Origin of the sequence: Pyxidicoccus sp. MSG2 (assembly GCF_026626705.1) — a bacterium.
Classification (GTDB): Bacteria; Myxococcota; Myxococcia; order Myxococcales; family Myxococcaceae; genus Myxococcus.
Window position 1 is genome coordinate 6,974,859 of the sequence record NZ_JAPNKC010000001.1, and the last position, 230,686, is coordinate 7,205,544.

Annotated in this window: 172 protein-coding genes, 5 pseudogenes and 2 riboswitches (2 of these 179 only partly in view); of the genes and pseudogenes, 83 read left to right on the forward strand and 94 right to left on the reverse strand. The window is 70.0% G+C overall.

Translation table 11 applies throughout. The annotated features are described in order from the left end of the window. The 3 genes from OV427_RS27525 to OV427_RS27535 all read right to left on the reverse strand — a co-directional run. Window positions 1-273 carry the 5' portion of a TIGR02996 domain-containing protein gene (locus OV427_RS27525; protein ID WP_267859156.1) on the reverse strand. It extends 1,338 nt beyond the left edge of the window, so only the first 273 of its 1,611 coding nucleotides appear in the window; the start codon lies at window positions 271-273; the stop codon falls past the left edge of the window. A gap of 44 nt (window positions 274-317) precedes the next feature. Beyond that, a complete protein-coding gene (locus tag OV427_RS27530) occupies window positions 318-1,289 on the reverse strand; it encodes a helix-turn-helix domain-containing protein (protein WP_267859157.1) in 972 nt (323 codons plus the stop codon). A gap of 146 nt (window positions 1,290-1,435) precedes the next feature. Then, window positions 1,436-3,496 (reverse strand): S8 family serine peptidase, encoded by a 2,061-nt coding sequence (locus OV427_RS27535; RefSeq protein WP_267859158.1) that lies wholly within the window; start codon window positions 3,494-3,496, stop codon window positions 1,436-1,438. Window positions 3,497-3,732: 236 nt separating this feature from the next. On the opposite strand from OV427_RS27535, the gene glgC reads away from it, so the two are divergent. The 10 genes from glgC (at window position 3,733) to OV427_RS27585 (ending at window position 22,047) form a co-directional block, all read left to right on the forward strand. Further along, the gene (gene glgC / locus OV427_RS27540) at window positions 3,733-4,980 is read left to right on the forward strand and encodes a glucose-1-phosphate adenylyltransferase (RefSeq protein ID WP_267859159.1); all 1,248 of its coding nucleotides are present in this window, start codon (window positions 3,733-3,735) and stop codon (window positions 4,978-4,980) included. 246 nt (window positions 4,981-5,226) lie between these two features. Beyond that, window positions 5,227-6,312 carry a type III polyketide synthase gene (locus tag OV427_RS27545; RefSeq protein WP_267859160.1) on the forward strand — a complete coding sequence of 362 codons (1,086 nt, stop codon included), beginning with the start codon at window positions 5,227-5,229 and terminating at the stop codon, window positions 6,310-6,312. Then, window positions 6,306-6,881, forward strand: coding sequence for an isoprenylcysteine carboxyl methyltransferase family protein (locus OV427_RS27550; RefSeq protein ID WP_267859161.1), 576 nt, complete (start codon window positions 6,306-6,308; stop codon window positions 6,879-6,881). Before OV427_RS27545 ends, OV427_RS27550 begins: the two co-directional genes overlap by 7 nt. Then, the gene (locus OV427_RS27555) at window positions 6,874-7,161 is read left to right on the forward strand and encodes an acyl carrier protein (RefSeq protein WP_267859162.1); all 288 of its coding nucleotides are present in this window, start codon (window positions 6,874-6,876) and stop codon (window positions 7,159-7,161) included. The genes OV427_RS27550 and OV427_RS27555 overlap by 8 nt, the downstream gene beginning before the upstream one ends. 134 nt (window positions 7,162-7,295) lie before the next feature. Continuing rightward, window positions 7,296-9,005, forward strand: a complete 1,710-nt coding sequence (locus OV427_RS27560) for a fatty acyl-AMP ligase (protein WP_267863485.1) — start codon at window positions 7,296-7,298, stop codon at window positions 9,003-9,005. Window positions 9,006-10,590: 1,585 nt separating this feature from the next. Further along, a complete protein-coding gene (locus tag OV427_RS27565; protein ID WP_267859163.1) occupies window positions 10,591-11,688 on the forward strand; it encodes an NAD(P)/FAD-dependent oxidoreductase in 1,098 nt (365 codons plus the stop codon). Between the two features lie 199 nt (window positions 11,689-11,887). Next, a complete protein-coding gene (locus OV427_RS27570) occupies window positions 11,888-13,033 on the forward strand; it encodes a peptidylprolyl isomerase (RefSeq protein WP_267859164.1) in 1,146 nt (381 codons plus the stop codon). Between the two features lie 29 nt (window positions 13,034-13,062). Further along, window positions 13,063-17,562: a PKD domain-containing protein gene (locus tag OV427_RS27575; RefSeq protein WP_267859165.1), complete on the forward strand. Its 4,500-nt coding sequence runs from the start codon at window positions 13,063-13,065 to the stop codon at window positions 17,560-17,562. Further along, a complete protein-coding gene (locus tag OV427_RS27580; protein ID WP_267859166.1) occupies window positions 17,559-18,116 on the forward strand; it encodes a hypothetical protein in 558 nt (185 codons plus the stop codon). The genes OV427_RS27575 and OV427_RS27580 overlap by 4 nt, the downstream gene beginning before the upstream one ends. A 22-nt stretch (window positions 18,117-18,138) precedes the next feature. Next, on the forward strand, window positions 18,139-22,047 hold the full coding sequence (locus OV427_RS27585; RefSeq protein ID WP_267859167.1) for an NHL repeat-containing protein: 3,909 nt from the start codon (window positions 18,139-18,141) through the stop codon (window positions 22,045-22,047). 50 nt (window positions 22,048-22,097) lie between these two features. Here the strand turns inward: OV427_RS27585 and OV427_RS27590 are convergent, their stop codons facing one another. After that, window positions 22,098-23,159, reverse strand: a complete 1,062-nt coding sequence (locus OV427_RS27590; protein ID WP_267859168.1) for an alpha/beta fold hydrolase — start codon at window positions 23,157-23,159, stop codon at window positions 22,098-22,100. Window positions 23,160-23,488: 329 nt separating this feature from the next. Here OV427_RS27590 and OV427_RS27595 point away from each other — a divergent pair, with 329 nt between their 5' ends. The 3 genes from OV427_RS27595 to OV427_RS27605 all read left to right on the forward strand — a co-directional run bounded on the left by OV427_RS27595 (window position 23,489) and on the right by OV427_RS27605 (window position 25,254). Continuing rightward, entirely contained in the window at window positions 23,489-24,373 is an 885-nt protein-coding gene (locus OV427_RS27595; protein WP_267859169.1) for a helix-turn-helix transcriptional regulator, read from the forward strand. A gap of 82 nt (window positions 24,374-24,455) precedes the next feature. Beyond that, window positions 24,456-24,623 carry a hypothetical protein gene (locus OV427_RS27600; protein WP_267859170.1) on the forward strand — a complete coding sequence of 56 codons (168 nt, stop codon included), beginning with the start codon at window positions 24,456-24,458 and terminating at the stop codon, window positions 24,621-24,623. A 67-nt stretch (window positions 24,624-24,690) separates the two neighbouring features. After that, window positions 24,691-25,254: a Uma2 family endonuclease gene (locus OV427_RS27605; protein ID WP_267859171.1), complete on the forward strand. Its 564-nt coding sequence runs from the start codon at window positions 24,691-24,693 to the stop codon at window positions 25,252-25,254. 1 nt (window position 25,255) lies between these two features. Here the strand turns inward: OV427_RS27605 and OV427_RS27610 are convergent, their stop codons facing one another. Continuing rightward, window positions 25,256-26,932, reverse strand: coding sequence for an FAD-dependent oxidoreductase (locus OV427_RS27610; protein WP_267859172.1), 1,677 nt, complete (start codon window positions 26,930-26,932; stop codon window positions 25,256-25,258). A 199-nt stretch (window positions 26,933-27,131) separates the two neighbouring features. Between OV427_RS27610 and OV427_RS27615 the strand changes: the two genes are divergently transcribed. Beyond that, on the forward strand, window positions 27,132-28,217 hold the full coding sequence (locus OV427_RS27615) for an MBL fold metallo-hydrolase (protein WP_267859173.1): 1,086 nt from the start codon (window positions 27,132-27,134) through the stop codon (window positions 28,215-28,217). Window positions 28,218-28,221: 4 nt separating this feature from the next. On the opposite strand, the gene OV427_RS27620 is transcribed toward OV427_RS27615, so the two are convergent. From OV427_RS27620 to OV427_RS27650, 7 genes are all read right to left on the reverse strand, one after another. Then, on the reverse strand, window positions 28,222-29,577 hold the full coding sequence (locus OV427_RS27620; protein WP_267859174.1) for a hypothetical protein: 1,356 nt from the start codon (window positions 29,575-29,577) through the stop codon (window positions 28,222-28,224). 125 nt (window positions 29,578-29,702) lie between these two features. Then, the gene (locus OV427_RS27625) at window positions 29,703-30,296 is read right to left on the reverse strand and encodes a Uma2 family endonuclease (RefSeq protein ID WP_267859175.1); all 594 of its coding nucleotides are present in this window, start codon (window positions 30,294-30,296) and stop codon (window positions 29,703-29,705) included. 59 nt (window positions 30,297-30,355) lie between these two features. Further along, a complete protein-coding gene (locus OV427_RS27630) occupies window positions 30,356-31,093 on the reverse strand; it encodes an SDR family oxidoreductase (RefSeq protein ID WP_267859176.1) in 738 nt (245 codons plus the stop codon). A 25-nt stretch (window positions 31,094-31,118) separates the two neighbouring features. Next, entirely contained in the window at window positions 31,119-32,510 is a 1,392-nt protein-coding gene (locus OV427_RS27635) for an FAD-binding oxidoreductase (RefSeq protein WP_267859177.1), read from the reverse strand. 13 nt (window positions 32,511-32,523) lie between these two features. Then, entirely contained in the window at window positions 32,524-33,969 is a 1,446-nt protein-coding gene (locus OV427_RS27640) for a UbiA family prenyltransferase (protein ID WP_267859178.1), read from the reverse strand. Between the two features lie 84 nt (window positions 33,970-34,053). After that, window positions 34,054-35,097, reverse strand: coding sequence for a methyltransferase (locus OV427_RS27645; RefSeq protein ID WP_267859179.1), 1,044 nt, complete (start codon window positions 35,095-35,097; stop codon window positions 34,054-34,056). A gap of 9 nt (window positions 35,098-35,106) precedes the next feature. After that, on the reverse strand, window positions 35,107-35,490 hold the full coding sequence (locus OV427_RS27650) for an MXAN_6627.5 family MYXO-CTERM protein (RefSeq protein ID WP_267859180.1): 384 nt from the start codon (window positions 35,488-35,490) through the stop codon (window positions 35,107-35,109). Window positions 35,491-35,608: 118 nt separating this feature from the next. Between OV427_RS27650 and OV427_RS27655 the strand changes: the two genes are divergently transcribed. Beyond that, window positions 35,609-36,931, forward strand: coding sequence for a response regulator (locus OV427_RS27655; protein ID WP_267859181.1), 1,323 nt, complete (start codon window positions 35,609-35,611; stop codon window positions 36,929-36,931). Window positions 36,932-36,963: 32 nt separating this feature from the next. On the opposite strand, the gene OV427_RS27660 is transcribed toward OV427_RS27655, so the two are convergent. Together OV427_RS27660 and OV427_RS27665 are read right to left on the reverse strand one after the other, a co-directional pair. Then, the gene (locus OV427_RS27660; RefSeq protein WP_267859182.1) at window positions 36,964-37,347 is read right to left on the reverse strand and encodes a hypothetical protein; all 384 of its coding nucleotides are present in this window, start codon (window positions 37,345-37,347) and stop codon (window positions 36,964-36,966) included. Between the two features lie 201 nt (window positions 37,348-37,548). Further along, window positions 37,549-38,193, reverse strand: coding sequence for a hypothetical protein (locus OV427_RS27665; RefSeq protein ID WP_267859183.1), 645 nt, complete (start codon window positions 38,191-38,193; stop codon window positions 37,549-37,551). A 60-nt stretch (window positions 38,194-38,253) separates the two neighbouring features. Between OV427_RS27665 and OV427_RS27670 the strand changes: the two genes are divergently transcribed. The 4 genes from OV427_RS27670 to OV427_RS27685 all read left to right on the forward strand — a co-directional run bounded on the left by OV427_RS27670 (window position 38,254) and on the right by OV427_RS27685 (window position 40,567). Then, on the forward strand, window positions 38,254-38,772 hold the full coding sequence (locus OV427_RS27670) for a hypothetical protein (RefSeq protein ID WP_267859184.1): 519 nt from the start codon (window positions 38,254-38,256) through the stop codon (window positions 38,770-38,772). 67 nt (window positions 38,773-38,839) lie between these two features. Further along, window positions 38,840-39,517 (forward strand): thioredoxin-dependent thiol peroxidase, encoded by a 678-nt coding sequence (gene bcp, locus OV427_RS27675; protein WP_267859185.1) that lies wholly within the window; start codon window positions 38,840-38,842, stop codon window positions 39,515-39,517. Between the two features lie 123 nt (window positions 39,518-39,640). Beyond that, a complete protein-coding gene (locus OV427_RS27680; RefSeq protein WP_267859186.1) occupies window positions 39,641-40,135 on the forward strand; it encodes a hypothetical protein in 495 nt (164 codons plus the stop codon). A gap of 108 nt (window positions 40,136-40,243) precedes the next feature. Next, window positions 40,244-40,567: a hypothetical protein gene (locus OV427_RS27685; RefSeq protein WP_267859187.1), complete on the forward strand. Its 324-nt coding sequence runs from the start codon at window positions 40,244-40,246 to the stop codon at window positions 40,565-40,567. Between the two features lie 12 nt (window positions 40,568-40,579). Here OV427_RS27685 and nagZ read toward each other — a convergent pair whose 3' ends face one another. The 4 genes from nagZ to OV427_RS27705 form a co-directional block, all read right to left on the reverse strand. After that, window positions 40,580-41,644, reverse strand: coding sequence for a beta-N-acetylhexosaminidase (gene nagZ / locus OV427_RS27690; RefSeq protein WP_267863486.1), 1,065 nt, complete (start codon window positions 41,642-41,644; stop codon window positions 40,580-40,582). A gap of 149 nt (window positions 41,645-41,793) precedes the next feature. Further along, window positions 41,794-42,159 (reverse strand): response regulator, encoded by a 366-nt coding sequence (locus OV427_RS27695; protein WP_267859188.1) that lies wholly within the window; start codon window positions 42,157-42,159, stop codon window positions 41,794-41,796. A gap of 2 nt (window positions 42,160-42,161) precedes the next feature. Next, window positions 42,162-43,658, reverse strand: a complete 1,497-nt coding sequence (locus OV427_RS27700; protein ID WP_267859189.1) for an ATPase domain-containing protein — start codon at window positions 43,656-43,658, stop codon at window positions 42,162-42,164. Between the two features lie 138 nt (window positions 43,659-43,796). Then, window positions 43,797-44,723, reverse strand: coding sequence for a DUF6209 family protein (locus OV427_RS27705; protein WP_267859190.1), 927 nt, complete (start codon window positions 44,721-44,723; stop codon window positions 43,797-43,799). Window positions 44,724-44,905: 182 nt separating this feature from the next. Between OV427_RS27705 and OV427_RS27710 the strand changes: the two genes are divergently transcribed. Both OV427_RS27710 and OV427_RS27715 read left to right on the forward strand, forming a co-directional pair. After that, the gene (locus OV427_RS27710) at window positions 44,906-46,282 is read left to right on the forward strand and encodes a hypothetical protein (protein ID WP_267859191.1); all 1,377 of its coding nucleotides are present in this window, start codon (window positions 44,906-44,908) and stop codon (window positions 46,280-46,282) included. A gap of 20 nt (window positions 46,283-46,302) precedes the next feature. After that, a complete protein-coding gene (locus tag OV427_RS27715) occupies window positions 46,303-47,682 on the forward strand; it encodes a hypothetical protein (RefSeq protein WP_267859192.1) in 1,380 nt (459 codons plus the stop codon). A gap of 45 nt (window positions 47,683-47,727) precedes the next feature. Here OV427_RS27715 and OV427_RS27720 read toward each other — a convergent pair whose 3' ends face one another. From OV427_RS27720 to OV427_RS27730, 3 genes are all read right to left on the reverse strand, one after another. Beyond that, window positions 47,728-48,717, reverse strand: a complete 990-nt coding sequence (locus tag OV427_RS27720; protein WP_267859193.1) for a hypothetical protein — start codon at window positions 48,715-48,717, stop codon at window positions 47,728-47,730. A gap of 88 nt (window positions 48,718-48,805) precedes the next feature. After that, on the reverse strand, window positions 48,806-49,579 hold the full coding sequence (locus OV427_RS27725; protein ID WP_267859194.1) for a trypsin-like serine peptidase: 774 nt from the start codon (window positions 49,577-49,579) through the stop codon (window positions 48,806-48,808). Window positions 49,580-49,582: 3 nt separating this feature from the next. After that, window positions 49,583-50,341: a zinc-dependent metalloprotease gene (locus tag OV427_RS27730; RefSeq protein ID WP_324290070.1), complete on the reverse strand. Its 759-nt coding sequence runs from the start codon at window positions 50,339-50,341 to the stop codon at window positions 49,583-49,585. Window positions 50,342-50,826: 485 nt separating this feature from the next. On the opposite strand from OV427_RS27730, the gene OV427_RS27735 reads away from it, so the two are divergent. Together OV427_RS27735 and OV427_RS27740 are read left to right on the forward strand one after the other, a co-directional pair. Then, window positions 50,827-52,014 (forward strand): DUF6068 family protein, encoded by a 1,188-nt coding sequence (locus OV427_RS27735; protein ID WP_267859195.1) that lies wholly within the window; start codon window positions 50,827-50,829, stop codon window positions 52,012-52,014. 99 nt (window positions 52,015-52,113) lie between these two features. Continuing rightward, window positions 52,114-54,906, forward strand: coding sequence for a serine/threonine-protein kinase (locus OV427_RS27740; protein ID WP_267859196.1), 2,793 nt, complete (start codon window positions 52,114-52,116; stop codon window positions 54,904-54,906). 14 nt (window positions 54,907-54,920) lie between these two features. Here the strand turns inward: OV427_RS27740 and OV427_RS27745 are convergent, their stop codons facing one another. From OV427_RS27745 to OV427_RS27765, 5 genes are all read right to left on the reverse strand, one after another. Beyond that, window positions 54,921-55,481, reverse strand: a complete 561-nt coding sequence (locus OV427_RS27745) for a hypothetical protein (RefSeq protein ID WP_267859197.1) — start codon at window positions 55,479-55,481, stop codon at window positions 54,921-54,923. Between the two features lie 219 nt (window positions 55,482-55,700). Continuing rightward, window positions 55,701-57,041: a sigma 54-interacting transcriptional regulator gene (locus tag OV427_RS27750; RefSeq protein WP_267859198.1), complete on the reverse strand. Its 1,341-nt coding sequence runs from the start codon at window positions 57,039-57,041 to the stop codon at window positions 55,701-55,703. 75 nt (window positions 57,042-57,116) lie between these two features. Further along, a complete protein-coding gene (locus OV427_RS27755) occupies window positions 57,117-58,175 on the reverse strand; it encodes a papain-like cysteine protease family protein (RefSeq protein ID WP_267859199.1) in 1,059 nt (352 codons plus the stop codon). 123 nt (window positions 58,176-58,298) lie between these two features. Further along, complete coding sequence (locus OV427_RS27760; protein WP_267859200.1) at window positions 58,299-59,909, reverse strand: mucoidy inhibitor MuiA family protein; 1,611 nt, start codon at window positions 59,907-59,909, stop codon at window positions 58,299-58,301. A 1-nt stretch (window position 59,910) separates the two neighbouring features. Next, a complete protein-coding gene (locus tag OV427_RS27765) occupies window positions 59,911-62,118 on the reverse strand; it encodes a mucoidy inhibitor MuiA family protein (protein WP_267859201.1) in 2,208 nt (735 codons plus the stop codon). A gap of 421 nt (window positions 62,119-62,539) precedes the next feature. Here OV427_RS27765 and OV427_RS27770 point away from each other — a divergent pair, with 421 nt between their 5' ends. From OV427_RS27770 to OV427_RS27780, 3 genes are read left to right on the forward strand one after another with little or no spacing between them, the layout of a single operon-like run. Beyond that, window positions 62,540-63,193, forward strand: a complete 654-nt coding sequence (locus tag OV427_RS27770) for a hypothetical protein (RefSeq protein ID WP_267859202.1) — start codon at window positions 62,540-62,542, stop codon at window positions 63,191-63,193. Between the two features lie 60 nt (window positions 63,194-63,253). Beyond that, window positions 63,254-63,907, forward strand: a complete 654-nt coding sequence (locus OV427_RS27775; protein ID WP_267859203.1) for a hypothetical protein — start codon at window positions 63,254-63,256, stop codon at window positions 63,905-63,907. A 32-nt stretch (window positions 63,908-63,939) separates the two neighbouring features. Continuing rightward, window positions 63,940-67,884, forward strand: coding sequence for a DUF4082 domain-containing protein (locus OV427_RS27780; protein WP_267859204.1), 3,945 nt, complete (start codon window positions 63,940-63,942; stop codon window positions 67,882-67,884). 49 nt (window positions 67,885-67,933) lie between these two features. Here OV427_RS27780 and OV427_RS27785 read toward each other — a convergent pair whose 3' ends face one another. The 4 genes from OV427_RS27785 to OV427_RS27800 form a co-directional block, all read right to left on the reverse strand. Then, the gene (locus OV427_RS27785; RefSeq protein WP_267859205.1) at window positions 67,934-68,494 is read right to left on the reverse strand and encodes a class I SAM-dependent methyltransferase; all 561 of its coding nucleotides are present in this window, start codon (window positions 68,492-68,494) and stop codon (window positions 67,934-67,936) included. A 66-nt stretch (window positions 68,495-68,560) separates the two neighbouring features. Beyond that, the gene (locus OV427_RS27790; RefSeq protein WP_267859206.1) at window positions 68,561-70,189 is read right to left on the reverse strand and encodes a M57 family metalloprotease; all 1,629 of its coding nucleotides are present in this window, start codon (window positions 70,187-70,189) and stop codon (window positions 68,561-68,563) included. 121 nt (window positions 70,190-70,310) lie between these two features. Further along, window positions 70,311-71,438 carry a hypothetical protein gene (locus OV427_RS27795; RefSeq protein ID WP_267859207.1) on the reverse strand — a complete coding sequence of 376 codons (1,128 nt, stop codon included), beginning with the start codon at window positions 71,436-71,438 and terminating at the stop codon, window positions 70,311-70,313. Between the two features lie 297 nt (window positions 71,439-71,735). Beyond that, window positions 71,736-73,025 (reverse strand): SMP-30/gluconolactonase/LRE family protein, encoded by a 1,290-nt coding sequence (locus OV427_RS27800; RefSeq protein ID WP_267859208.1) that lies wholly within the window; start codon window positions 73,023-73,025, stop codon window positions 71,736-71,738. A 263-nt stretch (window positions 73,026-73,288) separates the two neighbouring features. Between OV427_RS27800 and OV427_RS27805 the strand changes: the two genes are divergently transcribed. Then, the gene (locus OV427_RS27805) at window positions 73,289-73,984 is read left to right on the forward strand and encodes an AIM24 family protein (protein WP_267859209.1); all 696 of its coding nucleotides are present in this window, start codon (window positions 73,289-73,291) and stop codon (window positions 73,982-73,984) included. A 21-nt stretch (window positions 73,985-74,005) separates the two neighbouring features. Here OV427_RS27805 and OV427_RS27810 read toward each other — a convergent pair whose 3' ends face one another. The 6 genes from OV427_RS27810 to OV427_RS27835 form a co-directional block, all read right to left on the reverse strand. Beyond that, the gene (locus OV427_RS27810; RefSeq protein WP_267859210.1) at window positions 74,006-74,350 is read right to left on the reverse strand and encodes a hypothetical protein; all 345 of its coding nucleotides are present in this window, start codon (window positions 74,348-74,350) and stop codon (window positions 74,006-74,008) included. Window positions 74,351-74,423: 73 nt separating this feature from the next. Then, window positions 74,424-77,147 carry a carboxypeptidase-like regulatory domain-containing protein gene (locus OV427_RS27815; RefSeq protein WP_267859211.1) on the reverse strand — a complete coding sequence of 908 codons (2,724 nt, stop codon included), beginning with the start codon at window positions 77,145-77,147 and terminating at the stop codon, window positions 74,424-74,426. Between the two features lie 36 nt (window positions 77,148-77,183). Next, window positions 77,184-77,366, reverse strand: coding sequence for a hypothetical protein (locus tag OV427_RS27820; RefSeq protein WP_267859212.1), 183 nt, complete (start codon window positions 77,364-77,366; stop codon window positions 77,184-77,186). Window positions 77,367-77,418: 52 nt separating this feature from the next. After that, complete coding sequence (locus tag OV427_RS27825; RefSeq protein ID WP_267859213.1) at window positions 77,419-78,924, reverse strand: serine hydrolase domain-containing protein; 1,506 nt, start codon at window positions 78,922-78,924, stop codon at window positions 77,419-77,421. A gap of 199 nt (window positions 78,925-79,123) precedes the next feature. Next, window positions 79,124-80,200 (reverse strand): hypothetical protein, encoded by a 1,077-nt coding sequence (locus OV427_RS27830; protein WP_267859214.1) that lies wholly within the window; start codon window positions 80,198-80,200, stop codon window positions 79,124-79,126. Between the two features lie 168 nt (window positions 80,201-80,368). Continuing rightward, window positions 80,369-81,148, reverse strand: coding sequence for an AraC family transcriptional regulator (locus tag OV427_RS27835; protein WP_267859215.1), 780 nt, complete (start codon window positions 81,146-81,148; stop codon window positions 80,369-80,371). 60 nt (window positions 81,149-81,208) lie between these two features. Here OV427_RS27835 and OV427_RS27840 point away from each other — a divergent pair, with 60 nt between their 5' ends. Continuing rightward, window positions 81,209-81,646, forward strand: coding sequence for a hypothetical protein (locus OV427_RS27840; RefSeq protein WP_267859216.1), 438 nt, complete (start codon window positions 81,209-81,211; stop codon window positions 81,644-81,646). Window positions 81,647-81,680: 34 nt separating this feature from the next. On the opposite strand, the gene OV427_RS27845 is transcribed toward OV427_RS27840, so the two are convergent. The 5 genes from OV427_RS27845 to OV427_RS27865 form a co-directional block, all read right to left on the reverse strand. Then, window positions 81,681-82,295 carry a hypothetical protein gene (locus OV427_RS27845; protein WP_267859217.1) on the reverse strand — a complete coding sequence of 205 codons (615 nt, stop codon included), beginning with the start codon at window positions 82,293-82,295 and terminating at the stop codon, window positions 81,681-81,683. 143 nt (window positions 82,296-82,438) lie between these two features. After that, window positions 82,439-83,644: a GAF domain-containing sensor histidine kinase gene (locus tag OV427_RS27850; protein ID WP_267859218.1), complete on the reverse strand. Its 1,206-nt coding sequence runs from the start codon at window positions 83,642-83,644 to the stop codon at window positions 82,439-82,441. Window positions 83,645-83,843: 199 nt separating this feature from the next. After that, window positions 83,844-85,943 carry a BatA domain-containing protein gene (locus OV427_RS27855; RefSeq protein ID WP_267859219.1) on the reverse strand — a complete coding sequence of 700 codons (2,100 nt, stop codon included), beginning with the start codon at window positions 85,941-85,943 and terminating at the stop codon, window positions 83,844-83,846. Continuing rightward, a complete protein-coding gene (locus tag OV427_RS27860) occupies window positions 85,940-86,818 on the reverse strand; it encodes a DUF58 domain-containing protein (protein ID WP_267859220.1) in 879 nt (292 codons plus the stop codon). Before OV427_RS27860 ends, OV427_RS27855 begins: the two co-directional genes overlap by 4 nt. Window positions 86,819-86,830: 12 nt before the next feature. Further along, window positions 86,831-87,859: an AAA family ATPase gene (locus tag OV427_RS27865; protein ID WP_163994881.1), complete on the reverse strand. Its 1,029-nt coding sequence runs from the start codon at window positions 87,857-87,859 to the stop codon at window positions 86,831-86,833. Between the two features lie 278 nt (window positions 87,860-88,137). Here OV427_RS27865 and OV427_RS27870 point away from each other — a divergent pair, with 278 nt between their 5' ends. Together OV427_RS27870 and OV427_RS27875 are read left to right on the forward strand one after the other, a co-directional pair. Further along, window positions 88,138-89,490 carry a hypothetical protein gene (locus tag OV427_RS27870; protein WP_267859221.1) on the forward strand — a complete coding sequence of 451 codons (1,353 nt, stop codon included), beginning with the start codon at window positions 88,138-88,140 and terminating at the stop codon, window positions 89,488-89,490. Window positions 89,491-89,519: 29 nt separating this feature from the next. Then, window positions 89,520-90,311, forward strand: coding sequence for an enoyl-CoA hydratase/isomerase family protein (locus tag OV427_RS27875; protein ID WP_267859222.1), 792 nt, complete (start codon window positions 89,520-89,522; stop codon window positions 90,309-90,311). Between the two features lie 45 nt (window positions 90,312-90,356). Here OV427_RS27875 and mltG read toward each other — a convergent pair whose 3' ends face one another. After that, window positions 90,357-91,376 (reverse strand): endolytic transglycosylase MltG, encoded by a 1,020-nt coding sequence (gene mltG / locus OV427_RS27880; protein WP_267859223.1) that lies wholly within the window; start codon window positions 91,374-91,376, stop codon window positions 90,357-90,359. Between the two features lie 101 nt (window positions 91,377-91,477). After that, on the reverse strand, window positions 91,478-92,620 hold the full coding sequence (locus OV427_RS27885) for a hypothetical protein (protein WP_267859224.1): 1,143 nt from the start codon (window positions 92,618-92,620) through the stop codon (window positions 91,478-91,480). Window positions 92,621-92,763: 143 nt separating this feature from the next. On the opposite strand from OV427_RS27885, the gene OV427_RS27890 reads away from it, so the two are divergent. After that, on the forward strand, window positions 92,764-96,090 hold the full coding sequence (locus OV427_RS27890) for a TIGR02266 family protein (protein WP_267859225.1): 3,327 nt from the start codon (window positions 92,764-92,766) through the stop codon (window positions 96,088-96,090). Window positions 96,091-96,100: 10 nt separating this feature from the next. Beyond that, window positions 96,101-97,438 (forward strand): flagellin lysine-N-methylase, encoded by a 1,338-nt coding sequence (gene fliB / locus OV427_RS27895; RefSeq protein WP_267859226.1) that lies wholly within the window; start codon window positions 96,101-96,103, stop codon window positions 97,436-97,438. Between the two features lie 10 nt (window positions 97,439-97,448). Here the strand turns inward: fliB and OV427_RS27900 are convergent, their stop codons facing one another. Both OV427_RS27900 and OV427_RS27905 read right to left on the reverse strand, forming a co-directional pair. Further along, window positions 97,449-97,784, reverse strand: a complete 336-nt coding sequence (locus OV427_RS27900; RefSeq protein ID WP_267859227.1) for a TerB family tellurite resistance protein — start codon at window positions 97,782-97,784, stop codon at window positions 97,449-97,451. A gap of 44 nt (window positions 97,785-97,828) precedes the next feature. After that, window positions 97,829-98,392: pseudogene (locus OV427_RS27905) on the reverse strand (DsbA family oxidoreductase); the annotation flags it as partial. Window positions 98,393-98,629: 237 nt separating this feature from the next. Here OV427_RS27905 and OV427_RS27910 point away from each other — a divergent pair. Continuing rightward, window positions 98,630-100,669, forward strand: a complete 2,040-nt coding sequence (locus OV427_RS27910; protein WP_267859228.1) for an alpha/beta hydrolase family protein — start codon at window positions 98,630-98,632, stop codon at window positions 100,667-100,669. A gap of 66 nt (window positions 100,670-100,735) precedes the next feature. On the opposite strand, the gene OV427_RS27915 is transcribed toward OV427_RS27910, so the two are convergent. The 7 genes from OV427_RS27915 to OV427_RS27945 form a co-directional block, all read right to left on the reverse strand. Next, window positions 100,736-101,017 (reverse strand): hypothetical protein, encoded by a 282-nt coding sequence (locus OV427_RS27915; protein ID WP_267859229.1) that lies wholly within the window; start codon window positions 101,015-101,017, stop codon window positions 100,736-100,738. Window positions 101,018-101,141: 124 nt separating this feature from the next. Then, on the reverse strand, window positions 101,142-102,920 hold the full coding sequence (locus OV427_RS27920; protein ID WP_267863488.1) for a peptidase MA family metallohydrolase: 1,779 nt from the start codon (window positions 102,918-102,920) through the stop codon (window positions 101,142-101,144). 8 nt (window positions 102,921-102,928) lie between these two features. Then, window positions 102,929-106,072, reverse strand: a complete 3,144-nt coding sequence (locus OV427_RS27925) for a DUF4175 family protein (protein WP_267859230.1) — start codon at window positions 106,070-106,072, stop codon at window positions 102,929-102,931. A gap of 237 nt (window positions 106,073-106,309) precedes the next feature. Next, window positions 106,310-106,852, reverse strand: coding sequence for a MarR family winged helix-turn-helix transcriptional regulator (locus OV427_RS27930; protein WP_267859231.1), 543 nt, complete (start codon window positions 106,850-106,852; stop codon window positions 106,310-106,312). 245 nt (window positions 106,853-107,097) lie between these two features. Further along, window positions 107,098-108,813, reverse strand: coding sequence for a dipeptidase (locus OV427_RS27935; RefSeq protein WP_267859232.1), 1,716 nt, complete (start codon window positions 108,811-108,813; stop codon window positions 107,098-107,100). Between the two features lie 169 nt (window positions 108,814-108,982). Beyond that, window positions 108,983-109,324 carry a ComEA family DNA-binding protein gene (locus OV427_RS27940; RefSeq protein ID WP_420718284.1) on the reverse strand — a complete coding sequence of 114 codons (342 nt, stop codon included), beginning with the start codon at window positions 109,322-109,324 and terminating at the stop codon, window positions 108,983-108,985. 14 nt (window positions 109,325-109,338) lie between these two features. Continuing rightward, window positions 109,339-109,587: a hypothetical protein gene (locus tag OV427_RS27945; protein WP_267859234.1), complete on the reverse strand. Its 249-nt coding sequence runs from the start codon at window positions 109,585-109,587 to the stop codon at window positions 109,339-109,341. A gap of 269 nt (window positions 109,588-109,856) precedes the next feature. Between OV427_RS27945 and OV427_RS27950 the strand changes: the two genes are divergently transcribed. From OV427_RS27950 to OV427_RS28015, 14 genes are all read left to right on the forward strand, one after another. Further along, a complete protein-coding gene (locus OV427_RS27950) occupies window positions 109,857-111,125 on the forward strand; it encodes a dipeptidase (RefSeq protein ID WP_267859235.1) in 1,269 nt (422 codons plus the stop codon). Window positions 111,126-111,200: 75 nt separating this feature from the next. Further along, window positions 111,201-111,872 carry a hypothetical protein gene (locus tag OV427_RS27955; protein ID WP_267859236.1) on the forward strand — a complete coding sequence of 224 codons (672 nt, stop codon included), beginning with the start codon at window positions 111,201-111,203 and terminating at the stop codon, window positions 111,870-111,872. 443 nt (window positions 111,873-112,315) lie between these two features. Further along, entirely contained in the window at window positions 112,316-112,849 is a 534-nt protein-coding gene (locus OV427_RS27960; protein WP_267859237.1) for an FHA domain-containing protein, read from the forward strand. A 6-nt stretch (window positions 112,850-112,855) separates the two neighbouring features. Continuing rightward, a riboswitch (cobalamin riboswitch) is annotated at window positions 112,856-113,103 on the forward strand. A gap of 57 nt (window positions 113,104-113,160) precedes the next feature. Next, complete coding sequence (locus OV427_RS27965) at window positions 113,161-115,287, forward strand: TonB-dependent receptor plug domain-containing protein (protein WP_267859238.1); 2,127 nt, start codon at window positions 113,161-113,163, stop codon at window positions 115,285-115,287. A gap of 328 nt (window positions 115,288-115,615) precedes the next feature. Beyond that, window positions 115,616-117,184: an MXAN_6577-like cysteine-rich protein gene (locus OV427_RS27970; protein WP_420718368.1), complete on the forward strand. Its 1,569-nt coding sequence runs from the start codon at window positions 115,616-115,618 to the stop codon at window positions 117,182-117,184. Window positions 117,185-117,276: 92 nt separating this feature from the next. Further along, window positions 117,277-118,164, forward strand: a complete 888-nt coding sequence (locus OV427_RS27975) for an ABC transporter substrate-binding protein (protein WP_420718285.1) — start codon at window positions 117,277-117,279, stop codon at window positions 118,162-118,164. A gap of 474 nt (window positions 118,165-118,638) precedes the next feature. After that, complete coding sequence (locus OV427_RS27980) at window positions 118,639-119,097, forward strand: hypothetical protein (protein ID WP_267859240.1); 459 nt, start codon at window positions 118,639-118,641, stop codon at window positions 119,095-119,097. Between the two features lie 82 nt (window positions 119,098-119,179). Then, a complete protein-coding gene (locus OV427_RS27985) occupies window positions 119,180-120,238 on the forward strand; it encodes a FecCD family ABC transporter permease (protein WP_267859241.1) in 1,059 nt (352 codons plus the stop codon). 59 nt (window positions 120,239-120,297) lie between these two features. Next, window positions 120,298-120,510: riboswitch (cobalamin riboswitch) on the forward strand. A gap of 143 nt (window positions 120,511-120,653) precedes the next feature. Next, the gene (locus tag OV427_RS27990; protein ID WP_267859242.1) at window positions 120,654-121,961 is read left to right on the forward strand and encodes a hypothetical protein; all 1,308 of its coding nucleotides are present in this window, start codon (window positions 120,654-120,656) and stop codon (window positions 121,959-121,961) included. Then, entirely contained in the window at window positions 121,958-122,683 is a 726-nt protein-coding gene (locus OV427_RS27995) for a cell surface protein (RefSeq protein ID WP_267859243.1), read from the forward strand. Before OV427_RS27990 ends, OV427_RS27995 begins: the two co-directional genes overlap by 4 nt. Then, window positions 122,680-123,201 carry a ubiquinol-cytochrome c reductase iron-sulfur subunit gene (locus OV427_RS28000; RefSeq protein ID WP_267859244.1) on the forward strand — a complete coding sequence of 174 codons (522 nt, stop codon included), beginning with the start codon at window positions 122,680-122,682 and terminating at the stop codon, window positions 123,199-123,201. Before OV427_RS27995 ends, OV427_RS28000 begins: the two co-directional genes overlap by 4 nt. Window positions 123,202-123,351: 150 nt before the next feature. After that, window positions 123,352-125,040 (forward strand): FHA domain-containing protein, encoded by a 1,689-nt coding sequence (locus tag OV427_RS28005; RefSeq protein ID WP_267859245.1) that lies wholly within the window; start codon window positions 123,352-123,354, stop codon window positions 125,038-125,040. 90 nt (window positions 125,041-125,130) lie between these two features. After that, on the forward strand, window positions 125,131-128,874 hold the full coding sequence (locus OV427_RS28010) for a serine/threonine-protein kinase (RefSeq protein ID WP_267859246.1): 3,744 nt from the start codon (window positions 125,131-125,133) through the stop codon (window positions 128,872-128,874). Window positions 128,875-128,878: 4 nt separating this feature from the next. Next, a complete protein-coding gene (locus tag OV427_RS28015) occupies window positions 128,879-129,661 on the forward strand; it encodes an ABC transporter ATP-binding protein (RefSeq protein ID WP_267859247.1) in 783 nt (260 codons plus the stop codon). Between the two features lie 6 nt (window positions 129,662-129,667). Here the strand turns inward: OV427_RS28015 and OV427_RS28020 are convergent, their stop codons facing one another. Further along, the gene (locus OV427_RS28020; protein WP_267859248.1) at window positions 129,668-130,153 is read right to left on the reverse strand and encodes a hypothetical protein; all 486 of its coding nucleotides are present in this window, start codon (window positions 130,151-130,153) and stop codon (window positions 129,668-129,670) included. Window positions 130,154-130,302: 149 nt separating this feature from the next. Between OV427_RS28020 and OV427_RS28025 the strand changes: the two genes are divergently transcribed. Then, on the forward strand, window positions 130,303-132,540 hold the full coding sequence (locus OV427_RS28025) for a ferrichrome ABC transporter permease (RefSeq protein ID WP_267859249.1): 2,238 nt from the start codon (window positions 130,303-130,305) through the stop codon (window positions 132,538-132,540). A gap of 2 nt (window positions 132,541-132,542) precedes the next feature. Here OV427_RS28025 and OV427_RS28030 read toward each other — a convergent pair whose 3' ends face one another. The 3 genes from OV427_RS28030 to OV427_RS28040 all read right to left on the reverse strand — a co-directional run bounded on the left by OV427_RS28030 (window position 132,543) and on the right by OV427_RS28040 (window position 135,340). Next, the gene (locus OV427_RS28030) at window positions 132,543-133,310 is read right to left on the reverse strand and encodes a YoaK family protein (protein WP_267859250.1); all 768 of its coding nucleotides are present in this window, start codon (window positions 133,308-133,310) and stop codon (window positions 132,543-132,545) included. Window positions 133,311-133,432: 122 nt separating this feature from the next. Beyond that, window positions 133,433-133,777 (reverse strand): histidine triad nucleotide-binding protein, encoded by a 345-nt coding sequence (locus OV427_RS28035; protein ID WP_267859251.1) that lies wholly within the window; start codon window positions 133,775-133,777, stop codon window positions 133,433-133,435. Between the two features lie 60 nt (window positions 133,778-133,837). Then, window positions 133,838-135,340, reverse strand: coding sequence for a hypothetical protein (locus OV427_RS28040; RefSeq protein WP_267859252.1), 1,503 nt, complete (start codon window positions 135,338-135,340; stop codon window positions 133,838-133,840). A gap of 50 nt (window positions 135,341-135,390) precedes the next feature. Between OV427_RS28040 and hprK the strand changes: the two genes are divergently transcribed. The 3 genes from hprK (at window position 135,391) to OV427_RS28055 (ending at window position 137,934) form a co-directional block, all read left to right on the forward strand. Further along, entirely contained in the window at window positions 135,391-136,356 is a 966-nt protein-coding gene (gene hprK / locus OV427_RS28045; RefSeq protein WP_267859253.1) for an HPr(Ser) kinase/phosphatase, read from the forward strand. Further along, window positions 136,353-137,216 (forward strand): RNase adapter RapZ, encoded by an 864-nt coding sequence (gene rapZ, locus OV427_RS28050; protein WP_267859254.1) that lies wholly within the window; start codon window positions 136,353-136,355, stop codon window positions 137,214-137,216. The genes hprK and rapZ overlap by 4 nt, the downstream gene beginning before the upstream one ends. A gap of 106 nt (window positions 137,217-137,322) precedes the next feature. Further along, the gene (locus tag OV427_RS28055; RefSeq protein WP_267859255.1) at window positions 137,323-137,934 is read left to right on the forward strand and encodes a hypothetical protein; all 612 of its coding nucleotides are present in this window, start codon (window positions 137,323-137,325) and stop codon (window positions 137,932-137,934) included. A gap of 148 nt (window positions 137,935-138,082) precedes the next feature. Here OV427_RS28055 and OV427_RS28060 read toward each other — a convergent pair whose 3' ends face one another. Further along, window positions 138,083-139,072, reverse strand: a complete 990-nt coding sequence (locus OV427_RS28060) for a hypothetical protein (protein WP_267859256.1) — start codon at window positions 139,070-139,072, stop codon at window positions 138,083-138,085. 188 nt (window positions 139,073-139,260) lie between these two features. Here OV427_RS28060 and OV427_RS28065 point away from each other — a divergent pair, with 188 nt between their 5' ends. Then, window positions 139,261-142,065: a serine/threonine-protein kinase gene (locus tag OV427_RS28065; protein ID WP_267859257.1), complete on the forward strand. Its 2,805-nt coding sequence runs from the start codon at window positions 139,261-139,263 to the stop codon at window positions 142,063-142,065. Between the two features lie 63 nt (window positions 142,066-142,128). On the opposite strand, the gene OV427_RS28070 is transcribed toward OV427_RS28065, so the two are convergent. Next, window positions 142,129-142,893: a zinc-dependent metalloprotease gene (locus OV427_RS28070; RefSeq protein ID WP_267859258.1), complete on the reverse strand. Its 765-nt coding sequence runs from the start codon at window positions 142,891-142,893 to the stop codon at window positions 142,129-142,131. Between the two features lie 240 nt (window positions 142,894-143,133). Between OV427_RS28070 and OV427_RS28075 the strand changes: the two genes are divergently transcribed. After that, the gene (locus tag OV427_RS28075; protein ID WP_267859259.1) at window positions 143,134-143,910 is read left to right on the forward strand and encodes a phytanoyl-CoA dioxygenase family protein; all 777 of its coding nucleotides are present in this window, start codon (window positions 143,134-143,136) and stop codon (window positions 143,908-143,910) included. Window positions 143,911-143,987: 77 nt separating this feature from the next. Here OV427_RS28075 and OV427_RS28080 read toward each other — a convergent pair whose 3' ends face one another. Both OV427_RS28080 and OV427_RS28085 read right to left on the reverse strand, forming a co-directional pair. Then, window positions 143,988-144,365, reverse strand: a complete 378-nt coding sequence (locus OV427_RS28080) for a DUF3565 domain-containing protein (protein WP_267859260.1) — start codon at window positions 144,363-144,365, stop codon at window positions 143,988-143,990. Between the two features lie 144 nt (window positions 144,366-144,509). Continuing rightward, a complete protein-coding gene (locus OV427_RS28085) occupies window positions 144,510-144,938 on the reverse strand; it encodes a DoxX family protein (RefSeq protein ID WP_267859261.1) in 429 nt (142 codons plus the stop codon). Between the two features lie 118 nt (window positions 144,939-145,056). Here OV427_RS28085 and OV427_RS28090 point away from each other — a divergent pair, with 118 nt between their 5' ends. The 3 genes from OV427_RS28090 (at window position 145,057) to OV427_RS28100 (ending at window position 146,868) form a co-directional block, all read left to right on the forward strand. Then, a complete protein-coding gene (locus tag OV427_RS28090) occupies window positions 145,057-145,752 on the forward strand; it encodes an RNA polymerase sigma factor (RefSeq protein WP_267859262.1) in 696 nt (231 codons plus the stop codon). A gap of 358 nt (window positions 145,753-146,110) precedes the next feature. Then, a complete protein-coding gene (locus tag OV427_RS28095; RefSeq protein ID WP_267859263.1) occupies window positions 146,111-146,422 on the forward strand; it encodes a hypothetical protein in 312 nt (103 codons plus the stop codon). A gap of 29 nt (window positions 146,423-146,451) precedes the next feature. Continuing rightward, window positions 146,452-146,868: a DUF1036 domain-containing protein gene (locus OV427_RS28100; RefSeq protein ID WP_267859264.1), complete on the forward strand. Its 417-nt coding sequence runs from the start codon at window positions 146,452-146,454 to the stop codon at window positions 146,866-146,868. A 123-nt stretch (window positions 146,869-146,991) separates the two neighbouring features. Here OV427_RS28100 and OV427_RS28105 read toward each other — a convergent pair whose 3' ends face one another. Further along, window positions 146,992-149,040, reverse strand: a complete 2,049-nt coding sequence (locus OV427_RS28105) for a hypothetical protein (RefSeq protein WP_267859265.1) — start codon at window positions 149,038-149,040, stop codon at window positions 146,992-146,994. Between the two features lie 498 nt (window positions 149,041-149,538). After that, the gene (locus OV427_RS28110; protein WP_267859266.1) at window positions 149,539-150,864 is read right to left on the reverse strand and encodes a DUF418 domain-containing protein; all 1,326 of its coding nucleotides are present in this window, start codon (window positions 150,862-150,864) and stop codon (window positions 149,539-149,541) included. A 345-nt stretch (window positions 150,865-151,209) separates the two neighbouring features. Between OV427_RS28110 and OV427_RS28115 the strand changes: the two genes are divergently transcribed. Beyond that, window positions 151,210-152,016 carry an intradiol ring-cleavage dioxygenase gene (locus OV427_RS28115; RefSeq protein WP_267859267.1) on the forward strand — a complete coding sequence of 269 codons (807 nt, stop codon included), beginning with the start codon at window positions 151,210-151,212 and terminating at the stop codon, window positions 152,014-152,016. Between the two features lie 187 nt (window positions 152,017-152,203). Here OV427_RS28115 and OV427_RS28120 read toward each other — a convergent pair whose 3' ends face one another. After that, on the reverse strand, window positions 152,204-152,722 hold the full coding sequence (locus tag OV427_RS28120) for a cupin domain-containing protein (RefSeq protein WP_267859268.1): 519 nt from the start codon (window positions 152,720-152,722) through the stop codon (window positions 152,204-152,206). 348 nt (window positions 152,723-153,070) lie between these two features. Between OV427_RS28120 and OV427_RS28125 the strand changes: the two genes are divergently transcribed. Beyond that, window positions 153,071-154,594: a hypothetical protein gene (locus OV427_RS28125; RefSeq protein ID WP_267859269.1), complete on the forward strand. Its 1,524-nt coding sequence runs from the start codon at window positions 153,071-153,073 to the stop codon at window positions 154,592-154,594. A gap of 105 nt (window positions 154,595-154,699) precedes the next feature. Here the strand turns inward: OV427_RS28125 and OV427_RS28130 are convergent. Next, window positions 154,700-156,345: pseudogene (locus OV427_RS28130) on the reverse strand (ISL3 family transposase); the annotation flags it as partial. A gap of 224 nt (window positions 156,346-156,569) precedes the next feature. Between OV427_RS28130 and OV427_RS28135 the strand changes: the two are divergent. The 3 genes and pseudogenes from OV427_RS28135 (at window position 156,570) to OV427_RS28145 (ending at window position 159,788) form a co-directional block, all read left to right on the forward strand. After that, window positions 156,570-157,955, forward strand: a complete 1,386-nt coding sequence (locus tag OV427_RS28135) for a hypothetical protein (protein ID WP_267859270.1) — start codon at window positions 156,570-156,572, stop codon at window positions 157,953-157,955. 513 nt (window positions 157,956-158,468) lie between these two features. Then, window positions 158,469-158,693, forward strand: a pseudogene (locus OV427_RS28140) (hydroxymethylglutaryl-CoA lyase); the annotation flags it as partial. A 501-nt stretch (window positions 158,694-159,194) separates the two neighbouring features. Beyond that, entirely contained in the window at window positions 159,195-159,788 is a 594-nt protein-coding gene (locus OV427_RS28145; protein WP_267859271.1) for a hypothetical protein, read from the forward strand. A gap of 130 nt (window positions 159,789-159,918) precedes the next feature. Here the strand turns inward: OV427_RS28145 and OV427_RS28150 are convergent, their stop codons facing one another. The 4 genes from OV427_RS28150 to OV427_RS28165 all read right to left on the reverse strand — a co-directional run bounded on the left by OV427_RS28150 (window position 159,919) and on the right by OV427_RS28165 (window position 167,308). Next, entirely contained in the window at window positions 159,919-161,445 is a 1,527-nt protein-coding gene (locus OV427_RS28150) for an amidase (protein ID WP_267859272.1), read from the reverse strand. Between the two features lie 31 nt (window positions 161,446-161,476). Next, window positions 161,477-162,490, reverse strand: coding sequence for a hypothetical protein (locus OV427_RS28155; RefSeq protein ID WP_267859273.1), 1,014 nt, complete (start codon window positions 162,488-162,490; stop codon window positions 161,477-161,479). A 71-nt stretch (window positions 162,491-162,561) separates the two neighbouring features. After that, entirely contained in the window at window positions 162,562-163,923 is a 1,362-nt protein-coding gene (locus OV427_RS28160; RefSeq protein WP_267859274.1) for a hypothetical protein, read from the reverse strand. A gap of 67 nt (window positions 163,924-163,990) precedes the next feature. After that, complete coding sequence (locus OV427_RS28165) at window positions 163,991-167,308, reverse strand: ELWxxDGT repeat protein (protein WP_267859275.1); 3,318 nt, start codon at window positions 167,306-167,308, stop codon at window positions 163,991-163,993. Between the two features lie 108 nt (window positions 167,309-167,416). Between OV427_RS28165 and OV427_RS28170 the strand changes: the two genes are divergently transcribed. From OV427_RS28170 to OV427_RS28180, 3 genes are all read left to right on the forward strand, one after another. Further along, complete coding sequence (locus OV427_RS28170) at window positions 167,417-168,313, forward strand: hypothetical protein (RefSeq protein WP_267859276.1); 897 nt, start codon at window positions 167,417-167,419, stop codon at window positions 168,311-168,313. Between the two features lie 44 nt (window positions 168,314-168,357). Then, window positions 168,358-168,606, forward strand: a complete 249-nt coding sequence (locus tag OV427_RS28175) for a hypothetical protein (RefSeq protein ID WP_267859277.1) — start codon at window positions 168,358-168,360, stop codon at window positions 168,604-168,606. Between the two features lie 698 nt (window positions 168,607-169,304). Next, entirely contained in the window at window positions 169,305-169,556 is a 252-nt protein-coding gene (locus tag OV427_RS28180) for a hypothetical protein (RefSeq protein ID WP_267859278.1), read from the forward strand. Window positions 169,557-169,588: 32 nt separating this feature from the next. Here the strand turns inward: OV427_RS28180 and OV427_RS50840 are convergent. The 15 genes and pseudogenes from OV427_RS50840 to OV427_RS28250 form a co-directional block, all read right to left on the reverse strand. Continuing rightward, a pseudogene (locus OV427_RS50840) lies at window positions 169,589-169,693 on the reverse strand (hypothetical protein); the annotation flags it as partial. Window positions 169,694-170,170: 477 nt separating this feature from the next. Continuing rightward, entirely contained in the window at window positions 170,171-171,832 is a 1,662-nt protein-coding gene (locus tag OV427_RS28185) for an O-antigen ligase family protein (protein WP_267859279.1), read from the reverse strand. After that, window positions 171,822-172,736: a biosynthetic peptidoglycan transglycosylase gene (locus OV427_RS28190; RefSeq protein WP_267859280.1), complete on the reverse strand. Its 915-nt coding sequence runs from the start codon at window positions 172,734-172,736 to the stop codon at window positions 171,822-171,824. The genes OV427_RS28185 and OV427_RS28190 overlap by 11 nt, the downstream gene beginning before the upstream one ends. A 101-nt stretch (window positions 172,737-172,837) precedes the next feature. After that, on the reverse strand, window positions 172,838-173,725 hold the full coding sequence (locus OV427_RS28195) for a hypothetical protein (protein ID WP_267859281.1): 888 nt from the start codon (window positions 173,723-173,725) through the stop codon (window positions 172,838-172,840). A gap of 149 nt (window positions 173,726-173,874) precedes the next feature. Beyond that, window positions 173,875-174,528: a hypothetical protein gene (locus tag OV427_RS28200; RefSeq protein ID WP_267859282.1), complete on the reverse strand. Its 654-nt coding sequence runs from the start codon at window positions 174,526-174,528 to the stop codon at window positions 173,875-173,877. After that, complete coding sequence (locus tag OV427_RS28205; protein WP_267859283.1) at window positions 174,525-175,079, reverse strand: hypothetical protein; 555 nt, start codon at window positions 175,077-175,079, stop codon at window positions 174,525-174,527. The genes OV427_RS28200 and OV427_RS28205 overlap by 4 nt, the downstream gene beginning before the upstream one ends. Window positions 175,080-175,089: 10 nt before the next feature. Continuing rightward, window positions 175,090-178,407 carry a glycoside hydrolase family 2 TIM barrel-domain containing protein gene (locus OV427_RS28210; protein WP_267859284.1) on the reverse strand — a complete coding sequence of 1,106 codons (3,318 nt, stop codon included), beginning with the start codon at window positions 178,405-178,407 and terminating at the stop codon, window positions 175,090-175,092. Then, window positions 178,404-179,774 (reverse strand): GH1 family beta-glucosidase, encoded by a 1,371-nt coding sequence (locus OV427_RS28215; RefSeq protein ID WP_267859285.1) that lies wholly within the window; start codon window positions 179,772-179,774, stop codon window positions 178,404-178,406. Before OV427_RS28215 ends, OV427_RS28210 begins: the two co-directional genes overlap by 4 nt. Beyond that, entirely contained in the window at window positions 179,755-180,747 is a 993-nt protein-coding gene (locus OV427_RS28220; protein WP_267859286.1) for an ABC transporter ATP-binding protein, read from the reverse strand. Before OV427_RS28220 ends, OV427_RS28215 begins: the two co-directional genes overlap by 20 nt. Beyond that, window positions 180,744-182,504 carry a dipeptide/oligopeptide/nickel ABC transporter permease/ATP-binding protein gene (locus OV427_RS28225; protein ID WP_267859287.1) on the reverse strand — a complete coding sequence of 587 codons (1,761 nt, stop codon included), beginning with the start codon at window positions 182,502-182,504 and terminating at the stop codon, window positions 180,744-180,746. Before OV427_RS28225 ends, OV427_RS28220 begins: the two co-directional genes overlap by 4 nt. After that, complete coding sequence (locus OV427_RS28230; protein WP_267859288.1) at window positions 182,497-183,477, reverse strand: ABC transporter permease; 981 nt, start codon at window positions 183,475-183,477, stop codon at window positions 182,497-182,499. The genes OV427_RS28225 and OV427_RS28230 overlap by 8 nt, the downstream gene beginning before the upstream one ends. 2 nt (window positions 183,478-183,479) lie before the next feature. Beyond that, the gene (locus tag OV427_RS28235) at window positions 183,480-185,120 is read right to left on the reverse strand and encodes an ABC transporter substrate-binding protein (protein ID WP_267859289.1); all 1,641 of its coding nucleotides are present in this window, start codon (window positions 185,118-185,120) and stop codon (window positions 183,480-183,482) included. After that, window positions 185,117-185,977 carry a glycoside hydrolase family 16 protein gene (locus OV427_RS28240; RefSeq protein WP_267859290.1) on the reverse strand — a complete coding sequence of 287 codons (861 nt, stop codon included), beginning with the start codon at window positions 185,975-185,977 and terminating at the stop codon, window positions 185,117-185,119. Before OV427_RS28240 ends, OV427_RS28235 begins: the two co-directional genes overlap by 4 nt. Continuing rightward, window positions 185,974-187,200: an ROK family transcriptional regulator gene (locus OV427_RS28245; RefSeq protein WP_267859291.1), complete on the reverse strand. Its 1,227-nt coding sequence runs from the start codon at window positions 187,198-187,200 to the stop codon at window positions 185,974-185,976. The genes OV427_RS28240 and OV427_RS28245 overlap by 4 nt, the downstream gene beginning before the upstream one ends. A 45-nt stretch (window positions 187,201-187,245) precedes the next feature. Then, a complete protein-coding gene (locus tag OV427_RS28250) occupies window positions 187,246-187,443 on the reverse strand; it encodes a hypothetical protein (protein ID WP_267859292.1) in 198 nt (65 codons plus the stop codon). Window positions 187,444-187,794: 351 nt separating this feature from the next. On the opposite strand from OV427_RS28250, the gene OV427_RS28255 reads away from it, so the two are divergent. Then, window positions 187,795-188,109: a hypothetical protein gene (locus tag OV427_RS28255; RefSeq protein ID WP_267859293.1), complete on the forward strand. Its 315-nt coding sequence runs from the start codon at window positions 187,795-187,797 to the stop codon at window positions 188,107-188,109. An 87-nt stretch (window positions 188,110-188,196) separates the two neighbouring features. Here OV427_RS28255 and OV427_RS28260 read toward each other — a convergent pair whose 3' ends face one another. After that, window positions 188,197-188,814, reverse strand: a complete 618-nt coding sequence (locus OV427_RS28260) for a hypothetical protein (protein WP_267859294.1) — start codon at window positions 188,812-188,814, stop codon at window positions 188,197-188,199. Window positions 188,815-189,006: 192 nt separating this feature from the next. Here OV427_RS28260 and OV427_RS28265 point away from each other — a divergent pair, with 192 nt between their 5' ends. From OV427_RS28265 to OV427_RS28305, 9 genes are all read left to right on the forward strand, one after another. Next, entirely contained in the window at window positions 189,007-190,458 is a 1,452-nt protein-coding gene (locus OV427_RS28265; protein WP_267863490.1) for a transposase, read from the forward strand. A 366-nt stretch (window positions 190,459-190,824) separates the two neighbouring features. After that, entirely contained in the window at window positions 190,825-191,166 is a 342-nt protein-coding gene (locus OV427_RS28270; protein WP_267859295.1) for a hypothetical protein, read from the forward strand. Between the two features lie 5 nt (window positions 191,167-191,171). Next, window positions 191,172-191,762, forward strand: coding sequence for a restriction endonuclease subunit S (locus tag OV427_RS28275; protein WP_267859296.1), 591 nt, complete (start codon window positions 191,172-191,174; stop codon window positions 191,760-191,762). A 107-nt stretch (window positions 191,763-191,869) separates the two neighbouring features. Further along, the gene (locus tag OV427_RS28280) at window positions 191,870-193,375 is read left to right on the forward strand and encodes a type I restriction-modification system subunit M (protein WP_267859297.1); all 1,506 of its coding nucleotides are present in this window, start codon (window positions 191,870-191,872) and stop codon (window positions 193,373-193,375) included. Then, complete coding sequence (locus OV427_RS28285) at window positions 193,372-194,613, forward strand: restriction endonuclease subunit S (protein ID WP_267859298.1); 1,242 nt, start codon at window positions 193,372-193,374, stop codon at window positions 194,611-194,613. The genes OV427_RS28280 and OV427_RS28285 overlap by 4 nt, the downstream gene beginning before the upstream one ends. A gap of 9 nt (window positions 194,614-194,622) precedes the next feature. After that, complete coding sequence (locus OV427_RS28290; protein WP_267859299.1) at window positions 194,623-197,886, forward strand: type I restriction endonuclease subunit R; 3,264 nt, start codon at window positions 194,623-194,625, stop codon at window positions 197,884-197,886. Window position 197,887: 1 nt separating this feature from the next. Next, on the forward strand, window positions 197,888-198,598 hold the full coding sequence (locus OV427_RS28295; RefSeq protein WP_267859300.1) for a M48 family metallopeptidase: 711 nt from the start codon (window positions 197,888-197,890) through the stop codon (window positions 198,596-198,598). 197 nt (window positions 198,599-198,795) lie between these two features. Then, window positions 198,796-199,626 carry a hypothetical protein gene (locus OV427_RS28300; RefSeq protein WP_267859301.1) on the forward strand — a complete coding sequence of 277 codons (831 nt, stop codon included), beginning with the start codon at window positions 198,796-198,798 and terminating at the stop codon, window positions 199,624-199,626. After that, window positions 199,623-200,546, forward strand: a complete 924-nt coding sequence (locus tag OV427_RS28305) for a DUF3396 domain-containing protein (protein ID WP_267859302.1) — start codon at window positions 199,623-199,625, stop codon at window positions 200,544-200,546. The genes OV427_RS28300 and OV427_RS28305 overlap by 4 nt, the downstream gene beginning before the upstream one ends. A gap of 68 nt (window positions 200,547-200,614) precedes the next feature. Here the strand turns inward: OV427_RS28305 and OV427_RS28310 are convergent, their stop codons facing one another. Further along, entirely contained in the window at window positions 200,615-202,048 is a 1,434-nt protein-coding gene (locus OV427_RS28310; RefSeq protein WP_267859303.1) for a serine/threonine-protein kinase, read from the reverse strand. 311 nt (window positions 202,049-202,359) lie between these two features. Here OV427_RS28310 and OV427_RS28315 point away from each other — a divergent pair, with 311 nt between their 5' ends. Continuing rightward, entirely contained in the window at window positions 202,360-202,581 is a 222-nt protein-coding gene (locus OV427_RS28315) for a hypothetical protein (RefSeq protein WP_267859304.1), read from the forward strand. A 478-nt stretch (window positions 202,582-203,059) separates the two neighbouring features. Here OV427_RS28315 and OV427_RS50610 read toward each other — a convergent pair. The 7 genes and pseudogenes from OV427_RS50610 to OV427_RS28350 form a co-directional block, all read right to left on the reverse strand. Beyond that, window positions 203,060-203,388: pseudogene (locus tag OV427_RS50610) on the reverse strand (TIGR02269 family lipoprotein); the annotation flags it as partial. Between the two features lie 110 nt (window positions 203,389-203,498). After that, complete coding sequence (locus OV427_RS28325; RefSeq protein ID WP_267859306.1) at window positions 203,499-206,906, reverse strand: peptidoglycan-binding protein; 3,408 nt, start codon at window positions 206,904-206,906, stop codon at window positions 203,499-203,501. A 189-nt stretch (window positions 206,907-207,095) separates the two neighbouring features. Beyond that, a complete protein-coding gene (locus tag OV427_RS28330; RefSeq protein ID WP_267859307.1) occupies window positions 207,096-209,144 on the reverse strand; it encodes a TonB-dependent receptor plug domain-containing protein in 2,049 nt (682 codons plus the stop codon). Window positions 209,145-209,243: 99 nt separating this feature from the next. Beyond that, window positions 209,244-210,326 (reverse strand): PEGA domain-containing protein, encoded by a 1,083-nt coding sequence (locus tag OV427_RS28335; protein ID WP_267859308.1) that lies wholly within the window; start codon window positions 210,324-210,326, stop codon window positions 209,244-209,246. Window positions 210,327-210,383: 57 nt separating this feature from the next. After that, window positions 210,384-211,556: a serine/threonine protein kinase gene (locus OV427_RS28340; protein ID WP_267859309.1), complete on the reverse strand. Its 1,173-nt coding sequence runs from the start codon at window positions 211,554-211,556 to the stop codon at window positions 210,384-210,386. Between the two features lie 116 nt (window positions 211,557-211,672). After that, the gene (locus OV427_RS28345; RefSeq protein ID WP_267859310.1) at window positions 211,673-212,302 is read right to left on the reverse strand and encodes an imm11 family protein; all 630 of its coding nucleotides are present in this window, start codon (window positions 212,300-212,302) and stop codon (window positions 211,673-211,675) included. A 249-nt stretch (window positions 212,303-212,551) separates the two neighbouring features. After that, the gene (locus tag OV427_RS28350; protein WP_267859311.1) at window positions 212,552-213,259 is read right to left on the reverse strand and encodes a metallophosphoesterase family protein; all 708 of its coding nucleotides are present in this window, start codon (window positions 213,257-213,259) and stop codon (window positions 212,552-212,554) included. Between the two features lie 90 nt (window positions 213,260-213,349). On the opposite strand from OV427_RS28350, the gene OV427_RS28355 reads away from it, so the two are divergent. The 8 genes from OV427_RS28355 (at window position 213,350) to OV427_RS28390 (ending at window position 222,029) form a co-directional block, all read left to right on the forward strand. Then, window positions 213,350-215,989 (forward strand): DUF5916 domain-containing protein, encoded by a 2,640-nt coding sequence (locus tag OV427_RS28355; RefSeq protein WP_267859312.1) that lies wholly within the window; start codon window positions 213,350-213,352, stop codon window positions 215,987-215,989. Between the two features lie 101 nt (window positions 215,990-216,090). Continuing rightward, the gene (locus OV427_RS28360; protein ID WP_267859313.1) at window positions 216,091-216,975 is read left to right on the forward strand and encodes a tetratricopeptide repeat protein; all 885 of its coding nucleotides are present in this window, start codon (window positions 216,091-216,093) and stop codon (window positions 216,973-216,975) included. Window positions 216,976-216,999: 24 nt separating this feature from the next. Next, complete coding sequence (locus OV427_RS28365; RefSeq protein WP_267859314.1) at window positions 217,000-217,590, forward strand: RNA polymerase sigma factor; 591 nt, start codon at window positions 217,000-217,002, stop codon at window positions 217,588-217,590. Beyond that, window positions 217,587-218,291 (forward strand): DUF4384 domain-containing protein, encoded by a 705-nt coding sequence (locus tag OV427_RS28370; RefSeq protein WP_267859315.1) that lies wholly within the window; start codon window positions 217,587-217,589, stop codon window positions 218,289-218,291. Before OV427_RS28365 ends, OV427_RS28370 begins: the two co-directional genes overlap by 4 nt. Before the next feature lie 154 nt (window positions 218,292-218,445). Continuing rightward, entirely contained in the window at window positions 218,446-219,249 is an 804-nt protein-coding gene (locus tag OV427_RS28375; RefSeq protein WP_267859316.1) for a GNAT family N-acetyltransferase, read from the forward strand. A gap of 69 nt (window positions 219,250-219,318) precedes the next feature. Beyond that, window positions 219,319-220,005: an iron-containing redox enzyme family protein gene (locus OV427_RS28380; protein WP_267859317.1), complete on the forward strand. Its 687-nt coding sequence runs from the start codon at window positions 219,319-219,321 to the stop codon at window positions 220,003-220,005. A 95-nt stretch (window positions 220,006-220,100) separates the two neighbouring features. Then, window positions 220,101-221,090 (forward strand): SPFH domain-containing protein, encoded by a 990-nt coding sequence (locus OV427_RS28385; protein ID WP_267859318.1) that lies wholly within the window; start codon window positions 220,101-220,103, stop codon window positions 221,088-221,090. Between the two features lie 18 nt (window positions 221,091-221,108). Beyond that, complete coding sequence (locus tag OV427_RS28390) at window positions 221,109-222,029, forward strand: NAD+ kinase (RefSeq protein ID WP_267859319.1); 921 nt, start codon at window positions 221,109-221,111, stop codon at window positions 222,027-222,029. A 78-nt stretch (window positions 222,030-222,107) separates the two neighbouring features. On the opposite strand, the gene OV427_RS28395 is transcribed toward OV427_RS28390, so the two are convergent. Together OV427_RS28395 and OV427_RS28400 are read right to left on the reverse strand one after the other, a co-directional pair. Next, window positions 222,108-227,573 carry an RHS repeat-associated core domain-containing protein gene (locus OV427_RS28395; RefSeq protein ID WP_267859320.1) on the reverse strand — a complete coding sequence of 1,822 codons (5,466 nt, stop codon included), beginning with the start codon at window positions 227,571-227,573 and terminating at the stop codon, window positions 222,108-222,110. A gap of 116 nt (window positions 227,574-227,689) precedes the next feature. Beyond that, a protein-coding gene (locus tag OV427_RS28400; protein WP_267859321.1) for a hypothetical protein crosses the window boundary here: on the reverse strand, window positions 227,690-230,686 show its 3' portion. It continues 1,371 nt past the right edge of the window; only the last 2,997 of its 4,368 coding nucleotides appear in the window; its start codon lies off the right edge, out of view — the gene reads right to left on this strand; it ends in the stop codon at window positions 227,690-227,692.

Here is a 230,686-nt window from a genome sequence, read left to right on the forward strand (position 1 = left end):
GCGCGGACGTGCCTTGACCGACCCCTTGTCGAGGAGTGTGTCGAGCAGCGTCGAGAGCACCGCGGCGTCCGGCTTCTTCGCCACGGTGTCCCAGTCACCGGAGAGCCCCCTGCCTCCCGCCACCTTCGCGCCCACCGACACCACGCGGTCCGCCAGCTCCCGGTGCGGCGCGGCCCGCCAGGCGTCGAGGAGCCCCGCGAGCACGGTGCGCCATTCGCCGCCGGTCGCGGCCTTCGTGAGGGAGGCTTCCTTCGATTCGCTCTTCTTCGGCATCGTCCCGAAGCTTCCCTCGGAAGGGGGCTCTCCCGCTCGGAATCTCAGTGCCGTGTCGGGCGCCGCCGGGCCCGCGGGGCGCCGCGCTGCCCGCCCCCTTCCGCGCGGCACTCCCGAGGCGTCATGCCGAACGCCGCCTTGAAGGCGCGGCCGAAGTGGGAGAGGTCCTGGAACCCCCACCGGAAGGCGATGTCCGCGATGCTGCGCTCCCGCAGCTCCGGGGCGAGCAGCGCCTGTCGGCACCGGGCGAGTCGCCGTGCGAGCACCCAGCGCATGAAGGACTGGCCCCCTTCCGCGAACAGCCCGTGCAGGTAGCGCGTGGAGCAGCGGAACTGGGCGGCGACCGTCGTCGGGCTCAGCGCGGGGTCCCCGAGGTTGCGCTCGGCGAAGTCGCGGATGGCGTGCCGCCGGGCCTCGCGCACGCTCTCCGTGTCCGGCCGGGGTCCATCCTCCTTCGCGTTGAAGCCCACCGCGAGCAGCGACACCAGGATGTCCGAGAGCGAACCGGAGACCGGCGCGTCGACCTCGTTGCGCGCGAAGGCGTTCAGGTACGCTGACACCAGCGCACCGGTGCCCTCGTTGGCCCGCAGCACGCTCCCAATCGACTTGTCCGCGTCCACGAGTCGCGGCCGCAGCGCCGTGTACGGGACGAGGATGACCACCCGGCGATACTCGGCGTCGAAGGAGAGTTCGCCGGGCCGCACCCCGTCGAGCAACTCCACGTCGCCCGGCCGCGTCTGATACTCCGGCCGGCGCGGCTGCCGCACCGTACAGACGCCCTCCAGCTGCATGCAGATGAAGAAGCACTCGCGCGGCGCCCGGGCGATTTCCGTCTCCCCCCGGTACACCCGCTGCGAGGCCGAGTGCACGTGCGTCACCGACAGCGGCCCCGCTTCCCGATAATCCAACCTGCCGAAGAACGGCTCGTTCCTGCGCTTCTGCTCCGTGCGCAGGCCGAGGAAGACCCGGCTCGCCGTCTCCTGCCAGTACTCCATCCGCTCCTTCTCGGAGACCATGTCGGTCGTGAAGACAGCAGGCAACGCGCACCCCCGGGCCGAGGAGACGGACGAGACCGCTGGCACATCATCGCCAGCAGCCCCGTTCGCCTCCAGCACCCTTCAGGTACGGAGGTGTGCGGTCGCCATTGCTTCCTACCCGGGGGCTATGGACCCGTCAGGCGGCTGAGCGTGAAGGGCGAGCGGTACCACGAGCCGCCCGGGAAGCTCACCTGCGTGGAGGCCGTCACCGTCGAGGGCACGCCCGCCGAGCCGCTGACGGTGAGCGTGCCCGCGGGCTGCACCGCCGTCGAAGGCGTCCCCGTGCACCCCGGGCACAGGTTGGTACCCGTCACGTAGCTCAAGTTGAACGAGAGCGACGTCGAGCCGCTGTCCACCACGCCCTGCACCCACGTCGGACGGGTGCCGTTGTAGATGAGGACGTTGGCGACGTGCACCGTCCCCCGCGAGTCGAAGAGGATGCCCCAGCCGGGCTCCCAGGCGTTGTACCAGTTGCCGCTCAGGTTCATCGTCGTGAAGCCGCCGCCGAAGGCCAGCGGCTGGATGGGCTCGTTGCCCGACGCCGCGCCCTTCGTCCACACGTACCGCCACTGCCCGCTGGTCAGGGTGAGCTTCGCCGTCCCCACCTTCGTGGCGGACGCACTCGAGCCATTCCAGTACGACTCGTAGAGGTCACCCGCCCACACGCCCGTCTCGGCGGTGAGGGTGCTCATGTACCAGATGGGCGCGCCAGCAGAGGTATAGGTGAGCCACGTGAGCGAGAGCGAATCGGAGGCGGCGTACTGGATGTCCAGGCCGTTGCCGTTGCGCGCCGGGTTGTACCAGTTGCCCTTGGCGGGCTTCGTCGGCAGCGGCGGGTAGATGGCGGCGGCGGCGTTGATGAGGCCCGTGCCGCACGCCTTGCACGGCAGCGGCGTGGCGGTGCCCTTGATGCGCGCGGTGACCTGCGCGGGCGTCATGGACGGCCGCTGGGACAGGATGAGCGCCGCGAGCCCCGCGACGTGCGGCGACGCCATGGACGTCCCGCTGAGGTAGCGGTAGCAGTAGTCCCCCGGCAGCAGCGTGGTGCCTGCCTTGTACGCGGCCCACGTGGACACGGCGCCGTCCGTCCCGCTGTACGTCGTCCCGTCCACGGGGCAGCCGATGCCGTCGCCGTAGAAGTTGGGGTCGCCGCCCGGCGCGGTGACGTCCACCCGCTCCCCGCGGTTGCTGTAGGGCGCGAGCTGCCCGTTCCGCCCGCTTGCCGCCACGGCGATGACGCCGGTGCACGAGGCGGGCGTCACGTTGGCGGTGTCCGCCGCGTTGTTGCCCGCGGCGGCGACCACCACGACGTTCTTCTGCACGGCGTACGTCACCGCGCTCTGGATGTAGGCGTAGCCCGAGCACGGGGCCGTCCCGCTGGTCGTCCCGAAGCTCATGTTGATGACGCGCGCGCCGTTGTCCGCGGCCCAGCGGATGGCGTTGCCCACGTTGCTCATCACCGGGGCGTTGTTGTTGGACACCTTGACGGGCATGAGCTGGCAGCCCCAGCAGACGCCGGCGCCGCCGATGCCGTTGTTCGCATTCGCCGAGAGGATGCCGGCCACGTGCAGGCCGTGGTGGTACGTGTCGTCGTCCGTCGGGTCCGCGTCGTTGTCACCGAAGTCGTAGCCCGTCGTCCACTTCCCGCTGAGGTCCGGGTGCGCGAGCTTGCCGGTGTCCAGCACCGCGACCTTCACCGAGCCGGTGACGCTGTTCCACGCCGTGGGCAGGTTGATGGCGGGGTAGTGCCACTGCTGCGCGTACAGCGGGTCGCTCGGCACCGCGAAGTACTCCATGTACAGGTCCTCGTGCGCGTACTCGACGCGAGGGTCCGCGCGCAGCGCCTCGATGGCGGTCAGCAACTCCGCCTCCTCCTCGGCGATGGACGCGCCCAGGCGCCGCTGCTCCGGCTCCAGCGACCAGAGTCGCGCGCCCCCGGCGAGCGCCTTGACGTCCTGGGCATGGAAGCCGCGAAGCGTGGGCGGCGAGGCACGCAGGCTCGCCTCGTCCGACTCCCGGAACTTCACGATGACGTGACCCGGGACGAAGCGGCGCGCGGGCTCGCGCAGCGAGGCCGAGGCGTGGGTCGGCGGGGACGCAGGTGGGGTGGGGGCCTCGCCGCACGCGACGAGGGACAGGGACAGCGCCAGGGCACCGAGCCAGGGCGCTCGAGACAGGGACTTCATGACGACCTCCAGTGACGGCCGCGGAGCGTCAGCGCCCCGCACCGTGGAGGCAGAGATAGGGCGGGGCGCGCGCGGGGAATCGGCCAGGAGTGCATGCGGATTCGACTGGGCGCGCTCGGAGGGCTCCCCGCGGTCCCGGGTCTCTGACGCACGCGGCCACGCCGGACGTCCGCCCGTGAAACCAGACAAACCCGCGTTGGCCCCTATACTGCGCGGCGGGAGGGACACTTCACCGCATGGGCACGCGCATTCTCGGGATGGTCCTCGCAGGGGGGCAGGGAACGCGGCTCGCGCCGCTCACACAGCGGCGCTCGAAGCCAGCGGTGCCCTTCGGGTCGAAGTTCCGCATCATCGACTTCGCCCTCAACAACTTCATCAACTCGGGCATCTACTCCATCTACGTCCTGACGCAGTTCAAGGCGCAGTCGCTGACGGAGCACATCCAACGCGGGTGGCGCTTCGGCTCGGTGTTGCTGTCGGACTACTTCATCACGCTCGTGCCCGCGCAGATGTACCTGTACGAGGAGCTGGGGCCCGTCTGGTACCGGGGCACGGCGGACGCCATCTACCAGAACATGCACCTGGTGGAGAACCACCGGCCCGAGCACATGGCCATCTTCTCCGGCGACCACATCTACAAGATGAACGTGGCGCACATGCTGGAGATGCACGAGGACATGCGCGCCGACATCACCATCGCCGCGTACCCCACTCCGCTCGCGGACGCGCACCGCTTCGGCGTGATGCAGGTGGACGAGCGTGGCCGGGTGACGGAGTTCCAGGAGAAGCCCAAGGATCCCAAGGCCATTCCGGGCCGGCCCGACACGGCGCTGGCCAGCATGGGCAACTACATCTTCCGCAGCAAGGTGCTGGCGGAGCTGCTGGAGGTGGACGCGAAGACGGAGGGCTCGCAGCACGACTTCGGCAAGGACGTGCTGCCCCGAGCGCTGCGCGACGGCTACCACATCCAGACGTACGACTTCGCGAAGAACCCCATCCCCGGGCAGACGCGGCCCAACACGTACTGGCGCGACGTGGGGACGCTGGACGCGTACCACGAGGCGTCCATGGACCTGGTGTCCATCAACCCCGAGTTCGACATCTTCAACGCCGAGTGGCCGCTGCGCACCGCCAGCGAGTACAGCCCGCCAGCCAAGTTCGTCCACGAGTCGGGCGAGCGGGTGGGCCGCGCGCTCAACTCCATGGTGGCCGGAGGCTGCATCGTCTCCGGCGGCGTGGTGCGCGAGAGCATCCTCTTCCGCCGCGTGCGGGTGAACAGCTACGCGAAGGTGGAGCGCTCCGTCGTCTTCGACGAGGTGGACATCGGCCGTCACGCGCAGGTGAAGAACGCCATCATCGACAAGGGCGTGCGCGTACCGCCCAACGCGAAGATTGGCTTCGACCTGGAGGCCGACAAGGCCCGCGGCTTCACGGTGACGGACTCCGGCATCGTCGTGGTGCCCAAGGGCTACCGCTTCGAGTAGGCCGTGCTCGGCGTTCAACGCCTGTTCAGGCTTTGGGGTGCATTCCTTCAACGGGACTGTGCGTGCTGTCTGCCGTGTGACAGCGCCGTCCCGTCGACTTCTCGGGGCAGGGGCGCGAGTCTACCGTACGACAATGGCGCGGGGGGCGCGTCCGGCGGCGTTCATCCAGGCGCGAGGTGCCTCGCGTCGGGCCCGGCCTCCGGCTAAGCGTCAACCTGAGAGCGTCGCGAAGGACTCGAGAATTTCATGCACAGCAGCGCACCCGGCCAGGACACCCCGCCCTTCATCCGCGCGGTAGGTCGTGCCCTCCCTCCGCACTACGCCACGCAGGAACAGCTCATCGCGGCCTTCCGAGAGCTGTGGGCGAAGAAGCACTTCAACCTCGAGCGGCTCGAGGATTTGCACCGCGCGGTGCAGGTGGGGGGCCGCCACCTCGCGTTGCCGATTGAGGCGTATCCGCCGCTCACCACCTTCCAGCAGCGCAACGACGCCTGGATTCGCGAGGCCACGGCGCTGAGCGAAGCGGTGGTGCGCCAGGCGTTGGACAAGGCGGAGCTGACACCTGGGGACGTGGACCACGTCTTCTTCGTCACGGTGACGGGCATTGCCACGCCCAGCATCGAGGCGCGGGTGGCCAACCGCGTGCGCTTCCGTGGCGACTTCAAGCGCACGCCCCTCTTCGGCCTGGGGTGCGTGGCGGGCGCGTCGGGAATCGCGCGGGCGGCGGACTACCTGCGCGCCTTCCCCACGCACACCGCGCTCGTCATCGCCACGGAGCTGTGCTCGCTGACGTTGCAGCGCGAGGACCTGTCCATTCCCAACATCATCGCCTCCGGCCTCTTCGGGGACGGCGCGGCGTGCGCGGTGCTGCGGGGCGGGGCGACGCCGGGCGCGAAGGGCCCGAGGGTGGTGGCCTCGCGCTCCGTCTTCTACCCGGACACCGAGCGCGTCATGGGCTGGGACGTGGTGGACTCGGGCTTCAAGGTGGTGCTGTCGGCCAAGGTGCCGGTGCTGGTGAAGGACCACATCCGCGGCAACGTGGACGGCTTCCTCGCGGAGCATGGCCTTGCGCGCAAGGACGTGCGGCACTGGGTGGCGCACACCGGCGGGCCCAAGGTGCTCAAGGCCTTCGAGGAGGCGCTGGAGCTGGAGGCGTCCACGCTGGAGCGCTCGTGGGCGTCGCTGCGCGAGGTGGGCAACCTTTCCTCCGCATCGGTACTCTTCGTGCTGGGGGAGACACTGGAGGACGCTGGGCCGCGCCCGGGCGACTGGGGTGTGATGATGGCCATGGGGCCGGGTTTCTGCGCGGAGATGGTGCTCTTGCGATGGTGACCTCCACCCAAGCCGTCTTCCTGGGCTTCATGGCGCTGCTCGTGGTGGAGCGGCTGGTGGAGCTGGTGCTCTCCAAGCGCAACGCGGGACGGGCCTTCGCGCGGGGCGGCGTGGAGACGGGGCAGGGGCACTACCGCTTCATGGTGGTGTTCCACACGCTGTTCCTGGTGGCGTGCGTGGCGGAGGTGCTCGTCCTGGAGTCGCCCTTCCCGGGCGTCTGGGGTTGGGCGGCGCTGGGCGGGGCGGTGGCGGCGCAGGCCTTGCGTTACTGGGCCATCGCGACGCTGGGAGACAGGTGGAACTCGCGCATCATCGTGGTGCCGGGGCTGCCGCCGGTGACGGGTGGGCCCTACCGCTTCCTGCGTCACCCCAACTACGTGGCGGTGGTGCTGGAGTTGGCGTGCGTGCCGCTCATCCACGGCGCGTGGCGGACGGCGCTGTTCTTCTCGGTGGGAAACGCGGCGCTGCTCTTCGTGCGGATTCGCGCGGAGGAGGCGGCGCTCGGCGACGCGTACGCGCGGGAGTTCGCCCACCGTCCCCGCTTCATCCCGGAGGTGCCCCGTGACTGAGTCCGAACTGGAAGTGCTGGCGGAGATTCGCCGCATCGCCGCCGACGAGCTGGAATGGAAGGGCGCGGTGGAGCCGGGACATGACCTCCTGAAGGACATGCAGTTGGACAGCCTGGGGCTGACGGTGCTGGCGGTGGGGCTGGAGAACCGCTTCCGCATCCGCCTGTCCGAAGAGGACGCGCAGGAGGTGCGCACGGTAGGGGACCTGGCGAAGCTGGTGGCACAGCGGGCCGCGGCGTCCGGAGCACCGGCCCCTCGGGGCACGGAGGTGCGCTCGTGACGGGGGTGGGCCCTGAAGCCGCGCGGGTGAAGGGCGCGGGCCCTGAAGCTGCGCACGTGACGGGAGCAAACGCCGGAGGCACATCCGTGAAGGGAGCGGCCCTGCCAGCGCTGAAGCACCCGACGGTGACTGCGATGCTCGCGGCCACGGCGCGCACCACGTCGCACGGGCTGACCTTCGTGGACGCGGGCGAGCGGGAAGTGGCCGTGCCATGGGCGGAGGTGTACCGCCGCGCCCGGCGCACGGCGGCGGGGCTGGCGCGGCTGGGCGTGCGCGAGGGCGAGCGGGTGGCGCTGCTGTTGCCCACCTCGCCGGGCTTCATGGACGCGTACTTCGGCACGCTGCTGGCGGGAGCGGTGCCGGTGCCGCTCTATCCGCCGGTGCGGCTGGGGCGGCTGGAGGAGTACCACCGGACCACGGCGCGCATGCTCCAGGTGACGGGGGCGGCGGCGGTGCTGACGGACTCGCGGGTGCGGCTGCTGCTGGGGCCGAGCGTGGAGCGGGCCCGTCCGCGCCTGGGCTGTCACACCGTGGACGAGGTGTCGCGCGGGGACGAGGAATGGGAGGCGCCGGTGCGTCCGGAGGGGCTGGGGCTCATCCAGTTCTCTTCGGGCTCCACGGTGGACCCGAAGCCGGTGGCGCTGACGCACGGGGCGCTGATGTCGCAGGTGGCGGCGCTGGAGGTGGCCATGCCGCTGCGGCCGGGGACTCCGCCGGTGGGCGTGAGCTGGCTGCCGCTGTACCACGACATGGGGCTCATCGGCTGTGTGCTGTCGGCGCTGTACTACCCGGGCAACCTGGTGCTGATTCCGCCGGAGGTCTTCCTGGCACGGCCCGCGCTGTGGCTGCGCGCGCTGTCGAGGCACAAGGGCTTCATCTCGCCCGCGCCCAACTTCGCGTATGGCCTGTGCCTGAAGCGGGTGAAGGACGAGGACATGCAGGGCATGGACCTGTCCTCCTGGAAGCACGCGCTCAACGGCGCGGAGCCGGTGTCGTCGGACACGCTGCGCCGCTTCGCGCAGCGCTTCGAGCGGTGGGGCTTCTCCGCGCGGGCGCTGCGGCCGGTGTACGGGCTGTCGGAGGCGTCGCTGGCGGTGACCTTCCCGCCGGAGGGCCGGGGCCCGCGCTCGCTGGGCGTGGACGCCGGGGTGCTGGCGCGCGAGGCGCGGGTGGAGGTGGGGACGCGGGAGCTGGTGAGCGTGGGCGCGCCGGTGGCGGGCTTCGAGGTGGAGGTGCGCGACGCGGCGGGTGGGGTGCTGCCGGAGAAGCGGGTGGGGCGTGTCTTCGCGCGCGGGCCGTCGTTGATGTCGGGCTACTACGGCGACACGGAGGCGACGGGTCGGGCGCTGTCGGCGGAGGGCTGGCTGGACACGGGAGACCTGGGCTTCCTGGCGGACGGGGAGCTGTACCTCACGGGCCGGGCGAAGGACGTGGTCATCATCCGGGGGGCCAACCACGCGCCGCAGGCGTTCGAGGAGCCGCTTCAGGCGGTGGACGGCGTGCGCACGGGCTGCGCGGTGGCGCTGGGCTTCACGCCGGAGGGCGGAGAGGACGAGGCGCTGCTCATCCTCGCGGAGCGGGCGGGGCCGGGGGCGGGTGAAGAGGTGGAGGAGCGCATCCGCGCGGCGGTGGTGGAGGCCACGGGCGTGCGGCCGCACACGGTGCGGCTACTGGAGCCGGGGACGCTGCCGCGCACGTCGAGCGGCAAGCTGCGCCGGGCGGAGGCGCTGCGGCGCTATCTGGCCGGAGAGCTGGCGCCGCCGAAGAAGGTGGGCATGGTCGGCATGGCGGTGGAGATGGCGAAGAGCGCCATCGCCATGGCGAGGGCGGAGCACGATACGTGAGTCGGGGTACGGCTGATTCCGGACGCGGTAGACCCCGGCGCTCCGCCCCATCCCTCGGGGAGGAGGTCTCGCGGAATGAACGTTCCTTCCACCGCCATCGGCCGCCGGAGGGCCTCCGCGTCCGAGTGGACTCGCGGAATGAACGTTCCTTCCACCGCCATCGGCCGCCGGAGGGGCTCCGCGTCCGAGTGGACTCGCGGAATGAACGTTCCTTCCACCGCCACCGGCCGCCGGGGGGCCTCCGCGTCGGAGTGGACTCGCGGAATGAACGTTCCTTCCACCGCCACCGGCCGCCGAGGAGGCTCCGCGTCCGAGTGGACTCGCGGAATGAATGTTCCTTCCACCGCCACCGGCCGCCGAGGAGGCTCCGCGTCCGAGTGGACTCGCGGAATGAATGTTCCTTCCACCGCCATCGGCCGCCGGGGGGGCCGCGCGTCCTGGAGGGCTCACGGAATGAACGCTCCTTCCGCTGTAACTGGCCACCGGGGTGCACTTCACGCCGTGCGGTCTGCCTCCGCGTCTTGGAGGACTGGCGGAATGAACGTTCCTTCCGCTGCAACCGGCCGCCGGGGAGCCCCCGCGTCATGGATCGCTCGTGGAATGAACGTTCCTTCCGCCGCTGCCGGCCGCCGGGGTGCGCCCGCGTCCTGGCGGAGGGCTTGCGGAATGAACGTTCCTTCCGCCGCTGCCGGCCGCCGGGGTGCGCCCGCGTCCTGGCGGAGGGCTTGCGGAATGAACGTTCCTTCCGCCGCTGTCGGCCGCCGGGGTGCGCCCGCGTCCTGGCGGAGGGCTTGCGGAATGAACGTTCCTTCCGCTGCAACCGGCCGCCGGGGAGCCCCCGCGTCATGGATCGCTCGTGGAATGAACGTTCCTTCCGCCGCTGCCGGCCGCCGGGGTGCGCCCGCGTCCTGGCGGAGGGCTTGCGGAATGAACGTTCCTTCCGCCGCTGCCGGCCGCCGGGGTGCGCCCGCGTCCTGGCGGAAGGCTTGCGGAATGAACATTCCTTCCGCCGCTGCCGGCCGCCGGGGTGCGCCCGCGTCCTGGCGGAGGGCTTGCGGAATGAACGTTCCTTCCGCCGCTGTCGGCTGCCGGGGTGCGCCCGCGTCCTGGCGGAGGGCTTGCGGAATGAACGTTCCTTCCGCCGCTGCCGGCCGCCGGGGTGCGCCCGCGTCCTGGCGGAGGGCTTGCGGAATGAACATTCCTTCCGCCGCTGCCGGCCGCCGGGGTGCACCCGCGTCCTGGATTGCTCGTGGAATGAACGTTCCTTCCGCCGTTGTCGGCTGCCGGGGTGCACCCGCGTCCTGGATTGCTCGTGGAATGAACGCTCCTTCCGCCGCTGCTGGCTGCCGGGGGGCGCCCGCGTCCTGGATCGCTCGTGGCATGAACGTTCCTTCCACCGCCACCGGCCGCCAGGGTGCACCTCACGCCGTGCGGGCCGCTCCCGTGTCCTGAATGAGTCGCCGAGCCGCGCGCGATGCTTCGGTGACGGCGCGGGCGCACCGCGCGGCTCGAGGCGGCGCGAGGTGCGCATGCCCATGGGGTTCGCACCAGGCACGTCGGTCGCCGCGGAACGGGAGCGAGCCACGTGAAGCGGTACGACGTCGCAGTGGTAGGCGGAGGGCCGGCCGGACTGGCCGTGGCCATCACCACCACCGCGCGCGGGCTGAACACGGTGGTGCTGGAGCGAGCGACGGTGCCCGCCGACAAGGCCTGCGGCGAGGGACTGATGCCCCCGGCGCTCGCGGTGCTGGACCGGCTCGGCGCGCTGGCGCTGCTGGACCGCCGCGAGAGCGCGCCCTTCGTGGGCATCCGCTATGTGCAGGAGGACGGCTCCACGGTGGAAGGGCTGCTGCCCGGAGCCGGAGGGCTCGGCGTGCGGCGAGTGGCCCTGGCCTCCGCCCTGGTGGCCAGAGCCCGTGACGTCGGCGTGGAGCTCCGCGAGCGCACCCAGGTGCTGTCCCATCGCCGCACCAGCGAAGGCATGACCCTGGAGACCGGCGACGGCCCGGTGGAAGCACGGATGCTGGTGGCGGCAGACGGGCTCGGCTCACCGCTGAGGCGCGCGGAGGGCCTCGACGTGGAGTCCTCGGGCCCGAGGCGCTTCGGCCTGCGCCGACACTTCCAACTGGAGCCGTGGACGCCGTACGTGGAGGTGCACTTCGCGGACGGTGTGGAAGCGTACGTCACCCCCGCGGGAGCCCGGCGCGTGGGCCTCGCCTTCCTCTGGGAGGACGGCGTCGTTGAAGGACGCGTGGGCTTCGAAACACTGCTCGCGCGCTTCCCCCGCCTCTCCGAGCGGCTGACAGGCGTGGAGCCAGACTCCCAGGTGCGAGGCGCGGGTCCCCTGGCACGCGTGGCCCGAGCCCGAGTGGCGGACCGCTTCGCGCTGGTGGGAGACGCGGCGGGCTACGTAGACGCGCTGACAGGGGAGGGGCTCTCCCTGGCCTTCGCCTGCGCGGAGTCGCTGGGCACGCTGCTCCCCGACGCACTGGCGAAGGGCGCGACGGCGGACACCCTGCGCCCCTACGAGGCCTGCTTCCAGCGCGTGTTCCGCAAGTACGCGTGGACGACGCACGCACTGCTCATGCTGGCCCGCCGCCCCCGGCTGCGCCGCCCCGTGGTTCGCCTGCTCTCGAAGGCGCCCTGGCTCTTCGAGCGCATCCTCCACGCCGTCGTGGCGTGATTCCCAACCCCCGCTGACACAGTCGCCGCCGCGCGTGGACCTCCAGTCCACTGCGCTGCAGTGACGTTGCCTGCCAGGCAACACGCCGACGCACGCGCGCAAGCCTCCCTCCCTCGGGAAGCGCCGTGGGCCCGGTCCTTGCTCAAGGGTCGGCTCGTCGCATTCCCGTACCGACTCCCAAGCCCCGCTCCCGGTGACCATGGAAGCCACGCCTTCACGTCCTCGTTCTCGAACTCCCGCGCGCCGGTGGCTGTTCGCCGCCAGCCTGCTGCCCATCGCCCTGGGTGGCTTCGCGGCCCTCTCCGCGTCGAGCCGGCTGGACCAGCCCGAGCAGCAGGAGGTCGCCCTCGTCAACGACAAGCCCGTCTCGCTGGAGCGGTTCAACCGCCTCCTCGCCTTCACCGTCTCGCGCGCCACCTCCACGGATGGCCGCATCCCGGACGCGGACGCGCTCCTGCTCAAGAACGCCATCACCCAGAAGCTCGTCGATGAAGCCATCACCGACGCGGCCGCCAAGGAGCAGGGCCTGGAGGTGACGGCGAAGGAAATCGACGCGGCCTACGCGGCCTTCGAGCAGACCTTCCCCACCAGCGAGGCCTTCAAGGCGTACGTGGAGAGCACTCCGGACGGCAGCACGGCCATCCGCGGTGACATCCGCCAGCGCCTGCTGCGCGAGCGGCTCGCGAAGAAGGACACGGGCTGGACGCTCCCGCCCGACGAGGTGAAGCGCTACTACGAGGACAACGTCGCGACGTTCCACCAGCCCAAGCGGGTGCACGCGAGCGAGGTGCTCGTGCTTCCCGGCAAGGACTCCCTGACCAAGGCGAAGGGCCTCCTGGAGAAGGTGCGCAAGGGCAACGAGGCCTTCGCCGACGTCGCCCGCAACTCCTCGGACGGCTCCACCCGCGCCCTCGGGGGCGCCCGGATGGACCTGACCGAGGACAAGCTCGAGGCCCACGTCTGGAAGGCGCTCGTGGAGCGCAAGCCCGGAGAGCTCACCGACGTGCTCGAGACGAAGGACGGCTACTGCTTCCTCCTCGTGCATGAAGTCCTGCCCGCGCTGGACCGGAAGTTCGAGGACGTGCAGCCCGAAATCCAGGCCTGGCTGGAGCGGCTGTACGCGGAGGCCCGGCTCAAGGACCTGCTCGCGGAGCTGCGCTCCAAGGCCGTCATCAAGAACCTCTTCGCCGAGCGCTACGCGGACCTGCTCAAGGACCTGCTCAAGCCGGGCACTCCCGCCGCGCAGCTCTCGTTCAGCCTCCCGTCCACCTCGTCGGCGCCGGTGCCCGTCCCGTCCGGCGTGCCCGCCACTTCCGCCTCTCAGCTGAGCCGCCCGCGCCCATGAGCCCTGCCCCTATCTCGAGAGTTACTTCGATGCGCATCCATTGGCTCGCCTGTCTCCTCCTGGTCCTGGGCGCCTTCACCAGCCAGGCCGGCGACTTCGCTGGACCCCAGCAGGTCAAGACCACGCAGGGTTATTTCGAGTTCGCGGAGGGCGGCTACCTCTGGCCCTTCCAGGTCAACTGCGCCCAGACGGGCTTCTCGCCCGGGCCCTCGGTGCAGATTGCCCCGGGCTCCGGAGACCCGGGCGTGGCGACGTCCAACCCGCTCTCCTCTCCCGGCGGGTGTCCCATCTTCGACTCGACGGGGGACGGCCAGCCCGAGTTCCACTTCAACATGAGGTTCAACTCCCTGCGGGATTTGGGCCTGAAGACCATCACCTGCAACGGCACGCACGTCGACCCGGCCTACTGCGTGAGCGCGGCCTCTCCGCCGTGCAACGTCGTCTGTGATTTCGCGGGCGTGAGCAACTTCCCCGCCCCCGTCACGTTCCGCATCACCGTCACCAACTCGCCGCCCACCGCCAGCCTGAACCACACGCCCACGCCGGCCTGGAACGCCACCGTCACGCTGCGCTCCAACGCGTCGGACCCGGATGGCGGCGGACTGACGCACGCCTGGCGCATCGTCAGCAAGCCGCCCATGTCCACCGCGACGCTGGCGGCCGCCACCACCGCCAACCCCACCATCACCTTCACCAGCGACCGCGACATCGGCACCTACCAGTTCGCGGTGGACATCGCGGACAACGAGGGCGAGCTGAAGTCCTTCACCCACTCGTTCTCCGTCCCCAACGTCCCGCCCAACATCAGCGTCGCCGGGGCCACGACGATTGACGCCAACACGCCCATCGCCCTCACGGCCTCGCCCACCACGGACGTGGACGGCGGCAATCTCACCTTCGTGTGGGACCTGCTGGAGGCGCCCACCCGCTCGGGCCTCGCCCCGCAGAGCAACTACGCCACCACCGCGGGTATCAACATCCCCACCACCGGCCTGCACGTGGGCACCTGGCGCTTCCGCGTCACCGCGAAGGACAACGAGAACACCACCGACTCGGAGACGGTGACTGTCACGGTGCGCAACCTGAAGCCGCGCATCTCCTTCACCGGCCCCACGGAAATCGACGTCGGCCAGACGCTGCAGGCGGCGACCAGCATCACCACCGATGACGACGGCGGCAACCTCACCTTCAAGTGGGAGCTCATCCAGGCGCCCCAGTCCGCGGGCGTCTCGCCGCTCACCGTGCTGTCCACCGGCGCCTCCGCCACCCGCGCCACCTCGGCGAGCTCCGCGGGCACGTGGATTCTGCGCCTCACCGCCACCGACGACGAGAACGAGTCCGTGAGCCAGAACCGCGCCATCGTCGTGGATGGCCTGCCCACCGCGGACATCGCCGGGCTGGACGTGGCCCACCTGCTGGAGTTCCCCATCATGCTGGACGGGCGCGGCTCCTCGGACCCGGACTCCCCGTGCCTCACCCAGCCCAACCGCTGCCACGTGACGGACGGCAGCCCCGTCACCGGCATCTCCGCGGGCATCGTCCGCCACACCTGGTACGTGGTGGACATCCCGCCGGACGCGTGGGGCGTCTACACCACCGGCCGCGTGGACGAGGTGTTCAACATCCCCGCCAACACCTCCACGCTGTCGCTGGACTGGACGGACCTGCAGCCGGGCCAGTGGCAGTTCGAGCTGGAGGTGCAGGACGCGGAGACCAACGTCGCGCGCACCCGGCACACCGTCGTCGTCGTCCCGCCCCAGACGCCGCCCGCCGCCGTCGTCAGCGGGTCCGCCTGGTACCTCGTCAACCTCGCCGGCGTGCTGCCCGGCGCCATCGTCGTGAATGGCGCCGCCAGCTTCGACCTGGACAACGCGGTGTCGGGCCCTCCCGGCTCCGGCCTGGGGATTACGAACTACGCCTGGTCCGCGGTGCCGCCCATCGGCTGCTCCGCGCCGTCGCTGCCGAGCGGCCCCTCGGCCAGCGTCCTCACCCTCTACCCCGCGGGCGCCGCCGTCCCGCCGGGCTGCCAGGGCTTCTGGAGGATTCGCCTCACCGTCACGGATGACGACTCGCCCGCCCAGACGAACTACGCGGAGACGGGCGTCACCATCGGCAACTGCGCGGCCGGTGTCTGCGTGGACGCGCCCACCACCGGCACGCCCGCCATCGTCCAGTCCTTCGACAGCGCGGACATCGACGTCTACTACCACATCGACTCGTCGCTCTACGAAGACCCCACGTTCATGCTGGGCATGTACACGCTGCTGGAGGTCTTCCCCACGGGCGGCGGCACGCCCGTCTACTCCGCCTATGAGCTGAACGTCCCGCCCATCAGCAAGGGCCTGCCCCTGGTCTTCAACTGGAACGGGTTCACCAACGCCGGCACCCGGCCCGCCACCGGCCGCTACGACGTGCGCGTGACACTGCTCGACTTCACGCTCTCGCCCACCCTCTTCTCCGGCTTCCAGTCCCAGGCCATCCAGACGGAGACCGTCTCCCTCCAGTTGGCCAGCACCGCGCCCTACGTCGACCGCGACGCCGTGGTGGCGGGCACGGGCAACGTGACGTTCGACTACCGCGTGGATGGCGCCCTCTCCATCTCCACCCTGGAGTGGCGGGTGCTCAACCAGGCGGGCAGCGTGGTGACGCGCGGCAACACGCCGAGCACCGCCGCCCTGGGCACCTTCTCGTGGAACGGCCGGGTGGGCGCCACGCCCCAGGCCGCCGGCCGCTACCAGATGGAGTTCGAGGCCTTCCGCGGCGGCCGCTCCCTGGGCGTCTCTCCGCGCGTCCCCTTCACCCTCTACGACATGGCGCTGGAGGTCCCCGGCCACGCCATTCCCGCCAGCGGCCTGCCCGTCGCGGTCAACTCGGACGATGACGACGCGAACGGCATCATGGACTCCGGCCAGACGCCCGCGCCCGCCGCGGAGAACGACCTGGTGGCCGTCACCCTGCGCTTCCAGCCCCGCGTGGACGGCACGCTCACCCTGAGCTCGGACGCGCCCGCCCAGCTCAAGGTCTGGACCACCGCGAACAAGACCGGCCCGCTGGTGCTGCCGAAGACGTTCAACCTCCCCGCGGACGCCGTCCCCGCCCAGGTCTTCGTCGAGGCCCTCACGCCCGGCTCGCCGAAGCTGCGGGTGCAGTACACGCCCCCCAGCACCCCCGCGACGCCCAACAAGGAGCTGAAGCTCAACGTCTGGAAGCTGGAGACGATGAACGACACCAACGGCGACTTCCGCATCACCGCGGCGGACGCGCCCACGCTCTTCGTCCGGGCGGGCCTGTGGGACTTCGCCTTCCGGCTGGCGGCGGATGCCTTCGGCGCCATCAACACCCTCTACAACGAGTCGGACCAGGTGCGCCTGGGCGCCTCCGCCAACCCGGACAACTTCATCGGGCGTGACTCCCGCCGCTTCTACTACCAGCTCACCGACGCGTCGCGGAACACCAACGCCGCCACGGTGGAGGAGTACGCGCTGGAGTGGTTCACCACGGAGGCGGACGGCGTCACCAATCAGGACTCTCCAGCCACCGACCGCACCGTCACCCTCACGGAGACGGGCGCCAACACGGGCATCTTCGTGTCCCAGGCGGTGATGGTGGTGTCGGACCAGGTGGACCGGGACGTGCCCACCAACACGGGCCTCACCGCGCACCCGGGCAACGCGGCCTACAACGCGGCGAACCACCGCGTCCGCCAGACGAAGAACCCGGACGGCCGCGTGGTGGCGCGCTACCAGTCCGTCGACGCGTTGACGCCGGCCACCCTGCTCAAGACGCCGCTCTTCCAGCGCCTGCCCGAGGAGCGCCGGGTGATGACCGTGCGCGTCTTCAACTTCCAGGACCCCAACAACCTGGGCATCGCGGCCATCCCCGCGGCGACGGTGACCACCCTCACGGACATCCTCAAGGAGCGCTTCGTCCCCATGGGCGTCCGCGTGGAGGTCGTCTACAACCCGGTGACGGACAACATCACCCTGCCCATGGGCAGCGCGGTGAACCTGAACAACGTGGGCAGCTTCACGGGCAGCCACGGCACCCTGGCGCCCTCGGCGGACCAGCAGGCGCTCATCACCCTGGCACGTGGTGTGGACCCCGCCGCGCCCGCCAACGCCAATACCGTGTACCTCATGTTCGTGGGCAACTTCACGTCGGGCGACCGCGGCCAGTCCTTCCCGGACGGGTGGCTCCCCGCGGCCGCCGGCGGGAAGAACTTCGTCTTCGTCGCCGGGCGCAACGCCTCCATCGACTACTCGGGCGCTCACGAGGTGGGCCACATGGTGACCAACGCCACCCTGACGGCGGGCGAGGCCGCGGGCGCGTCCGGCGGTGGTACGGCCGGCTGGGATGGCGGTGGGCACTACGGCGGCGTCCATGACGCCTTCAACCTGATGCGCAACGGAACCATCGCCACCAGCCCGCGCACCCACCTCAACACCAAGCGGCTGTGGGACGACACCGCCGTCCACACCATTCAGCAGATTACCCGAGCGCGTGGCACGCGCTTCATGAGGCTCCCATGATTCGCCGCCTGCTTGCTGTCCTGGCACTCACCCTCTCCACCGTGGCGTCCGCCCAGTCCGCCGTGGAGCTCGGCCGCGACTTCGCCACGGATGATGGCCTCGGTCGGGTCGCCGCCTTCTCCCGCTTCGAGAAGGCGGTGGCACCCTCGGCCCGTGCCTCAGCCCTCTCCGACCTCTGGGAGTCGGTGGAGGGCAAGCCCGAGGCGGAGGCCGTGCGCTCCAGCGTGCTCGCCTACCTGATGTCGCAGCCCGTGCAGAAGATGCCGTGGGACGCGCGCCTGGGTGCCCACGTGGCCGCAGCGGGCAGGGCCAAGAGCCCCGGCCTGCGGCGGCTGTCGCTGAACACCTTCTCGCGCCGCGGTCCCGAGCTCGCCAAGCAGGAGACGCTCACCTTCCTGGACGACACGGACGACAACGTCCGCGAGCTGGCCCTCATGGAGGTGTCGCGCTGGTCGGACGGGAAGTCCGTCCTCACCGACTACGTGACGAAGCACTCCAAATCCACCCTGCACAAGGGCTCCGTGGCTCGCGCCCGGTTCCTCCTCGGCAAGTAATTCCCCAAAAAGGACTCCCATCGTGAGCCCCACAACCTCCACGCACCGCCCCCGGGCGGTGCGGCGTACCCTTGTTGCCTTCGCGGGCCTGGCCCTCTTCTGGAGCCAGACGTCCCTGGGCGGTGGCGCGGCCGATGCCGGCGCGCCCACGCCCGTCACCGGCGGCTTCTCCATCCCCTTCGGCGTGGGCGTGGATGAGCTGAATGGCCGCGTGCTGGTGGCGGACACCGCCAACCGGCGCATCAAGTACACGGCCATCTCCACCCTCTCGGGCGGCAGCCCCACCTGGTCGGAGGTCGGCTTCGTGGCGGACCCCACCCAGGAGCAGGCCCTCAACCAGCCCCAGGGCGTGGCCGCCGACGCGCAGGGCAACCTCTACGCCCTGGACAGCATTGGCGGCGAGGTGGAGCTGTACCGGTGGAACGCCGCCACCTCCAGCTACACGTACGACGCGGCCTTCGCGTCCACCACGCGCAACACGGTGGCGGGAGTGAACATCACCCAGCCCAAGGACCTCGCCGTGGGGGCGCTGGGCAAGGTGTACCTGCTCGACTCGGGCAACAGCCGCATCCTCGTGGCGGACGGCCCGGACGACACGAGCTGGTCCGTCGCGCACTCGGACCCCACGTGGTTCGGCGCCAGCGGCTTCGACGTGGGCGCGGACGGCACGTTCTACGTGGCGGACACGGGCAACAACCAGATTGTGAAGGTTCCGCCGGTGGGCGCCACGCTGCGCTTCGGCTCCATGGGCTCGGGCACCTCGCAGTTCCGCAGCCCGCGTGACGTGGCCGTGGCGCCGGACGGGATGATGTGGGTGGCCGACACGCAGAACCACCGCGTCACCGTCTTCCGTCCGGACGGGAGCTTCGACTCCACGCTGGGCATTGCCCCGCTCTTCACCTCGCCGCAGAAGCTGGAGATTGACGGGCTGGGGCGCGTGTTCGTCATCGACTCGGACGCCGCGCGGCTCGTGGCCTTCCTGGGCTCGGGCGCGCCCATGCCCTTCGACCTGTACGCACGGGACTACCTGGGCGACACCGGCACGGAGCCCTCCTCCACCGCCATCACCCTGTCCTCGCCGGACATCCTCGTGCGCCACCGGCCGGACGTGAATCTGGCCACCGCGGCGCAGTTCGGCCTGGGCTACTACGCCTTCGAGCAGCCGCGCTACGGCACCAACAACTACGTCTATGTGATGGTGCGCAACCGCAACACCGCGCCGGCCACCAACTCCGCCGTGCGGCTGTACTGGGGGGACCCGGCGTCGCCGCTCGCGTTCCCCACGAACTGGAGCCTGGACGGCTTCTTCGAGAGCTTCTCCAGCGACACCGTCAACGCGCCCGCCAACGCGCTCGCCGTCCCCACCGTGCCCGGCTCCACGATGGCGGGCCACGGTGTCACCGTGGTGGGCCCCATCGTCTTCCGGCCGCCCGCCCCCGAGTCCGCGGCCGCGGCGGATGGCCGCTTCCTGCTCTCGGCCCGGGTGTCCAACCTCTATGACCGGCTGACGCCCGCCACGGGGCTGGACGAGGTGCGCAAGAACAACAACATCGCGCTGCGCCCCGTGCAGGTGACTCGCGGGCCCTTCCCCGACGGCGTCCAGGACACCCTCGTGCTCCGGGTGAACTTCTCGAACGTCACCGGCAGCGCGGACCAGGCCACCGTCACCGAGCGCATCGACGCGCTGACGCAGTGGATTTCCGAGGTCAGCTACAACCAGGCCACGCTGGTGCCCGTGTACAAGGAGCCCCTCGCCCTGGGTCGCCCCAGCACCGACTACTACTCGGGCAGCGTGACGCCGCTGGTGGAGCTGGCCACGGACTCGCTCAACGGGCTGCTGGCCATCGACTCTGGCGCGCTGGACGGCGCCACCTCGGACCCGTCGGATGACATCGACCGCGTCATCCTGGTGGTGAACGACCCGGCCTTCACGAACGACTGGGCCACCACGGGCCTCTGGCCGTACACCGTCGGCGGCAACACCCGCTACCTCTCCGTCTCCATCCAGGGGCCGTCGAACTCGCTGGCGCAGTACGCCCACGGCTATTCGCACCAGTTCGGCCTCGTGGACCTCTTCGCCCACGAGAACGTGGAGTTCCCCATCGCCGAGCCCGCCAACAAGTGGGACAACATGGCGCTGCCCTTCGAGGGCGCCCACCCGCTCGTGTGGTCCAAGCAGTACGCCGAGTGGGTGACGAGCAGCGGCGGGCAGATTTTCTTCATCCCCCGTCCGCCTGGGACTTCGCCTCGCACGGGCCAGCCGGCCATTCCCGTCAGCTTCCAGAGCTCGCTGGTTGCGGGGCAGTACGGCGCCATCGCCATTGGCCTGACGCCCGGCGTGACGTCCTTCGAGGACGAGACGAACTTCTACTGGGTGGAGGCGCGCACGCCGACGCTGGCGAACCGGGACCAGACGGTGCCGGGCAAGGGCGTGCTCGTGTACTCCGCCAACAAGGCGATTCCGCAGGGCCAGGTGCCCGTCGTCATCCGGGACCGCACGCCGGCCACCACGGTGGGTGACGCGGCACTGGGCGTGGGCGGCACGGACGCGCCTCCGGGCACGGGCATCAGCGTGCGCGTGGCGGCCGAGCGCCCGTCCAACGGCGGCTATGACGTCACCGTCGATTACACGCCCCCCGTCGACTACAACGTCCGCATCCGCGTGGGCGACCCGGTGTGGACCAGCCCGGACATCTGGGTGGACAACCAGGAGGACGGCGGCGGCTACAACACCACGCAGGTGGACGAGCAGCCCATTGGCGACCAGGACAACCGCATCTACGCCCGCGTCTACAACGACGGCCCGGCGGCCGCGTACGACACGGAGGTCCGCTTCCTGCTCTCCGCGCCGTACCACACGGTGGATGGCGTGGGCTCGTTCGACCTCTACAAGAGCGTCTTCATCCCGGTGATTCCCTCGGGCGAGTTCCGGGACATCTACGTGGTGTGGAAGCCCGTGGGCGCGGACGACCCGCACAACTGCGTGAAGGTGCAGCTGCGCCGGATGACGTCCGACACCAACGCCAACGACAACGAGGCCCAGCAGAACCTCCACGTGAAGCAGTCCAGCCACGCCAGCCCCTACGACGTGGTGGACTTCGGCTTCCAGTTCAAGAACGCCGGCGAGAAGGAGCAGCTCGTGTACTTCCGCTACGAGGGCGTGCCTGGCCACTGGAAGCAGGACTTCGGGCCGACGAAGGCCGTGGCGAAGCCGGGCGAGCTGCTGGAAGGGCACCTGAAGTTCCAGCCCGACGAGAAGGACAAGGACTGCGTCGCGCACGATGCCCACGTCACCGCGTGGACGCCGCGTGGGGACACGCTCGTGCGGATGGGTGGCGCCACCGTGCGCGTGCCGCTGCGTCGCCGCACCACCGTGGAAATCGAGACGGTGGAAGTGGTGAAGGTGAGCTGCAAGGAGTTCCCCGCGTATCACCTGGAGCCGGACAAGAAGACCAAGGTCTACTTCTACGACCCGAAGAAGCCGCCCGAGACGTGTGGCCTCATCCGCGTGAAGGGCTACACGAAGCCCGAGCGGCCCGGCCAGAAGTTCCTCCTGCGCTACACGGACGGCGCCGGCAACCCCGTCTACCAGACGGTGACGACCACCACCGGCGGCACGTTCGAGGACTACCGGCTCACCGTGGCAGGAGGAAAGTGGTCCGCCACGGCCATCTACCCGGGTGATGGGAAGTGCAGCGGCTCCACGCGGACGAAGGTGGAGCTCGAGGTCCCGCTCGACAGCAAGGGCGACCAGGACGGGGACGGGCTGCCGGACAAGAACGAGGTCCAGGGCGACGCGGACGGGGACGGCCTGCCCAACGTGCTCGACACGGACAGCGACAACGACGGCCTCCCGGACGGCAAGGAGCCGCCGGGTGACGACGACAAGGACGGCGTGGACAACGTCGTCGACAAGGACAACAAGGGCTAGGGCCGGAGCAGGGCGCCCCGGGTTCGATGTGAACCCGGGGCCGTCCACTCTCAGCCCACGCCCCAGAGCCGGCGTGCTTCCTCGGCGATGAGGTCCGGGAACTCCTCGGGGAAGAAGAGCTTCGCTCCCGGTATCCGCCGCACGCCTCGCGAGTTGGGGAGCGTGCGGTCCAGGTAGTCGGCGCTCGCCTGGGAGAAGATGGTGTCGCCGGTTCCCCAGAGGATTCGGGTCGGCACGGTGCAGCGCTTCAGTGCCGGCTCCAGGCCCGCCAGAGGGTTGGGCGCGAGCGCGACGGTGTACGCGTGCACCTGGTCCTTCCCGCGCGGAGAGCGGACGAGGGGCGCGAAGTAGTACTCGATGGCCTCGTCGGTGGGCTGGGTGGGATGGGTGTACGTCATCCCGCCGATGCCCGCCTCCGAGCGCGCCAGGGGCTTGTCGGCGAGCCACGGCGCGAGCCACTGGTCCACGTACGTCCCGGCGCGAGCCATCTCGATGACGGGAAGGACGGCGGGGGGAGGGCACTCGTTCTCCACGTCGCAGTTCGTCAGCAGCAGCGTCCGGACGCGCTCCGGGTAGCGGGTGACGAAGAGCTGCGCGACGGCGCCGCCGCTGTCATTGGCGACGAGGTCGACGGTGGAGATGGAGAGCGAGTCCAGCAGCGCCACGAGCATGTCGGCCTGCGCACCGGCCGCGACGCTCTGTCCTTCGGCGACCTCCGTGTAGCCGAGCCCCATGAAGTCGGGAGCGACGCAGCGGCGGTAGGGTGACAGGCGCTCGAGCGCGCCGCGCCACTGGAAGCCGTTGAGCGGAAAGCCGTGCAGGAACAAAGCGGCGTCGCCGGTGCCACGCTCGACGTAGGCGATGCGTCCGAAGCGCGTCTCGACGAAGCGACGTGAGGCGCGGAAGGCCGCGGCGTCCAGCGTCTCGCGCGTGCCTGGTGGGGTCTGACGTGGACCGCCGCCCGACGCGCATCCGGCGAGCGTCCCCACCGCGAGCGCTCCGGTCGCGATGAGGAGCTCCCTGCGATGCATCCGCGTCACCGGGCCGCGCTCCCGTTCCACGGAGGCCGTCTCGACTCCCTTCACCTCTGCCGCGAATGTCTTCGAACTCATGAGGTCTGCCCGTCCTGGATGGCTGGCTGTGCGCGGCGGAGGCCGCCGTGCGATGGCGGGCTTGTAGCGAGGCCGCCTCGGCGTCCACTTGGCGAAAATTGCGGTCGCGCCCGGCTGCCAGCGTCCCCGAGCGGCGGGGCGCCGGAAGCGTCACCTTCACGCGGGCGAGGCGCCTTCACGTCGCGCCTGCCGACCCGCTTCAGCAAAGACCTGTAAGCCAGTCCTCCTCGGAGAGGTCATCCGCCTCACTCCGAGGAAGGGTTCCCGGGCTGCCTGAAGGGGTCTAGGCTGCCGGCATGGGTCGCTCGCTGGGAGCTCCACCACCGCCCTTGGCCCCCGCACCTCGCCGCGAGCTGGCGCGCGACGGGCTGGTGCGCGTCTTCGACTACCGCTGCACCGCGCAGAAGGGGGCGCCGAGCGAGCCAGAGCAGTTCACCTCCGCCTCCATCGCGGTGGTGCGCTCGGGGGTGTTCAGCTTCCGGAGCGAGCACGGGCCCCAGCTGCTCACCACCGGCTTCGCGCTGCTGGCCAACCCGGGCCAGCAGTATGAAATCTCGCACGAGCACGCCGGAGGGGACCGCTGCCTCATCTTCCGCTTCGACGAGGCCACCCTCGAACGCTTGATGGGGCGCGGCTCGCGCGGCTCACCCCGGCGGTACTTCGCGAGGTCGGTGCTCCCGCCGCTGCCGCGAGTCGACGCGCTCCGGCACCTCGCCGAGCAGTGCCTTGCCTCGGGAGGCGCGACGTTGGGCCTGGAGGAGCTGGGACTCGCGCTCGCCGCCAACGTCTTCGAGCAACTGGGACGCGGGCCCGGGGCCGAGGTGACGCGTGACAGCCGGGCCGCGCGGGACAGCGTCCACGCCGCGCTCGCGGAGATTGAGCACGCCTCGGCGGACGAGCTGCGCCTGGGCGACCTGGCGCGGGTGGCGGGCCTGAGCCCGTACCACTTCCTCCGGGTGTTCAAGCGCGAGACGGGCGTGACGCCGCACCGCTACCTGATGCAGGTGCGGTTGCGGCGTGCGCTCGGGCTGCTGCGCGACACCTCCCGGCCGGTGACGGAGATTGCCTACGACGTGGGCTTCGGAGACCTCTCGAACTTCATCAACACCTTCCGCCGCGAGGTGGGCTGCTCGCCGGCGCGCTTCCGCAAGACGACGCCGGAGGACTGGGTGCGCGGCGTGGCGGAGAGCGTTTCCCGGACGGCACGCGTCTGACGCGCGGGAGGTGGCTCATGCCTCGTTGGCTCATCGTCGTGGCCTCGCTGGGAATGGGGCCCCTGAGGAGCAGGAGGCCCCGGTGCCCCAGGAGCCCGAGTCGCGGACCGTGCAGACGGAGCGTGGCGACGTGGAGTGCCACGACGGCTGGGAGTGCAGCTGCGTGAAGCACGTGACCCGCGAGGCCTGTGTGAAGAACAAGCCTCCGTGTTTCTGGCACGAGGAGAAGTGCCAGCCTCCCTACGAGTAATCGCCATGTGACCTCCAAGATTCCCTGACTCCGTGAGGATGTCAGAGGTATGGTGCAAGCTGGACACATGAGCGACAAGACGCGAACGGAAGTCGCATACGAAGCGCTGGAACGCCTCCCGCCGAACGTGGTTGGGGAGATCATCGACGGAGAGCTGTACGTGAGGCCTCACCCCGGTACGGTCCATGTACGGGCAGCAGGCCAGGTGGCGAGGGCACTGGGACCATTTGATGAGGAACCGGAGCAGGAGGGACCCGGTGGATGGTTCCTGTTGCCCAAGACTGAATTGCACCTCGGCGGTGATGTGTTGGTGCCCGACCTCGTGGGGTGGCGGCGTGAGCGCATGCCGGAGATACCGGATGTCGTCGGTGTGGAGCTCGCCCCCGACTGGCTCTGCGAGGTGTTGTCTCCCTCCACGGAGAACCTGGACCGGACCCTGAAGATGGCGGTGTATGCGAGAGAAGGCGTGAAGCACCTCTGGCTCGTGGACCCGAGCCCCCAGACGCTGGAGGTCTACCGGCTGGAGGGCGGAAGCTGGCTCCTCCTCGGTACGCACGCCGGCAGTGGCCCGGTCCGGGCCGAACCCTTCGAGGCCATCCCCGTCGACCTGGCCGCGCTCTGGGAACGCTGACTCACACCACGCCGGGGTGCAGGAAGCCATGAATCGCCTGCACCACCACGGAGCCCTCGCCCACGCTCGAAGCCACGCGCTTCACCGAGCCCGAGCGCACGTCCCCCACCGCGTAGATGCCCGGCCGTGACGTCGCATACGGTGACGCGAGCGCCCGGCCCTGCGAATCCTGCCCCGTGCGGACGAAGCCCTTGCCGTCCAGCTCCAGGCAGCCGTTGAGCCAATCCGTGTTCGGCTCGGCGCCAATCATCACGAAGATGTTGCCGATGCGGCGCGTGGTGGCCTCTTCCGTGGGCCGGTGCACCCACGTCACCTCCTCCAGGAACCGCCTCCCCGCGAGCCGCGTGATTTCCGTGCGCGTGTGCAGCTCGATGCGTCCCGTGGACTGGATGCGCTGGACCAGGTAGTCGGACATCGTCGCCGCGAGCCCCCCACTTCGCACGAGCAGGTGGACCTTCGACACCGTGCGCGACAGGAAGACGGCGGCCTGTCCGGCGGAATTGCCGCCGCCCACGACGATGATTTCCTCGCCGTGGCACAGGTTCGACTCCATGGCCGTCGCCGCATAGTGGACGCCCTGTCCCTCGAAGCGTGCGAGGTCGGGCACGTCCAGCTTCCGGTAGCGCGCCCCGGTGGCGATGACCACCGTGCGCGCGGACACCATGCGGCCGTCTTCCAGGCACAGCCGGTAGGGCATGCTCTTGCAATCGATGCCGGTGACGGAGCGGGAGACGATGAGCCGCGCGCCGAACTTCCGAGCCTGGACCTGCGCCCTGCCCGCGAGCGCCTGGCCGGAGATGCCGGTGGGAAAGCCGAGGTAGTTCTCTATCTTCGAGCTGGTTCCCGCCTGCCCCCCGGGCGCCAGGGCCTCGACGACGACGGTCTCCAGCCCTTCCGACGCCGCGTAGACGGCGGTCGCGAGTCCCGCGGGGCCGGCGCCGACCACGACGACGTCATGGACATGCTCGGGGTCGACGGCCTCGCTGAAGCCCAGGTCATCCGCCAGCGCGGCGTTCGACGGATTGCGGAAGACGTTCCTCCCCGGGGCGATGACGACGGGGAGCTGGGCGGGAGTCAGCTCGAAGCACTTCAGGAAGCCGCTCGCGCCCGGGTCGACGTCGATGTCGAGCAGCTTGTGGGGATAGCCGTTGCGGGTCAGGAAGCTCTGCAGCCGGAGCGTGTCGGCGCCATGGCCGGAGCCGATGAGCACCACCCCGGCCTGGGCATGGCGGATGAGGCCGACGCGGCGCAGGATGAACGCGCGCATGATGATTTCGCCGATGTCGGACTCGGTGCTGACCAGCCGGCGGAAGTCGTGCGGCTTGACGCGGACCACCCGGCTGTCGCCGCGAGTGCGGCCGCTCACGAGAATCTGGTGGTCGGTGAAGAGGTCCAGCTCGCCGGTGAACTGCTGCTCGCCCTGGACGGCGAAGACGTGGGGGTTGCCCTCGGGGTCCAGGTCGAAGAGTTCGACGGCGCCTTCGACCATGAAGAAGAAGTCGACGTTCCGGTCGCCCCGGCTGAAGAGGAGCGTGCCGCCGGTCAGCCGCTCCTCGGTGCCGTAGGTGGCAACGCGCTCCGCCATCTCGGGGCTGAGGCGCGGGAAGGTCTGCGCTTCACGGGCATAGGGGTCGGAGGGGTCCAACCCGGACTCGGCGGTGACGGGCAGTGCGTCCATGCCTCGAACGTGGGAAGGCCCCAGGGGCGTCGCAATGAATCCCCGGAGGCCAGGCGTGGGGGCGTCGACACTTTGCCCGTGGAGCGGGCGGCCGGGCCGGCGCCGGCTCGCACCCTTCGGCGCCGTTTCGTGATTGAAAGCAGGGTGGGAGTCCGGGGCCGCGCCGGGCCTCCTTCTTCCCTCATGGAGCGTCGTCACCATGCCGCACCCGGATACCTCTCCAGCTCCGACGAAGCGCCTCGCGCTGCTCCTCCTGCTGTGCGCGCCGTGGCTCGGCGGCTGCCTCTTCGCGGGCTCTCGTCACGAGGGCCCGGTGACGGACCACTTCGACGGCGAGCAGTTCCACAACCTGGAGCCCGTGCGCCGGCTCGGCCCGGGTGACGTGCTGGAGGCGCTGCGCAAGGAGCCCCGGGGCGAGTGGCGCGACTACGATGACCTCTCCCCCGGCAAGCCGCCGCCCCAGCGCGTGGGGCCGGGGCAGTTGCGCGTCACGTTCATCAACCACGCCACGGTGCTGCTCCAGGCGGACGGGCTGAACGTGCTGACGGACCCCATCTACTCGGACCGTCCCAGCCCGCTGTCCTTCCTGGGCCCGCACCGGGTGCGCCCGCCGGGCATCCGCTTCGAGGACCTGCCGCCCATCGACGTGGTGCTGGTGAGCCACAACCACTACGACCACATGGACCTGCCGACGCTGCGGCGCCTGGAGCAGGCGCACAAGCCGCGCTTCATCGTGGGCCTGGGCAACAAGGCACTGCTGGACGGCGAGGGCTTCGAGCGGGTGGAGGAATTGGACTGGTGGCAGTCCACGCAGGTGGCGCCGGGGCACACGGTGACGGCGGTGCCGGCGCAGCACCGCTCCAACCGCGGGCTGACGGACACGTCGGCGACGCTGTGGGCGGGCTACGTCCTCTCCACCTCGGGAGGGCCGGTGCTCTTCGCGGGAGACACGGGCTACGGCCCGCAGTTCGCGATGATGGCCGAGCGCTTCGGGCCCATGCGGCTGTCGGTGCTGCCCATTGGCGCCTACCGGCCCACCGCCTTCCGGCCGGTGCACATGGGCCCGAGGGAAGCGCTCCAGGCGCACAAGGTGCTGCGCTCGGCCACGTCGGTGGCCATGCACTACGGCACCTTCGCGCTGGCGCTGGATGGCCAGGACGAGGCGAAGTACCTCCTGCTGCGACTGGTGGCACGCGAGCCCGTGCGCCCGCGCTTCTGGGCCCTGGGCTTCGGCGAGGGCCGCGACGTGCCCCCGCTGGAGCCGGCGCCCGCTCGCCGGGACTGACGGCTCAGCGGTTGAAGGGGAACTCCTGAATCCAGTTGAAGCCGCGGTTGACGAGCAGGTGCTTGGACTCGTCCACCTTCTTGAGGCGGACGTCGATGGGCGCGCCCTGGAAGGTGCCCTGGAAGACGAAGTGCTCCGCGTCCGGCTGTGAGTACGCGAGCACCGTCTTCTTCTGCGTGTCTCCGGTGCCTTCGGTGATGGTGACGGTCGACTTCGACGGGTCGTGCTCCATGCGGAGGCGCTGCGCGCGGTCATCCATCGTCCGGACGGTGAACCGGTTGTAGCGACCGATGGCCAGGTAGCGCCATCGGAGCGGGTCCCCCAGCAGCGGCGGCAGCACCTGCCCGTCGCGGGTGAAGGACTCGACTTCATAGAGGCCGTAGAGCGCGGGCCTGGGCGCGAAGTCGCTGGACGTCATGATGCGGCTCGTCCCCGACTCCCATTGGGACCAGCCCACGGCGGCGAGGAAGAGCACCTTCACGGCGAGGAAGCCTCGCGCCTCCCGCGGCGAGAGCTGGAAGGGCATGCCCAGCGCCCGGGGCTCCGTGGCGCGGTTGAGGAGGAGGACTCCGAGGAGCCGCTGGACGTCGGGCAGCAGCAGGAAGAGCGCCATCAACACCAGGTGGGAGGAGTAGATCTTGACCGGGACGTCATAGAAGAAGTTGAGCGCCACCACGTTGACCATGACGGCGGTGACGACCAGCGCTCCCAGCGTGGTGGTGCGGCGGAAGAACAGAAGGAGGCCGCCGAGCATCTCCGCGCCGCCGGTGAAGAGGTTGTAGCCCTTCGAGTACCCCATGAAGGTCCACAGCAGTCCCATGGGGGAGAACTCACCCAGCGGCTCCACCAGCCGCTCGGGGAACGGAAATTGGAACTGCGACTTGAGGACCTTGGCCATGCCGTAGGACAGCATGGTGGTGGCCAGTACGTAGCGGACGAAGACGCGCAGCACGTCGTGGGCCTTCAAGTACTGGGTGCGGCGCCGGTCGACGACGGACCAGACTGCGGCCACCAGCACGCCGACGGCGAGGAACACGAGCACCTGGACGTAGTTGTACGTGGTGTCGCCGCTGCCGTTGGTGAAGACGGTGATGTCCGTGCCCAGGCTCAGCACGTGTTTGCCCACCCAGGGCACGACGGCCTGCCAGACGTCGCTGAAGGCCTCGCTGAGGAACTCCATGCCCGGGAGGGAGTCCACCGGGCCCGGGAGCGAGTAGAGGAACAGGTACGTGAAGGCGAAGCGGAAGGCGATGCGCCTCGCCAGGCCCCAGGCTCGCGGAGCGGAGGCGCCCGGCTCGGGAGCAGAGGAGCCGGGAGCGAGCGGCTCGGGGACGGGAGCAAGGGGCGAGGCGGTGGTCATGGCGGGCCGAAAGCCTACCCAAGGAGGAGAGGGCGCCCAAAACCACCCTCCATTCCGCAACCATGTCAGCGGTACTCCGGGTGCTGATGGAACCCGATGGCGTCTATGCGCGCCGGTGCGCTGCGTCACTCCTGCCGGGACGTGTCGATGACAGGCCAGAGCTCGCCCAGCTTGAGCTCGAGGGCGTCGAAGGGCGCGGCGCGGATGACGTCGTCTTCGCCGTACACGCCCAACTCCACCCAGTGGCCTTCCCTCAGCTCGCTGATGGAGAGCGTCCGGGCTTCCAAGTCGATGAACCACAGGTGACGGATGCCGATGCGCGCGTAGAACGGTCGCTTGATGCGCTGGTCATAGGCGCGCGTCGAAGGAGAGAGGACCTCGCAGGCCCAGTCGGGAACCAGCGTCCACCAGCCGTCGGGAATGCCACGGGGAGCACGCTCCCTTCTCCAGCCCGCGAGGTCCGGGACGAACTCCGGGGCATCTGGCAGACGGATGCCGGGCTCTACCTGGATCCACCATCCACCCGGGCCGTTCCGGCTACTCTGGAATGGCCCCCGGAGCCCACTGCACAGGGCTCCAATGATGTCTCCATGCCCGGCCCGCGGCCGAGGGTGTACGTATAGCGTCCCATCGATGATTTCCCCCACCACGCCCTCCGGCAGGGCCTCGATGTCGGCGAGAGTTGCGGGACCATCCTGCTTTCGCGCGCCGTAGGCCATGCTCGAAGTGTGGGCATATCAGCCGCGTCTGACAAGCGGCGCCCCACCCGCCAGGTCGTCTACAGCTTCATCCGCTTGAACATCGTCTCCGGAATCGTGCGGATGATGAGCATGATGAGCGCCCAGATGCCGGGCACGTAGACCTCGTTCTTGCGCGCATCCGCGGCGCTCAAGAGCCCCCGCGCCACCTTGTCCGGCGAGGCGAACAGCTTGTTCTTCGGCAGGTGCGCCGTCATCGGTGTGTCCACGAAGCCGGGCTTCACCGTGACGACGGCCACTCCCGACTTCGCCAGCCGGTTGCGCAGGCCCTGGAGGAACACGTTGAGCGCGCCCTTGGACGCGCCGTACACGTAGTTGCTCTGCCGGCCGCGGTCTCCGGCCACCGACGAAATCACCACCAGCGTCCCGGCCTTCTGCGCCTCGAAGCGGTTGGCCAGCACCGTCAGCAGCGACACCGCGCTCAGGAAGTTGGTGCGCAGCACCGCCTCCGTGGCCGCCCAGGACTTCTGCGCCTCCGCCTGGTCTCCCAGCACGCCGTGCGCCAGCACCACCCCGTCCAACCCGCCCAGCGCCGAGTACGCCGCGTCCACCAGCGGCTCGTGCGCGTCGAAGTCATTCAAATCCACCGCGCGCGACTCCACCTTCGCCGCGCCGCGCGTGGTGGCGTCCTGCGCCACCGCCTCCAGGTTCGCCGCGTTGCGGCCGACGAGGTACAGCGAGGCACCGCGCGCGGCCAACAGCCGCACCGTCGCCTGGGCAATGGCGCTGGTGGCGCCGAGGACGAGCACTTTCTTCATGGGGTCCGCAATCTCGGAGAAGACATCAGCGAATCGCAAGCAGGGACTGGGGCCGGGTGGCCGCCGGGCCGCGCTCGGACTCCAGGGAGAAGGGCAGGGTCACGGGGTTCACCCGCCGCCAGAACGACGAGGAGAAGGCCGGGTCCAGGTAGCGGGAGAACTCGTCGCGCCGGGGGAAGTACGCCGCGAAGCTCTCGGGACTCATGCGCGCGTCCTTCGCCGGGTACACCGCGCCGCCCGCCTCGCGCGTCAGCTTGTCCAACTCCTCCACCAGCCGCCACGTCTTCTCCCCGCGGTTGGCGAAGTCCATGGCCAGCGTCACGCCCTGGCGCGGGAAGGACATCCACCCCGGAGAGGGAATGTCGCCGAACGTCTTCAGCACGGAGAGGAAGCTGGGCAGTCCGCCGCGTGAGCTGCGCTCCAGGATTTCCTTCAGCGCGTCGCGCGCGGTGGCGTACGGCACCACGCACTGGAACTGGAGGAAGCCCCGCTTCCCGTAGATGCGGTTCCATCCGTAGATGGCGTCCAGCGGGTAGAAGAACGGGTCGTAGTGCGTCAGCTGCGCCTTCGGCTTGCCGTTCTGCCGGTGGTAGTAGAGCCAGTTGAACGCCGACACCGACAGCCGGTTGAGGCAGAAGGCCGGCATGTCCATGGGCACCGCCAGCCCCACGCCGTGGGACAGGTGGCTCTTCTTCAAGGGCAGCCCGTCGAACTGCGGCGGCGCGAAGTTGCCCCGGTACAGAAGCCCCCGCCCCACCTTCTTCCCCCGGGCCAGGCAGTCCACCCAGGCCATGGTGAACTCATGGTCGGCCTCGGACGCGCGGGCCACTTCGATGAACCCGTCCAGGTTCTCGAAGGGCACGGTCTCCTGCAGGATGTACGGGTTGCTGATGGGCTTGAGCTGCACCTCCGCCCAGGTGACGAGCCCGGTGAGCCCCAGGCCGCCAATCGTCGCGCCGTACCAGTCCGGATTCTCATCCGGCGCGCACACGCGGCGGCTGCCATCCGAGCGCACCAGTTCGAAGCGCCGCACGTACCGGCCGAAGGTGCCACCCCGGTGGTGGTTCTTCCCGTGCACGTCGTTGGCGATGGCGCCGCCCACCGTCACGAACTTGGTGCCCGGCGTCACCGGCAGGAACCAGCCGCGCGGGGCCGCCAACCGCAGCAGCGTGTCCAGCGTGACGCCCGCCTCGCAGCGCACCACGCCCGTGCCCGCGTCGAAGGAGATGAGCTTGTCCAGCCCGCCGGTGAGCAGCAGCGTGCCGCCCTCGTTGAGGCACGAGTCGCCGTAGCTGCGGCCCAGGCCGTGCGGCAGCAGCGAGCCGTCGGCCCGCGGCAGCGCGTCCGTGCGCCACACCAGCGGGTGCGTCCGCTGTTCCACCCGGGGATAGCGCCCCCAGGACTCCAGAGCCTTCATCGCGTCGGTCCTCTCACCGGGCGACCCATAGCACCACGGCTGCGGCCAGCCCCACCACGTAGCTCACCCGGTCCCTCAGCGCGAAGACGAGCGGGTCCTCGTTCACCAGCCCGCGGTGCGCCAGCACCCACACCCGTCCCACCCAGTACAGCATGATGGGGCACAGCAGCCAGAGCCACTCGTGGTGCGAGTACAGCGCCGTCACCTCCTTGGAGGTGATGTAGAGCGCCAGCACCAGCACGGACACCTGGCCGGCCGCCGCGCCCAGGCTGGCGAGCTGCTCGTAGTCCTGCGCCAGGTAGCCGCGCCCGTGCGCCGACGTCTCGTTGGCCTGCCGCAGCCGGCGCACCTCGCTCAGGCGCTTCACCAGCGCCAGCGAGAGGAAGAGGAACATGCTGAACATCATCAGCCAGCTCGACGTGGGCACGCCCACCGCCAGCGCGCCGCCGAAAATCCGCACCGTGTACAGGCCCGCGAGCACCAGCACGTCCAGCATCACCACCTGCTTCAGCCGCAGCGAGTACGCCAGCGTCAGCGCGTAGTACGTGGCGAGCAGCGCGGAGAAGGCCGGAGGCAGGAGCAGGCACACCGCCGCGCCGGCCAATAGCAGCGTGGGTGCCAGGACCACGCCGGTGCTCACCGGCAGCGCGCACGCCGCGAAGGGGCGCTTGCACTTCGTCGGGTGCCGCCGGTCCGACTCCAGGTCCAGCATGTCGTTGAGCACGTACACGCTGGAGGCGCACAGGCTGAAGGCGACGAAGCCGAGCACCGCCTTGAGCAGCAGGCCGGGCTCCATCACCTTGTGGGCGGCCAGCACCGGCACGAAGACGAGCGCGTTCTTCGCCCACTGGTGCACGCGCAGCGCCTTCACCCAGACGCGCGGGCCCACGCGGGGGCGCTCGAAGACGCGGTGCACCTCGCGGCCCAGCCCGCGCGCCTGCTTCAGCACCCCGGCCGGAGCGTGCACCACCACCACCCGGTGCGACTCGCGCCACAGGGGCAGGTCCACCCCGTCATTGCCCGCGTAGTCGAAGGTGCCCAGCGTCTGCTTCAGCCGCGCCAGCTTGCGCGCGCCGGACAGGTTCACCGTCCCGTCGCTCGCGTACACGTCGGAGAAGAGGCCCAGGTGCGCGGCCACGCCGTCGGCGATGCGCTGGTCCGCCGCGGTGGCCAGCACCAGCCGGCGGCCGCGCGCCTTCTCCTCGTGCAGGAAGGCCAGCAGCTCCTCGTTGTACGGCAGGCGCGACGCGTCCAGCGCCGCCCGCCGGGCCACCTCCGCCTTGAAGAAGGCCTTGCCCTTGAGCACCCACAGCGGCATCAGCAGCAGCAGCCAGGGCGCCTGCTTGAAGAGGGCCAGCAGGTTCTCGTGCAGCGTGTCCGTGCGCACCAGCGTCCCGTCGAGGTCGACGGCGAGCGGCACGTCCGGAAGGTCGGCGGGGAGCGGTTTTTCGGGAAGCATCGGAAGAAGGCGCACGCTAGCGCAGCGGGAGGACATGCCTCCAGGAGGGCAGGGGTATGGGCCCCCCAGGCGCCGGCTGCCCGCTCAGTCCGGTCGGGCCAGCAGCAGTGTCTGCAGGGGGAGGTGGCGGATGGGGCGGCTCTGGACGATGCGGAAACCCGCGTCGTCGAGGAAGCCCTCCACCTCCGCGGGCGTATAGGCCGCCGCGCCGGACGTCAGGAAGTAGTGCAGGCCAATCAGCGGCGCGGAGCTGGCCGGGTCGTCGATGTCCTCGCGCAGGTACTCCAGGACGGCGAGCGTGCCCTTGGAGCCCAGCGCGCCACGCACCCGGCGCAGCAGGGCCACGTTCTGCGCGGGCGACAGGTGGTGCATCACCTGGAAGAGCAGCACCGCGTCGTACGGGCCGCCCAACTCCGCGGAGAGGATGTCCCCCTCGCGGTGGGTGACGAGGTGGCTCAGCCCCGCCGAGGTGATGATGTCCCGGCCCACGCGCGCGCTGCCCTCGAGGTCCAGCACCGTGGCCTTCAGCCCCCGGTGGCGCAGGCACAACTCCGCCGCGTACCAGCCGTGCGCGCCGCCCAAGTCGAGCAGGCTCTTCGCCCCACGGGGCAGGGGAATGGCCGCGGCGACTTCCGGGGCCGCCAGCCGCGCCAATTGGTGCATGGCGTGGATGTAGTCCCGCCAGCGCGGGTCCTCCGGTGCGAACTGGTGGATGTCCACCGCCTGGCCGGAGCGCACCACGCCCTCCAGCCCCGTCCACCAGTCCCACTGGGCGTAGTTGAACTCCAGGAAGGCGCCCACGTACTTCGGCGAGTGCGGGTCCAACCAGCGCTTCGCCCGGGGGGCCAGCCGGTAGCGGCCGCCGCGCTGGCGCTCCACCGCCTCGCAGGCCACCAGCGCCTCCAGCAGCGTGCGCGTGCCCTCGGGCGACATCTTCAGCCGCTCCGCCAGCGCCTCCGCCGACGCGGGTCCTTCCGCCAGCGCCGCGTACACACCCAGCCGCACGCCCGCCATCAGCGTGCGGGACGCCATCATCCCGAAGAAGGCATGCGCCAGCGGCTGGGGGGCCAGGTTGAACCAGTCCGCCACGCGCTCCAGCAGGTTGTCCGCCTTGAGCCCCAGCCGCATGCGCGTCCTCTATCGCCTCTTCCGCCGGGGCGCGGCCACCGCGGCCAGCCCCACAATCAGCAGGGCCGCCTCCGGGCCCAGCAGGCAGCCCGCGCGGTCCGCCTGCCGCACGCCCGTGTAGCGGCACCGGCCTTCCTGACAGGTGAAGCGGGCCGCGCAGTCCCCGCTCCTGCGGCACGTGAGGGGCAGTTGGCCATCCTCGCCCTCGGGGTTGTCCCGGTCCGGGCCGCCCTCGCCCACGGAGGCGTCGGGCAGGGGGATGTAGATGCCGCCGGCATCTTCGGACCCCGCGTCAGCGGCGTCCTGCGCCAGGGCCGCGATGGGCAGCATGAGGGGGAGGCAGGCCAGCAGGCCCACCATCCGGGAGCGGAGGGGATGACGGGTGGGAGACATCACGGGGCAGCCACCCTAACGCTCCGGCGGGACGGATGCATCCTCCACGGAAAACGGGGCCGGACAGCAGGCGGATTGTCTGACCCTTCCCCCCGCATCTGGTACGGTACGCCCCGCGATGGCACCCCGAATTCTCGTCGTCGACGACAACCAGGAACTCCTGTCCCTCCTCACCCAGCTCTTCGAGGACGCGGGCTATGAGGTTGTCGGAGCCAACCGCGGAAAGCAGGCCATCGAGGTGGCCAAGGCGAACCCGCCGGCGGCCGCCGTGCTCGACATCCTGCTGCCGGACATGATGGGGTACCACCTCGCGGACTCGCTGCGGAAGGACAACCCCCAGCTCCCGCTCCTCTTCATCACCGGCGTCTTCAAGGGCGGCAAGCACGCCGTGGAGTCGCGCACGAAGTACCAGGCCGCCGGCTACTTCGAGAAGCCCTTCGAGGCCCAGAAGCTCCTGGAGGCCATGACGAAGGTCCTCCCCGCGGAGAAGAAGGCCCCGGCCGCCTCGCTCCAGGACGCCTTCGAGGTGGAGCTGGACATCGACGTGGAGGACGAAGGTCCTCAGGACGTGATGGAGCTGACCGGCCGCATCAAGGTGACGGGCGGCGGCAACATCACCGCCGAAATCCGCGGCGCCAACCTCACCGCCAGCCCCATGCAGAAGGTGCCGGCCACCCAGGTGCGCCCGCCCACCCCGGGCCGGCCGCCGGACCCGGTGCCCGTGGGCGGTGGCGCTCCCGGCAGCCGCCGTGGCGAGCTGAAGGACAACCTGCCCTCGCTGCTCACCGCCTTCTACCTGTCGCGCGAGACGGGCGAGCTGGGCATCCAGAAGGGGAAGGTGAAGAAGGTCGTCTACTTCGAGAAGGGCACCCCGGTGTTCGCCCTCTCCAACCTCCTGGCGGACCGCTTCGGCCAGTTCCTCGTGCGCGTGGGTAAAATCAAGCCCGAGCAGCTCCAGGACGCGTCCGCGGTGGCCGGGCAGACGAACCGCCGCACCGGCGACGTGCTGGTGGAGCGCGGCCTGCTCAAGGACACCGAGCGGCTGTACTACGTGGGCCAGCAGGTGAAGGCCGTCATCTACTCGCTCTTCGCGTGGGATGAGGGCACGTACGTGATGAGCTTCAAGGAGAAGGCCTCCTCGGAGTCCATCAAGCTGGACGTCCACCCGGCCAACCTCATCGTCCGGGGCATCAAGAAGCTCTACAAGCCGGAGCGCCTGCGCCGCCTGTTGCAGCCGGAGGACCGGCTCATCCCCGCCGTGGCCCCGGCCTACCAGCTCAACGAGGTGGAGCTGGAGCGGTGGGAGGCGGAGCTTTTGCCGAAGATTGACGGCAACCGCACCGTGGCGGAGCTGCTGGCCTTCGCCAACCGCCCCGAGCACGTCGTCTACGGCTTCCTGGTGGCGATGATGTCGCTGGGCATCCTGGACAAGCGCTCGTAGCGCCCTCTCCAGCCCGCGGGTGGAGGACGCGGCTAGTGGCAGAGCCCGTCCCAGCGGACGTAGCCGTAGCCGCCGGTGCAGGTGTAGGGCGGGTAGCAGTACAGCTGGCCCCGGACCCAGTAGTCACCATTCGACGAGAACACCGAGCTGTCCGTATTGAAGTGGTTGCCGTACTGGAGCACGAACACCTTCAGGCTGGAGGTGGACGGGCTCTGGTAGATGCCGAGCTCCCCCCAGCAGACCGAGTAGACGGCCTGCTGGTGGACCTCGCCGGGCTGCTCCTCGGACATGGGCGGCTGCTCGGCCGCGGGCGGCTGCTCCACCTCTGCCGGGGTCTCCTGGGGCGCGCCTCCGCACCCCATTCCGAACAGGGCACCGCCAGCAAGGCACACGAGCATTCGCAGGCTCTTCTTCATCTGGTTTCTTCTCCGTGGGTGTGGGGACGCCGTCACGCAGCGTTCCTGAGGAACGGCGAGGCCGGCGTCGGAGGAGCACGCAGCGGCTCCCCGGACCGATATTGAACCTGGCCCGGAGCGCTGGATCCTCAACGCTTGGAGTTCATGGGCCCGGGCAGGCCGCACACCTGGATGAGCGCCCGCCGCCCCGGCTGGCGCGGCTCAGCCCGCGAGCCGGGAGCCAATCCAGAACAGCCCGAGCGCGCCGGAGCCCACCGCCACCGCGCGGTGCACCCACGCCACCAGCCCGTCGCCCAGGCGGGACATCCCCTCCGCGAAGAGCAGGCCCACCGCGCCCATCCCCAGGAGGATGCCGAGCGCGAAGCCGGGCAGGTACGTCCACGCGGCCAGGCTCATGCTGCCGCCCATCAGCAGCGGGGGCAGCGCCAGCAGCAGCGAGCGCACGCCGCTGATGGCCATGAAGGCGCCGGCCGCGGTGCTCACCGTGTGCACGTGCTCGTGCGGCTCGCGCGAGTGGCCGGGCAGGTGCGGGTGGCCGTGGTCCAGGCTGTGGGGGAACAGCAGCGCCGTCACCGCCAGCGCGACGAGGATGCCGCCGCCGAAGACTTCCGCCCAGCGCTCGAAGGTCTCCGACAGGCCCACGCCGGCCAGCAGGCACACGGCGGCGATGCCGCCCAGCATGGCCGCATGGCCCAGGGCGAAGCGCAGGGCCGTGGCGAGCGCGAGCCGCTTGCGGCCGCCGCCCAGGGTGCCGAGCGTGGCCATGGCGGCGCAGTGGTCCGGCCCCACCGCGTGGAGCAGGCCCTGGGAGAGACCGACCAGGAAGGCGAGGAGGATGGACGACACGACGCGGCACCCTACCCGTGCTTCAATCGGGAGGCCAGCAGGACAGGAGATTCACCCGACATGAGGAATGCCATCCGACGTCTCGCCGCGCTGCCGCTCGTGCTCTGCCTGCACCTGGCCACCGGGTGCGACAAGGGCCCGGAGCAGCTCCGGGAGGCGGAGGCCGACTACAAGGCGCTCGTCGACCGGGGAGTGCCCCCCCGCAACCCGGAGTGGGACGCCGTCATCGCCGCCTTCGAGGCGGTGCCTCGCGACTCGAAGGCGCGGCCCGAGGCGGAAGCGCGGCTCGCCGCCATCCGCACCCTGCGCGGCACGCTGCCCCCGCGCCCCCTGGCGACGCCGGGCGCGACGGGGCCGGGCACCGACGCGGCGGACGTGAAGCGCGCCGCGTGCGAGGCGCTGGCGAAGAAGCTGGGCGAGACGCGCGAGGACGCGGCCCGCGAGCCCCTGAAGCAGGCGCTGCAGCAGTGCCGCGCGGACCTCATCAAGTACGAAGCGCACGCCCACCCCGAGGGTGAAGAGGGCACGGCCCATGTCGGCGAGCCGGACGCCCCGTCCGACGCGGGCAACCCGCGGTAGCGGACGCCGGAGGGACGACGCTGGACGTTGAGGGCAGGGCCGTTTGCCGTTAATGAAGGGCATGCCCATGCCCCAAGTAGGTGACCAGGCCCCCGGCTTCCAGCTTCAGGACCAGGACGGCAACTCCGTGACGCTCTCCCAGCACGCGGGGAAGAACGTCGTCCTCTACTTCTATCCGAAGGACGACACTCCCGGCTGCACCACGGAGGCGTGCAACTTCCGCGACGAGCACTCGGCGCTGGGCGCCGCGGGCGCGGTGGTGCTCGGCGTGTCCGCGGACAGCGTGGACCGCCACCGGAAGTTCGCGTCGAAGTACAGCCTGCCCTTCCCCCTGCTCGCGGACCCCGAGCACCAGGCGCTCGAGGCCTACGGCGTCTGGGGTGAGAAGTCGCTCTACGGCCGCAAGTTCCAGGGCATCACCCGCACCACCTTCCTCATCGGTCCGGACGGCCGCGTGAAGCAGGTGTGGCCCAAGGTGAAGGTGAGCGGCCACGTGGATGAGGTGCTCGCCGCGCTCGGCGCGAAGGGTGGCTCTGGCACGGCTGCGTCCGCGCCCACGAAGAAGGCGGCTTCCGCGAAGGAGGCTGCTCCGGTGAAGCAGGCCGCGCCCGCGAAGAAGGCCACGGGTGGCAAGGCCGTGAAGAAGGAGACACCCGCGAAGAAGGCCACCGCGAAGAAGGCGCCGGCGAAGAAGTCCGCCACACGCAAGGCCTCCGTGAAGGTTGCTGCCCGCGCGCGTCGCTGAGGCTATACCTGGGTGCGGGCGGCCAGGCGGGCCGCCGTGTAGCCGCCTCGTGGTTCGGACACCCGGCGTGCCCAACTCCTCGGGGTGACGGAAAACCGATTGCAGGGACTCGGAGGAGTGGACATGCGCGAGCGGAGTTTTCGGCGGTGGAGCCAGGCGGCGGCGCTGGTCGTGGGCGTCGTGCTGGGCGCGGGCTGCCGCGGGCTGCCTGAATCAGGCGGCAAGCAGCCCGATGAGCATCGGGGCAACGTCTTCGGTCAGCGTGGCCATCAGCCCGAGGCCATGCGGAACATGGAGGGAGAGACTCCGAAGGAGCAGCTCGCGCCGTGGACGCTGCCGGCGGACCGTGGCTACAACTCCACGATTCATCAGATTGGCTCCAGCATCGACCCGCGCACGCCCCAGACGGACGGCAAGCAGAACAACTCCATCCACGACGACGCCGGGAAGATGATGCAGGACCGGTACCACGTGCTGGGCGGCGCCACCTACGCGCCCACCTCGCAGGGCCTGGGCGGCGAGGACGGCGCCGAGCAGGGCAACGTGACGTACGAGAAGTCCCGGGCGGGCTTCGCGCCGCTGGGCTGGCAGGACCGCAACGACCACAACCGTCGCTGAGTCGAGTCGGCTGGGGGGGCGCCTGTCCGCCCCCTCGCCAACTCCCGGCGCACCGGGCGGGTGTCCATCCCTCTGGAAGAGCACACGGCTCCACCAGAGGAGAGGCACATGCACCCACGAGGTTTCCGCCGCTGGCTGTTGCTGCCGGGCGCGCTGGCCGCGGCCGCGCTGCTGGGCACGGCCTGTGAGCGCGACAAGCCGCTGCCGAAGACGGGGGGCGAGTACGAGGGCGTTGCGAACGAGCAGCAGCCCACCGAGAGCGCCGGCCCTGGCAACCCGCAACCCGCGTCGCAGCTGGGCGGCCGGCCAGAGCCGGGCGCAACCCCAGCGCCCGCCACGGGTGGCTCGGGCGTTGGCAACGAGCCGCAGGGCGCTCAGAGCACGCACAGCCCTCCGAAAGTCGCCCCGGAGGAGCCGGCGCCGAAGCAGTAGGGCGCCCGCGCGTCAGCGGGACGCCAGCATGACCTCGGTGGGGTCCTTGCCAGCGAAGGAGCTGGCGAGGCCCTCGGCGAGCGCGCGGTGCTCGCTGTCGCCCAGCGTGGCGAGCCGGTCCTCCGCCGGGTGCGCGAAGCGGGCCGCGAGCGCGTCGAGCCGCCGGTGCGCCTCCGTGATTCGCGCGCGCGGGACGCGGCCGGACTCCACCGCCTTCACCAGCGCTTCAATCGCACGGCGCTGCACGTCCGCGCGGTGGCACACCAGGAACAGGTCCACCCCCGCGAGCGTGCCCTGCACCGTCGCCTCCTCCACGGAGTAGTGGTCCGCGATGGCCTTCATCTCCAGGTCATCGCTGACGAGCACGCCGTCGAAGCCCAGCTCCTCGCGCAGTACGCCCTGCAGCACGCGCCGGCTCATGGTGGCGGGCACGCCCGGGTCCAGCGCGTCGAAGAGGACATGCGCCGTCATCAGCGAGGCCAGCCTTGCCTGGGCGAAGGCGCGGAAGGGCACCAGCTCCACCTTGCGCAGCCGCTCCAAGTCATGCGGCAGCCGGGGCAGCGTCAGGTGGCTGTCCGTGGTGGTGTCGCCATGGCCGGGGAAGTGCTTGCCACAGGACGCCACGCCCCCGGCCTCCAGCCCGCGCGAGAGCGCCACGCCCAGCCGGCCGACCTCGTCCGCGTCCCGGCTGAAGCTGCGGTCTCCGATGACGGGGTTGCCGGGGTTGGTGTCCACATCCAGCACCGGCGCGAAGTCCCAGTCGAAGCCCATCGCGCGCAGCTCGTGCGCCAGCAGCCGGCCCACGCGCTCCACCTGGGCCGCGTCCCCGCGCTGTCCCAGCTCGCGCATGGGCGGCAGCGTGGTGAAGGGCGCGCCGCGCAGCCGGGCCACGCGGCCTCCCTCCTGGTCCACCGACAGGATGAAGGGCCGGCCGGCGCGCACCTTCAGCTCGCGGCACAGCGCGGCCGTCTCCTGCGCGGTGCCGACGTTGCGCTTGAAGAGGATGGCCCCGTAGATGCCGTCGTCCATCAACGCGGCGAGGTCTCCGTCGATGCGGGTGCCGGGGAAACCCACCATGAAGAGGCGGGCGCAGTCGCGGTAGAGGGCGGAGGCAGTCACGGCGCGCAGTCTGGCAGAACGCGGGCCCGGGCTGGGTGCCGGTGTGGAGGCGCCGCGCCAGGTGTCGGCTGCCTGTCAGGGCGCGGAGCGGTGGAGCACGGGCCGAGCTAGGACTCGGACGGGGGCCCGGCGAGTCGGAGGATGGTCTTCATGAGCTGGTCCAGGGTGAAGGGCTTGGGCAGGAAGGCGGTGCAGCGCAGGTGCCGCCAGTGGTCCGGGGTGCTCGCGCTCATCATCACCACGGGCACGTCCCGCAGGGAGTCATTCCCCTGCATCGCCTCCAGCAGCGCGGGGCCGTTCATCACCGGCATCATGTAGTCGAGCAGCACCAGGGCCGGACGCTCCTCCGCCATGCGCTCGAGGGCCTCCCGGCCGTTGAGCGCGATGGCCGTCCGGTAGCCTTCGTCGGAAAGCAGGTCCCGGATGGCTTCGACGATGCCGAACTCATCGTCGACGATGAGGATGAGCCCCATGGCTACTTCCCCCGGCGCCCACGGCGGCGCGGGGACGGCGGGGCCTGCGTGCTGGTGCGGGCCAGGCCCGTCATGAGCTGCTGGGCGTCCTCGAAGGTCGCTCCCACCTCCACCCCCTTCGCGCTGATGAGCAGCTCGCGAAGGGCGGGGTCATACGCGCTGCCGCGCACCTTCAGCGCGCAGACGAAGCGGCGCAGCTCGGAGCGCAGCTCGGCCAGGCGCAGGAAGAGGAGGTTCTCCGCCACCATGGAGATGCCCCGCATCGGGAACTCCACCTGCGGGCCGAAGGCGGTCGTCGTCTCCACCGAGTAGACCAGCGTCACGCCGCGCAGGCGGCACTCGTTGACCAACGCCGTCAGGAAACGGGCCGCGCGGGTGCGCCGGACGGCGGCCTTCTGGAGCGCGTCGTAGCCGTCCAGGAAGAGCCGCTTCACCCCGCGCTCCCGGATGGCCACCAGCAATTGCGCTCCCAGCTTGTCGATGATGTTCTCCATGGGCGCCCGGTAGCTCACCTCCAGGTCCCGCCGCTCGAGGAGCGGCGCCAGCTTCATCCCGACTCCGGCCGTCTGCGCCAACATCCGCTCGGGGGAGTCATAGAAGGAGAAGTAGTGGCCGCGCTCGCCCTTGCGGACCCCTTCCGCGAGGAAGTTCAGCCCGAGCAGCGTCTTCCCGCTGCCGGGAGGGCCGAGCAGCAGCGTCGACGAGCCGGCGGGAATGCCGCCGGACAGCATCTTGTCCAGGCCCTTGATTCCGAAGGCGCACCGCGCGTCACCTGGCTGGACTGGGGTCGCCCCCTCGTCCACGAGCGTCTCCAGCCGGGGATACAGGACGATGCCGTCACGCGTGATTTCGAAGCTGTGCTTGCCGAGCAGGTGGGCACTGCCGCGGAACTTGCGGACGACCAGCTCGCGGATGCTCCGGACGCCGAACATCCGCTGCTTCAGGATGAGCAGGCCGTCCACCATGGTGTGCTCGGCGCGAAGGCCGCGACCGCCGCCCGTGGTGAGCACCAGCGTGGTGCAGTTCACCAGGTTCGTCACCACCTGGAGGCCATGGATGAACTTCTTGAGGGCCTGCGGCGAGGGCGCCGCCTCCTCCGCCGCCACCAGGCCGTCGAGCACGATGAGCGTGGCCTTCTGGGCGCGAATCTCCTTGCGGATGAGCTCGGCCAGGGCCTCCAGCCCCCCCTGCTCCAGCACGGTGAAGGCGCTCAGGTAGGTGACGGACTCGGGGAGCCGCGAGCCGTCGAAGAAGGTGAGCGAGCGGAGGTTGGCGACCAGCTCCGTGTGGGACTCGGCCAGCAGCGTGACGTAGAGCACGCGCCCGCCGTTGGCCGCATGGTGGAAGCAGACCTGGTTGGCGAGGATGGTCTTCCCCGCTCCCGGCAGGCCCATCACCATGTACGTGCGGCCCGGCCGGAAGCCACCGCGGAGGACCGTGTCGAGGCCGGGGATTCCCGTCTGTATCCGTTCCTCACCGCGCGGACTGCTCTCGGTCATCTCGCGTTCCCTTCGTGGGGCCGGCACGCCGCGCCCCTGCTGGAGGCGGCGAGCCTAGCGCCCGGGCCCCAGGGGGGGACACGGATTCCGACGGGCCGCCGGCCGTCAGCGTCCACCGGCGGCCACTCACGCCGGGGACTAGAAGGCGCGCTGCACGGTGCGCGTGGCACCGCCCGCGGGGCCGGCGCCGAGCGCGATGCGGTACCAGCTCACACCGTCCGTGGAGTAGCGGAAGGCGTACGCGTACTGCGCCCACGTCGTGTACGCGAGCGGCTCCGAGGCCAGGTCCCAGCGCCAGCGGTGGTTGTTGCCCACGCGGCCCTGGTAGCTCAGCCACTTGTACTGGAGCGGACCGCCGTCCACGCTGAACTCCACCTGCGCCTGGACGAGCTCCGGCCGCGCGGTGGCGACGTCCGTCACGCCGGGCACGTACACGTCCGCGTCCACCCACTTGCAGGCGCGCTGCATGACGTAGCTGTCGATGACGATGGGGTCCTCCATCCCGTCGCGGTGCGCGCAGTCGCGCGAGAGGCTGCCGCCCCAGTCACCGGCCCACACCACCGCCGCGGGGGACTGCGCCTCCACGGGGAAGGGGTAGTTCGCACCGTAGTTGCTGTCGTAGCGGCTCGTGCAGGTGCGGCCGGAGGTGAAGAACCACGTCTCCACGCTCGTGGCGTCCGTGGGCACCGTCACCACGAAGGGCTTGTTCACGAAGGTGGTGCTGCCGGTGGCCTGCTTCACGCTGCCGGAGAAGAGCTGGCCGCCCGGCAGGAAGCGCACGGAGGCCAGCGTGTCCCACGCCTGCTGGCCGGCGTAGGTGCTGTTGTGGCAGTCGGTCATCCGGTAGAGGTCGTACTCCACCACCAGCTGGCCGCCGCGGACGATGGCGCCGCGCTGCTCCTGCGTCCAGCCGGTGAAGAAGCGCACCGTGGCGGTGGGCGTGGTGAGCGGGGAGGCCTGCGTCTCGGCGGCCGGGTCGGCCGGTGCGTTCTCCGGCTGCGGCGCGCTGCCACACGCCGCGAGCAGCGGCAGCACCAGGGTCAGGGTCTTCCATGCGGACTTCATTCGGTCATCCTCCGAAGTAGGGGGGAGCCCGGATGTACCAGGAGTTCCTGACGTGTGCCGAGGACCGGGTCACCCCCGCCCCGACCTTCCTGCTGTTCTGTGATGATCTGGGATTACTCGATACACCTTTTATTCGAGCCCACTTCGTGAGGTGCTTCAGGGTCCCCCCTCACGGAGGTTTCATGCACCTGTCATCCAGAAAAGGCTGGGCGCTCGCGGCGGTCTGCGCGGTGTTGCTCGGCGCGAGCGGTGACGCGCTCGCCAACGCGGGCGTCGTCTTCGTCCATGGCACCGGCGACCAGTCCACGAGCTCGGCTGTGGGCTACTGGACGCAGTCGTCCATGGACACCATGCGCAACGGCCGGCCCTATCTCGCCGTGGGCTATCCCGGCGCGAGCTGCGCGGGCTACAGCCAGTGTAGCTGGGGCTCCATCGTCGACCAGATTGTCCCCTGGATGAATGCCAACGGCATCACCAGCATCACCGTCATCACCCACTCCAACGGCTCCAGCCCGCTGCGGTACATGCTGGGCCACACCGGCGCGGTGAGCGCGCAGGGCCGTGCGGTCAGCCTGGTGACGAGCAAGATTTCGCAGGTCATCTTCTCCGCGCCGGACCTGACGGGCACGCCGCTGGCGGACCAGGTGACGACGAGCGGCTCGTTCCTCAACATCGCCAACAGCATCGTCGAGTTCTTCGGCGGCGGCAGCTACAACAACCCCGCGGTGGTGCAGCAGCGCACGGACAACATGCGCGTGTACAACTCCAACGGGACGTTCGCCGGCACCCAGGGCGCGACGACGGTGGGCGGCAAGCCCATCTCCGTGGTGCGCGGCAACAAGGTGTACGCGAACCTGTTCTCCAGTGATGCGCACTGCGGCGGCTACCTGACCACGATTGGTCTCAAGGCGGCGGCGCTGCTCGGCTGGGGCAGCTTCAACGCGGGCACGGACGGCTTCATCGGCAACGACAGCTCGGGCTACTTCGGCAACATCATCATCGACGACAGCCGGCTCAACCACAATCAGTCGCGCCGCAGCTGCCACAACAGCGGCTACCTCATCGGCCAGAAGGTGGCCGCCGCGCCCATCCCTCCGCCGGCGAACCAGACGTACCAGCCGGAGACGAACGTGGCCGCCGCGGGCCAGGCCTGCAACAACTACTACTCGGGCTACGCGACGGACTTCATGACGGACCACACCGTGTGGAAGTACGGGTGCTCGGCCAGCCAGCTCAACAACGGCTACCCGGAGCCGGACTGCCTCATCGCCTACGGCTACGCGAGCAGCTACAAAATCCCCAGCACCGCGAGCTGGAATCCCTATCTCAATTCCTATTACTACCCGACGTGGAGCCAGGTGTGCCCCGACTCGTGGGCGGGCGACGGCATCTGCGACGCGTGCCTCGTGGCGAAGTACGGCTTCGACGCCACCACCGGCTCCAGCGGCGCGAATGACTGCGTGCAGGCGCCGCCGGGTGGCTCGAACTGGTGCGGTGCGCTGGCGTACGACTACTACTGGGGCCTCGACAACTACGTCGTCGTCCAGGCGCTTCACTGATGCGGACCCGGAGACCGAACATGAACTTCCAACACTTCTTCGTCAGGTCCGCCGGCTTCGCGCTGGCCTTCGTCATCCTCGGCTTCTCGCAGGGGCCCGCCATGGCCGCGGACATGCAACGCACCGCGGGTGCCTCGCTCGCGGCAGGGGACGTGTCCCCGGGACGGCTGTTCGGCCGCGATGCGCGCGAGGGCATCGGCCCCGGGCTCGTCTCGGTGTCCAACCCATCGTCGCCGAAGCAGCCGCTGGCGGCGCCGCTCGCGCCGGAGACGCGGCGCTCCAGGTCCACGATGCTGCACGTGCCGCCGGGCTCGTCGGCCACGCAGCTCGTGCTGCCCATCGACACGCCGGATGACGCGTGGGTGATGCTGATTCCCAAGGGCAACAACCCGAAGGCCGGCGAGGAGGCGCTGCGCGAGGTGACGATGCTGGACGCGAAGGGCCTCCGCGCGGACCTGAAGGCGGCACGCCAGGGCAACGCGCAGATGGGCGTGGACCCGGAGAAGCTGAAGGCCGAGGGCGTCACCCGGCCCATCTCCATGCTCCGCCTGGACAAGGAGATGGGGAAGGGCGCGTACCAGGTGCAGGTGGGCCGCAAGGCGGCGGAGCTGGGCCTGGCCGTGGAGGTGCGCCAGCCGTCGTCCAGCATCGAGCTGTCGCTCACGTCCTCCGCGATGCAGCTGTTCCCCGGGGACGACGGCTACGTGACGGTGGGCCTCCAGTCGGGCGAGAAGGTGGACCACGTGCGCTACGAGGCCGTGCTCTACACGCCGCGCTTCGAGAGGGACCGCGTGGTGCCGGTGGTGAAGGTGGGCAAGGAGCACCGGGCCATGGTGTCGCGGGCGATGAGCGAGAGGGACGAGCCGGGCGCGTGGGTGCTGGAGGTGCGCGCGGTGGGCTCCGCGGGTAGGCAGTCCTTCGACCGCCTGGCGCAGACGTCCTTCGGCTTCGCGGTGCCGACGGCGCGCATCGACTCGGTGGGGCGCGCGCGGCTGGTGCGTGACGCGGCCGGGAAGGTGGCGGCGCTGGAGGTGGACGTGGCGCTGGAGAGCGCGGCGGTGGACCGCTACGAGGTGACGGGCACGCTGGTGGCGACGGACGCGCGCGGTGTGGAGCGTCCGGTGGCCGAGGCGCAGGTGACGGACCAGCTCGGCGCGGGCACGCACACGCTGACGCTGCGCTTCGAGGCGGGGCATGCCGGCCTGTCGAAGCTGGACGGCGTCTACTCGCTGCGCGGGCTGCAGCTGTACTCGCTGGGGACGAACACGCTGTACCACCGGCTGAACCAGGGGCTCGGCGTGCGGTTCCCGGCGGTGCGGGCCTCCGAGCTCGCGGCGGCGGAGCGGACGCCCGCCGTGGAGAACCTGCTGCGCGAGGGTGAGTTCAACTTCGTGCCGTAGTCGTGGGACGCCGGGGGCCCGTTGTCACGGGCCCCCGCGCGCGCATCAGGTCTCGTAGCCCGTCTGCTCGAAGACGATGACCTTCTTCGACACGGGGAAGAGGATGACGAAGAGGCGGAACCAGCCGGAGGCGCCGGGCGCCACCAGGTAGGAGTGGTAGCGCGTCGCCACCTGCACGTTCTCCGTGCCATTGCTGTAGGCCGCGAGCACCTGCGGGTGCAGGGGCACGAACTCCGGGTAGAAGTAGGCCTGGGCCTGCGTGTAGCTGAGCGCGATGGCGTCATCGGCGGCGTACGCGCCGTACTCCTGCTGCAGCATCACCGACCGGTCCACCTGGCTGAGCGTGGGCTGGCCCGCGTACGGCCACGTGATGTCGAAGCGGCGCAGCGAGCCCTCCGTCCAGTCACGCGTGTCGTTGCCCGTCTCGAGCGTGGCCTCGAGCTGCGCCGTCAGGGCCACTTCCGTCAGGGCCGGCACGTAGCCGGACGTGTCCTGCGTCGCGGGCGGCGGCGTGGGGCACGCACCGCTCAAGCACGTGGTCTGCAACCGGAACTGCTTGTCCGCTCCGCTGCCCGCGCTCACCACGACGAGGTACTCACCGGCCGGCAGCGACGTGTCGAGCCGGCTCAATTCGCCGTAGCCGTAGTTGTCGTCCTGCGCCCACGGATAGACGCCGTAGCTGCCACTGGCGTTCTTCGGCCCGTACACCATCAGGCCCGTGTCCAGGTACATGGAGCTGCCCTCGTGCGTCACCTCGAAGCGGGCGGCGAGCGAGCCCGGCACCGTCACCTTGAAGGAGTAGTACTGGGGGGCGTGGGTGAAGTACGTGCGCACCGAGCCGCCCAGGCTCACCGGTCCCAGGTACGTGGTGGTGTCATAGATGTTGCCGCTGGCCGGCGTGGGCGGCGTGTACAGCACCGCCTGCGACGTCTGGCCCGGTGCCTCCGCCGGCTTGTCGGCCGGAGACATGTTTCCACAGGCGGCCAGCACGGCCATCGGCAGGACACTGCACACCTTCATCAGCTCGCGACGCATGGATTCCTCGCTCTCGGATGGAAGACGAGGCGCCGCGTGTCACGGTCACCCCGTGAATTCAAGCAAACATGAGGTGAACGCGCCGTCCTCAGCGGTCGGCGATGTCGGCGTCCTGCAGGTACTCGGACGCCGCGACAATCCCTTGAGAGGTCCAGCCCCAGTTGTGTCCGCGGCCGTTCTCTTCGCAGTTGCCGTCGGTGTGCACGCCCAGCAGGTAGCCGTGGCGGTTGAGCACGCCAGAGCCGGAGCTCCCGACCAGGGTGTCCAGGTCCGCGTAGTAGAGGAGCTGGTTGCACGAGTCCAGGTACCGGCCCTCGGCGATGGACTTGGGATGGCCCCGGGGGTGCTGGATGATGGCCAGCCGCTCGCTGGACTGGGACGTCAGGAGCACTGGCGTGGCGGAGGGCAGCGTGTCGAGCCTGATGAGCGCATAGTCGGGTTCGAGCGACTGCTCGATGACGGTGCCCTCGGTCATCAACGGGTCGCCGTCGGGCGAGTCCTCGAAGTTGAAGACCAGCAGCGACCGGTCCCCGATTCCGACACAGTGCCCCGCGGTGATGACCACCGGGCCCGCGCTCGCCTGAATCAGTGTTCCGGTACACCGTCCATCAATCAGGGCGACGGCGTCTTCCCTCTCCTGCACGACGTCCGCGAACTCACCCTGGTAGCTGTTGATGGGGGTGAAGTCGAGCGTCGGACCGCACTGGAATTGGCCGCGAACCTCCGGCTTCGTCGGAGCTTCGCAGACCGGGGGATCCGCGGGCACCGGATCTTCTCCACAGGCCAGAATGCCCAGGAGTACGGTGCCCGCGAGAACCTGGCCCCACGGACTCATCAATGGACCATGGGGCCGCCGAGCCATCTCTTAGTAGAGGTAGTTCAGCGCGGTGATGTCAGAGCTGGTCCACTCGCCAGTCTCCGTCGAGCGGAAGCAGGCGTTCATGATGGAGCCGCCCACGGTCGCCGTGCTCGGCGTGCCGGGGATGAGGTTGGCGCCCACGCCGGCGGTGCCCTCGTTGGAGGCGGCGCCGCCGCAGCTGATGGCGCGGTTGTAGTAGTCCGAGTGACGGAAGCCGATGCAGTGGCCGAGCTCGTGGGTGATGACGTGCTCGTTCACGTCAACGCTGTAGCTGTTCAGGCCGGTGCCGATGTTGATGGTCCCGTAGGGACGGCCGCCCGAGGGGAAGCCCGCGGAGCCGCCGGTGCCGGACGAGGCATTCGCGGTGATGTTCGCGGTGCAGCCCGTGCCGCCGCGCTGGAAGGTGATGCGCAGCCCGCGCTGGTTGTAGTTCTGGATGGCCAGGTCGAGACCCTGGCTCAGGCGGGTGTAGCTGTTGAAGGCGGCGGTGGGGTTGACGCAGATCTTCGTCACGGCCGTGCCGACCAGGTTGGTGGTGCTATACTGCTCGTGGCTGCCCGTGCCCGAGATCATCTCGCGGGACGCCTCGAGCGTCACGTGCGCGTCGTTGCCCGCGTACACGTTGCCGTCGACAACGCGGATGTCGTCGGCCTGGTAACCGGCCTCGATCAGGTTGGCGGTGATCTCCTCGTTCTCGCTCATGGCGTCACCGCAGCCGGCCAGAACGCCACAGCTCACCGCGAGGACAGCAGCTCCCTTGAACATGTTCTTGAGCATTTGGATTTCCTCGTACACCTGACTGCGGGGGACGCGACGTCCGCCTGGCTTCCACCAGCCGCGGTACGGCGCTTCCCAGAACTTGAGCAAGTGACGGGCCAAGCACGCTCATAGAGCGAAAAAGCCGAAATCGATGCTTTACCTGGACTATCTGTGCTCCAGGTTCAGACCCCGTGATTGTATATGAAATTGACGTTCTTGGGCGCAAGTTGGCGCCAGCGCTACGGATTTCTCGTGGAAGCCCGGGCGTTTCGGAACCACACAGTGATGTCTGGTTATCGGTCACCGGCCCCGGGGTCTCAGACACCCCGACCCAGGTTCTGCGCGACTCACCGACAGCACCGCACCCAGGCAGGGTGCGTCAACTCCCACGACGCACCGCAGCCGGATGAATTCATTCTCGGCGCAACGCGCCAGGAGTTTCGTGGGACGGGTGCTGGGCGTGAATACACTCCCGGTGTAACCAGTCTTCCATGCATATGCGCCACTCCCACTTCCGCATCGCCGCGCTGTTGGGCGCGGCCCTGTCGTTCCTCCCGGGCTGCGAGAGCACGAAGTCGAGCAGCCCGTCTCCTTCCGACACGCAGACGCAGGAGGCCGCTCCCATGCAGGCCGCTGACGCCTGGAAGCGCGCCCGCGTGGGCGACCGGGTCACCTACACCTTCTCCGCGACCCAGGGCCCCGAGCCCCGTGGCGGCGGCACCGCGCGCACGCTCGCCGGCGAGCTGACGCTGGAAGTGGTGGCCGTGCAGCAGCCCTGGGTCTGGGTGCGCGTGGCCTTCGCGGACGAGGCCGGGCGGCCCCTGGCGCAGCCGCGGCTGGCGAAGGACCTGCTCCTTCCCGTGCGCGCGGACACGACGCGCCCGCTCGACGTGCCCCATGGGGGCCAGGCCACCGCGGAGAATGCCTCCAGCGCGGGCCGCACCTGGGAGGCCCTGCGCTACGTCAGCGATCAGCGCCCCGTGGACGGCCCCCTGCGCACGCGCGTGTATGCCAACGCGCCGGGCCCGCTCTACCTCACCCACGGCCTGCTCGAGGCGAGCACCGAGGCGGCCGGCTTCCACACCCCGGGCGGCTTCAAGGTGGCGCTGCGCGAGTTCCGCGAGGGCACGGCCGACGCCGACGCTCCCGTGCCCGCGCTGGAGCGGCCCCTGGGCCCGGGCGCGTACTACGACCGGCACGTGGACGTGGGCCCCGCTCCCAGCGTGCAGCGCGTGTGCTTCACGGCCGAGCGCGGCTACCTCCTGCGCACCGAGGCCCCCGTCGACGACGCCACCGCCGCCCCCTGCTCGGACTTCTCCCAGGCCGAGCCGGAGCCCCTGGAGGAGGTGCTGGTGAACCTGCCCTGGGAGGCGCTGTCCTCGGGGGACTGGCCTCCGGCCGCCGCCGCGTCCGGCACCCGTGGCACCTTCACCGCGGAGGCCGGCAACGTGCCCGCCCTCATCGTGCAGAGCAATGAGGAGGCGGATGGTACCCGGCTCGTCCTCTCGGAGACCTACGCGGCCGAGCCGTGGGCCCCGGGGCTCGCGGGCCTGCCCCATGAGGCGCGCTTCCAGCCGCTCTCCAGCAGCAGCGAGCGCGTGCTCGCGGGTGGCAAGCGCGAGCCCGCGGGTGGCACGCGAATCGTGCGGTGGGGCTCCTGGCTCGGGGGCCAGAAGTAACGCCAGCGCGCCAGGTCGTCAGCCTCGAGCGTACGGGAGGGAGGGACCGCGGCCGCCTCGCGAGCGCCGGGTGTGCCGCGGCCTTATGCTGCTGGCTCGATGAGCGGACCTCCTGCGGATGAAGACCTCGCCAACCCTGGCGAAGAGGGCGTGACGGAGCCCGCCGCTCCGCCAGTCCCACGGGGACGCCAGGAGCGACCCCCCCGTCCACCTGACACCGCACCCACGTCTCCTCCCGCGGGCGCCGGGCTCCTGCTGGAGCGAGGCACCCACGTCGAGCGCTACCTCATCCTCAATCCCGTGGGGCAGGGCGGCATTGGCGTGGTCTACGCCGCCCATGACCCGGAATTGGACCGCAAGGTGGCGCTCAAGCTGCTGCGCCCGGACAAGGCCAGCCCCGGCGACCCGGATGAGGCGGGCGGGTTGCTGCGCGAGGCCCAGGCCATGGCCCGCATCTCCCACCCCAACGTCATCACCGTGCATGACGTGGGGACGGTGGGCGGCGGCGTCTTCATCGCCATGGAGTTCATCCAGGGCCAGAACCTCCACGAGTGGGCCCGCCAGAAGCCACCTCCCTCGCCGCAGGAGGTGCTGCGCGTGTTCCTCCAGGCGGGACAGGGCCTGCTCGCCGCGCACCGGGTGGGGCTGGTGCACCGGGACTTCAAGCCCGCCAACGTCCTCATGGGCCGCAACGGCCGCGTCTGCGTGACGGACTTCGGCCTGGCCCGGCTCACGCCCCTCTCCCACGAGGACGAAGCGACACGACTCGACGAGGAGGCGCTGTCGGTCCGGGCGGGAAGCCTCCAGTCCGCCACGCCGCTGACGCAGCCGGGGCTCGTGATGGGCACCCCCCACTTCATGCCGCCCGAGCAGTACCTGGGCCTCGGTGTGGACGCACGCGCGGACCAGTTCAGCTTCTGCGCTTCGCTGTACTGGGCGCTGTATCGCAAGCACGCCGTGGAGCCCCGGCGCATGGTCGAAGCGGCCACCCAGGCGGCTCGGCGTCAGGGCGAGGCGCCCCCTGGCACGGAGGCCTGGCGGCTGCTGCCTCATGGCACCGCGAAGGTGCCTCCCGCGGAGCCTCGCGTCGCCACGCGGGTGCGGAACGCGGTGATGCGGGGCCTGTCCCTGCACCCGGAGGACCGCTTCCCTTCCATGGAGGCCCTGCTGGAGGAGCTCTCCTGGGAGCAGCGGCGCAGCAACCGCCGTGGAGCCCTGGCGGCCCTGGGCCTGCTGACGGCGGCCACGGCGGGCATGGGCCTGTACCTCCACCGTCAGAGCCAGGTGTGCGCGGGGGCGGACTCCCTCGTGGCCTCCGTATGGGGGCCCGGGGCCCGGCAGAAGCTGGAGGCCGCCTTCCACGCCACGGGCAGGCCCTTCGCCTCGGAGAGCGCCCACGGGGCAACCCGGTTGCTGGATGCCTATGCCGGCGGGTGGGCCCGCCTGCACACCGAGGCCTGCGAGGCCACCCGCGTGCGCGGCGAGCAGACGGAGGAATTGCTGTCCCTGCGCATGGTGTGCCTGGAGCGTCGCCGCAAGAGCCTGGGCGCGTTGGTGGACCTGCTCACCAGCGCGGATGGCAAGGTGGTGGAGCGCGCCGTGGATGCCGCCTCCGCGCTCCCGGGACTCGAGGAGTGCCGCGACATCGACTCCCTGGCCGAGCAGCCCGCGCTGCCCGCCGACCCCATGCGCCGCGCGGCCCTCGAGCAACTCGGCGGGCAGCTTGCCCAGGTCCGCGCGCTGCTCGATGCGGGCCGCTATGCCCAGGGACTGGAGCTGGCGCGGAAGCTGGAGCCCCAGGCGGCCCTCACCGCCTGGCGCCCGCTCCAGGCCGAGCTGAGCTACCTGCAGGCCTGGCTGCTTCATCAGCAGGGCGAAGCGGAGGAGAGCCTGCGCCAGTTCGAGCGTGCCCTCCAGGATGCCGAGGCGGGCCGCGCGGACCGGCAGCGCCTGGAGGTGCTCACCCGCTTCACCTACGCGCTGGCCAACAACGGCCACCCGGACGAGGCGCGCCGGTGGGGCGACATGGCGCGGGGCGTGCTGGAGCGGGTGGGCAGTGAGCCGCCCGCGGCCTTCGACCTGAACGTCAACCTGGGCTACACCGCCCTCTTCGGCGGGCGCTACCAGGAGGCGTGGGACTCCTTCTCCAAGGCCCGCGCGTTGGAGGGCGCGCTCGCGCCAGAGGACCCGCGGCGGGCCAAGGTGAGCCACGCCCTGGGCCTCGCGGCACTGCGCCTGGGAGACCTTCCCAGGGCCATCGCCATGCTCAGCGAGTCGCTGCGACGCACGGAGGCGCTCAAGGGGCCGCAACACCCCGAGGTCGCCATCCGCCGGAGCATGCTGGCCACGGCGTACCGGGAGAGCGGAGAGCCTGCCCGCGCGCTGGAGTACGCCCGGACGGCGCTCGCGGTACGCCAGGCCGCGCTGGGGCCCGAGCACCCTTCCATCGCCGACGACCTGGACGAGCTGGGTGAGTGTTTCCTCCAACTGAAGCGCTACGACGAGGCCCTGAAGTCCTTTCGCGAGGCCGAGGCGCTCAAGCGACGGGCGCTCGGCGCGGAGCACCCCGACCTCTCCTACTCCCTGGACGGCGTGGGCAAGACGCTGCTGGCCCAGGGCCTCCCCGCCCAGGCCATCGCGCCGCTGCGGCAGGCGCTCTCCTACGCGAACACGGACCCGGAGGCGCTCGCGCACACGGGCTTCACCCTGGCCCAGGCGCTGTGGGCCGCGGGCCGTGAGCCCGAGCAGGCCCGCGAGGAGGCGCGGCGGGCCCGGGAGCGCTACACGGCGCTGGGCCAGCAGCAGCAGGCGGCGGACATCAGCGCCTGGCTCGAGGCCCGGAAGGAGCGCCCTGTTCCCCAGCGCGCCCCCGACCACTCCATGCCGCACTGAGCCGCTCGCGGTGGCTACACCCGGATGCCGTCGTTGTGGCGCGCGTTGAAGATGGCCATGCTGGCCTCGCGCTGCAGCTGGCGGAGCTGGTTGTACTCCGTCTCGTCCATCGTCCCGTCGGCCATCGCCTTGCCCTTGGCCTCCGCAACGCGGGTCTGCTGCTCCATCAGGGAGCCGGCCTCGCCGGCGCTGAGCGAGCCGTCACCGATGCCCTTCTGGATGCGGTTGCGCTGGCCGGTCTGGTGGCCCTCGATGTTGGAGCCCCGCTGCTCGGGCGCGACCGGGCCCTCGGCGCCGTTGTGCCGCTGCTCGAAGATGTCGCGGCTGGCTTCCCGCTGCATCTTCCGCAGCTCCTTGCGCTCCTTCTTGTCAATCTTGCCGTCGGCCATCGCGCGGTCCTTCGCCTCCGCGATCTGCGACTGCTTCGCCTTCAGGCTGCTGGCCTCCTCGGAGGTGAGGGAGCCGTCAGCGATGCCCTTCTGGATGCGGTTGGCCTGGTTGCCCTGGCGGGTGGCGAAGGAACGCTGGGCGTGGGAAGCAGCGGAGGAGCCGGCGGAGGAGGAGATGGCGCGCATGGGGTTTTCCTTTTTGGGTTCGCAGCGTCCGGAGGAGCGCTGGTGTGTGCCCATGCCTACTGCGAGGGGCGTGCCACACACCCGCCGGGCTTGCGGCACAAGGTGCGCTTAGTCTCTTCAGGGGTTTAGCGCGGGGGGTAGGGCACGCGGGCCCGGGAGGCGGGGGGCGGCCCTGGCGAGTCGCGTTGCCACCTGGCGACTGGAGTCGCCACCCCGGCCTCAGTTCGCGTCCAGCCCGTGCTTCTTCATCAGCTTGCGCAGGTAGAACCGGTCGATGCCGGCCTCGCGCGAGGCGCGGGAGAGGTTGCCCTCGCACCGCTCCATCAGGCTCCGGAGGTAGTCGCGCTCGAAGCCCTCGATGAGCCGCTCCTTGGCTTCCTTGAAGGGCAGCTCCAGGTCGGCCGAGCCCGCGTCGGCGGAGTGCCCGAGCGGGTCCGGGGTCAGCTCGGGCAGCGTCTCCTCGCCCAGGTTCACCACCTGCTCCACCACGTTGCGCAGCTCTCGCACGTTTCCCGGCCACGGGTACTGGGCCAGCAGCGCGCGCGTCTGCTCCGACAGCGCGCCCGGGGGCTTGCCCATGCGCCGCAGCACCGTGTCCACCAGGAGGGGAAGGTCCTCGGGCCGCTCGCGCAGGGGGGGCAGGGTGACGCGCAGCACGGCCAGCCGGTGGAACAGGTCCCTGCGAAACCTACCGGCCTTCACCGCGCCTTCCAGGTCGACATGCGTGGCCGCGACCACCCGCATGTCCACGGTGCGGTAGTCATTGGCGCCCACCCGCTTCAACTGGCGCCGCTCCAGCACCCGCAGGAGCCGGGGCTGGAGCTCCAGCGGCAGCTCCCCCACCTCGTCCAGGAAGACGGTGCCTCCGTGGGCCCGCTCGAAGGCCCCGGCCCGCTCTCCATGGGCTCCGGTGAAGGCCCCCTTCACGTGGCCGAACAGCTCGGACTCGATGAGCGAGGGCGCCACGCCGGCCAGGTCGACGATGACGAACGGGCCCTGGCTGCGCTTGCCCTGCTGATGGAGCGCCTCGGCGCACAGCTCCTTGCCCGTGCCCGTCTCGCCCTGCACGAGCACATCCGCGTCCCCCGCCGCCAGTCGCTCCAGCAGGGTGAACAGCTCGCGCATGGGCCGGCTGTCGCCCACCAGCGCGCCAAAGGACTCGCGCGCGGAAGGCGGGATGATGCGCTCGCGTGACTCCTCCGGCACCAGCTTGAACTCGGTGGTGCCCACCTGGAGGACCGCCCCCACGCGGACCTCCAGCTCGGAGAAGCGCATCTGCTCGCAGAAGGAGCCATTGCGCGAGCCCGCGTCCACGGCCCGCACGCCGTCCTCACGCACCTCGAGCCGCAGGTGCTGGCGCGAGACAGTCTTGTCGCTCAGCGCAATCTCGCAGGAGGGGGACGAGCCAATCCGGTACTGGCCTGGCTCGAGCGGCACGCTGCGGCCCACGTCGGGCCCGGAGATGACCAGCAGCTTCAGGCGGACGCGCGTGGGGCCGCGCACCTGCTCGAGCGGAGTGGTCTCCGACCCCGCGAGCTCCTCATCTTCCTCTGGAGGCACCGATGCCAAAGCACCTGGAGGCTAGCACACGCGGTGCGCCCGGCACCCGCCGCGCGCGGAGCCCGGCGCCGCCGCTCAGCAGGGGTCGCCCAGTATCTTCTTGCCGATGCCGGGCTGGCGCAGCTCGGCCCTCATGACGCGCGCGAAGACGCGCTGGTCCCTGGGGTAGGGGCTGGACTGGAGGAGCTCCAGGACCTCGAGGGCCTTGGGCTCTCCCTTCCGCTTGAGCCACAGCAGCCGGCCCGCGAAGTCCTCCGCGTTGAAGCGGTCCGGAGTCACCGGCCTGCTGGAGCCGTAGCGCATCGCATCGCGGCCGATGCTGGCCATGTCGTAGGGGAAGTTGCCGTGCGACCCGTAGCCCATGGGGCTGACGGAGCTGATGACGGGGCGCACCTGGCGGCCGCCGTAGTCGATGCTGAGCTTGAAGTCGTTGCGCGCCTCACGGCGGGCCATGATGCCCATGGGGCCGTCGTTCCGTCCCGGCGTGTCCAGCCGCGCGGGCCGGGGTGTGACGGCGCCGGAGCCCTTGGTGATGTTGCGGGGCTGGGCCACGGGGATGAGCATCCCTCCATCCGGAGGCGCCCGGTTCACGAGGCCCCGGAGCCGGTTGGGAGACAGCACCTGGGGCCCGTTGGCCATCGGATTCGAGATGCGGTACTTGCCGTCGGGCGTCATCCCGCGCACCACGATGTAGTGCGCGCTCCGCTCCCCCGTCTTCGCGTTGACCGACTCCACCTGGGCAATGAGCTTGTGGCCCTGACGCAGGTGCTGTTGCAACTGGGTATCTTTATAGGAGCCGGACAGCGCCGGGCCGGCCAGGGGGAGGTCGGCGCGCCCCAGCATCTTCGTCAGGTCCTGGGGTGACGTCCCCTTCCGGGACACCAGGCCTTCGGACAGCTCCTGGATGAGCCGGGCATCACTCAGCCCGGGATACCTGTTGGCCCCCCGGGCCAGCATCGCCACCACGGCGGGGCCGCAGAAGGAGGCGCCGTTGACGTAGCCCTCGTTGGCGCCGTCCGGGCGGAGCTGATTGATGTGGGGGATGTTCAGCCAGTCGCGGCCCTTCGCGCCCCCCTTGCTCGCGGCGGCGTTCTGCGTCGCGGACGGTTGGGTACGAGCACGGTCAACGCCCACGGGTCCGCTCCTCTTCGCATCACTCCACCCAGGTATTGTCTCAAGAAGGCGCACAAGGTTGCCTGTCGTCTGTACGAGTGCGCCCGGGCGTCCTGGCGTCGGGGGTTTCCCGTATCCGGGCGCTCAGGAAATTTGCACCCCCGGCGCCATCGACATCTTGAACCACAGGTGGAGCGTGGTGTGTCCGTTGGCGGGCAGCTCCACCTTCCACGTGACGAAGCCGTTCTCGTCGAGCACGGGCTCACCGGTGGTCTTCTTCGTGTCCAGCTCCACCTTCACATGTTCGATTTCCGCCACGGGGATGCGCTCGGTGACGGTGACGGTGCGCGTCTCGCCGGACAGGTTGGACAGGTAGAGGAGCCGGTGCAGGGTGTGCTCGGTCCACTTGCTCACCGAGTCCACCTCCTCGCGGTGCTTCTTGTCCTCGCGCTGGATGCGGATGGCGTCATCCGGGCCGAAGCTCAGCTCGAACTTCTCCTGGGGCGCCACGAACAGCGTCTGCGTCCACCCCACGAAGCCGTTGTCACGCAGCAACTCCACCGGGCCCGCCAGCACCGGGTTGGAGGAGGTGTTGCGCGCCACGGCCCGCAGGAACGCCTTGGCCTCCAGCTCCGGGAAGGCCACCAGCTCCGAGCGCGCCGCGTCCTCGAAGGTGAAGAGCGGCACCACGTTGGGCCGCCCGTCCGAGGGCACGGTGTTCTTCCCGGGCGCCTTCAGGTTGCGCGTCTCGCCGCCGTCGTCCACGCCCGGCAGGTCCACGGTGGTCGGCGCGCCGCCCTTCGCGGGGGCGCTGCCCAGGCCGGCCTTCTGCACCGCCACCTGGCGCGCCTGCACCAGCACCTGCTCGTTCTTCTTCTTCACGGAGAGCAGGTCGTCGCCCAGCAGCGGCGGCTCGATTCCCAGCGACGAGCGCGCCGTGGAGAACTGGAGGTCCACGTCCTTCCAGTCCTCGCCCGTGTCCTGCCACACCGCGGCCGACGAGGTGACGCGCACCTGCCCGCCCTCCACCAGCCGGGCCGTGTGCAGCGGCCGCCACATGGCATTGGGCACCACGTAGTCGATGCGGACCTCCACCTCGCCGTCGGCGCTGGCCAGCAGGTCCGCCTCCAGCCAGGACACCACCTGGTGGTCCACGCGGTCCATGGCCTGCCGCTGGCGAGCGACGGCGGTCAGCTCGTCCGACAGCCGCTCCATCTTGAAGCTGGCCTGGAGCGTCTCCTCGCGCAGCTGGCGGGCCCTGCGGAACATCGCGTCGAAGGTGTCCTGCCACTGGGTCGCGGTGCCCATGCCCCAGCCGGCGTCCTCGGGGATTTCGCCCGCGCCCAGCTCCAGCATGTTGCCCACGCGCTCGAAGCGAAGCCGGTTGCGCACCTGGTCCTCCAGCGTCTGCCCGTACTCGCGCTGGAGGGCTCGCAGCCGCTCCTCCAGGAGTCGGGCCGCCTCCGGCTTGTCCGCGGTGCGGATGCGCAGGGCCCGGCGGATGCGGGCGTCCGCCACCCGCGCGGGGCCGGAGAGCACCTCGGCGCGCAGGGACACGTCCTGCAGCACGGGCGCGATGCCCGGGAGCACGATTCGGTTCTGCCCGGCGCGCACGCGCACGGTGCCCTGGCGCGACACCTGGGCCCGGTCCTCCAGCAGCGTCACGCCGCGCACCGGCGCGTCCAGCCGCATGGCCTCGCTGGGCAGCGGGGGCTCCTGACGCTCCACACCCTGGGTCTGAATCTCCGTGCTCATGTCAGGCCTCGCGGCGGTTGCCGCCCTCGAGCTCGTTGTTGGCATACAGCTTCACCACGTACTGCGCGGAGAGCTGCTGGGTGTGGTTGGCCGGCACGGTGAGGCGCCAGCGCCGCCCACCCTCCAGCGCCTTGGCGCCGCGCTCCTGCTGCGTGTAGGGCTCCCACGCCGGGGTGACGGTGCCCTCTTCCACCACCACCTCCGCGTCGGGCGCGGGCTGGGGAATGCGCTCGCGGACCTCGCAGACGATGTCCCGGTCCAGGTTGTTGGCCAGGTCGATGGTGAGGTCGTGCCACAGCTCCGTCGTCGCCACGATTTTGGAGCCGCTGCGCTGCTCGCGGTAGCGGGTGTTGCGCGCGCAGCGGATGGCCTGCTCCACGCCCAGGCCCAGCTTGAAGTTGCCGCGCGGGGCCACCGTGGGCAGGGTGGTGGACAGCACGTACTCGCCGCCCACGTACACCTCGGCGGGTCCGGCCAGCATCGGGGCGGGCAGCGGGTTCTGCACCTCGGCCTGCCGGTAGACGTTCGAGTCCTCCCTTGGCACGGCCACGTAGAGGACGCTGGCGTCACCGGTGCGAGCGCCCAGCGCCACGGAGTGGAAGACGCCGTCCGAGGGGACATCCACGGTGGCCTCGGCCGTGTAGCTGAAGTCGAAGCGACTGGAAGCGTTCCTCACGTCGGCGGTGCCGCCGGGCAGCGGCGTGGAGGCCATGCCCTGGGCGCGTGCCTCCGCTCCGGCCACCGCCGCCATGACGTCGAACGTCACCTCCACCTGGAAGCGCGCCAGCGTCTCCAGATAGAAGCGGCGCGCGTCCATGGGCTGGAGCCGGTTGCGGTGCGCACCGTCCGACGCGGGGGCGAGCCGCAGGTGCGTGAAGACCACCGCCTCCAGGCCGGCCTGCGTGGGCCCGGCGCCATGGCCGAAGGCGGGCCCGCCCCGGTCCATCTTCTTGGACATCTCCCTGCTGCGGCGCGCGGGCGCTCCGGCGGAGGCGGGCATGATGGACTTGCTGGGCGCGGGAGGAGGAGGGGCCATGGGAGCGGCGGCCACCGCCATGGGCTCCTCGAACATCTCCGCATCCCGTTCCTCCGCGTAGACCCTCATCGACGGGGCAGCCATCTCCTCCTCGACCTCGTCGTCGCCGCCGGCCTCGCTCAAGAGGACGTCCACGTCCGACGGGACGGGAGGCTCCAGGCTCTCGAGGTCCACGGGCTCGTGGAGGGAGGGGAGGGGGAAGGGTGAAGGTGAAGGCAGCACGCGCAGCAGCGCCTGCTGGTCCCGGTCGAAGTCGGAGAAGAGCGAGGCGGCGCCCTGCGGCGGCGGCCGGAAGCCCGCGCGCGCGGGGGGCGGGGGCTGCGCGCGGCCGATGCGGATGGAGGACAGCTCCGGCAGCTCCGTCCAGCTCAGCGGGGCGGCGGTGGAGAGCACCAGCTTCACTCCGCTCCAGTCCTCGCCGGAGTGCTGGCCGATGAGGGCGCGCATCACCAGCTCCACCTGCCGGCAGTCCCGCGACAGGCGGCACTGGTAGCTGGGCGCCCAGCGCGCGCCGGGGACGAAGTACTCCACGGAGAGGCTCGCGCGGGAGAGCGCGGCGCCCTGGTGGCGCAGTTGCACGTGCACGGACTTGTAGAGGTCCTGGACCGTCACCTGCCGCGCGGTGGAGGCCTGGGCCAGCCGCTGCTCGAGGACGGCCACCTCCTCGCGCAGCGTGCGCAGTTGCTCGCCCAGGGCGCGCATCTCCGCGAGCCGGGCCTGCGCGCCGTCATGGGTGAACTGCTCCAGCGCCATGCGCGCGCCCAGGGGTGAGGACGGTGGGGGCTTGCCCTCCTCGGGCTTCGGGCGCGGGGGCACGGTGATGCCGCCGAAGACGTTCATCTCCCACTGGCGCTGGCGGATGTGGCTCTCCACCGTCCTGACCTGTTGGCGCAGCGTGCGCAGCGCGGCCTGGTCCACCGTCTCCAGGGGGGCCTCGCGGGGCGGCAGCCACAGGCCCACGCGCACGTTCGTGGCCGTGAGGTCCGAGCCGCCGCCACCGGTGGCCAGCACCCGCACGCGCACCGTGGGGTCGAACAGGGCCAGCGGCAGCCGGGGGATTTCGAGCTCCCCGGGCGCGCGGCCCTCGGGGCAGTCCAGCGTCAGCAGCCGCGTCACCCGCGCGCCCTGCTGGTAGAGCGTCACGGTGTCGATTCGGGATTCCACGACGGGCATCGGTGCTCCCGGTCAAAGGTGGGGCCGAGGGCTTGCCGCCCGTCAGCACGCGCCCACTTTCGTCCGGAACGGTCCGCGGCCACAAGGAGATGCGCGGCGCTCCGGCTGCCCCGGAGCCCGGCCCGGCATTCCCAACATCCACTCGAGGGTGGTGAATGCGATGAGTTGCATCCGGCTTGGAGCACACACGCCTGCACGGGGAGCGGCGCGAGCGCATGCCGTGCAGGTCATGGAACAGGTGCACCGCTCTGGTAGTGTCTCGCTCACGATTGGGAAGGGTCACATCGCATCGGGAGGGGAAATGAGACGGGTCCAGGCGCTCTTGCTCGCGAGCTGCTTCGCGATGGGGAGCGAAGCGCACGCCTTCACCGCGGGGGATGGAACGGTCCACGCTTGCAGAACCCCTACCGGGATGCCTGTGATGGACTTCAACAGCACCGACCCGCAGTTCCTGGCATCCGGCTTCGCTGGCTACGCCACCTTCAGGCCGAGCCCCACCGGGCCGATTCCGGTCATCCACATCAACTTCGCAATGCTTTCGGCGATGCCGGTGCCAGCACAGAAGTTCCTGTTCTGGCACGAGTGCGGACACCACCAGAATCCCTTGGACCCATCACCGGCCAAAGAGGTGAACGCGAACTGCTGGGCCATGGGCTTCATCCGGCAGAACCGCATCCTGACAGCGGCAGACGAGCAGGTGCTCGCGCAGTTCCTCTCGACGCTCCCCCCGATACCGCCGCTCTACCCGGCAGGTGTAGTCCAATGGCAGCTCATGAATACGGGCGCCTGTGGAACTCCGCCCTCACCCACTGGCAACGTGGTTCAGGCGGCCGGTACCTCCGGGATGCCAGGCACCTCGGTCGCACCAGCCTCCACGACGAGCGCCCCGTCAGATGCGCGCTGGCGCTACTGCCGACGCAAGCCGCCCACGGGCGTATGGGGCAAGGCGCCTGGCTCCTTCCTCGACGAGGCTGCCTGCGACAAGGAGCGGAACGAAAAAGAGGAGGCCGGGTACGACGTGACGGACTGTGTGGACGTGGAAAATGACACGTTGACCTGTCCCTCGAACGGTTGAGGAAGCAGGTTGCGGGGTGGCGTGCTCCAGCAACCGTCCATCGCGCGTAAGCTGGAGCCCATGGAACAGGTGCACCGCGAGAGCGCCGGGCTGATGCGCTCGTTGCTCTCCAACGGGCAGGCGACGTCAGCGACCTTCCGGACGGCACTGATGAACGTGCCCGCTGCCGAGCGCGATGAATGGGTAGATGCCGTCTTCGGGCTCGACGCGCTTCCTGACGACGGTCCCGAGCTTCCACGGGATTGCGTCCCCTACATGCCGTGTCCGGTCGATGCGGTGCTTCGGATGGTGGAGCTCGCGGAGGTGCGGGCCAGCGACGTGTTCGTCGACGTCGGCTCGGGGCTCGGAAGGGTGGCTGCGCTGACGCATCTCCTGAGCGGGGCGGCGTCGATTGGCATCGAGATTCAGCCGGACCTCGTCCGAGCCTCACGCCAGCTCGCGGAGCGTTTGAACGTCGCGCCGCGTTTCTCCGTGGTCGAGGGCGACGCGGCGAGACTCGCCGGAAGCCTCACCCGTGGGACGGTCTTCTTCCTGTACTGCCCATTCAGCGGTGAGCGCCTGGAGCGGGTCCTCGACGGTCTCGAGTCCATCGCGCGGACGCGGCAGATTCGCGTCTGCTGTGTCGACCTGCCGCTCCCCGCGCGCCCGTGGCTGACGCTGATAGCTCCGCCCTCCGGAGATCTCGCCGTCTACCGAAGCCACGAGCTCACGTAGGATTTGATTGTTTCCTCGATAAGGACTCCCTCGTGACCTCACGACCCCATGCTGTCGTGTGCCTCGTCCTGTGCCTGCTCGCGCTGACGCCGGTACCGGCCTCCGCGGCCACCTATACGCTCTTCGCGCCGTCGGACACGCCCCTGGGCAACTCCAGTGAGACCTCGCCCATCGAGCTCGGCATGCGCTTCGAGGTGGACACGCCGGGCTGGGTTTCTGGCGTGCGCTTCTACAAGGCGGTGGCGAACACCGGCACGCATACCGGCACGCTCTGGACGGACAACGGCACCGTGCTCGCCACCGGGGAGTTCACCGGCGAGACGGACTCCGGCTGGCAGCAGATGACTTTCGGGCAGGCCATCCAGGTCATGCCCGGTCAGGTCTACGTGGTCTCGTACCACACCACGACCGGCCACTACTCCTACGCGTACGGTGCCTTCGCCAGCGGCATCACGAGCGGGCCGCTCCATGCGCTCGCGAACACGCCGACGAGCCCGAATGGCGTCTTCGTGTACAGCAACGGCGGCACCTTCCCGACGGACACCTGGAACGGTGGCAACTACTACGTCGACGTCGTCTACTCCGACGAGCCGCCCACGCCGGACCCCGACCTCGCGCCGAGCGTCTACCCCGACACCACGGTGCCAACGGTGCCGAGCAGCGGCGACGGCGCCGCCGTCGAGGTCGGCGCGAAGTTCCGCGCCAGCCAGGACGGCTGGGTCTACGGCGTGCGCTTCTACAAGGGCGCGGGCAACACCGGTCCGCACGTCGGCAACCTCTGGGCCGCTGCCAGCCACACGCTGCTCGCCAGCGCCCCGTTCGTCGGTGAGACGGCGCTGGGCTGGCAGACCCAGCGCTTCGACCCGCCGGTGCGTATCACCGCGAACACGACGTATGTGATTTCGTACCACGCGCCCAACGGCCACTACGCCTGGGACCTCAACGGCCTCATCAGCGACATCTGCCGCGGCCTGCTGTGCCAGCCCGGCGACACCGTGGCGGAGCCGAACGGCGTCCACGCGTACTCGGCCACCTCCACGTTCCCCGACATGACCTGGGGTGCCACGAACTACTACGTGGACGTGCTCTACACGAACTCGGTGAACCCGCCCGCGCCGCCGCCGCTGCCGCCGGCCCCGCCGCCAGCGGGCAGCCACGAGTACACGCTGTACCCGAAGGGCGCGGCGCCGCGCCGCCCGCTCGAGGGCAACAACGAGTCGGTCGAGCTCGGCGTCCGCTTCCGCTCGGACGTGCCTGGCTACGTGCGCGGCATCCGCTTCTTCAAGGGCGGCGCGGCGAACTCCGGCACGCACTTCGGCCGCCTCTACAAGGGGGCCACCGGCGAGCGTCTGGCCAACGCCGAATTCGTGAGCGAGTCCCTCGTTGGCTGGCAGGAGGTCCGCTTCGCCTGGCCGGTGCACATCGACGCCAACACGGAGTACGTCGCCTCCTACTTCGCGCCGAACGGTGGCTGGTCCGCCACCTGGGAGGCGTTCACGGACCAGGGCGTGGACAGTCGCCCACTGCACGCTCCCAGGAGCGGCAACGGCGTCTTCCACTACGGTCCCCTCGGCGGCTTCCCGGACCAGTCGTTCCGCAACACCGACTACGGCGTCGACGTGGTGTTCTCGCCGGAGCAGCAGGCCACGAAGGCCTTCAGCAGCGCGTTCCAGCCGGACGGCTTCTCGAGCGAGGGCATCGGAGTCGAGCTGGGCCTGAAGTTCACCGTCGACCGGCCGGCCACGGCGCTGGCGGTGCGCTTCCTCAAGGCCGTGGGCAACACCGGCACCCACGTTGGCAACGTGTGGAACCTGGGCACCGGTCAGAATCTCGGCAGCGTGACCTTCACCAGCGAGACGAGCGCGGGCTGGCAGGAGGCGAAGTTCGCCACGCCCGTCCCGCTCGAGCCCGGCGTGACGTACGTGGTCTCCTACTACGCGCCGAACGGGCACTACGCGTACAGCCGTGGCTGGTGGGAGTCGCACAGCGTCAGCGCCGGTGCACTGCGGGTTGCGCAGGGGACGGGCACCAACCAGACGTCCATCTTCCACTACGGCCCCGAGAGCCACATCCCGACCGAGAGCTTCGCGAACTCCGACTACGCGGTGGATGTCGTCGTCCGGGCGAGCTACCCCGTGCCGTCGCCGGCACCGTCGCCGGCCCGCGACAACAAGGCGGGCACCGGGCCCGTGCTCGTCGCGATGGACCCGGACAACCACTTCACGGAGTACCTCCCGGAACTGCTCAAGGCCGAGGGCATCAACTCGTTCGTGAAGTGGGATGCCGGCAACCTCGGCGCCGCCGCCGACCTCGCGGGCTTCACCACGGTGATTCTCGGTGAGGGCAACCTGGGCAGTGCGCAGCTCGCGGCGCTGACGGAGTGGGTGAACGCGGGTGGCACGCTCATCGCCATGCGGCCGAAGCCCGAGCTCGATGCGCTGCTGGGCATCAGCCGCACCGGTGCCACCCTGGCCGAGGGCTACATCGACGTCCACACCGGCCAGGCACCCGGCGCCGGCATCGTCGACGAGACGATGCAGTACCACGGCGTCGCGGACGTGCTCGTGCCGCTCGCCGGCACGGACACGGTGGCGGGCCTCTACCAGGATGCGAGCACGGCCGTGGCCGGCAACGCCGCCGCCGTGACGCTGCGCAGTGTCGGGGCCGGCAGGGCCGCGGCCTTCGCCTACGACCTGGCTCGCTCCGTGGTGTACACGCGCCAGGGCAACCCGGCATGGGCGAAGTCGGACCGGGACCGCTCCTACCTGAATCCGGGTCTCGTGGGCTCGACCGGCCGCGCGGACGACATGTTCATCGGCGACTCGTTCTACGACGACGAGGCGGACTGGGTGGACCTCGACAAGCTCGAGATTCCGCAGGCCGACGAGCAGCAGCGGCTGCTGGTGAACCTCATGAACCTGGCCAGCCAGCCCCTGCCGCGACTCTGGTACCTGCCGAACGCGCGAGAGGCCGCGTTCGTCTACACCGGCGACGGCCACCCGGGGAACAACACCCTGGGCCGGCTCCAGGAGCTGGAGGCGGCGAGCCCCGTGGGCTGCTCGGTCGCGGATTGGGAGTGCTACCGCATGACCATCTACGGCTACGCGCCGAGCATCTCCTCCACCGGCAACCTGCCGCTCACGGACGCGGAGGCCAGGGCGTGGGAGGACAAGGGCTTCGAGCTGGCCATGCACCTCAGTACGAATTGCGGCGACTACGACACCAAGGCCTGGCTCGACGCGCTCTACGACGCGCAGCTCGACAGCTTCAACGGCGTCACCGACGCGCTGAAGGGCTGGCCGAGCGTCCGCGACCCGCGGACGGTTCGCACGCACTGCATCGCGTGGAGCGACTGGACGACCCAGGCCGACGTGGAGCTCGAGCATGGCATCCGGCTCGACACCAACTACTACGCCTATCCCGGCAACTGGCTCCAGGACCGGCCGGGCCTGTTCACGGGCAGCGGCTTCGCCATGCGCTTCGCGCACGAGGATGGCACGCCGGTCGACGTCTACCAGGCGGCGACGCAGTTCACCGATGAGTCGGGACAGACGTATCCGCTCCACGTGGAGCGCGTGCTGGACAACGCCCTGCAGAAGGGCTTCTACGGCACGTTCGTGGCCAACCTGCACGTCGACAACGGCTCGTTCGAGGCGACGGCCAGCCTCGCGGCGCTACAGGCGCGTCCCCAGGTCGCGGTCATCTCCGCCGCGCAGTTGCTGGACTGGAACGACGCGCGCGAGCACACGCGCGTGACGGCGAGCAGCTGGAACGGCACCGCGCTGGCCTTCGACCTCGGCACGCCGGCGCACGGCCTCTCGCTGATGCTGCCGGCCACTCGCGGGACGAAGAGCCTGACGACGGTGACGCGTGACGGCGCGTCCGTGACGGTGGGCGCCCCGAAGACCATCAAGGGCGTGGCCTACGTGTTCGTGAACGCGGCTGCCGCCGGTCACTACGTGGCCACGTACGACTGACCCGCCGGCCACGGCAGGCGAGGCACATGTCCGAGGTCGGGGGGCAGCCTCAGGCCCTCGCCGCCACCAGGCGGGCCTCGTGACGGCCTTCCCCGGTCCAGGCCTCGGTGTACGAGACGCACGTCAGCCCCTGGACCAGCCGGGGCAGCTCCCCGTCCTCCAGCAGGAAGCGGGCGGAGGGGTGTGCGTGCCGCTGGAGGTTGCTGCGGGTGGGCTGTGCGAAGACGAGCAGCCCTCCCGGGGCGAGCACCTGCGGGAAGCGGGCGAACAGCGGCCGCCAGAGGAAGTTCAGGCAGAGCACGACGTCGAAGGGGCCGGGCGGGAGCGGCTCCACCTCCACGTCCAAAGACTGCGTCCGCAGGCCCACTCCCGCCGCTCGTGCGTCCTCGGAGGCGCGCTCGAGCGCCACCTCCGAGATGTCCAGCAGGGTGACGTCCAGGCCACGCCTCGCGAGCCACAGGGCCTCCCGTCCGGTGCCTCCCGCCACGTCGAGCGCACGGCCCGTGACGGGAAGCAGGTCCGCGAGCGAGCGCAGGAAGGCGGAGGGCTCCCGGGCTTCCTGCGGCTCGCGGTAGCGCGTGTTCCACCGCCGCCGGTCTTCCTCGGACATGGTTGTTCCTGGGTGGGTAGGGAGTACGGAGCCCCCGCCTACCATGTCCGAGGAGAGGAAGAACGCTCAGGGCTTGCCGAGGTTCGTCCAGGTGTTGGTGGCGGGCTCGTAGCGCTCGATGGTGTCGTCGGGGTTCGTCGCGAAGAGGAACCCGTTCGAGCCGAAGATTCGCGTCGCCGCACCGTGGATGGAGTTCCACTGCGTGCCCGCGTACTTCATGACCCACGAACCATCCGGCCGCAGCCCGTAGACGTTGCCGCCGGTCGCGACGTAGCTCCTGCCCGTCCCGCCGATGGTGGTCCACGTCGAGCCACCGTCGTAACGCTGGATGGCGTCCTTGACGTTGGTGAGCCGGTACATGCTCGTGCCACCGCCGATGAGCTCGCTGGCGCCGCCTCCGACGATGGACCAGCTGGTGCCCGAGCCGCTCCATCGCGCGACGTAGTCGTCCTGCCAGAGACCGATGCCGAACACCTCGGTGGTGGTCGCGGCGAAGCGGGAGCCGGGCCCGCCGATGGTCGTCCACACGCCGGTGGTGGCGTTGTACCGGACGATGTTGCCGCTGGTCGGGTCGGTGCCGCAGAGGGCGCCGGCGCAGGCGAAAATCTGACCGGCCGGGCCGCCGATGGTGACCCACCCGGTGCCCACGAACTTCACCGGCGCGCCGCGGCCCGGAATCTGTCCGTAGAGCGTGTTGCCCACCGCGACGAAGGACTGGCCCGGGTTGCCGACCAGCGTCCAGCCGCTGGCGTCGCGCCGGTAGAGGTTGCCCGTCGAGCGCTGGCGGGCGAACACCGTGCCGCTGGAGGTGCTGAGCACGTTGGTGGGCGCTTCATAGAGGGACTGCGCACCCTCCACGTCCCACTGCGAGATGAAGTTCAGCGTGCGGGAAGGGTCGAGCCATCCACCCTCGGACGGGTAGTGCATCGCGCCGCGGCCGTCGTAGCAGGTGAGGGGACGGTAGCTGCCGGTGGTCACCATGCCGCAGCCCGAGGCGGTGTCGTGCTCGTGCACGAAGCCCAGCGCATGGCCGAACTCGTGGGTCAGTACGGCAATGAACTCCGCATCGGTCCATTCGTGGGTGGGGCCGAGCTCCAGGTACCGGGTGGGCCGGGAGTAGGTGGGGAAGCCCATGCCGGCCGAGAGGCCCGTGAAGGCGAAGTTGCGCTCGACGTTGTATTTGACGCGGGTGTTGCTGCGGTTGCAGGTGCTCGAGTCCTCCGCCACGACGTGCACGAAGCGCACGTTGGCGGCGGCCTCCCAGCCCGAGGCGGCGCGCTGCATGAAGTCGACCACGCGGTTGTATTCGGTGCCGAAGTCGCTCGGCCGGATGCAGTAGGTGATGTTCCCGCGGTCGGTCCGGTTCCATGCCGCGTCGGCTCCCCCCACGCGGAAGACGGAGAGCGCGTTGGGGTTCTCGGTGAAGTCCTGCCAGTACTGGCGCACCGCCGCCAGGTCGGGCATGCGCATGTCGCCTTCGACGAGGAATTGTCCGTCCTCGGTGGGGGCGACGTGCTTCGCGCGCCAGGCCTCGAAGGCGGCCGTGGTGCGCTCGGAGGTGGAGCCGAGGGGGTCCTGGTCCTGGCCGGGCTCGGTCATTTCCGGTCCGCAGCCGCCCAGCAGCATGGCCAGTGCCGCCGCGCCAAGCGCCGCCGTACGACTCCTGGGGTGTCGTGTGTCAGTCCTGATCTTCATGTGAGCATTCCCCCGCGCTTCGAGGCCGTGCCTCGGCGCCGTGTTCTCGATGTGCCCCTGCGAATCGAGAACGAAGGGGGCGCGCGATATTCCCGCCACCGTGGCGTGCCCGCGACCGGCCTCACCCCGTGCGGCGCCGCCGCGAGGACTTGCGCCTCGGCAGGCTGTCCAGGATGTCGCGTCGATCCAGGCGGACCTCGAGGCGATGCGCGAGCCACTGTCCCAGATGGTCGATGAGCTCCGGGTGCAACCAGCCTTTCTCCAGCATCACGGGGCCCTTGGACGTGTGCATCCACAAGGAGAACGACTCCTCAGAGTCTTCGGACTCGTTCCGCCGCACCTCGAGCGACTTCGCGCGGTGGCTCACACGCTCGGGGCGTCCAATCCGGTACCGCACCCTGTCGAGGACTCCCGGCCGGACCTGCCACTCCCACCGCGACTGGAAGGAAGGCCACGCCTTCAGGCCCACCCAGCCCGCGAGCCCCGACAGGGCCAGCGCCAGCAGCGGTCCCTCCACACTGGCTCCGTCGATGTCCTGTCGCCACATCACGACGGCCGCTGACACCCCGAGCAGGAGCGCCACGCCGCCCAGAACCCAGGCGCGATTGCCCGGGTCGTCCCGGCGGCGGCGAAGCGCCACCCCTCCTCCGGGAACCGGTACCGCTTCGCGGTCCTTCGGGATGCAATCCGAGAGCACCGCGGGCGTGCTGCCCAGCTCGGAGCGTCCACGCAGTTGCTTCCGCAGCTCCTCGAGCTCCGACACCGTTCCCAGCGTCGCCAGCACGACGGTCCTCCCGGTGTGCAGCAGCGCCATGACGTCCCCCACTCTTTCGGGAAACGCCGCCACGTCGGAGTACGGCAGGGAGTGCACCTTGCTCCAGGGGGGCAGCCACCGTCGCCACGTCACGCCTTTCGAGTCCATCGCGAGCTGGTCCTCGCCCAGGACCGAGCGCAGCAGGAACCACGCGAAGCGGAAGCCCACCCACAGCCAGCCCGTCAGCCCGGCGGCCAGCAGCAGTCCACCGAGCACCAGCCCCACGGCCGGGACATTCGTCATCGAATGCCGGCTCCCCATGGGCACGGGGTCCACGAGCACCTGGAGCACTGCGACGAGCACATCCATCATGACCTTCGCGCCCGCGACGCCGATGGCGCACCAGATGAGCAGAAGGACACCATGGCCCAGCCGTCTCTGGTTGGAGGCCCGCAGCCGCGTCTGCCAATCAGGCTTCCCCCTTGCGCCAGCCATGTCCTGCTCCCTCCCGCTCGTGCTCGGCGTCCCGCTGACTCGAAAGGCTCGTCACCATTCAGGCGCGCGGGCCCCGGACGGAAAGTACGTCACCGGATTGTCACCCGGAAAGGAGCTCCTGGCCGGTCCTGGCCGTTGGCCACACCGGGCTCCGCAAGTGGCTTTGACGCGGGGGGCGCTGAGTCACCACCGAAGGTCTCGGTCCGGGGCTCTACCGCGTGGGTCGAGAATCCACAGACCCCAGCCCCCTCGGGGCGCCGCGCTGCCGGAATGAACGTTCCTTCCGCGGCTGCCGTCCTACTGGGGGGCTCCACCCAGCGGGAGCCGGAGGATGAGCGGCGGTGTCAGGACCGCGCCATCCCGGAGCCGACCGTCGTCGTCGTAGTTCTCCCACTGGCTGTTGGCGACATAGCGCAGCTCATCGCCGACCACCGCGCCAACGGTGGGCTGGTCCGCATCCGGGAGGTGCCGGTCGAGCAGCTCCACGGCCCGGATTCGCAGCGGGTCCTCGTCGAGCCGCATGCGGATGACCCGGGCGGGCTGGAGCCCGTTCTGGATTCCGATGAGCGTGTCTCCGTGGCGCGCGAGCCCGTCGATTCCGAGCACCGTGGCGCCTCCGGCGGGCGGCGTGACCTCCGAGACCTTTCGGCTCGCCCTGTCCACGGCCAGGATGCCGTGGGAGTAATCGGCCACGTAGAGCCTGCGGCCGTCCGCGCTCTCCGCAATCCCTTGCGGCGACCGGAACAGCGGGTCGCTCGCGAAGACCTCCAGCGTGTCGCCAGTCATTGGCACCCGGTAGAGCACGGGCTGCTGGCTGTCGGAGACGAACACCTCTCCATTCGAGGTGACCTGGATGTCCCCTGGCGCATGCGGCCCCGTTCCGGCGGGGAAGCCGAGGCGCCGCTGGAGCCGGCCTGACGGGAGGTCGAAGGCGTGAACCCAGGCGGAATTCTCATCCGCCTTGTCGAAGCCCCGCATCTGGGGAATGGCGGCCGACGTCACCCACAGCGTGCGGCCGTCGCGCGACACGGCCACGGCGAGAGCCGCCAGCACACCATCCTGGCCCGGGGGCACGACCTGCGTGGCCTGCCCGTCGCGCCCGACGCGCACCACCTTGCGGTGTCTCACGCTGGCCACGTAGCACGCCTCTCCCCGTGCATCGCAGGCGATGCCCTCGGGGAAGAAGTCCGCCTCGTCGAGCCGGAACGCCACGCTGCTGCGTGCGAGCGGCTCCAGGTTCCGGGCCAGCCGCTCGGCGGCGGCGCGGACGGGGGCGGAGTCGAGGACCCTGGCGAAGCTGTCGTCACGCGCGAGGTCCACACCGAGCCCGAGGTCGGCGCTCGCGTCGAGCCAGCGCGCGGTGGCGGCCGCGTCGCCAAGGCGGGCCGACAGCGGGGCGAGCCCATAGGCATAGGCAGCCTGGGTCGGCCACGCGGCCTGCGCCTCCGCCGCGAGCGCGCGGGCCTTCTCCAGGTGGCCGTCGCGCTGGGCGGCGGCTGCTTCCCTCCAGCGTGTCCGCGCCAGGTCGGCGCGCGTCCGGGCCGAGGGAAGCGCACCCGCCTCGGTGGCGGAGGCGCCAGGGGCCACGACACGCGGCACGTCTCCGTCAGCAGGGGCGTCGGCCGTGGGGGCCTGGGCCCCACTCGGGCCGCCTCGGCATCCAACGAGCAGGAGGAGTACGAGGCCCGTGAGTGGAAGGCGGCGGAAGGACGCGTGAGGGCAGGGAGCCTGGCGCATGGCGGTGCCAACGATGAAGGGACGCGGCATGCACGGCAAGCGCGTCTCCCTGTGGGGGACTCGCAATCCCGACGGTGCTCGGGCGTAATGGTTCCTCCACCCCAGGGAGAACGATGAGCCGCTACTCGCTCGAGCAGTTCGTGCAGGAGACCGCGCAGAAGGACCAGAACCAGGGCGTCTTCGAGCTGGAGAGCAAGTACATGCTCGAGGTCAACCTGCGCGGGCGGGTGTGGACCAAGACGGGGTCCATGGTGGCCTACCAGGGCGGCGTGAAGTTCCGGCGCGAGGGCGCCTTCGAGCACGGCTTCTGGCGCTGGTTCAAGCGCTCCTTCACCGGCGAGGGGACGAACCTCACCAAGGCCGAAGGCGTGGGGCGCGTGTACCTGGCCGACTCAGGCAAGACCATCTCCATCCTTGGGCTGCAGGGCGAGGCGGTGAGCGTCAACGGCAACGACCTGCTCGCCTTCGAGGACACCATCCAGTGGGACATCCGGATGATGCGCCGTGTGGGAGCGATGATGGCCGGTGGCCTCTTCAACGTGCGCCTGGAAGGGACGGGGATGGTGGCCGTCACCAGCCATGGCCAGCCGCTCACCCTGCGTGTCAAGCCGGGCAAGCCCGTGGTGACGGACCCCAACGCCACGGTGGCCTGGTCCGGCAACCTGGAGCCCGAGCTGAAGACAGACATCAACCTCAGGACGCTGGTGGGCCGGGGAAGCGGCGAGGCGTTCCAGCTGCACTTCGAGGGTGACGGCTTCGTCGTGGTGCAGCCCTACGAGGAGCAGGGCCCCCAGGTCCAACGACGCTGAAGCTCCGCGGTGGCGAGCGGCTCACCGCAGGAAGAAGCTGGCTCCCATCTTGAGCCAGCGCAGCCAGACGACGGCGAAGAGGAAGACGGCGGGCCAGCCCGTCTCTCCGAGCGTGATGAGGTACAGGCTGTGCCCCGGTGGGGCCTGCGCCGCGTCCACATTCGCGCCCGCCGGGATGGGGCCCTTTGGCGGCGCCTCGTCGGTGCCCGAGTAGGGGATGTAGCCCATCCCAATCTCCCGGCCGTACCGGTTCGACACCCAGTTGTTCAGCCCGACGCCGAAGAAGTGGTCCTCCTGCATCAGCCGGGCAGGGTGCACGTATGCGCCGCGTCCTTCGTGCTCCTCGCCCCAGAACTCCCTGGACAATCCACCGAGTCAAGCAGGGGCGGAGCCGGGGCAGGAGGAGGAGAGCCCCGCCTTTGCCGCGAAGGCGGTGTCGCTACTCCGGTTCCGGCTCCCCGGGCTCTGGCTCCTCGGGCTCTGGCTCCAGCCGCACCGTCAGGGGGCCCGACGTGGCGTCCACCTCCACGCGCTGGTGCTGGTAGCCCGGGGCCTCGATGCTGAGGACATTCGACTCGGGGTCTACCTGGGCCACCTGGAAGCTTCCATCCGCGGCTGAGTTGTTTCCCGAGTAGACGGTGACGCCCACTCCCGTCGGGCTCGGGAGCCGGTTCACGATCGCGATGTTGGCACCCTTCACCGGCGCGGACGTCCGGGCGTCCACCACCCGGCCGCGCACGGCGATGCCAGGGCCCAGCCGCACCACGCCCAGGTCCACGTCCTGTCCATCGGCGCGCGGCTCCACGAGCCGCATGTGGGAGGCCATGCCGCTGGCGTGGAACGAGAGCCACTGGGGGCTGGGCTTCTCGAATGGCACGGAGAACGCGCCGTCCGGGCCCTCCACGACGAGGCTCGCGACCTGGACACGGGGAAGAGGCTGGCCGTCGGGGCCCACCACCCGGCCGACGATGAAGGACTGTCGCGCCATCACCAGGCGGGCCTCCGCCGTGCCCGCTCCGACGCGGAGCATGCCCTTCTCTCCCTCCGTTCCACCCGTCGAGCGCGCGGGAGCGAAGGTGTAGCCCGGCTTCACGGCGCTGACGTCGTACTCGGCCTCTGTCAGGTACCTCAGGAGGAAGCGCCCGTCCGGGCCTGTTTCGATGCCAATGGGAGGCCCATGCAGCGCGTCGGTGTCTCCCCTCCACCTGCCGGGCGGAGCCCCTTCCTGAGGCGGCCGGGCCCGGACGAAGACGCCTGCCAGCGGCTGGCCCGCGCCGTCCACCACGAGGCCGGACAGGTCGCGTTCCGGCTCCAACCGCAGCTCCACTCTCACCTCAACGCCTTCGATCGCCTCCACGGGGCACCACGCCCTGCGCTCGATACCGTCCGTCTGCTGCGAGGCCAGCACCCTGTAGCGGCCGGGCCACAGGCCCTGGAATTGGAAGCCGCCCCGCGGGTCGATGGCCGCGGAGGAGAAGGACTCCTGTTCATTCGTCTCGGCCCAGCCCACCAGCTTCACGCGGCCGTGCCCCAGCGGCAGGCCCCGGGCATCCACCACCGTCCCCGTCAGCGAGGCGCCCGGGTGCAGCGTGAGGTGGACGCCCTCGGAGGGCGCGCGGACGGGAAAGAACTCGGTGCGGACGCGGTCATCCGAGGCCTTGATGTAGAGGTCCCCGGGCGCCTCCGCGTCCAGGATGAAGCGGCCTTCCTCGTCCGTCAGGGCGGAGTCCTCTGTCCAGAACCTTCTCCGTTCCCCGGCGGGTTGGAGGTCCAGGGCGATGCCGGCCAGCGGCCGCCCCTCGGCGTCGGTGACGTGTCCCGTGACGGAGGGGGCGCGGCGGAGGGTGAAGTCCACCGGCCTCATGCCCGGAGCGAGCGTGTGCGTGTGCTCCTTCACGTCCGGGAGGTCCAGGTCGATGTGCCGGGGGGCTGTCACCACGAAGCCCCAAGGGCCCGGCTCCACCGGACCCAGGCTGTAGCGCCCCGCCGCATCCGTGACGGTCTCCAGCTCCGTGTTCATGTGCTCCAGCTCGATGAGCACCACCCGGGCGCCGGACACGGGGCTTCGCGCGTCGTCCCACACGGTGCCCTCGACCTGGAGGGCGCTGCCCAACTCCAGCAGGACCTCGGCGGGTGAAGCACCTGGCTCCACACGAGCCACCGCGGATTGCTGGCTGCTCGACGCGCTGAGCGTGTGCGGAAGGCCCGCGGGCACCACGAAGGTGAAGTGGCCCCGGGCATCCGTGAGCGTCTTCCGCGCGCCGCCACGGGGGACGTCCGCTCCCGGGCCCACGCGCACCTCGATGTCCGCCACCGGGGCACCGCCGGCCACCACGCGGCCCGTGAGCTGGCGGGGACGGTGGAGTGTCACCGTCTCGTCCCTGCCGAGGCTCGGAAGCCAGCCCTCCTTGGAGACGAAGAAGCGGTGCGGGCGGTACGGCAGGGGGCCCACGCGGAAGTCGCCGTCCGGGCCGGTGGTGGTGTCGAAGAAGCGCGAGTGGTCCAGGTCCAGCACCGTCACCGCCGCTCCGGCCAGGGGGACACCTTCGCCCCGCACGGTGCCCTTCACGAGGCGGCCCTGCTCCAGCACCAACTCCACGCCCTCGGAGCCGGCGGGGATGCCGGAGCGTACCGCCGCGCCCTGCTCGCCGAGCGCCCAGAGCGACAGCGGACCTTCGGGCAGCGCTTCGAGGACGAAGCTGCCATCCGCGGCGGTGGTGGCCTCCGCGTAGACGGGCGCCTCACCCTCGCGCGCGGCGAGCAGCTCGAGGGCCTGCTGCATGGCGAGGGGGATGCCTTCCCCCAGACAGACGTCGAGCGTCACGGGCGCGGAGCCCGGGTACCTGCGGGCCAGCCGGGCCTCTTCAGGGCAGGGCAGCTCGGACAGCGTCTGCCCGGGCTCCGGCTCCGACGCGGAGACGCGCACCCCCGCCACGGGTCTTCCCAGCGTGTCCACGACAATGCCCTGGATGCGCGGGCCCGTCTGGGGACGCGCCGGCGAGGAGGCGGCGGGCACGCGCGGCGCGGCCGCGCGCTCCGTGGAGGGGGCCTCCCGCCGTGGGGCACCGACTCCCGGAGTCCCGCATCGCTGCAGGCACCACATGCTCAGCAGCGCGAGCGCTCCGAGGACGACGAGGGCGGACATCCATCGACGCGCGTGCATGCCCGACTCCCTTCGTGCCGGTGCCACCACGACAGGCTACTCCGAAGCGGTGGCGAAGGACCGCCACACCGGAGACAGCACTCGGGACAGCGTGCCCTCGGCGGGGATGTCCAGCACCTCCAGGTGGAAGCGCTCGGAGCCTTCAGGGTGGAAGAAGAAGACGGTGGCCGGGCCCGGGGGCACGTGCGGGAAGGTGGCCTCGCCCTTCGGCTGCTCCATGGAGAAGGAGCGGTAGAAGTACGTGTCATGGGAGCGGCTGGCCGGAGGCCGCTCACCGCAGGAGCAGCGTACGGATCCGCTGGGCCACGCGCTGGGCGGACGGCGGGTCCTGGTTCGCCATCACCGCGACGGTGTAGCCCTTGCCCAGGTAGATATCGAGCTGGCTGTTGATGCCCGGGAAGCCGCCTCCATGGCCAATGATGCGGGCCCCCTGGAGCTGCTCCTCGAAGAAGCCGTAGGCATAGCGGGTGTCCTTGTCCTCGGGACGAGGCTGCACCTTGCCCGTGGTCACCCACTGTGTGGCCTTGGCGCCGAGCAGCTTGTTCGCCTGGAGCGCCTGGGAAAAGCGCCACAGGTCCTCGACCGTCGAGTACCCGCCTCCGGCCGGGCCTCCCTTCACCACGTGGAGGTAGAGGTTGGTCCAGTCCCGCTTGGGACTCTCCTTCCCATCCGGGCCCTGGCGCGTGTAGCCCACGGCGAGGTTCGGCGGATCCCGGTCAAGCTCGTAGCAGTCCGAGTTCGTCATGCCGGCGGGCTTGTAGATGTGCTCGCGCACATAGTCGAAGTAGCTCTGTCCAGAGACCTTCTCGATGAGCGTCCCCAGCAGGAGGAAGCCGGAGTTGCTGTAGCTCCAGCGCGCCCCTGGCTCGAACGCGGGGGGCTCATCCACGAACAACGGGAGGAAGTCTCTGGGTTCGCGCAGGCGGCTCTTGTCCGCCGCGTCGTACTTGTCATTGAAGAAGCTGCCGAGACCGGAGGTGTGGGTGAGGAGCTGATGGACGGTCACCTTCTCGGCGACAGCCTTGTTCGGGTAGTCCGGCAGCACCTTCCCCACCGTGTCCTGGAACGAGAGCTTCCCGGCCTCGACCAGCTGCGCGATGGCGATGGCGGTGAACATCTTGTTCATCGAGCCGAGGTTGAACTTCGTGTCCAGCCGGTTGGGCACCTGAAAGCCTCGGCTCGCCAGGCCGAACGCCCCTTGATAGATGAGCGTGTCCCCCCGTGCGATCAGCACCGTCCCGGAGAAGGCCTCCGCCGCGGCCAGCTTCTCGACGTAGGCCTGCGTGGCCCTGGCCACCTCCTCGTCGCTCAGCGGACGGCCGCTGTCGCCCGCGACGGGCTGGAGCTTCACGGCGGTGATGCCGTGCGGCGCCTTCGCCTCGACATCGACCTGCAGCCGCACCGATTCACCGGCCAGCTTGTCCTTCGCCACCAGGATGACAGTGCGCTCGCGCGACGACTCCACCTTCTGGAGGGTCAGCCCTTCCGTTTTCATCCACAGCTCCCCGTATGTGCCAAGGTGCTGCTCGGCGGGGTGCTGGGTCAGGGCTGCCTTCGCGTAGTGCTCCTGGATGAAGGCGAGCATCTTGCGGCCGTCGCCCTCGTTGAACACCTGGAGCAGCGCCGCGGCCTGCCGTCCCGCGGGCGTGTCCGGCAGTCCGGCTGGCTCCTGCGCGCGTGGAGCGTCCGACGCCCGCGCTGGGGCCGCCACGAGCACGGCGAGGGCTGCCACCATCACCACCACGGGACGCAGCAATGATTGCTTCAGAAGTCGCATCGGTCGGTCCTGTCGGAAGACGGGTTCCAGCCTTGGAGAGCCGGTCCGCGCGGAGATGATGCGCGAGGCACGGCTTCTCCTGTGCAGCATGACAGCACCATGACGAAGAAATGGGGCACCCATGGCACTGGTTCGTCAGGACCGGGCGGCGGCCTTGCAGAAGGAGCGCGGCGGTTCCCTGCATGCTTGAGATGTGTGGCTATCCGCCGTCCGCGCGCTGGGTGGGACCTGAAGTGGCGCGGGGCGGGGGCACGAAGGTGGGCACGTAGCACGCGCCCCGGTACACATAGGCGTCGTCGTCACAGTCCTTCATGTCTGTGATTGGCTGCTTCCTCCAGCAGGCGCCATTGATGGCAACCTGCATCTTGCCAGGACAGCGGCCCTTGGCATCCGGGCGGCGTTGCCCTGGGAGGGGCTTGAGTGGCAGGTCCTCGGAAATGGCGGGCCACACGGAGGGCGCTTCCTCGGGAACCTCCGGGGCCGTCAGGGCGGAGTCTCCCACCGCCACGGTGCCTGCATCCTTCGAGGCGTCTTCCTCCTCGAGCTGCCCTGTTGCGGGCGCCCTGACGGACAGGGCGCTCAGCAGTCCCACGGCGCACAGTGCCAGTGCGCCTCCCAATCTCGCGGCGGTGAACCCGGACCGCCTCGCCGCGCGAGGCGGTGGCCGCACGGTGACACGCTGGAGAGGAGGGAAGAGTCCCGCGGGCCGGGGCTCGTCTCCCGTGAAGAGGGGCGCATCCGCCTCGGGCCCCGCCTTCCGTGCGGCCTGCTCCAGCGCTTCCGCCACCTCGCGCGCACTCCCCCGCGCCGCGGGGTCGGGCGAGAGCATCCGAGACACCCGGGCGCTCAGCTCCTCGGAGCAGCGGACATTGAAAGCTCGCGGGAGCCAGGCGCTCCGCGCTTCCGTGCGCCAGAGCCAGGCGTCTTCGTCATCGGGGTGTGTCGAAGGAGGGTAGTCATGGAGCGGTGCGCCCTCGACCAGCTCCATGACCAGCCAGGCGTAGGACGCTCCTCCGGGGGCCTGCCACTGGCCGTGGTCGAGCAAGCGGGGGACGGCGGGGTGGTGGAGACGGGAGAGCAGCTCGGCTTCCCGCGCGAAGCGCGCATCACCGGGGGACAGGGCCAGCTTGAGGGCCACGAAGCCCGCCGCTTCCTCGGGCCCCACGGCGCGATAGACGACTCCGTAGGCCCCCCGGCCATGCGGCTCCACCACACGCCACGGTCCGATATGCGTCCCGGAGGGCAGACTTGCCGGATTCAGGTGGCCCAGCTCCATGAAGTGCCTCGTGAAGAGGTACGCGGTCTGCTCCGCGTACCTCAGTGAGTCTCGCGGCTCTCTCGCCTCCGCCTTCCTCGACAATGCCTGAGGTGCACCGCCGCCGCATGCGCTCGCTTCGCGGTGCGCGAGCCAGCGGCACGCCGTGCTACGACAATCTTGCCCCGATCACGGCTTGGGCTCGGGCTCATGCACACGCACATGCGTCCCGCCCGAGAGCACGCGCGAGGGAGCGATTCCGAAGAAGTGCCGGAACGCCTTGCTCAGGTGCGCTGAGTCGACGAACCCGGCCTCGTGAGCGGCCAGCGTGAGATTCCCGCCCGTGGCGAACCGCCGACTGGCCTCGCGCAGGCGCTGCCACGTCCGCAACTGGCGCGGCGTGACGCCGAGCTCGGCCTGGAAGAGGTGCTGCAGACGTGAAGGCGACACGCCCGTGCGTGCGGCGAGCGTGTCGAGCCGCCAGAGGGCCTCCGGCTGACGGGAGATGAACGCCGCCACCTCCTCCACCCGGGCGTCGCTCGCATACCGCCCCGGGGGAGGCCCGACCTGCCGTGCCACCCACGCCTCGAGCTCCGCGTCCGGAAGCTCGCCCTCGAAGATGGCCCTGAGCTCCTCGCGCCGCCGCCGGGGCGGCCCGAGCACGTGCATGCTCTCGAAGGCGGGCAGCTCGGCATGCTCGCAGAGCTGTCGGTGGTCGACCTGGCCCGGGGTCAGGTGGAGGACGCCCATCAGCGTCTCGCCGCAGTCCAGCTCGTGGAGGCACCCGGGCGCGACGACGAGGTGGTCGACGGAGTGCCACCTCGCGGAGGGCTGCCCGAGACGGAACCCGAACTGGCCGTCGATGCCCACGAGCAATGCCGCGCCCGTGTGCGCATGCATGGCCACGCGGCCCAGCCGTGCAATGGACAGCACCCGGTCCTGCCAGAGGTCGATGCGCGCCCGGAACATCCGCCCAGCGTAGCCGGTTCGTACAAGCCCCGGGGGGCGCGGGGGTTCCACAGTCGCGCCATGAATCTCGCCCAGAGCATCTCCGTCTTCGCGGCCGGCGGCTTCCTGCTGGCCGGCCTGTTGTTCGGCGTCTGGAAGTACGCCCAGATTGCCAGCAGCCCCAAGGCCCAGGCGTCCACCTACGTCGACATCGCCCACCGGGCCGCGCTGCTGTATTCGTTCGCGTGTCTGGTCGTCGAGCGCTTCGTCGTCCTCAGCACGCTGGATGCCACCGTCGAGCTGGTAGCGGTCCTCTCGGTGGTGGGTTTCTTCGCATTCGGGCTCTCGTCCTACGTCGTCCACGGCATCTTGCGGGACACGGACAACCAGTTCGCGCGTCCCCACAAGCTCGGGCGAGCTGAGCTTCACCCCGCGGTGATGGTCGGCTCCATGGTCGCGCTCGTCGCCGGCGAGCTCGGGGGCTTCGCGGTGTTGTTCTGGGGCGCCATCTCTTCGTGAGCCGGACGGCGCCGGGAGCCCGGGGAGTGGGGCCTCAGAACGTGGCGCCGATGCTGAGCGTGGCGTTGTAGCTGCCGCCGCTCGCGAAGTCGGCGTTGACGACGTCCTGGTCCACTGTCGGGGTGTTCGGGGCGAACTCCTCATCGAAGAGGAGGTTGTAGTTGCCGCGCAGGTCGGCGCTGAAGTTGCCGGAGTAGAAGCGCAGCCCCGCTCCGAGCGGCACGGAGCCCACGGTGTCGTCGCTGTAGCCGAGCGCCTCTCCGCCACTGCGCACGTTGTAGTCGCTCACCCCGATGCCCCCGAGGATGTAGGGCTGCACGGGGCTGGCGGTCAGCCCGACGGTCGCCACGGCCTGCCCGCCGTTGCGGACGATGTCCGGGTTGCCCAACTGGTCCTCGAGCCCATCCAGGTCGATGGAGTTCACCGCGCCGCTGTAGCCCAGTTCCAGCCCGAGCACCTTCGAGGGCTTGAGCGTCAACGTGGCACCGTAGGCCGCGCCCGGGTCGATGCGAGGAGCCAGGGCACCGCTGTAGCCCTCCACGCCGCCGCCCGCGGAAACCGTGAGGCCGCGCATGTCCGCGTCACCTTCCTTCGCGAGGGCTCCGGTCCCCCATAACAGGCCCACCATCAATGCCAGGATGCGCTTCATTGCCGCCCCCCCGAGAAGTTCAGGTTCAGCGACAACCTTTGGACGCGTGCACGGCCGTGCAACAAGGGACGGCCTGACCACGGGCTCGGTGGCTCAACTCCCCATCACCTGGGGATGAAGCGGCCGGCCAGCCACGGGAATGCTCAGGCCCGGGCGTCGCGCGCCGCGAGGGACTTCGCCGCGGGCTGTGCCGGCAGCTCGATGATGAAGCGGGCGCCCACTCCACTCTGCCCTTCGGCCCGGATGCTCCCCCCGTGCCGCTGGATGACGTTCGATACCGTCGCGAGCCCCAGCCCGGTGCCCGCATAGCCCGAGGCCGAGGGGAGCCGGACGAAGGGCTCGAAGAGCTTCGGCGCGGCATGAGTGTCGAAGCCGATGCCATTGTCCTCGACGACGAGTGAAGCCGGCGTCGGGCCACGCGTCACCGCGATGCGAGCGCCAGGCCGGCCCACGACGAACTTCCACGCGTTCTCGAGCAGGTTCGTCAGCGCGACGCGCATCAGTCCCTCGTCGACGGTGAAGACCAGCCCCGGCTCGACGTGGGTCTCCACGGGAGACGCGGCATGCCGTGCCCGGAGGGAACGGAGGATGTCTTCGCTGACAGCCGACAGGTCGGTCGGGCGCGGAGCGAGTCCGCCCACCTTGGCGAAGTGGAGGCGGATGAGGCTCTCCGTGATGTCGTTCATGCGGTCCGCGGCGCCCCGGATGTCCTGGACGGCATCGTTCTGCGCGTCGGGGAGCGGCTCGCTGACCAGCCAGTTCGCGCTGCTCCGAACGACCTGGATGAGGTTTCGGAGGTCGTGAGCCACCGTCGCGGCAAAGGCCTGGAGCTGGGTATTGGCCGCTCGCAACTCGACGGTGCGCTTCGCCACCTGGCGCTCCAGCGAGCGGCGCAGGGCGATGTTCTGGAGGCAGGAGGCGACCACGGTGGCGAGCGAGTCGAGCCGGGCGAGCTGGTCGGACGTGGGCTCGAAGCGCAGCTGCCAGTAGGCGCCGATGGCCGCCGACACCTCTCCCTGCCCCACCGGCACCATCGCCATGCTCTTCACGAAGGTCGGGGCGTAGGCCTCCACGGGCACTCGCGGGTCGGCGAACACGTCTGGGATGACGGTCCGCTTGCCATTCATCATGCACCAGCCGCTGACGCACGACGTCAGTGGAAAGCGGCGCCCCTTGAACATCGGACCAATCGCATCCTCGTCGACATAGAAGCACTCGTCCCCATCACGAATGACGAAGGTGACGCCGTCGCAGCCCACCCATTTCCGGGCGGCGCGACGAATGACAGCAATGACTTCCGCGTCGGTCTCGGCGTCGCCCAATTCACGTGCGATATGCGCAAACTCCATCCACGCCCCCTCGTCCCAGGGATACTACTGGCATCAGGTCTCCCGGGTGTCATGCCAGGGACCTGCCACGTGGAACCCACCCCAGACGTCCAGTGCGCACAGCGCCGGCATTGGGGATTTTCACAGGGTCAAGCGCACCCCATGTCCAGCCGCTTGCCCGGCATGGGGTGCTGCTCGCGATAGACAAACGGGTGTGCGCCTACTTGCGCAGCAGCGTGCCCTCGAAGAAGAACGCCAGACACGCGGCGAGAATCAGCCACGTCCACAGCGGCACGGCCGGCTTGTCCGAGTCGCCGCTGGACGCCTTCACCGTGTCTTCTCCGAAGTACGCGGTGAGGGTGTCCTGCGGCACGCGGCCCAGGTCACTCTCCGCCGGGTCCAGCGACGCGGCGAAGGACAGCGCCGGCAGCATCTTGCCGTCCGCGCCCAGCACCGAGTACGCGCCCGGCTCCGTCACCGGGCCCGCCACCAGCGAGCCGTCCGGCTGCTCCTTCACCGGCACCTCACTGCCATCCGGAGCGCGCACCGCGGACACCTTCTGTGTGCCCTCGGGCCGCAGCGTCGCGCCCTCGCCTACGCGCACCCGAATCTCCTCGCGCTCCTCCAGCGAGCCCGTGAGGTACGCGGCGAAGCGCTGCATCAACGGCAGGAACGAGGTGCGAATCGCGAAGTCACTCCAGTCGCGGTCCACCGTGCTGGTGAACAGCGCCACGCGCCCCTTGCCCTTGCGCATCACCGCCACCGCCGGAGCGCCGTCCTCGTACGTGGCCAGCACCTGGCTCGCACCCGGTGAGCCCGGGTTGTCCGCCTCCAGCAGCATGTACTTGTAGAAGCGCGCCCCGATGAGTCCTTCCTCGGCGCGCCCCGTGAAGGGCGAGAAGAGGACGTGCTCCACCGACACCTTCGCCAGCCGCGCCGTCTTCGTGTCCGCTTCCGGGTCCTCGCGCTCGACACTGGTGCGCACCAGGCGCAGCGGGCGCGGCAGCACGCTGCTGAGCCGCTCGTTGTACTCCTCCGTGTTCACCCGGTCGCCCATGCTGATGAAGAGGCCACCGCCGTTCTCCACGAAGTCCGCCAGTCGCTTCGCGTCGTCCGCGCCCGGCGCCGCCACGTTGAGCAGCAGCACCAGGTCATACGTGGAGAAGTCCTCGCGCAGCCCCACCTCCGCGTCGCGCGTGGCCACCTCCACCGGCGAGCCCGGCGCGGTGAGCGCCGCATCCACGAAGAAGGCCTCGTCCCGGTAGCGCGTCGCATGCGGCGCCCCGTTCACCACCAGCGCCTTCAGCGCGCGAGGCACCGGCAGTACGAAGGCCCGCTTGTCATCCTCCGCCAGCGAGTCCGGCGCCAGCGACACCTGCCCCACCACCGTGCCGCCCTGCGGGAAGCGCACCGTCAGCGCCTTCTGCGTGGTGCCGCCCGCGGGCACGTCCACGAAGCCCTTGGCCAGCATCGTCTCGCCCACGCGCACGGTGGCCTCCAGGTCCTTCACCGCCTCCGCGCCGAAGTTGCGCACCGTGAAGGTGAACTGGAACGAGCGAGGCCCCGCCTGCAGCGCGGGCTCCACCTTGAGGTCGACAATCGCGTGGTTGTTCAGCACGTCCCGACCGCTGGCCGCGTCGCGCAGCACCACTTCCGGCTTCACGGGCGCGCCCGTGGGGCCCTTCACCGTGGGCGGCGGCGCCTCCAGTCGGAAGGCTCCGGCCGTCATGTCGGAGACCACCACCAGCCGCTTGCCCGGCATGGGGTTCTCCTCCAGCGCCCGCGCCGCCATGTCCATGCAGCGCGACAGGTCCGCGGCCCCGTAGGTCGGCTTCGCCTCGTCCACCATGCCCCGCAGCCGGGCCCGGTCGAAGCCGGGCGGCGGAGGCGCGGCCGGCGACTCCGTGCACACCAGCACCGTGGCGGGCTCCTCTGGGAGCAGGTCCTTCAGCGCGTCACGCGCCTCGTCCCGGCCTCGCTCGAAGAGGGACGTGCCGTCCGACCAGCGCATGGACAGCGACGCGTCCAGGATGATGGCCGTGGCGGCGGGGCCCTTCACGATTTGCGCGGCCGCCGCGTCGCGGCTCCATTCCGGCCGGGCCAGCGCAATGGGAATGGCGAGGAGGATGAGGGTGCGCAGCGCGTACAGCAGCAGGCGCTTGAGCTTGAGGCGGCTGGCGGTGCGCTTCTGGCTGCGCAGCACGAAGGCCAGCGGACCGAAGGGATGCGGCCGGGGACGGCGCCGGTCGAACAGGTGCACCAGCAGGGGGATGAGGGCGCCCAGCGCGCCCAGCAGCATCCACGGATTGCCGAACGTCACCCGCGCCTCCCGCGCCGCGCGAGGTAGCGCAGCAGCACGTCGTCCAGCTTGTCGTCGGTGCGCACCAACTCGTAGTCCACGTCCGCCTCGGCGCACGCGGCCTTCGTGCTCGCGAGGAAGGCGTTGAACTCCTCCAGGTAGCTCTCCTTGATTTCGCGCGGATTGACTTCGATGCGGCCCTCGCCCTCCATGTCGAGGAACAGCGTGGGGTCATCGAAGGGGAACGTCAGCTCCGCCGGGTCCACCAGGTGGAACACGGAGACGTCGTTCTTCCGCTGCCGCAGCGCGAGGATGCGCTTGAGCGCGTCCTGGTTCTCGTCGAGCAAGTCAGACAGGACGATGACGGTGGAGCGGCGCGGCAGCACCTCCACCAGGTGGTCCGCGGCGCTGCCCAGGTCCGTGGCGCCGTTGGGCTGCGTGGACTCCAGCGTGTCGAGCAGCACGTTGAGGTGGCCCGCGGACGCGCGCGGCGGCACGTCCCGCCACTTGCCGCCCGTCATCAGCGCCAGGCCCGCCGCGTCCTGCTGGCGCACCAGCAGGTAGCAGAGCGCGCCGGCCAGCGTGTTGGCCACGTCCAGCTTGCTCAGTGCGCCGCTGCGGTAGCCCATGGAGGCGGAGGCATCCACCACCATGACGGCGCGCAGGTTCGTCTCATGCTCGAAGCGCTTGACGTAGTACTTGTCGAACTTGCCGTACGCCTTCCAGTCCAGGTGGCGCAGCTCGTCGCCGGGGGCGTACTCCTTGTGCTCGGCGAACTCCACGCTCTGCCCCTGATGGGGGCTCTTGTGGAGGCCGGACAGCACGCCCTCCATCACCGCGCGGGCGCGCAGCTTCACTCCGCGGAGGCGGGCCAGCGTCTGGGCGTCGAGCAGCATGCGTGGGCGCGCCTAGCCCTTCACCACCGCGAGGAGCTGGTCGATGAGCTTCACCGAGGTGATGCCCTCGCTCTCCGCGGTGAAGTTGGGCAGCACGCGGTGGCGCAGCACCGGACGCGCCAGCGCGCGCACGTCCTCGACGGTGGCCACGAAGCGGCCGTTGAGGATGGCGCGCGCCTTGGCGGCGACCACCAGGTATTGGCTCGCGCGAGGCCCCGCGCCCCAGGACGCATTCTTGGCGATGAAGTCCGGAGCGCCCGGCTCCTTGGGACGCGTGTGGCGCACCAGGTCCACCGCGTAGCGCACCACGTGGTCGGGCACGGGGACGCGGCGCACCAGCTCCTGGAGGGCGAGGATGCGCTCGGGGGAGAGAATCTTCTCCAGCTTCGGCTGCGGACCGCCGGTGGTGCTCTTGACGATCTGCACCTCTTCCTCGGCGGTGGGGTAGCCCACGTCCACCAGGAACATGAACCGGTCGAGCTGCGCCTCGGGCAGCGGGTACGTGCCCTCCTGCTCGATGGGGTTCTGCGTGGCGAAGACGAGGAAGGGCAGGTCCAACGGGTAGGTGCGGCCGCCGGCGGTGACGCGGTACTCCTGCATGGCCTGGAGCAGCGCGGCCTGCGTCTTGGGCGGGGTGCGGTTCACCTCGTCCGCGAGGATGATGTTCGCGAACAGGGGACCCTGGAGGAAGCGGAAGGTGCGCCGGCCGGTGGTGCGGTCCTCTTCGAGGATGTCCGTGCCGGTGATGTCCGACGGCATCAGGTCCGGGGTGAACTGGATGCGGTTGAAGGAGAGGTTGAGGACGTCCGCCAGGGTGGAGATGAGCAGCGTCTTGGCGAGGCCGGGCACACCGACGAAGAGGCAGTGGCCGCGGCTGAAGAGCGAGATGAGCAGGTGCTCCACCACTTCGCGCTGGCCGACGACGCGCTTCTCGATTTGAGCGACGATTTCGTTCCGGGCCTGGGAGAGCTCCTCGACGGCGCGGAGGTCGTCGCTCGAGGCGTCGGGCACGGGGCGTGGGGCAGGGGCGGCGCTTTCCATGGAAGGGTTCTCTTAATTCGCGGGCGGCGCAGGGACCAACGGTTTCCGTCACGAGAGCGGCCGAGGCGTGCGCTGGCAACCGTTGGGGCGCAGACCTATTCCGCTGCCGTACATTCCGGCACGTCCGGGTACAGGAGGGTGGCGGCTCCGGCCGCCTGCACGCCCCCCGGCCATGTCTGGCCCTACCCGGGGGCGGGGGAATGCCGCTCCCAGGACACGCTGCATACGTTCCCGAGGCCCTGCTGCCAGTGACGGCAGGCGGGTTCCCTGGAGCGCGCATGCGGTCAGAGCGAGTGGGCAACCGTTGGCTGGGACTGCTTCCCATGGCCCTGCTGTGGCTGCCGGGGTGTGGCGGGAGCGCGGAGGCGACCCCCACGGACGACGGGCCGCCGGCCATGGGCGCGGTGGTGCCCTCGCGCCCGGAGGGGGCCGGTGAGTCCACGCAGACGCCCCCCGAGCGGCCCGCGCCGTCCGCGAGGCAGGCGTGGAGCCAGGTCGTCGGCGGTCCCCAGGACGACAGCGGCACGGGGGTGGCGGTGGGGCGGGACGGGGACGTGCTGGTCGTGGTGTCGAGCACCCCGCGCTCGGACGAGGACCGCGAGTCGGTGGCGGGGGAGAAGCTGGCGCTGACGCTGGCGCGGTATTCGCCGGAGGGGCAGGTGCGCGGGTCTCGCGAGTTCGTCCGCAACCGCCTGTCCGGGACGCGCGTGGCGGCGTCCCCTGGGAGCGACGGGGCGGTGTTCCTCACGGGCAATGCGTTCCTGTACTCGGCGGACTTCGGGCTGGGCGAGGCGCAGGACGGCTTCCTGGTGAAGTTCTCCTCCGAAGGCACCGCGGTGTGGCAGCAGCGCGTGGGGCAGAAGGCGCACGCGGTGGCTGCGGACGCGGCGGGCGGTGTGCTGGCGGCGGGCGAGGAGTGGACGGCGGAGGCACATGACCCGGTGCTCACGCGCTACGGGGCGGATGGCTCCGTGCGGTGGACGCGGCGCTTCGCGGGGGCGGGGGAGGGCACGTTGCTGGATGCGGTGGCGGTGACTCCCGCCGGGCTGTCGGTGCTCGCGGGGCAGCTCGTGGGCGCGCTGGAGGTGGAGGGCCGGACGTTCGGGACGCCGAATGTGCGGAGCCTGGTGGTGCTCGCGTTCGAAGCGGACGGGCGGCTGGCGTGGGGCCGCGAGGTGCCGGGCGCGAAGGGTCGTGTCACGTCGGTGGCGGTGGGGCCGGATGGCGCGGTGGCGGTGGCGGGCGACTTCACGGGGCTGATGGTGTGGGGTGAGGCGTCGCTCGGCAGCTCGGGGGCGTATGTGTTCACCGTGGGGCCGGACGGGAGCGAGCGCTGGCTGAAGCAGCCGGTGTGTGGCGCGGTGACGGAGGTGGGGCCGGCCGTGGCGGTGGATGGTGAGGGCACGGTGGCGGTGGCGTGCGGCGACGTGCTCACGCGGTACGGCGCGGACGGGGCGTGGCGGGACGAGCAGCGGCTGTCCGTGGCGCCATGCCAGAGCGGAGAGTGCTCGCTCGCGGCGGCGGGGATGGCGGTGGTGCCCGGGAAGGGGCTCGCCGTCACGGGATGGCAGCGCGATGGCGCGGGCAAGGCGTGGAACCAGGATGCGTTCCTGCGGGTCGTGGTGCCGTAGTCGCGCGCGGGCCGCTACAGTGCGCGCCCATGTCCGCTCCTGCCGCTGACGTCCTGCTGGAGGTGGAGGGTGCCATCGCCACCCTCACCTTGAATGACACCGCCCGCCGCAACGTGATGACCCCCGAGCTGGGGGCCGCGCTGCGCTCCCACGTGGAATCGCTGCGTGAGCGCACCGACGTGCGCGCCGTCGTCCTCACCGGAGCGGGAGGCGCGTTCTCCGCTGGCGGCGATTTGAAGATGCTGGAGCGGCTGCGCAAGGCCTCCTTCGAGGAGGCTCGCGTCTTCATGCTCGACTTCTACGCGCGCTACCTGAGCGTGCTGGATTTGCCCATGCCCACCGTGGCCGCGGTGGAGGGGCCGGCCATCGGCGCGGGGCTGTGCGTGGCGCTCGCGTGTGACGTGTGCATCGTGGGCGAGGACGCGAAGCTCGCGCTCAACTTCGTGCAGCTCGGCCTGCACCCCGGCATGGGCGCGACGTACTTCGTGCCCCGGCGCGCGGGAGCACAAGCCGCGGCGGAGCTGCTCCTCACCGGCCGCCGCTTCGACGGGAAGGAAGCAGCGCGCCTCGGGCTCGCGCTGGAGGCCGCGCCCCCGGGCACCGCGCTCTCGCGCGCCCGCGCCCTGGCGGTGCAATTGGCCGGCAATGCGCCGCTGGCCATGCGCGCCCTCAAGCAGCGGCTGGCTCCGGACCGCGCGGCACTTCAGGTCGCGCTGGAGGAGGAGGCGCGCTTCCAGGCGGAGAGCTACGGCAGCGCGGACCTGGGCGAGGGGCTCGCGGCCGCGGCGGCGCGCAGGCCGCCCGTGTTCGAGGGACGCTGACTTCCGCGCCCGCGCCTGCGTCGAGGCGCGGGGCCGCACTCCAACTCAGTACACGTTGTACTTGCGGCGCAGCGCCTCGTGCTCGTCCGCGTTGCGCGACGGGTGCAGCTTCCGCTCGGCGTCGTGCAGGTAGTACCAGAAGTCGCTCGGCTTCGGCGTCATGGCCGCCTGGAGCGACGCGACGGTGGGCGCGCCGATGGGGCTCGGCGGCAGGCCCTTGCGGTGCCGGGTGTTGTACGGGTCCTGCGTGTCGCGCAGGCGCTTGAGGAATGCGATGCGGTCATTCCACTGCGCCAGCTCGTAGCGCGACGTGGCGTCCACGCCGAGCGGGAAGCCCTTGTCCACGCGCTTCCAGAGGATGCCGGCCACCAGCGGGCGCTGCTCGGGGAGGGGCTCCTCGCGCTCCAGCATGGAGGCCATGATGACCACCTCGTGCAGCGTGCGCCCGCTCTTGGTGAGCCCGTCGCGGTTGGGAGCGAAGAAGCGCTCGGCGAACATGTCGAGCTGGCGCTGGATGAGCTGGTGCACGTCCAGCTTGCCCGGGAGGATGCCGTAGGTCTCCGGGTAGAGGTAGCCCTCCAGCGTACCCACGGTGGGCAGGGGGAACGGCGCGGTGAACTTGCCGGGGTTGCTGGCCTCGGCGATGTACGCGCCGGCGGTGATGAGGCCCGCCGCCGTGAGCGCCGCGTCGGTGTCGCGCAGGCGCCAGCCTTCCACGACGACGAAGGGCACGTCCTCGGGGATGGGGTTGCCCTCCAGCGCGGTGGCGAGCTCCGCCATCGTCATCGAGGGGCTGACCTCATGGCGCCCGGCCTTGGGCGAGAAGGAACCGCGGCGGAACAGGAGCCAGCGCCAGATGCGCGCGTCGCGGATGAGTCCCTGGTCGGCGAGCAGCGCGCCCAGGCCGCGCCCGGACGTGCCCTTGGGGACGGTGAACTCCACGGGGGCCGCCCCGGGGGGCGCCATGGTGCTCCGCAGCTGACCTTCGGCCCACAGGAAGGCACCGGTGCCGCCAATGGCCAGCATTACGACGACCACGCACAAGAAGAGGACGAAACGCTTCATCGCGGCGCAGGGTAACACCTGGCTTCGGCTTCGCAGCAGTTCGTATCGCGGGATGTCTGGTCCCGGGCGCTGGCCTGGCGGGAGGGCAGGCGGTGTGCGGCCTACGCCGCCGCGGGGGTGCCGAGCTTCAAGTCCTTGTTCAGCCCCGCATCCCGACTCACACGCCAGATTTTCTGGTCCAGGTAGTAGTGGTGGAGGGCGAAGCCCCAGATGAAGCCCCCCATCAAGTCCCTCAGCGTCAGCCCCGCCCCCAGCGGCACCCGCAGGTCGAACCCGCCGCAGCCCGGGTGCGCGCCGAAGCCGCAGCCCAGTCCCCGGTACAGCAGCGTGAAGACCACGCCACACACCGCGTAGATGACGAAGCGCCGGCTCACCTTCGGCGCCCAGCCGAAAGCCTTCGGGTCCACCCCGGCCGAGTGGTAGCGGTTGCGGTGATAGAACCAGACCACGCCGTGGTACTGCACGTTGTGGAACGCCGTCACCGCCACGGCGAACATGATGAAGTCCATGCGCGCCGACACCGACGGCCAGAACACCACCGCCGTCAGTCCCAGCGCCGCGCCCATCATCAGCATCTTCGGCCCGTTCACCCGCTGGCCCGCCCGCCACCGCAGCACCTGCCGCACGGCGTAGAGCACCACCAGCGCCCCCACCAGCGCGAAGCATGCCCCCGCGACCACCGGCTCCCACGTGGGCTCGCCCGTCAGCCCCAACTGCCTGCGCGCCGTCGGGTGCGTCACCGCGAACGCCACGAACGGCGCCAGCAGCCCCGTGTACAGCGTCACGCTGTCCAGCTTCCGGTCCCCCGGTGACGACTCGCCGCCCTTGCGCTGGTACAGCACCATGATGCCGTAGTGCTGCCGCACCACGTGCCAGTACGCCCACAGCGACGCGAGCGTCAGGAACACCACGAAGGGCACCTTCGTCCCCAAGAGCGCCGACACGCCGAAGCACAGCGGCCCCGACGCGAACCACCCCAGGCTGCCCAGCAGCAACCGGCGCCGCGTCCGCCACTCGCGCGCGTCCAGGTACGTGCGCGACACCGTGGCGAACAGGTGCGGCCCGTCCAGCGCCAGCACCCACGCCCACCACAGCACCAGGCTGCTGACGCCACCCCAGACATGCAGCCCGACCAACGCGAAGCTCGCGGCGGCCCCGCCCACTGTGGAAATCAGGTCGTGCCGCCGGTCCACGAGCCAGCCCGAGCGGGCCGGCGCGGCGGCGGTGAGGGTGGCAGCGCTCATGAAGGGCTCCTGCGAGGGTCAGCAAGATACAGGAAGGTGCAGGTAGGAAACTGCGCACCTGCCGTCGTCCAACCGCCGGGCGGCCAGCCGAGGGGTCAAAACCCTCTTGAGCGCGGCGTCATGTACCGCGATTGTCGGGCGCTATGGATCAAGGCAGGCGCACCACGGACCGCAAAGCAGTGGGTCTGCTGGTGAAGCTCAAGCATGAAACGGTGGGGAGCTTCGCGGAGGAGTTCGCCACCAACCTGAGCCCGGGTGGGATGTTCGTCCGCTCGCGCACCCCACAGCCCGTGGGGACACCCGTCAAGTTCGAGGTACAGATCGCCGGAGGCGTGCGCGTGCTGCGCGGCGCCGCCGTGGTGCGCTGGGTCCGCGAGGTCGGAGACCCGGCCGGGCCTCCTGGCATGGGACTCCAGTTCGAGGAGCTCGACACCGCCAGCCGCGCGCTCGTGGACATGATGCTCCTGCAGCGCAAGTCGGACGCCGCCGTGTCCGCCGTGACGCCGCTGCCCTCCATCGCGCCCTCGGTGGCGCCCGCTGTCGCTCCCGCCGTGGCGCCCGTGGCCCCCCGCGCCGCCCCCGTGCAGGCGCGGCCCACGCCGACATCCGCCCCCGTGCCTCCCGCTCCCGTGCGCCCCGCGGCCCCGGCGCCGACGCAGCGCGCCTCGGGGGGCATGGCGCTCGACTCGCTCTTCGATGACCTGGAGTCGTCGGACGGGCCCGCCCCGTCCACGTCCATGGCGGACGAGACGTTCGACTTCTCGCCCCCGACGCCCACGCCGGCCTCCGCCGCGTACACGACGCCTCCGCCCGTCGCGGACGACGACGTGGACATCCCACTCGACGAGCTCATCGCGAGCACGCCGCCTCCGCCCACTCCGCCGGACGGGGACGAGCCGCTGCCCGGGTTCGACTTCGAGATGGAGGCCCCCGTCGTCGGCACGCCCGTGGCCATGGACCTGCCGCTCGACGAGCCACCCATCGAGATCGGCTTCACGGTGGAGCTCGAGCCGCCCTCCACCGGCCCTTCTCCTTCGGGCGGGGCCCTGGAGTTCGAGCTGGACCTCGGTGATGCCGTGGAAGAGGCGCCCCGTGCCGCGGCGCCTCCGCCGCGCGTCGCGCCTCCGCCTCCGCCTCCCGCTCAGTCGTCGCCCAGTGCCGGCATCGAGTTCGAGCTGGACTTCGGCGACGCCGCGGAAGAGGCGCCGCCGCCTCGCGCGGTGGCGCCGCCTCCGGCCCCTCGCGCGGTGGCCGCGCCGCCTCCGCCGCCTCGCGCCGCGCCGGCACCCGTGGCGCCGCCTCCGGCGCCCGCAGAGGCCCGCTCCTCGGGTGGCAGCTTCGAGTTCGACCTGGACCTGTCCGACGCCATGGAGGAGGCCCCTCCCGTGGCGCCTCCGCCTCCGCCCCGCGCGGCCATGTCGGCTCCGGCTCCGGTGACGCCGCCTCCGGCCCCCGCCGCGGCCCGCTCCACGGGCGGCAGCATCGAGTTCGACCTGGACCTGTCGGACGACGACGCGTTCGGGTCTGCCAGCCCCACACCCGCTCCCGCCGCCAAGGCCCCACCGGCGCCTGCCCGGCCCGTGGCGCCTCCGCCCGCGCCGCAGGTGGCCGCCCCGGCAGTCCGCCCTCCGCCTCCTCCCGTGGCGCCCCCTGCGCCGCCCGCGCCGTCGCTGCCCAACGTGCGCCGCGAGGCCCCGCGCGTTCCCGAGCCCCTGGGCACGCCCACGCTGCTCACCCCGGCCGCGGCGAAACAGGCACCCGTCGCGCCCGCGCTGGACGAGCGCGGCCTGCCGAGGACCATCTTCCTTCCGCCGCCCGGGCAGCTCAGCGGCACGGGCCCGGTCATCGGCATCGACCTGGGCACCACCAACTCGTGCGTGGCGCTGCTCACCAACGGCCGGCCGCTCGTGCTGCGCTCGCGCGAGGGCTACAACACGATTCCGTCGGTCATCTCGCTCAACGCGCAGAACAAGCTGCTCGTCAGCCACCGCGCGAAGAACCAGCTCGTGCTGCGCCCGCAGCAGACCATCTACGGCGCGAAGCGGCTGGTGGGCCGTCCCTACGACAGCGCCGTGGTGAACCAGGTCCGCGAGCGCTTCCACTACGAAATCGTCCCCGACGCCGCGGGCCGTGCCGCCGTGCGCCTGGGCGACAACGTGCTGTCGCTCGAGGAGGTGCAGGCCATCATCCTCCGCGAGTGCAAGGAGATGGCGGAGGCCCACCTCAACCAGAAGGTGGAGCGCGCGGTGGTGACGGTGCCCGCGTACTACTCCGAGCCGCAGCGTGAGGCCGTCCGCAAGGCTGGCGTCCTCGCCGGGCTCAAGGTGGAGCGCATCCTCAACGAGCCCACCTCCGCGGCGCTCGCCTACGGCCTCAACCGCGAGCTGAACAAGAAGGTCCTCGTCTACGACCTCGGCGGCGGTACCTTCGACGCCACCATCCTCAAAATCGAGAAGAACGTCTTCGAGGTGCTCGGCACCGGCGGCGACATCTTCCTGGGCGGTATCGACTTCGACAACCTCATCGTCGACTCGCTCCTCGCGCGCTTCCAGGAGAAGGAGGGCATCGCCTTCTCCGGTGACGGCATCGCCCTGTCTCGCGTGAGCGACGCGGCCGAGCGCGCGAAGATGGCCCTCTCCGAGCGCGCCACCTTCGAGGTCCACATCCCCATGCTGATGATGGACGAGGCGGGGCGGCCCCGGGATTTGCGCGTCGTGATGACGCGGCAGGAGCTGGAGAAGATCTGCGACCCGCTGCTCAGCCGCACCGTGGACGTGGTGCGGGACGTGCTGCTGGACGCGAAGCTCAAGGCCTCCGAGGTGGATGACATCATCCTCGTGGGCGGCATGAGCCGCATGCCCCTGGTGCGCGACAAGCTGAAGGGGCTGTTCGGCAAGGGGCCGCAGGCCAGCGTCAACGCCGACGAGGCGGTGGCCCTGGGCGCGGCGCTCTACTCGGGCTCGGTGGACAAGGTGAGCAGCGTGGTGCTCATCGACGTGCTGCCCATGACGGTGGGCGTGGCCATGCCCGGCGGCGCCTTCAAGCGCGTCATCGAGCGCAACAGCCCGCTGCCCGCGCAGCGCTCCTTCGCCATCAACACGACGAAGGACAACGAGGAGTTCCTCGAGCTGTCCATCTTCCAGGGCGAGGACAACCACATCTCCGCCAACGAGTACCTGGGCACGGTGCGAATCGAGGGCCTGCCGAAGGGCCCCAAGGGCGCGGTGCGCGTCGCCGTCACCATCAAGCTCGACTCCGAGTGCGTGCTGCACGTGGAGGCGCGCGAGTACTCCACGCGCAAGGAAGTGAAGGCCACGCTGGCCACGCGCTACTCGCCCGAGGAGCTGCAGAAGCAGCTCCAGGTGACCAAGGAGTCGGTGAAGGCGGCGGAGGACCGGCGCGGCGCCGACCTCAAGGAGCGCGCCGGCGGCTTCTGGGGCTTCGTCAAGAAGGCGCTGGGCCGCAAGTAGCGCTCACGCCATGACGGCCACCGCGCCCCGGTACATGACGCGGTTCAGGTGCCTCGCGGATGCGTGCGAGGACACCTGCTGCGCGGGGCTCGTCGTCACCGTGAGCGAGGCGCGCTGGACTCGCCTGCGCGACGCGGTGGCGGGCGGTCCGGACGCGGCGCGGGTGGAGGCGTTCATCCGGCCGGACGAAGGCAGCGGGCCCGGTGCCGAGGCCGCGGTCATCGCCAAGCGCGAGGACGGGCACTGCGTGTTCCTGGACGAGCGCAAGCTGTGCTCGCTGCACCGGGCGCATGGTGAGGCGGTGCTTCCGGATGCGTGCGCCACGTTCCCCCGCGTGGCCACGCGGGGGGACGAGCGGCTGGAGGTGGTCGGCTCGCTCGCGTGCCCGGAGGTGGCGCGGCTGTGCCTGCTCGCGGAGGACGGCGTGGAACCCGTGCCCGTGTCCGACGACGTGGCCGTGCGTCCGGAGCTTGCGCGGCGGCTCGGGGGCGATGCGTGGACGGGGAACGCGGAGGCCGTGCGTGCCGTGGCGGTGCGACTCCTGCAACGGCGAGAGGTGCCGTTCGCCTCGCGGTTGTTCGCGCTGGGGCAGCTCGCGCTCCGGCTGGATGGGTTCTACTTCCGGGGCACGGAGGCGTTCAGCGGCGGGGCAGAGGCACTGCTGTCCGGGTCGCAGCCAGACGGCGCTGAGGCGCTGCCGGCGGGGCGGCATCCGGAGGCAGCGCGCATCGGAGCCGAGACACTGCTCGCCGACGTGCTCCGCTCCTTCGACGCGCCGGAAACGCTGGCGGAGCTGCATGCCGGCTTCTCCGCCATCGCGCTGCCAGGAGGCCCGTGGGCGGCCATCTGCGCCACCGTGCTGAAGGCCCGGGTCGGCGCGGTGCGCAGCGAGCGGTTCGCGGTGCTCGCGCGTGCGGCGCTCGCGTCCTACGGCGGCGCGGAAGTCCCGGACGAGGTCTGGCGCATCCACTCCGAGCGTTGCGCGAAGCTGGTGCCGTCCCTTTCCGAGCGCGTGGAGCAGTACTTCCGCCACCACGCGGTGAACCACTGGCTGCGCCACCCCTTCACCGACGCGCCCACGCTGCTGGACTACGTGTTCCGCCTGACGCTGCGCGCGGCCGTGCTGCGCTGGACGCTCTTCGGCCACCCGACGGTGGTGGCGCTGTGCGGAGTGGAGGACTCGGCGGAGGCCAGAGCGCAACTGGACGCCGCCGCCGTGGAGTGCTTCCAGCTCGTCGCGAAGCACGTGGAGCAGGCGCCGGAGCTGCACTCGCTCGCGCAGGGCCTGGCGGGGAAGGGCGGCGCGGAGACGCTGGGCCGCATGCTGGTGCTGCTGAAGGGGCTGTGAGCCCGCTCCCTCAGCCCGTGACGCCGAGCAGCTCGCGCAACTGCCGCAGCATCTCGATTTCCTCTCCCTGCACGTGGCTGTCGCTGGCCATGAGTTCCCGGGCCGCCTGGATGGCCGCGGCCGGGTTGGCGCGCAGCACGCCCAGGTTCGGCGCGGGCAGCGGCTCGCCATTCTTCAAGCACCGCGTCATCGCGGCCAATTCCTCCAGCGGCACGCTCATGCCGCGCGCGGCCGCCACGAGGTGCTGGATTTCCTCGTGGGTGATGCGGTCATCGCTGGTGGCGACCTGGAGCAGCAGCTTGACGACCTCGATGTGGAAGGACTCGGGGCTCGGAGGGGTGGTCATCGCACCCCTGTTCCTAAGTCACTCCCGGGGGACAGGAAAGCCCCTCAGGACTCCGAGCGGGGCTTCACGCCCAGCCGCTGCATCGCCTGCTTGAAGACGGAGTAGTCCTGCGCGCCCTGGAGCCCGAACTTGTCCCCGAGGATGAACGTAGGCACCGCGTTGATGCCCAATTCATGGGCCTGCTTCACGGAGTCCTCCACGGCCTCCTTGTACCGGCCCTCCTCGACGGCGCGCTGCACGTCATCCGGATTCAGCCCGGACTCCTCGGCCGCGCCCCGCAGCGTGTCCCACTGCCAGAGGTCCTGGCCCTCGCTCCAGTAGCGCCGGAGGATGGCCGCGTTGAAGGGCTCCAGCTTCCCCTGCTCGCGGGCGTACTCCGCGGCCTGGTGGGCGCGCCGGGTGGAGGGAATGACTTCCCGCTCCACCATGGTCAGCCCGGCCGCGGCCGCGCGGCGCTTCAGCGGGTTGTTGGGGTCCTTCATCCGCTCGCGCACGTAGGCCGGCAGGGGCAGTCCCTCTGGCGGGGTCTCCGGGCGCAGGAAGAATGGACGCCAGTCCACCTGTACGTCGTATTCCTTCTTCAGCTTCTCGACCTCCACGAGGCCGACGTAACACCAGGGTCAGACGAAGTCGGACCAGACACGGACGATGATGGGCTCGCTCATGCCCCTGCCTGTAACACCGTCGCGCCGCGGCGTCATGGCGACGTGAAGGCCGCGGCGCGTCACGCGTACTCCCGGTGACACGTGGTGGACAGCGCCCGGCCGAGCGGGCAGCGTCCACGTCCGAAAGCACGCCCGCGCCCAACCCCCCGGAGGACGCGGGCCCACCCAGGAGGACTCACCTTGCCGCTGTCGCTACTCGCGGCCCTGGCCCTTGGCGCCACCCCGGCGCCGGCCCGGCCCCAGCCGTACACCATCCAGGACCAGGTCACGATGCGCCGGCTCAGCGGCCCGCGCGTCTCCCCGGATGGTCAGCAGATTGTCTACGTCCTGCGCACCACCGACATGGAGGCCAACCGCGGCCGCAATGATTTGTGGCTCGTCAACCTCGACGGGCAGGGCGCTCCGCGCCAGCTCACCTCCCACCCGGACTCGGACTCGGAGCCCACCTGGGCCCCGGACGGCAAGAGCCTCTTCTTCCTCTCCTCGCGCGGCGGTTCCTCGCAGGTGTGGCGCCTGCCCGTGGACGGCGGCGAGCCCCAGCAGGTGACGAAGCTCCCCCTCGACGTGGGGGCCTTCCGCCTGTCCGGCGACGGCAGCCAGCTCGCCGTGGCCATGGACGTGTTCCCCGACTGCGCCAGCCTGGAGTGCAACACCCAGCGCGACGCGGAGCGCTCCAACAAGAAGAAGTCCTCCGGCCGCAGCTTCGACAAGCTCTTCGTGCGCCACTGGGACGGGTGGAAGGACGGCAAGCGCTCCCACGTCTTCGTCGTCCCCGTGGCCGGCGGCACGCCCGTGGACGTGATGAAGGGCCTGGATGCGGACGGCCCCTCCAAGCCCTTCGGCGGCTCGGAGGAGTTCACCTTCACCCCGGACGGCAAGAGCGTCGTCTTCACCGCCCGCGACGTGGGCCGCGCCGAGTCCTGGTCCACCGACCTGGACCTCTTCCTCGCCCCGGTGGACGGCAAGGCGAAGCCGCGCAAGCTCACCGAGAAGAACCGCGCCACCGACACCAGCCCCGTCTTCAGTCCGGACGGTAAGACGCTGGCCTACCTCGCCATGTCCCGCCCCGGCTACGAGGCGGACCGCTACCGCGTCATCCTGCGCACGTGGCCCGGCGGCCAGGAGCGCGTGCTCGCCGAGGAGTGGGACCGCTCCGCCGGCGCCCTCGCGTGGAGCGCGGACGGCAAGACGCTCTACGCGACGGCCAACCACCTCGGCATCCAGCCCGTCTTCGCGCTGGACGTGGCCAGCGGCAAGGTGAGCCAGCTCACGAAGGACGGCACCGACGACAGCCCGCAGCCGGCGGGCGGTGGCCGCGTCGTCTACGTGCATGACGACCTGGACTCGCCCGCGGACCTGTTCGTGATGAACGCGGACGGCACCGGCACGCGCCAGCTCACGCAGGTGAATCAGGACGCCCTGGCCCGCATCCGCTTCGGCGCCTTCGAGCAGTTCGAGTTCCCCGGCTGGAACAACGAGACGGTGCGCGCCTGGGTGGTGAAGCCCGTGGACTTCGATGCGAAGCGCCAGTATCCGCTGGCCTTCCTCATCCACGGTGGCCCGCAGGGCTCCTTCGGCAACCACTTCCACTACCGGTGGAACCCCCAGGTGTACGCGGCGCGCGGCTACGTGGCCGTCATGGTCGACTTCCACGGCTCCACCGGCTACGGCCAGGCCTTCACCGACGCCATCCGCGACGACTGGGGCGGCAAGCCGCTGGAAGATTTGAAGAAGGGCCTCGCCGCCGCGATGGAGCGCTACCCGTTCATCCACAAGCAGCGCCGCTGCGCGCTGGGTGCGAGCTACGGCGGGTACATGATCAACTGGATTGCCGGCAACTGGGCGGACGGCTTCCAGTGCCTCGTCAACCACGACGGCATCTTCGACGAGCACATGGGCTACTACGACACGGAGGAGCTGTGGTTCCCCGAGTGGGAACACAACGGCACGCCGTGGGAGAAGCCCGAGGCCTACCGCAAGCACAGCCCCAGCGAGTTCGTGGCGAAGTGGAAGACGCCGATGATGGTGGTGCACGGCGGCCAGGACTTCCGCGTGGTGGAGACGCAGGGGCTGGCCACCTTCACCGCGCTGCAGCGGCGGGGCATCCCCTCCAAGCTGCTCTACTTCCCGGACGAGAACCACTGGGTGGTGAAGCCGGCCAACAGCGTGCAGTGGCACGAAGAGGTGCTGGCCTGGCTGGACCAGTGGACGCGCAAGTAGCCGCGTGAGTCACGCCGTCCGGGGCCCGCCTTCGCACGCGGGCCCCGGCGGTGGCAGGGCTTCACTTCAAGAGGGGATGTCGTAGCATTCGTCGATGCAGCTCTCGAGGACCTCCGCACAGGAACGGTCGTCGATGCAGCGCGCGCAGTCCTCCACGCGTTCCCTGCGCCGGTCCTCGTCCTTGTCCTTGATCCACTTGTCGATCTTCTCGGCGCACTGCCCGGTGTCGAGGTTGTCGTCGAAGCAGCTCTGCCGCTTCTCGCAGATGGAGTCCGCGTTGTTGGAGCAGCCCGCCAGCAGCGAGCCGAAGGCGAGAACCGTGGTCAGCGTCAAAGTCCGAAGCGTCATGGCGCGGCATCATGCAACGAAGCCACGCCTCCCGGAACGACCCGGAGGTGCGGTGCGTCATGGGTGCGAAAATGCGCCCCGATTGTGGATGTGACGAGGACTCCTGCCTGGGGGGCAGGCGGCGTCAGCGCCCCGCGTCGGGCTTCGGGGCCGGCGGCTGCGCGGGCTGTGGCTGCGCGGCGGGGGTGGCGCCGACGTTCATCTCCGACAGCTCCTCCTCCTCGTTGAGGAAGACCTGGGCCGCGTGGTCCACCTGCTCGGGCTTGAGGTTGGTGAGCTGCACGGTGGCCGTGCGCGTGCGCGAGGCCAGCGCCGTCTCGCCCAGCGCGCCGTGGATGCGCGTGAGGGCCAGGTGGATTTCCGGGTCGAACGGGTCCGACGCCAGGGCCTCCAGGTACGCCACCTTCGCCTTCGGGTAGTCCTTGCGGAAGATGAGGATGCGGCCCAGGTGCACGTTGGTGGAGGGCGAGCCCGGGTACACGCGCAGGCTGCCGCGCAGCACGCTCTCCGCCTCGTCCAGCCGCCGCAGCTCCAGGAGCGCCAGCGCGTACTTGTTGGAGATGGACTCGTACTTGTCGCCCACCAGCTTGTGGGCCTTGGCGTACTCCTCCGCCGCGGCCTTCACGCGGTTGCGCTCGCGCAGCAATTCACCCAGGTGCGCGAAGCGGCGCGCCGGCACCTCCGCCACGTTGTCGAAGTCGCCGAAGGAGATTTCGCGGCCCTTCTTCTCGCTCTCGTCCTTCACCTTGCCCTTGGCGTCCTCCTTCAGCACCACGCGCTCCTCGCGCGGCAGCAATTCCTGGGGGAAGGGCTGCTTCTTGATGTGGGCCAGCCAGGTCTTCTCGAAGAGGGCGAAGGGCATGCCCGTGGCCGCCTCCACTGCCTTGCGGTCCTTCTGCCCGCCCTTCAGCTCGTGGATGATGGTGCGCAGCCCCGCCGAGCCCTTCGTCTGGTGCACGTAGTCGATGGCGTAGAACACCTCGGCGAACGCGACGGCCGCGTCCTCGGCGGTGGGCAGCAGGGCAATGGACGGGTGCATCTTCTCGAAGGGGATGAGCGTGTCCGCCTTCACGCGCTTGCCCAATAGGGCCAGCGTGGAGGGCGTCATCGCCATGCCGCCCTTGCCGCGCCAGCGCGACTCGAGGAACTTGGCCATGCCCTCGTGCAGCCAGATGGGCACCGTGTTGCGGCTCGACTGGCTGATGACGAGGTGGATGTACTCGTGCGCCAGCGTGTCCTGCCAGTCGTAGCCCTGCGCCACGGCCTTGGGACTGGTCACCATCAGCTTGTTGAACTTGCAGATGGCGATGGTGCCGGTGGTGCGAATCTGCTTCTCGGTGAGTGTGCTCACCTTGGACAGCTCGCGCGCGTTGTTCACCACCTCGACGCGAATCTTCCCGTTGGGCGGCGTCCAGCCCAGGTCCTCCGCCATGGCGCGGTGGATGGACTCCAGCGTCTCCAGCGCGTAGGGCACCAGCACCTCCTCCTTCCCGTTCGGGTAGAAGAAGATGAAGTGCTCGCTCTCCGCGCGCTGGTGTCTCCGGGTGATGTCGCGCGTGTCCTTGGCCAGCCGCAGGTAGCTGCCCGGCTTGTCCTCGATGTTGGCGCCCTCCAGCAGGGACACCGCGTCGTCGTAGCGCCCCTCCTCGAAGGCCACGCGACCCTGGTAGTACTTGAGCGGCTCCAGCTCCGCGGGGACCAGCGGCTCCACCTCGGACAGCTCGCGCTTGGCGCCGGGGACGTCCCAGTCCTCCAGGGACTGCTCCACGCGGCCCAGCCGCTCCTTCACCTCGTCCTTGAGCGCGTCCTGCGCCAGCGCCGCGGGCGGTACGCAGAAGAGCGTCACGGCCAGCACCGCGAAAGAGGCTCGGAAGGCGGCGCGCACGGGCGCGGGGTGCTTCATGGCGGGGCTCACTTCACCAGCTCCTCGTAGTAGCGCTTCACCTGCTCGCGGTACTTCTCCGGGGCGCCCTGCTTCATCGCGTCGAGCAGGTCCTTGCGGAACTCCTTCGGCGCCTGGAAGGCGTCTTCATCCGGCAGCTCCACCTGGTTGCGCGGGTCCCTCCCGTTGCCCTCCTGCCTGCGCGCGCCCGAGCCCATGGGCAGGGGCAGGCCGCCCTTGCCGCCCTTCTGTCCCTCCTGCATCTGCCGCTGGAACTGGCGCAGCCCTTCGAGTGCCGCCTGCTGCTCGCCGTAGCCGCGGCCCGGGTCCTTGCCCTGCATCCGCTGTGAGGCCTCGCCCATGCGCTGGCCCACGCCCTCCATCTGCTGCGTGGCCTCTTCACCGAAGAGGGGCGCCATCTGCTGCATCTCCTCCATCTGCTGGCGCAGGCCCTGCGCGCGCTGCTCCAACTGGCCCTGCTGCTGCGCGAGCTGCTGGAGCTGCTGCTTCTCCTGCTGCGACAGCTGCGAGCCCGGCGGCGGGAAGAGGGACTGGAGCTGCTTGTTGACCTCCTCCACGTTCTTCGCGTCGCGCTCCAGCCGCTGCGCGAGGTTGGCGGACTGCTGCCGCACCTCGGGCGGGTTGCCGAACATCTCGTCGAGCTGTCGCTGCTGCTCGCCCATCATGGACAGCTGCCGGGCCGCGTCCTCGGCGCGCGCGGCGGCCTCGGCCGCGAGGTCGAAGTCATTCACCTTCAGCGCGTTCTCCACGTTCTGCAGCTCGGACTGGGCCTCTTCCAGCGGGCGCGCGGCGCGGCTGTTGAGCTGCTCGGGCTGCAGCTTCTTGTAGTCCTCCTGGGCCTGCTGGACCTTGCGCATCAGCTCGTCCTTCGCGGCCTTGCCCTTCTCCGCCAGCCGCTCCCGGTTCTGCGAGCGGGCCTGGTCCCTGAGCTGGCGCGTCTGGTCCGCGACCTTCTGCTGCTCCTGCACGGTGCTCTGCAGCTCCTCCATGAACTTGCCGAACTTCTCGGCCAGCTCGGGGTGCTGCTCGGAGCCGAACTCGCTGTTCTCCTTGTCCAGGTTCTGGAGCATCTCGTCCATCTGCATGCCGAGCTGCTGGAGCTTCGCCAGGGCCTCGTCCGTCTTGCCCTCGCGCATCAGCTTCTCCACCTCGTCCATGGCGCTCTGGAGGTCCTGCTCCTTCATCATCTCGTTGAGGGCCTCGGCGTTGAAGTGCTCGTCGCGAATGCCCTTGCGCATCTCCGCCATGCGCTGCATCAGCTCGTTGATGCGAGCCTTGAGCTGCTGAATCTGCTCCATCACCAGCTGGCGTGACTCCTCGTCGGGCTTGTTCTTGTACTGCTCGACGAGGTTGGCCAGCTCGCGCCGCTCGTTGGCGAGCTGCTTGGCCAGCTCCTGGAGGGCCTCCAGCTTCTGCCTGTCGAGCAGCGACTCCAGGTAGAGGATGTCCTTCTCCGCTTCGTCCACCTCCTCGTTGACGACGGCGGTGAGGCGGTTGCCGGTGCCCCAGTCCTCGCCCCGCGCGCGCTGGGTGCGCAGGTAGAGGCGGCGGAAGTCCGCGGTGCCGGAGATGTGGCTGCCCAGCGACTCGGAGATGTGGCTCAGCGCGGAGACCAGCTCGCTGGGGACGTCGCGCTCGCGGGCCAGCTCCTGGGCGAGCGTGCGCATGTCCGTCATCAACTGCTGGCCGCTGGTGTCCACGGAGGCCGCGGCGGCGACGGCCTGCGGGTCCTTCTGCTTCGCGCGGTCCGGGCCCTCCAGGCGGTCGGCGAGGTGGTCCACCATGCGGCCCCAGAGCTGCTCGGCCTTCTGCAGCGCGGCGCGGAGGTGCTCGGCGGCGGAGTAGACGCGCAGCACCTGCGTGCGGCTGACGCCCTTCTTGGGGCCCTCCACCGCGTCGTTGTCCTGCGCCTCCACGTAGTAGGTGACGCGGTCGCCCGGCTGGATTTTCAGCGTGCCCAAATCCCACGTGAAGGTGGCGCGGTTGCGGCGGCCGTCCTCGCGGGGCAGCGGCACGCGCGTCTCCTTCTGCGTGCCGGGCGTGCGGAAGACGAGCGCGAGGCCGGACAGGCCGTAGTCGTCGGTGGCCTCGTACTTGAGCGTCACCTTCTGGCCGGGGTCCACCTCCAGCTCCATCGCGGGCGTCATCAGCGCCACCTGCGGCGCCTTGTCCGCCTCCACGTTGAGGGCGATTTCAGGCCCGGTGACGAGGAGCTTGTCGCGCGGCCCGTAGAAGACGAAGTGGTAGTGGCCGGACTGCTTCGCGAGGAAGGCGCCTTCCAGGTCCCGGTTCTCCGTCACCTTGAGGGGCTGCGCCTGGCCGTTGACCACCACGTCCGCGCGCTCCACGGCGCGGTCCGAGCGCGTCTTGAGGAGCACCTCGGTGCCCGCGGGCGCGCTCACCTCGCCGTTGGTGCCGGGCACGGTGCGCTGGGCCAGGCCCGTGTACGCGGGGTAGCGGTACGTCAGCTCGATGTCGCCGGTAATCGGCTCGGCCTGTGCCTGGGCCTCGGGGCTCTTGGCCACCTCGCGGATGCGGGCCATGCCCGCGCTCCACCGGCCGCCCACCAGCACCATCAGCACCGCGAGCGCCAGCAGCACGCCGCCGGACGCGAGCGCGGCGCGGCGCACCGGGCGCCCGTCCACCACGGAGCGCACGTCCACCGTGCGCACCCGGGTGTCCATCTGCTGGAGGAAGGCGCCGGCCAGGTCCGAGGACCAGCCGGCCTGGGGGCCGCGCTCGTGCTTCAATTCCACGGCGGCCAGCACGTCCAGCGACAGCTCCGGGCGGCGCTGGCCCACCAGCCGCGCGGTGCGGACATCGTCGCCCACCTGCTGCTTCGCGAGCCACAGGCCGAAGACGCACGTCACGGCCACGCCCACGGGGAGGGCCAGCCACAGCACCGGGCCGCCCAGGCGCGGGGCCACGAGGCCGAGGAAGCCCGCGGCCACGAAGAGCACCAGCGCCGCCGAGGCGCCCAGCATGCCGCCCTGCGCCCAGAGGTGCCGGCGCTGGCGGGTGCGCACCGCGGCGAGGAGGGCCTCCACCCCCGGCGAGCCCCGTCCGGTGGCCCGGAAAGCCGGCGCGGAAGGGGGCGGGGGAGGCGGGGGCGGCAGCTCGGGGCCTGGGGTCTGCGGGGTGTCGAGGTTCACGCTGTCCTGTCCGCTCAGTGACGAGCCAACCCGTGCCAGGGCGGCCTATTTCCCGATTCTCTAGCAGCCCGACGTCCGGCGCGAGGGCACCCGCTCCCAGGGACTCACGGGAGGGTGCCCACGGTGTCGGGCTTCGGAAGGAGGCGGAAGGGGGAGGGTCCGGGAGGCAACGCGAGAAGAGGCCTGGCCCTTCCGGGGCGCCCCTCCCAGGGGCAGGGGAGGGGGGCGGGCGGCCGGTCAGCGCGTGGCGGGCTTCCGGGCGCCGTTCTCGCCGGGCTCGTCCTCCGGCATGGGGACGCCGCCCAATTCCTGCGCGAGCGCGGTGAGCACGTCCTGGGTGCAGAGGATGCGCGTGCGCGACATGCGCGAGAGGACGCGCTGCACGGCGGACTCCACCGTGCCCTCGGAGGGGATGTCGAGCGAGCGGCCCGTGTCGGTGAGGGCGAACAGCGCCTTGCGCCCGTCGAGCGGGTCCGACTTGCGCTCCAGCAGGCCCCGCTTCTCCAGGCGCTTGAGGACGCCGGTGAGGGTGCTGGGGTGGACGTGGAGAATCTGCGCGAGCGTGCCGGCGGTGATGCCGGGGAAGCGGCCCACCAGGCGCACGACCAGCCGCTGCGGGCCGGTGAGCCCGAGCGTGGACTCCATGCGCTTGGAGGTGGATTGGAGCCCGTGGTCCACGGCCCAGAGCAGGCGCATGAACTCGAGCACCTCTCCGAGCGGGGGGCCCTTGGGTCGCTCGCCTTCGTGCGGTGCCGGCTCGTCGCTGGCCGTGTCCTTCATGGGTACATCATCCTTCACCTGCCGCCTCCCTGTCTTCTCCAGTCGTTGGTGTTCCACGAGGTCTACCGCTTCACGACGTCCCCTGCTGAGCAAAATCCGTTGTCTGGTGGTCACCAGCAAGCGACGGGCCGGCCCTCTGCCTGCTGTGGGAGCCCCCGGGCGTCCCGGCCGCGCGGTTCTCAAGACGTAAAAAAGGCCCTCCCCGTGAGCCGGGAAGGGCCTGGGGTGCGAAGCCGTGGGGCCGGCTACGGCGCCGGGGCCACGGTGGGCTTCGACCCGGGCTTCTGGGCCGGGGCGACGGGCGCGGCCGGAGCGGCCACGGGGGCGGGCTCCTCCTTCTTCGGCTCGGGCGGCATCTCCAGCGCCTTGCCCTTCTCCCTGGCAATCCGGCGGTACCACTCGTCGGAGTACTTCGGGTGGTTCACCTTGCCCTGCTCGTCGCGGACGTTGCCGTCGATGTACTTCACGAGCAGCGTCTCACCGAGCTTGCGCCAGCGGTTGTGGACCTTCTCGCCCTGCTTGACGGAGTAGTCCGTGAGGTACTTGCGCGCGTCTTCGGGGCTGCGCTTGTACAGCTCCATGGCGGCCTGCTCGATGGCGCCCTGGTCCGCGAGGAACTGGCCCTCCAGCGCGCCCTGCTCGCGCTGCACGTCCACGGACATGTCGCTCCAGCGCGCGTAGGCCTGGTTCGACACCCAGTTGAACACCCAGAAGGACGAGTCCCAGGAGAACTGGCCGCGGCTGGCCACGCCCTGGGCGAAGTTGTGCGGCACCTCGCGGATGCCCGCGTACATCGGCGTGTAGACCGTCATGGACGTGTCATCCACGCCGAACCAGAGCACCCCGCCGATGGCGGACGGCATCGACGCGCGCATCTGCGCGACGAGCGAGAAGCCCGTCTGCTGCGTGGAGATGGCGCGCTCGTGGACGTACTTCTTCCCGTCCACCTCCCACGTCATCGGCCGCCAGCGGTAGGGCGCCGCGTACGGGCCCGCGCCCACGTCCTTCGTCATGTCCAGCGGCGTGCCCTCGAAGTGGTCTCTCATCAGCGCCATGGCGTCCTGCACGGACACTTCCTTGTCCGGCTTCACCCACAGCGGCAGCCGCTTGCCCGGCGCCGAGCCGTCCGCGTACTCCGCACCCAGCTTCAGGGAGGGCGCCGCGCGGCGGAAGATGCTCCACACGCGCCCCTCGGAGAAGCGCTGCCCGCCGAAGTCGAGCGGGTGGTACGCGTCCGCGAAGCTGAAGTCCTTGTCCGCGCCCTTGAACCAGCCCTTCTCGCGGGCGAAGGAGATGACGTCCGGCGCGTAGAGCGTGTCCTGCGGCTCGTTGAGCGGGAACTTCGTGATGCGTGCCTGGTTGGCGTGCGCGGTGAGGTAGCCCTCGGGGACCTTGCGGGCCACCCACACGGCGCCCTTCTGGCCCTTGCCCTTGCCAATCATCTCCAGCAGCCAGGCTTCCTTCGGGTCGGCGATGGAGAACGTCTCACCCGTGGAGGCGTAGCCGTGCTCGGCCACGAGGCTGGTCATCACCTGGATGGCCTCGCGCGCCGTCTTCGAGCGCTCCAGGGCGATGTAGATGAGCGAGCCGTAGTCGACGATGCCCGCGGGCCCTTCCAGCTCCTCGCGGCCCGTGAAGGTGGACTCGCCGATGGAGACCTGGTGCTCGTTCATGTTGCCGACCACCGAGTACGTCTGGGCCGGCTGGGGAATCCGGCCGAGGAACTTGCCGGTGTCCCACTCGAGGATGTCGCGCATGGCGCCCGTCGCGTGGCGGCGAGCGGGCGTGTAGTACAGCTCGCCGTACAGCTCGTGCGCGTCCGCGGAGTAGGTCATCAGGGTGGCGCCATTCGCCGCGGCACCCTTGGACACCAGCATGCTGGTGCACGCGAGCACGGGCTGGGCAACCAGCGCGGCCGTGACGGGCAGCGCGGTGAGCAGATTCGCAATGCGTCGGTTCATGGCGGCGGAGAGTACCAAGATGCCCCGGGTTGGCTACCGCTCCCGCAGGACGCCTCCCTGGCTGCTTCGCGTTGACGCGGTGTTGCACGACAGGGCCGCCGCTCCAGACCACGAGAGGAGCAGATATCCAGAGCGGCGGCCCCTCATGCCGGGGTTTCCCTTCAGGTTCTCAGTTGTTCGTGGCGACCACCTCCTTTCCCTCGGGAGGGGCGGGCACCTGCTCCACCCTCAGGGTGGTAGGCCCCGCGAGCGCCAGGTGCGCCTTGAGCTTGAGGAACTTCTTCTTCCCGAAGCCCTTCACCCGAACCAGCTCCTCCACGCGCTGGAAGGGCCGCTTCTTGCGATGCTCGATGATGCGCTGCGCCGCCTTCTCACCGACGCCCGGCAGCAAATCCAACTGCTCCGCCGTGGCCTCGTTCAGGTTCACCGTGCCGGTGTACTGGGTGCGCAGCTTGCCGGCCTCCGCCACGCCGGGGCCGCACAGCAGCAGGCTCAACACCAGAGCCCCCATCGCCCCCAGGGCCCTCACGAGTGGCCCCCCACCGGCATCGAATCCAGGCCCGGCTCGCCCGCGTACCGGCTGCCCGCCGCCGCCGTGTCCCGCTTCTCCGCCGCCTCGCGCACGTGCAGCTTCCCGTCCAGCGGCAGCACATCCAGCAACACGTTCAGCGAGCCATCCTTGTTCACGAAGGCGCTCCCCGCCCGTACCCAGATGCTCCCGCCCTTGCCCTCGCGAATGGAGAACACCGCCAACCGCTTCCCCGCCGTCAGCATCAACCACCTCCACACTCCTCACCGCGCCACCACGGCGCGGCCGCCTCGTCAGCTCGACCGCCTGAGGTCGCTCGCACCATGAGCAGCCGGCGTGCCAGCGCGGCCCTCCTCGGGGACACGCACCACGCACCGTGCACGCTCGCGAAAACCGTCCCACCGCGAGGACGGGCGCGGATGCTCCAGTGGCTTCTCAGGGGGCAAGAGCGGGCTTCATCCCGTCCGCTGCTCATGGGAGAGTCCCCTCGTCCCGTATTCTCCAAGGTGCCCGAGTGAACCGCTCCGTCCTCGCTTCCGTGCTCCTGTTGGGGGCTCCCGCCCTCGCCGCGGCGCCCACTGCTCCCGCCGCGCCCACGCAGGTCTCCGCGAAGGCCCGCGCCGTCCACGAGTCCGCGCTCATCATCGACACCCACGTGGACACGCCGCTGCGGATGCTCGAGGAGGGCTTCGACCTGGGCTCCAAGCCGCCCAACGGCGTGGGCCACCTGGACCTCACCCGCGCCCGCGCCGGCAACCTGGGCGCCGCCTTCTTCTCCATCTGGGTGGAGCCCAAGGAGTTCGCCGGCCAGTACACCCACCGCGCCCTGCGCCTCATGGACGCCGTGCTCCAGCAGGTGGAGCGCCACCCGGACGAGATGGTGGTGGCCCTCTCCTCGAAGGACATCGTCGCCGCGCGCAGTGGCAAGCAGAAGAAGCTCGCCACGCTGATGGGCGTCGAGGGCGGCCACGCCATCCAGAACGACCTGGGCGTGCTGCGCGACTTCTACCGCCTGGGCGTGCGGTACATGACGCTCACCTGGTCCAACACCAACGAGTGGGCTGACTCGTCCGGCGACATCAACGACGCCAACGTGAAGCACCACGGCGGCCTCACCGACTTCGGCCGCGACGTCGTGCGCGAGATGAACCGGCTGGGCATGCTCGTGGACATCTCCCACGTGGCCGACTCCACCTTCTTCGACGTGATGAAGGTGACGAAGGCGCCTGTGATTGCGTCACACTCGTCCGCCCGCGCGCTGACGGACCACCCGCGCAACATGACCGACGAGATGCTCAAGGCCGTCGCCGCCAATGGCGGAGTCGTGATGGTCAACTTCTTCTCCGCCTTCATCGACGACGACTTCCGCAAGGGCTACGCCGCCATGGCCCCCGAGCGGAAGACCGCCACCGAGGCGCTGGAGGCCCGGAACAAGGACAAGGACCCCGCCACGCAGTTCCGCCTGTCCCAGGCGGCGGACTGGGAGTGGGCGGCGAAGGTGAAGCGGCCTCCGCTCGACGCGCTCATCAACCACATCGACCACATCGCCAAGGTGGCCGGCGTGGACCACGTGGGGCTGGGCTCGGACTTCGACGGCATCACCTCCACGCCCGAGGGCATCGACTCCGTGGCCGACCTGCCCCGCATCACCGAGGCCCTCATGGCCCGGGGCTACACCCGCGAGCAGCTCCACAAGATTCTCGGTGGCAACCTGCTGCGCGTCTTCCGTGAGACCGAGCGCGTCAGCCGCGAGCTGCGCGCGGCCCCGAGCGCACAGCGTTGAGCGATGGCCGTGGCGACGAGCGGCACGACATCGTGGGGCTTCCCCGCTCCGCCCGCGGGCGTTAGCGTCCGCGCCATGGCATCGGGCATCAGGTGGCTTCGGCTCGTAGGGGTGGTGGCGCTCCTCGTCGGTTCCGGCTCGCGGGCCGAGGAGACTCCGCCTCCACCCGTGGAGGACGCCCCCACGGCTCCGGAGGCAGCGCCGGAGGGCGCGTCCGTGCAGTGGCAGCTCATGGTGGGCGCCCAGGCCGCGCTGGATGGGTACACCTCGACGGGCCATCAGGGCCTGCTGCTCGGCTCCGGCTGGGAGGGCCAGCTCCTGCGCCTGCGCTTCCAGTTCCTCGCGGGCGTGCCGGACAACATCTTCGACGACCGGACCCAGGTGCGGTTGGAGCAGTACACCTTCGGCTTCTGGCTGGACACGCCGGTGCTGCGCTCCGGGCCGCTGCGGTGGGGCGTGGGCGCGGGGGCGGGCCTGCTCGTCTTCGCGCGGACCACCTTCGCGCTGTTCCGGGGCGTCGAGGCCACCAGTCCGCGCTTCATCCCCGCGCTCCTCGCCGGCCCCGATACCTCCGTGCGCTGGCGCCTGTCGCGGCGCTTCGCGGTGGAGGGCTCCGCCGCCATGGACCTCGTCCTGGGCCGGCCCGTCCTGGGCTACGTGGACAGGAACCGGGAGAACTTCGTCCCGCTGCACGATGGCTGGGCCGTGCGGCCGCGGCTGACGGTCGCGTTCATGATTCTTCCGTGAGTGGCGCTCCCTTTCCGGCTGCGCGAGAGTGACAGGCGATGAACCGGACCTCCAACGTGCCGAGCTTCTGTTTCCGCTGGTGCCCCACCCTCAGCCCTCGAGGCTTGCTCCTCGCGGGGCTCCTGGCGTGTGTGGGGGGCTGTGCCGTGGAGGACCCGGTGGCTCGCATCATCGTCCTGGACGCGGGCTCCGGCCCCCTGTTCATCGGGGACGAGGGGCCCGAGGCGGAATGGCTCCCCCCCGAAGAGGGCGTGCTCCCGGACTGCGCCCCGGGAGCGCCGGACGTGGGCGCACCGTGTGTCGACGAAGGCGTGGGTGGGTGCGAATCCCACGGTGGGCTGGCGCGTCAGGGCCCTTGTGTCCTACGAAAATGAACGGGAGGGGGTGTCCGGACGGAACCCCCATGCACAGGTTCGCTCCGCGTTTGTTCGCGCTGGAGGAACGTGCCGGTGCTCCATCGCCTGTCCACCCTGACCTCCCAGTTGCTGGTCGACCGTGAGGCCCTGCTGCGCACCCTCCACTGGCCCGTGCTGGTGTGGGAGTCCGTGCCCGCGCTGCCGACGTCCGTGGCGCGCACGGAGCGACTGACGCAGACGGGGCGGCGGCCCCAGGCCCGCTCCATGGAGCCGCTCGTCTTCGAGGTGCGCCCGCGTCCGCGCGACAGCGGCACCGAGGTGACGGTGGGCCGGAGCCCGGAGTGCGACATCGTCCTGTCGGAGCCCACCGTGTCACGCATGCACGCGCGTTTCCGGCGCGAGCCGCACACCGGCATGTGGAGCGTCACGGACCTGGAGAGCCACAACGGGACGTTCCAGGGGGGCGTGTTGATAGTCCCCGGCCGGTCGGCGCCGCTCTTCCAGCGGGACTCGCTGCGGCTGGGCGGAGTGGAGCTGGTGTTCCTCCAGGCGTGCGCCTTCGAGCACTACGTGCGCACGTCGGGGCTGCGCTCCCCGGCTCGCTTGACGCGAGGGGGGTGACCCCCTAGAAGGGGTGCGCCCTTGGGTGCCCATGTCGGGCTTTCAAGAGGGAAGCCGGTGCGAATCCGGCGCGGTCCCGCCACTGTGAACGGGCAGCCCTGAGGTCAGGGCCGGGGACTTCGGTCAGTCGCCACTCCGGCAGCGGCCTCGCGGCGCTCCGGGGGAAGGCGGAAGGCCCCTTCCGGAACGGCGCGGCGTGCGCCGGACTCCGGAGCCCGTCAGCCAGGAGACCTGCCCAGGGGTTCGACCGTGCTTTCACCGGCGCGGGCGGGTGGCCTTCTCTCTTCGATGGAGAGAGCGGAAGGCGGAGCATGCGGTGGACCTTCCTCGCCGGGCCCGTGGCGTGCCTGGCGCTCAACATCCCGCTCGTCGCGCACGCGCAGGCCGGTGGCGAGGTGCCGCCTGGAGACGCCGCTGCGCCCGTGCCGAGCTCCGAGGCGGGCCCGGCGTCTGGAGCGAGTCCGTCGGCGGATGTGCCTGCGCCGGGCTCCGAGGCAGGTGCGGCCTCCAGCGCGCCCGGGCCGGATACGCCTCCCACCGAGCCATCCGCTCCGCGCACCACCGTCGTGCGCGGGAAGACACCGCCGCCTCCGGAGTCTCCGGAGCGGAGAGACCCCACTGGCGCCATCACCATCATCGACGCTCGCGAGCATGCGGGCGAGGCGCGTGACACGGCCGAGCTGCTCGTGGGCTCCGCGGGCCTCGCGGTGCAGGACTCCGGCGGCTACGGGCAGAGCAAGAGCCTGGTGGTGCGCGGCGCCGCGGCCAACGGCGTGCTCGTGTTCCTGGACGGCATTCCCCTCAACGGCGCGGGCGGCATGGCGGACCTGTCGCAGATTCCCGCCGCGCTGGTGGAGCGCTTCGAGGTGCTGCGCGGCGGCGCGGGCGCGCGCTACGGCTCGGGAGGGCTGGGCGGCGCGGTGAACATCATCACCCGCTCGCCCGGTCCGAACCTGCGCGCCAGCGGCGAGGTGACGTACGGGAGCTGGGACACGGTGCTGGGCCACGTCGCCGCCACCGGTCCGCTTCTCGACGGGCAGGCGCTGCTGCTGCTGCATGCGGGGCGCTCGGACGGGGACTTCACCTACGAGGTGGATGAGCTGCCCGCCGTGGACGACAACCCGCTCACCCCGCAGGTGCGCGCGCGCAACGACGCTCGGGGCGGGGGCGGGCTGCTGCGCTACCGGCGGCGGCTGCCCGGAGGCTCGCGGCTGGATGCGCTCGCGGAGCTGTCGCTGGAGGACCGCGCCATCCCCGGCACGGTGCAGAATCCCCAGTCCTCCGGCAACCAGGAGCTGGGACGGCTGGCGCTGGGACTGCGCTGGTCGGGCCTGCTCGGTGTGGTGGGGCAGGGCAGCGCGCGAGGCTTCTTCCGCCGTGACGGGCTGGAGGTGACGGGTGAGTTGCCGGGCGCGGGCGGTGCGCAGCGGCACTCGGTGGGCGGCGTGGAGGTGGAGGGACACCGGATGCTCGGAGCGCGGCAGGCGCTCACCGTCACGGCGGCCACCTCCGGCGAAGGCGTCACCGAGGCACGGGATGCGCAGTCCGCGTCCTGGTGGCGCGCGAGCGTCATGGCCATGGACGAGGTGAGGCTCCTCGGTGGCACGGTGAACGTGGTGCCCTCGATGCGGGTGGAGCGGGTGGGGCCGTACTGGCTGCTGGCGCCGAAGCTGGGTGCGTCCGTGGCCCTGGGCGGCGGCTTCGACGTGCGCGCCAATGTCGGTCAGTCCCACCGCGCGCCGTCGTTCCTGGAGCTCTACATCCGCCAGGGCACGCTGCTGCCCAACCCGGGGCTGAAGCCCGAGCGCGCCCTGTACGCGGACGCGGCGGTGTCATGGCACTCCGAGTCCAGCGTCGATGCGGAGCCCCTGTGGAGCGCCACCGCCGGTGGCTTCGGCGCGCTGTACGAGAACCTCATCGCGTACGAGCTGTATCCACCGCTGCTCGCGCGGCCGTACAACTTCGACGCGGCGCGCGTGTGGGGCGTGGAGTTGGAGGGCGAGGCCCATCCGCTCCCGTGGCTGTCCGGCAGCGTCAGCTACACGTGGCTGCGCACGCAGAACCGCTTCGGAGACCCGCGCTTCTTCGGCATGGACCTGCCGTACCGGCCGCGACAGAAGTGGGTGGGGCGCGTGCGCGCGGGGCCGGACTGGCTCAATGCGCGCACCGAGGTGCTCTACCAGTCGTCGCAGCTCGTCAACCGCACGGGCTCGCGCAGCCTGCCTTCGCGCACGCTGCTGAGCGCGGGCGCGTCCAGCACCTTCCTGCACGGGCCGGACGTCACCCTGTCCGTGGAGGTGAAGAACCTGCTCGACGTGCGGGCCTATGACTTCACTGGCTTTCCGCTTCCGGGGCGCGCCGCGTACGTGACGCTCGCGGTGGCGCTCGACCGGGATGCTTCTCCTGCTTCCGAGGAACCGCATGCCTCGCCTCCCTGATTCAGGACGCGGTAGCCCCCCACCTCCGCGGGCGAAGGGCTCGCGGAATGAACATTCCTTCCGCCGCTCCCGGTCGCCGGAGGACCTCACCACACCCACCCGGGCGGGGGACTCGCGGAATGAACGTTCCTTCCGCCGCTCCCGGTCGCCGGAGGGCACCGGTCCAAATCTCCGGGCAGTGGGCTCGCGGAATGAACGTTCCTTCCGCTGCGGTCAGTCACGGGAGGGCTCGCGGAATGAACGTTCCTTCCGCCGCTCCCGGTCGCCGGAGGGTCCCCCCCTCGGTGCGGGCCGCCTCCGCGCTCCGGAAGCATCGCTCCTCCCCGCCCTGTTCGTGGCCGTGGTGGCCCTGACGCTCACCGGCTGCCCGGAGGAGGGCGTGGTATGCACCTCTGGCCTCGCTGTCTGCGGCAACGCGTGCGTGGACCTGGGCGGTGACACCGCGAACTGTGGCACCTGTGGCAACGCGTGCGGCGATGGCCAGTCGTGCCAGGAGGGCACCTGTGCCTGTCGCCCGGGCACGGAGTCCTGCGGTGGCGCGTGCGTGGCCACGGCGACGGACGTGGCCCACTGTGGCGCGTGTGGCAACGCGTGCCCCTCCGGACTCGTGTGCGAATCGGGCACGTGCCGCGAGGGTTGCTCCTTGGGTACGGCGCGTTGCGGGGACTCGTGCATCGACTTGAGGGCGGATGCGCTCAACTGCGGCGCGTGTGGCAACGCATGCCCGGACGTGCAGACGTGCCACGCGGGCCGGTGCGCGTATGACGTGGTGACGGCCTGCTACACCAACGGGCAGCTCGTGGGCATCCAGGCGGGGACGGACGGGCTCGGGCCTCGTCGGCAGTTCGGTGGGGGCGTCCAGACGCTCGCGGCGTGGGATGGCTTCGTGCTCGCCGCGGACGCGACGAACTCCCGGCTGCTCCAGGCCGCGGGCGGCGAGCTGGGCACCGTGGCGGAGGAGGACTCGCTGGGCTCGGTATCCAGCTCGCCCAACGACGTCTTCGTGGACCCGCCGTACGTCTACATCGCCGACTCGGTGAACAACACGCTCCAGGTGCTCAAGCGCGAGGGCCCCTCCCAGGGCGGCGGCCTGGGTCTGCGCACCGTGACGCAAATCAACCTGGGGCCCAACACCAGCCCGCAGGCCATCGCGAAGTGGGGCACGACGCTCTACGTTCCGCTGTTCGGCACCGCCGGCTCCAACTTCCAGCAGGGCAACGCCGTGGCCCGGGTGGACGTCTCCAACCCCGAGCAGCCTCGCAAGCTGGACACGCTTCCCCTCACCGGCCTGGACTTGAAGTCCTTCGACGGCGGCACGGTGATGCCGCTGCCGTACTCGGCAACGGCGACGGACGGCGGCGTCTACGTGGCGCTCACCAACCTCAACCCGTTCAACAACTACCTGCCCAACGGCCCGGGCATGCTCGCGCGCATCGACCCCGCGGATGGTGGAGTGCGCGCCATCGACCTGGGCGCGGACGACTGTCTCAACGCGGGCTACGTGGAGGCGGTGGGAGCGCAGCTCGTGGTGGCCTGCCTGGGCGAGGCCCGGCTGGACCGCGCCAATGGCAGCCGCGCCGACTCCGTGCGCGCCACCGGCCTGGTGCTGGTGAAGGACGACGTGCCGGTGGCGTCGTACGCGCTGAGCCCCGGCTGCGAGCCCGGCACGGAGGGCTGCCGTCTCGCCGTGGCCGGCCGCTTCGCCGTGGCGGGCGGCGCCGTGTATCTCGGAGACACCAACGCGGGACGCGTCTTCGTGGTGGAGGTGGAGGAGGGGCGCCTCGTGGAGCGCCGTGGCAACACGACGCCCCAGGCGCGAGGCCCCGCGCTCGAGGCATGCCCCGTGGACCCTCGTCGGCCCGTGTCCAATGCCATCGACGTCACCGCGCTGCCGTGAAGGCCGCCGTTCGTTGAAGTCATGAGTGTGAGTGTTGGGTCATCCCCTGTCGCAGCCCCCGTGCTGAAGGTGAGTCCGCCGTGATGATGAACGTGAGCCCGTCCACTTCGCGCCCCCGGGGCCTTGCCCTGCTGGCCACCGTGTTGTGCCTCGTCGCGGGCACCGTGCGCGCGGCGCCCGTCCCCACGCCCCAGGGGCCGCACAGGCTGGGGCCTCGTGCTCCGGCGCAGGTGCGGCGCGTGGTGACGCTGGCGCCTTCGCTGACGGAGATGGTGCTCACCCTGGGCGCGGGCAGCACGCTGGTGGGCGTGTCGCGCTTCGACACGGCGAAGGAGGTGGAGAAGCTCCCGCGCGTGGGCGGCTTCGTGGACCCGTCCGTCGAGGCCGTGGTGGCGCTGAAGCCGGACCTCGTCCTGGTACAGCCGGGGCCGGGCAACCAGCGTCCCGTGGAGAAGATGGCGGAATTGGGCGTGCCCGTGCTGCTGCTGCCCCTGCACTCCGTGGCGGACGTGCTCGCGGGCATGCGCGAGGTGGGCAGGGCGCTCGGCCGCGAGAAGGAGGCGGACGCCCTCATCTCCCGCATCGAGGCCACGCGCACCCGCATCCGCGAGGCCGCGAAGAAGCTCCCCGCGCCGCGCGTGCTGTTCGCCTATGGCTTCGAGCCGCTCGTGGTGGCGGGCCCCGGCTCCTTCGCAAACGAGTTGCTGAAGGATGCGGGTGGCATCAACGTGGCGGCGGATGGGGGCTCCGCGTATCCCGTGTACTCGGTGGAGCGCGCGGTGAGGGCGCGTCCCGACGTGGTGGTGGACGCCGCGGACGTGGACGTGGGCAAGGACAAGGTGCGCGCGCTGCCGGGGCTGTCGGGCGCGCGCTGGGTGGAGCTGCCCTCGCTGGCGCTCCTGCAGCCCGGCCCGTCCCTGGGCCGGGGACTGGAGGAGCTGTTCCGGTTGCTGCACCCGGAAGGGGCCGCGAAGCCGTAGCCCTGGCCCTGGCGTGTAGCCTCGCGAGCAACATCCAGGGCCTGGCTGTGGCCTGCGAGTCCACACGGGCTCGCGATAAGTGCTGGAGATGACAGTGTGACGGGGCGCGGGCGCCTCGGTACAGCTCTTGCTCATGTGGAGGGCGTCGCAAACCACTCCAAGGTGGTCGGCGCCGGATGCGTGACCCGCATTGGGGGGGCCGGCCCGATTTTGCTTCAGCCCGTGGGGGGAGGGGGCCACGGTTCGCGGCGCCGGGGGGCGCTTCAATCCGTGGGCGGCCGTCAGGCCCGAGGTTCAACGCACCGGAGCGAGCCCATACGCTCCGGTGCGGTTACTTCGTTGCGGCTCAAGGAGTCGGAGGCCCAGGCGCGGCAGGCCCGCGGTGCCCTTCCAGACGGGCCCGTGCGCGGAGGGCTTTCGGGGCGGCGGCGGCCGGAGTAGATGCGTGGCCGTCTCCCCCTGGAGTGCGCTCCCATGCTCCGCAGTCTTCCGTCACTCCTCGTCACCGCGTGCTTCGTGTCTGCCGCCGTGGGTGTCTCGCTGGTGCCGTGCACAGCCCTGGCGCAGGCCGTGGCTCCCGCGCCCGCCGCACGCCCCGACGCCTCCACGCCTCCCTCCCAGGCCGAGGCCCCTCCCGCTGCTCCGGCTCCCTCGCGCGTCGCGGTTCCGCCGGAAGCGCCCCCGCGTACTTCCCCGACACGCACGGCGTCCTCCCATCGCAAGGCGGCGCCCGCGGACGCTTCCGCGCCCGTCGTGGCGTCTCCGGCTCCTCCGTCCGTGCAGGCCGTGGAGTACACGTTCCTGCGGCGTGAGGACCCGGAGGCGGACCTCGTGCAGTTGCAGCAGCTCGGTGCCGAGGGTTGGCACGTCGTCGCCACCGTCGAGGTGGACGGCAGCACGCGGCGCTACGTCCTCATGCGGCCCAGGCGATGATGAGCCGGTTGGGCGCTCGCACCGCATGCCGTGAGGGCCACCCGCGTCCGACTCCCGCCCGGAGCGGGGCAGGGTGCGCCTCATGAGCGAAGCGCGCGCCCAAGGCTTCCGGGCCTCGCGAGTCCTGGCGCTCTTCGGGGCCTTCCTCGCGCTGGCCTGCGTCGCCTTCGCCGTGGCCGTGCGCTTCGGCGAGCAGCCCATCTCCCTCACCGCCGCGCTGACGGACCCGACCTCCACCGACGCGGTCATCTTCTGGTCCCTGCGCCTGCCTCGCGCGCTGCTCGGCGCCATCGTCGGCGCGGGGCTCGCCGTCTCGGGCACCACGCTCCAGGGCCTCTTGCGCAACCCCCTGGCCGACCCCTTCGTGCTCGGTGTCTCCGGCGGCGCCGCGCTGGGCGCCACGGTGGCGCTCGCCGTGGGCCTGGCCACCGTGGGCGAGGTGGCCCCCGGCCTGGGCGGCGCGCTGTCCCGCCTGTCCGCCCCCGCGCTCTTCTCCTTCCTCGGCGCGGGCGCCTCCATCCTCTTCGTCCTCTCCGCCAGCCAGGGCCACGCCGCCCGCGCGCCCTACGCCGCGCTCCTCACCGGTGTCGTCTTCAACGCCTTTGCCGCCGCCGCCATCACCCTCGTGAAGACGCTGTCCGACCCGGACCGGCTCGGCGAAATCCTCTACTGGCTCTCGGGCGCCCTCGGCTACGAGCGCGGCGCCACGCTGGCCCTGTCCGCGCTCCTCCAGGCAGGCGCCATCGGCGTCATGTGGGCGCTGTCCGCGCGGCTCAACCTCCTGTCGCTCGGAGACGATGACGCGGCCACGCTCGGCGTGCCCGTGCGAGCCACCCGCCGTTGGCTGCTGCTGGCCTCCAGTGCCAGCGTGGCCGGCGCGGTGGCCCTCACCGGCCTCATCGGCTTCGTGGGGCTCATCGTCCCGCACCTGCTCCGGCTCGCCTTCGGTCCGGACCAGCGGCTCCTGGTGCCGCTGTCCGCGCTGGGGGGCGCCGCCTTCCTCGTGCTCGCGGACCTGCTGGCACGGCTGGCCTTCCCGCTCTTCGGCGCGGAGCCTCCCGTGGGCGTCGTCACCGCGCTCCTCGGAGGCCCGCTCTTCCTCGTCCTGCTGCGTCGCAGGGCCGGGCTGGGGCAGGTCTGAGGGTGCGACACCGGACGGGAGTGCCCTGTCCGAGCATTGACAACGCCCGCCACCCGCCGTACTTCCCGCCCGTCCTCGGTGCCGCCGTGATGCAACGGCGGCTCAAGGGAACCCGGTGTGAATCCGGGACTGCCCCGCAGCGGTGAGCAGGAACGAACGCCGTCGAGAAGCACTGGCCCTGAGTGGCTGGGAAGCGACGGCCATTAGGTGGGTGCCCGTGAGGGCTCCCGCGCCTGCGAGTCCGAAAACCTGCCTTGGACCCGTGCTCCATGCACGGCCATCACCGAAGCCTCCGAGGGGAGGCGACGGAGGTCTTCGCTCCCACGCGTCTTTGCGCCAGGAGCCAGCCTTCGTCCCCGCTCCTCGCGATTGAGGCCCAACCCGCCCGTGGGGGCGGAGAGGAAGCAGGACGCCGATGAAGACCGCCGACCTGAAGCGCGCCGCACCCTGGACGATGAACGCGGCGCTCGCCGTGGCCACGCTCGCCCTGGCCCTGACCGCCACCGGCTGCCGCCCCGAGTGCGTGGACGCCTACGACTGTCGCTCCGACAACGGCCAGCCCCCCGCGGGCGAGCGCTGGGTCTGCAGCGACGAGAAGTGCGACACCGCGCCCATCGACGAGGAGGAGCCCACGGCGGACGCCGGGACGGATGCGGGGACCGATGCTGGCACCGACGCCGGGACGGACGCGGGCACCGACGCCGGGACGGACCCGTGTGTCACGGCCACGTACGACGCGAAGCTGGGCACGCTGCAGCTCCAGACGGGCTTCCGCGTGGCCGAGGCCCCCGCGCTTCCGGCCGACGTGGAAGCCGTGACCTCCACGCCCGGTCCCACGTACTCGCTCTATGCGGTGCGCGGCACCACCGGCAAGGACTCCGCGCTGTACTCGCTGGGCACGTGGCCCGACCTCCAGCTCGCCACCACGAAGCTCTACGACGTGGTCACCACGGCGGACCGCTCGGCCGCCGCCGACGTGTACTCCAGCGGCTTCCTCTCTCATGACGGCCAGCGGCTGTTCGCCGGGTACACCACCGCGGCGTCGGGGGCTCCGGGCTCCATCGTCGCCTACGACATCGCCACGCCCGGCGACTCGACGTACGTCTCCGCGCCGAAGAACTACACCGCCGCGGCCTTCTCCGCCGACACCACCACCGCGCTGCTGGTCAATGGCGGCGGGGTGGGCTCGGCTTCGGACGGCCTGGGCGTCTACGCCCTGGTGACCTCCGCGAAGCCCTTCACCGCGACGAAGGTGGCCACCCTGCCCGCGAATGCGGGCGCGAGCGGCTACACCGCCGTGGCGAACAACGGCATCACCGTGCTGGGCTACGCCGCGACTCCGGACTACGTGAACCAGGTCCACGCGGTGGCGCCGTCGAAGATGTCGCAGGCCCTCTCCTCGGGCACGCCGGTGGACCTGGGCGCGCAGCCGAAGTTCGACGTGGGCAGCAACTTCAGCGGCGTCGCGGCCTTCGGTGACGGCGTGGCCCTCAACCGCGGCGACTTCAACTCAAGCTTCCAGTTCGTCGCCACGGACGTGTCGCGCTACCCGCTCACCATCGGCATCAGCAACGACGTCGCCATCAGCTCTCGCGTGCCGGTGCTCGTCTACGCGGACCAGTGCACCTCCGTGAATCTGCTGTCGTCGCTCGGTCCTGACCTGCTCGTGGGGCTGAAGGACAAGAACGGCCGCCGCCTCGTGCGCATCCAGCAGGCGCCGTGAGCCCGCGCCGCTCCATGCCATGGCGCCGGGGCGCGGTGCTCGCCGCGCTCCTGGCCCTCGCCGCCTGCGGTGGCGAGGACGGCCCCGCCACGCCCGACGCGGGCACCGGGATGGATGCCGGCACCGACGCCGGAGTCCGCCCTTCGGACCCGTACGCCGACGAGGTGGTCGAGTACGTGCCCGGAGACGGCGCCGGCTTCGGACAGGACCGCTTCCCCTCGGTGGTGCTCGGTCCTCCCGCCGGCGTGGGCCCGGACAACGGCTCGCTCGACGTGCTCTCGCTGGGCCGCCAGGGCCGCATCACCCTGCGCTTCATCGACGTGGCCGTCATCGACGGGCCCGGCGTGGACCTGCTCGTCTTCGAGAACGCCTTCGCCACCCCGGGCGGAGGCTCCTACGCGGAGACGGGCGTGGTGGAGGTGAGTGACGACAACGTCACGTGGAAGGCCTTCCCCTGCGCCTTCCGGGACGCGGCCGGGCGCTACCCGGGCTGTGCCGGCGTCCACCCCGTCATGGCCAACCCCGCCAACGGCGTCAGCGCCACGGACCCCGCCGTGGCGGGCGGTGACGGCTTCGACCTGGCCACCGTCGGCCTGCGCCGCGCTCGCTACGTGCGCATCATCGACAGCGGTGCCAACGGCTACGGCGACACGGCCGGAGGCTTCGACCTGGACGCCGTCGCCGTCGTGAATGGCGAGCCCCTTCAGGGCTCCTCGCCGTGAGCCGCGCTCCGCCTCCTCCCCATCTCGAGGAGGTGGACCGCCGCTCCGCGCTGCGCACCCTGCTGCGCTGCACCTGTGCCCTGGCCGCCGCCGGGGCCGGGTGCGGTGGGGAGTGGCGCGAGGCGGTGGTGCTCGACGCTCCGGCACCGGACGCCGGAGCCTGCTCGGAAGCGCCCACGCCGGGCACCGCCGGGGAGGGCTGGGTGGAGGTGAAGCTCGACGACTTCCCCGCGCTCCGCGAGCCGGGCGGGGCCGCCGAGGTGCGCGTCCCCCAGGCGCTGCTGGACGTGGTGGTGGTGCACACCTCGCCCGGCTGCTACGCGGCGCTCTGGCGCATCTGCACCCATGGAGACTGCGCCGTCGGGTGGAAGCCGGCGGAGGGGCTCTTGGAGTGCCCCTGCCATGGCTCGCGCTTCGGCCAGGACGGCCGCGTCCTCAACGGGCCCGCCACCCGCCCCCTCACCACCTTCCCGGCCGTGAGGGTGGGGACGTCCGTCTTCATCCACCGGCCCCGCTGACCCCGGGGCCGCCTCCCCTGGCCCCCCCATACTGCCAGTCATGACGCGGCGCGGAGTTCCTCGCCGGGAGTCCGGGTCCACCCCCTTGTGGGCCCGGTATTCACCTCCTTCTCTCAAGAGTCGGGAGAGTCGTGTAATGTCGGGCATTCGATGTGGCAGATCATCATCAACGGGCCCGGCTACTTCGACACGTCCTACGATCTGCCCGAGGGCGTGACGAGCCTCGGCCGTGCGGACGAGAACGACATCGTCCTGGGCGGCGACCTCGTCTCGCGCCGTCACGCTCGGCTGTACGTCGAGGGTGACATGCTGCGCATCGAGGACCTGGGCAGCCGCAACGGCAGCCGCGTCAACGGCGCGCCGCTGCAGGGCTCGCGTCCCCTCATCCCCGGCGACACGGTGGCGCTCGGAGAGAACACGCTCTCCGTCCGCCAGCCCAACACGGTGGAGAGCGCGGCCACGGAGATGGTGGACCTGGGCGCGGGCGGGGTGGTGCGCTTCGGCCACGGGCAGGACGTGGGCCCCGGCGTGCTCCTCGCGAAGAACGTGAAGGACGCGGACGTCCTGCGCCTGCTGGACAACGTGGGCTCCCTCCCCTTCGACGACACCTTCTCCACGGCCTCGCCGGTACCGGCCACCGCCAGCCCGCGCGTGGGGCAGGAGACGCTGGTGCTGCTGTTCCGCACCGCGGAAGCGCTGGCCACCGCCACCACGCTGTCCACCTTCCTCGACAACACCATGGACCGGTTGCTGGAGCGCACCGGCTCCACCACCGCCGTGGTGCTGCTCAAGCACTCCAGTGGCGCCCTCGTCCCCGCGGCCGTGCGCCACCGGGGCAAGCTGGCCAAGGGCGAGGTGCCCGTGTCGGACGCCATCGTCGAGGAGGCCCTGCGCCAGGGCCGCGCGCTCGCGGTGGACGACGTGCGCGACGACCGCCGCTTCGCCGGTCGCGAGAGCGTCATGCTCTACGGCGTGGACCGGGTGCTGTGCATCCCCATCGGCTCCGAGCCGCCCTACGCCGGCGTCCTCTACGTCAACACCGCCGCCAAGGGCGACACCAGCGTGGAGGTGATGCTGGACGCGTGCACCGCGGTGTCGCACCTGGTCGCCACCGGCGTGCAGAAGTTCGGCCCGCGTGACGGCTCGCCCGTGTCGGAGCGGCTGAAGCGGACGCTGGAGCGCTTCCACCCGCCGGACATCGCCGAGCGCCGCGCCGCCGAGGCCCAGCGCCAGGGCGGCAGGCTCCCCGGTCTGGAGGAGCGCAACGTCACCGTGTTGCATGTGGAACTGGTGAACTTCACCGCCGTGGCCTCGAAGCTGGGCGCGCAGCGGGCCACGCAGATGCTCAACGACTTCCACTCGCGCATGAGCGGCATCGTCTTCAGCTTCGAGGCCACCGTGGAGGGCTTCCAGGGCGACTCCATGCGCGCGCTCTTCGGCGTGCCGTACGCCAAGGGCGAGGACTCGGTGCGCGCCGTGCGTGCCGCCCTCGCGGTGCGCGCCGACTGGGAGCGGGCCAACTTCCGCCGCCCCCAGGACGAGCGCTGCGAGCTGCGCATCGCCCTGCACACCACCCGCGCGCTGGTGGGGATGATCGGCAACGAGGTCCGCTCGGACTACACCCTGGTGGGGGAGGGGGTGGGGGTGGCCGGCTGGCTGGCTGCTACCGGCAGCCCCGGGCAGGTACTGATTACCGGCAAGGTCCTGGCCTCCGTCGGGGCCCGCTTCGACGTGCAACCCCTGGGAGAGAGGCTGCTTCGCCCTCCCAAGGACAGGATGGCCGCCTTCGAGGTGATTGAAGAGGATGTAGGCCAGCTCACCAACCCTGGCCTGCGGTGAAAACCCCCCGCGTCCGGTTGACGGGTTGATGGAACGGGCCAGACCGGGGTTCAATGCTGTCCCCGCCCAAGTGGTGCCTCCCCACACCGCATGAACGCCTCCACCCAACCCGCCCGGCTGAGACCCTTCCGGCCCCAGCCCTTTGGCCGGTACACGCTCCTGTCGCACCTGGCGACGGGCGGCATGGGGGAAATCTATCTCGCGAGGCTGGAGGGCGCGCAGGGCTTCGAGAAGCTCTGCGTCATCAAGAAAATCCTCCCGCAGCTCGCGGCGGACCAGGAGTTCGTCGAGCGCTTCGTGGGCGAGGCGCGCACGCTGGTGCGGCTCAGCCACGGCTCCATTGCCCAGGTGCTGGACATGGGGCTGCACGAGGACGAGGCCTACATGGCCCTCGAGCACGTGGACGGCAAGGATTTGCGCAAGGTGGGCGCGCGCGTGCGCGACAGGCAGGTGCCGCTGCCGCTCACGTTCATCCTCTACGTCATCGGCCGGGTGCTGGACGCGCTCGCCTACGCGCACCGCAAGAAGGATGACGACGGGGAGGACCTGAAGCTCGTCCACCGGGACATCTCGCCGCAGAACATCCTCATCTCCTACGAGGGGGAGGTGAAGGTCATCGACTTCGGCCTGGCCAAGAGCCGGCTGTCGGCGGCGAAGACGAACCCGAGCATCATCCTGGGCAAGTTCCTCTACATGTCGCCGGAGCAGGCGCGGCACCAGCCGGTGGACCGCCGCAGTGACCTGTACGCGGTGGGGCTGTGCCTCTACGAGCTCATCTGCGGGAAGAATCCCTTCGACGGCGTGCACCCCGGCGAGCTGATGACGGTGGTGGCGCAGCCGAAGATTCCGCCGCTGGACGAGGCGGAGCCGCTCACGCCGCGCGCGGTGACGGCGCTGGTGGCCAAGGCGCTGGCGGTGGAGCCTTCGCAGCGCTTCCAGACGGCGGAGGAGTTCCGCGGGCGGCTGCAGACCTGCCTGATGGAAATCGACGCGAGCGCGGGCCCGGAGAGCGTCAGCCGGTTCATGCGCGAGCTGTTCGCCGCGGACTTCCAGTCCGAGCGCCGGCTGCTGGCGACCCTCAAGGAGGTGCCGCGCGTGCCCCCCGGCGAGGCGGGGCCGGAGGAGGGTGGCGGCGCGTCGCGCCCGGCGATGCAGGCCCTGCTGCCGGCGAAGACCATCCGCCTGGACGGGCCGGTGCAGCCGCTGTCCTTCCAGCCCACCCCGCGCAGCCGCGACGGCAGCGGCCCGGTGACGGACGGCGAGACGCGTCCCGGCGTCATGCTGGACGAGGCAACCCGGCCCGCCTTCCCGCTGGAGGCGCTGGAGGAAGAGGCCCGCGCCCGCGCCGCGCGCCAGGAGTCGTCGGAGTCGGCGTCCTCGCCCTCGTCCTCGGTGGAGGTGCGGCCGGAGGCCTTCGTGCGCCAGGGCCCCGCCGAGCCCGCCCCTGCCCCTGCCCCCGCTCCCGCCGTCCCCGTCGTCGCCCGCCCGGCCACGCTGACGCGCGAAGTCCCCATGGCGGTGCTCCCGCCCGAGGCGCTTCCGCCCGTGCCCGCGCCGCGGCCCGTGCCGCACGACCTCCGCCCCACCGAGCTGGCGATGCCCAGCGTCGGCTCCCGCGCGTCCCCGGAGATGCCCTGGGATGACGGGCCGGAGGCCCCCGCCGCCGCCAATGCGGAGTCGACGGACCCTCGCGCCGAGCCGCTCTCCGCGGAGCCGCGCGCCTTCTCGGTGCCGCCGCCTCCTCCGCCTCCGTCGCGCACCGGCATGCCGCCCGTTGCCTCCGCGCTCCCCGCGGTGGGCGCGCCTGCTCCGGCCCCCCGCCCGCCGATGGCGCCTGTTCCGGCGCAGGCGGGTCCCCGTCCGGGTGCGCCGTCGGCCGCCGCACCGGCGCCGTCTCCCACGGCGCCCGCGCAGGCTCCGCGCCCCGGTGCGCCCGCGGCCGTTGCTTCGGCGCCTCCTCCAGCGGGAGCGCCCGCCCGTCCGGCGATGGGCGCCACGCCTCCGCCGCCTCCACCGGCGTCCTCCGCCGAGCCGCCCCCGCGTCCGCAGGTGAGCGCCGGGCCACCGCCGCCGCCTCCGTCAGTGGCCCCCATGCGTCCGGGCGCGTCCGCCGCGCCCGTGCCGCCGTCCCCGTCCGCCGCGCCCGTGCCGCCGTCCCCGTCCGCCGCGCCCGTGGCGGCGCCCCAGCGCACCGGAGCGGTGATGATGCCCGCGGTGACGCTGGTGACCGCGGCTCCGCCGCCGCCGCGCACCGCGTCCCTCACGGCGATGCCCATGGTGGTGCCGCCGCCCGCGGGCTCCACGCCGTCCAGGGGCTCGCCCTCCGTTGCTCCCAACGCCGACCTGGACGTGGTGCCCGGAGTCGCCGAGGAAGATGATGCCGGGCTCGCCGCGCCTGGCGACGGCGAGGAGAGCGCGGGCGAGTCGGAGATGCCCGTCCTCTCGCCCGAGGAGATGGGCCACTCCGAGGATGCGCCCCGGCCCGGCGACGGGGACACGCACCCGCGCATCGCCCGTCCCTCGCGCACCGAGCGGCACGAGGACACGCAGCCCCGCGTCGCACGCGACTCCGACACGGACCCGCGCGTCCAGCAACGCCACGACGACACGCAGCCCCGCGTGGTGCTGGACGAGGCGCTCCTGCGCGACGTGGATGGCGCCGACTCCGGTCAGGAGGAGAAGTCCGGACCGAACCGGCCCCGCGCCTCTCCGCGCCGCGCGCGTGCCTCCTCCGTGTCGATTCCCGCCCACCAGGGCGCCACCCGCCGCACGGGCTCGACTCCGGCCGTCCGTTCCGCGCCCGCGCCGTCGCGGGTGGACGACGAGGAGGACGACGACGTCCGCGTGTCCCTCACGTCGCACGAGGAGACGCGCCGCACGCCCATTCCCGTCCGCCCGGGCTCCGAGCCCGTCACCGCGCGCCAACCTGGCGAGAACACCCGCCGCACGGCGGTGCCCGCGCGCCCCGCGCGCAAGGGGACGGGGTTGCTGGCCGTGGGGCTGGTGGTCGTCCTGCTGGCCGGCGCCATCCTGATGCTCGCGCTCAGCCCCGCGCTCCGCGTGTCCATGGGGCTGGAGGCGCTGCCCGAGGACGGGCCTCCTTCTCCGCGGCCCGTGGTGCCGGCGCGCAAGGCGTCCGCCACCAAGCCCGGTGCCGCCACCGCGCGCGCCGACACGGCCGAGGCCGGCGCCGAGAAGGCCGTGCAGGCTCCGGCGGAAGTCCCCGCCGTGCAGGCCGCCGCCCCCGCCGAGGCCGCTCAGGGCGAAGCGGCCGTCGGCACGCAGGCCGCTCCCGCCGAGGCGCCCGTCGCCGCGAAGGACGGCGCGGAGGCCGTCGAAGCCCCCGCCGCCGCGAAGGAGGCCGTCGAAGCCCCCGCCGCCGCGAAGGAGACCGTCGAAGCCCCCGCCGCCGCGAAGGAGACCGCCGCGGCTCCGACGGCGCCGGCCGAGGCGCCTGGCACCGAGCCAACCCCGGCCGTGGCCGTGGCGGAGGAGGACGTGGACTCGGACCTGCTCGCGCCGCTTCCGGCCCCGAAGGCCGCCGCGCAGGTGAAGAAGGCGCCGCCTCCGAAGAAGCCGGCGCGTCCCGTCATCATCCGGGGAAGAGGCAGCCGAGAGACCACGCAACTGCAGCGCGAGTGGCGCGACACGAATGCGCTCTACATCCGGCTCAAGGGCCAGTACTCGTGCGATCAGCTGAAGACCTGGTGCATGCGCTACCCGGGCATCAAAAAAGAGGTGGAGGCCGCCGGCGACGTCAATGCCCCGGACACGCTGGACAAGGTGCAGGACATGAGGAGCAGCCTCGACGCCCTGCGCAAGAGCCTGGAGTAGCTTCGTGACGTCGCTGCTCGTCACCCGCGGGCTGCAGGCGGGCTATGGCCCGCGCCCCGTGCTGCACGGCGTGGACTGCGAGGTGCGCCCTGGTGAGCTGTGGGCGGTGCTCGGGCCCAACGGCACGGGGAAGAGCACGCTGCTGCGCGCGGTGCTCGGGGTGGTGCCCTGGGTGCGCGGCGAGGTGCGGCTGCTCGGACGGGAGCGCGAGGAGTGGGAGCCGCGCGCGCTGGCCCGCAAGGTGGCGTGGGTGCCGCAGACCTTCGAGCCGGCGGAGGGCTTCAGTGGGCTGGAGCTGGTGCTGATGGGCCGGGGCCCGCACCTGGGCCTGTGGGGCCTGCCCTCCGCGAAGGACGTGGCGCTGGCGCGCACCGTGCTGGAGGAACTGGACGTCGCGTACCTCGCGGACCGGCCCGGCGAGGCGCTCTCCGGCGGCGAGCGGCGCATGCTGCTGCTGGCCCGGGGCCTGGTGCAGGCGCCGGAATTGCTGCTGCTGGACGAGCCCACCGCCTTCCTCGACGTGGCCCACCAGGTGGGGACGCTCGCCCGGGTGCGCGCGCGCGTGGACGCGGGGCTGGGCGCGGTGGCGGTGCTCCATGACGTCAACCTCGCCGCCGCCTTCGCCACCCACGTGCTGCTGCTGCGCGACGGGAAGGTGCTCGCGCAGGGGCCGGCGGACACGGTGCTGGAGCGGGGCGCGCTGGAGTCCCTCTACGGGCTCCCCATGGAGACGGCGCTGGCCCCCTCGGGAGCGCGCCTCTTCGCGCCCCGCGCGCCCTCGCGCTGACGCGCCCTACTTGCGGCCCTTCGCTCCGTCCTGCTGGCCACCGCCCGCGGAGCCCGCGCCGCCGGCCCCCTTCCCCGGGTTCGCCGGGCCCGCCGTCGCGCCTCCCGGAGCGGCGGGGCCGCCCTCCTTGCCGGAGCCACCCGTGGCCGGCTCACCCCCGGGAGGGCTGACCCGGTAGGCATCGGCCAGGTTGGTCCCCAGCCCGGCCACGACTGTCTGGGGCAGGCCTCCCGCGGACTCTCCCAGAAGGGGGGTGTTGGGGCCCGCGGTGACGCCACCCAGCCGCATGTCCCGGGCAAGCTGCCCGGAGGCGGGCGCCTGGTTGCTCGTGGCTGGATGCTCGTTCGAGGTGCCGAGCGGCCGGGCCGCGTCCTGCTGGGGCGTCTCGAAGGCACGCCCCTCCCGGTTCCTCTCGCCCCCCCTGCATCCGGCCGCCGCGAGCACACCGCCCGCGAGCAGGCCCACCACCCATCGCCTCGCGCCTTGCCTCATGTCGTCGCTCCCTGGCTTTCGACAAAGCTAGGGACGCGGAGTGCGGCTCCGGGCACGGAGTCCACCGGGGGGCCGGCAGTCCGCCCGGCGAACCGGGATGTCGTGGTTTTGACAAGAGGCCGGAAGGCGGGAAACCCTGGGGGTCCCCCATGCTCCGCTACGCCCTGGCCATCTTCACCAGCGCCTTCCTGTTGTTCGGGGTGCAGCCGCTCGCGGGGCGCTACGCGCTACCGTGGTACGGCGGCACGCCCGGCGTGTGGACGGCGTGCATGCTCTTCTTCCAGGCGGCACTGCTGGGAGGCTACGCGTACGCGCATGGACTGGCGTCGCGGCTGGCCCCGCGCACGCAGGCGCGGGTGCACCTGGGACTGCTCGCGGTGGCGGTGGCGGTGCTGGGCGCTCGGGCGCTGTGGGAGGGCTCCCCGGTGGCACCGGGGCCCGGATGGCGCCCCTCGGACACGGACCTTCCCGTGCTGCGGCTGGTGGTGATGCTGGCGGCCACCATCGGCCTGCCCTTCTTCGTGCTGAGCACCACCGGGCCGCTGCTGCAGTCATGGTTCGCCCTCGCGCGGCCGGGCCGCTCGCCCTATCCGCTGTACGCGCTGTCCAACGTGGGCTCGTTGCTGGCGCTGCTCGGCTATCCCTTCCTGGTGGAGCCGTGGGTGGGGCGCGGCGCGCAGGCGTGGGGCTGGGGCGCGGGCTTCGTCGTCTTCGCGGTGGCGTGCGCGGTGTGCGCCGTGGACGTGCTGCGCCGCGCGGACGCGGGCCAGGCAGATGCCAGCCCCGCACCGGCGGAAGCACCCGCTCGGCCGGACGAGGGCGGTGCGAGCCACGAGGAGTCCCGCCCCGGTATTCGCCGCACGCTGACGTGGCTGGGGCTGAGCACGTGCGCGTCGGTGCTGCTGCTCGCGACGACGAACCAGCTCTCCCAGGACGTGGCCGCCGGCCCCTTCCTCTGGGTGCTGCCGCTGGCCCTCTACCTCGTCACCTTCATCCTCGCCTTCGCGCGCGAGTCCTTCTACTCGCGCGCGCTCTGCACGGTGCTGCTCATCGGCTCGGGGGCGGGCATCGCGCACGTGCAGACGGCGGGGCCGCACGCCCCGCTCGCGGTGCAGCTCGCCTCGTATGCGACGGCCCTCTTCGCCGGCTGCATGGTGTGCCACGGCGAGCTGTACCGGCTGCGTCCCGCGCCCAGGCACCTGAGCGCCTTCTACCTGTGGGTCTCCGCGGGCGGGGTGCTCGGCGGCCTCTTCGTCAGCGTCGTTGCCCCGGCCATCTTCCGCAACTACTGGGAGTTCCCGCTGGTGCTCGTCGCCTGCTTCCTGCTGGCGCTCGCGGGCATGGCGAGCCAGCCCCCGGCGGAGTCGCGGAGCCTGCGCCTGCGGCGCATGTTGCGCGGCGCCATGCTGCTCATCGTCGCGGGCAACCTCGTCTACACCATGGTCCGTGAGCAGGGCCGTGCCCGCTTCAGCGCCCGCAACTTCTTCGGCGTGGTGCGGGTGATGGAGCAGAACCTCGATGACCCGGAGGCGCACTTCTTCAGCCTGCGCCACGGCTCCATCACCCACGGCTGGCAGTTCGTCGCCCCCGAGCGCCGCTCCATTCCGACCACCTACTTCACGCGCGAGTCCGGCCTGGGGCTCGCCATCACCGAGCAGCGCCGGCTGCGCGAGGCGGTGGGCCTGCCCCCGGGCCTGCGCGTGGGCATGCTGGGGCTGGGCATTGGCACGAGCGCGGCGCTCCTCGAAGCGGGGGACGTCATGCGCTTCTACGAAATCAACCCGGTGGTCATCTCGCTGGCGGAGGGCGAGGGCGGCTACTTCACCTACCTGAGCGACACCCCCGGGAAGGTGGAGATGGTGGAGGGCGACGCGCGCATCTCCCTGGAGCAGGAGCTGGAGCGCGGCGAGCCCCAGCGCTTCGACGTGCTCGTGCTGGACACCTTCTCCTCGGACTCCGTCCCGGTGCACCTGCTCACCCAGGAGGCGGTGGCGCTCTACGTCCGGCACCTCGCGCCGCACGGCGTGCTCGCGCTGCACATCAGCAACGTGCACCTGGACCTGCTGCCCCTGACGCTGGCGCACGCACGGGCGCTGGGCCTGCGGGCCACCTTCGTGTTCCACGAGACGAAAGGCGCCGCGCTGCGCAGCAACTGGATGCTGATGAGCCCGGACCGCGAGTTCTCCTGGGGCCCCACCTTCGTCCAGGCCGAAGCGCGGGTGCGCCGACTGGGCCTGCGCGGCGAGCCGGACTTCACGTGGACGGACGAGCAGAGCAGCGTGCTGCGGGTGCTTCGCAAGCCGGTTGCCGCGCCGAGCGTCATGGACGTGGAGCCGTCCTCCGGCGCGACGGGCCCGCCCTCCGTGTCCCAGCCCGAGCCGGAGTGACGCTAGGCGCGCGGCGCGGGCAAAGGCCGCGCCGCGGCGGGACTCCAGTCCAGCACCACCAGCAGCAGCAACACCGCGCACGGCAGCCCCAGGGTGGCCGCGCCGTACTGGATGAAGAGCATCGGCCCGCTGGTGCAGCCGAAGAGGAAGGCCACGCCCAGGCCCAGGTGCAGCCGGGTGCGCTCGAACTGGATGGCGGTGGGCAGCTCGCGCACCTGGCGCAGCAGCCCCCGCGCGCCCTGGCCCCGCGCGCCCTCGCGCACCCACGTCACCATCTGCACCAATTGAATTCCGATGTCGGTGATGACGCCCGTCATGTGCGTGGTGCGCACCACCGCGCCGGACACGCGGGTGACGAGCGCGTTCTGCAGGCCCATGGCGAAGGCCAGGCCCCACATGACGGTGGGCTCGCGCGTGCCGGGCACGGAGGAAAGCCAGACGCCGATGCCGCCCAGCAGGCACACCTCGAGCAGCAGCGGCGCGGCGTGACGGCCGCGCGCACGGTGCCGCGAGGCCTCCAGCAGCGCCGTCGCGGCCACCGCCCCCAGCAGGAAGGACAGCAGCAGTTGTCCCGCCAGCTCCGCTCCGTGCCAGTTGCCCGTGGCGAGCGACTCGCCCAGCGTGGCCATGTTCCCGGACATGTGGGACGTGTGCATGCCGAGCGCCACGAAGCCCGTGGCATTCACCGCGCCCGCCACGCCCGAGAGCAGCAGGGCGAGCAGCGTGTACGCACGCCGGTTGCTCGGCGGTGATTGGGGACTGAAAGGCATACGGCGCAAGGACCCCGGAGGCTTTCGAACGCTAACACGGGCCCGAGGCCCCGCAGGGCACGGGTATCCCCCCACCGCGCCCGGCTGCCCGGCGGGGCAGGGGCCCTCCCGGACGGGAGCGCTCAGCCCGGCGGCCACAGCAGGGGCCGGCCCGCCAGCAGGTGCAGGTGGATGTGGAACACCGTCTGCCCCGCGTCGCGCTGGGTGTTCATCACCACCCGGTAGCCGTTGTCGGCGTGGCCGCGCTCACGGGCCACCTTGGCGGCGGCGGTGAGCAGGTGGCCCACCGTCTCACGGTCTTCCGGGGTGATGTCATTCACCGTGGCGATGTGCTTCAGGGGGACGAACAGCACGTGCGTGGGGGCCTGGGGATTGATGTCCTCGAAGGCCAGGCACATCTCGTCGCGGTAGACGACCCGGGCGGGGATGAGGCCGTCTCGGATTTTGCAGAAGAGGCAGTCGGACATGACTCGCGGCTTAGCAACGCGCGGGCCCCGGGGGAATGGTCTCGACGTGCTTCCGTTGGCTCACGGAAGCCGCCACGAGTAGCCCGGGTCCGGCGCGCAGCCCTCGCGCAGGCGCGCCAGCACCAGCGGCCCGGAGCGGGCCACCACCTCGCCCGGGGCGTACTGGGCCGGGGTGATGACGTGGCTGAAGAGGCCCGAGCCCCGCGTCGGCCCGTTGTGCGGGTACAGCGGCACCGGCCGGTGGAAGTAGCTGTAGCCGCCCGTCCACGCCAGGTGCGCCGCCTCGATTTTCAGCCCGCACACCTCGCTCAGCCCGCTGGCCGCCAACAGCAACCGGTTGACGTCCCCCGCGTCGTCCCAGGCGCTCACCTTCGGCCGCGAGTCCTCGTACTGCCCCACGTCGCCAAAGGTCAGCCGCCCCGCGCGCACGCCGGACACCGCGGCCACCACCACCACGCCCAACGCCGCCCCGCTCGCCAGCCGGGAGCCCAGTCCCGTGAGCACCGTGTCGAGCCCCACGCCCGCGAGCGCGGCGAACAGCGGCAGCACGGGCACCAGGAAGCGCAGCTCCTTGTGCGGCTGGAGCGCGTGCAGCAGGAAGAAGACGGCGGTGACGGCCAGCAGGCCCGGCGCCCGGCGCGCGGCCAGCAGCACCAGCGCGCCCGTGAGCAGCGTCACCGCCGGCATGCCCTGGAAGAGGACGCGGCCGTAGTAGCTGAAGGGCGCCGTGCCCCAGCCGGCCGCGCCATTCCGCAGGATGTTGAAGTCCAGGTACACCAGCGCCGAGTGGAACCAGCGGCCCCAGGTGAGCCTGTCCAGGAGCCCATAGGCGAAGGCCCACCCGGCGAGCACCGCCAGCGACTCGCCCGCCGCGCGCCACCGCCGCTGCGCCGCGAGCACGCCCAGCAGCCCCACGCAGAAGATGCCGTTCTGCAGCCGCAGCAGCACCGCCACGCCCAGCAGGCACGCCCCGGCCAGCACCGCCCGCCGCGTGCTCGCCTTCGGCAGGGCCAGCGCCAGCCCCAGCACCACCGGCAGCGCGGAGGCATTCTCGCTCAGCGCCCGGGGCGCGAAGTACAGGGGCACCGCCGCCAGCGCGAAGAGGGACGTGCCCGCCGCCGCCGCCAATTCCGACGCGCCCTGGGAGCGCGCCAGCCGCCAGCTCCCCCAGGCGGTCGCCACCCCCACGAGGCCGAAGAAGCCCTTGATGACGCCCAGGTACGCGCCCGGCGTCGTCACGCCGAGCAGCCGGGCGAGCCCCAGCACTCCCGCCACCAGCCCGGGCAGCACCCAGTTGCGCGCACCCTCGACGAACTCCCAGGCCACCAGGCCGTACCCGTAGACGAGCCGGTGCGCTGGCTCCAGGCTCTGGTACACCTCGTCCGGCCAGTACAGCCCGTCATCGTTGAGGGCCCAATGAATCCGGAAGGCAGCGCCCACGGCGAGGACGCCCACGAGCAGGGCCCGGCCGAGATGGCGCTCGGAGAGGGCGTCCGAGGGGGCTCCAGGGGAGGCTTCGGAGGAGGCGCTGGAGGTGGGAGTGGGTGGCTGGGCGGGGGGCACGGTCAGCGGACACCTCAAAAGGGCGCTCCGGTGATATCCACGTCCTGACGATGAAATCCATCCGCATTTCCCAGCTGCTGGAGGACCGCGACTACGACCTGCGGCTGACGCTGGTCGCCGGCTCGGGCGGCCTGTCGCGCACCGTCGACTCGTCGCGCATCCAGAAGCCGGGCCTGGCGCTGGCGGGCTTCACCGAGCACCTCCACCCCCGCCGCGTCCAGGTCTTCGGCAACACGGAGATTTCCTACCTGCGCACGCTGCCGGAGGACAAGCAGCACGAGTCGCTCGCCAAGCTCTTCGGCGAGGAGGACCTGGCCTGCGTGGTGGTGACCAAGGAACTGGAGATTCCGGACGCGCTCGTCGCCGCGTGTGAGAAGGCGGGCCTCGCCCTGATGAAGACGCCGCTGCTCTCCAGCGACTTCATCATGCGCGTGCAGACCTTCCTGGAAGAGGCCCTCACCGAGTCCAGCAGCCTCCACGGTGTGCTCATGGACGTCTTCGGCGTGGGCATCCTCCTGCTCGGCAAGAGCGGCATCGGCAAGAGCGAGATTGCCCTCGATTTGGTGATGCGTGCCCACCGGCTGGTGGCGGACGACATCGTCGACGTCACCCGCCGCAAGGGGGCCGTCTACGGAGCTGGCAACCCCGTCATCAAGCACCACATGGAGATTCGCGGCCTGGGCATCATCAACATCAAAGATTTGTTCGGGGTTGCCGCCGTCCGCGAGCAGAAGAAGATTGAATTGGTCATCGAGTTGCAGGAGTGGGACCCGCATCAGGAGTACGACCGTTTGGGAGTGGACGACAAACACCTGCAGATTGTCGGCGTCGACATCCCGCTGTCCGTGGTGCCGGTCCGTCCGGGCCGGAACATGGCAACCATCATCGAAGTGGCCGCGCGCAACCAATTGTTGAAGCTGCAGGGCCACCACTCCGCGCGGGAGTTCGCCGAGCGGCTCAACCGGGCCATCGCCGAAGGGGCGATGCGCCGCACCCTGGGAGAAGAGGTCGAGTGACCGCCCCCTCTAAGCAGATTGTCGTCATCACCGGCATGTCGGGCTCTGGAAAGTCCACGGCCATCCGGGCGCTGGAGGATGCGGGCTTCTTCTGCATCGACAACCTGCCGGTGCTGCTCTTGCCCAAGCTCACGGAGCTGGCGGGCGGCGGCCACTTCGAGCGCATGGCCCTGGTGATAGACGTGCGCGAGGGCGTCTTCCTCAAGGACGCCCCCCGCATGCTGGCCGAGGTCCGCCGCGCCGGACACCAGGTGGAGGTGCTCTTCCTGGACTCCAGCGATGACAGCCTCATCCGCCGCTTCAGCGAGACGCGCCGCCGTCACCCGCTGGCCCCCAACGGCACCGTCGCCGAGGGCATCAAGGCCGAGCGCGAGGCGCTGAGAGACCTCCGCGAGCTGGCGGACCAGGTCATCGACTCGTCCGCGCTGAACGTGCACGACTTGAAGCGCATGGTGCAGGCGCGCTTCAGCCCGGAGCCTGCGGCGGGGCCCAGCCTGTCCATCATGTCCTTCGGCTACCGGTACGGCGTACCGCCGCAGGCGGACCTCGTCCTGGATGTGCGCTTCCTGCCCAACCCGTACTTCGTCCCGGAGCTGAAGGGACTGACGGGCAAGGTCCCCAAGGTGTCCGCCTACGTGCTGGACCGCGAGGAGACGCAGCAGTTCCTCGACAAGGTGGTGGACCTCTGCCGCTTCCTCTTCCCCCGCTACCAGAAGGAGGGGAAGGCCTACCTCACCGTGGCGCTCGGGTGTACCGGTGGCAAACACCGCTCGGTGGCGATTGCAGCTGAATTGACGCGGCGCCTCCAGGACGCCAACACCCGCGTCCAGCTCTGGGACCGCGACATCGAGAAAGAGTAGCCGCGGCGGGTCAATTCCTACCTTCGCAATCCCGGGCGAGGTCCTGTTTGGTTTTGAACGGGGCCTCACCTAGAGTCTGGAACTCCCCGCAACCGGAGTTCCTTGCATGCATCTGCTCAAGCGCGCTGTCTGGGTTTGTGCCGCCGTTGCCCTGTCCGCCTGTGGAGGGCCGGAGGAGGCTCAGCAGCCGTCCGACGGGTCCGAGCCCATTGGGACGTACGAGGGCACGCTGCTCACCGGCACGTCCAATGGCTGCACGTTCAGCATCGACAAGTTCAACGTGCCGCTGTCGCCGCCCTACTACAACATCTACCTGCGGCGGGCGGCTTCGGCGTCGTGCCCCTATGCGGCGTCCAGCATCGTGATTGGCACGTCGTACACCAACCCGCCCATCTCGCTGGCGGCGAACAACCTGGGCGTGGCCACCGGCTACTCCTACCGGGGCTCGCCGAGCCCCAGCGGCAACATCCAGTGCCGCGTGCGCAACTACGACCCGGCCACGATGACGGTGGTGCGCGAGTCGGACATCGTGGTGATGTTCGGCGCGGGCAACGTCAACGGCTGCAACGTGGCCATCTCCAGCAACGGCACCACGCTGACGGTGGGTGGCACCAAGACGGGCCCCCTGCAGGGGGAGACGGGCAGTGGCAGCAACTACGTGGCCACCTACCTCGACTTCTTCACCAGCACGACGGCGCCCACGTACGTCGCCTACTGAGGCAAGTGGCCCGCGGGGCTCGGGACGCGCGTCCTGGGCCCCGTGGAGCCAGCGCTCGTACCCCCCGCCGATGTGCGGCTGAAACGAGAAGCCCCCGCGCTCCATGGAGGAGGGGGGGCCGGAAGAAACGGGAGCGGCGGTCGCGACGCTAGCTGGACTCGCCCACGCTGAGGCGCCGGCTGCCGCGTCCGTTGCCCTTGCCCAGGCCATGCGTGCGGTGGCGGTTGCTCTCGGCGAGCGACTCGCGCTGCTCGCGCGTGTCCACGTCCTTGCGCTTCTCCACCGCGAGCACGCCGCCGCCGCCGTGGCTCTGCCGGCCCTGCTCGATGGCCTTCTCCAGGTCCTTCGCCTTCACCCAGTACTCGCCGTTGACGGGGTCCTTCACGCGGTACTTGTCGTCCGAGGCGTCCTTCTTGTTCCTGCCGCTGTTGAACCCGTCGATGGTCACCCAGTGCAGCTCGCCGGGCTCCTTGCGCTGCTTGTGGGCGGGCAGGGCGGAGTTGAGGATGGCGTTGGAGTCCACCAGGGCCAGGCCGAACTCGCCCCGCTTCAGGGCGGCACTGATGGCGTTGGCGTCGTACTTCTCGAAGCCCTCGGTGACGTCGATGCCCATCTCCCCGAGCACCACGCCCATCTCCTCCGCCGTGGCGCCGTCCTTCAGGTTGACGTCCACCTTCTTCTCGGTGGTCTTCGGCTGGTTGATTTCCGAGGCCTTGGCGCGGACCTCCTTGAGCTCCTGGTCCGCCGAGCGGTGCGGCTCGTCCTTGCGGCTCGCCTTGTTCAGGTAGGCCAGGCTCGCCTCGCCGCAGCCCGTCTCCGTCTGCTGGGCCACGGCGTCTTCGTTCGTCTCCCAGCCCTTCTCGGCCTGGGCCTCGGCGGCCTCGTTCACCGGGGCCGCGTCCGGGTCCTCCATGCGGGGGAGCTCCTTCGCGCCCGGCGCGTCCGGAACGAAGAGCTTGGGCAGGTCATCCCGCTTCACGGGCGCCGCCTCGAAGGTGTCCTGGACCCGCCGGGCCACCTGCACGGTCCGTCCCGGGCGCTCCCGCTCGACGACGGTGGGCTCCTGGGGCTGGATGGGGCCCTGAACGGTGGCCACCTCCCGGCTGCGGGCAGTGAAGATGTTGAAGTTGACGCCCATGGCGAACCCTCCCAGACGCTCTACGCCTGCCTCATTATCTGCCCCGGAATTCGCAAGTTGCCGAATAAAGCCGGACTGAGAGTGAGCCTCCGGACCCGGTGCGTGGGAAATCGCACGTTTGCGGGCAGACCTGACACATGTAGGGGGCGGAAGCAGGCACACCCTGACTTCACCGCTAGACTGGCCCCATGGTGGACCGAGATGACACGGGCGCGGAGCCTGGAACCGGACCGGAGCTGTCGACGAAGGTGACTTCGGACGACGGTGCGGCCCCGCCGCGCAGCGTGGCGCCGATATCGCGGCCGGATACAGGGCGCGACGGGGCGCTACCGCCGGCGCGGGTGCGCTCGCTGGGCGCGCGCGTGGGGCGCTTCATCCCGCTGAAGGTGCTGGGGCAGGGCGGCATGGGCGTGGTGTACGCGGCCTATGACCCGGACCTGGACCGGAAGGTGGCGCTCAAGCTGTTGCGCGTGACGAGCGCGGACACGGACCTGGAGGCTGGGCGCACGCGCCTGCTGCGCGAGGCGCAGGCCATGGCGCGCGTCTCCCATCCCAACGTCATCCCCGTCTTCGACGTGGGCGAGTGGGACGAGCAGGTCTTCGTCACCATGGAGTTGGTGGAGGGCGGCACGCTGCGCGACTGGCAGCAGGCGAAGCCGCGCTCCTGGCGCGAGACGCTGCAGACGTACCTGTCCGCGGGCCGGGGGCTGGAGGCCGCGCATGCGGCGGGCCTGGTGCACCGCGACTTCAAGCCCACCAACGTGCTGGTGGGCCGTGACGGCCGCGTCTTCGTCACCGACTTCGGGCTGGCGCGGCCGGTGGGAAACCCCGGGCGCGAGGACGGGCCAGCGGAGCTGCCGTCGCCCGTGTCCGAGGGCTCGGGGCGGCTGTTCGAGCCGCTCACCCAGGCGGGCGTGGTGCTGGGCACGCCGCCCTTCATGTCGCCCGAGCAGTTCCGGGGCGACGCGGTGGACGCGCGCTCGGACCAGTTCAGCTTCTGTGCGGCGCTGTACCGCGCGCTGTACGGGACGCGCCCGTTCGACCCGGACCAGCTCTCGCGGGCCGCGAAGTCGAAGGCCCGGCGGCTCGCGGCGGGGGAGGCGGCGCTGGCGCGTCAGGTGTTGCCACCGGACCTCATCCAGGAGCCGCCGCGCGACGCGAAGGTGCCCGCGTGGGTGCGGCGCGCGGTGATGCGCGGGCTGGCGCTGGAGGCGGACGGCCGCTTCGCCTCCATGGGCGGGTTGCTGGAGGCGCTGTCGCAGGAGCAGCACCTGGCGCGGCGGCGCAGGCTGGGCGGCGGCGCGGTGGCGGCGGCGGCGCTGGTGGCCGCGGTGGGCGGGGTGGCGTGGTGGCAGTCGCGCGTGTGCGCGGGCGCGGAAGGACTGCTCGCGGACGCCTGGGGCCCCGAGGCGCGGCAGCGCGTGACGGCGGCCTTCCAGGCCACGGGCAGCCCCATGGCGGCGGACATGGCGACGCGCGTGGGCGGCGTGCTGGACGCGTATGCGAGCGCCTGGGCGCGGCAGCACACCGAGGCGTGTGAAGCCACGCGCGTGCACGCGGTGCAGACGGAGGCGCTGCTGTCCCAGCGCGTGGTGTGCCTGGAGCGGCGGCACAAGGATTTGCGGGCGCTGGTGGGCGCGCTGGCGAGCGTGGAGAAGCCCGGCGTGGAGAAGGCGCTGGACGCGGCGTACGCGCTGCCGTCGCCACAGGACTGCGCGGACGTGGAGGCGCTCAGCGAGCAGCAGGCGCGCCCGGCGGACCCGACGAAGCGCGCGGAGCTGGATGCGCTGGAGGGCCGGCTGTCGGAGGTGAAGGCGCTGCTGGACACGAGCCGTCAGCCCCAGGCGCTGGAGAAGGCGCGCGTGCTGGAGCCGTTGGTGGTGGCCACGGGGTACCTGCCGCTGATGGCGGAGCTGCGCTTCCACCTTGGATGGCTCCAGTCGTTGCAGGGACAGAAGGAGCAGGGCGCGGGCCTGCTGGAGCAGGCCGTCTTCGACGCGGAGGCGGGGCGGGCGGACCGGCTGGAGGTCTCCGTCCTCAACAAGCTGCTCTTCGTGGAGGGCGAGCGGGAGCGCTTCGACCACGCCATCCGGTGGGCGCGGCTGGGGAAGGCGACGCTCCAGCGGCTCGGGGGCGACGCGGTGCTGGAGAGCGATTTGCTCGTGAATGGAGCCAACCTCTCGCTGATGCAGGACAAGCCCGAGGAGGCGCGCGCGCAGTTGCAGGAGGCGTCCGCGCTGCTGGCGAAGACGCTGGAGCCGGGCCACCCCAAGCGGGCGCGAGTCACCTTCACGCTGGGCCGCACGCTGCTGGAGTCGGGCGCATACCCGGAGGCCGCGAAGGTGCTGGAGGAGGCGCTGCATCAGACGGAGGCGGCGGTGGGGCCCCGGCACCTGGACGTGGCGCGGCGGCATCAGGCGCTGTCCATGGCGCTGCGCGAGCAGGGGGACTTCACGAAGGCGCTGGAGCACGCGAAGGCGTCGGTGGCCATCCACCGCGAGCTGCTCGGCAAGGACCACCTGAAGGTGGCGGAGGCGCTCGACGAGGAGGGGATGAGCCTGCTCGGGCTGAAGCGCTACGAGGAGGCGCTGAAGGACTACCAGGAGGCGCTGGCGGTGAAGCGCCAGCACCTGGAGCCGGGTGATGAGGAGCTGCACTACTCCTACGACGGCGTCGGGCAGGCGCTGCTGGGGCTGGGCCGCACGCGCGACGCGGTGGAGCCGCTGCGCCAGGCGGTGACCTTCGCCAGCGCCCAGGAGGACTCGCTGGGTGAGTCCGGCTTCGCGCTGGCGCAGGCGCTCTACAAGGAGGGCCAGCCTGGCGAGGCGCGGACCGAGGCGACGCGGGCCGGGGACCACTTCAAGGCCTCTGGCCGGGAGCTTCGCGCGGAGGCGGTGCGGACGTGGCTGGAGTCACTGCCGCCTGAGGACAAGGAGAAGCCCTCGAAGGCGGCGAAGAAGCCCGCGCGCGCGGAGCGGAAGCGGCGCAAGTAGGGGCATCGCGAGGAACACACCCCACGGAGTCCAGGATGGAGCCGTGGGGTGTCGGGCCAGCGCTCAGTAGAGGTAGTTCAGCGCGGTGCGGTCGGAGCTGCTCCACTCGCCGCTCTCGTTCGACCGGAAGCAGGAGTTCATGACCGACCCGCCCGTCGTGGCCGTGGTCGGCGTCCCGGGGATGTGGTTGGCGCCGATGTTGGACGCGCCCTCGTTGCTGGCGGCGCCGCCGCAGCTGATGCTGCGGTCGTAGTAGTCCGAGTGGCGGAAGCCGATGGTGTGGCCAATCTCGTGGGTGATGACGTGCTCGTTCACGTCGACGCTGTAGCTCTGCAGCCCGGTGCCGATGTTGATGGTCCCGTAGGGCTTGCCGCCCTTGGGGAAGCCCGAAGAGCCGCCGACACCCGACGTGGTCTTCGCGGCGATGTTCGCGGTGCAGCCCGTGCCGCCACGCTGGAAGGTGATGCGGAGGCCCTGGCTGTTGTAGTTCTCGATGGCCAGGTCGAGCCCCTCGCTGAGCCGGGTGTAGCTGTTGAAATCGGCGGTGGGATTGATGCAGATCTTCGTCACGCCGGTGCCGACGAGATTGTTCGTGCTGTACTGCTCCTCGTTACCCGGGGTCTGGAGCATCTCGCGGGATGACTCGAGGGTGACGTGCGCGTCGTTGCCCACGTACACGGCACCGTCGACGACCGCGATGTCGTTCGCCGGGAAGCCCGCCTCGACCAGGTTGGAGACGATCTCCTCGTTCTCGCTCTGCGGCTCGGCACCGCAGCCCATCAGCATCGCGCCGCAGCTCACCACGAGGACTGCCGTTTTCATGAACATGTGTGTGGCCTCTCCATGTCTGGGTGGGTCCTTCCCTCGCACCCTCACGGGACCCGCGAGGAGGACTGTGGGTGTTTTAAAACATTGTATCTGTAAAATCCAACAAATTAAGAAATCTCAATTATAGAGACTTAGTCGGTAAGAATGGAAATTCCTGGTCCTGCTTCGGTGTGGCGAAGCCCTCGAAGGTGGCGAAGGAGCCCGCGCGCGGAGCACCAGCGGCGCAAGTAGGATCAGCGGGTGGAGCTTTCAACCGCGCAGGTCGAACGATTCGTCGAGGACGGCTTCATTCGTGTCGATGGGGCCTTCTCGTCCGCGCTGGCGGCGGAGGCCCGCGACATCCTCTGGCGCGACACGGGCTGTGCACCGGACGACCCGGCGACGTGGACCCGTCCCGTCGTCCGGCTGGGCGAATATGCACAGGAGCCCTTCCGGCTCGCGGCGAACTCGCCCCGGCTGCATGCCGCGTTCGACAGGCTCGTCGGTCCCGGATGCTGGCTGCCCCGGATGAGCCTCGGCTCGTTCCCGGTGCGCTTCCCGAGCAATGAAGTACCCGGCGATGACGGCTGGCATGTGGACGCCAGCTTCCCGGGAGCGGACCCCTCGTCGTTCTTCGACTGGCGCGTGAACGTGGCCTCGCGGGGCCGCGCGCTGCTGATGCTCTTCCTCTTCTCTGACGTGGGCGAGGATGACGCCCCCACGCGCATCCGCGTGGGCTCACACCGGCAGGTGGCCCGGCTGCTCGAGCCGGAGGGTGAAGCGGGCCTGTCGTTCATGGAGCTGGCGAAGAAGCTGGACGCCACGGACGGGTGCCCGCTCGCCTTCGCCACGGGAGAGGCAGGCACCGTCTACCTTTGCCACCCCTTCCTGGTGCACGCCGCGCAGCCCCACCGGGGAACCCGGCCGAAGTTCATGGCCCAGCCGCCCCTGTTCCCGAAGCAGCCCTTTCAGCTCCACCGCGAGGACGGTGCCGGCTCACCCGTGGAGCGTGCCACCCGGCTCGCGCTGGGGCGCTGAGAAGAGCCAGGGTGGAGTCGCAGCCCGGTGCTGCTCGAACAGGCGCCGAAGCGACATGAGCGATTCGTTCGGGGTCCTCAGAGGGCGTCGTCCCCGCGCTCGGGGGCGAGCGCGCGTCGGATGACTGGGAGCAGGTCGGTTGCACCGAGCGCGTCCAGGGCAAGCTCCCACCGGCCCTCGGCGCAGAGACCGCTCAGGCCCCCTTCCTCATAGGCCTGTCGGGCCGCCGTCCTCAGTGCTTCGCGTACTGCCTCGGCGACCGCACGCCCTGCCTCGTCACAGCGATTGCAATCGAGCTCGACACCCAGACGGCTGCTCCGCCCCTCCTCCGTGAGGACCCAGGGGCGCACCATCCAGGGCGGGTCATGGCGCATGTGCTGCCGGTGTCCACACTCGAGGTCGGCAACCCAGTGGTCTTCCGGGTCGCGGTGGAAGCCTGTGATTTTCTGCTTCATCGGTCCCTGTGTCTCCGGAGGCGGGCGAAACAATAGCCCCGCCATGGACCTGCCCGTCCCATGCATGCTCCGCGCTACATGTGCATGAGCCACCGACTGGTGGGCGAAAGGCCGCCCCGACGCCTGGGTCGGGGCGGCCGCGTTTCAACTGGCGTGCCCCTGAGCGGGACGCAGGGCCCCGGTCCGGCGAGCCTCGGTTTCGGGCGCGGCGGCTCGTACCTCGGACAGGCGGGCGAGCGTGAAGGCGCCCACGGCCATCACCACGTCTCGCGCCGCGACGTCGAGGAAGTGCCCGGTGGTGAGCAGGTTCACCGCGATGCCCAGCAGCCAGGCCGCGACGACATAGGCGCCGAGGCGTGTCAGCTTCGAGAGGACCAGGAGTCCCGCCACGATTTCGATGACGCCCACCGCCTGCATGAAGGCCGTGGCGGGAACCATCCCGGCAAGCCAGGGGCTCAGGTATTGCGTCCAGTCCGTCAGCAGATTGAAGAACTTGTCGAGCCCCGCGACAATCGGCACCAGGCCGAATGCAAGCTTCAGGGCCCACCACGACTGATTCAGCCGGCCATCCATCGCAACCTCCGGGGATTTGCAGCAGCGCTGCGGGTTCTTCCATCAGAGTCGCGAAGGAGGGCCGGGGTGACAGCGCGGAAGGCTGTCACCCTTCCACCTGCTACGGCATCCAATGGGTATGAAACCGGGGAAGCATGCAGACGAGGCGCCAGGGGCAGGTCCGCCCTCTGACGAGGAGGTCGCCCTGCGCGTGCGTCAGGGGGAGACGGCGCTGTTCGAAGTGCTGATGCGGCGGCACAACCAGCGCGTGTACCGCGCGGTGCGCTCCCTCCTCCAGGACGAGGCCGAGGTCGAGGACGCGATGCAGCAGGCCTACGTCCAGGCGTTCACCCACCTGGCGCAGTTCGAGGGTGGCTCGCGGTTTTCGACGTGGCTCATCCGCATCGCGGTGAACGAGGCACTGCAGCGTCTGCGGCACCGCGGCCGGCGGGTCGTCCTCGGCGGCGGGGGTGATGGCATCCAGGAGGGAGACATGAAGCTGCTGGAGCGCAACGAGCCCGACCCGGAGCGGCGCGCCTTCGGCCGCGAGCTGGCGCGGCTCCTGGAACTGACGCTCGACGAGCTGCCGGACATCCACCGCACCGTCTTCATGCTCCGTGAGATAGAGAAGCTGTCCACGGCGGAGACCGCCGAGGTGCTGTCGGTCAGCGAGGACGTGGTGAAGACGCGGCTGCACCGGGCCAAGGCGCTCGTCCGCGAGCGGATGGAGGCCCGGCTCGACGGCCAGCTCGAGGAGGCGTTCACCTTCCAGGCGCCTCGTTGTGACCGGGTGGTGGCCGCCGTGCTCGCTCGCATTGGAGCGGGCCGGCGCTGAGGCAGGTGGCGGAGGCCTCTGTCAGCTGGAACGAATGCGGAAAGGGGGGATGCCTGCGGGAGGTGTGGAGGCAGGCTTGAGCTGCGGGGTCAGGCACACGCCGGACATCGCCTCGTTGAATACCCAGGTTGCCGAGGGGACCATGGTCGTCCTCTTCGAGTCGCCATGGACGCCCAGCACATTGTCCAGGAGCTCGAGCGGCTCCGCAGGGGGACGCGGGCCGCCCGTCGGGTTCGCCGCTGGAATTGTTGAAAGCCCGACAGGAATTGCCATCCCGGGTCAAAATCGCCCCAGTCTCCTGGTGAATCGTAGACTTTGAGGCTAATCCCAGACGTGCGGTTTCCAAGGAGGCATTGCCATGAAAATGAATGTGACCTGCATGTGCTTCGGTCTGCTGGCCGTTGCCATGGGATGTGGAAACACTCCGCAGGACGATTCGCCGGCGCAGCCGCCTCCCCATGTCCAGGCTTCGCCCGCCCGGGACATGCCCTCTGCACAGGAATTGGCCGCGACGGCCACGTCGGCGCCCGTGACGGCGGTTCCGGTGCGGTACGTGGTCGACCCCTCGACGACGACGCAGCTCTCCGTCTCCGCGGGCGCGGAGCGGGCGAGTCCCTCCGCGTCTTCCGAAACCCAGGCTCCCGGCGCCATGCGGCGCCTCCTCAAGTAGTGCACCCCGTCCGAGATTGAGGAGACCCCATGACGACGAGAAAGCTTGCGAGGGCAGTCACGGTGGCCGCTGGGCTCGGTATTGCCTGGCCGGCCCACGCCTGGGTGCAGTTCTGCAATGGAACCAGCGTCACCATCTGGACCGCCTATTCCTGGTACAACCCCGGTTGCGTTGCCGAGGATGGCAGCAGTTGGAGCAAGGCGGGCTGGTGGGAGCTGGCGCCAGGGCAGTGCAAGATTGTCTATGGCCCCGCCATCACCAACACCCTCTCTTACTACTACGCCGAGGGCGGAGGGCTTACCTGGGCGGGCCCCTTCTTCACGTGCACCCCGTGGAGCGCCTTCAACTGGTGTGACAACACCTGCAACACCAACTCCCGCAACCTGGGCTGGCGGGAGCTCAACACCGGCGGCGCGTCGAACTACACGCTGACCTTCAACCCCTGACCTTCCGTCAAGCCGTCGGTGGGCAGCACCTCGCCCACCGACGGCCGCTCCGGCTCATTGCGTCCGGAGCAGGTAGAAGTCGTAGTACGTCGAGGTGCTTCCGCGACAACTCACGTCGTCAGGTCAGTGGACGAAGACCTCCGGCGGCCGCAGGAAGCTGAGCGGCAGGTCCCGGGGCTCCTTCGCGAACTCGGAGCGCAGCTCCAGCAACTGCTGCACCTTCTCCATGTCGCTGATGGGGCCGATCTTGAACGTCGGCTTCTCCGTGCTGGCGAGCCCGTCGAAGGGCACCACCCCCGCGACCTGCTCCATCCGAGCCAGGAAGGCCACGTCGAAAGCGAAGAAGGGACTGCAGGTGGTGCAGGTGGCGATGTCATAGAGCCGCTGGTGGCGGCGCAGCAGGTCCGCGAACGGCCACGACGTCAGCCCGGCGCCAAACTGGGTGTCCGGGACGCTGAACATGAAGTTGACGCCTCCGCCCGTCAGGAACTTCGACGGCGTCGCCGGGATGCCCGACGTGGGGCTGATGTGCGTGAAGTTGTTGTTGCCGTTGGTACCGTCCAGGGCGGTGTCCCCGCGGTGGCAGCCGTTGCAGGTGTTGCCGGAGAATTCCTTGCGCGCGCAGACCTCCTGGGCGTCGCCCGGGTTCACGCCGAAGGCCTCCCAGTGGGTGGGCGGGTTCACCAGCGCGCTGCCGCCCAGGAAGAAGTTGCCATTGATTTTGTGGGGCGCCTTGAAGCTGGAGACGCACGCGGTCGGCACAAACACTGGCAGCTTGACCCCGGCCTTGACGTCGGTCAGCACGAACTGGTTGACGTCCGGATCGATGTCGGGGTCGTGGTTGCCAGCGTCACTCGGCGTCAGCGCCACCGTATGCGGCCGCAAAAGCCCGTTGGTGCGCGCGTCGGGGGCGGTGTCGGTGAGGTTCTCGTCCGCCAGCTGGAACTCGCGCAGCTCCCACAGGGGATTCGAGCCGCCCAGCACCAGGGAGATCTCATTGGTGCGCAGCTGGTTGAGGGCGTTCTTGTTGCCCTTGGACGGGGCGCTGCCGTGCAGGACGACGCTCTCGGTCATCGACTCGAGCTTCGCGAGGTAGGTCGCGTCGAAGCTGGTGTGGGTGCCCAGCTGCGCCCAGTCCCGGGCCCAGTCGATGACCTGCTGGCAGCCCGTGCGGGGCACGCCGTACTCGAGGATGGTGGTGAAGAGCTTGAGGTTGCACGTCGCCTCCGTGCCGGCGCCCCAGTTCGTGGGCTTCGTCATGCCGAACACGAAGCGCAGCTCGCCCGCGGTGGAGGACCCGCCGTAGCCGCCCGAGCTGCCGGCCAGGTCGATGCGGTTGACGATGGCCAGGAGCCGGAAGGGCGCGATGTCCAGGTTCAGCGGGCCGGTGATGGACACCTGCCACTTGTTCGTGGAGGTGTTGAACACGAGCGAGGCCACCTGCCCGCTGGCGGTGGCCCAGGGCTGGATGACCTCGCTGAACATGTTCTGGCGGGCCTGCACGAGGTCGCCGTTGACCGTGTAGTCATTGAGCCAATTGGACAGCCACTTCATGACGAAGTCCTCGGCCGTGGTGCCCGAGTCCTGCGCCATCTCCTTGATGAGGTGCGAGAAGGTCCACTTGCCGCCCTGCGTACCCGCGCCGGTGCAGGGGTCCCACGTGCGCGCCGGATTCTGCACGACGGCCGGGTCGCGGATGAGCAGCGCCTTGTCCCAGACGTTCTGGCTGGTGGCGGGCAGCGCCGGACAGCCGGCGATGGGCACCATGCCGCCACCCCGGAAGGCCCGGGCATCCAGCGAGAGGCCCTCGAAGCGGGCGGCCGGGTGGCGCCCGTTGAACAGGATGGTCTCCTTGGTGACCTCGCCGAACTTGCCTTCCGCCACTTCCTTCTCGCTGTTCGTCCGGCGGTCCAGCTCCGAGTCCTTCAGCGACGAGAACAGGGTGAAGAACCCCGGGCCCGGGCTCTTGGGAATCCGGCCCAGCTGGGCCAGGGCGTCGGAGCTGAACAGGACCACGGGGTCCTTCGGGTCGCCCACGACGCGCACGAGGCTGCTCTCCAGCTCTTTGTTGGCGGGAGGCGCCAGCTTCACGTGGATGGCCGTCGTCTCCTCCAGGGGCGTGGCCTGCGCCAGTCGCTGGGCGAAGACCGTGGCGGTCGAAAGGCCTGTCACCGCGGGCAGTTCGCTGACCTTGGAGGTCGTGCTTCCCCCCTCGGCCCGCGCTTCGGACCGGGTGGTGGGTCCTCCCGACGCCTCGTCGGACGAAGATGCCTTGGAACATCCACTGACAGCCAGCATGGCGCCCAGCAGCCACACCGACCCGCGCTTCCCGCCCGTTGCATCCCTGCGCTTTTGAGACATGCACGCCCCGTGGTGAAGCCATCCTTCCCGGATGGCCGGCGTGCACCCTATGAATGGCAGATCAGGGCGGAAGCGGGACCTCGCCCTCACACGCTGAGTCAAAGTCAGACACGCCACAGGGAGGGGCCTCATTTGACGGCTAGTGCATCCTGACTCCGTTCAACCCCAGACATGGCACGGCACCGCGGGGCCAGGGCAATGTTCGCCGGGTGCCGTCCCCTTTCAACCGGAAACCGGAGAATGCAAGGCTTCACCTTCAAGGCCCGCATGCGTAGGTCGGGCCTTCCGCATCCGGGCCCCGCCTTCGCGCTACGCCGGCACCGTGCGCTGGCCCGAGGCGTCATCACGGCGCATCGGCTGGGCCTTTTCATACGTCAGCGACCGCCACACCCACTCCGCGGGGCCGAAGCGGAACCTCGACAGCCACAGGTGGCTCCACACCACCTGGACGGAGAAGACGGCCAGGCAGTACGCCACGCACGCCGCGGGGCCCACCTTCGTGATGAAGCCCAGTCCGTACCCGTAGAAGAACAGCACGCTGATGATTGACTGTGACAGGTAGTTCGTCAGCGCCATGCGCCCCACCGGCGCGAGCAGGCCCAGCACCCGCTGCCAGGTGGCCCGCTGGAAGAGCAGGGTGATGCCGGACACGTAGACGGCCGCGAAGCCCAGCTCGCCCAGGTGCCTCAGCGGCGCGGTGGCGAAGGGCACCCACGTCGGCAGCGTCTCCGGGGTGAAGACCTTCTTCAGCATGAGCTGCTGCAGCACCAGTCCGCTGGCGCTGCCAATCACCCCGGCCACGAGCCCCCACCCGAGGAGCCGGCGGAACAGCCGCAGGTGCTGGGGTACGTCGTGGAAGATGCGGCGCCGCCCCGCCAGCAGGCCCAGCAAGAACCGGCCAAACGTCGAGAGCGTGATGGCGAGAAGCAGCGGCAGGTAGTCGCGGAAGAAGAAGCTGCCGGTCGCCTTCGTCACGTCCGGCCAGCTCCCGCTCGTGAAGGCCGCCAGCGTCTGCGTCCTGATGGCCTCGGATTTCTCGGTGGCCGCCTTGGCGATGGCCGCGCTGGCCTCCGGCGTGTCCGCCATCAACTGTGGGAACTTGAGGATGACCACGCCGACGAAGGACCACCCCAGGGCGAACAGCAGGGCGCTGATGAGCAGCGTTCGGTCCGAGCGCCCCCGGAACAGGAGCAGGCCGAATCCCAGCACCGCGTATGTGCTGAGGATGTCGCCGTACCAGATGAGGAACAGGTGGGCGAGCCCCATCACCAGCATCACCCCCAACCGCCGGACATAGAGCGGCGTGATGGAGGCCCCTCGCGCCTCGGCGCGGCCCATCTGCACCGCGAAGCCGAGGCCGAAGAGGAACGAGAAGAGGGTGATGAACTTCCCGGCCACCAGTAGCGAGAACGCCTGCCAGGTGACGGTGTCGGCGAGCGACGCGTTGTTCATCGCCGTGAGGAACTGCTCTCGCGGCAGGAACACCCTGCCGCTGAACCACACCATCACATTGGAGATGAACACGCCGCACAGGGCGAAGCCGCGCAGCGTGTCAAGGAGCGCCAGTCGCTCGCTGGAGTCCACGGGACGAGCCTCGGAGCTGGGGGCCGAGACCTCGGAAGGGGCAGGGGTCATGCTCGGAGAGGGTGGGGGCAACGTGAGCCCGCCTGCCCGTATTCCCCGTGGGCGCGCGTCACGCGAACGGCGCTGCCCGCGTCCCGGACACGGGCGTCATTCCCGGCGACGAGTCTTCCCGGCGGTTCCCCAAGCGGGAGTGGAGGAGGCGAGGGTTGCGCCCCAGGCAGCGGCCCGGAAGGAGCCGATGAGGGAGAGGACGCCGCGTATGGACTTTCGCGGAGCTGCTGAGATGGTGGAGTTCTTGATATACTGTTATTTCTAGTCTTAAGGTTTTCGTAAGGTTTGCCGGGCTGAATCTCCTCTCCCCCATGGACCCCCGAGCGGGGCGGGAGAGGACCTACGATGCACGAGCATGACGATGGCGGCCTGCAGCAGGACCTGAAGCTCATCCACACGGCCATGGAGCGCAGGACGCTCCTGCGCCTCGCCGTGGGCGCGAGCCTGCTGCCTCTCGTGGGCTGCGGCGGCGAGGAATCCACGAACGGCCTGGGCCTCACGCAGGACTTCGCCTCCTGCACCACGATTCCGACGGAGACGGCGGGGCCCTATCCGGGAGACGGCTCCAACGGCCCCAACGTCCTCACGCAGTCGGGCATCGTCCGGAGCGACATCCGCTCCAGCGTGGGCCCCTACACGGGGACCGCGGGGGGGATTCCGCTGACCGTCACCCTCACGCTCATCAACTCCGCGGGAAGCTGCGCGGCGCTCACCGGGTACGCCATCTACATCTGGCAGTGCGACCGCGAGGGCAGCTACTCGCTCTACTCCTCTGGCGTGACGAACCAGAACTACCTGCGCGGCGTGCAGGCGACGAATGCACAGGGACAGGTGACGTTCACCACCATCTTCCCCGGCTGCTACTCGGGGCGCTGGCCGCACATCCACTTCGAAATCTACCCGAGCCTCGCGTCCGCGACGTCGGCGGCGAACAAGCTTGCCACCTCGCAGCTCGCCCTCCCCAAGGCCACCTGTGATGCGGTGTACGCCACCACCGGCTACTCCACGAGCGTCACCAACCTGTCGCGAATCAGCCTCTCCACCGACAACGTGTTCCGCGACGGCTGGACGTCCCAGCTCGCGAGCGTCACGGGCAACACCACCAGTGGCTACCTGGCGACGCTCAACGTCCCCATCGCCGTCAACCGGTAGAGCCGGGGCCGCCGCGAGGCCCGTGGCGGCGGCCCCGTCATTCCAGTGACTGAGCCCCGGTTTCAGAGCATGTCGAACAGCAAACCGAGCAGCTTGAACTCGACCTTGTAGCGCTCCTTCAGGAACGTCCCGAGGGCCGACGGCTCCACGGTGACCACGTCCCGTGGCGCCACGGAGCCTCGGAGGTTCAGGGCTGCTCCTGCGTCCCCGCGCCACCCGTGGCGGCATTGCGTGGGTCATCCTCCGGGTTGACGTAGGTGATGCCCCACGGCCCCACCGCATGAATCTGGACCATCGTCGGCTGACGGGCGAACGCGTAGTGGCGCACGGTGGCCGGCATCACGGCGAAGCTGCCGGGCGGGAGCGCCTGGGCGTTGGACGTGTCGAGCTTCTCGCCCATCCCCATGAAGAGCTCGCCGGAGAGGACGGTGACGTGCTCGTCCGCCGGGTGGAAGTGTGGCGGGATGCGGTAGCCGGCCGGGAACTTGAACCGCATGGTGAACAGCTTCCCCGCGGCCTTGGGGTCACCCTCGATGACCGCCATCTGCGCGCCCGGCGGTAATGCGACCGGCGGCGGCCCCCAGCGCACGTCATCCGGCTTCACCATGATGTGCTGAGAGACCGCGCGTGCGTCAGGCGAGGCGGCGTGGGCCAGGGTGGTGCCTCCCACTCCCAGCAGCGCGGCTGCGGCAAGGACCGGTCTCATTCTTCGTACATGGGTCGGAATGCTCATGGCGCACCTCCCAGGATGGATGGTGATTGAGAGGGCCGCACGGCACGCGGCAGGCGCGAGAACGCTCGGGCCCCAGGATGGCCGGGAGCTAGAAGGAGGGGCGTGTACCCACGAGGGACAGGGATGGTGGCTGTTGCGCGCCAATCTGGAGCACCTGGGACTGCCCTCTCGGCCTGCGCAGCGGGCTGCTGCGCGGGGGCCTCCCCAGAGCGCGTGGTGTTGAGCTCCAAGCCGGCACGGTGCCCCGTGGCTGGTATATCGCTTGCTGTTGCAGTCGAATGGCGATTCGGGCCGTGGGCCCGCTTTCGTGGGGAGACACGCATGCGCTACAGAGCCCTGGCCTTCACCGTGGTACTGGCTGTCGCGGGCTGCAAGGAAGACCCCGGAGCGCAGTCTCCGTCCACCGAGCAGAGCACGTCGGACGCGTTGAGCGTGGCGCCTCCCATCCCCCCTGGTTTCGACTACCCGCTGCCGGCCCAGGTGCTGGAGCAGGCGGTGGCCACGCGGAACGAGAAATTCATCCGCCAGCACGGCTGGAATCTCTTCGCCGGCATCAACGCCCCCGGCAAGGAGGGCCTGTCCCTCTGGCGGAGCTGGCACACGTCGACGGAGGCCTACGCTCCGCCGCCCCAGGCCACCCCGCAGGACGCGAGCCCACACCGCGCGCGCTCGCTGATTCAGGCGAACAAGGACAATGTTCCGGTGTTCCTGCCGGGGCCGCAGTACCCGGTGCCGAAGGACGTGTGCACGAAGTACGGCCTCTCCGGGTGCCCGGGCTCGCCCGGCTCGCTCTACCAGCTCGCCGACGGCCTCACCTTCCAGAACAACGGCGACATCATGATTGCCGGCGTCATCTACAACGAGGCCGCGTTCACCTGGCTTCGCGGCAACAACGGGACGGGCAATCCGCCGTTCTACAAGGGCTCCGTCCTCACGGGCCTGATGCCGCCGAAGGGCCAGACGAAGGAGGTCTTCCCCTTTCCCATCCACTCCGTCGTGCTCAAGCACATGTACTGGCCGGTGCCCGGTGATGCATGCGGCGCCCTGCCGGTCTGGGACAACCCCACGCCGCCCACGCCCTCGACGTACATGGGCTATGAGAACAACACGACGGCGTGGACCCGCGCCGTGGCCGTGTCGACCCCGGGCTGCCCGGTGCCTCCCGGCGGAACCACGGATGTCTCCTTCCTCTACGGGGTGTTGGACGCGAACGGAGCTCCGCTCGAGCCCATCCAGTTCAAGGACGCGAAGGTCGTCCCGCTCACGGACTTCTTCCACCAGACCTTCTCGAAGGAGGCCCTGGAGGCGCTGAGTCCGCAGGACCGCGCCATCCTCGACGCGTCCGCGTGGTGGGCCTATGGCCGCGAGTTCCAGGCCGGTGACGCCGTGGTCTCCCTCGCCACGCACATCCTCACCAAGGAGATGCCCAAGTGGACCATGCAGACCTTCTGGTGGCACGACGACGCGGACTCGGGGCCGTACGCGAGCGACCGTCCCAGCATCCCGCAGGTGCCGCCGACGTGGCGCAACTACCTGATGGTCAGTGAGTACGGTATTCCCTACCTCGGGGCGCCCTCGCAGCTTCCCGCCCACTTCAATCCGTACATCGAGCTGGTCAGCCACCCGGTGGAGACGAACTGCCGCAACTGCCACCAGCGCGCCGCCTGGCCGCGCGGGGGGCTGGGCATGAGCCCCTCCGCGCAATACCAACTGAGCGCTGGCGACCCGGGCCTGCTCACGCTCCTGAAGCCGACGGACCCCATCTTCCAGAGCCTGCTGCTGCTGGACTTCCAGTGGGCGCTGAGCGACCGCGCCCTCTCCCCCACGGCGCCTGCCGCGCCGTAGCGGGCGCGCTCATCATCAGGGTGGGTGTTCGCCGTGCCCCGTCGCGGCGGGTGGGACGCGGAAGCGGCTCTCCCGCACTTTATGTGAAGCATCGGCGCAGGTGGCGAGCAGCGCCCGACGACGCAGCAGGTCGAAGCTGGCCCGTCCGCACATCTGACGTTTGAGAAGCTTGAGCTTCGCTTTCTGCCCTTCGGATTGCGCGTTGCTCCAGGGCGTGGTCAGCGCGGCCCGGACGGCACTGCCATCCTGCTCAAGCCCGGACGCAAAGGTTTCCACCGCGCGCACGCCGCATGTGCGTGCCTCGCTCAGCCACTGCTCAAAAGTGGCGCAGGACGTGGCCGGCTCGGAATCGCGCGTGACGCCCTACTCGTGCACCAGCTCACTGAAGCGACGTGCCAGCCCAACAATGCGTGAAGCCTCTTCGTCCTGTTCGATGCGCGCCAGCGTGGCGGCCTCGCTCGGGGAGAGCGCGGACTGCGGCTGGAGGCAGAGCAAGGCCAGTTGCTTCGGCGAGGGGAGGCTCTCCGGTGGGCGCGGGGCCTTCACTCTCGGGGCGTTGCCGCGGCGCGAGTGGGGCGTTGAGGGTACTGGGGCCGAGCGGGAGCGTCTGGAGCCGGCGATGGACCTGTCGCTAGGTACCGCGAAAGCCCTTGGCGAATCTCCCGCCAGAGGGTGAGCGCGTTCTCGCAGCCAGCGGCGTGCCTCTGCGCGAGGTACTCCAGAAACGGGTCGAGGATGCTCGGACCGGGGACTCGAGCCGCACGCTCTGGAAAGGCTTCCGCGCAGGCATACTTGCGCACCGTCGCTCGCGCGAGCCTCAGGGTTCGGCTGATTCTCAGCAGCTGCTCTCCGGCCAGGCGCCGGCGCAATACCTCCTCGTATGCGGCGACTCGGCGACCCCCGCTCTCCTCCCCGGCGCACTCCTCGCTGCGAGTACGTGGGAAGCTCGCGTGACGGCAGACGGGGGGAGGACTGCGTACTCGCGACTCCGGGCAATGTCCGCAGGCGCGCGTGAGTTGTCGTCTGCCAGCGCTCCTCCATCTGCCGCCTATTGAGCAGCAGGTGCTAGCGGTCCGCGACCTGCTGGGCACCGGGAGCACCGAGGGCCGCCGCGCGTGCGTACTCAGTCGAGCGGTCTCTGGCGATGATTTTGACGCCTCGGTGCCGGCGTAGCCAGGCAATGACAGTCGGTGCCGAGCGGTCGGGCAGCAAGCCGACGACGCGGTGTGCCTCCAAGTCGACGAGGATGGACCCGTAGGTGCGGCCTTTACGGAGGGCCCAGTCATCCACCTCGAGCACCCGAGGCTTTGTCGGTGGGGGAGCGGGGCGCGGTGCATCAGGCGCAGGAGCGTGTCGGGACTCGTCAGCATGGCGAGCGGAGTGAGAAGTCTGGCTCCAGCTTCCGCTCCAGCCGTCATGCCCACCGCGCGCTGCGCCGTGGCGAGACGACGCGTGCGCCGGGCACGTGGTGCCAGCAGACGGGGTAGGCGCTCTGCGAAGATATGACGCGTACACTTCGTGTTTTGACAGGAGAAGCGGCGCACCCACAGGTGAAGCTGAACGGAACTCCCGGCAGCGGGCAGGTCGTCCGGGCGCCGGACGTAGTTACCGTGCGGCGTGTCGCTGAGCGTTTTGCAGGAGGGGCATCGCGCGCCCTGACCCTCTGGACGGGCCACGACGACGGCTGCCGCTTGGCGCCTACGTGTCACGCGCTCCACCCGACAGCCAGGAATCGAGTACAGCTCTTTCATTCCCAGTAGTACTCGCTGCGGCGGCATCCTGCCGGCCCTGCCTGCTTCTTCGTTCGCGAACCACATTAAGTGCGGGAGAGCCACGAAATCGGGGCGAGCCCCGTGTACCGCGCCTGGAGCCCTTGCTCGCGACCAACGGCAGGCAAGCCCCTCCCCCTCTCAGGGGGCGCCGCGTGCCTCAGCCACAAGCCGCGTACGGGGGGAGAGGTACTGCTCAAGTCAGGTTGTTCCAGCTAGAGTGCCGTACCAAGCGCCACTTCGTGCGCCCATCCCTAGCGATCGTCGACACCTCAATGTCTTGGGCCAACTTCCAATATCCAGCGGTACGGCAGCCAGACCGCAAGGTTCTTTCCTCTCTTCTAAGTGTTCTCACCGAAACTGGCATTACCCCGACTTCGGCGAGCGTGACCGTGCTGGCTGGCCCGAGCGTGTCAGTTTCGGGTGCAGCTGCCAAGACTTGTGAGACTATTCGCGATGTGCTGCCCGTTGAAGGGGGGGCATTGCGGTCGCTAACCGTCAACGGGGCGTTCCAGAGCCGGACCCTCAGCGTCGTTGTTCATCGAGACCCGCAGCAGGTCCTAGATCAGGTCGGAGTCAACTTGGCTGATTTGGGTCCTCTTGGCACAGGTCGCGAGCACATAGTCGCGATGAGTAACTTCATTGCTCGACTGCAGGCGGACTTTCCACCCATAGACACCCGAGGTGGTCTGAAAAGTTTCATGGGCGATGAGACGCTTCGAGTCCTGGAGCGTCGCGAGGCCGAACTGCAGCGGGTCGAACAGCTTGGATACTCTCTGACCGAACAGCTTACCCAGGCAATCGCCGAAACGCGCCTTCGGCTCGTGGAGGAGTTCGACGGGCGGCGTGCCCAACTCGACGCCGACCACAAGGTAGAGTCCGAACGGCTTCGCGCTCAGGCGGCGGAGCGTGAGCGCGCATTAGAGGAGCGTGAGAAGGCGCACAAGGCACGCTTAGCGGAAATCGATGATCGCGACTCTCGTCACGTTCGGCGGGAGATTCGAAAGGAGCAGAAGGAGGAACTTCAGGCCAGCGCCCAAGAGTTCAAGCTGACAGCAGGCACGAACGATCTCCGGAAGCCCATTGCACACGCTAGTCTCGGCCTGATGGCGTTTTTCCTGCTGGCCGCAGTTGCCTCGACCGCAGCCAATATCTACCTGCTCGTGACTGGCGCGCAGTTTTCAGTGGCTATGTGGATTGCCTTGGGAGCGAAACAGGCAGCCCTTACAGCAGGTCTCGTCAGTACGGCTGTATTCTACATTCGGTGGAGCAATCGCTGGCTCGAACAACACTCATCCGAGGAGTTTCGCCTAAAACGGTTAGGCCTCGACCTCGACCGAGCAAGCTGGCTGGTCGAAACGGCAATGGAGTGGAAGGAAGAGAAGGGATCGGAGATTCCTAACATCCTTGTGGAGCGGTTGAGTGCCGGATTGTTCACGCCGGATGTGCAGAAGGAAGCCGCTCCGCTTCACCCAGCGGATCAGTTGGCCTCCGCCCTCCTCGGAGCCTCTGCGGAAGCCTCACTTGAGCTGCCAAGTGGGAGCAAACTTCGCTTGGATCGAAAGGGGCTCCGCGCGCTGCAGAAGGAGTAGCCATGGAGTTGCTCAGCTCCGCAGCCTTCCCGCTCCCTCAATCAGGTGCGGAGGCGGCGAGCGCGGGGCTTGAGGCAGCGACCAGGAAGGAGCGGATGAAGGAGAGGACACCGCAATGGACTGGGCAGAGTTGCTCAGGAGGACGTTCGACTTCGAGGTGTTCGCTTGCGTGAGGTGTGGAGGCAGGCGGCGGGTCTTGGCGTACGTGAATGGGGCCCCCCCGGGGTGCGGGCGGTTCTGGAGCACCTAGGCTTGCCCACGGCATGTGCGAGGTTGGCCCCGGCACGAGGGGGTGACCCCAGGCAGCGTGGTGTTGAGGCTCAAGACAGCCAACAGGCCCAGGCCCCTGCCACGCACCTGATGGGAGCGCGGCAGGGGCAGGCGTGTACCCCAAGGGAGCTGCGCGGCCTGTCCACCGGCCGGGAGCATCGCTCGGGCGGGCCTGTCAGCGGCCCTCCTCGGCCCCTCTGCACCCTCTCTCCCCCTCAACAGGGCCCCCATCCCTCTTATGCGCTGGGTGGCTGTCCCTACGCGCCGGGCGCGGCGGGCAACCTAGCCACCGAGGACGCCGTGTTCATGCTGCACGGCATGGGCGTGGAGACGGGCATCAACCTGGAGAAGCTGGTCGAGGCCGGGGAGATCGCGCAGGAGATGATCGGCCGGAAGCTGGCCGGCAAGTACCTGCAGGCCGCGCTCGGTGAGCGGGAGAAGAAGGCCTCCCGCCGCGCGCAGACCTGAGCGCCGAGGACTACGGGTAGGCGCCCGCCTCGAACCCGAGCTACTCGAGTCGGGCGTCCGGGTATTCGTCATCGGCTGAATGCAGGGCGGCGCAGGGGCTCGCTGCCGTTCCCCGAGGCGCTGCGCGCCTTCGCGGTGCGCTGACTGTTCGTGGGCACTGCATGCGACTCCACAACTGCTCGGCGCCTCTGTAATGGGCTGTATAGGGAAGTCGTCCAGTGCTGTTGCGTGATCGGCATCTGGCAGTGCCCAGGCTACTGAGAGGGCACGGCTCCTGCTCACGCCCTCGCCATGGGCTACGTGGTGAGGTTGTCGGTGGTGTAGCGCCCAAGAGAGGCGGTTCCGAGCGTGAGGCGCAGGACGCCTGCCTCCGCCCGCAACGCCAGATGCTGTTCCCAGCGACAATGACAGCGCCCGGGGGCTCAACACTTGGACGCACCCCAGGTCCCTACGGAGTCGCCGCAGGCGACGACTACGGTGCCCCTCCACAAGGAGGCTCCTATGGCTATCGACGGAGGTGGTGGTTGCGGTTCCAGTAGCGGGTGCGGGGCGGAGAGTGCGGCCGCCAGCGCAAGCAGAGAGGCTGAGGCCGCGAGATCAGCAGAGGCCGCAAAGGCTACAGCTGAGAAAGCTGCAGCCGAGAAGGCTGCTGCCGAGAAGGCTGCTGCTGAGAAGGCTGCCGCCGCTGTGATGGGCTCGCCCGCAGTCAGGGCTGCTTGCGGCTTGAGCAGCTTCACTCCCGCCGTTGCGGTGCCTGGAATGCCGTGCCTATCGCCGTCCTATGTCGACCCTGCAAAGGCGCGGGCTGCCGCCAATGAAGCAGCGAGGTTGGCCACAGCTCGCGACATTGTGCAGAGCCGAGACCGGGTGTGCTACACGCCCGAGGCGCGTGAGAAGAAAGCAAAAGAATACGACAACTCAGCGCCGAAGATTGGGGCTCCCGAGAACGAAGACTGGGTGAGGGATCTCTATGAGATGGGCATCGGCGTCTTCAGGGGCGCCGGTCCGAACACCCCCCTCTCGAACACCCGGCAACCGGGCTCTCTGGGGGGCCCGCCGATGCAACAGTCGCCGCCTACGCGGTCTATCCGGTAGGCTGGAGGCCGTCTCCAGGCAAGTGTTCGCCGTGCCCCGTCCCGGCACCGCGCTAACAGCAGCCTGGACGCGACAGCCCAGATCGCCCGGGTGAGAGGGAGCGGGCTCCCTCCCACCTAGTGCTTACGGCTCAGTCCACCGTGATGTTGTAGCGCAGGCCGACCTTCAGGTTCTTGTACTCGCCCACGGTCTCCCGGTTGACTGTCTGGTGAAGTTGCCCCGGTTCCGGGGCAACTTCACTAAAGGGAGGGCGCCCCGAGAAGAGCGCGGGAATCGAGTACGGCGCCCACCGGTCCTTCCACGGACGTGCCTCTTCGAGCTGGTATGCGAGCCCGAGGAGCAGCGCGTCCTCGCCCGGTGCCCCGGCGAAGTGCATGCCGATGGGGAGCCCACTCTCCGGGAAACACAGAGGCACGGACATCGCCGGGCAGCTCGCGATGTTCTGGATGGGCGTGTACCCGACGGAGCGCGCCGTGCGTCGCAGCAACTCCTCACGTTTCAGCACCGGTGACAGGTGCCCGATGCGCCACGGCTCGGTGGCCAGCGTCGGCGTGAGCACCACGTCGTACCCCCGCGTCGCCTCGCCATATGCGTGTACGGCCTTCGCGAAGGCCGCGCGCGACGAGGGCAGTGCCTCGGGACCGTACGCGAGCACCGTCTCCACCAGCTCCCAGGTGAACGGCTCCAGCTCATCGGTCTGCACGGGCACGTCCCGCACCTTGTCCATCGTCTCGACGACGCCCGCGATGGCTGCACCCGCGACGAGGAAGAACGCATCGCGAAGCGCGGGCCCGTCGAAGGCGGGAGGCGCAATCGGCTCCACGTGGTGGCCCAACTCCGTGAGCAGCACTACCGCCTCATCGTAGGCCCGGCGCACCGCGGGCTCCGGCTCCTCGCCCATCATCGTCCGCGTCCACGTGGCGACGCGCAGCTTGCGTCGAATCGGCTCGCGCACGAAGCCGACAGGCGCGGTGGCCGAGCGGTCCTCGGTGAGCGACAGGAACAGCGCGCTGTCCCGCACCGAGCGGCTGATGCAGTGGTCGCTCGTCATGTCCAGGAAGTCCGACGTGGCGAAGGCCGCGGGCACCGTGCGGCCCCGGCTCGGCTTGAATCCGAAGACGCCGCACGCCGACGCGGGGATGCGGATGGAGCCACCACCGTCATTGGCATGCGCGAGCGGCACGAGCCCCGCCGCGACGGCCGCCGCACTGCCACCGGACGACCCCGTGGCCGAGCAGGACAACTCCCACGGGTTGTGGGTCACGCCCTCCAGGAGCGTCTCGGTGCTGCCGAGCAGACCGAACTCCGACAGCGCGCTCTTCCCGACGCACACCAGCCCCGCCTCTTCGAGCCGCCGGCCATAGGGCGTCTGCTGCGGTACGACGTTGTTCGCGAACAGCCGCGAGCCCATCGACCACCGCATCCCCGGCCACGGCGTCGCGTCCTTGACCAGGAACGGCACTCCGGAGAACGGCCCCGGCTTCGTCGCACCGGGCCGCTCGCGAGCGACGGTGACCACGGCACGCAGCAGCGGGTTCAGCGCGTCGATGCGCGCCAGGCACGCGTCGAACAGCTCCTCCGCGGAGACTTCTCCCCGCGCACACAGCTCCGCCTGGGCCATGCCATCGAGGCGGGCAAGCGACACCAGCTCCGTCATGGGCCTTCCATGCCCGAAGCCGGAGCCGGCCTCAAGGCGCCGCCCACTCCACGCGCAGCCGGTGTCCACCCACGAGCAGCGCCAGCCCCTGGCCCTCGCACAGCGCGGTCCACAGCGCCTTCGAGGACGCCGCCGAGAGGCTCCAGATGAAGCCGTCCTCGTGCAGCCGCGCCTCTTCCTGCTCCATCCCCGGAAGCACGAGGAGGAAGCACCCGCTGATGCGCTCGCCCCGGCCTCCCGGCGGGGAGATGGCCACCGGCCCCGTCTGTCCCGGCTCCCAGGCGAGACACCCGTCCGCGACCTCATCAATCCCGGTGAGCAGCGCGAAGGGCTGCGTCTCCTCGGGGAGCTGCTCGAACAACTGGCGGAACTGCGGGTGCTGCCCGGGGGCGATGCGCAGGACGATGTCCGCGTCCTGCTTCACCACGCGCGCGCTCCACACGCGGGAGTGGCTGACCCGGGGCAGCAGGCTCTGCTCCAGCATCGCCGCCACGGGCAGCTCGGGCCGGTGGATGTCCGACCACGAGGGACAGGGATAGTGGCTGTACGCCTTGCCGAGCGCCGTCATCATCCGCGCGGGCCCGCAGCGCTGGACCAACTCCAGCTCGCTGTCCGTGATGAGCAGGAGCGAGAGCGCGCGGGACGGCACGGGCAGCCCGGGAATGGGCGAGGCCGGCGTGTAGAGCACGTGCATCCCCGGGAACAGCCGGTGCTCACCGAAGATGGTGACGTCGCCCACGTCCACCGTGCGGCCCTCCTCCGCCAGTTGCCGGAAGCGGGAGAAGAGCGAGGCCAGCTTCCGGAGGAGGGCGTCCTCCGCCACGCCGCTGTTGTCCCTCAGCGTGAACACCATCTCCAGTTGCCCGTGTGCCGCCAGCCCCTGCGTCACATACGAGCGAACTGCGATGGGCGCTCCCTGCACCTGGAGCGTGTGGCGCGTCGTCAGCACCACGAGGCCGCCGGGCTCCACCTCGAAGCGGTCCACCCGTCCGGAAGACCGGGGCGCTCCGAACAGGTGCTTCCGCAGTGAACCCCACAGCGACATGGTTGCTCCCGACGGGTGGACGGCACGCCCACCCGGCGGAAGCATTCTTCCACGGTGCCCCGAGTTACGTCTCAGGAGTCGTAGCCGTGGTTCCCCTGCAACACGATGACCTTGCGGCTGGCCGGGTAGTACAGCACCGCGTAGTCATTGAAGTCGTGGCAGTTGTGGCAGGGCGCCTCGTCCACGGCCGTCCACGCCTGGATGGCGCCGCCACCCGCGTACGAGTCCATCGCGGAGAGCAGCGCGGCCCCGTCCGTCCCGGAGAAGAAGTGCGTCTGCGCCAGGCCGGCGCGGTCGGTGAAGGTGCCGTACTCCGCGAGCGGCAGGGACTGGCTCTCCGCGTTGAGCTTCGCCATCACCGCCTGGATGCTGACGGGCGAGGCCGGGCACTGCGGCGTGCTGTACGCCTCGATGGTGTTCAGGGTGTTCCACGCCAGGGGCGAGGAGTCGGCGTTCCACGCCGCCCGCGCGGGCTCGAGCGACGAGGCGTCGATGCCGGTGAGCGACAGGGGCTGCGGCGGAGTCACGTCGCAGACGGTGGCGTACATGCAGCGAGACACCTCGCGGTACGTGCCGCACGAGGAGAAGTCCGTCGTGCCCGTCGGCTTCGCGTGGATGCAGGTGTAGACGGCGGGTGGGCACTCCTGGGACGGCCACACCTCGTACGGGTCGCCGGCGGTGAGCGACAGTTCCGTCACGCGCGCGACGAGGCGCGCCGTCTTCTGGTACGCCACACCGTTGTCGCTGCCCGCGCTGAAGGTGAGCGGGACGGTGTGCGGGTCGATGGCCTCGTGCAGCTTCGTGTACGTCCAGTCGAGGCGGAAGTAGGGCCGGCCGTCGACCTGGGGGATTCCGTCGGGCGCCGTGACGGTGAGCCAGTCCGTGTAACCAGGCACCGAGGCGTGGCCACGGTAGAGCAGGTTGCTGTTGCCCTGGACGACGTAGACGGGGTCCACCTCCTCGTCGATCCAGATGCTGGTGGAGCCGCGGAAGTCGAAGAAGCGCGGGGCGATGACGATGCGCGCGAAGTACCGCTCCGGCGAGCCCGTGAAGGTGTTGACGGAGATGAAGAGCGGCAGGCCGGAGAGCACCGTGTTCAGCTCGTAGCCCTCGCGCAGCACCACCTCGAGGCGGCGCTCGCTGATGATGCTCGTCTCACCGAAGATGTCGTCGGGGACGAAGCTGAACACGCTCTCCAGGTAGCGGTTCGACGTGGCGTGGAGGACGAGGACGCGCTCGCCGTTGCGCGTCTCGAAGGTGCCCATCGTCTCGAAGCTGAGCTCGTTGTTGCCCTCCGTCGCGTAGAGCCGCGTGACGGCGGCGGCGGCGGTGGTGGTGCCGGTCTCCTCGACCGGCTCGGACATCTGGGTGTCGTTACAGGCCGTGGCCCCGAGGGCGAACAGACAGGCCAGTGCGAGACGAAGTGGCTTCATGTGGAGTCTCCAGGTGGAGGGCCCGCATTAGCACACCCACCTGACGGCCTCACACGGGGCCCATGTATCAGTCTCGTGACGGCGCGAGGACTCGACGTCTCACGGTGGGTATCAACAGGAGTAGCAGCCACCACGCCACGGCGGGGCTCGCCGTGTCACAGCCGCACCCGGAGCTCTCCTGGGGTGACTCCGTCCCAGGTGGCCTCACCCGTGTCTGGACGGTGATGGGGAAGCTGCACGTGGCGGTGTTGTGCGCGGCATCCGTCGCGGTGACCTCCACCAGGGTCCTCCCGTAGGTGAACCGGCTGCCCGACGGGAGGCTGTAGGTCACCTCGGGCGTGGAGACGCTGTCCGCCACGGTGGCCGGCGGGTACTGCACCGCGGCGCCCTGGTCGTCGGATGTCTCCACCACCTTGCCGGACGGGCACTGGAGCGAGGGTGGCGTGGTGTCCGAGACGGTGACCACGAAGTCGCAGTGCCGCACCTGGAAGCCGGAGGCGTCCGCGGTGGCCTGCACCGTCGTGCTCCCCAGAGGGAAGACGCTCCCGGGCGGATGGCTGTACTGGATGGACGTGGACGTGGGGACGCCGTCCGCCAGGAGCGCCGGTGCATAGGAAACGCTGGCGCCTGCGCTGCTCGTGGCCTCCTGCCGGGGAGGGAAGGGACATGTCACCGAGGAGGGTGCCAGGAGGCGCGGCTCGACGCCGGTGCTGTCGCCGTCGGAGACGATGAGCAGGCCGTCTCCGAAGGGGGTGAAGGCGCGCGGGCGCGAGCTGCCCGAGCCCAACGACAAATCCACCACCCGCGCCGTGCCCTCGGCCGTGCCGTCACTCCTCCACAGCTCCTCGCCGCCCTCGACGTCGTCGATGGCGAAGTAGAGCTGCCCGCCGACCTCGGTGAGCGCCGTGGGCGGAGTGCCCGGCTCCAGCCCTGCCTGGCGCGGGGGGCGGATGTCCTTCACCTCGCGCGTGCCCTCGGGCGTCCCGTCCGTTCGCCACAGCTCCCGGCCGTTGGGGCCCTCGGCGACGAAGAAGACCTGCGAGCCCACCGTCGTGAGCGACGTGAAGTCGGGGTAGTACACGTCGGTCGGCGCCTCGTAGAGCTTCACCGTGCCCGTGGGCGTGCCATCCGTCCTCCACAGCGAGACGCGCTCCCCGCTGACGCGTTTCTCGAAGATGGCCGCGTCACCCAGGATGGCGAGCTGGTCCCCCTCGACCTGGTTGGTGCCGGAGGCGATGTGCGCGACCCGCGCCGTTCCTGCCCCGGTGCCATCGCTCTTCCAGAGCCAGACCTCCGCTCCCGTCGGCTCCGAGGCGGTGAAGTAGAACGAGCGGCTCGCGCTCCTCAGGTTCCAGGCATGGGTGTCCGCGGTTCCCGGCCGCGCGTCCATGAGGAGGAAGGTACCGCTGGCCGTGCCGTCCGTGCGCCACAGCTCCAGGCCCTCGGCCTTCGTGGAGGCCAGGCTGTAGAGGACGCCGTCGACCTTCGCGGGAGGCTCATATGCGGAGTCGTTTCCGGCGCTGCGGAGGGTGTCGTCGGTGCGCTTGTAGCGGACCGTGCCTGCCTGTGTCCCGTCGGTCTTCCAGAAGTCGCTGTAGCCCACCCGGAACAGGAGCGAGCCACCGAGCTCCGTGAAGCCATGGATGTAATAGGCCCAGCCGATGGCGTCGAACCGCATCGTGCCCCCAGGGGTACCGTCCGTCTTCCAGAGGTCCTGGGTGCCCTGCTCGTTGTCCGCGACGAAGAAGAGCGAGCCCTGGTACTCCGTGAAGCGGCGGGGATTCGAGCCCTGAGCGCCTGGCAGGAAGTCGCGTACGAGCCGCGTGCCCCCGGGCGTTCCGTCCATCACCCACAGCTCCCGGCCGGTGAGTCCATCGTCCGCGGCGAAGAAGGCCCGCGTCCCCAGTCGTGCGAAGCCCGTGACGCCGGAGCCGGCGGGGCGGGTGGCGAGGTCCCTCGTCAGGGTGGTGCCTTCCGACGTCCCGTCCGTCTTCCACAGCTCCTGGCCGTGCACGCCGTCGCTGGCGCGGAAGAAGAGCGTCTGTCCGCTGGCGGTGGCGACCGTCCGCTGCGGCACGGCGTCGTAGGCGTCGGGGACGATGTCGTGCACGAGGGCCAGGTCCACGCCATGGGTGCGCCACAGCTCCCGGCCCCGCGTGGCATCCCTGGCGCTGAAGTAGAGCACGCCGCCCACGCTCACGAAGTCGGACGGCTCCGAGCCGCCAGCCCCCGGCATGAGGTCCGCGAAGAGGCGCGTCCCCGCCACGGTGCCATCGCTCACCCACAGCTCCTGTCCGTGCGAGCCATCATCGACGGCGAAGTACAGCCAGCCCCCCACGGCGGCATACGACGGGGTGGAGGAGAGCCGGCCGCCATTCATCTTCTTCAGGAGGACAGTGCCCGCTTCGGTGCCATCGCTCGTCCAGAGCTCGCCCAGGCTCCGGTAGAAGAAGAACCGGCCTCCGACAGTGGTGGACCACACGAAGTAGAAGGTGTCTTCGGGCCACAGGCGCTTGATGCGCGTCAGGCCCGCCGCCGTCCCGTCTCCTCCCCATAGCTCATCGAAGGTCCCATCCGGCCCCGTCACGCTGCGCAGCACGAAGGGCGAAGCCCCGGCGAAATCGAAGCCCTGGATGCCCGCGGCGACGCGCACCGTGCCGGCTTCCGTGCCGTCGCTCCGCCACAGCTCCGGCGAGTCGTCCACCCCCCGGAACGTGGAGAAGAAGAGGACGCCATTCACGTCCACGAACGCGTTCGGGAAGGAGCCGTCATTGCCCTCGCGGATGTCCTTCACGCGCACCGTCCCTGCTTCCGTCCCGTCGGTCTTCCACAGCTCATCGCCATGGTCCGCGTCGAAGTTGGCGAAGTAGAGCCGGTTGCCGCCGCGGGCGAGCTGTCGGGGCCAGGAGTCGCCCTTGAGCCCGATGACCTTCGTCGTGCCGGCCTCCGTCCCGTCCGTCTTCCAGAGGGCCCAGGTGCCCACCGTGGACCCGGGTGAGGTGCTGCTCCGCGCGAAGAAGTAGACCTGTCCGTCGAGCAGGGCCAGTCCGCCGGGAGTGGAGCTCGCGGGCCCGGGGAAGAGGTCCTTGACGCGCACCGTCCCCGCGGGCGTCCCGTCGCTCACGTACAGCTCCCGGCCCGTCACCCCGTCATCCGCCGTGAAGAAGACGCGCTCCCCCACGACGAGCAGCTCATTGGGCGCCGAGGACTCCGTCGAGCGGTTGATGTCGAACGTGAGGGTGGGCCCGAGGCTCGTCAGCGGCTGCGCGCTCGAGCGCGTGCGGACGGACGGTGTCGCCTCGTCACCGCCGGGTGGACTGGCACAGGCCAGGGTGAACATCAGCCCGAACACGGGCGCCGTGTGCCATCGCGAGACTGCCGACATGGTGCTCCTCCTCCAGGAATCGAAGGAAGAGGATGGCGGAGCGGGCTCGCGAGGGCCGTACCACTAAAGTGGTACGGACCGGCGCCAGCGCGGCGAGAATCCGCGGCCATGATGGACCACGCTGTATCGACCTTCCTGTCCGGCTGCGCGCCCTTCCACGACCTCTGCTTCTTCGCGAAGGCCCTCGACGAGCTGATGGAGACGGGGGTGACGAACTCCACCTTCTTCTGCCTGGACGCTGGCGAGCTGACGAAATCCCGGACGTCCGTCGGCTGGACTGCGGTCGCGGCCGCCACCATCAAGCCCCAGGGCCAGATGCGGGCCCTGCTCTACATCGGCGGCCGTGGCGACTTCTGGGAGGTGAACACGCAGACCGTCGAAGAGACGACCGGCCGGATTGAAGGCGTCCGCTTCTCCCTGACCTCGCTCGCGGCCATCGACGACGTCATCTTCGCCTGCGGCATGGGCAGGGAGGTCTTTCGGCGGGAGGACACGGGCCGCTGGACGTCCATGAGCCCGAAGGAGCCGCTGCCCGACACGGGCATCGTGGGGTTCGAGGCCCTCGCGGGCTTTTCGCTCGACGAAATCTACGCGGTGGGCTGGGAGGGAGAGCTGTGGCTGCTGCGGGGCAACCAGTGGCGCAGGCTGGAGAGTCCCGTCTCCACCCACCTGAGCGCGGTCTGCTGTGCCGCGGATGGGAAGGTCTACGTCACTGGCGACGACGGTGTGCTGCTGCGAGGCCGCCTGGACACGTGGGAGGTGCTGGAGACGGGCCGGCGGGAGAACCTGCGGGACGTGCAGGCCTTCGACGGCACGGTGTGTGTCGCCACCGACTTCCGCATCCTGAAGCTGGATGGCCACCGCCTCGTGCCGGAGACGGCCTTCGTGGACGACGACCGCCCGTCCACGTGCGTGCGCCTGCTCCGTGCCGAGGACGGGCTCTTCTCGATGGGTCTGAAGGACCTGTTCCTGTTCCGGGGTGGGAGCTGGAAGCGCCTCGTCTGATTCAGGGCGCGAAGAGCCCTGCGGGGCCTGGGTGTTACCCAGGTATGGCGGGGCTGACACTGAGCGAGCAGGCGCGAGCGGAGCTGGAGGAGACGTTTCGCTCGACACAGGACCGGCGCCCGGCGGAGCGCTGCCATGCGGTGCTGATGGCCGCGCGCGGCCGCAAGCCGAGGGACATCTCCGTCGATGTCGCGGCGGGTGTGCGCACCGTCTTCTATGAGTCAGGACGCAGGAAGAGACGGCCCACGTCCGTCCAGGCCCGGACAAGGCTCCAGCAGGCGAGCCGCGTGTAGCCATCCTGCCGCTGGTGAATGAAGGGGCCGCCTCGGCTTGCCACTCGCCGTCCGAGCCGGACGCCTGTGCGAGGGCTGCCGGGGACTCGGATGCCGGGTGAGCGGGATGCCGCCGCCGACAACCCGGGCCGCCACCGGAGACAGTCCACGGTGCGCGAGGCGGGCCGTGGCTGTGTCCTGCGCGCGGCGATTTCGTCACCGTCGCTGGGATGGACAGACTCTCCTCAACCGTCGAGCGTGGGGCGGCCGCAGGCATCTCCTTCGTGAGGCTCGAGGCAGCAACAGCCAACTCGCCCGACGAGAGTGGGCCATTTGATGGCAACGCCCCCTGCGTAGGCGCGTTGGGTGCCGTGCGCATGGAAGGAGCCGAGGACTCGGGCCGGGCTGCATCAGAAAGAGGAGGGCCGTCCCCATGAGGCGCGTCAGCGCCCTCGTCCGGTGCGTGCGGCTCCGGCTGCGCGTGGTCGGGAGGAGTGCCGCCCCTGTTGTGGGAGCCACCGGGGTCTTCCGTCTTCGCCAACGCGCGCCAGAGGGCCTCGGCCGACGCGAGGACGTCCTCCCGGTATACCCCCTCGTTTCTCTCCGCCAGCACGCGCACCCACTCCGTCAGCGTGCCCCACACCAGGGCTTCGCCCACCCTGGCGCAGCCGGGCACCAGCGCCCCGTCCTGCTCTCCCTTCAGGAGCACCTCGCGCACCATGGCCCGCGCCGCACTGCCGGGCGCCGGCTGCCCTTCGACTTCCGGGTGCCGGTGCAGGAAGGCGAAGGCGAAAGGGCCGGGCAGCCCCAGCGCCCAGTGCGTCAGCGCATTCCAGAAGGTGAAGAAGGCCTCACGGAAGCTGACGCCGTCCGCCCCGTGCTTGCAGAAGAAGGCCCAGTCCACCTCCCGGCAGAAGGTGTCCTCGTGGAAGCTCCGCACCGTCTGGGCGAAGTGCTGCTTGCTGCCGTAGCGCCGGTACAAGCTGCCCACCGACATCCCCACGGACCGGGCCAGCTCCTCGGCCTTCACGTGCTCGTAGCCATGCCGGCCCAGCACTTCCGCCGAGCTCTGCATCATCCCCGAGAGGTAATGCTCCGCGAACGCCATCCCCTACCCCCTCCTGCCCCCTTCCGGGGCGGCCGTCCCGTGGAAGTAATGTTCCTTCCACCATTCCCTTCTACCGGAGGGGGCTGACATGGCTGGTAGGGAGCGCCTGCCATCCCCGGCGGGTAGGCACCCGTGGCCGAGCCCGTTCTCTCGATTTCATCGAGTCAGCTCGTGGGACCGGCGCAGGGGTCCGCGTCGCCGCGCTCCGATTGCTCGGCCTTCAGCAACGCGTGCCTGGCAAGGACTCCTGACGCTCGAGCGGTGAGCCTCCTGGCTCGCGCCACTCCTGGCAGCGCCGCCCCGGAGAGGATTCCCGGACGTGCCGCCATGAATCGAGGCGGTGACGGCAGCGGGCGGGCCTGTCGCTGGACGTGGCGTGGCGGAGCCCCCCTGCGCAGACGCATTCCCATCGTGCGGAATCCGCCTGCGTCTTGAATGAGGCGGTGCCGTGGCGGCATCAACGGTGCGAATGCGGACTCAGCGCTCGGGTACGTCCATGACGGTAGGCGCCGCGTGGCTTGCGGCCTTCCGGGACTCCGGGTGGCAGGGCGCCCAGGCCATCATCGGGGCCTTCGCATGGGGGAACAGATGGTTGGCCTCCCGGAGGATGGCCAGCCCCTGCTCGCACCGCCCCTGCCGCACCTCCGAGTCCCCCAGCAGCACGCGGGCCTCGTAGGCGCCCGGGTCGAGCCGGGCCGCGCGCGCGTACCGCTCCGCCGACCGGGGCTCCTGGTAGACGAGTTGCCGGGCCTGGCCCCTCACCGCGCCGTATGCGAGCGGGCATGCCGTCAGCAGCACCACGCCCGCCATCGCCATCTGTCGTCTTCCCGCCTCGAAGGACAACGTCACCTGCTCCCTTCGCGCGGAGGCGAGCGCGCCCACCACCACCGCCACGAGGAAGGTCGCTGGTGGCGTCAGCAGCACCGTGTCCAGCGCGCCCAGCACGACGAGCGCGATGAGCACTGCCAGCAGCGTCCACCCATCCCTCCGCGTCTCATCCGTCTCTCCGTCATGTATGCGCTTCCAGGCGCCGAGGAGCAGCAACGCTCCCGCCGCCGCCAGCACCAGCAGCGCGAGGACACCTCGCTCCGCGAGCAGCCCCACCCAGTCCGCCTGCGGGAGCGCATCCACCGGCACGAGCGCACCCTCCGAATACGACGGGTCTCCCGGCGTGGCGAAGCGCGGGTACTGCACCGTCCAGTTTCCCGGCCCCACGCCCAGCAGCGGCGCCCCGGCGACCATGTGCAGCGTGTTCGTGTATTGAATCAGCCGCCCGCGCCCGGAGCCCGCGTCGTGCTCGCCCACGCGCCGCAGCGTGTCCGCGTACGAGCCCCGCCACGACAGTGCATCGGGTGCCACGAGCGCTACGCCCGCGCCTCCCAACAGCGCCGCCACCAGGGCCACCGTGTGCCACCGTGCTCCGGCCGCTCGCGTCCTGCCCGTCACCCAGGCTACCAGCAGCAGCACCGCGAGGACGCCCATTGCCAGCCACGCGGCCCGCGAGCGTGAGAGTGTGATGGCCGTGCCCATCAGCGCCACCGTGCCCAGATGGAGCCCGAGCGTGCGCCAGCTTCTCGCGCGCGCGAGGCCGCGCCACAGGACGGGAAGCGCCAGCACGAGCAGGTGCGCGGCGCGGTTGCGGTGCCCGAGCAGTCCACCGGGAGCTCGCTTCTCCGGGGACAGTCCATCGAGCAGTCCATACGCCTCCAGCACCACGGAGAGCGCGAGCACTCCCACGCCGACCGCCACCGTGAGCAGCAACTCCTCCCGCCGCCCCTCTCCAGCGACAACCCGGGCCGCCAGGAAGAGGAGGGTGCCCGAGAGCGTCACACCCAGCGCGCCCAGGGCCAGCCACTTGTTGTGCGCGACGACGAGGGCGGACAGTGCACCGAGCCCCGCGAAGGCGAGCCCCGCCAGGTCCACTTCATCCAGGCGCCATCGCCGGGGCACCGCCAGGCAGGCCACGCCGGTGAGCAGCGCGGCGGCGTGGAAGAGCAGGCCCTTGGGAAGGGTGAACCTGTCCGCCACGAGCCACGCGCGGGGAACGGCCACCCACAGCGTCGCGAGCAGTCCTCCCGCCAGGCAGAGCCAGGGCGCTGCGTCCACGGACCTCCGCGCCCGGAGGGGCTCAGCCGTCATGGCGTGAGTTCTCCCAGGCCGCCCGCTCTTCGGCAACCTCCCGTGCGAGCCCGCACTCATCGCGGAGCATGGCCTCCAGCGGGTAGTCGTGACGCGGCAGGGTGCTCGGTCCTTCGGTGGGGGCGCGAAGTGCGGCCAGCGCTTCTCCAGGCGACTCGCCCCGTGCGAGCCGTGCGTGGAGGGCCCGCACGCGGAGCAGGTCCCGCTGGAGCTCGGGCGCTTCGAGCAGGCCCGACCGGTGAAGCTGGCTCAGCACCCGCAGTTGCGCCCGCCGGGCGCGCTCCGCGTTACCTCCCGTGAGCGGCTCACGGGGCGAGGGGAGCAGGCTGGCCAGGAATGAGGCCTCGAACGCATCCAGCGTGTCGGGCGCCTTGCTGAAGTAGCGCTGGCTCGCGTCCGCCGCGCCCCACACGCCGTCTCCCCACTCCGCGGTGGACAGGTACAGCTCCAGGATGCGGCGCTTGTCCAGGTGGGCTTCCAGCTCGCGCGCGATGAGCAGCTCTCGCAGCTTGCGATGCGGCGTGCGACTCGGGGTCAGGTACAGGTTGCGGGCGAGCTGCTGGGTGAGGGTGCTCCCGCCGCGCCGGGTCTGCCCGCGCAGCCAGCCCGCCGCGACTTCCCTCACCACCCTCCACTCCACGCCCGCGTGGCGGAAGAAGCCGCGGTCCTCCGCCTTCACCACGGCACATGCCAGCAGCGTGGACACGCCCTCCAGGGACGTCTGCCGCAAGGCCGGGCCGTCGTCGGGCCTTTCCTGCTCCCGGGCGCGCAGCCGCATGAGGCTCGTCCGCTCCGGAGTCTCCCGCTCGAGGGGGGACACGTCCGGGACGCTCAGCCACAGCGCCGCCGCATACAGCAGCGGCGCTCCGAGCAGCAGCAGCCCTGCCTTCGTCCGTCGGCGCATCCGTATTCTCCGTGCCCTGGCGCCACACCGGGCGGGACGCGCGAGCGCCCCGCACCGGCCTGGCGCGCCCCGGTCCGCGCTCGAGCGCGGCCGGGGTCAGCTCAGTAGCCGCACCGCACGTCGATGTTGGCGGCCACGTTCTCCTTCGTGAACCGGCTCACGAAGTTGTTGTCGATGACGATGCCCGGGAGGTTCCACGCCGCGGACTGCGCACGGTCCGCGTCGCTGGGGCCGGTGCCGTAGATGTTGTTCGCAACCCCCTCGCACTTCGTCTGGTTCTCCAGGATGGAGTAGGGGTGGGTGTGTACCCAGGCCACGGCATTCGCAGGCGGAGCCAGGGCGCTGGCCCCATCGATGCCGCAGGGCTTGAAGGTCAGGGTCGGGCTCGTCTCCTCCTGGAAGGAGTAGCTCCCATCGGCGTTCTTGATGACCCAGCCCAGCCGCTCACGACGCTCGCTCTCGGGCTGGACCTGGCCGTTCTTCATGAAGTTGGACTTCTCCCAGAGTGACTTGAAGCCCGCCTGCACGGCGGCGGAGTCGACCATGGCATTCCCCGTCTCGCAGGGGTCCTTGTCGTCGTCGTCATCCTCGTCGGGCGGAGGGTCCTCGCCGGGGCCGCCGCCGCACTCGGGCGCCGTCGGGTCGTAATCACACGGGTCGGGGCTGCACCCGGGCCAGCTCGGGTCCATGGTGCAGATGTCCCCGGGACACCCGGGAGCGGTCGGGTCGTACAGACACGGGTCTCCGCCGCAGTTGGGGTCCATGTACGGGTCGCACTCGGGTTCATCGTCGTCATCGTCGCAGTTGCCCCCGGTGCACGCCTCGACGACGACCTCTTCCAGTTCACACGGCGGCTGGCCCTCGAAGCCGCAGCCGTCACCGCGTTGCACCAGTGTGGCGAAGGGGTCTTCCTTCTGGGTGCCCACCTCACTGCAGGCACCCAGCGCGAGAGCCGTGCACAACACCGCCAACACACCGCCAGATTTCATTCGATGAAGAGTCATGGGAACCCCAGAGCAGGAACGCCCTCGCGAACGACTCCTCCTGGAAGGGAGAAGCCGTCACGAGGGCGTCTATTGTCTGGAATTCTCGCCTTGACCTGAAAAACGGTCAAGGCGGGGTGGCGTGAGCGCTGGCTTCAGTCCGCCGTGAAGTACAGGTTGTCCATCAGCAGCTTGTCCGCGGCCGCGCCCTGTCCGGAGATGAAGACGAAGGGCGCGTTGATGGCGTTGAGCTTCACGCCGTTGTTCGCGGTGAAGTCCGCCACCGGGATGGCCAGGTGGTGCCACTCGCCATCGTTCTTGTACCCGTACTTCGCCACGTCGAGCTGCACGCTCTTGGTGGCGTCGTTCATGCCCACCTTCACGCTGGCGAAGCCGGGGTCCTCGGACTTGAAGCTGACGTGCAGCGTCTTCCACGCGTCCAGGTTGCGCGCCGCGTCCCAGTGGATGCCGAAGCCCAGCCACGTCTTGCCCGCGTGCACCACGAGGTCCGCCGCGCGCCCCTCCACATGGTCCTGGGAGGGCTCCATCGTGACGGTGTTCTCGTACAGGTAGACGTGCGTGGTGGTGTTGTCGATGGCGATGTCGTCGGAGCGGCCGCCCTCGTAGAAGCCCACGCCCAGCCGGCGCTGCCCCTCCTGGAAGGGGAAGGGCCCCGGCAGTGCGCCCGCGTTCGGGTCGGTCCCCGCGTCCGGCCGGGTGGACTGCCCCTGGTTCTCGTAGTCCGAGTCCCCCGGCTCCGGCCGGCACGCGGCCACCAACAGCAACAGCGCGAATACGGACTTCTTCATGGCTTCACCGCCCTGTCCTGGCCATTGGCCGTCTGCACCAGCACCCAGCCGCCCTGCACCGTCCCGCCCATCTCGACGATGCCCTTGTACGAGGGCGTCACCAGCTCGTAGGGAATCGTCCCCGTCGCGTCGTACGTCACCGCGTCGGGGAAGTTGTCGAGCACGGACTGGTATGCGCGGATGGCCTGTGCGCGCACCTTGGGCAGGTCCTCCTGGCTCGCCTCACCGTTCTGGTAGATGGAGAGCAGGTCGGTGCCCACGTAGAACTGGGCCTCGCCGTACGGTCCGCGCGCGAGCAGCGTGGCCCACGCGTAGAACGCGGCCACGTGGTCCCCGCTGCCCTGAATCTGCCACTTCGTCTCCGCGCCGGGCGAGTTGAGCCGGAAGGGGTTGTTCGGGTCTTCCAGCACGGACTGGTCCGGATGGATGCCCACGTCCTCGCTGTGGAGCTGGAGCGTGAGTCCGTCCAGCGACTCTCCATACACGTAGCTGGCCTTGTCGTAACACCCGCAGATGCCCACCGCCGCGGCCAGCAAGAGCCACGTCTTCATACGGTTTCCCTCAGAGCGAAAGGATTGCATACGCCCCCACCTCATACTCGCGGCCCTTCAGCCCCTCTTCGAGGGCTGCCGCGCTGAGCCCCTCCGAGTACTCGTTCAGGTAGCGCACCAGCCCGCGCAGGCCGAAGCGTGTCGTCACCGCGCCCAGCACCGGACGCTTGAGGCCGTACGACACGTCGCCTCCGAGCTGGATGGGGTAGGTGAGGTTGAAGACGCGGTGGTAGTCGTACGGACCCCAGTCATTGAAGTGCGCCTGCGCGGTGAAGAGCAGCGTGTCCAGCAGCACGGAGCCGTCCAGGCCGAAGCGGTGCACCTGCCGCGCGTCCTCGCCCGGGGACTGGTTGCTGCCCACGAAGGCGGTGCCGTACAGCTTCAGGCGCGGCGACGGGTTGCCCACCAGCCGCAGCGTCGTCTCCCACTCGTCGCGGGCGGGCGGCGCGGCGCCGAAGGCCACCGTGCTGCCGTCCGCGAGGATGGCGATGCCCGCGTCACGCGACGTGGGCTGCCGGCGGTACACCAGGTCCAGGCCCGCGGCGAAGGGCGCGTCCTCGCGCATCTCCCTATCCCACGACCAGAACCACGTGCCGGGCGTCGGGTCGAAGGTGAGCAGCAGCTCGGCGCCCAGCGTCTCGCGGTTGTCGAGCACCGTGAATGCATCCGTCAGCACGTTGCGCGGCCGCACGCCCGGGGAGTACTGCCCCGACACCGCGTCGTACGAGTCGCCGATGGTGGGGTTCGGCCCGATGAGGGGCTTCTGGTAGAGCAGGTTGGGGGACACCTGGAAGGTGCTGCCCACCTGCACCGTCATGCCGGCCTGGCCCGCGAAGTGGTTGCCGCGGCCGCTCTCGCGCAGGCTCCAGCCCGTGAGCACCGTGGTCTGCTCCGGACCGCCGTCCGCCACGAGCCCGCGGAAGGAGGACTGGACGAACCAGCGCACCGCGCCCATGTCGTAGGTGAGCCGCGCCTTCGCGCCGAGCGTGTCCAGGAACTGCACCTTGTCCTGGAGCACCTCGTAGCCGGTGCCCAGGTAGCTGGGCCCGTCGGTGCGGCGCGTCCAGGTGAACTCCTCGCCGATGCGCTGGGGCGCGGCGAGGATGCCGCCGAACTCCAGCTCCATGGGGCCGCGCGTCCAGTCGAAGCTCAGCGCCGTGCGGCGCGCCACGCGCTCGCGGATGACGGAGCTGGTCTGCTGCGACGAGCCCCGGGCGATGTCCTCCTGGTGCATCAGGGTGATGCCCACCTGTCCCACGCTCTTCTGGTACTTGGCGACGATGGACGGGTTGGCGCCCCAGTACAGCTCCGGGCCCACCGCGACCTTGAGGCCTTCCAGGGTCTTCTTGCCGGCGAACACGACGCCGAAGGGCGCGTTGCCGTGGTAGATGTCGATGTTCGGCCCGTAGTTGGCTTCGCGGTAGAGGTTGAAGAAGTCACCCTCCTCGCCCCAGTGGTAGTGGCCGGTGCGGTAGAAGCCCTCGAGCGCGAAGTCCTGTCGGTCCAGCTTGAACTCGGCCTGGTACAGCGCGAAGCGCTCCAGGCCCAGCGACTGGCCCACGGCCCCGCCCGTCGTCGGGGGCGCGGCGCCGGACACGCCCTGCGCGGTGGAGGGCTGCGTGCCCCGGTTCTCGTAGAAGAGGTTGTTGAGCCGGTTCTGCGCCACGTTGCCCACCACGTTGAACGAGGCGCGCCCGTACACGCCGGAGGCCGGCTGGAGCGCCAGATCGAAGAAGATGGACTCCGTGTGGTCCGCCGCCGTCGCGTTGGCCCGCGTCGTCGCCAGGCTCCCGCGTGACAGCGAGCTGTCCAGGAGCAGGCGCAGGTTGGACACGCGCACCGCGCTCAGTTCCTCCGCGCGCGCCAGCGCTACGGAGGACTCGTAGCCCCGGGACATCTCCGTGGGACGGATGGCCGCGAAGTGCTCGCGGATGGTGTCCAGGTTGGTGGTGGGCGCGTACGGGTCCAGGCGGAAGGCGGCCTGGAGGACGTAGTACGCGGTGCGCGGCTGCACCCGGGCGATGCCGGCCTCGTCGTCGGGGCCGAGCGCGCAGATGCCGAACCACTCCTCATTCATGTTGTTCTGGCCGTCCACGAAGTCGGCCGGGTAGCCGCCGTTGGGCCACGAGGCGGTGGTGTCGTGGATGGAGAGGTTGGCCTCCTGGCCATGCTTCCACCAGCCATCCACCCACTGGAACACGAAGCCGCCAATCGCGTTCTGCGCGCGGCCCTGGCCGTAGCCCTGCGTGTAGATTTCCTCCCACTGCTTGCGCAGGTACTCCGCCTGCGCAAGGTGGTCCTCACGCCCCGCCTTCGCGTCGTACGCGTCCGCGCCGAACTCGGTGAACATCACCGGCTTGTCCAGCTTGCGCGACACCTCGTCGAAGAGGTCTCTCGCGGAGGGGCCGCGGTAGACGTTGGAGCCGAAGATGTCCAGGTCCGGAGCCAGCCGCGCGATGAGGTCGATGTACTGGAGGTCGCCGTTGGCGATGGACACCGGGTGGTGCGTGTCGCGGGCCTTGATGGTGCGAGCCGCCTCGCCCATCAGCGTGTAGAGGGACTCCGCGCGCGCGGCGTCCTCCTGGCCGGGCAGCGGCTGGATTTCGAACCCCGTCCAGTGCAGGCCGTAGTTGTTCTCGTTGCCCAGCATCCACATCAGCACGCCGGGCGTGTTGCCGTACTTCTCCGCCTTCGCCACCAGGTCCCCGAGCAGCGCCTGGCGGTGCACCGGGTTGGAGTAGTCCGTGTTCGGCACCATGACGCCGTTGACGTTGGTGCCGTAGCGGCCCATCAGCGGGTTGAGCACCGTGTAGATGCCGTAGTTCCGGTAGATGTATTCCACCCAGCGCGGGGGGATGTCGTCGAACTGGCGGATGGCGTTGACGCCCATGTCGCGCAAGAGCGTCATCTCGCGCGCCAGCACCGCGCGGATGAAGTCCTCCGGCTGGTTCCACAGCGAGTAGCGGTAGTTCTCGCCAATGGGCGTGTAGCCCCAGTTCATGCCGTGGACGGCGAAGTCGCGCCCGTCCACCTGGAGCTTGAAGCCGCGCTCGTCGCGGTGGACGCGCACGGTGGACACTGCGTTCGCGGAGACCTGGACCTCGGAAGGCCGCACCACGGGCGCGGGCTGGGTCGCCACGGGCGCGTCGGCCGGAGGCGCCGCGGTGGGCGGTGCCGGCGGCGCGGGCTCGGTGGCCTTGGGCTCGGCGGGCGCGGGCCCGGCGGCCGTGGGGTTGGTGGAGTTGGGGCCCGTCGTCGCCGGAGCGGCGGGGGCCGGCGTCTGAGACAGCGACGCCGCCAGACACGTCACGAGGATGAGGGAATTCATGCCGCCAGCTCCACGTCCAGGCCGTTGCGCGCCACCACGGCGCGGTAGAGGTGAGCGCTGTCCTTGGGAATGCGCTTCTGGGTGGCGTAGTCGACGAAGACGATTCCGAAGCGCTTCTGGTAGCCGTAGGCCCACTCGAAGTTGTCCATGAGGGACCAGGCGAAGTAGCCGGCCAGCGGCACGCCCTGCCCGATGGCCTCCAGCGACGCCTCCAGGTGCGTGCGCAGGTAGTGGACGCGCTTGGTGTCGCGCACGCGGCCGTCGGCGTCGGGGCCCGTGGCGTAGGCGGCCCCGTTCTCCGTGATGTAGATGCGCTGCGGCTTGTAGTCCTGGTGCACGCGCACCAGCAGGTCCTTCAGGCCACCCGCGTAGACCTCCCAGTCCATGTCCGTCTTCTCCGGCTCGGCATGGACGGTGCGGGGCGCGTTCTGCGACTCGGGGATGCGGTCGCTGCGGATGATGCCGCGCGAGTAGTAGTTGATGCCGAGGAAGTCGGTGGGCGTGGCCATGGCCTCCAGGTCACCCGGCTTCACGAAGTCCAGCTTCTCCGAGGGGATTCGCCCGGCGGCCACGTGGTCCGCGATGACGTCCTTCGGGTAGCCCCGGCCGTAGATGGGGTCCAGGTACCAGCGGTTGAAGCCACCGTCGAAGGCGCGGCACGCGTCCAGGTCCGCCGCGCTGGGGGACGCGGGCTGGGCGGGGACGAGGTTGAGGGTGATGCCCACCTCCGCCTTCTTCACGTTGGCGCGGATGACGGACACCGCCTGCCCGTGCGACAGCAGCACGTGGTGGGCCGCGGCGAGCGCCTCGCTCCAGTTCTTGTGTCCCGGCGCATGCTCACCGTTGGCGTAGCCCAGGACGCTGATGCACCAGGGCTCGTTGTGGGTAATCCACTTCGACACGCGGTCGCCGAGCCGCTGGCTGACTTCGTCCGCGTAGTCGACGAAGGCGCCTGCCGTGTCGCGCGCCGTCCAGCCGCCCTTGTCGTCCAGGGCCTGCGGGAGGTCCCAGTGGTAGAGCGTCACCATGGGCTCGATGCCGGCCGTGAGCAGGCCGTCCACCAGGCGCGAGTAGAAGTCCAGGCCGGCGGTGTTCACCTTGCCGCGGCCCGTGGGGAACACGCGCGGCCAGGCGACGGAGAAGCGGTAGGACTTGACGCCCAGCCAGCGCATCAGCTCCACGTCTTCGCGCCAGCGGTTGTAGTGGTCGCACGCGACGCTGCCGTCCGTCCCGTCGGCGATCTTGCCCGGCGTGGCGGCGAAGCGGTCCCAGATGGACTCGCCGCGCCCGTCTGCCTGGGTGGCGCCTTCAATCTGGAACGAGGAAGTGGCCACGCCCCAGAGAAAGTCATGAGGGAACTGCCGCATCGTCAGGGACTCCTTTCGAGGATTCGAGGTGGCAGCGGACGAGGTGGTCCGCCGCGGGGAGGTGTTCAGCAGGGAGGGTGTCGTGACAGCGCGCGTCCGCGTGGGGACAGCGGGGCGCGAAGGCGCAGCCGTGCGGAGGCGCCGGGCCCGCGCCGGCCTTCACCGGCAGTGGCGTGTGCAGGAAGTCCGCGCCATCCGGCACGGCGGACAGGAGCAGCTGCGTATACGGGTGCCGGGGGGCGGCGAGGACTTCCGTGGTGCGTCCGGCCTCGACGACGCGGCCCGCGTACAGCACGAGGATGCGGTCCGCGAGGTGGCGCGCGCTCGCCAGGTCATGGGTGATGAAGAGGATGCCGATGCCACGCTCGCGCGTCAGGCCGCGCAGGAGCTGGAGCACGCCCCGGCGCGTGGACACGTCCAGCATGGAGGTGGGCTCGTCCGCGATGATGACGTCCGGCTCCACCGCCAGGGCGCGCGCCACGGCCACGCGCTGGCGCTGGCCGCCGGACAGCTCGTGCGGGAAGCGGCGGGCGAAGGACTCCGCGGGCGTCAGGCCCACCGACTCCAGCAGCGCGTGGACGCGCGACGTCAATTCCGCCCCGGTGGCCCGCCCGTGGCGCAGCAGGGGGCGCTCCAGGTGATAGGCCACGGTGTGGACGGGGTTGAGCGAGGCGAACGGGTCCTGGAACACCATCTGCACGCGGCCCCGGTAGGCCAGTGACGCGCGCTTCTCGCCGGCGAGCACGTCCGTGCCGCCCAGCCGCAGGCTGCCGCCATCCGGCGTGTCCAGCCGCGCCAGCAGGCGGGCCAGGGTGCTCTTGCCGCTGCCGGACTCGCCCACGAGCGCGACGATTTCGCCGCGCTCCAGGGTGAGGGACACCTGGTCGAGCAGCGTGCGCCGGGCGCGCGAGAGGAAGCCGCCCACGGGGACGGTGCGCGACAGCGCGGTGGCCTCCAGCAGGGGAGCGCTCATCGGTGGCCTCCACGAAGCGCGGTGCGCGCGGGCGCGAGCTCATTCGCCGCGAGCGCCGCGTCGGGCATCGGCCCGTCGGTGTCGGCGGCGGTGAGGTGGGGGAAGGACGACAGCAGCAGGCGCGTGTAGGGGTGGCGCGCCTCGGTGCGGATGCGCTGCGCGGTGTCCACCTCCACCAGCTTGCCGCCCTGGAGGATGCCCACGCGGTCCGCCAGCGCGAGCAGCAGCGGCAAATCGTGGGTGATGAAGAGGACCGCGAAGCCCAGCCGGCTCTTCAATTCCAGCACCCGCTGGAGCAATTCCTTCTGCACCACCACGTCCAGCGCGGTGGTGGGCTCGTCCATCACCACCAGCTTCGGTTGCAGCGCCAGCGCCAGGGCAATGCCCACCCGCTGCCGCATGCCGCCCGACAACTGGTGCGGCCACGCATCCACCAGCTTCGGCTCCAGGCCCACCATGGCCAGCAACTCCCGCGCGCGGGCGTACGAGGACGCGCGCGAGGTGGGGCCATGCGCCGCCAGCGTGTCGTGGAACTGCTCGCCCAGGGTGAGCACGGGGTTGAGCGCGCTCATCGCGCTCTGGAACACCATGGACACCTGGGCCCAGCGGAAGGCGCGCAGCGCGTCGGCACCCAGGGCGGTGACGTCCGTGTCCCCCAGGAGGATGCGCCCCTGGGAGATGCTCGCGGCGGGAGGCAGCAGGCGCAGCAGCCCGTAGCCGATGGTGGACTTGCCGCTGCCGGACTCACCGGCCAGGCCGAAGACCTCTCCGGGCGCGATGTCGAAGGACACGGAGTCCACCACCCGCGAGCGGCCGCGCTCCGTCGCGTAGTCGACGCACAACTCGCGCACGCTGAGCAGCACGCCGGGCGGGAGCGGCTCGGTCTGCGCCGCCGTCACCGCGGGCGTGAAGGGCGCCACGGCCGGAGGGGCGCGGAGCGCCGGGTTGGTCAATTCGTCGATGGCGGAGGAGAGCAGCGTCAGCGAGAAGCCGACCAGCGCGATGCACACGCCGGTGGGGACGAAAATCCACCACGAGCGCGTCAGCAGCGCCGCGTCGTTGCCCGCCCAGTAGAGGTTGGTGCCCCACGTCACCGAGCCCACGTCCCCCAGGCCGAGGAACTCCAGGCCCACCTGCGCGCCCACGGCGTACAGCGTGTTTCCAATGAAGGAAGAGCCCACCAGCGAGGCCATGTTGGGCAGCAATTCCCGCGCGACGATGCGCGAGCGGCTCTCGCCCACCACGACGGCGGCGGCCACGAAGTCGCGGTTGCGCAGTGCCAGGGACTCGGCGCGGAAGACGCGCGCGTTCCACGCCCAGCCCGCCACCGTCAGCACCGCCACCATGCGCATCGGTCCGGACGGCAGGTACGCACCCAGCACGATGGCCAGCGGCAGTCCGGGGATGACGAGGAACACGTTGGTGGTGAGCGACAACGCGTCGTCCACCCGTCGGCCCAGATAACCCGCCGTCACGCCCACCAGTGCGCCCACCAGCGTGACGAGCGCGCCCACCGCGAAGCCCACCGCGAGCGTCTCGCGCGCACCCACCACCGTCTGCGCGAGCACGTCCTGCCCCTGGCCCGTGGTGCCGAAGAGGTGCGCACGCGAGGGCGGCTGGTGGGGCCGGCCCACCAGGTCGGTCGGGTCCATGACGAGCCACGGCCCGATGAGGGCGATCACCAGGAAGAAGAGCAGGATGCTCCCGCCCACCGCGGCCTTCCGGTGGCGGAGCAGGCTTCGGATGGAGTCACGCATGGGCGCGGGTCCTCGGGTCCAACCAGAGGCAGAGCAGGTCCACGGCGAAGTTGGCGGCCAGCACCGCCAGGGTGATGACCAGGAAGAGCCCCTGCATCAGCGGGTAGTCCTGGTTGCGCACCGCGAGGATGAGCAGGTACCCGGTGCCCGGATACGAGAAGACGATTTCCGTCAGCAGCGAGCCGCTCAGCACGAAGCCCAGCGCCATGCCGAAGCCGGTGACGTTGGGCAGCAGCGCGTTGCGCGCGGCGTAGCGCAGCATCACCTGCCTGGGCGGCAGCCCCTTCGCGTGCGCCAGCCGCAGGGTGTCCGTGCCCAGCGTGGCCACCATGGTGTTGCGCATGCTCAGCATCCACCCGCCCAGCGTGGCCACCACGATGGAGGCCGCCGGCAGCACCGCGTGCCGCGCCACGTCCGCCGCGAAGGCGAACGAAAGCCCCGGCTCCATGTCGTGCGAGTACGCGTGGCGCAGCGGGAACCACCCCAGCCCGAAGCCGAAGAGGTACAGCGCCAGCATGGCCAGCCAGAAGTAGGGGAACGCACCCAGGAAGGCGAGCGCGGGTGCCACCACCGAGTCCAGCCACCCGCCCCGGTTCCACGCGGCCAGCACGCCGAGGAACGAGCCCAGCACGAAGCTGAAGATGACCGCGCACCCGGCCAGCCCCAGCGTCCACACCAGCCCGGTGCCGATGACCTCGGACACGTGCGACGGGTAGTAGGCGTAGGACAGGCCCAGGTCACCGGTGAGCAGGTGCCGCAGGTAGGTGAAGTACTGCACGTGCATCGGCGCGTCGGTGAAGCCGAAGGCGGCGCGCAGCGCGTCCATGGCCTCGGGCTGGATGCGGCCCTCGAAGCGCGCGAACATGGCCGTCGCCGGGTCCCCGGGCGCGAGCCGGGGGATGACGAAGTTGAGCGTGAGCGAGGCCCACGCCGCGAGCAGGTAGAAGCCGAGCCGCCGGAAGACGTAGCGCATCGTCAGGGCTCCCTCGGGGCGAGCGACGTCAGCACCAGCAGACTGTCGGGCTCGGCGTGGGGGGACAGGCGCGCGTAGGGGCGCGCCTGACTGGGCCACCCGGTGAAGCGGCGCGAGTTGGACTCGCCCCAGGACGGGTTGGGGAAGAGGGGAATGGCGGGCGCCGTCTCGGAGAAGCGCCGCTGCACCGCGGCCATCAGCGCCTTCTGCTCGTCCACGGACGTCTCCGTCTCGAAGCGCGTGAGCAGCGCGTCCGCCTCCGCGTCTCCGAAGCGGTGCCAGTTGGCCGCGGCCACTTCACCCACCGGGCGCACCGTGCGCGGCGACAGGAGCCACTTGTAGAAGATGTACGGCGTGGGCCCGTCCAGCGACCAGGAGATGGCGAGCTGGAACTCGCCCTTCTGCAGGCGCGCGTACCAGGCGCCGAACTCGTACGTCTTGAGGTGTGCCTGCAGGCCGAGCTTGCGGAGGTCACGGGCCAGCACCTGCCCGGCGCGCACCCAGTCGGACCAGCCGCCCACCACCTCGATTTCGAGCTCCAGCGGCTGCCCGTCCGCCATCCGACGCACGCCGTCCGGCCCCTTCTTCAGGCCCGCCTCGTCCAGCAGCGCGTTGGCCGCCGCCTCGTCGTGGTGCACCCACGCGCCCTTCGCGGCCTCCGCGTCGCGCCAGCCCGTGTACGAGTCATTGAGGGCCGTGGCGTCCGCCGGGCGCGTGTACCCATACATGGCGATGTCCACCAGCCGCTCGCGGTCCAGCGCCATGCTCAGCGCCTTGCGCACGCGCACGTCGTCCAGCGGGGGGCGCGTGGTGTTGGGGTAGAGGAAGACGGTGCTGCCGAAGAGGGGGAACCAGCGCCCGTGGTGCTCCGGGTCCTTCGACACGAAGGTGCGGTCCACGGCGGGCACGAAGTTGCCGGCCCAGTCCACCTCGCCCTCCACCAGCGCCAGGTTGGCCTGGTCATTGGTGGGGAAGGCGAGGAAGCGCAGCGCGTCCACCGCGGGCCGGCCGGGCTGCCAGTAGTGCGGGTTGCGGCCCAGCTCGTACACCTGGTTGCGGAAGACGCGCACCTGGGTGAAGGGCCCCGTGGCCACCGGGTCCGGGTTGGTGAAGGTCACCGGGTCCGCCACGTGCTCCCAGATGTGGCGCGGCACCAGCGGCTGGTGCGCCAGCTCCGTGAAGCCGGGGATGTAGACGCGCGAGAAGTGGAAGGCCACCGTCTGCGGCCCCTCCGCGCTCACCTCGGAGAGGAAGCGCCACGCGCCGCCCGTGTCCAGGGCGGGGTGCTGCTTGAGGAGCTGGAAGGTGTAGGCCACGTCCTCCGCGGAGAAGGGGCGGCCGTCGGACCACTGGACGCCCTCGCGCAGCGTGAAGCGCAGCGTCTTGCGGTCCTCGGACCAGGCATGCGCGGTAGCGAGCCACGGGTGCCACTGCCCGGTGGAGGGGGTGAACACCTCCATGCATTCATAGACACCGGCCCGCGTGGGCCAGCGCGCATTGGCTCCGGTGAACAGCGGGTTGAAGTTGCGCACCCAGGCGCTCTGCATCTCCACGGAGACGAACAGCACGCCCGGAGCGCGCGGGCGCGGCTCCGACGAGCAGGCCACCAGGAGGGCGGTGAGCACCCAGAGCGCACGCCTCATGTGCCCCTCTCGTAGACGCGGACGTAGTCCACCTTCATCTGCTGGGGGAACACGGTGGTGCGGTCCGGCGGCCCCACGAAGTTCCCGCCCACCGCGACGTTGAGGATGATGAAGTGCGGATGGTCGAAGACCCACTTCTTCCCGGCGGGCAGCTTCGCGGGCGTCGCCTCGAAGAACGTCACCCCGTCGAGCTGCCAGCGGATGCGGTCCGGGTCCCACTCGACGGCGTAGACGTGGAAGGCCTCGTTGAGCTTCCCGCCGCTGGAGACATACTCGGCGCCCAGGTTGTTTCCACCGGAGTAGCCCGGGCCGTGGATCGAGCCGCGGATGATGGCCGGCAGCTGGCCCCGGTACTCCATGATGTCGAGCTCACCGCAGTCCGGCCAGCCCACCTGGCCGACGTCGGCGCCCAGCAGCCAGAAGGCCGGCCAGATGCCGCGCCCCACCGGCAGCTGGATGCGCGCCTCGAAGCGGCCATAGGCCCGTGAGAAGCGCCCGCTCGAGTTGATGCGCGCGGACGTGTAGTCCTTGCCCTCGTACCGCTCCTTGCGCGCGGTGATGACCAGGTTGCCGGTGCCGTCGAGCGAGGCATTCTCCGGTCGCGCCGTGTCGAACTCGAGCTGCTCATTGCCCCAGCCGCCTCCTCCCACGTCGTGCACCCAGCGCTCGGAGGAGGGCGGGGTTCCCGCCTGTCCATCGAACTCGTCCTGCCACACCAGCTTCCATTCCGTGCCGGGCTGCTGGGTGGTGTCGGGCGGCGGCGCCTCGGGCTTGTCGTTGCGAGGGCTCGCCGGGTCACACGCGAGGACTCCCAGGCCCAGTACCGCGAGCCAGGGGAGGAGACGGAGAGAGGTCATGCCGTTTTTCCTACGTGTTGAATTGGAAAGAGAGAGCGGTTGCGCAGCGCCGCCTGGAGGACGAGGGTGGCCGCGCCCACCGCGATGGCGCGGTCTCCCAGCGCGGAGGTGACGATGCGCGTCTCCGCCATGGAGGTGGACAGCGCCCGCTTGCGCACCGACGCGCGAAGAGGGTCCAACAGGAGGTCTCCCACCGAGGAGATTTCTCCGCCCAGCACGACGATGGCCGGGTTGAGCAGGTTGAGCAGACCCGCCACCGCGATGCCCAGGTAGTGCCCCAGGCTGTCGATGACCTGCCGCGCGGCCGGCTCGCCCGCGCGGGCGCCCTCCACCAATTCCTTCACGCTGGGCGAGCGGCGGCTCTTGGTGCCCATCAGCTCCCGCGCGCGCTCCACCAGCGCCCCGGTGCCGATGAGGGTGACGAGGCACCCGCGCAGACCGCAGACACACTGCGGGCCGGACGAGTCCACGGCGATGTGGCCAATCTCACCGGCGGTGCCGCCCGAGCCACGGTAGACGTCCCCGTGGATGATGAAGCCCGAGCCGATGCCGGTCGCCAGCTTGATGTACGTCAGGTCCTCGCCGCCGATGCCCGCGCCCCAGTAGCACTCCGACAGCGCACCCAGGTTCGCGTCGTTGTCCACGAACACCGGCATGCCGAACGCGGACTTGAGCCAGTCCTGCACGTCGTAGTCCTTCCACGCGGGCACGATGAGCGGCGACAGCCGGCCCGGGGCGGACGGGTGGACGGGGCTCGGGACGGCCACGCCCATGCCCACCACCGAGCGACGCGGCACGCGCTCCGCCTCCAGGCACTCGTGCACCAGTTCCTTCACCTTCTGGAGAGTGCCCTTCGGGTCGTCGCGCACCGCCTGGGCGGCATGCCGCTGCACGCGCACGCGCCCGCGCAGGTCCGTGAGGATGACCGTCACGTGGGTGGCGCCCATCTCCACGCCGAGGATGCTGTACGCGTCGTCGCAGAAGCCGATGAGGGTGGGGCGGCGGCCGCCGCGGGACACGCCGGCGCCAATGCTGCGCACCAGCCCGGAGTGCTCCAGGTCCGCGACGATGGCCGACACGGTCGACGGGCTCAGCTCCGTCCGCCGGGCAATCTCCGCCCGGGAGATCTGCCGCTCCCGCCAGATCATGTTGAGCAGCAGGCTGCTGTTCTGCGCGCGCATGCCCGCCGCGTCGACCGTCGTCTCCACCGTTCCCATCCTCATCGTGCCCCTACGCTCCATTCCGCCGCGGGGAAGGTGCGGTGGGTGTCAACGCCACTGGATGTCGTCTGACACCCAGCCGAAGCCACCCACCTCCCTCCGATATCGGACGCGGCTGCCGCCGATTGTGTACTGCTTCGGCGCCGCCGTGAGCGCGACGTCCTTCGATTCCAGGCCCCGGCCGACCGCGGTGGCGCCCAGGCCCGCCACCGTCCACGTCGACGCGAAACGCTTGTGCCGCTGCATCGTCCCTCCGCTGCTGGGTGACTTTGTACGTACGACGAAGAAATGCAGTGAAGCCAAGAATCGTCGTCTGCGCTGCGCGCCGCGTTACCCATGCTGCGCTGCGTCGGAGAAGAGTTCCCTCCGTCGCGCGCCCGCTCGGGCCGCCTGCGCCTCCGGGTCCCCGCGCCCATCCCGCCGCGAACGCATCCAAGTTCGTTCGAGTGGTGAAGAAAGTATCAGCGTCCTCGGCGCGATTGCAAGCGGGGGGGCCCGGCGACGTGACGTGGGGGGTGGGGGGCCGGGGTGGGCCTGGGCCGGGCGCGGGCCGGGAAGTAGGCTTGGCGGCAGGCGTGGGCTCGGAGGCACACCGGCATGGCACAGGACCTGAACTCGCTGCTCCAGTCGCTGCAGGAACTGACGCGGGCGGCGAAGGAGGGCCGGCTCTCACGCGCGGAGCTGGAGGTGGAGGTGCGCAAGGTGACGCTGGCGTTGCAGGAGGTGCTCACGCGGCTGGGCGGTCAGCTCCAGGCCACGGCCTCGCCGGGGACGGCGTCGCTGGTGGAGGTGTTCCGCTCGCAGCTGGCGACGGTGCTCCAGCAGAACGGCGTGGAGATGGAGCAGACCGACGAGATGAAGAAGCTCAGCGAGGAGCTGGAGCGCCTCAAGCGGGGCTTCATCCGGAGCTGACCCGAGGCCCGAAACGGCCCCGGAACGCACGACGGCCCGCCAACCCCAGGAGGGTGGCGGGCCGCCTCACTTCAGGAAGGTGGAAGCTCAGGCCGCGGCGGCGGGAGCCGCGCCACCGGTGGCACCGCCCACGGGCGCGGCGCCCTGGCTGCCCATGGACTGCAGGAGCTGGCCAATCATCTGCACCATCTGCTGGAGCGTCTTGAGCAGCTTCTTGATGGGGTCCTTCTCGTCCTCGTCCTCGGCGATGCCACCCGCGCCCTCGGCGCCACCGGCCTGCTGCGCGCCCTCGGCACCGCCAGGCTGCTGCGCACCACCGGCCTGCTGGGCGCCGCCGGGCTGCTGGGCGCCACCGGCCTGCTGCGCGCCCTCGGGGCCGCCGGCCTGCTCCGCCTCGCCGCCCTTCTCGCCGGCCAGCGTCTTGAGCGCGTTCACCAGCTGCTCGAGGGTTTCGAGGATCTTCTGGAGCGCCTCCTGCGGGTTGGCCTTCTCGGCCGCGCCGGCCTTCTCCGCCTTGCCCTTGCCGGACACACCCTCGAACGCGCTCTCACCCAGCAGCGAGCGGAGGATGGGGTTCTGGCTGAGCGCCTTCAGCGCCGTCTGCGCCGTCTCCATGCCCGGAATCTTTCCGGCCTCGGGCGTGGAGCCGATGGAACGGAAGGAAGCCAGGGAAGGACCCGCGGACAGCTTGGAGATGCCGCTCATGGTTATGCTCCGGGCGAAGAGAGGAGGTGGTTGGGTAGGGGCTGAAATCCAACCCCTGCAACCATTGTCGTACATGAGGGTTTTTGGTTGCTTATCACCTACATTTCCCTGCTCATCGTCCGGAAACCCTGGAGTGACAGGGGTTTAGCACTACTGGGTCAGGAGCCCGAGACGTGAACGGTCCATGCCCAGCTGGAATGCGGGGTACTGGCCCATGGCTTCGCCCGGGTGCGCTGCGAGGGGTGCAAGGACGAGTTGCTGGTGGCCTTCAGCTGCAAGGGGCGGGGCCTGTGCCCCTCCTGCAACGCCAGGCGGGCGCACGTGACGGCGGCGCATCTTGTGGAGCGGGTGCTGCCTCATGCGCCCTACCGGCAGTGGACGCTCTCCTTCCCCTTCCGGGTGCGGTGGGTGCTGGCGAGGGACGCCCGCCTCTTCTCCGCGGTGCTGTCCATCTTCCTTCGGGCGCTGGCTGCCCTGCAGCGCAGGCGGGCGAGGAGGCTTGGGGTGAGGGGGGCGCAGGCGGGCGCCGTCACCTTCCTGCAGCGCTTCAGCAGCGCCCTGGCCCTCAACCCGCACCTCCACTCGGTGGTGCCCGACGGCGTCTGGGGGGAGGAGGGGGAGGGGGCGCGCTTCGTGCCGCTGCCTCCCCCCACGCAAGAGGCGGTGGAGCGGCTGGTGGCGGTGGTGCGCCACCGAGTGCTGCGGCTGCTGGAGAGGCGGGGCGTGCTGCCGGCGGAGGGGCCCGAGAACGCCCGCGAGGCCCTGCAGGCCGCCAGCCTGCAGCAGCTGCCGTGGGCCAAGGTGGAGGTGCGAGCGCCGCCGAGGAGTCGCCCTCGCTGCGCGCAACTGGAGGGCTTCTCCCTGCACGCCAACACCCACCTGCATGCCAATGACAGGGAGGGGCTGGAGAGGCTGTGTCGCTACGGGGCGAGAGGGGCCCTGGCGCTGGAGAGGCTGACGAGGCTGGAGGATGGGCGCCTCTGCTACCGCATGAAGCGGCCGCTGCCGGACGGCACCAGGCACCTGGTGCTGCCGGTGGACGCCTTCCTGCGGCGGCTGGCCGCGCTGGTACCTCCGCCCGGCAGCAACCTTGTCCGCTTCCACGGCCTCTTTGCGCCGGGCGCGGCGCTGCGGCCCCGGGTGGTGCCCAGGTCCGAGGCGCCAGCGCCAATTTCAGCTGAGGCCCCTGCTGGCGCTGCGCAGGTGAGGAGCAAGCAGCGCGCTGCGCGGTTGGACCAGGCGACGCTGCTGAAGCGCAGTTTCGACTTCGACGTCTTCACCTGTCCTGGCTGCGGCGGGCGCCGGAGGGGAGTGGCGGTGCTGAAAGGCCCCGGCGTCAAGGAGGTGTTGAGGCACCTGGGGTGGCCCACCGTCCCCTTGCCCCTGGCAATTGCACGAGGCTTTGCCCCAAGGGGAGTGGCTGCACTGAAGGGCAGAGGCCCCCGACACCTCGGTCTCACCGGCACCGGCTGGGCCACAGAGGCCGCCCGACAGGCAAGGAGTGCGCGCGCAGGCAGGCGGCGGGGGGCCGCGCACCCCTGGAGGGCCACGGCCCGCCAGCGTCCGAGGGGGGCGCACAGCGGGGCTTCCGGACGCCGAGGTGAAAGTGGCCGCCAATTCCGCCTATACGTCATGGGAGGTTGACCGCAGCGTGTGCCCTACCGTCCTGCCTCTCGCCCCTGGGCTCCTCCTTCGGGAGAAACCGGGTACGGAGGACGAGCATCGTGGTCACCACCCGAATCTTGAGTAATGAATCTACACGGGAATAACCGGCTTGACGTGCGCGCAGTAATGGCTACACTGGCTAAGTAGTCGAGAGAGCACTGGCCCGCCAGAATGGTGGGATCCGGGAAAAAGGAAGCCCAGTACCCCTGCCAGGGTACTGGGCTCTGGCTCTCTCAACCGGCCGCGACGTGAACCGATAGCCGGGCGAACAAGCCGCGTTGCAGCGACAAAGTAATTCGTCCGGTCTGGTCAGTCCAGTCGCGTCCTCTGTTGTCCGAGGCGCAGATGCTCGTTCAGACGAATCAAGTCAAGAAGCTCACCCTGACCGGCAAGTCCGGTCGCCCGTACCTCTTCTCGCTCTACCCCTTCAACTCGAACTGGACCTCCGTCGGCGCGGTGTACGGCGTTCTCAGTGGCGACCCGGCGCACCCAGTGCTCCTGTACGTCGGTCAGACCGAGGACCTCCAGCAGCGCTTCGCCAATCACCACAAGGCATTCAGCTTCGCCTTGTTCAAGGCGACGCAGCTGGCGGTCCACCTCGAGCCCAATGAGTTGATGCGACGCGTGATCGAGGCAGACCTCGTCGGGCACTACTCCCCGCAGCTCAACCTGACGAACCACGGGTAGAAACGATGTCCAGGCCCTCCGCCCTCGTTGAGGTGGCAGAGATTTCGCCGGGTTTCTCCATTCCGGGCGCAATCCAGCACGACCCGAGCGGGAAGTATCAGCTCATCCTGCCTCGTCACCTCGACGGGGGCGGCCGGCCGTTCGTCTACAATGAGGAGCGCCATGCGATGCGCATGGCGCTCCCCGCTCGCGCCGATGCCTATCTGGTGCGGCCGGGCGACGTGCTCTTCGTCTCCCGCGGCGACCGCAACCGGGCGGTCGCGATTCACGACTGCCCCGAGAAGACGGTCGTCCCGACCACCTTCTTCGTTTTGCGGCCTCGGGGCGGCATCTTTTCGGACTACTTGGCCTGGTACCTCAACCAGGTGCCCGCGCAGGGGGCGATTACGCAGATCCGTACCGGCGCGGGGACTCCGATGGTGCAACGAGCGAAGTTCGGGGAACTGTCGATTGTGGTCCCACCGATTGAGCGGCAGCAGCGCATCGCGCACCTCGGCGCGCTGATGCTGGCCGAGCAGGAGTTGGTTGACCGACTCGCGGCGGTTGTGGCTCGACGGAGTCGCCTCATCGGACGGCGTCTCATCGAAAATTCTTAGAGCACATCTCGGCGGGGCCCAGTCCTGGCAGCCTGCTCCTCGGGCAAGGGGCTGCCAGAACGCTCTACCGAAATCGGCTCTCAATAACTCAAGCAACGAGGCTGACCATGGCGGACACGATCTCTCAGGACGAAATCAACAGTATTCTCTGGCGCGCGTGCGACTCCTTCCGTGGCACCGTGGATGCCACCGAGTACAAGGACTACATCCTCACGATGTTGTTCGTGAAGTTTGTCAGCGACGTGTGGAAGGACCATTACGAACAGTATCGAAAGCAGTTCGGCAACGATGACGAGCGTATCCGGCGCAAGCTTGAGCGCGAACGGTTCGTCCTGCCCGACATCAGCACGTTCGACTACATCTATGGAACGCGCGAGGCGCCGAACCTTGGTGAAGTGATCAATGAAGCGCTTGAGCACCTTGAACTCGCTAACAAGGCGAAGCTCGCGCACGTCTTCCGCAACATCGACTTCAACAGCGATTCACGCCTCGGAAACACCAATAAGCGTAACCACATCCTGAAGAACCTCCTTGAGGATTTCGCCAATCCAAAGCTCGACCTGCGCCCGTCGCGAATTAAGAATCTTGACGTTATTGGCAATGCATACGAGTACTTGATTGGCCGGTTCGCCGGCGATGCAGGGAAGAAGGCGGGCGAGTTCTATACACCACCCGAGGTGTCGGTCCTCATCGCGAAGCTTGTAGCACCGCAGCCCGGTGAGCGCGTCTACGACCCGGCGTGTGGCTCGGGCTCGTTGCTAATCAAGTGCGCTGCGGAGGCGGGCTCGCACAACATCGCCATTTATGGCCAAGAGGCAATCAGCAGCACTTGGGCGCTGTGCATGATGAACATGTTCCTGCACGACATGACCATTGCCCACATTGAGTGGGGCGACACGCTGCTTGAGCCGAAACACATAGCGGCTGACAAGCTGATGACGTTCGAGGTGGTCGTAGCCAACCCGCCGTTTTCCCTCGACAAGTGGGGGGCGGAGCGTGCTGGCGAGGAAGCACGTCATTACAACCGTTGGCACCGCGGTGTACCGCCGAAGAGTAAGGGAGACTACGCATTCATCAGTCACATGATCGAGTCCACAACACCGGGAACCGGGCGTGTGGCGGTCGTCGTGCCGCACGGCGTACTTTTTCGAGGCGGCTCTGAGGGCGAGATTCGTCGCAAACTCATTGAGGAGAATCTCCTTGATGCTGTGATAGGCCTCCCCTCCAATCTCTTTTTTGGCACTGGCATTCCCGCTGCGATTCTTGTCCTTCGTCGAGATCGTAGTAAGCGTACCGACGTACTCTTTATTGATGCCTCGCGCGAGTTCGAGGACAGCAAGAATCAGAAAAAGCTCCGCGTTGACGTCGAGGTGGCGAAAGTCGTTGCCACTTATGCAAAGCGCAAGAACGTCGATAAGTACGCGTACGTTGCCCTGCGCAAGGAAATTGAGGTGAATGACTTCAACCTCAACATCCCGCGCTACGTAGACACGTTTGAGGCCGAGGATGCGGTTGATCTCGCGGCAGTGCAGACCGAGATTGACGGAATTGAGATTGAGCTAGCGAGAGTTCGAAAGGAAATGGCGAAGGCGTTGAAGGAGCTGGGATTGTGAAAGAGCGTGACACGAATGCCGAGGCCGAAGAGTGGCTTGAACTGTCGCTAGAGCAAGCGTGCGGAAAACCGATCGTGTACGGCATCGTGCAGGCAGGTCCTAATTGCCCCGGAGGAGTGCCCTACATCAGGAGCACCGATGTCGGTCAACCACTTGACGCAGCTAGCCTACTGCGCACGACGCCTGAGATTGCTGAGAAATATCGACGCTCGACCGTATCCGCAGGAGACATTGTCTTCTCGCTTCGCGGCAACATTGGCGAGATGAGCATTGTACCCGCAGAACTTGAAGGCGCTAATCTCACTCAAGGCACTGCTCGAATTTCTTCGTCTAGTGTCGTGCTGGGAGAGTTTCTCTTCTATGCGCTCCAGACGGAGGCCGTTCAACGAAGCCTGTATTCAGTGGCGAAAGGGAGCGCTCTTCAAGAAGTGACGCTCAATGATCTGCGGTTGATCTCAGTCTTGATTCCGCAGTCTCGCATCTTGCAGAGGTATATTGCTGAAGCTCTTGGGAATTGGGATCGAGCGATTCAGTTGCTCGAATCTTCAATAAAGCAGCGGGCGCGGCTTCGGTGGGGCTTTATGCAGAAACTGCTCACCGGCAAGCGCCGACCGCAAGCACTCGGTGCAAAGTGGAGCACAATCACGTTGGCGGAGTTCTTCGAGGAGTTCTCGGAGCCCAACAGAGATCGGCGAGTGCAACTGCCCCTTTCGTGCTCAAAGCTGTACGGTGTGATTCCGCAGGCCGAGCGTTTCGAAAAGCGCATGGCTTCAGCAGACCTCAGCAGGTATCAGGTCGTCAGACGGAACAATCTTGTCTATGACCCAATGCTACTTTGGGATGCCTCAATAGGATTCGTCGAAACTGTCGACGAAGGCGTAATTTCTCCCGCCTACAATTGCTTCAGATTCAAAGGAGATGCAATGGAGAGGAGCTGGTTTCGCTACCTTTTCCAGACGCATTACATGAAGCACCAATACAAAGTAATCTCTCAGGGAACAAACACGCGGCGCAAGAAGGCGCCAGCAGGTGCGTTCCTCGGAATCACGATCGAAATGCCGACCGACGCTAGAGAAATCAAGCAAGTTGTCGCTTTTTTGGAGAAGGCCGATCGTGAGATTGCGTTGCTCAAGAAGCTTCTCGCGGCTTACCGCCAGCAAAAGAAGGGCCTGATGCAGCAACTCCTGACTGGGAAGCCGTGCGTACATGCGCCCCTTACAAGCCGCGCAGCAGGATGAGGTGACCCGATGGCGCTCTCCCTGTATCTCGAAGACCTCGACAGCCAACTCCCGGCGGTGCAGTTGCTGCACTCACTCGGTTGGCAGTACATCAGTCGCGAGGAGGCGTTGCGGCTGCGCGGCGGGCGTCAGGACCAGGTGGTGCTCACGGAGGTGCTGCGCCCCTGGCTTGAGCACAATAATCAAATCGAAGCCAAAGGGAAGACGTTCTCGTTCTCGCCTGTGCACCTGTCGGAGGCAATACGACGACTCACCGACGAGCCGTACGAGGGCCTAGTCCGTACGAATGAGAAGATCTACAACCTGCTCACTCTAGGTACGAGCGTCGACGTGGAGGTCGAGAGCGATCGAAAAGGGCGCCAGATTCATTACATCGACTGGCTCGACTCGAAGAAGAACGTCTACCACGTCACCGACGAATTCTCAGTCGAGCGCTCGAAGTCACACGAAACCTCTCGCCCTGACCTCGTGCTCTTTATCAATGGAATCCCCGTTGTGGCGATCGAGTGCAAGCGCCGCGATATGGATCAGCAAGCCGGGGACAAGGCTATCGAGCGCGCTATTAAGCAGCTCATCACGTATCAAAAGGACGACCATATCCCGCGGCTGTTCCAGTACGCGCAGCTCTTGTTCGCGACGAGTGTGAACGACTGCCGTTACGGCACAGTGGGGACACCGATGAAATTCTGGAGTGTCTGGCGGGAGGAGGGGGACTACGAGCAATCGGTGCACGCCGCCGTCAATCAGCGTCTGCCTGAACCTGTCGAGGCAGCGCTATTCGCTCCGGCGGATTCAAAGCACGCCAAGGCGTATAGTGCAGCTCGCCTGTGGTGGCGGGAGCGCATGCTCAACGGAGATCGGCTGCCGACGGAGCAGGACAGGACTCTGTGGGCAATGTTGCGGCCGACGCGGCTTCTCGAATTCATCCGCGACGCTGTTGTCTTCGATGCGGGCGTTCGGAAGGTCGCTCGCTATCAGCAATGGTTCGCGGTCCGGGCCACCCTCGACCGCGTGACCGGCATGCACGAGGGACTCCGCGAAGGCGGTGTCATCTGGCACACGACTGGGTCGGGTAAGTCTCTTACGATGGTCATGTTGGCGAAGGCCATCGCGCTCCACCCAGGGATCAAGAGTCCGCGCGTCGTGCTCGTCACCGACCGCGACGACCTTGATCGGCAACTCGCGGACACGTTCGCGGCGTGCGGCAAAACGGCCGAGCGTGCGCGCACGGGCGAGCACCTCGTCCGGCTCATTACCGAGAACAAGGCCACAGTGATCAGCGCGATCATCAACAAGTTCGCCACGGCCATGGCCAAGCACCAGGCGAAGGACCAAAGCACGAATATCTTCGTGATGGTGGATGAGGGCCACCGTTCCAACTACGGCACGTTCGCCGCGCAGATGCGGCGCGTGTTCCCCAACGCCTGCTACATCGGGTTTACCGGCACTCCGCTACTCAAGCGGGAGAAGGACACGGCACGAAAGTTCGGTGGCTTCATCCATAGTTACTCGATGAAGCAGGCCGTGGACGATAAAGCTGTTGTGCCACTCATCTACGAAGGGCGGATGGCGCTTCTGCAGCAGAACGATAATGCTGTGAACGCATGGTTCGACCGGCTCACTGAAGGACTCACACGCGCTCAAAAAGCAGAGCTCAAGCGAGGTCTCGCCCGGCGGGAGGTTCTTGAGGAAACGCCGGAGCGCATCAAGCTCATCTCCTACGACATCAGCCAACACTACAAGAAGAACTTCCAAGGTCGCGGGCTCAAGGGACAGGTGGCCGCACGTTCTCGAACAAGCGCAATCCGCTATCGGCGCTTCATGCAAGAATTCGGGCTCGTTCGCGCAGAGGTGATCATGTCGCCGCCAGACCTGCGGGGGGACGCTGAGTCTATCGAGGAGGACCAGTCGCTCGTCGAGGCTTTCTGGTCAGAGATGATGAAGCGCTTCAGGACTGAGGAGGACTACAACAAGCAGATCAAGGCGTCATTCGCCCGCGAGGATGGTGAGGTCGAACTCATCATCGTTGTCGACAAACTGCTCACCGGCTTCGATGAGCCGCGCAACTCCGTGCTCTACATTGATAAGTCACTCCGCGAGCACAACATCCTTCAGGCGATCGCGCGTGTGAACCGACTGTTCTCCGGAAAGGACTATGGCTACATCGTCGACTACCGTGGCATCCTCGGCGAGCTGAACGAGGCGATGCAGACCTATGAGGAGCTCGCAGGCTTTGACGCCGCCGACATCGATCTTCTCGGCTCGGTCATCGACATCAGCAAGGTCATCAAGGATTTGCCGCAGCACCACGCTGATATCTGGGCGGTGTTCAAAGAGGTGCGCAACAAGTCGGATAATGAAGCGATGGAGCGGCACCTTGCTCCCGACAACCGGCGCGAGGCTTTCTACGCGGCCCTTCGATCCTTCCAGAAGACACTCTCGGCGGCACTCGCGTCGGAGCGCCTCTACGACCTTGTCCCGAAGCAGCGAGTCGACGCATATAAGCAGGACTTCAAGCGGTTCGTGTCGCTCCGCGCCTCCGTACAGAGCCGCTACGCTGACCGCGTCGACTACGGTCAGTACGAACGCCAGCTCAAGAAGATGATGGAGAGTCACATTCAGGCGCCGGAGGTGAACATCATCACGCCAGAGGTGAATATCTTCGACGAGGAGGCGTTCGACCGTGAGGTCGAGAAGCACGAAACGAAGGCGTCGAAAGCCGATACCATCGCCAATCGGATCAGCAAGACGTGCCGCGAGAAAATGGAGGAAGACCCTTTCTTCTACATGAAGTTCGCAGCACTCGTGCAGCAGGCGATCGATGACTATCGCGAGGCGCGCATCAGCGAGCTTGAGTACCTCAAGCGCGTGGAAGAGTACCTTGAGACGCTCCGACAGGGCCACGAGGAGGAACTGCCAGCCGAACTCGACGGCGCCGAGCACGTAGAGGCTCGTGCGTTCTTCGGTGTCCTCGGCGAGGCGCTTGAGAGCGCGGAGGTGACAGGAGCACCTACCGGGAAAGCTGGACATCGTGAACGCCGTCGGCTGGCAGCACGGCTCGCATTGGAAATCGTGCAGGCCGTGAAGCAGAGGAAGATACGAGACTGGGCGAAGAGCCCTGATGCCGTGAAGAGCGTCGAAGATTCCATTGATGACTACCTCTTCGACGCGCGCGCGCGGAACGGCATTGGTTGGTCGACGCAGGACATTGATCGTGTCCTCCAGCGCGTCATGGCGATTCTGAAGAAACTCGCGACAATGGCGCACGCCTGACATGCCTTCCGACCACGTCAAATGGGGCGAGATCAACATCGCCTACAGCTATCGCTACACCCGCAGCCGGACGCTGAGCATAACGATCCACCCCGATCTCGCCGTCGAGGTGGCGGCGCCTGAGGGCACGTCCCGAGACGTGATCCGCTCTAAGGTGTTGAAACGTGGGGCGTGGATTGCGAACGCATGGCGTGAGTACTCCCGATTCCACCCGCTCCAGCCGCCTCGGCAGTACATCCCCGGAGAAACTCACCGTTACCTCGGACGCCAATATCGGCTGCGCTTTGTCGAGGGGGTGGAAGTCTCCGTGGCGCTGCGGCGCGGATACCTCGATGTCACATCACCGGGTCCTCCGACCAGCGAGCTGCTGCGCCCGCTCGTGATCGCCTGGTACGAGCAACGTGCTGCGGAGATTCTCCGCGAGCGCTTCGACGCGTGTTACCGCATTTCGGAGTCACATAGAATCCCACCACCGCGACTCGCCGTACGGGCAATGGCGACGCGATGGGGCAGTTGCTCGAAGGGTGGTCAGGTGACGCTGAACCCCGAGTTGATCAAGACGCCGAAGGACTGCATCGACTACGTGATCACCCACGAGCTTTGTCACCTCGTCGAGTACAACCACAGTCCACGGTTTTGGAAACTTCTCCAGAAGCTGATGCCAGACTGGGAGGAACGGCGGGAACGACTAAACAGGATAGCGGATATTTGATGCTGGGCCGGCACCAGCTTCCCGCTGAGGCCCCTGCTGGCGCTGCGCAGGTGCGGAGCAAGCAGCGCGCTGCGCGGTTGGACTGGGCGACGCTGCTGAAGCGCAGTTTCGACTTCGACGTCTGCGTGAGCGGTATCTTCTCTCGAGGTGCCTTGCGGCCCCGGCTTCCCACCCCCTGCCGCCACTGGATGAAGGACATGCCCGCTCGACGTGCCCCATCTTGGCAACCCGCGCTCCTGCTCGTGGCAAGCGCCCTGCTCGCGGCCTGCGCCAGCGGCCCCCGGCGCCCCCGGCGCCCCCGGCGCGAGGAGCTGCGCCTGGACACGGAGACCGCGCATCGCCTCCGACATGCGGCCCTTCTGGGCAAGGGCGCGAGTGCCCTGGCCTCGGGCGCGGCGCGAGCCATGGGCTCCAACCTCGCTGAGTTGGTCCCTGATCTCCTCGGGGTGCTCGGGAGCGAAGGCGCGGTGGGGGAGCTCGAAGAGCGCCTCTGGGAGTGCGCCAGGCAGGCCGAACGCAAGGTGAATGGCCGCTATTTCGGCAATCGGGCGCCGACGCGGGCGGAGTGCGGCGAAGAGGTCAACGTGGATGGCTGCGGCGAGCGAATCACCCGGGCCATGCTCCTGGGACAGCAGAAGCATGTCCTGGCCCTCCAGTGTGCTCGCGAGGTGCTGGAGGAACTGTGGCCCGCGCCGTTCAGCGTCGAGCAGCGCTACCGCTACTACCCGAACGCCCGGTTGCTGGAGACCGTGAGCCGGCAAGAAGAGGCGCGCCTCATCAAGGAAGGATGCACGAAGGAGCTGTGGCGCACCATCAAACCGGACCTGGTGCTCCATGCGGACGGAGACCTGCTGCGCTCCGTGCTCACCCTGGACTTCAAGTTTCCCTGTCCCAACACCAATGAGCCCAGGTGGACGCGATACGGAGAGAGCAGCGCCTATGCCAACGCCAACCAAGGCGAGGTCTACGAGGACGCACTGGGGGGAAAGCCCTTTCTCCTTTCGCCCGGCCTGGGGGTGGCTCCATGAGGAAGGCTATTCCCGTCATCCGCATTCCGAGCATGCGCAGCGATGTCGAGGTTCGCGACGGCGTCATCCTCTGCTTCTTCATGCGCTGCTCGCACGGAGACGTGGCTTCAGCGATGTGGCGCGCCCTGCAGGCCTACAGGCGTGCCATCTCGCCCAACGCATTGAACTGGTACGGCGCGGACGATGGAGACACCCTGCCGTTGGACGACAAGGGATGGGAGCACATCCGCGAGAGGATGCTCGAGCGGCCATGGGCGGGCGCCGCGCGGCACGTCTCGCTGGCCGAGGCGACTGGCGAAGCGGGCGGGTACCACTTCAACTACGATGGCCGCCAGCTTGAGCATCCATTGCACTGGCGCAAGAAGGGCGCCACCAGTGCGGTGTCCTTCTCGTTTCCCACCGAGTACCTCCTGGAGCACGGCCCCGCGCACCTGCGTGCGCTGGCCCTGGAGCTTGGCCGGGAGCTGCCCTTCAGCTTCGGCTACGCCAGCCTCGCCTTCGTCTCGCATCCCGGGCTCTGGCACGGTGTCCGGAAGCAGCTCGTCGGTCTGCTGGAGCGCTACCCGGGGCTGGACCTGTACCTGCTGAGTGAGACGGGCAACGTCATCGGTACCGGGGCGCGGGGGGCGTACTGGATGACCTTCCTGGGCCCGCCGCTGCTGAACCAGCTCGGCGGTCAGGAGGCGTTGCGCGAGCAGCTCTGCTTCCCGGAAGTCACATTCGAGCCAATGGAGAGGGAGCGGCTGCTGCTGACGCTGGGGGAGTGGCCGGAGGCCATGGACACGGAGAAGGGGCCCCCTCCCGCGCAGTACCGGGCGCTGGCGCGGCTGCTGGAGCCGTACCTCTGCGAGGAGGGCGGCCTGTGGCCTCCCATGACTCGCGAGTACATGCACCACTGGCTGCGCCGGCTCTGCCGGTAGTCCACGGGGAACGGCGAGTTGCGCGGGGCGCGACGCATGGAGCGGCGGGGCGGCCGCCGCACCCCGGGCTACGGGGCGTCGTCAGCGAGCGCCGCGGGACTCGAGGTGGGCGGGCGCGGATTGGGGACGGCGGGCGTGTAGCAAACGCCCTGGTGCACGTAGGCGTCCTCCTTGCCGCAGTCCTTCGGCTCCAGGGTCAGCTTTATCCAGCAGCCGCCATTGATGGGCACGTGGAGCTTCCCGGGGCAGCGGCCGTTGGCATCCGGGCGCCGCTGTCCTGGCAGGGGCCTGGGGGGCAGCTCCGCGGCGCTGGTCGACCATGCAGAGGGAGTCCGGGTGAGAGGCACCGGAGCCGTCAGCGCGGAGTCCCCGACGGCCACGGTGCCGCCGTCCTTCGCCTCCTCGGGCGCTGAAGCGGAAGCGTGCACCTTCCCGGACTCCTCCACGGGATGAGCGCTCAGCCTCCACCCGGCTCCCAGCGCCAGGGCTCCGCCCAGGCCGGCTGCCACGAGCCACGGGCGCCTGGAGCGGCCAGCCGCTTGAGGCAGGACGTGACGGAGCGCTGCCCTGGCCTCCACGGGCCGAGGTGCCTCCAGGACAAAGAGGGGCACATCCGCCTCCGGCCCCGCCGTGTCCGCGGCATCCTCCAGCGCCTCGGCGAGCTCGCGGGCACTGCCCCGTGCCTCGGGGCTCACGGAGAGCATCCGGGACGTCAACGCGCCCAGCGCCTCGCAGTGGCGGGCGTTGAGCGCTCGCGCGGACGGGGGGCTGGCTTCCTCGACGTGCCCGGAACCGGACGCCGGGTCCGGCGGGGGAGGGTACTCGCCGGTGAGCAGCCGGAAGGCGGTGACGCCCAGCGCGAAGACATCATCCGCCGGTCCTGGCGCGTAGGGGACGGCCGGGCCCTGGAGGGGGAGGCTCGCGGACCGCCACGCCTCCGGGGAGCGGTAGGCCGGAGTGCCGGGAGGAAACGGCGGCGGCGTGAGCGTGGCGGCACCCAGGTAGTGCCCGGCGCCGAAGTCGGTGAGGAAGACCCGGCCCACCGCATGGCTGATGAGCGTGTTGCCACCCTTGACGTCTCGGTGAACGCCGCCCGCGGCATGCGTGGCCTCCAGGGCCCGCGCGAGGCCTGCGAGGACGCGGAGCACCTGGCGCGAGGAGGGCCGGTGCTCCATCGCCCAGTCGTACAGCGAGACGCCGTCCACCAGCTCCATTGCGAGGTATGGGTAGGCGTGGCCCGCCGGGTGTCGCCAGACGCCGTGGTCCACGAGGCGGGGGACGTTCGGGTGGCGGATGCGGGAGAGCAGCTCGACCTCGCGTGCGAAGCGCTCGTCCCGGGGGTACAGGGCCAGCTTGAGTGCGACGGGGCCAGGTGCCGGCTGCGCGCCCACGGCCCGGTAGACGGCGCCGCAGGCCCCTCGCCCGCGTCGCTCCAGCACGCGCCAGGGCCCCACCCACGTCCCCGGGGGAAGGCGCGCCGGGTTCAGGTCGGCAGGGTGCATGGGGCTCCCGAGGCGTAGCGCGGTCCGTTCCGCGCGCGGAGGAGGCTACTTGAACCGCGCGAGCCGCGGGGGCGGGGTTTCACCGCGCAACGAGCAGGGATGGACATGTTCCGCGAGTACACGCACCGCTGGCTCCGCCGGCTCTGCTAGTGAGCGGTATCTTCTTGAGGTGCCTTGCTGCTTGTCCGTCTTCACCCGACGGCTTCGCGTGGCGTACATGGGCGCAAAGTTGGGGACGGCCACCACCACCTCATGGCCCAACGCCTCCAGGCCTCGGGCCACCCACTCGCTCTATCACCGGTGGTCCTTCCGTGGCGTCGTGGGGCGCCGGGCACCTGGACGTGTACGTCGGGGGCACCGACAACGCCCTGCACCACCGCGCCTTCAACGGCGGCTGGGCCGGCTGGGAGTGGCTTGGCGGTGAGCTGACGTCCTCTCCGTCCGTGGCGAGCTGGGGCAACGGCCGCCTGGACATCTTCTACCGCAGCCCGGACGCCACGATGCGCCACTCCTGGTACAGCAACGGCTGGTAGGCGGCTGAAGTCACGGCCTTGGCCCGCGGCACGTGCCCCGGGCCAGGGCCGGAAGACTGGAACAGAGACGCGGAGCCGGTCGCGAAGGCACGCCCCGACGCGGCACTCGCGCAGCTCCGCGGAGACCTCGAGCGGGCCGCCTCCCGGGTGTGTCCGCCCGCCCTGTCCGACCGGCGCGATGACTTGGTGCAGACCGCCATGATTCGCGTCATGGAACTCCAGCGCCGCGCCCCGGACCCAGCTCTCACCCGTCTATCTCTACCGCGTCGCCTACACGGCGCTCATCGACGAGATGCGCAGCCAGGGCCGGCGAAGGGAGGTGGCGATCGAGGAGGTGGAGTCGCTGCCCCGGCAGCCGGCGGCACCGGGAGACCCGGAGCGGTCCGCGGGGGCCGCACAGATTGGCCGGGCGGTGCGTGACTGCCTCCTGCGGCTGGTGCAGGACCGGAGGCTCGCGGTGACGCTGTACCTGCGGGTGGTGGATTCTGACGCCCTGAATTTCAAACCAGTCTTTGAGTGCCTGTTCTTGGGGGAAGATGTGGTGCTTTCCCTTCGACCGGGCGTGAGCTGGTGTGACGGCGGGATGATTCGGCCCGGGGCGCCGTTCCAATTGGGAAAGAGCATGACAGCGCCCTTCGGCAGGTTTTGCCCTACGCCCGAATTTCGCCGGAGCCCCCTTCCCGGTGCCGCAGCAGCCGCGGGCGCGCGCGCGGGAGGGAAGCGCGCCAGCTCGATTTCTCCGGGCAGCTCCCCGCATCGGTAGAAGCCGCAGACGTTCTCCATACACAGGAGGGAAATGCACTGGTCGTTAGCAAACCCCATCACTCCGGTCTGTCCTGACGAGAGGTGCGGCAAAACCCTGTCGTGGCGCCTGCCCGGCACGCCACGACGAATCAAGGGTTTGGACTGCCAGGGAGTCAGGCCGCCGCCTTCCGGTGCCGCTCGTCCACCCACGCGACGACGTCCGGGTAGCTGCTCTCCACCCACCGGCGGAAGCGCTGCGCCTGGGAGGGGTAGTTGCCGTCGGCGTCCATGGAGGGGAGCTGGCCGAAGAACAGCGAGTGGAGGCGGTCGCCCAGCGTGTACATGTCCGTGGAGCCGTTGTTGTTGGCCCGGGACAGCTGCTCGACGAACCCCTGGAAGTTGGCCCCCGTCATGCCGAAGGCGGAGGCCGCCTGGGCGAGCGTGTCGATGTAGCCCCGGTGGCCCGAAATCTCGAGGTGCGCGCCGAGGAACTTCTGGATGTCCTGGGGTGACATTCCCAGGTTCCCGCCCAGCCGCTCCGCGAGGAGCTCGGGGTCGGACTGGATGAGGCTCTCGGCAAGCGCCGGGTCCATGCCGCTCTGGACGAGCAGCTCCTCCTGACGCTCGCGGTGGATGAGCTGGTCCGGGTCCAGCGTCTTCACGAGGATGCCGCCCGCGAAGAGGGCGGCCCCGAGGAGCTGCAGTCCGGGCGTGACGCTGGTGAAGGCCGCCGCGGCGAGGATGGTTCCGCCCGCGGCCTGGGCGAGCGACGCGCTGGCGGAGAAGTACTTGCCCTCCTTTGCGGCCTGGAAGGTCTGCATGACGTCACCCACCGCGCCGAGGATGGCGCCGACGGCGGACAACCTTCCCAGGGCCTTGCTGGCGGTGGCGCCCTTCACGAGGACCTCGGAGAGGTAGTTCACCCCGTCCGCGCCCACGCTGAGCCCATCGCCCACAATCTTGATACGCGCGGCCATGTCCGCTTCGGACCACTGGCCGGCATCCCCCACGAAGGCCGAGGTCGCGATGACGACGCCCAGGCCCCGCAGTGCCTGCCCACCGGCGGAGTCGGGGCGGCCGATGAGCCCCGCGGACTGGTCGCGCATCATGCTGTCGAGCGACTGCATGTTCCGCCGGTACTGCTCGAGCGGCATGTTCGGCTTCAGCGTCTGCAGCACCGACGTGTACTTGCGCATGTCCTTGGGGTCCATGCCGTACAGGTGGGCGTACTGCGCCAGGCCCTCGTAGATGTTCCGGGCCGTGGCCACGTCGCGGATGCTGGCGGCCTTGATGGCGTCGCGGCCCGCGGCCTTGACCAGCGCGACGGCGAGCTTCTCGTCGAAGTCCTTGCCGTCCTTCATCTTCGCGACGACGTCGAAGAAGACGGGCCGACCCTGGCCCTTGGCGTTGAGCTGCGACGCCAGGTACTCGGCGCCCGAGTCCGTCTCCGCCAGCCGGGGCAGCGCACGCGCCAGTTCCTCCACGCGCGGGTCGTCGGGATGGATGGGCACGCCATCCGGCGCGGCCTTCGACAGCAGCGCGCCGAGCCGCTGGAACTCGGCCACGTCCTTCTGGCGCTCGGGCGTCATGAAGGTGGAGATGACCTTCTGCTGCTGCTCCGGGGTGAGCACCTTCGCAGGGCCGCTGAGCAGCTCCGTGAGCTTCTTCTGGTGCTCCTCCGCCTTCTCCGCGGCGACGGTGAAGTCGGAGCGAATCTTGTCCACGGACTTCCACACCGTCTCGTGGAGGGCGTTGAGGTCCTTCGCGAAGGCAGGGGTTCCACCCACCGGGAGGGCCACGGGCCCGTCCTTGGCGCCCCCCATGTCCACGGCGAGCCGCGAGCCGACGCCCGCGTCGATGCAGTTCTTCACCGCGCTGAGCAGCACGGGGTTCTGCGTGAAGCCCGGCTGCATCCTGCTGACGAAGTACTCACCCACCCTGCCGGCGGCGGGGTCCTTCATCGCCTCCGCCGCGCGCGCGAGGCTGTAGTACGTCTGGTACTTGATGGCGGACTCCTGGCCCGAAAACTTCGCGAGCACCAGCGAGTCGTTGAGGTCGGGCGGCTTCTGCGGCGGCGGCGGGTGGAGCTGGCGGTCCGTCTCCGGTGACACGCCGTCGAAGAAGTCGCCCATCTTCTCCAGTGACGGCTTCGCGGCCTCCACCAGCGCCTGCTGGTAGGCCGGGTCCGGATTGCTGACCACGAGCTGCTCGAACTGCCTCGCGCCCTCCTGCAGGCTGCGCTGGAGCGTCTTCTCCAGCGCCTTTGCGTCCTGCTGTGCCCGCTCGGCGGGCGTCGCGCTCGTGGCCTGCGTGGCGACGGTCGCCTTCGCGCCGGTGCTGGCGGTGGTGAGGCCGGGCTCGGGGATGGGCAGGCCGGCGGCGGCGTTCTTCAGGAGGTCCACCACGCCCGCGTCCTTCCTCGGAGGCAGCGCGGAGGCAGCGGCGGCCCCCGCACTCGCTCCGGCTGCGCCGGCACCGCGCGAGGCGCCCTGCAAGGCATTGAAGGACGGCTGGCCGCCGGTGGGCGAGAAGAAGACGCTGAGTTGCTGGCGCGTCATCGCCACCGGGCCACCGGTGTGCAGCGGGTCCGCGACGAGGTACTTCCCGTCCTGCGTCTTGCCGAGGATGGCGTTGAGGTGGCCGACGTCGCCGTTGCCCATGCGCTCGGGGAACTGCGAGCGCCAGGACGCGTTGGTGGCGCCATTGGCGATGACGGGGTTGCCCGCCGCGAGCTGCTGGTCCAGCGACTCCCAGCCCTGCCCGTAGCGCGAGGTGAGGCCCGCGCCCTTGATGCCGTCGGACACCATGGTGCCGCCCGTCAATTCATGGTCGCGGTCCAGCAGCGGCACGCGCGCGCCATCGGACGCCTTCACATAGGTGAACTCCGACTCGCGGCGCGGGCTCATCAGCGCGCGCGCATGGTCCACCTGCTGCTCCTTCGTCAGCCCCGGGGGCATGTGGCCCGTATACGCCAGGGACATGGCGAGGCTGGCGGGTCCGCAGTTGGTGCTGCCGCGCGGGCCGGACCGGTTGTAGTCGGAGGTGAACTGGGTGATGAACGCGGCCTCCGCGGACATGGCCGCGCCCCCCGTCTTGCCGCCCGCCTGCGAGGAGCGCGTGAGGGCCTTGGACAGCGCCTCGCGAGTGCCGGCTTCGTAGCGGCCATCGGAGGAGACTCCGCTGTCCTTCTGGAACTTCTCCAGCGCGGCCTCCGTCTGCGGACCGAACAGGCCCGGCCCGGTGGCCACCTGCTCCTTCGTCAGGTAGCCCAGCTCGACCAGGGACTCCTGGAGTTGCTGCACGTCCTTGCCGGTGTCGCCGCGCTTCAGGTCCTTTTCCGGGACGGGCCAGGGCTCCTCTGGAGGTGGCTCGGGAGGAGGAGGCGGGGGCGGCGGACGCAGCCTGGGGGCGGAGGAAGAAGCAGATTCCTCCTCGAAGCTGGAGGCGTCGTCATGCCCCGTGGCGCGAGTCCCGTCCTCTTCGTGGACGACCTCGCGCTCGGGGGCTTCGCTTCGCTGGACGCTTCCCGCGTCCTGGGACGAGTAACTCTGGGTGGAAGGAGAAGGACCGTCGACGCGCATGGGGTGTGGGCTCCTGGGACAGCAGGATTAGGCACTCCGGTTGTCGGACGTGACACCGGGCCCGTTGTCCCAGGAACGCCGTCAGCGGGAGTCCTCCCGCCGTACGCGCTCGCGCGAAAACGAATTCAATATGGATGCGTTTCTCGCGCGTTGTCTCTGCGCTCGCCTGCCGCGTCGTGCCTTCTCAGACTACGAGTCGATCCCCGGGTCGAGCAGGTAGCTGACTCGCACCAGGAACTCGCGGGAGAACACGGGGAGCGGGGCGTGGCCGCCGTTGTAGGGCTGGGCGAGGCGGAAGTTGGTGCCCATCAAATTGTAGACGCCCGCGCCCAATTCCAGCCCCGGCGTGCCCACGTTCTCCGCGCTGACGAAGAGGTTGAAGAGCAATTGCGTGGGCAATTCCTCCACCGCCGAGTCCCCCGCGTCGTCCGGCGCATCCACCGCGTAGCGCTTGCCCACGAGCACCGCGGTGGGGCTGACGGTGAGCCACGGCAGCACCTTCACGTTGCCGGCGACGGACGCCTTGTGCGTGGGCATCGCGGTGAAGGCGTTGGAGTGCCCGGGCACCTGGTAGTCCTCCACGTCGTTGCGTCCGGACGGTGTGTAGAACGAGTAGTTCAGCGCGAGCCGGCCCCAGCCCGCCCGCAGGTGGTAGTCCAGCTCGACGCCACGGCTGCCCAGGCGCCCGAGGTTCCGGTACGCCTCCGTGTTCGACACCGCGTCGTACGAGTAGATGATGGGGTCCGTCACGCCCATGTCGAAGACGTTGGCGCTCACCGTCTGGCCTTCACCGAGCCGCAGCGTGCCCTCCAGCTCGAACACGGTGGTGCGCTCCGGCCGGACGTCCTCGCCCAGGCTGATGTTCTCGATGCCCGGCGCGCGGAACGCGCGGCTGAAGAGCGCCTTGGCGCTGAACGGCCCGAAGGCGCGCAGCAGCACCAGCCGCGGCACGAAGGAGCCGCCGAAGGCGCTGTGATTCTCGTAGCGCGCGCCGGCCACCACGGTGGCGATGGGGTTGTCCAGGTAGGCCTCCATGAAGCCCGCCAGGTTGAGGTACGAGACGCGCTCGGCGCCCTCCTCACCGAAGGCCGTCTGCAGGCCCACGTCCGCGGGCCCTTTGAGCTGGCCCTGGTCGGACGTCACGTCCAGGCCGCCGGTGAGCTGGAGGAAGTCCAGCGCCGCCCAACGCGCCATGGCCCGCCCGCGCAGCCGCCGCACCTGCTTCTCGTAATAGAAAGGTGACTCCTGGTTCGAGTCGCGGAAGGGCTCGGACAGGGTGAGGTTGAAGCGCGAGACGAGCTCCAACCGCTCGCTGGGACGGAACTTGTCGCTCAGCTCGGCGTGGAAGGTCTCGAACTCGGTGGGCGCCGGGGCGTCGAGCACCTCGTCGAAGGCGACGATGGTGGAGATGGTGCTGCGCTGGTACAGCACGCTGAGCTGCAAGTCCTTGTAGCCCACGCCGGCCTGCACCGTGGTGGGGTCCAGCTGGCTCTGCCCGCTCATGGTGGCCGAGTTGCCGAAGTAGTCGCGGAACTCGGCGTCGCTGCGCTGGCCCTGGCCCAGGGACGCGGAGGCGAAGAGGCTCAGGCCCGGCGCGGACTCGAAGACCTTGCGCCCGGAGACGGTGACGCTGCGGCGGCCGTTGACGGTCTCCAGCTCGCCGTAGGTGCCCGTGAGCTGCAGGTCCGTGCTGCCCTGGATGCCGCGGGTGATGACGTTGATGACGGCCAGCTCCGCGTTGCCGCCGTAGATGACCGAGCCCGGGCCGCGCACCACCTCGATGCGCTCCACCAGCTCAATCGGGAACTCGTGGCCGAGCTGCATCGTCGAGTACAGCTGCTCGTTCATCTCCTTGCCGTCGATGACGAGGAGCACCTTGCCTTCGTAGCCCCACAGGCCGCGGAAGCCGGGGCCCACCGAGCCCTGCACGTCCACGCCGAAGAAGAAGCCCGGAACCTGGAGCAGCAGGTCCATCAAGTCCCGAGCGCCGGACGCGCGAATCTCCTCCGCGTTCATCGCGGTGACGACGGCGGGGGACTCCTGCAGCTTCGTGACGGCGAACGAGGCCACCTGACTGTGGACCTCGGGCTCCTCGCTCATCGGCGCGGCGTCCTCCGGGGGCGCGGACGGCTCCAGCTCGGATGACTCGGGGGAGGGCTCCTGCGCGAGGGCAGGGCTCGTGCACAGGAAGAGGGACAGGGCCACGGAACCGACGGACCACCAGGGGCGGACGCGCATGGGAACCTCGAACGAAGGTGAGCGCCGGCCTCGGGGCCGTCGCTCGGGGGAAGTGGGGAAGGGGACAGGGAGCGCCGGCCTGGGAACCGGCGCGAGGGCTCAGCGAACGCGGACGGCGGTGAGGCGGTCGGGCTCGACTTCGACGGTCAGCTTGCGCTTCACCACGCCGTTGACGCGGACCTCCACGCGGGCGGGCCCGGCCGGAAGGCCCTGCGCCGTGAGGGGTGGGAAGCCATAGGGACGGTTGTTGATCCACACCTCGCCGTAGAGCGAGGGCGACGTGACGTCGAGTCCGCCCTTCCCCGTCGCGGTGCGGGCCACCGTGGTGGTCGCCGCGGGCGCGGCGGGCTCGGTGCCGGACGCGGGCCGCGCGACCGCCGCCGCGGGACTCGTGGGCACCGGAGCCGCCGTCACCGGCTGCGGCACGGGAGCGGGAGCGGGAGCGGGGCGGGACGGCGGAGGAGCCAGCTCGGCGGTGAGGTCCTTGTTGATGGAGTGGACATCATCCTCGCCCAACTCCACCGTCTCCTCGGCCAGCCGGCGCTCTCCCTGCGCGAGCGTCACGCGGTACGTCCCCGCGCGCAGCGGAATGCGCGCGGGCGTGAGGTCCACCGTCTTCCCATCCACCAGCACCATCAACCCCGGCGGCGTGGACGTCACCAGCAGCAGCCCGTTCCGGGGCTCCTCGGCTGCCGCGGCGGGCTCCTCGCGAGGCTGCGTGCGCGACGCCACCCGGACGGGCCGCGCCTTCGGCTCCTTGCGCGTCGGCGCGGTGGGCTCACGCACGGCCCGGGTCCGGTCGCCGCGCGTGCGGCCCTGCTCGCGGGTCCACAGGTCCGCGGCGATGCGCAGCAGCTCCACCAGGTCGCCCTTGTCCTCCTTGCGAAGCCGCAGCGCCTCGGTGAACTCGGCCACGGCCGTCTCGTAGTCGCGGTCCTCCAGCGCGGCCAGGCCCGCGGCGCGCCGGGCCCGCGCGAGGCCGGAGTTCGCGTCCTCCTCGGGAGCAGGCGTCGGCGCCGGCGCGACGGAGGCCACCGTCACCGGAGCGGGTGGCTTGGGCGCCTCGGCGACGGCGGGCGCAACGGGGCTCGCGGCGCGGCGGCTTCGCAGCACGCTGTAGCCCACGCCATTCGCGGCGACGGTGCCCAGCAGGATGACGGCAATCCAGGTCGACTGTTTCATCGGTGTCTCACTGCGGCGCGAGGGAGCGGAGGGACCGCCCCGTCAGGCCGCGGCCGCTCAGGCGGCGAAGTACCAGAACAACGCGGAGCCAATCGCGGAGACCCCCGCCGCCACCGCGATGGCCCATGGAAATCCCGCCGCGCCTCCCTGCGTCTGCGCCGGAGCCGCTCCACTCGGGGTGAGCGCGAGCATGTCGGTGCTCTCTCCGACGGGAGGAGCGGGCTTCGCGCTGGGCGAGCCGCTCGGGGTGCGGGTGGTCGCGGAGCCGAACGCGGGCAGCGCCGTGGGCATCTGCCCCGACGGGTCCGGCGGGCACAGCTTCGTCACCAGCATGGCCAACTCGCGCCCGCCCGACGTCCAGTGCTGCGAGGAGCGGAACCGCTCCAGGTCCACGTGCAGCTCGCGCGCGCTCTGGTACCTCGCGTCCGGGTTCTTCTGCAGCAGCTTGAGGAGGATGGCCTCCAGGCCGGGCGGGAAGTCCGGTTGGGCTTCCGACGGCGGGGGCACGTGCGCCTGGGAGGTGGCGACGATGGTCGCCTCCACCGTGTCGCGCTTGAACAGGCGCTTCCCGGTGGAGGCCTCGTAGAGGACGATGCCGAGCGAGTACAGGTCGGAGCGGTGGTCCAGCTCCCGGTTCGTAATCTGCTCCGGCGACATGTACGGGTACTTCCCCTTCACCACGCCAGCGACGGTGCGCTCCATGTTGACGGAGCTCTTCACGATGCCGAAGTCGGCCAGCTTGACGATGCCGTCGCGCGACACCAGCACGTTGCCGGGCGTGATGTCCCGGTGCACCAGCTTGAGCGGCGTGCCGTCCGGCAGCGTCTTCGCGTGCGCGTACGAGAGCGCGTCGGAGATGGCCAGCCCCACGTCCACCGCCACCCGCGGCCCCAGCGGGAAGGCGCTCTTCCACGCATGGCGCAGCACCCGGTCCAGGGACTGGCCCTGAATCCACTCCATGGCCAGGTAGTACTGCCCGTCGATTTTGCCGAAGTCGAACACCTGGACGATGTTCGGGTGCGTCAGCAGCGCGGCGACCTTCGCCTCGTCGGCGAACATCCGGCTGAAGGCGTCCAGGTTCGCGTATTCCGGAAGGATGCGCTTGATGACGCACGGCTTGGAGAAGCCGTCCGGCCCGTCGATGGACGCCAGCAGCAGGTGCGCCATGCCTCCAGACGCGAGCTGCTGGAGAATCCGGTATTTACCGAAATACGCCTCTCCTGTGTCCACCACGTGCCTCAAGCTTTGCTGGAAAAAGAGGAACGTACTGGAGAGTTGGCCTACCCCACAAGTTTGCGACCTTGTGTCAATGAGATTTGAACACCGAGGGTATAGGGCGCCCGGGCTCAGCTCGGCTTGCGCGGCTTGCGGCGGGCCTTGCGGTGCTGCTTCTTGGGCGGGGGCTCCGTCACCTCGGCGAAGCGCGCGCCGGTGATGCCCGCGTGCTCGAGGGCTTCCTTGATGCCCTCGGAGACGATGAGGCTCACCGGCCAGCCCCAGGAGCGGAGGACGCGGGCGCCCTCCGTCTTCTCGGGGTCGATTCTCAGGCCGCGCACGGTGCGGTAGTGGCCCACGCGCTCGGGCCACCCGTCCTCGGGCGTGTAGCGGTGGACCTCCCCGCACTTGCGGTCGTCGATGCAGCGCACCAGCCGGGTGGCGACGAGGATGAAGTACGGCTCGTCACAGTCCTCCACCTCCACGGGTAGGAGCTGCACGTCGTCAGGCGCCAGCTCGCGGAAGATGGAGGCCACCCGCGCATGCACCACCGGCGTGAGGCCGGCGCCGGCGAGGGAGAAGTCGAGCGGGGGGCCCGGGGGCTGGACGCTGGAGCGCAGCTTGCCCAGGCCCCGCACCGGTGTGCCGGAGGTGAACAGCCAGACCGAGTCCACCTTCTTCTTCCGCTCCAGGGAGACGGGGTCCCCCAGCTCGCGCCGGCCAGGGGCGCGGAAGTCGTCGTGCAAATCGTAGTAGCGCACGGGCCGGGCCGTCCGGGAGGGGGCCCGGCGAGCGGCCGACTGTCGGCGGGAGGGTGCCTCGGGAGACACCTCGTCCGGAGTCTCCCACAGGGTTTCGGCACGGGGGCCGTCAGCCTGTCTCGGGGAGCGTCGCGCCAGTAGGCGAAGCGCCTCGGTGAACCGCCTGAACATCCCCCGATTTTACCCTCTCCCCGCCAGGGAGGGAGCACGTCGCGCGCGCCGCCCCGGCTCCCCTGCCTCCTCCCCGGGCTACCAGGAGGTGTGCAGGGAGTAACCCGCGGTGCGGGTGTCCAGGCTGAGGAAGGAGAACTGGCCCTCCGAGCACGTGCCACTGTTGAGGAACAGGCGGCTGCCGTGCTCCACGCGCATGCCCAGGTGGGTGTGGCCGGTGACGACGATGTCCGCGCCGCTGTCGTTGGCGCGCGCCAGGGCCCACTGCTGGAAGGTGCAGCGCGCCGGGTCCGGCAGGGCGTGGGTCAGCCGCGCGTCCAGCGCCTGGAACATGCGGAACATGGCCCGCAGTCGCATCCGCCGAAGCCAGGCACCCGCCCACACCGCCGCCTCGGACAGGAAGCGCGCCTTGCGGATGACCCAGTCGTGGTGATGCCCGTGGGTGAACAGCATCCTCACCCCGTCGGCCTCCAGGACGAGCTGCTCGGGCGCGCCGAGCAGCGTGCCGGCCACGAGGTCATGGTTGCCGTGGATGTAGTGGTACTGGGGCCGCGCGAAGCGCTCGACGATGTCGGGGTGCGCCGCGCGGGCGGCGGCCAGCTCGGCCACCTGCCTCCCCGGCGTCCGCGAGGTGAGTGTCTCGAAGACGTCACCCAGCAGGACGATGCGCTCGAAGTTGCTCTCCAGGAAGCGCAGGAAGCGCAGGAAGCCGGAGTCGTCGTGCCCGAAGTGGTCCGCGGAATCTCTCCGCCCGAGGTGCAGGTCCGAAATCACCGCGATGCGCATGAGGTCTCCTCGCTCCTTTCGTGGGTAACGCGCTCGGGAATTTCCAACCACGTGACTCTGGCGGGCGGGTGTGTACCGTGTGCCATTTGCATGAATCTTCGTGTCGTCCCGTTCACGCTCTGCATGCTGCTCCTGGGGGCCTCGCTGGCTCATGCCCAGGTGCCGGGGCCTCGCCGGAAGATGGCGGCGGTGCGCGTGGAGCAGCCGCCCACGTTGGACGGCGTGCTGGACGACGAGGCCTGGAAGCAGGCCACCTTCACCACCGACCTCATCCAGAAGGAGCCGGACCAGGGTCTCCCCGCCACCCTGCGCACGGAGGTCGCATTCGTCTACGACGAAGACGCGCTCTATGTCGGCGCTCGGATGTTCAGCGACTCGCCAGCGGACATCGAGGCGGTGATGACGCGCCGGGACGAGAGCGGCGTGGCGGAGCGGCTCATCGTCTCGCTCGACACCTGGCATGACCGGCGCACGGCCTACAGCTTCGCGGTGACGGCCGCGGGCCAGCGCGTGGACTGGTTCCACCCGGTGGACAGCGAGTACGAGCGCGACTTCTCCTTCAACCCGGTGTGGCAGGCGCGCACCCGACTGACGGGCGAGGGCTGGGTCGCGGAGCTGCGGATTCCCTTCTCCCAGCTGCGCTTCAACGACGGGGACGAGCAGGTGTGGGGGCTCAACCTCAACCGCTACGTGCCGCGCCGCAACGAGGACGACTTCTGGGTGGCCGTCCCGCGCCACGTCACCGGCTGGTCCTCGTGGTTCGGTGACTTGACGGGCGTGCGCGGCGTGCGGCCCTCGCGCCGGCTGGAGCTGCTGCCGTACGTGGCGGGGGACTGGCAGGTGAACTCCGGGCGCAACCCGCGCGCGGGCACCCCGTTCGACGCGCGTCGCGACTATGCGGGCAGTGTGGGCGGCGACGCGAAGGTGGGCCTGGGCCCCAACCTCACGCTGGACGCCACGGTGAACCCGGACTTCGGCCAGTTGGAAGCGGACCCGGCGGTGGTGAACCTGAGCGCCTTCGAGACCTTCTTCGAGGAGCGCCGGCCCTTCTTCACGGAGGGCAGCCAGCTCTTCACGGGCAACGGCCCCGCGTACTTCTACTCGCGCCGCATCGGCGCCTCGCCGCGCCTGCTCGTCGACCTCCAGTCCCAGCGGGACTACGTGGAGGCGCCCCGGGCAAGCACGCTGTGGGGCGCGGGGAAGCTCACCGGGCGGCTGGCGTCGGGCATGTCCGTGGGGGCGCTGGCGGCCGTCACCGGCCACAGCTTCGCGGACGTCTACGACTTCGACACGTCGGAGGAGGGCCGGGTGAAGCTGGAGCCCTTCACCGGCTACGGCGTGGTGCGCGTGCAGCAGGAACTGGGCGAGGGCTCGGTGGTGGGGGCGATGCTGACGGGCGTGAACCGCTCGCTGACGTCCTCGGGCCAGGGCGCGAGCCTCGCCTTCAACCTGCCCCAGCAGGCGTACACGGCGGGCGCGGATGCGTCGTTCCGGCTGGGGCCGGGCGGCGAGTACGCGCTCACCGCGTACGCGGGTGGCAGCTACGTGAGCGGCACGCGCGAGGCCATGGTGCGGCTGCAGCGCTCCAGCGCGCGCTACTACCAGCGGCCGGACCAGTCCTATGCGGTGTTGAATCCGGAGGCCACGTCGCTGTCGGGCTACACCGCGGGCGCGGCGTTGGAGCGGGTGAGCGGGCGCAACTGGCTGTGGCGCGTGCGCGGCTACGCGGAGTCCCCGGGCTTCGAAATCAACGACGTGGGCCGGCTCCAGTCGGCGGATGACCTGGACGCGGAGCTGAGCCTCACGTACCGGGACACGGACCCGGGCCGGTGGCTGCGAGGCCTGGAGGCGACGCTGTCGCTGTACAACGACTGGAACTACGGCGGGGTGCGCCAGGCCACCAGCCTGTCCTCGACGGTGGAGGCCACGCTGCCCAACTTCTGGACGGCGGAGGTGACGGCCACGTACCTGCCGCGCGCGCTGTCGGACGTGCTGACGCGCGGCGGGCCGCTGATGCAGACGGGGCAGGGCGTGGACGTCATCGCCGAGCTGTCCAACGCCTTCAGCGCGACGACGCGCTGGAGCCTCGAGGGGAAGGCGTGGCGCTACGAGACGGGCAGCCATGGCTACACGGTGGGCGGCAGCCTGGGCGTGCAGCCCACGCGACGGCTGCGCCTGGCGGTGGAGCCGGGCCTGTCCCACTACACGGAGGAGCCGCAGTACGTGGCCACGGTGGCTGGCGGGCGGCCGGAGACGTATGGCTCACGCTACGTCTTCGGCGCGGTGGAGCGGCGCGAGCTGTTCGCGCGGCTGCGCGTGGACTTCTTCGTCACCCCGGACCTGAGCGTGGAGCTGTACGCGGAGCCCTTCGCGTCCAGCGGGCGCTACAGCCGTTTCGGTGAGCTGCTCCAGGCTCAGGGACGCGCGCTGCTCTACTATGGCGATGAGAATGTCACGCGCGAGGCGGGACGGCTGAGGGTGGTGGACCCCGCCGGGACGGCCTTCGAGGTGGACGACCCGGACTTCAACCTCCGCTCGCTGCGCAGCAACCTGGTGGTGCGCTGGGAGTTCCGTCCGGGCAGCACGCTCTTCTTCGTGTGGCAGCAGGACCGCTCCAACGAGCAGGCCCTGGGGAGCGTGCTGGAGCCGGACGCGCTGGGCAACAGCTTCTCCGCGCCGGGCAGCCACACCTTCGCGGTGAAGCTGGCCTGGTGGCTGCCGGTGAACTGACGCCGTCGCGGCTCCCTCAGGGAGCGGTGGGCCTATCCCCGGTGAAGCGACCTGCTCTACCGTTCGGCGTGCGCTCCGCAACTGTTCCAGGAGAGAACGCCATGCCCCATCGCTCATTGCGTCCGCTGTTGCTGCTGGCCTCGCTGCTCATCGGCTGCTCATCCGGCCTCCGCGTCAACGTCCTCGAGCCCGCGCGGGTGAACGTGGGCGCCTCGCGCAAGCTCGTGGTGGTGCAGACCGAGGGCCAGTCCACCGTGCAGGACGTCGTCCTCCAGGAGCTGTATCGGCAGAGCCGGCAGGACGGCTACTTCTCGTTCACGGACCGCACCCACGCGGGCGGCACCGTGAAGCTCACGGGGAGCGAGGTGTTGCTGCAGGGGGAGAAGGCCACCGCCCTGGAGTCGGGGGAGGTCGGCCTGCGCATCGACGTGCTCGGTTGGGACGCGGATTTGGAGAAGCGCCAGCTCCAGGTCAAGGACGAGAAGGGCAGGATGCCGAAGAAGACCCAGAAGCAGGTCTTCGTCGCGAAGCTCATCCTGGGGGTGACGGCCTTCAACTCCGCGGGCAAGGTGCTGCTCGCGGAGGAGGAGTACGCGGGCGAGGTCGAGTCGGAGCGCGTGGACGTCCTGCTGCGCACGGTGGCCGGGCAGTTGGTGGACCGCGTGCTCCGGGACCTCACCCCGCGTCAGGTCTCCCACTACCTGCGCATGGATGACGAGGACGCGGCGCAGAAGGACATCGTCAAGGTGGCGGAGAAGGGCGACGTCGGACAGGCCATCACGCAGCTGACGTCCTACGTCGAGCAGCATCCGGACAACGCGGGTGGCTGGTACAACCTGGCCGTGCTGCTGGACGCCAGCGGCGAGTACGAGAAGGCGCTGGAGCACTACTCGCGCGCCATCTCCCTGACCTCGAAGGACTTCTATGTGAAGATGCAGGAAGCGTGCTCCAGCCGGCTCGCGAGCCGTCAGGCGCTGCGCGAGTGATGTGGCTGTTGGGAGGAGTCGTCGTTGAGTCCGGCGTCCACCGCTCCCCGGGGAGGTCCCACCGCGCGGGCGGCGTCTCCGGCCTCGGACGACCTGACGGCGCTCTACCGGCGCTTCGGCCCCGCCGTTCACCGCAGGGCGCTGTCGCTCACGCGTGACGCCGAGGAGGCGCTCGACGTCACGCAGGACACCTTCCTGGCGTACATGAAGGTGCGGGGCACGCCACGCGACGAGGCCTCTCCCTTCACGGTGCTGTATCAAATCGCCACGTATCGCGCGGTGGACCGCGTGCGCCGCCGCGCGCGCTGGTCCGGCAGCCTGGGCCCGCTGTCGGTGGAGGACGAGGACGCGGAGGACCGGCGTCAGGAGGCCGTGACTTCGCACGCCGGAGGGCTGGAGCGGGTGGAGGCCCTGCAGGACCTCGCACTCCTCACCCAGGGCGAGGACGAAGAGGTGCTGACGGTGGCGGTGCTCTACTTCGTGGAAGGGCACACCACGGACGAGGTGGCGCAGGTGTTGGACATGTCGCGCAAGACGGTGTCCCGGATGCTGGCGCGGTTCGCGGAGCGCGCGCGGAAGCGCAGCCTCCGCCTCACGCCCGGAGGGGCACCGTGAGCGCGGGAGAGCGCCGCATCCAGGATGCGTTGCTGGAGCGCTACCTCGCGGACGCGCTCGCTCCGGAGGCACGCCGTCAGCTGGAGTCCGTGCTGGCGGAGTCGGCGCCGGACCGGGAGCGACTGGAGGCGCTGCGGGCGGACTCGGCGGCGTTCCTCGTCCAGCACCCGCCCGGGCCGCTGGTGGCCCGCTACGAGGCCGCCGAGCCCGCGCGGCGGCGGCCCTGGTGGGTGCTGCTGGTGCCCGCGCTCGCGGCCTCGGTGCTGGTGGTGGTGTGGCTCCGGGAGGACCCGTACACCGTGAAGGGCACGGTGTCGCTGGTGCTGCACCGCAAGGCCGGCGACGGCAGCACGCGGGTGGAGCCGGGCGCGACGCTGGCCCCGGGAGACGTCCTCCAGTTCGAGGTGAAGGCGGCGGAGGACGGCTACGTGGCGGTGCTGAGCCGGGACGGGCAGGGCACCGTCACCGTGTATCACCCCTTCGGAGGCACGGAGGCGGCGCGCTACCAGGCGGCACGTCCGATGCTGCCGGCCGCGATTGAATTGGACGGGGTCCGCGGGCACGAGGAGGTGTACGCGCTGCACTCGAGCCAGCCCTTCGCGTTGGACCAGGCCGTGGCCGCGCTGAAGGAAGGCCGGAAGCTGGAGGACGCGGCCCCGAAGGGTGTGGCGGTGGAGCACGTCGGCTTCGACAAGCGCTGACCCGGCCCGGAAGCACCGCGAAGAAAAAAGTCCCACGGAAAATCCCCCACGCGATGAACGAGAGAGCGGGGCGCGATGGTGGGCGCGGGTCCTTGGGGGACCCGTGCCGCCAGGCCTGTCGGGCGCGCTCCGCCATGCAAGGGGGAAGGCCAAGATGACGACGGTGCGGTGTGTGATTGCCTCGGAGCAGCGCCAGTTGGACGACGCGCTCCGGGTGCGCTGGGCGGTGTTCGGCGCGGAAATGGGGCTGCTGGGGACGCCTCCTCCGGCGCCACGGGACGTGAGCTGCTTCGACACATTGGAGACGACGCTCCACTTCGTCGTGTACGCCGGGGACACGGCGGTGGCGACGTCGCGCCTGCTGCTGCCGAACGCGGAGGTGGCGCGCGCTTCCGGGCAGAGGCTGGGCATCGAGCTGGAGCAGAAGCTGGACCTGCGCCAGGTGGACGCGCCGGGCATGCGGCTGGCGGAGACGACGCGCTACTGCGTGCTGCGCGGGTATCGCGGCTCGGAGGTGCTGCTGCGCCTGCAGGCGGAGATGTACCGGGAGAGTCGCAGGCGCGGGGTGACGCACTGGATTGCGTCCGCGAACACGGAGACGGACTGCGCGCAGGACGCGCTCATCGCCTTCCAGGTGGCAGCGCGGATGCGGTGTGTGAGTCCCCACTGGAAGGTGACACCCCACGAACCCGTCCAGGCTCCCGAGGTGCCCGAGGCCCCGCTCTACACGCCGGAGGAGCGCCTGCGCGCGTGCCAGGGCCGCTTCGACGGCCTGCGCCTGCCTCGCACGCTGTCCCTCTTCGCGAAGAAGCTGGGCGCGCGCTTCATCAGTGAGCCCCTCTATGACGCGCGCTTCCACCGGTACGCCACGCCGCTGGTCGCCGCGTTGGACGCGATTCCCGTCAGCACGCTGGCCTGGTTCGACGCGTTGCCGGTGAGCGCCTCGCGCGCCGCCTGAAGTCCCCACCCCACCACCACTCACTTCAACAGCGGGCGCGCCACGGGTGCGCCCGAACGGGAGAAGCACATGTCGACGGAGCTCATCGTGAAGCTGGAGCAGGAGGCGAATACCCTGGTGCGTGAGTTGGACGCCCACCCGGACGCGCGCAGTCTCTTCGAGGGCACGACGGACGCGGGCCAGTACGCCGGGTATCTCGCGCAGTCGTACCACTACGTGCGGTGGACGGCGCCGCTGCTGGGTCTCGCGGGCCGGCGAATGCAGCGACTGGGGCGCCACCCCGCGCTGGGCGCGCTGCTCGTGCAGAAGGCGAAGGAGGAGTCGGGCCACGAGCGCTGGCTGCTCTCCGACCTGCGCGCGCTGGGCTGGTCGAAGGAGCGGGTGGAGGCGACGCCCGCCTGCGCGGCCGTGCGCGCGTACGTGAGCTGGAACCGCTTCACCGCGGAGGCGGGCATGCCCACCGCCTTCCTCGGGACGGCCTACGTGCTGGAGCACCTGTCCGTGGTGCGCGCGGGGCTGGCGGCGGAGCGCCTGGTCGCGCGTGGGGCCATCCCCGACATCCACCGCGCCGTCACCTTCCTGCGGGGCCACGCGGGCGCGGACGGGGACCACGTGGCGGAGCTGGCCAGCGTGCTGAGCACCCTGCGGGACGCGGCCGAGCGAGAGGCCATCCTCCTCTCCGCCACCACCACGCGGGCCCTCTATCCGGCCCTCTTCACTCCCGCCACGGAGGCCGCCGCCCACGTCGTGGGCTGAGCACCGACACCCGCCCTCCCGCACTTCGACTTGCAAAGGTGTCGAAAGGACACTAACAATGTGTCGAAGGTACACGAAGCGAGAGGGCGGGCTCAATGGTCATCGGGTACATGAAGGCGGCACCGACGACGTACGTCATGCAGTTCGAGGGGGGACGGGTGGTCCGCGAGGGGGCGGGGCTCTCGTTCTTCTACTGGAAGCCGTCCGCGACGCTGGTGTCGGTGCCGCTGTCGAGCGCGGACGTGCCCTTCGCCTTCAACGAGGTGACGCGGGACTTCCAGGCGGTGACGCTGCAGGGGCAGCTCACGTACCGGGTGGCGGACCCGAAGCGGCTGGCGTCGCTGCTGGACTACTCGGTGGGGACGTCCGGGCGCCACCGCTCGGACGACCCGGAGAAGCTGGCGGAGCGGCTGGTGCAGGTGGCGCAGGTTCGCGCGCGCACGGTGGTGCAGGGCATGCCGCTGCGTGAGGTGTTGGTCCACACGGACACGATTGAGGCCCAGGTGCTCGCGGCCCTGGCGGTGGCGGAGTCGGTGCGGGGGCTGGGCGTGGAGGTGATGGCCTTCTCGCTCCTGTCGGTGCAGCCGACGCCGGAGATGGCGCGGGCGCTGGAGGCGGAGGCGCGCGAAGGACTGCAGCGTACGGCGGACGAGGCCATCTACGCGCGCCGCAACGCCGCCGTGGAGCAGGAGCGCCGCATCAAGGAGAGCGAACTGGCCACCGAGCTGGCGGTGGAGGCGCGGCAGCGCCAGATTCGCGAGGCGAAGATGTCGGCGGACATCGCCGTGGAGGAGCAGCGCTCCGCGCTGATGGAGCGCTGGAGCCAGAACGAGCGCCAGGCGGCGGACGCGCGCGCGTACGCGCTGGAGAAGACGCTGGCGCCAGTGCGCGGGGTGGACTGGAAGACGCTGATGGCCACGTCGGCGGGGGGCGGGGACCCGGCGCTGAACATCGCGCTCGCCTTCCGGGAGATGGCGGAGAACGCGCAGCGCATCGGCGAGCTGAACGTGTCGCCGGACCTGCTGCACTCGCTGATGAGCGCGTCGGGCAGCGGAGGCAAGCCCACCGGGCCTCGCAATCGCTGACCGGAAGAGAGGGCGGCCATGTACGAGAAGATCGTCCTCGTCACCCGCCGCACGCGGCTGGCGGGGCTGGTGGAGCGCTTCAACACGAAGAAGCAGGCGAAGTTCTACGTGGAGCACGCGGGGCAGGACTTCGAGGAGTTCTCCCGCGAGGACGAGTCCTACCGCCGCGCGGTGGACGCGCTGCGCGACACGCTGGGCCTGGGGCTGCCGGTGCAGCAGGTGGACCGGAGTCTGGTTCCCACCTTCCTCTTCACGGGGAAGGAGGTCGTCGTCGTGGCCGGGCAGGACGGGCTGGTGGCGAACGTGGCGAAGTACGTGGGGGAGCAGCCGCTGGTGGGCGTGAATCCGGACCCGGAGCGCTTCGACGGCGTGCTGCTGCCCTACCGCGTGGAGGGGGCGCGGGGCGCGGTGCGCAAGGTGCTGGAGGGGAAGGCGGGCTTCCGGCAGGTGACGCTGGCGGAAGCGCGGCTGGAGGACGGGCAGCGGCTGCTCGCCTTCAATGACTTGTTCATCGGCGCGAAGTCGCACGTGTCGGCGCGCTACCGGCTGCGCTACGGGGACAAGGAGGAGTCGCAGTCGTCCAGCGGGGTGCTGGTGTCCACGGGGGCGGGCTCCAGCGGGTGGCTGTCGTCGGTCTTCACGCTGGCGCGGAGCCTGACGCAGCAGACGGGCGGGGTGCCGGGGCAGCCGTGGAAGCTGGCGTGGGAGGACCCCAAGCTGGCCTTCGTGGTGCGCGAGCCCTTCATCAGCCGCCACTCCGCCGCGGACGTGGTGGGCGGCTTCGTGACGGCGGAGCGCGAGCTGGTGCTGGAGTCGAGGATGGCGTCGGCGGGTGTCATCTTCAGCGATGGCGTGGAGGAGGACTTCCTCAAGTTCGGCGCCGGTGCCACCGCGCGCATCCGTCCGGCGAAGCAGCGCGTGCGCCTGGTGGTGGGCTGAAATGCGAGGGCCGCCGTGCCCGGACACGGGGCACGGCGGCCTCGGTGCATCAGCTCCCGGACCGCGGGAGCCGCGGCCTCAGAAGTGTTCCTTCATGAACTCCTTCAGGTCCTCACGGGATTCCTCGAGCTTCTCCTTCGCCCCGTCGATTTTCTGCTGCAGCGCGCGGTCCTGCTTGTCCAGCTCGATGATGCGGGAGTGGATGTAGTCCATCTGCTCCTGGTCCTTGAGGGTCTGCGTCGCCTGGTCCAGATAGTGGCCCAGCTCCTTCTGGATGTTGGCCTGCTGCGCCTCCAGGTCCTTGATGACGCCCTCGATGAGGCGCATGCGGGCCTGGGGCTCGGGCTCGCTGAACAGCGGGTTGGTGCCGTTGTAGCAACTGCCGATGAACATCACCTTGCTGAGACCGTTGGCGAACTTCGTGATGGGGTTCTTGAGGACCATGTTCAGGAGCCCCGCGCCCTTCACCGCGGTGCCAGCCTTCGACGCGATGCCCTTCTTGTGCGCGACGTCCTCGCCCTCGGTGCCGGTGGGGTCCACCAGGTCCAGCGGGCGGTTGCGCACGTAGCCGTAGAGGTTGCACTCCACCGGGCTGGTGCGGCACTTCTCCAGGTCCTCGAGGAACACGGGGTCCGGCGTGGTGAAGCGGCTGATGCGGGGGTCGTAGTCGCGCACCCCCATCCGGACGAAGCCGAGGTCGGCGTCGTACGCCTTCTCCACATAGTCCAGCGCGGCAGCCCCCACCGGGTGGGTGACGCGGTCCCCGTAGGGAGAGGCCAGGCGCTCCGTGCCATCCGCCTCCGCCATGACGCTGCCGCGGCGGTCGGTGGCCAGCAGCTGGAAGGCGCCATTCCTCAGCACGCCCACGAGCTGCTTGTCCACGCGCACCGGCTGGGTGATGCCAGAGCCGTCCAGGTAGCCGCCATCCTTGAGGTAGGCCGCGAGCGGCGTGCCCCCGCTGCCCAGCTTGAGGATGCGCTCACCGTCCTCGTCGTAGAGGAAGCTCCAGCTGCTGGCGCCGCTCTGCGCGGTGGCCACCTGGCCGTCGGGACCGTAGGTGAGGGTGAGGCCATCCCGGCTCACCGTGCGCCCCAGTCCGTCGAGCGTGTACGTCACGCCACCGGCCACCAGCGTGTTGCCGCCCGCCGTGAGCGTGCGCGTGCCCGAGCCATCCGTGATGGAGGTGGGCAGGCCCGCGGCGTCGAAGCCGTAGGTGTACGCATGCTGCGCGTCCTGAGCGCTGGTGAGGAAGCCTTGCGGGGAGTAGCCGTACTGGCGCGTCAGCTGCGTGCCGCCGAACTGCGTCACCTCGCTGCCGGTGAGGCCCCGGGCATTCAGCTTCCACGCGACCGACGAACTCCAGGCCGGCGTCGTCTGCGCCAGGCTGGTGCGCTGGCGGGTGAGCGCGTCATAGCTGAACACCACGGACGTGCCGCCGCCGAAGCCCACCTGCGCCAGCTGCCCGAGCCCGTTGTACTGCACGCTGGCCCAGGGCTGTCCGTTGAGCGTCATCGTGCTCAGCCGGCCGTACGCGTCCCAGCCGTTCCCGACGGAGGTGGTGCTGAGGACGTTGCCGCTCGTGTCCTTCACCTGGGTCGTCTCCAGCTTGACCTCGCCGCTCTCCGCGTAGGTCTGGGTGGTCTCCACGGTGCGCCAGCCGGTGAAGGTCAGCGTCGTCCGGGACAGGGTGCCGTCCGGGCGGTACTGGAGCAGCTTCGTGTACCCGTCGCCGGAGGTGGCCGTGTGCAGCCCCGGCCAGGTGGTGTTCGTGGGCTGCGCCGGCGAGGCGCCGTCGTAGTAGAGCTGGTACGTCTTCACGCCGCCGCCCGCCTGCGTGTGGGTGATGATGGTGCGGCGGCCCGCGGTGTCGTACTGGTAGCTCTCGCTGCGGACCAGCGTGTTGGCCGGCGTGCGGAACCGCTTCGCCGTCACCAGCCACGTGCCGGGCGCGTACTCGAAGTCCACGTTCGCCACGCCGTCGCGCTCCACGCGCCCGACGCGGCCGTAGGCGTCATAGGTCAGCCGGTGCCCCTGGCCTCCGGGCAGCGTCACCGCGCGCAGGCGGCCGAGGGCGTCATGGGCGTAGGTATGGACGGCGCCGGACTCGTCCTCGTACCGCGCCACCCGTTTCTCCGAGTCCAGGAACTGACGGTGCGCCAGCGTCCCGTTCTCCTGCGTCTCCACGCGCAGGCCCCCGGCGTCCAGCGACCAGGCCGTCGCCAGGGTCTGCTGCACGTCCACGTGGTGGCGCAGCACCTTCTCCACCTCGTAGCCGAAGACGGCGGTGCGCGTGCTCGCCGTCTGCTCCACGCCGCTCAGGAGCGTGGCGTAGTCGAGCGCCGCCATGTCGGTGTTGGCCGGCAGGTTCGGGCGCACGTAGCTCAGCTTCTCGCGCTGCTGGCGGCCATGCACCGTCAGGCCGTCCACCACCCAGCCCTCCGGGATGAGGCGGCCCTTCGCCACCTCCTCACCCGCGGCGGTGGAGTAGTCCTGGGTGAAGCGCCGGGCGTTGTTGCCCGCGTCCACCAGCGCCGTGGCGGCGATGCTCGCGGGCCGCGTGGCCATGGCGAACCGGTAGTCCAGCAGCTCGTTCGGGTTCGCCTCGCTGGCGCCGCCGAGCTCGTTCCAGCGCTTCATCAGCCGCTCCAGCCCGTCGTAGCGGAAGCGCTCGGTGTGGGCATTCGTGCCCCGGCGCAGGGTGAGGGTGATGAGCCCGTCGTGCAGCGGGCTGCGCTCGGTGGCCTCCAGCACCACGCCGTCCGGCTGAGTCACCTTGGAGAGCACCAGGCGGCCCGGGGCGTACTCGAAGGACGTCGTCCCCTGTCCCGGCACGCTCACCGTCTTGACGGTGGAGTCCGGCCAGTAGCTCACCGTCTGCAGCGCCATGGGGCCCTGGGGCCCGAGCGCCTCCACCTTCTCCACCTGGCCCGCCGCGTTGCGGGTGATGGTGCCCTGGTAGGAGAAGTCGAGCGAGGGCTGCTGCGGGTGGCTCCCGCTGAACGTCAGCGCGGCGGGCAGGCAGTGCAGGTGCTTCGTCAGGCCCGCGAGGCTCGCGCGCCCGGTGGTGGTGGTGAGGGTGCCCCATTGGGTGGCGCGCACCGTCTGTTGCGGGCACACGCCGTCATAGGCCACCGTCTGCGTCGTCTCGCTCAGCACCAGGGCCGGCTGGCCCGCGTCCTGGAAGCCCTTCTCCTCTCTCGCCAGCCGCTTGTAGGGGACGCCCTGGAAGGTGACGTCGGTGTACTGGCGGAAGGTCACCTCCTTGACCAGGGGCGTGCGCGCGTCCGTCTTCGTCTCCGACAGCAGCAGCCCCGCGAAGGTGTCACCGTTGAGGAAGTTGACGGCGTGGACCTCCTGCGGCGCGGTGCGCACCACGCTGTCGAACCCGAGGAGGTAGCCGCCCTGCGAGTGATAGCTCGCGCCGAAGTACTGGTAGGTATAGGTGATGGTGTCGTAGCCGGATGGCGCCGACGTCAGCGACGCGAGCACGGGCTGGCGCACGCGCGCGCCGGGAGCGGCCGGCAGGCGGGTGTACGTGAAGCCCAGCACGGTGCCCTTGCCGTCGTCCGCGGACTTGAGCAGGCCCGTCTCCGGCCCGTCCAGCGAGGCGCTGTAGGCGTCCAGGCCCTGCGTCACGGTGAGGCTGGTGTTGCCGCTGCCCGAGAAGTCGCCCTGCGTGAGCGCGCTCGTCGTGCCGTTGTAGAAGGCCAGCGCCGGGACGGACGTCTCGCGGAACGCGGTGCTGTCATTGATGAAGAGGAGCGCGAGCCCGGGCTTCGACAGCAGCACGTCCGACATGCCGTCGCGATTCACATCCACGAACATCGCGGAGTAGGTGCTCAGCTGCGCCAGGGGCGTCCCGTTCTTCGTCAGCACCGGGAACAACTTGCTGGACGCGGAGTCGAAGGTGAACCGGCCGGTGCCCGGCCACACGTGCAGGCCGTTGGTGAGCCGCGCGACGATGTCCGGGATGCTGTCGCCGTTCATGTCGTGCACCCACGTCGTCGTCGCCGACACGCTCGGGCTGAGGGTGCCGCTGACGATGGCGCCGAAGCTGAGGGCGGGCGGCGCGCCGCTGGTGTTGGGCCGCACCTGGAAGGCGCCGGGGACGACGCGGATGAAGTCCGGCTGCTGGTCATTGTCCAGGTCCACGAAGCGGGTGTTCGGACCCAGTTGCCACGCGCCCGACAGGGACTGCTGCGAGCGCAGCGTGCCCGCGCGGTCGCAGACCTTGACCTCGGTCGTCGAGCCGCTCGGGTTGTTGATGGCGACCACCTCCGGTTCCGCCTGGTTGGGGCGCAGCCGCGTGAGCAGGCGCGGCTCGTTGCCCAGGCTCGCCGCGGGGCGGCACACCGTCTGGGTTCCCGCGTTGGGCGGAGGCAGGGCCTCGGCGCGGAAGCCGTTGTCCTCCTGCACGTAGAGCGTCTGGGCCTGCGCGTGCTCGAAGTCGAGCCGGCCGTCCTCGTCCTGGTCCACCAGCGCGGCGCGCCAGGGCTGGATGGCGTCCTGGCCCGCGGCCACGAGCGTCGCGTCCAGCTTCGTCACGCGGGTGAAGAGGGCGGAGGCGAGCGCGTCCGAGGACTTGTAGTACGTGTAGCGGGCCGGCGGCGCCGCCGTCACGGCGGGCGCCGTGCCGTACGTCGGGTCCACCTGGGCGAGGTAGAAGGCCACGCTCTCCGCGGGCTCCTCGTAGGTGAGCTGGTACTGCCAGCGCGGCTCGAAGAGGCCCGAGGTCGCGCTCTTCGCCTTCACCGCCACCGTGGACACGCGCCTGTCCAGCCGCAGCTTCTTTCCGGAGCGGAAGTCGTCCACGGGCTTCGTCAGCGTCGCGTAGCCCAGGTCCACCTGGTACTGGAAGTCGGTGCCGGCGCCGCCGTACTGCACCGTCTTCACGAACAGCCGGCCGGTGGTGTTGGCCTCGTAGGTGAAGCGCGTCCTGCGGTTGGTGGCGCTCACCACCTCGCGCAGGAGCCACGCGTAGGTGCCCCTGGGCGTGTTCACCTGCGCCGAGCCCGCGGCGCCGCCCACGCCGTCACCGAAGTACCAGACGCTGCCGTCGGGGAGGTACGCGGTGAGGCCCGTGGCGGACTCCTCCACCCGCACCGCGGGGTTCAGGTCCGCCGCGTACCAGGCTCCGTCGCTCCCGGGGACGAGCCGGCCCCAGGGGCTGGAGCGCTCGTCCGTCGAGTAGTCGAGGTCGCCGCGCGTGCGCCAGCGTCGTATCTCCAGGCGCGTCTGCCAGCCGTGGCCCCACTCGGACAGGCCCGCGTCGGACGAGTAGGTGGGGAAGGGCGTGGCGAGCAGCTCGCCCCGGTCCGAGGGGGTGGAGAACGCGGACGCGAGCGCGAAGCCGCCGCGCGCCACGTCCGTCGCGCCGAAGGCCGTCTGCGCGTAGGTGCCGACGAGCGAGCCGCGCTGCGGGGCCTTGAGCTGCGGGGGTTGGATTTTCGCGTCCGTGAAGCCGGCGGGCTGCGCGAGCGCGAGGGGTGAGATGAGCAGAGCGGTGCTACCCAGCAGCCGCCGTAGGAGCGATTGTCGTTTCATGGTTCTTCCGGGTGAGTGATGGAGTGATGCGGTGCAGGTGAAACGGCACGGGGGCGGCAAGGCGCGGGGGCGTGCCCCCTGCCACCCCGCCGCCCCCGTGCGCTACTTCGTGTGAGCTACTGGCAGACCGCGGCGCCGGTGGCCGTGGCCGCCAGCTCCAGCGCGTCCACCTTCAGGGTGACGACCAGCGCGGAGGCCTCCGCGAACTTCTCGGGGCTCACGTTGCCCAGGCCGATGGTGAAGGTGCCGAAGGGAGACAGGCCATTGCCCGCAACGGTGGCGAACGGCTGCTGGATGTCCTGGGCGAAGGTGGTCAGCACGTCGATGTCCTGGCCGAACAGCAGGTGCGGCGCCCCGACGAGGAAGTCCGGGTTGAGCATCGCGTAGTGCTTGGAGCTTCCCGTCGCGGGGTAGGCGAACACGTCCTCCCAGCGCACCGGCACCGTCAGCCACGCCTGCGAGTCCGACGCGTTGGTGCTGCTGAAGGGCCGCACCACCTGCACGCCCAGGTTCTTGATGACGGGCATGTGGTGGTTGCAGAGCAGCGTGCCGCCCACGCCGCCCGTGCTGTAGAGGTCATCCGGGGTGAGGGTGATGAGCACCTCGCCGGAGCCGTTGAGGATGCTGTTCCACACGGCCTCGGAGCGCTCGGAGTCCGCGCTGCGCCACTGGCTGGTCAGGGGCATGCCGAAGTAGGGGTTGGGGAAGGCGAAGGCGAGCACGAGGTCCTTGGGGGCCTTGTCGCTGATGCGCGCGTTGGCGAGCGCGGTCTCGATGCTGCCGACGGCCGTGAGCGCCTTGGAGCAGAGCGCCGCGAAGTCGTCGGACCAGTCCGCCTGCACCAGCGCATCCAGGCTGGCGTGCACCTTGAGCGGCGCGAGCGCGGTGGGGTGACGCAGGTCCATCGTCGGGTAGAGGTAGTCGGTGACCAGGCTCGTCAGGGCGCGAGACTTGTCGCGCAGCTCGGCGCCGTCCAGGTTGCGCAGCCGCCACAGGGGCAGCAGCCGCAGCAGGCGCGCCTTGTCGGCGCCCGCCGTGAGGTCGTCCCCCAGGGACTGGATGTCGAGCAGCTGCAGGTCGATGGCGCGTTCCACGGTGCGCAGCTGCACCAGCCGCTCCAGCCGCGCGAGCTCCGCGTTGACGAAGGTGGTGAAGAGCGAGCCGAACACCTCCGGCATCTGGCTGGACGAGCAGCCGGGGCACTGGACCGCGTACTCCTGCAGCAGCCGGGTCTGCGCGCTGCTGCGCAGGGCCTCCAGCTCGCTGTTCGTGACGCGCCCCTGGTCGACGTAGGCGGGCGTCGCCGCGCGGACCTCGGTCATCACCGTGGCCATGGCCTTGCCCAGCGCCTTGGCGGCCACACCCGTGGGCATCAGCCGCATCGCCGTCACCGTGAGCTGGTGTGCGGTGTCGTCCGCGCAGGACCCGAAGTCGTTGACCACGAGGTAGTAGTCGGCGTCCTCCTTCACCACGACGGAGGTGCGGGGCGCCTGCAGCACCCGCACGTCGCGGAGGTTGGCCAGGTCCGAGGTCCCCGGGTTCATCGCCACCAGCAGCAGGCTGCCGACGGGCGCGTCGGGGAACGGGGTGCCCGGCACGCGCAGGCCCGTGGCGAAGCTCGCCGAGGTCCGCCCCTCGGAGCCGTTCTGCGAGGCGGACGTGCTGTCGGAGCCCTTCGAGCTGGCATTGCACGTCTCCGCGGACGCATACGCCTTGGTGCTGCTGCCGAAGAATTCGAAGCCCGCCTCGACCCTGACGCCGGCACACGCCCGGTCCTCGGTGCTCTCCCGGGTGAAGGTGGACGTGCTCGCGTTCTGCGCGGTGAATGCGCCGTTGCTGTAGCTGACCATGTAGCCGCCGGGGCCCACCTGGGCCGCCCCGCCGCCCGTGTTGACGGGCAGGAGCGTGCCCGTCGCCGGGTCCGGAATCGTCGCGCTGGAGAGCGCGCAGCTCGGCGCGTACTCGCCCGACACGTCGAAGTTCAGCAGCTCGCCGTGCAGCGCGGAGAGGCTGAAGGCCTGGGCCCCCGGCTGGTGCACCGCGAACGTGAGGACGTTGAACAGGGCGCCGGGAGCACCGTGCGCATCCGCGGCGCTGACGTTGAGCGTCTGCAGCGGCCCGCGCTGGATGTCGGTGCCCAGGGCGGGCGACTCGATGTCCAGCGTGGTGTTGAAGGCCGCCGCGATGTCGCTGAACTGCGCCTCCTGGCTCACCAGGTTGTCCTGCAGCCCGACGAGGTCCGCGTTGAGCGCGTAGAACTCGGTCAGCTTGCGCACCAGCGTGGTCTGCACGGTCTTCTGGTTCGCCGCGTTGCCCACCTCGCCCAGCACCTCGTTGATGAGCGTGGTGCGGTTCTGCGTGTACTCGTTCACCGCCGTCGTGAGCGCGTTCTTGCGTGCCGTCACCACGTCGTTGATGAAGTTGCTCTTGTACTCCTCGATGCCCGTCTTCAGCGTGTCGCGCGCGGTGCTGACGAAGAAGCCGGACTTGAGGTAGCTGTCTGCGTAGGCGTCCGCCTTCTCCACCATCTGGGCCCACTTCGCCAGCGGCGCGGGAACGCCGCCGGCGCCGCCCTCGAGGAGCTCCGGCGTGTACGAAGGCGCCCCCGTGGCGGCCACCACGGCCTGGGTGAAGGCGGCGTGGTTGACGCGCAGCAGGTTGAACACCGCCACCCACTCCGCGTGGTGGTCATAGCTGGACGTGTTCAGCTTGTTGGCGGCGCCCACCGCCGTCTGCAGCTTCGCGGCGTCGGGCACGGCGCCGAAGAGCGCGAACAGTTCGGCGGTCTCGGTGTCCACGGCGGGGCCGCAGCCCTTGAAGCGGCAGCCCAGGTCATGCAGGTAGCTGAAGTCCTCCATGCGCTCGAAGAGGCCGTTGAAGCCGTCGCCCAGCAGCATCAGCAGCGGCGGGCCGCTCATGGCCGGGCTGCCGGTCAGGACGGCGGTGAGCACCGTCTGGTCCACCAGCAGGCCCGCGTTGAGAGGCTTCGCGTGCACCGGCAGCCCATTCACGTTGAGCAGCGCATTCTCGTAGGCGACCTTCCAGAAGATGTCGAACGTCTCGCTGAGCTGCTTCATCAGCACCGGGCTGTCGGGCGCCCCCGGGAACAGCTG

Coding starts and splice junctions, on each gene's coding strand:
- OV427_RS27530 (WP_267859157.1), bottom strand. CDS start 1,289: ATGGTCTCCGAGAAGGAGCGGATGGAGTACTGGCAGGAGACGGCGAGC.
- OV427_RS27535 (WP_267859158.1), bottom strand. CDS start 3,496: ATGAAGTCCCTGTCTCGAGCGCCCTGGCTCGGTGCCCTGGCGCTGTCC.
- glgC (WP_267859159.1), top strand. CDS start 3,733: ATGGGCACGCGCATTCTCGGGATGGTCCTCGCAGGGGGGCAGGGAACG.
- OV427_RS27545 (WP_267859160.1), top strand. CDS start 5,227: ATGCACAGCAGCGCACCCGGCCAGGACACCCCGCCCTTCATCCGCGCG.
- OV427_RS27550 (WP_267859161.1), top strand. CDS start 6,306: ATGGTGACCTCCACCCAAGCCGTCTTCCTGGGCTTCATGGCGCTGCTC.
- OV427_RS27560 (WP_267863485.1), top strand. CDS start 7,296: ATGCTCGCGGCCACGGCGCGCACCACGTCGCACGGGCTGACCTTCGTG.
- OV427_RS27570 (WP_267859164.1), top strand. CDS start 11,888: ATGGAAGCCACGCCTTCACGTCCTCGTTCTCGAACTCCCGCGCGCCGG.
- OV427_RS27575 (WP_267859165.1), top strand. CDS start 13,063: ATGCGCATCCATTGGCTCGCCTGTCTCCTCCTGGTCCTGGGCGCCTTC.
- OV427_RS27580 (WP_267859166.1), top strand. CDS start 17,559: ATGATTCGCCGCCTGCTTGCTGTCCTGGCACTCACCCTCTCCACCGTG.
- OV427_RS27590 (WP_267859168.1), bottom strand. CDS start 23,159: ATGAGTTCGAAGACATTCGCGGCAGAGGTGAAGGGAGTCGAGACGGCC.
- OV427_RS27605 (WP_267859171.1), top strand. CDS start 24,691: ATGAGCGACAAGACGCGAACGGAAGTCGCATACGAAGCGCTGGAACGC.
- OV427_RS27610 (WP_267859172.1), bottom strand. CDS start 26,932: ATGGACGCACTGCCCGTCACCGCCGAGTCCGGGTTGGACCCCTCCGAC.
- OV427_RS27615 (WP_267859173.1), top strand. CDS start 27,132: ATGCCGCACCCGGATACCTCTCCAGCTCCGACGAAGCGCCTCGCGCTG.
- OV427_RS27620 (WP_267859174.1), bottom strand. CDS start 29,577: ATGACCACCGCCTCGCCCCTTGCTCCCGTCCCCGAGCCGCTCGCTCCC.
- OV427_RS27625 (WP_267859175.1), bottom strand. CDS start 30,296: ATGGCCTACGGCGCGCGAAAGCAGGATGGTCCCGCAACTCTCGCCGAC.
- OV427_RS27630 (WP_267859176.1), bottom strand. CDS start 31,093: ATGAAGAAAGTGCTCGTCCTCGGCGCCACCAGCGCCATTGCCCAGGCG.
- OV427_RS27635 (WP_267859177.1), bottom strand. CDS start 32,510: ATGAAGGCTCTGGAGTCCTGGGGGCGCTATCCCCGGGTGGAACAGCGG.
- OV427_RS27640 (WP_267859178.1), bottom strand. CDS start 33,969: ATGCTTCCCGAAAAACCGCTCCCCGCCGACCTTCCGGACGTGCCGCTC.
- OV427_RS27645 (WP_267859179.1), bottom strand. CDS start 35,097: ATGCGGCTGGGGCTCAAGGCGGACAACCTGCTGGAGCGCGTGGCGGAC.
- OV427_RS27650 (WP_267859180.1), bottom strand. CDS start 35,490: ATGTCTCCCACCCGTCATCCCCTCCGCTCCCGGATGGTGGGCCTGCTG.
- OV427_RS27655 (WP_267859181.1), top strand. CDS start 35,609: ATGGCACCCCGAATTCTCGTCGTCGACGACAACCAGGAACTCCTGTCC.
- OV427_RS27660 (WP_267859182.1), bottom strand. CDS start 37,347: ATGAAGAAGAGCCTGCGAATGCTCGTGTGCCTTGCTGGCGGTGCCCTG.
- OV427_RS27670 (WP_267859184.1), top strand. CDS start 38,254: ATGAGGAATGCCATCCGACGTCTCGCCGCGCTGCCGCTCGTGCTCTGC.
- bcp (WP_267859185.1), top strand. CDS start 38,840: ATGCCCCAAGTAGGTGACCAGGCCCCCGGCTTCCAGCTTCAGGACCAG.
- OV427_RS27680 (WP_267859186.1), top strand. CDS start 39,641: ATGCGCGAGCGGAGTTTTCGGCGGTGGAGCCAGGCGGCGGCGCTGGTC.
- OV427_RS27685 (WP_267859187.1), top strand. CDS start 40,244: ATGCACCCACGAGGTTTCCGCCGCTGGCTGTTGCTGCCGGGCGCGCTG.
- nagZ (WP_267863486.1), bottom strand. CDS start 41,644: ATGGTGGGTTTCCCCGGCACCCGCATCGACGGAGACCTCGCCGCGTTG.
- OV427_RS27695 (WP_267859188.1), bottom strand. CDS start 42,159: ATGGGGCTCATCCTCATCGTCGACGATGAGTTCGGCATCGTCGAAGCC.
- OV427_RS27700 (WP_267859189.1), bottom strand. CDS start 43,658: ATGACCGAGAGCAGTCCGCGCGGTGAGGAACGGATACAGACGGGAATC.
- OV427_RS27705 (WP_267859190.1), bottom strand. CDS start 44,723: ATGAAGTCCGCATGGAAGACCCTGACCCTGGTGCTGCCGCTGCTCGCG.
- OV427_RS27710 (WP_267859191.1), top strand. CDS start 44,906: ATGCACCTGTCATCCAGAAAAGGCTGGGCGCTCGCGGCGGTCTGCGCG.
- OV427_RS27715 (WP_267859192.1), top strand. CDS start 46,303: ATGAACTTCCAACACTTCTTCGTCAGGTCCGCCGGCTTCGCGCTGGCC.
- OV427_RS27720 (WP_267859193.1), bottom strand. CDS start 48,717: ATGCGTCGCGAGCTGATGAAGGTGTGCAGTGTCCTGCCGATGGCCGTG.
- OV427_RS27725 (WP_267859194.1), bottom strand. CDS start 49,579: ATGGCTCGGCGGCCCCATGGTCCATTGATGAGTCCGTGGGGCCAGGTT.
- OV427_RS27730 (WP_324290070.1), bottom strand. CDS start 50,341: ATGTTCAAGGGAGCTGCTGTCCTCGCGGTGAGCTGTGGCGTTCTGGCC.
- OV427_RS27735 (WP_267859195.1), top strand. CDS start 50,827: ATGCATATGCGCCACTCCCACTTCCGCATCGCCGCGCTGTTGGGCGCG.
- OV427_RS27740 (WP_267859196.1), top strand. CDS start 52,114: ATGAGCGGACCTCCTGCGGATGAAGACCTCGCCAACCCTGGCGAAGAG.
- OV427_RS27745 (WP_267859197.1), bottom strand. CDS start 55,481: ATGCGCGCCATCTCCTCCTCCGCCGGCTCCTCCGCTGCTTCCCACGCC.
- OV427_RS27760 (WP_267859200.1), bottom strand. CDS start 59,909: ATGAGCACGGAGATTCAGACCCAGGGTGTGGAGCGTCAGGAGCCCCCG.
- OV427_RS27765 (WP_267859201.1), bottom strand. CDS start 62,118: ATGCCCGTCGTGGAATCCCGAATCGACACCGTGACGCTCTACCAGCAG.
- OV427_RS27770 (WP_267859202.1), top strand. CDS start 62,540: ATGGACTTCAACAGCACCGACCCGCAGTTCCTGGCATCCGGCTTCGCT.
- OV427_RS27775 (WP_267859203.1), top strand. CDS start 63,254: ATGGAACAGGTGCACCGCGAGAGCGCCGGGCTGATGCGCTCGTTGCTC.
- OV427_RS27785 (WP_267859205.1), bottom strand. CDS start 68,494: ATGTCCGAGGAAGACCGGCGGCGGTGGAACACGCGCTACCGCGAGCCG.
- OV427_RS27790 (WP_267859206.1), bottom strand. CDS start 70,189: ATGAAGATCAGGACTGACACACGACACCCCAGGAGTCGTACGGCGGCG.
- OV427_RS27795 (WP_267859207.1), bottom strand. CDS start 71,438: ATGGCTGGCGCAAGGGGGAAGCCTGATTGGCAGACGCGGCTGCGGGCC.
- OV427_RS27805 (WP_267859209.1), top strand. CDS start 73,289: ATGAGCCGCTACTCGCTCGAGCAGTTCGTGCAGGAGACCGCGCAGAAG.
- OV427_RS27815 (WP_267859211.1), bottom strand. CDS start 77,147: ATGCACGCGCGTCGATGGATGTCCGCCCTCGTCGTCCTCGGAGCGCTC.
- OV427_RS27820 (WP_267859212.1), bottom strand. CDS start 77,366: ATGGAGCAGCCGAAGGGCGAGGCCACCTTCCCGCACGTGCCCCCGGGC.
- OV427_RS27825 (WP_267859213.1), bottom strand. CDS start 78,924: ATGCGACTTCTGAAGCAATCATTGCTGCGTCCCGTGGTGGTGATGGTG.
- OV427_RS27830 (WP_267859214.1), bottom strand. CDS start 80,200: ATGGAGCTGGGCCACCTGAATCCGGCAAGTCTGCCCTCCGGGACGCAT.
- OV427_RS27835 (WP_267859215.1), bottom strand. CDS start 81,148: ATGTTCCGGGCGCGCATCGACCTCTGGCAGGACCGGGTGCTGTCCATT.
- OV427_RS27840 (WP_267859216.1), top strand. CDS start 81,209: ATGAATCTCGCCCAGAGCATCTCCGTCTTCGCGGCCGGCGGCTTCCTG.
- OV427_RS27845 (WP_267859217.1), bottom strand. CDS start 82,295: ATGAAGCGCATCCTGGCATTGATGGTGGGCCTGTTATGGGGGACCGGA.
- OV427_RS27850 (WP_267859218.1), bottom strand. CDS start 83,644: ATGGAGTTTGCGCATATCGCACGTGAATTGGGCGACGCCGAGACCGAC.
- OV427_RS27860 (WP_267859220.1), bottom strand. CDS start 86,818: ATGCTGCTCGACGCCCAGACGCTGGCCCGCCTCCGCGGAGTGAAGCTG.
- OV427_RS27865 (WP_163994881.1), bottom strand. CDS start 87,859: ATGGAAAGCGCCGCCCCTGCCCCACGCCCCGTGCCCGACGCCTCGAGC.
- OV427_RS27870 (WP_267859221.1), top strand. CDS start 88,138: ATGCGGTCAGAGCGAGTGGGCAACCGTTGGCTGGGACTGCTTCCCATG.
- OV427_RS27875 (WP_267859222.1), top strand. CDS start 89,520: ATGTCCGCTCCTGCCGCTGACGTCCTGCTGGAGGTGGAGGGTGCCATC.
- mltG (WP_267859223.1), bottom strand. CDS start 91,376: ATGAAGCGTTTCGTCCTCTTCTTGTGCGTGGTCGTCGTAATGCTGGCC.
- OV427_RS27885 (WP_267859224.1), bottom strand. CDS start 92,620: ATGAGCGCTGCCACCCTCACCGCCGCCGCGCCGGCCCGCTCGGGCTGG.
- OV427_RS27890 (WP_267859225.1), top strand. CDS start 92,764: ATGGATCAAGGCAGGCGCACCACGGACCGCAAAGCAGTGGGTCTGCTG.
- fliB (WP_267859226.1), top strand. CDS start 96,101: ATGACGGCCACCGCGCCCCGGTACATGACGCGGTTCAGGTGCCTCGCG.
- OV427_RS27900 (WP_267859227.1), bottom strand. CDS start 97,784: ATGACCACCCCTCCGAGCCCCGAGTCCTTCCACATCGAGGTCGTCAAG.
- OV427_RS27915 (WP_267859229.1), bottom strand. CDS start 101,017: ATGACGCTTCGGACTTTGACGCTGACCACGGTTCTCGCCTTCGGCTCG.
- OV427_RS27920 (WP_267863488.1), bottom strand. CDS start 102,920: ATGAAGCACCCCGCGCCCGTGCGCGCCGCCTTCCGAGCCTCTTTCGCG.
- OV427_RS27930 (WP_267859231.1), bottom strand. CDS start 106,852: ATGAAGGACACGGCCAGCGACGAGCCGGCACCGCACGAAGGCGAGCGA.
- OV427_RS27935 (WP_267859232.1), bottom strand. CDS start 108,813: ATGAACCGACGCATTGCGAATCTGCTCACCGCGCTGCCCGTCACGGCC.
- OV427_RS27940 (WP_420718284.1), bottom strand. CDS start 109,324: ATGGGGGCTCTGGTGTTGAGCCTGCTGCTGTGCGGCCCCGGCGTGGCG.
- OV427_RS27945 (WP_267859234.1), bottom strand. CDS start 109,587: ATGCTGACGGCGGGGAAGCGGTTGGCGGTGTTCTCCATTCGCGAGGGC.
- OV427_RS27955 (WP_267859236.1), top strand. CDS start 111,201: ATGGCATCGGGCATCAGGTGGCTTCGGCTCGTAGGGGTGGTGGCGCTC.
- OV427_RS27965 (WP_267859238.1), top strand. CDS start 113,161: ATGCGGTGGACCTTCCTCGCCGGGCCCGTGGCGTGCCTGGCGCTCAAC.
- OV427_RS27980 (WP_267859240.1), top strand. CDS start 118,639: ATGCTCCGCAGTCTTCCGTCACTCCTCGTCACCGCGTGCTTCGTGTCT.
- OV427_RS27985 (WP_267859241.1), top strand. CDS start 119,180: ATGAGCGAAGCGCGCGCCCAAGGCTTCCGGGCCTCGCGAGTCCTGGCG.
- OV427_RS27990 (WP_267859242.1), top strand. CDS start 120,654: ATGAAGACCGCCGACCTGAAGCGCGCCGCACCCTGGACGATGAACGCG.
- OV427_RS28005 (WP_267859245.1), top strand. CDS start 123,352: ATGTGGCAGATCATCATCAACGGGCCCGGCTACTTCGACACGTCCTAC.
- OV427_RS28010 (WP_267859246.1), top strand. CDS start 125,131: ATGAACGCCTCCACCCAACCCGCCCGGCTGAGACCCTTCCGGCCCCAG.
- OV427_RS28020 (WP_267859248.1), bottom strand. CDS start 130,153: ATGAGGCAAGGCGCGAGGCGATGGGTGGTGGGCCTGCTCGCGGGCGGT.
- OV427_RS28025 (WP_267859249.1), top strand. CDS start 130,303: ATGCTCCGCTACGCCCTGGCCATCTTCACCAGCGCCTTCCTGTTGTTC.
- OV427_RS28030 (WP_267859250.1), bottom strand. CDS start 133,310: ATGCCTTTCAGTCCCCAATCACCGCCGAGCAACCGGCGTGCGTACACG.
- OV427_RS28035 (WP_267859251.1), bottom strand. CDS start 133,777: ATGTCCGACTGCCTCTTCTGCAAAATCCGAGACGGCCTCATCCCCGCC.
- hprK (WP_267859253.1), top strand. CDS start 135,391: ATGAAATCCATCCGCATTTCCCAGCTGCTGGAGGACCGCGACTACGAC.
- OV427_RS28055 (WP_267859255.1), top strand. CDS start 137,323: ATGCATCTGCTCAAGCGCGCTGTCTGGGTTTGTGCCGCCGTTGCCCTG.
- OV427_RS28060 (WP_267859256.1), bottom strand. CDS start 139,072: ATGGGCGTCAACTTCAACATCTTCACTGCCCGCAGCCGGGAGGTGGCC.
- OV427_RS28065 (WP_267859257.1), top strand. CDS start 139,261: ATGGTGGACCGAGATGACACGGGCGCGGAGCCTGGAACCGGACCGGAG.
- OV427_RS28070 (WP_267859258.1), bottom strand. CDS start 142,893: ATGTTCATGAAAACGGCAGTCCTCGTGGTGAGCTGCGGCGCGATGCTG.
- OV427_RS28080 (WP_267859260.1), bottom strand. CDS start 144,365: ATGAAGCAGAAAATCACAGGCTTCCACCGCGACCCGGAAGACCACTGG.
- OV427_RS28085 (WP_267859261.1), bottom strand. CDS start 144,938: ATGGATGGCCGGCTGAATCAGTCGTGGTGGGCCCTGAAGCTTGCATTC.
- OV427_RS28090 (WP_267859262.1), top strand. CDS start 145,057: ATGAAACCGGGGAAGCATGCAGACGAGGCGCCAGGGGCAGGTCCGCCC.
- OV427_RS28095 (WP_267859263.1), top strand. CDS start 146,111: ATGAAAATGAATGTGACCTGCATGTGCTTCGGTCTGCTGGCCGTTGCC.
- OV427_RS28100 (WP_267859264.1), top strand. CDS start 146,452: ATGACGACGAGAAAGCTTGCGAGGGCAGTCACGGTGGCCGCTGGGCTC.
- OV427_RS28110 (WP_267859266.1), bottom strand. CDS start 150,864: ATGACCCCTGCCCCTTCCGAGGTCTCGGCCCCCAGCTCCGAGGCTCGT.
- OV427_RS28115 (WP_267859267.1), top strand. CDS start 151,210: ATGCACGAGCATGACGATGGCGGCCTGCAGCAGGACCTGAAGCTCATC.
- OV427_RS28120 (WP_267859268.1), bottom strand. CDS start 152,722: ATGAGACCGGTCCTTGCCGCAGCCGCGCTGCTGGGAGTGGGAGGCACC.
- OV427_RS28125 (WP_267859269.1), top strand. CDS start 153,071: ATGCGCTACAGAGCCCTGGCCTTCACCGTGGTACTGGCTGTCGCGGGC.
- OV427_RS28145 (WP_267859271.1), top strand. CDS start 159,195: ATGGCTATCGACGGAGGTGGTGGTTGCGGTTCCAGTAGCGGGTGCGGG.
- OV427_RS28150 (WP_267859272.1), bottom strand. CDS start 161,445: ATGACGGAGCTGGTGTCGCTTGCCCGCCTCGATGGCATGGCCCAGGCG.
- OV427_RS28155 (WP_267859273.1), bottom strand. CDS start 162,490: ATGTCGCTGTGGGGTTCACTGCGGAAGCACCTGTTCGGAGCGCCCCGG.
- OV427_RS28160 (WP_267859274.1), bottom strand. CDS start 163,923: ATGAAGCCACTTCGTCTCGCACTGGCCTGTCTGTTCGCCCTCGGGGCC.
- OV427_RS28165 (WP_267859275.1), bottom strand. CDS start 167,308: ATGTCGGCAGTCTCGCGATGGCACACGGCGCCCGTGTTCGGGCTGATG.
- OV427_RS28170 (WP_267859276.1), top strand. CDS start 167,417: ATGATGGACCACGCTGTATCGACCTTCCTGTCCGGCTGCGCGCCCTTC.
- OV427_RS28175 (WP_267859277.1), top strand. CDS start 168,358: ATGGCGGGGCTGACACTGAGCGAGCAGGCGCGAGCGGAGCTGGAGGAG.
- OV427_RS28180 (WP_267859278.1), top strand. CDS start 169,305: ATGGCCCGCGCCGCACTGCCGGGCGCCGGCTGCCCTTCGACTTCCGGG.
- OV427_RS28185 (WP_267859279.1), bottom strand. CDS start 171,832: ATGACGGCTGAGCCCCTCCGGGCGCGGAGGTCCGTGGACGCAGCGCCC.
- OV427_RS28190 (WP_267859280.1), bottom strand. CDS start 172,736: ATGCGCCGACGGACGAAGGCAGGGCTGCTGCTGCTCGGAGCGCCGCTG.
- OV427_RS28195 (WP_267859281.1), bottom strand. CDS start 173,725: ATGAAATCTGGCGGTGTGTTGGCGGTGTTGTGCACGGCTCTCGCGCTG.
- OV427_RS28200 (WP_267859282.1), bottom strand. CDS start 174,528: ATGAAGAAGTCCGTATTCGCGCTGTTGCTGTTGGTGGCCGCGTGCCGG.
- OV427_RS28205 (WP_267859283.1), bottom strand. CDS start 175,079: ATGAAGACGTGGCTCTTGCTGGCCGCGGCGGTGGGCATCTGCGGGTGT.
- OV427_RS28210 (WP_267859284.1), bottom strand. CDS start 178,407: ATGAATTCCCTCATCCTCGTGACGTGTCTGGCGGCGTCGCTGTCTCAG.
- OV427_RS28215 (WP_267859285.1), bottom strand. CDS start 179,774: ATGCGGCAGTTCCCTCATGACTTTCTCTGGGGCGTGGCCACTTCCTCG.
- OV427_RS28220 (WP_267859286.1), bottom strand. CDS start 180,747: ATGAGCGCTCCCCTGCTGGAGGCCACCGCGCTGTCGCGCACCGTCCCC.
- OV427_RS28225 (WP_267859287.1), bottom strand. CDS start 182,504: ATGCGTGACTCCATCCGAAGCCTGCTCCGCCACCGGAAGGCCGCGGTG.
- OV427_RS28230 (WP_267859288.1), bottom strand. CDS start 183,477: ATGCGCTACGTCTTCCGGCGGCTCGGCTTCTACCTGCTCGCGGCGTGG.
- OV427_RS28235 (WP_267859289.1), bottom strand. CDS start 185,120: ATGAGGCGTGCGCTCTGGGTGCTCACCGCCCTCCTGGTGGCCTGCTCG.
- OV427_RS28240 (WP_267859290.1), bottom strand. CDS start 185,977: ATGACCTCTCTCCGTCTCCTCCCCTGGCTCGCGGTACTGGGCCTGGGA.
- OV427_RS28245 (WP_267859291.1), bottom strand. CDS start 187,200: ATGAGGATGGGAACGGTGGAGACGACGGTCGACGCGGCGGGCATGCGC.
- OV427_RS28250 (WP_267859292.1), bottom strand. CDS start 187,443: ATGCAGCGGCACAAGCGTTTCGCGTCGACGTGGACGGTGGCGGGCCTG.
- OV427_RS28255 (WP_267859293.1), top strand. CDS start 187,795: ATGGCACAGGACCTGAACTCGCTGCTCCAGTCGCTGCAGGAACTGACG.
- OV427_RS28260 (WP_267859294.1), bottom strand. CDS start 188,814: ATGAGCGGCATCTCCAAGCTGTCCGCGGGTCCTTCCCTGGCTTCCTTC.
- OV427_RS28270 (WP_267859295.1), top strand. CDS start 190,825: ATGCTCGTTCAGACGAATCAAGTCAAGAAGCTCACCCTGACCGGCAAG.
- OV427_RS28275 (WP_267859296.1), top strand. CDS start 191,172: ATGTCCAGGCCCTCCGCCCTCGTTGAGGTGGCAGAGATTTCGCCGGGT.
- OV427_RS28280 (WP_267859297.1), top strand. CDS start 191,870: ATGGCGGACACGATCTCTCAGGACGAAATCAACAGTATTCTCTGGCGC.
- OV427_RS28290 (WP_267859299.1), top strand. CDS start 194,623: ATGGCGCTCTCCCTGTATCTCGAAGACCTCGACAGCCAACTCCCGGCG.
- OV427_RS28295 (WP_267859300.1), top strand. CDS start 197,888: ATGCCTTCCGACCACGTCAAATGGGGCGAGATCAACATCGCCTACAGC.
- OV427_RS28300 (WP_267859301.1), top strand. CDS start 198,796: ATGCCCGCTCGACGTGCCCCATCTTGGCAACCCGCGCTCCTGCTCGTG.
- OV427_RS28305 (WP_267859302.1), top strand. CDS start 199,623: ATGAGGAAGGCTATTCCCGTCATCCGCATTCCGAGCATGCGCAGCGAT.
- OV427_RS28310 (WP_267859303.1), bottom strand. CDS start 202,048: ATGCACCCTGCCGACCTGAACCCGGCGCGCCTTCCCCCGGGGACGTGG.
- OV427_RS28325 (WP_267859306.1), bottom strand. CDS start 206,906: ATGCGCGTCGACGGTCCTTCTCCTTCCACCCAGAGTTACTCGTCCCAG.
- OV427_RS28330 (WP_267859307.1), bottom strand. CDS start 209,144: ATGCGCGTCCGCCCCTGGTGGTCCGTCGGTTCCGTGGCCCTGTCCCTC.
- OV427_RS28335 (WP_267859308.1), bottom strand. CDS start 210,326: ATGAAACAGTCGACCTGGATTGCCGTCATCCTGCTGGGCACCGTCGCC.
- OV427_RS28350 (WP_267859311.1), bottom strand. CDS start 213,259: ATGCGCATCGCGGTGATTTCGGACCTGCACCTCGGGCGGAGAGATTCC.
- OV427_RS28355 (WP_267859312.1), top strand. CDS start 213,350: ATGAATCTTCGTGTCGTCCCGTTCACGCTCTGCATGCTGCTCCTGGGG.
- OV427_RS28360 (WP_267859313.1), top strand. CDS start 216,091: ATGCCCCATCGCTCATTGCGTCCGCTGTTGCTGCTGGCCTCGCTGCTC.
- OV427_RS28375 (WP_267859316.1), top strand. CDS start 218,446: ATGACGACGGTGCGGTGTGTGATTGCCTCGGAGCAGCGCCAGTTGGAC.
- OV427_RS28380 (WP_267859317.1), top strand. CDS start 219,319: ATGTCGACGGAGCTCATCGTGAAGCTGGAGCAGGAGGCGAATACCCTG.
- OV427_RS28385 (WP_267859318.1), top strand. CDS start 220,101: ATGGTCATCGGGTACATGAAGGCGGCACCGACGACGTACGTCATGCAG.
- OV427_RS28390 (WP_267859319.1), top strand. CDS start 221,109: ATGTACGAGAAGATCGTCCTCGTCACCCGCCGCACGCGGCTGGCGGGG.
- OV427_RS28395 (WP_267859320.1), bottom strand. CDS start 227,573: ATGAAACGACAATCGCTCCTACGGCGGCTGCTGGGTAGCACCGCTCTG.